The following is a 227,162-nucleotide window of genomic DNA, read 5'->3' as shown; positions in this document are numbered from 1 at the left end:
GTTCACTCCACCACCAAGTACATCGGCGGGCACTCCGACGTGGTGGGCGGCGCCGTGGTGGTCAAGGATGCCGAACTGGCCGAGAAGATCGGCTTCGTCCAGTTCGCCGTCGGGGCAGTTTCCGGCCCCATGGATGCTTTCCTCACCACCCGCGGCCTGAAGACTCTGGGCGTGCGGATGGACCGGCACAGCCTGAACGGACAGGCGGTGGCCGAATGGCTGCTGGAACGGCCTGAAGTGGAAGCCGTCCTGTATCCGGGCTTGCCCGGCCACCCTGGGCACGAGCTGGCGAAGAAACAGATGCGGCAGTTCGGCGGCATGGTGTCCGTACAGTTCAAGGGCGGCGAGGCGGCCGCGCGCAAGGTGGCTGAATCCACCAAAGTGTTCATGCTCGCGGAGTCCTTGGGCGGCATTGAATCGCTGATGAACTACCCGTCCGAAATGACCCATGCCTCGGTCAAGGGCACCGAACTGGCGGTTCCGGTCAACCTGCTCCGCCTGTCCTGCGGGATTGAGGACGTGGAGGACCTGATCGCGGACCTGGAACAGGCCTTCACCTCACTTCCATAGGGGTCTTCGGCGGGATGCTGGCTATCTTCAAGAAAGCCCGCTACGGTTTTGCCATGGCACTTCGATCCGACTGGTCCGGGCAAAACTGCAGCATCGCCCGCGGCGTTGACATCCTGGGCGACCCCTGGGCCATCCTTGTCCTCCGGGAGCTTTTCTTCGGCAACGGCCGCTTCGACGCCATCAGGTCGCGGCTGAAGGTGGCGGACTCTGTGCTCACCAAGCGCCTGGCAGGCCTGACCGCGACAGGGCTGCTGGCGAAAAGGCCGTACGACGACGGCGGGCGCACACGCCAGGAATACGTCCTCACCCCGATGGGCGAGGACGCCCTCCCGGTCCTGAATGCGCTGACGCTCTGGGCAGAAAAGCATCTGGCCGCACCCTCGGACAAGGCCCACCTCTTTGTCATTCACTCAACCTGCGGCAAAAGGACCGGCTCAGCCGATACCTGCACCGAATGCGGTGAGCGGCTGACGGCGGCCAGCACGAGCTGGCACAGCCAGGCGAGGTCGGAACGTCCCATCGCGCTTTCCACCGCTGCACCCCGGAAAGGAGCCGCGGCGTGAGCACTGTCCCCGATGAAGCAGCAGTGCCCGATGAACAGGAAGCGCCCGCAGCCCGGCCGGAGGGGTGGCCCGGGCGCCGCTTCCATCCCGCGTGGATTGTTGCCGCCGTCGCCTTCCTCGCCCTGGTGGGTGCCGCCGGCTTCCGCGCCGCGCCCGGTGTCCTCATGGTGCCGCTCCAGCAGGAGTTTGGCTGGTCCACCACCGTTCTGTCCGGGGCGGTCAGCATCAACCTGGTTCTCTTCGGACTCACGGCACCCTTTGCCGCTGCGCTGATGGAACGCTTCGGCATCCGGAAAGTCACGGCAACGGCACTGGTGCTGATCGGTCTGGGAAGCGCCCTCACCGTGCTGGTGAACCAGTCCTGGCAGATCCTGCTGACCTGGGGCCTGCTAATCGGGCTCGGCACCGGCTCCATGGCACTGGTCTTCGCCGCCACAATCGCCAACACCTGGTTCGTCAAAAGCCGCGGGCTGGTGATCGGCATCCTCACCGCAGGCAGCGCTGCGGGACAGCTGGTCTTCCTGCCGTTCATCGCCATGCTGGCCCAGGACCCGGGCTGGCGGCAGGCGTCGCTGCTGATCGCCGCCGGCGCCCTGGCGGTGGTCCCGCTGGTGCTGAAGTTCCTCAAAAACTCACCGGCCGACGCCGGCGTGCTGCCGTACGGGGCCGCTCCGCCCGCCGCCGGGGCCTCCGCGCAAGCGCCGGCACCGGCAGACAGGACCCGCGACAACGCCGCGGTCAGGGCGCTGCAGGTGCTTCAACGTGCCAGCAAGGTCCGGACCTTTTGGGCGCTCGTGGCAGGGTTCGCAATCTGCGGCGCCACCACCAACGGCCTGATCGGCACCCACTTTATCCCCTCCGCACACGACCACGGCATGGCGGAAACCACCGCCGCCGGCCTGCTCGCCGTCGTCGGGGTCTTCGATATTGTGGGCACTATCGCCTCCGGCTGGCTGACGGACCGGTACAACCCGCGGATCCTGCTTGCCGTGTACTACCAGTTCCGCGGGATCGGCCTGCTGGTGCTTCCCCTGCTCCTGAGCGCCGAAGTCCAGCCCAGCATGATCGTTTTTGTGGTGATCTACGGCCTTGACTGGGTGGCCACCGTTCCGCCCACCGCCGCCATCTGCCGCGAAACCTTCGGCGCGGACGGCAGCGTTGTGTTCGGCTGGGTGTTCGCCGCGCACCAGCTTGGAGCGGCCGCGGCAGCACTGGGGGCCGGAGCCATCAGGGACGCCACCGGCCAATACACCTACGCCTGGTTCGGCGCGGCGGCCATGTGCACCATCGCGGCAGTCATCAGCGCCACCATCCGCAAACACCCGGCGTCCCGGGAAGCTGAGCCGGTTCCAGCCCCGTAGCGCCCTCCGCCGCTAGGCTGGGCGGATGGAGCCTCCCGCAACAACGCGCAAAACCGCACTCATAACCGGGGCAGGACGGCTGGCCTCCATCGGCGCCGGCATCGCGCGGCAGCTTGCCGCGGAGGGCTGGGACCTGGTGCTGGCTTACTGGCAGGACTACGACGCCCGGATGCCCTGGGGGAGCGAGCCGGACGACGTCGTCCGTTTGACCGCCGAACTGGAAGCCATCGGCGCGCGCGTGCACCTGCTGCCCGTGAACCTGGAGGACCCGGCGGCGCCGGAACGGCTGCTGTCCGAAGCGGTACGGCTGGCCGGTCCGCTGCAGGGCATGGTCCTGAGCCACGCCGAATCGGTGGACTCGGGCATCCTGGACACCAGCCTGGAGTCCTTCGAGCGCCACTTTGCCGTAAACACCAGGGCCAGCTGGCAGCTGATCGCCGGGTTCGCGCGGCAGGCAACAGCCGACGGCGGCGCGATCGTGGCGTTGACCAGCGACCACACGGCGTTCAACCTGCCGTACGGTGCATCCAAGGGGGCGCTGGACCGGATCGTGATTGCGGCTGCCCGCGAGCTGGGACCGATGGGCATCTCGGCGAACGTCCTGAATCCGGGCCCGGTGGACACGGGCTGGATGGACGACGGAATCAGGGAAGCCGTCCTGGCCCGCCAGCCGACCGGACGCCTGGGAACCCCTGCCGACGTCGCCGGCACTGTCGCGTTCCTGCTCTCCCCGGCGGGCCGCTGGGTCTCGGGACAGCTCATCAAGTCCGACGGCGGCTTCTCGGCGTGAATCCTGTTCCGCCCGGCCCGCCTTCCCCCGCACCACCCAACTAGCTCGCAGTTGTTGTCGTTTTGAGCGCCCAAAACGACATTTACTGCCAGTTAGTTGGGGAGGGGAGTGGTGGTTTCTCCGGTGCGCGCCTTACCGGTGAAATAGCCGCGGGTTGCGGGGAGGAAGCGGCAGACAATCGCGAGCACCACGCCCAGTGCCAGCAGCACCACGCCGCTGACGAAGGCACCGCCGACGCCGAAGATCTGGGTGTCGCCGTACGCCGGGTCCCACATTTGGACCGCAGAGATGAAGAACGCAGCGGTCAGCAGCAGCGCCCCCACCAGCGGCAGGATGCCCCGGAACCACAGGTTCCGTGCGGACCCGCGCAGCGTGTTCCGGAAGTACCAGAAGCAGGCGTAACCGGTGAGGGCGTAGTAAAAGGCGATGAACAGGCTGATGGCGCTGATGGAGTCGGAGAGCAGGTTTTCGCTCAGGAAGCTCATGGCCACGTAGTAGGCGATGGCCGCGGCCCCCATGACCTGCGTGGAGAAACCGGGAGTCTGGTTCTTGGGGTGCACTTGGCCGAACTTGGCAGGCAAAGCACCGTGAACGCCCATGGACAGGGTGCCCCGCGCAGTGGGCAGGATGGTGGTCTGCGTGGAGGACAGCACCGAAGCCAGGACCGCGACGACGATCAGCCAGCCCCAGGGTCCGAGCACCACGTCCTTCATGGCCAGGAAGACGTCGTCCTGGTTCGCCTCGTTGCCCAAACCGATGCCGTCGCTGCCAACGGTGGCGTACATCATCACCAGGAGCGCAACGGACACGTAGATGGCTACCAGGACGAAGGCGGAGATCACCGCGCCGCGGCCCGGGGTGGTGGACGGATTTTCCGTCTCCTCGTTAACCGCCAGGCAGGTGTCCCAGCCCCAGTAGATAAACAGTGCCAGCAGGGCGCCGTGCACCACCGCGCCCGGATCGGCGAACGCGCCCACCGGGTTAAACCATTCAAAGTCGAATGTCTGGATAGTGGTGTCCCCGGCCGAGGACCCGGCCACAATACCCACTACAACGGCCAGTGCGAAGATGCCCAGCGCAACGTACTGCACGTAGGTCAGGACCCGCTGGACGTGCTCGCCCAGCCGGATGCCCCGGTAGTTCACCAACGTCATGACCGCAATGAACAGCACGCCCGTGGCGGTGACCAGCGCCGTGTTCTCAGCCAGCGCGCCGTCACCTACCAGGAGCCACAGATACTGGCCCGCCACCTGGGCGAGGTTGGCCAGGACCACGATGCCTGCGAGCGCAACGCCCCAACCCCCCAGCCAGCCTGCCCAGGGTCCGAAGGCCCGCCGTGACCAGGTAAAGGTGGTGCCGCAGTCCGGGATGGCGCTGTTGAGCTCCCGGAAGGCGTACGCAATGAACAGGACGGGGATGAAGCCGAGCAGCAGGATCAGGGGAGTGTAGTTGCCGTTTACGGCGACAATAAGCCCCAAGGTGGCGGCCAGCGAATATACCGGCGCCGTTGAAGCCAGCCCCAGCATGACGGAGTCGCCAAGGTCCAAAATGCCGGCGCGGAGTCCCTTGGGCGGTACAGAAGCGCCGGGCCCGCTGCCGGGTGCCCCCGCCGTCGTAATTTCTGTGCTCATGGTGTCACCGGGCTCATAGTGCAATACCTGCTTTGCTTGAATCGGTCAGGGCGGGGGGCGGGGCCGCGGCGTCAATGGTGTTGGGCACAAACCTGCAGAAGTAATCGGTGATGGGGCCGTCAGATTCCCGGATACCGCAGCCCACGGACTCGCCGTCCACCACCCAGAGGCCAAGAACGGGGTGGTTGCCCTCGAAGTCCGGCAGGGGATGATACTGCTGGTAGCACCAGCCTTCGCGGCCGTACCCGCCGGGCTGTTCGAGACTGATGCCCTGAGCGTGGATCTTGATGTTGTCGCCTTCGCGGCCGTGCAGGGGCTTGGCCACCCATTCCTTCAGCGGTCCCGGTTCGTTCAGGTACGCGGGCAGCAGGTTGGGATGGTCCGGGAACAGGTGCCACAGCGCTGCAAGCAGCGCCTTGTTGGAGAGCAGCATTTTCCACGCCGGTTCAACCCAGCGGGGGTTGTGGGCGCGTTCCAGCAGTCTGGGCCCGAACGGTTCCTTCATCATCAGCTCCCACGGATACAGCTTGAAGATGGTGCTGATCATGAAGTTGTCCAGGTCCACGAACCGGTTTAAGTTGGGGTCCCAGCCGATGTCGGACATGTTGATGCCGATAGTCGTCCAGCCGGCCTGGCTGGCCACATCCCGCATGTAGGCCGCGGTCATCCAGTCCTCACCGGATTCCTCCACCTCCGAGTGCGCTACGTGGAGAGTGCTCATGCCGGTACGGAACTGCATCTTTTTCCACTGCCGGATCAGTGCTTCATGGATGCCGTTCCACTGGTCCGTTTCCGGAAAGACGTCCTGCAGCCAGAACCACTGGGCCACTGCCGCCTCGATTAGGCCGGTGGGGGTGTCTGCGTTGTACTCAAGCATCTTCGCCGGTCCGCCCTGGCCGTCGTAGATGAAGTCGAACCGGCCGTAAACATCAAAATCACCGGCCTGCAATGATGCAGCAGCCAGTTCCAGGGCCTGCGGACCGATACCAATGTCCCCCATGGCGCCGGTGGCCAGGAACCGCGCAGCCTCCAAGCACATTTTGTGCATGTCCTCGGCCGTTGCCTCGAGGGTCTCCACCTCGTCCATGGTGAATTCGTAGTAAGCGGCCTCGTTCCAGTACTCGATCCTGCGGCCGTCCGGCATGGTGGTGGTGGAGAAGACCAGGCCCTGTTCTTCAATCTTCCGTTTCCATCCGGGCCTGGGCTCGCTCAGCAACCTTTTCACGCTCAGCCCCCCGAGACTTTGCTGCCGCCGCCGCTGGTGCCGCTCTTTGCGGTGGTGCCGAATCCGCCACGGCTGACGGTACCGCCCTTGGTGCTGTAGCCGGTGGATGCCTTGGCGCCGCTGGGCACAGTCCGGGTGTAGTTCGGCGCCATGGACCGGTTTTGCCCGATGGCAGGCACGAAGGCGCCGCGTGAAAAGAAGTACCAGGCATAGATGCCGCCGCCACGCCCAGCGGAGCTGTTGCAGTTGGTGTCTTCCACGCGCTCGCCGGTTTCATCGTTGAAACAGACCTGGGCGTACTCCGGATCGTCCTGGTTGCTGGCCACGACGGCGGTGAGGGTGCCCGCGAGCAGCGCGGTGACACCGAGACCTACGACGACGGTCCGCCGTTGGGAGCGCTTCTTCCGTGTTGCCGCCTCTGCCTGCTTCTCCCGGTCCCGGGCAAAAGGATCCACCGGAGTGACTGGTTCATTGAGGAGTTCCGGGCGCAGTTCCGGTTTGGGTACCTGCCACGGAGGAGGCTTGGGGCTGTCCGAGGCGGGGCTGCCGTCCGGTGCGGCACCGGAACCGCGGGCCGGGCCTGGCTGCTGGCCGTCGCCTTGGGCTGGATTGTGCTTCGGATCCTTATTCGGGTCCATGGCGTCCCCCTCAGTTGTCCACATGAATTGGGCACAGCGCTGCACCCCCAATTGCAATCCTCAAATCAGCGTAGTCCCTGCAGCCCACCGCTGCGAGCAGGCGCGGGAGAACTCCCCACGGCGGGAAAGCCAAGCCGGGGCGGTAAGGGATCCCTACACTGGTGCCATGGAAACTGCCGCTGTGCTCGCCGTCTGCCGTGTCCACCAGCTCCTGCCGGATGTCTCGAATGTGGGCGTGACCGCCATCGACAAGCGCGCGGTGGAGGGCCCGGTGAAGGTGCACAAGCTGGGCCTGCAGGGGGATATCCAGGCGAACCGCGTCCATCACGGCGGGCCGGACCAGGCTCTTTATGCCTATTCCCAGGCCGACGCCGACTACTGGGCGCGTGAGCTCCAGCGGGACCTTCCGCCGGGAATCTTCGGGGAGAACCTGCGCGTTGCAGGGATCGAGGCAACCGGGGCCGTGATCGGCGAACGGTGGAAAATCGGCCTCGACGTGGAAGTGGAGGTGACTTCCCCGCGGACACCCTGCGCTACCTTCCAGCGCCGGCTGGCCGAGCCGCAATTCGCCAAACGGTTCACCGCTGAGGGCCGGGTGGGCGCGTACCTGCGTGTGCTGCGGGTGGGCACCATCCGGGCAGGGGACCAAATTCACCGGCTCTACGTCCCCGGGCACGGGGTCACCGTGCGCCAGTGGTTCCGGGAACCGGACCTGGAGTCCATGGAAGCGCTCCGTGACGCCGAGGCCGGCGGCGACATCCGCCTTCAGCAGCCTGAGTTCAGGCGGAAGTTCGCCCAGCTGGAGCGGCAGCTGGGCCGGTAGCTGTCCCGCCGCGCGGCTGGGGAGCAGGCGGTGTGCGCAAGCTCACCGCCGCCGTCGTGCCCTTAATTACCGCTGGGGCTGGCGGTGCCCTACACTTGAAATATCCCCCACTCCGGAAATCCCTTATTCCTGCCCAATTTTTGAGGCAGGACTGGCAAGTGTTGGGGCCCGCTAATGTGAAGCGGGCATTTTCATAGGGAGAGCCGGCTAAAGAAAACGCTGTACAGACTGCTGGGATAGCAGCCAAGAGATGCAGCGGGAAGTCCTGCCACGGGATTGCGAAAGCGCCGGACTTCTGTGACCGGCCGGTCAATGTACGCCCGGCACCCACGGCACACGTACTGCGGCTCCGCTCACCTCGGGTAGCGCCGCCTGGCCCCCTATGGATGAGGAACATTCTCCTATGCCCGAAAATCAAAACGACGACGCCACCTTCGAAGCGGCATCACCCGAAACCGCCGCCGTCGAATTCACCGAGGCCGCTGTTCCCGCAGCAGAGCCCGCCCCCGCAGCTTCCGTCGAAGCGCCTGCCGCCCCCGCAGCTTCCGGGGAAGCGCCTGCCGCCGCCGCAGCTTCCGTCGAAGCGCCTGCCGCCGCCGCAGCCGGCCCTGAGGACGAGGAAGACGCCGTAAAGTTCGCCGACCTCGGCATCGACGGCCGTGTCCTCGCAGCACTGCAGGACGTCGGCTACGAAAAGCCTTCGCCCATCCAGGCAGCAACCATCCCGCTGCTGCTGGAAGGCCGCGACGTGGTTGGCCTGGCACAGACCGGCACCGGTAAGACTGCAGCTTTCGCAGTGCCGGCACTGTCCCGCCTGGCCGAGCTCCACGACCTCAACGGCCCGTCCCGCAAGACCCAGGCACTGGTTCTGGCCCCCACCCGTGAGCTCGCGCTTCAGGTGGCGGAAGCCTTCACCTCCTACGCCAAGCACATCGACGACTTCACCGTCCTGCCCGTGTACGGCGGTTCCGCTTACGGACCGCAGCTCGCCGGCCTGCGCCGCGGCGCACAGGTTGTTGTTGGTACCCCGGGCCGCGTGATTGACCACATCGCCAAGGGTTCCCTGGATCTTTCCGAACTTCAGTACCTGGTGCTGGACGAGGCCGACGAGATGCTGCGCATGGGCTTCGCCGAGGACGTGGAGCAGATCTTCCAGCAGACCCCGTCGGACCGCCAGGTAGCGCTGTTCTCGGCCACCATGCCGAGCCAGATCCGCCGCATGTCCAAGCAGTACCTGAACAACCCGGCTGAGATCTCCGTCAAGTCCAAGACCACCACCGGCGCCAACACCCGCCAGCGCTACCTGCAGGTCATGGGCCCGCACAAGCTCGATGCGATGACCCGCATCCTCGAGGTCGAAGAGTTCGACGGCGTCATCGCCTTCGTGCGCACCAAGATGGCTACCGAGGACCTGGCTGACAAGCTGAAGGCCCGCGGCTTCCAGGCAGCAGCGATCAACGGCGACATCCCGCAGCAGCAGCGTGAGCGCACTGTGGACGCGCTGAAGGAAGGCCGCATCGACATCCTCGTTGCTACCGACGTTGCCGCCCGCGGGCTCGACGTCGAGCGGATCAGCCACGTGATCAACTACGACATCCCGCACGACACCGAGTCCTACGTGCACCGCATTGGCCGCACCGGCCGTGCAGGCCGTTCCGGTGACGCCATTCTGTTTATGACGCCGCGCGAGAAGTACCTGCTGCGCTCCATCGAGAAGGCCACCCGCCAGCCGGTGGAGCAGATGCACCTGCCCACGGCCGAGACCGTGAACACGCTGCGCCTGGGCAAGTTCGCCGAGAAAATCACCGAGACCCTCGCCTCCGAGGATGTCGCCGCCTTCCGCGACCTCATTGCCTCCTACGAGGAAGAGCACAACGTACCGGCTGCGGAAATCGCTGCTGCCCTTGCCGTCATGGCGCAGGGCGGCCAGCCGCTGCTGGTGAAGGAACTGCCGGCGGCTCCCGAGTTCCAGAAGCGCGAACGGGCCAAGGACGGCTTCGGCTCACGTGGACCGACCCGCACGCTTACTGAAGGCAATGCCACCTACCGGATCGCCGTGGGACGCCGCCAGCGTGTCATGCCCGGTTCGATCGTGGGCGCCATCGCCAACGAAGGCGGCATCTCCTCGGCCCAGATCGGCGGCATCGACATCCGCTCGGACCACTCCCTCGTGGAGCTTCCGGCGGACCTGAGCCCAGAGCAGCTGCGTGCCCTGTCCCGCACCCGGATCGGCGGCGAGCTGATCCACCTTGAGCTGGACAACGGTCGCAAGCCCTCTGGCGAACGTGGCGCGTACCAGGGGAACCGCGGCGGTGACCGTGGCGGCAACTTCAAGGGCAACGGCGGGTTCAAGAAGGAATTCCGCAAGAACGACGGCGAACGTTCCTCCGCTGACCGCGGCGGCCGTTCGTACTCCGAGCGTTCCTTCGGGGCTGACAGCGGTTCCAGCCGCGGCCAGGCCAGCGACTCCCGCTTCGGCGGCCACGGCGACGGCTCCCGCAAGCCCCGCCACGGCAACGAGGGCGGTCAGCGCGACTTCAACCGCAAGGGCAAGTGGTAACCCGTCAGGTAGTCTGACGCGTTCTCCTGGTGGGCCGGCTTTCGAGCCGGCTCACCGGCGTTTAACCAGCCCGTTAGCGGACAGGTACCAGGCCTTCCGGTCAGCTCAGGTCGTAGCGCCCGTCCGAAACCTATGGGACGGTGTGTGCCTGAACACATTGATGCCTTCCACCGGGTCCAAAACCCCCGTGGCAGTCGGGGCCGCACTCGGCTCGAATAACAGAAACCCCAGTGATGGCGCGGAAAACAGGCCTGCCCAGGCGTGAAAAGCGGCTGCGGAGCAGCTGCCAAACCGCTGCAGGCGCCGATTTGTTGGGAGGAAAATCTTCCGGTAGAGTATTTACTCGTTGCCCCCCTAGCTCAGTGGTAGAGCGCGTTCTTGGTAAGAACGAGGTCACCGGATCGATTCCGGTGGGGGGCTCTGAATGAGGGCCTGTGTCAAGGCGGTTTTGACCGGCTTGACACAGGTTTTTCTCATTCGTGGCGGTGTAGCTCAGTTGGTTAGAGCGCACGACTCATAATCGTGAGGTCGGGAGATCGAGCCTCCCCACCGCTACAGGACAAGCCCCCGGATCCACTCAGGATCCGGGGGCTTTTCAGTTAATTGCCTCTAATTTTCACGCAGCAGGGCCTGTCCTTACCCGATTGGCTTCTTCCCTGCCGGTCCATGTAACGTTTAGGTCACCGGTCGGCGCACACGCCCGACGAAAGCGTTCTGAATGCTTTTGCGTGTGCTAGTCCCCAGGTGGCAGCGCCTTTTGTGCTCCACAGACCGTGACCAACTCCTGGCAGGACATCCCACGGAACCTGCCGTTCCGCACTTCCATGAAGAGGCTTAGTTTTCCATGCGCAGAAATACTCTGCTGGCCGCCGGCATGCTCTCCGTCCTACTCGCCACCTCGGCGTGTGCCGGAACCGGCGCACCCTATACGTCCGCACAACCATCTGCGGCCGGTGCCGGTCTTGAAGCCAGCTCCAGCACCTTGGCCGGAACATCGTCCTCCGAGGTAGGAACCTCCCAGCGTGCCGCAGCGGAAAGGGCCGCTGCGGAGAAGGCCAAACAAGCCGACGCAGCCGCCGCAGCCGAAAAGGCTACGGCAGCCGAGGCGGCGCGAAAGGCCGAGGCCGACGCCGCTGCTAAAAAGGTTGAGGCTGCCGCTGCCGCAAAGGCCAAGGACGCTGCCGCGCTGGAGCAGGCCGCGAACCGGGTGCCGGCAGTTGGCTCCGTTCCCGCCCCGTCTGCGGCCGCACCGGCAGCCCCAAAGCCGTCTGCGGCACCTGCGGTCCAGGCGTCGTCCTCCGAGCGCATCGTCACCACCGCCTACACCACCGCATACACCTGGTACGACAACACCCCGGCGGGATCGACTGCCATCAGCCACCCGGTACTGCACAAGACTGCAGGCGGCACCGGCACCTATGAGGACCCCATCACGATCGCCGTAGGGCACTCCCTTGCCACCGGCCAGGACGTGCTGGACTTCCCGGCCGGTACCCGGATCTACCTTCCGGACGTCCGCCGTTACTTCATTGTCGAGGACACCTGCGGGGACGGCAGAGAGCCGCAGGGCGGCCCCTGCCACCAGGGCGTCAATGTCCACGGCACGAACTCCACCATCTGGCTTGACATGTGGATCGGCGGTCAGAGTGTGAACGCCGACGCTGCCAACGCCTGCGCCAGCAAGGTGACCAACGTCAACACCGCCGTCTTCAACCCCGCAAACAACTACGCCGTGGCGCCGGGCGCCGGCGTCATCCACGACGGCAAGTGCGATGCGGGCTACGGAAATGCGCTCGTAAAGCAGTAGCAACAGGGCACCCGATGTCGGGTCTTACCGGGGGTCTCACGGAAGCCGGCGTTCATCCGCCGGCTCCCGTTCCTGTCTCCGGCCCCCGACAAGTGCTGCACCTGGCCCGCCACGATCCCGCCGCGCACGGAAGCGTGACAAGTCCAGTGATTCCCCGTAGTTTTGCCGCAACTCACGGATGGGGGAAGCGCATGGACTCCGACGCGGTCATGGTCCCGTTCAGATGGCTTGTGTCCGCCATTATGGTCGGCTTCCATGAAGGACTGGGCGCCGCTGGCATGCCGCCCGCCAGCGGTTGGACGTGGGCGCTGTCCATCGTCGGGCTGGTGCTGGTCATCCGCGCTGCCATGATTCCCGTGTTCCTCAAGCAGCTTGACGCGCAGCGGCGGATGCGGCTCCTGCAGCCGGACCTGAAGACACTGCAGGATAAGTACCAGGGCAAGGCTGATCCGCTTTCCCGCCAGTCGATGGCGCAGGAGCAAATGGCTTTGTATAAGAGGCATGCATCCTGCCGCTCATTTTTGGTGTGGGCGGTGTTCTCTTTCCCATCGGCGTCCTGGTCTATTGGACAGTCTCCAACGCCTGGACCATGGTTCAGCCGTTCCTTGTCCGGGACCGGCAGGCACCGAACAACACGTAGGTAAAGGGGGACCCGCCAGCTGCGGCCCTTACCAAGAGGCCCACAGCCCGGGCAGAATTAGCCCATGGCCCGGCTCATCTACATCGGCATTGCCTCCCTTGATGGCTACGTGGCGGACAGCAGCGGCAACTTCGACTGGAGCGCCCCCGACAAAGAAGTCCATGCCTTCGTCAACGACCTCGAGCGCGACGCCGGCATTCACCTGTACGGGCGGCGCATGTACGAGGTCATGTCTGCCTGGGAAACCATGGGGGGCCCCGACGATCCGGCGGTGATTCAGGACTACGCCCGGATTTGGCGGAGGGCAGAGAAGGTGGTCTATTCAGCGTCGCTGGCAACCGCGGCCACTACGCGCACCCGCGTGGTGCGGACTTTCAATCCGGAAGCGGTAAGGGAGCTGAAGGCCAGTGCCAGCGGCATCATCAGCATTGGCGGCGCAACCTTGGCCGCCGCTGCGCTCCGGGCCGGACTGGTGGACGAGTGCGGAATCTTCCTTAACCCCGTAGCCGTCGGAGGCGGCCTGCGGTTCCTTCCCGACGGCCTGAAACTGCGGCTCGAACTGCAGGACGAACGGCGGTTTGGCAATGGAGTTGTGTACCTCAGCTACCGCATTAGCTCCTGACTGCCGCCAGGAACTGACGCGCCGGGATGCGGCATCGGCCTGCCGGGGGCGGTCGCCAGCCAGGCAAGCACCATGACGGCAGCGAACAGCCCGCTTTGCACGAGCATTTCAGATACCGGGGTGATCGACGCGTAGGGGTTCGGGGAACCAGCCAGTTGAGCAGCCTCCAGGGGCGTCAAGGCAAAGCTGGCAACCACCAGGACACAGAGGACGTGGGCGGGCGAGCGCGCGAACGTATGCCACGTAAAGCCTCCCGCTTCAGCCCGGGGGTACGTGCCGAGCAGCGCCGGAACCAGCAGTACTACCCAGACCCAATGATGGGCCCAAGAGACCGGTGAGATGAGCAACATGACGAGCGCCGTAGCCGCCACCGGGCCCCACTGGTCGGGGGAGTGGCGCGAGCGGTGAATAGTCAAAGCGCCCAGTGCGATAACGGCAACCGAGGCACCAATCCATACTGCTGTGCCGACAGCTGGTTCCAATTCCAGCCGGGCTACGAGTCCACGCAAGGAAAGGTTTTCGAAGCGTGACAGCACACCTACGCGATTGGTATCCCCCAGGGACGCAAGCCAGAACTGTGCCGATAAGGCAGGGGTAAGGACTGCCATCAGCACCACTGTGCTTGCAAATGCTGCCGCCATTCTGGCCGCGCTCCTGAAATCGCGGCGAACCACGAAGTACAGCATGAACACTAGGGGAGTGAGTTTGATGCCGGCAGCGAGGCCGGTAAGTATGCCGCGCGGCAAAAAGCCGTTCGGGTAGCGTCTGGATCTTCCAAGCAGGTCAACAACAATCAGCGTCATCAGCATCGGGTTTATCTGGCCGAGGTCAAGGGAATTACGCCAGGGCCCCGCCAGCAGAATCAGGCCGGTCACGAAGGCGCCGGTGATCCACCATCGCCGCCCTTTTGCCGGATTTAGAATGCCTTTCCGGTGGAGGTAGTAGGCAATGTTCCAGCCCACGATGCACGCACAGACAAGATTGATTGTTGTTTGAAGGGCCAGTGCGACTTCCGTCGGCAGCAGTGCAAGAGGCGCGAACATTGCGGCGGCGAACGGGGGATATGTAAAAGCCATTCCCCCGAAAGGTGTTCCGGGAAGCCCGTCCGCGTACAGGTCACCGCCGGCAATAAACTCCTTGGCCCCGGCCAGGTATACCGTCAGGTCCAGCCCATCGTTCATGGCCCGTTGGAAAAGGTAAGCCGCCACTATCAGCGGAAAAGCAACACGTGGCAGGTCCCAAAGCAAAAGCCTTTTTATGTCTTCCCCAACCAGGGCCATGCTGATCTCCATATCACGTCGTTGCCTGACAAGCCTCGCACAAAATTGACGGCGGCATTGATGCGCTGCGACGGGACAGCTGCAGCAAGGACCGACGCGCCGGGATGCGGCATCGGCCTGCCGGGGGAGCAGAATGGGCCCATGACCCGAATCGCAATCATCGGCGGCCACGGCAAAGTGGCCCTCCACCTGTCCACCCTGCTCACCGAAGAAGGCCACAGCGTCACGTCGTTTTTCCGCAACCCGGACCATGCGGACGACGTGGCGCGAACCGGTGCAACGCCGTCGGTCCTGGATATCGAGAATTCGACGACGGCGGCAATCGCCGAGGCGCTGCAAGGCAACGACGCCGTGGTTTGGTCCGCCGGCGCCGGTGGTGGAAACCCGGCCCGGACGTACGCGGTGGACCGGGACGCTGCCATCCGTTCCATGGACGCCGCAGCACAGGCCGGTGTGGACCGCTACGTGATGGTGTCCTACCTGGGAGCCCGCAAGGACCACGGCGTGCCGGAGGGCAACGCCTTCTTCGCCTATGCCGAAGCCAAAGCTGCCGCTGATGATTATCTTCGCGGCACCAACCTCGCCTGGACCATCCTCGGGCCGGGCACGTTGACGGACAAGCCCGGCACGGGCCTGATCACGGTGGATCCTGGTCCGGAGGAGGTAGACCGGGGAACGTCGCGCAGCAACACGGCCATCGTGGCAGCTGCCGTGCTGGACCTGCCGGACACGGCTGGCTGGATGATCAGCTTCTGCGACGGGTCCCTGCCGGTAGCCGCCGCACTGGAGTCCTTTAGCTGACTGCCCCTCTAAGTGCAAGATCCAGGGAATTCTTTTCCACGTAGTCGAGGGCGGCCCGGACCGCGCCCACGGCCACGATGGAATCGCCCAGGGGTGATACCGCAACGCGCGGGGGCGTGGCGGTAAGGTCCTTCAGCTTCCGGGCGATCGGTTCCAGCAGCACGCCGGCGGAATTGGCCACGGCACCACCTATGACCACGAGCTCCGGGTTGAGCATCGTGGCCACTGCGCCGATAACCCGGGCCATCCTGTCTGCCAGGCGGTTAAGGATCTCCAACGCCACCGCATCCCCGGCAGCAGCGGCGGCAAAAACGTGCTCGGCCTCCACGACACCTGTCTGCAAGTGTTGGCGAAGGGTGGTCCTGGCGTCTCCAGCCAGAGCCTCGGCGGCCCAGGCCCTGGCAAGGCTTGCGATGCCGAACGTGTCACCCACGCCCCGGACCTGTTCCAGGAATGCGAGCTCGCCCGCGCCGCCGCGGCTGCCGTGCAGCAGCCGCCCGCCGTCCAGCATTCCTGCACCCAGGCGTTCGCTGGCAAGAATAACGACGACGTCCTGGACTCCCGCGGCCGCGCCCCGCCACCGGTCACCAAGGGCAGCAAGGTTGGCGTCATTCTCCAGCAGCACCGTCCAGCCGTGCCGCGCCCGCAGTGCCGACTTCAGGCCAACGTCGAACAGGCCCCAGAAATGCTGGGCCACCAGAACGTCCCCGTTGCGGTCCACCGGGGCGGCGATGCCGGCGGCCGCGGCAAGGACGAACCCGGGGGAGGCGCCTGCTGTGTCCAGGGCCGCCAAGGCCGCGCGGTCAATGACGGAGACGCGTTCCTCCGCCGTTATTTCCGCCTCGGCGAACGGCAGGCTTGACCTGCCCAGGGTGTTTCCCCGGAGATCTGACACCACCACTGTTGCCTTGGAGATGCCAACGTCCATTCCCAGCACCACCCCGGCCCGCTCATTGAGCTCGAAGCGCCGGGCGGGCCGTCCCTTTTGGTACCCGCCAAAAGCCCGCTGGTTTTCCAGCTCCCGGATCCAGCCGCGTTCCTTCAGGTCTTCACACACTGCAATGGCTGTGGCCCGCGTCAGGCCTGTTGCTTCCATGACCTCTGTAACGGTCACGTCCGAGGAGGAGCGCATGAACTCGAGCACCGAGCAGGCGCTGACCCTGCGCAGCAGCTGGGGAGTTGCCGGGGCGGTGTCGGCCATGGGTGTTGACCTTTCCGTGTATTGCGCCAGATAATGATCAGGAAACTAAATTTAGAACCAAAATAAATATAGCCGACAAGACGCAAAGGATCACCCCTTGTCCACCACCGCCACCCTGGCAACCCTTTCCGATTCCGACCGCCTGGCCGATCCGAACTGGTGGCGCCAGGCCTCCGTGTACCAGATCTACCCGCGGAGCTTCGCGGACTCCAATGGTGATGGCATTGGCGACCTCAAGGGCATCACCTCCAAGGTTTCGTACCTGAAATCGCTGGGCATCGACGCCGTCTGGCTGAGCCCGTTCTACCCCTCGGCACTGGCCGACGGCGGCTACGACGTGGACGACTACCGCGACGTCGACCCCAAGCTGGGAACGTTGGCGGACTTCGACGAGATGGCCGACGCGCTGCACGCGGCCGGCATCAAGCTCATCGCCGACATCGTCCCCAACCACTCCTCGGACCGGCACCAGTGGTTCAAGGAGGCGCTTGCCTCACCCAAGGGGTCGGCTGCCCGGGACCGCTACATCTTCCGTGACGGCAAGGGCCCGAACGGCGAGTTCCCGCCGTCGGACTGGGACTCAGTGTTCGGCGGCCCTGCCTGGGAGCGCATCACTGAACCGGACGGCACCCCCGGCCAGTGGTACATGCACATCTTCGCCAAGGAGCAGCCGGACCTGAACTGGTCCAACCGCGAAATCCGCGAGGACTTCCTCAAGACCCTGCGCTTCTGGTCCGACCGGGGCGTCGACGGTTTCCGGGTGGACGTGGCCCACGCCCTGACCAAGGACCTCACCGAGCCGTTGCTGTCCAAGCTGGAACTGAGCGCGGCCAACACCGGCGTGGACGGATTCGACGACGGCACCCACCCCTTCTGGGACCGCGACGAGGTCCACGAGATCTACGCCGAATGGCGTGAGGTGTTCAACGAGTACAACCCGCCCCGTACCGCCGTCGCGGAGGCCTGGGTCCACGCCACCCGCCGCGCCCGTTACGCCAGCCCCCAGGGCCTCGGCCAGGCCTTCAACTTCGACCTGCTGCAGGCCGATTTCGACGCCGGGGAGTACCGGGAAATCATCACCCGGAACCTCGCCGAGGCAGCGGCCACCGGCGCCTCCTCCACCTGGGTCTTCTCCAACCACGACGTAGTCCGCCACGCCACCCGGTACGGACTGCCCCAGGTGTCCAGGGGCAAGGCAGGCACCAAGGGCCAGGACGGCAAGGACTGGCTCCTCGCCGGCGGCCCCGCCGAGGAGCTCAACGTGGAGGTCGGTGAACGCCGTGCCCGCGCGGCGACCCTCTTGATGCTGGCCGTCCCCGGCTCCGCCTACCTGTACCAGGGCGAGGAACTCGGCCTTCAGGAAGTCGCCGACATCCCGGAGTCCGAGCGGCAGGACCCGTCCTTCTTCCGCAACAAGGGCGTGGAAATCGGGCGCGACGGCTGCCGCGTGCCGCTGCCCTGGAAGGTGGAAGGAACCTCCTTCGGCTTCGGCGACGGCGGGGCACACCTGCCCCAGCCGGACTGGTTCAGCAAGTACGCGGTGGAGGCCCAGGACGGTACCTCGGGCTCCACACTGGAGCTCTATCGTGCAGCCCTGAAGCTGCGCCGCGAATTGCAGACCGACGAAGAGCTCGAATGGGTTGAAACCGGCACCCCGGACGTCCTGCACTTCCGCCGGCCCAACGGCTGGCAGTCAGTGACCAACTTCGGTGACAGCGCCGTCGACCTTCCGGCCGGCAAGGTGCTGGTCAGCAGCGCTCCCCTCGAGGACGGGAAACTGCCCGCGAACACCACCGCATGGCTGCGCTGACCCCCCGTCGCCGTCCGGCGGGGCGGCCGGCCTAATGCAGGAACTGATTTACGGCTGCATGGGCCTGGGCGGCAGCTGGTCCGACGAGCCGCATGCCGGCGAGCATGTGGACGAGGCCGCTGCCGCCGTCGAGGCCGCACTGGATGCGGGAATCACGCTGTTTGACCACGCAGACATCTACCGGAGCGGCAAGTCGGAGGCTGTCTTCGGGGAGGTGCTGGCGGCCAGCCCCGGGCTCCGGGACCGCGTCCGGCTGCAGACCAAGTGCGGCATCAGGTTGAACGAGCGCGGGTTGCAGACGCACTACGACCTCAGCCGGGAGGCCATCCTCGAGCGCGTCAACGAGAGCCTCAAACGGCTGCGGACCGATTACGTGGACATCCTCCTGCTGCACCGCCCGGACCCCCTGGCGGACCCCGCTGAGGTGGCCGCCGCCGTCGGGCAGCTCATGGCGGAAGGCAAGGTCCGGCAACTGGGTGTCTCCAACATGTCCGGGGCGCAGATCCAGGCGCTGCAGGACCGGCTGGAAACCCCGGTGGTAGCAAACCAGCTGGAGATGAGCCTGCTCAAACGGGCTTGGCTGGAAAGCCAGGTGCTGGTCAACCATGCCGAGAACCTGGACTACAGCTTTCCGCACGGCACGCTGGAGTACTGCATCCGCCATTCGGTCACCCTGCAGGCCTACGGTTCCCTGGCGCGCGGCCTCTATACCGGGGCGGAACCGGACAGCCTGACGTCGGCAGAAGCCGCCACCGCAGAACTGGTTGCGGAACTGGCAGGGCAGTACGGCAGTTCGGGTGAAGCAGTCCTGCTCGGATGGCTGATGAAGCACCCGGCAGGGATCTCGCCGGTGATCGGAACGGTTAACCCGGCCCGGATCCGTAACTGTGCTGATGCTGCCCAAGTGGCACAGGCCATGAGCCGGGCCGAGTGGTACCGCCTGTGGGTGACGGCACGGGGCAACAACATCCCCTGACTTCCCCCCCAACCTGCCGGCAGCAAGGGCCGTAATGTCGCCGCACAACGGCCCTTGCTGCTGCCTGCATTCACGCCGGTTACAGTCATATCCCGTTTAGTTCGTATTGAACCTCACAAGGGGGCCCTTTTCTTGGCCTTGCCGCTTGCCGGGCGGATACGGTAGATACATGACGTCTACCATCGCCACCGAGACCGTAAGGCCGGAACGCAATATCCCAGCAGAAATCGCCCGCTCTTGGCTCCTCGTGAATGCCATGAAGACCGAGCTTTTTGACCAGTCGGCCGTGTCCCGCGCCGATTCGATCATCCTGGATATTGAAGATGCCGTGGACCCCTCGCAGAAGGACCAGGCCAGGGACAACGTGGTTAACTGGCTGACCGCCGGCGGCAAGGCCTGGGTCCGGATCAACGATGCCACCAGCCCCTTCTGGGCCGCAGACCTCGCCGGACTGCGCGGCACCCCCGGCCTCCTCGGCGTGATGCTAGCCAAGACCGAATCCGCGGACCAGGTCACTGAAAGCTTCCACCGCATGGACGGCAAGACCCCCGTCATCCCGCTGGTGGAGTCCGCCATCGGCATCGAGGAAGCCAACAACATCGCGAAAGCCCAGGGCGCTTTTCGCCTGGCCTTCGGCTCCGGCGACTTCCGCCGCGACACCGGCATGGCCGCCACTGCCGAGGCCATGGCCTACCCGCGCGCCAAGCTCGTTGTAGCCAGCCGCGTCGGCAACCTCCCTGGCCCCATTGATGGCCCCACCGTGGGCACCAACCACCCCATCCTGCGCGAGCAGACCGGCATCACGGTGATGATGGGCATGACCGGCAAACTGTGCCTGGCCATCGACCAGACCCCCGTCATCAATGAGGTCATCAGCCCCACGCCATCGGACGTCGCCTGGGCCACGGACTTCATGGCCGATTTCGAAGCCAACGGCCGCGTCATCCGTGACGGCTCGGACCTGCCCCGCCTTGGCCGCGCCGAGAAGATCATGAAGCTCGCTGTAGCCTTCGGGGTGCAGCCCGCGCTCTAGCACCCGCATGTTTTCAGGAAACCCCGTGACCGGTACCCGCTATCCGGTCCACGGGGTTTCCTGGTCTGCGCCCTGAAGCTCCGGGCGGGCAGCGGGCCTTCCCTGTCGTGCGGGCGGAGGGCCACTGCCTTTGACCGTCCCGGCCCTGGTCCGACTTGTGCCCCGGGCAGGCCGGTAGACTGGCACGGTGCTGAACGAATTCTGGGCCACTGCGCCAACCCGCTACAAAATCCTGGTCTTCAGCGCGATGGGACTGATCGCCGTCGGCATCATCCTTAACCTGGCAGGAAACACCAGCGGAAACCAGGCACTGGCCGTGGCCTCATTGCCGCTGATCGGGCTGGGACTTGTCCTGCACATCGCCGGAATCGTGGTCCGCGGCCAAGCCATCCGGAAGAACCTCCGCCGGTAATTTTCGGGCCGCTTCGGAGGCTGACGATAGGCTTGAGCCCATGACTATCAATCCGGACCTGCAGGGCCGAAGCTACCCTGCCGCAGAGGTGTACGACGTCGGCCGCGAAAAGATCCGCGAGTTCGCCCGCGCCGTGAAGGCCACCCATCCTGCACACTTCGACGTCGACGCCGCCAAGGCCCTGGGCCACACCGACCTGGTTGCCCCGCCGACGTTCGCCATCATCATCGCCCAGCGCGCAGACGCCCAGCTCATCGAGGACCCGGAAGCGGGCATCGACTTTTCCCGGGTGGTCCACGCTGACCAGCGTTTCACCCACCACCGCCCCATCCTCGCCGGTGACCGCCTGGTGGCGGAACTTCACGTGGACGGCGTCCGCGCCATGGGCGGGGGAGCCATGATCACCACGCGCTCCGAAATCTTCGCGCTCCTCGGGGACGAATCACGGGAGCCGGTCACCACCACCACGTCATCCATCCTGGTCCGCGGAGAGGGACAGTAACCATGAGCCTCAGCATCCACGAACTCAGCCCCGGCCAGGAGATCGGCAGCCGTACCATCGAGGTCACCCGTACTGACCTGGTCAAGTACGCCGGTGCTTCCGGGGACTTCAACCCCATCCATTGGAACGAGGCATTCGCCACCGGCGTGGAGCTGCCCGGCGTCATCGCACACGGCATGTTCACCATGGGCTCTGCCGTGCAGCTGGTCAGCGACTGGGCAGGCGACCCGGCCGCCGTTGTCGACTTCCAGACCCGCTTCACCAAGCCCGTGCTGGTCACGGACACCACCGGAACGGAAGAGCCCGGCGCCACCATCGAGGTGAGCGGCCTTATCGGCAAACTCGACGCCGAGGCCAACACGGCGCGCATCGACCTCACCGTTATCTCGGCGGGCCAGAAAGTGCTGATGAAAGCCCAGGCAGTGGTCCGGCTGAGCTAAAGCCGCGAAGGCGCGGCCTGACTTTCCCGATAGGGTTGTTTGGTGACTTCCACTCTCCTTTCCCAGCTGACCACGGCCGCCGTCGGGGGCCCGGCCGGCGCCTTCATCGAGGCCCGGACCGAGGCTGAGATCATCGACGCCGTGCGCACTGCGGACGCGGCCGGCGAGCCGCTGCTGATCCTTGGCGGCGGGTCCAACCTGCTCATTTCCGACGACGGGTTCCCCGGGACCGTCGTGAGGATTGCCTCGGAAGGGTTCACCGTCAACGCGGAGGACTCCTGCGGCGGGGTCGCGGTGGTAGTGCAGGCCGGGCACAACTGGGACAAGCTGGTGGAGCATGCGGTCCTGCACGCATGGTCCGGGATCGAGGCCCTCGCCGGTATTCCGGGCTCAACCGGGGCAACACCGGTCCAGAACGTGGGCGCCTACGGTTCTGATGTTTCCCAAACCATCGCCGCCGTCCGCACCTGGGACCGCGAGCGTAACGCCGTGAAGACCTTCACCAACTCTGAGCTGAAGTTCGGCTACCGGGACTCCATCCTTAAACAGACCACCGTCAACGGCTCACCCCGGTACGTGGTGCTGACTGTGGAGTTCCAGCTCCCGTTGGGCCGGATGAGCGCTCCCATCCGGTATGCCGAGCTCGCACGGTCGCTGGGCGTGGAGCAGGGCAAGCGAGCCTACTCCACGGACGTGCGCAGGGAGGTGCTGCGGCTGCGCTCTTCCAAGGGGATGGTGTGGGATTCCGAGGACCGGGACACGTACTCCACCGGTTCATTTTTCACTAACCCCATCGTCCCGGCCGACGTCGCCGCCGCCCTCCCGGAGGGCGCACCGCGCTACCCTGCGGGCAAGGACGGGCTGGTGAAGCTCTCCGCCGCGTGGCTGATCGACCAGGCCGGCTTCAGCAAGGGCTTCGGCCTGGAGCCGGGCAGCGTCAGCGGGGGCCGCGCTTCCCTGTCCACCAAGCACACTCTGGCCATCACCAACCGCGGCTCAGCCAGCGCGGCGGACCTGGTAGCGGTGGCCCGCGAAGTGCGGGCCGGCGTCGAACGCCGTTTTGGAATCAAACTGCACCCGGAGCCGCTGCTGATCGGCCTGGAGCTGTAGCCCCCGCCTCCCCATGTGCCTTCCCATGTCCCGCGGACCCGCCCGGAGCCTAGGATGGGCCCATGGCTGCGAGGGTGGGGAAACGACTTGACCGCCGGACCATGGGCAGGCTGCGGCTGGCATCCCAGAGACTGGTGCCGGTTCCAGCCCCTGCAACGGGGTTAGCGGGGGATGACGCCGTCTCCGTCGCCGGGACAGTCCGCTGGATGACCGCGATGCAGGCGCAGGACCTGCAGGCCGCTTTCTGGGCCGTGGGTGTGAGGGTTCCCGGAGCTGGATTAGGGGATGTGCGGTCCGCGCTCGATTCCGGCGCCGTGGTGCGGTCGTGGCCAATGCGGGGCACCTTGCATCTTGTGGCGCCCGAGGACCTGCGGTGGATGCTGGACCTTACTGCCGAGCGGCTCACCCGGGGTATCGCCGCCAGGCACCGCGAACTTGGGATTACGTGGCCGGATATTGAGAAGTGCCGCGACCTTGCGCTGGAACGGATTGCGGCTGGCGGAGCAGCGAGCCGTTCGGAGCTTTTCACCGCTTTTGAGGCCGTAGGGCAGGCCACCACCGGGCAGCGCGGAATCCATATCCTGGGGACATTGTGCCGGCATGGCTGGCTTGTGCAGGGGCCGCTGGCCGGGAACCAGCAACTGCTCGTGGGCTTCGAGAGCTGGATCCCTGTCTCCCGCCGGCTGGAGCGGCAGGAGGCCGTTGCGGAGTTCCTGCTGCGCTATTTCCGGAGCCACGGACCCGCCACCATCCGCGACTTCGCCTGGTGGACGCAGATTCCCCTGACGGAGGTGCGGGCGGCGCTCAAGGAGATCCAGGGCCAGCTGGTAAAGCTTGACTTCGAGGGCACGGGCTACTGGCTGTCCCCGGAGACAGCGTCACTGCTCGACGGCGGCGTGCCGGGACAGCGGTCGGTTCTCCTGCTTCCCGGCTTCGACGAGTTTGTGCTTGGCTACACGGACCGAAACCTTGTCCTGGCACCCGAGCATGCGAACAGGATTGTTCCCGGCGGCAACGGCGTCTTCAAGAAGACCGTGGTGGCCGGGGGAGAGGTGACAGGCACCTGGGCGCGGGAAGGCGCAGGCCCGCGAGCCGTCGTCGTGCCTCAGCTGTTCGATGAATCAAAGCCCCTGGGGGTCACCGCCCGTGCTGCTTTCGCCCGCGCCGCCCGGCGGTACCTGGAGTTCCTGGACTCATGACCCGTGCTCCAGGGACACTGCCCAGGGACACAAAAGCGGCCCTGCCCAACAGGGGCAGGGCCGCCAGTGCAGCAAACTGGGGGCTTACAGGTTCCCAGTGGCGATGTTGAGCATGCGGCGCAAAGGCTCGGCGGCGCCCCAGAGGAGCTGGTCGCCAACGGTGAAGGCGCTGATGTAGTTCGGGCCCATCTCCATCTTGCGGATGCGGCCCACAGGGATGTCCAGGGTGCCGGAAGCTGCCACCGGGGTGAGCTCCGCCATTGAAGCTTCCTTGGTGTTGGGAACCACTTTGGCCCACTCGTTGTCCTCGGCCAGGAGCTTTTCAATCTCGGCGACCGGCAGGTCCTCGCGGAGCTTGAGGGTGAGGGCTTGGGAGTGGGAGCGCATGGCACCGATCCGGACGCAAAGGCCATCCATGATGACGCGGTTTTCCTCGGAGGTGCCCAGGATCTTGTTGGTCTCAACCCCGGCCTTCCACTCTTCCTTGGACTGTCCGTTGCCCAGGTCGGCGTCGATCCAGGGAATCAGCGAGCCGGCCAGCGGCACGCCGAACTGGGTGGCGTCGATGCCGGTGCGCTGGTGGGCCAGGACCTTGCGGTCGATGTCCAGGATGGCCGACGCCGGATCCTGCAGTTCCGTGCTGACCTCGGCGTTGAGCGTGCCGAACTGGCTCAGGAGTTCGCGCATGTGCCGGGCACCGCCCCCGGAGGCTGCCTGGTAGGTCATGGAGGTGCCCCACTCGACCAGGCCGTTCTTGAACAGGCCGCCGAGGCCCATGAGCATGCAGGAGACGGTGCAGTTGCCGCCGATGAAGTCCTTGGTGCCGTTGACCAGGCCCTTGTCAATGACGTCGCGGTTGATGGGGTCCAGCACGATGATCGAGTCGTCGTTCATGCGCAGGGTGGAGGCGGCGTCGATCCAGAGGCCGTCCCAGCCGCGGGCGCGCAGTTCGCCGTGGACCTGCTTGGTGTAGTCGCCGCCCTGGGCGGTGACGATAATGGGCAGCTTCGCCAGGGTGTCCACATCGAATGCGTTCTCGAGCTTGCCGGCGCCTTCAGCGAAGGAGGGGGCGGCTCCTCCCGCGTTGGACGTGGAGAAGAACACCGGGTTGATGTTGGCGAAGTCGCCCTCGTCCTGCATACGCTGCATGAGGACGGAACCGACCATGCCGCGCCATCCGACCAGGCCGACGGAAGGGGTAGCTGCTGTAGTCATCCGTCCAGTTTAGTCGCCGGTACCGGCACGGCGCAGTCGGTTACGTCACTCCCCGGCTGGCACACGTGGCGACGCCGGCACGCGGCCCGGGATCAGTCCGCATTACCTGCCCATGCGCCTTGGCCGCGTTCGGCTAGCTCCGCTTGGACTCCTCGAGCACGGCGGCTTTCCTGGCGCGGAGCGCGTAGAACGCCCCGAAGGCGAACACCTGCGTCACCACCACCAGCACGATCGCGCCGGCGATCTTGTTGCCGCCCAGGATCATGGTGAACCCCACGATGGCGGACAGCAGCGCCAGAAGGGGGAGCAGCATGTAGCCCAGCACAAATAGGGTTTCCGGTTTCTTCAACATGCCTAACCCTCAGTCCTCGACCATTTAGTAAAGCGGTAGCGTGTCCCGTTGACGCCCGTCAGCCAGCCGTCCGGGGGAACAGAGGCCGCCGCTTCCCAACTGGTGCCCAGTTCCGGAGCGAACGTGTCGCCGTCGGCATCGACGTCGATGGTGGTGACCACCGCAACGTTGGCAAGCTCCGTGGACTGACGGAATATCTCTCCGCCGCCCAAGATCCACACGGTTTCGCCTCCGTCGACGAACTGGGACTCCAGCAGGGCGTCATCAAGGGAAGGGACCACGACGGCGCCCTCCGCCTCGGGCGTGTCCGCCCAGTTTTCCTGCCGGGTGATCACGATGTTGGTCCGCCCGGGCAGGGGCCGGTACTTTTCCGGAAAGGACAACCAGGTTTTGCGGCCCATCACCACCGGGTGGCCCATCGTGAGCCGGTTGAAGTGCTTGAGGTCCTCAGGCAGGTGCCAGGGCATGTCCCCGTCCTTGCCGATGACGCCGTCAGGGGTCTGCGCCCACACCAGGCCCACGCCGGTCACCGATGCGGCCAGTTCCTCCGTAAAGGACTGCGGGTCCGTGAAGTTCTCGGTGCTCATACGGCGATCGGTGCCTTAATCGTGGGGTGATGCTTGTAACCCACCACTTCGAAGTCCTCCAGCATGTAGTCGAAGATCGACGCCGGTTTCCGGGTGATCTTCAGCTGCGGGTACTCGTACGGCTCCCGCTCCAGCTGCTTGAGGACCTGGTCCATGTGGTTCTCGTAGATGTGGACGTCGCCGCCGGTCCAGACGAACTCGCCGGGTTCGAGCCCCACCTGCTGGGCCACCATGCAGGTGAGCAGTGCATAGGAGGCGATGTTGAACGGCACACCCAGGAACATGTCCGCGGAGCGCTGGTAAAGCTGGCAGGACAGCTTGCCGTCCGCAACGTAGAACTGGAAGAACGCGTGGCACGGAGGCAGGGCCATGTCGTGCAGTTCGGAAACATTCCACGCGGACACGATGTGGCGACGGGAATCCGGGTTGGACCGGAGGTTCTCCACCAGCTCGGCAATCTGGTCGATGTGCCCGCCGTCCGGGGTGGGCCAACTGCGCCACTGGACGCCGTAGACCGGCCCCAGCTCGCCGTCGGCGTCAGCCCACTCGTTCCAGATGGTGACGCCCTGGTCCTGCATCCACTTCACGTTCGTCTCGCCACGCAGGAACCACAGGAGTTCCACCGCGACTGACTTGAAATGCACCCGCTTGGTGGTGATCAGCGGGAAGCTCTTACCCAGGTCAAAGCGCAATTGGCGCCCGAAAACGCTGGTGGTTCCTGTCCCGGTGCGGTCCGATTTGTGCGTGCCGGAAGCCAGGACATCGCGCAGGAGGTCTTCATAAGGCGTTGGGATGCTCACGGCCCAAGTGTACTTTGCTCGATCACCGCGGCGCCCAAACGGCTCAGTCATCGAAGGGCTTGAACTGCTCCACGGCAACAATCCGGTTGGCTCCGAGGGCCACATGGCACACCACCAGTTCCCCGGGGGACAGGTAGGGTTCCTCGGCGGGCAGGAGGGCGGCAAGGTGCGCGGGCATGTGTTTTGCCAGTTGCCCGAACACAGTGGGCAGCGCCGGACGGTGGGTGCAGACCGCTACCGCCCGCTGCCTCTCGAGAAGGGCCTCGATGACTGCCGCTGTCTTCTTGGGGCTCCGTTCGTGCCGGTGTTCGGTAAGCGCTTCCGCCAGTTTGACTTTGGCGCCGGTTGCCTTCGCATACGGCGCAACGGTCGCGACACAGCGCAGCCACGGGCTGGTGACCACACGTGGCGGCTTCCACGCCTGAAGCAGCCGGCCCACAGCCTGGGCCTGGCGCATCCCGGTGGCAGCGAGCGGCCGCTCGCCTTCTGCCTTGCTCCAGGACGAGCGCGGCTTTGCCTTTGCGTGGCGGACCACCAGCAGGGGCCAGGTGTTCAGCTCCCCCCGCTCGTGGGCATCCCGCAGGTAATCCAAGGGCTCGACGTCGGAGGGGTTGGACAGCAGCCGGGCGGCCTTTTCCGGGGTGCACCACATCACGCTGTCCACCTCTTTCCCGTCCGGGACCAGCCTGTCGCCGTTGACCTTGACCGCCCAGTAATGGACCACCTTCAGCCCGCTGGCCACGTGGTAGTGGATCGGCGGCAGCGGTATGCCCAGGGCGGCGGTGAGCCCAACCTCCTCGAACACTTCCCGGATGGCGCATTCGGGGATGGTCTCGCCGTCGTCGATCTTGCCTTTCGGCCAGGACCAGTCGTCGTAACGGGGGCGGTGGATCAGCAGTACCTCAAGCGTGTCCTTGTTGAGGCGCCACGGCAGTGCCCCGGCAGCCGTGACGGCTACCGGTTCACCGGGGTGGTCTGTCTGGTCTGCTACGAGTGCGTCGCTCGACAAAACTGCAGCCCTTACCGTCGGCTCAGGCTGCGCTGCCGCGGCCGTGACGCCAGCAGGAAGGACTGGACGTCCTCCAGTGGCCTGCCGTCATCGGCGAGGTGGTGTCGGGACCAGTTCCCTTCGTTGTCCAGGTGCCAGCTTGCAGTTTCCGGAGCCATATAGCGGCGCAACAGGTCCTGCACGTAGTTGATGTCATCAAAGGCGCTCAACTGGACCAGGGCCTCCACCCGGCGGTCCAGGTTGCGGTGCATCATGTCTGCTGAGCCGATGTACACCACCGGGTTCCCGCCGTTTGCGAACGCGAACACACGGGAGTGCTCCAGGAACCTGCCCAGGACGGAACGGACCGTGATGTTGTCGCTGAGTCCGGGCACGCCCGGGCGCAGCGAGCAGATGCCGCGGACAATGACATCCACCTTCACCCCGGCCTGGGATGCGCGGTACAGGGAATCGATGATGGCCTCGTCCACCATGGAGTTGACCTTGATCTGGACGCGGGCGGGGAGGCCGGCGCGGGCGTTCCGGATCTCGGTTTCGATCCGGTCAATCAGCCCGGAACGCACCGAGCGCGGAGCGACCAGAAGCCGTTTGAAGGTTGACTTGGGCGCATAGCCGGAGAGTTGGTTGAAGAGCTTGGAAAGGTCCTCGCCCACCTGGTCGTTGGCCGTGAGGAGGCCCAGGTCCTCGTAGTAGCGGGCGGTGCGGGGGTGGTAGTTGCCCGTGCCGATGTGGCAGTACCGCCGCAGCCCGTCCACTTCCTGGCGCACCACCAGTGAGAGCTTGCAGTGTGTTTTAAGGCCCACGATGCCGTACACCACGTGCACGCCGGCCTGCTCGAGCTTGCGGGCCCAGGAGATGTTTGCCTGCTCATCAAACCTGGCCTTGATTTCCACCAGGGCCAGGACCTGCTTGCCGGCCTCGGCGGCATCAATAAGGGCATCCACAATGGGGGAGTCGCCTGAGGTGCGGTACAGGGTCTGCTTGATGGCCTGGACCTTGGGGTCTGCCGCCGCCTGCTCCAAGAAGGCCTGCACGGAAGTGGAGAACGAGTCGTAGGGGTGGTGGAGCAGGATGTCCCGGCGGCGCATGGCCGCGAAGACGTTGGCCGCCTTGGACGTCTCGGACTCGTTCAGGTACCGGGAGGTATGCGGAACGTGCTTGGGGTAGTGCAGGTCCGCCCGGTCGATGCCCGCGATGACCGAAAGACCCCGAAGGTCCAGCGGGGCCGGGACCGAGTAGACCTCGGACTCCTCAACGCCCAGTTCACGGATCAGCAGTGCCCGGATGTTGGGGTTGATGTCGTTGGTAACCTCGAGCCGGACCGGCGGGCCGAACCGGCGGCGAAGCAGTTCCTTTTCGAGCGCCTGCAGGAGGTTCTCGGCGTCGTCCTCTTCAACCTCCACGTCCTCGTTCCTGGTGACCCGGAACGTATGGTGCTCAAGGACCTCCATTCCGGCGAACAGCTTGTCCAGGTGGACGGCGATGACTTCCTCAAGGGCGATGAAGCGCGCCACCCGGCCCGCCACCGCACCGGCGCGCGGACCGTCGATGGAGATCAGCCGGGGCAGCTGGTCCGGGACCTTGACGCGGGCGAACAGTTCCTTGTCGCTGACAGGGTTCCTGACCACGACGGCCAGGTTCAGCGACAGGCCCGAAATGTAGGGGAAGGGGTGTGCCGGGTCCACCGCCAAAGGCGTCAGGATGGGGAAGACCTTTTCGGCAAACATCTGGCTGAGCTGCTGCTTGGCCGCGTCGTCGAGTTCGTCCCAGTGCATCAGGTGGATGTGCTCGTAGGCCAGGGCCGGACGGATCTGTTCCGCGAAGACCTGCGCGTGGCGCTGCTGGAGCCGGTGGGCTTCCTCACCGATTTTTTCCAGCACCTCCACCGGGCTCAGCCCTGCAGGGGAGGGGACGGCAAGGCCGGTGGCGATGCGCCGCTTCAGGCCTGCGACGCGGACCATAAAGAACTCGTCCAGGTTGGACGCGAAGATGGAGAGGAAGCCAACCCTTTCCAGCAGGTGCAGGGAGGCATCTTCGGCCAGTTCAAGGACACGGGAGTTGAAGCTGAGCCAGCTCAGTTCCCGGTCCAGGAAGCGGTCCGGCCGGATATCGCCCTCCGGTTCCAGGTTGGGCGCGAAATCGGGGATGTCGATCCGGTCCTGCGTGGCCCGCGACGCCGGAACCTCCGAGGAGCCGAATCGGGCGCGCACGGGGATAGGAACCTCTTGGGACGTGGCTGCTCCGGAAGGTTCCGGGTTCATGGCATCTCCTTTACCTGGCGCTTCAATGCGGCCGTATCCGGCCTGCGCGGTTCTGTTTCAACCATACAAGCAATCAGTAGGCAGGAACCCTAGGTTTGGCGCCGCAGGGCCCTTGCGTTAGGGATTGGGCTGGCCCGCTGCCGGACCGTACATCACATCCATGTCCCAGCGGGTGAAACCCAGCCGCCGGTACAGGGAGACTGCGGGAGCGTTGTCGGCGTCGACGTACAGCATGACGGCGTGCAGCCCCAGGTTTTGGAGGTATCCAATGCCGGCCACCGTGAGGGCCTTGCCCAGGCCCGAACCCTGGGCTTCCGGGGTAACGCCCACCACGTAGATTTCACCGATCGGGGGGTGGGAGCCGTGGCCCGGATGCACCTTGGTCCAGTGGTATCCGAGCAGCCTGCCGTCCCCGTTCACAGCCAGGAGGAAACCGGCGGGGTCAAACCATTCCTCGGCCATCCGGGCGTCAAGGTCGGCGCGGGTGAGGCTGCCCTGCTCGGGGTGGTGGGCGAACGCGGCACGGTTGGCAGCCAGCCAGTCATCCTCATCCTGGCCGGGCACAAACGCCCGGATGGTGACACCCTCCGGAAGGACGACGGCGGGAAGGTCCGCCGCTGCCGTCGTCATCCGCATCTTCCAGAGCTCGCGCACGGACACGAAGCCGTAGCGGGCGGCGAGGTCCGCGGCTGCCTCGTGGTTTCCGTGGGACCAGGCTTTCAGTCCCTGGAGCCCGCGCCGGTCCTGAAGGGCGCCCACAAGACGGTCGGCGACGCCCTGGTTGCGGTAATTGGGATGGACGGCGATTTCCACCACGCCGCTGCCGTCCGGTTCTTCAACTAAGGCGGCGAACCCTGCAAGGTCCTGTCCGGAGGCGGGGTCGGAGTCCTCGTCCGGGGCGTAGAGGGCCAGGGTGAGCACCTGGTGTTCACCGGAATCACCGGCCCGCATGCTGATCAGGGTCTGCTCAGAGATGGAAGGATTGCCGTCCGACTCTTCCGCCGCAGCCAGCAGATCGCCGCAGTCCTTCAGCAGCTGCCGGTCAACTCCGCCTTTTACAACATGGACGGGCCACTTCTCAGGGTGCGCTGGAGTCATGAGGCAAGGTTATACGGGATCAGCGGAGGCGGACCGCAAGCAGCCGGCTCAGGCTTCCGTCAGCTCGTCTTCCTGCTGCCGCACCAGGGTGAGCCGGTAGCCGACGTTGCGGACAGTGCTGATGAGGTTTTCGTGGTCGGCGCCGAGCTTGGCGCGCAGGCGCCGGACGTGGACGTCCACCGTGCGGGTGCCGCCGTAGTAGTCGTAGCCCCACACTTCGGTGAGCAGCTGCTGCCGGGTGAACACACGGCCCGGGTGCTGCGCGAGGTACTTCAGGAGCTCGAATTCCTTGAACGTCAGGTTCAGGGGTGCTCCGTTAACGCGGGCGGTGTAGCTTGCCTCATCGATGACGACGCCGGCAGCCCGGATTTCGGACGGCGTGTCCTCCTGCTCCGGGATGGCCCGGGCCACGGACAGCCGGATGCGGGCCTCCACCTCGGCGGGGCCGGCAGATTCCAGCACAATGTCATCCACAGCCCAGGCAGAGGAAACAGCAGCCATTCCGCCTTCGGTAAGAATCAGCACCAGCGGGGCGCTCAGGCCGGTGGCTTTGAGGAGCTGGGTGAGGGAACGCGCGCCCACGAGGTCCTTGCGGGCGTCCAGCAGCACAATGTCGCAGGGGTCCGTCTCCAGCAGGGCGGTGGGTTCGGCGGGGAGGATGTGGACCCGGTGGTTCAGCAATTCCAAGGCAGGCAGGATGTCCACCGAGGATCCGGTGCTGTTCGTCAATAACAGGATGTGCGACATTGTTCCTCCAAGGGCCGTCCGCGCATCATTGAGCGACTAAACCGGATTTTCGCCGGCCGGTACTGGCTCCCTGCCCCTGTTTGGGACTCTGCCAAGGCAGCGGTCCGGCCACTTCAGCAGGGAACTTAGCTGAGGTCCCGAGTATACCCGGCGGCCCCGAAGCTGGCACTGGTCCGGCCCGGATCAGGCAGCGTTTTGCGACATAAGCCGTTCACATAAGGCAGGATTGTGGCAGGGCCCGATGCCCTGCCACCGGAGGCGGACCGCCTTCCAAGGTCAACGCAGGATGGGATGCAGCGCAGTGAGTGCACAGATCAAGCCCGGGCCGGGATCAGTATGACGGCGGAACTGCAGGCGCCGGCGCGCTCCCTGGGCTCCTGGACCATCGGTGTGGCAGGTATTGCCGGGCTCGCTGCAATCATTGCCGGCGTTTACACCTCCCGCGAGGCCCTCGTTACTGTCGCTGTAGTCAGTGCGGCTGCCGTGGGCGTCGGCTGGCCCCACTTCCTCCGGATACCTGCCAAGAAGACGCTCGCGGCAGTGATTGCCCTGGCCGGATCCGGATCTGCGCTCGCCGCCGCCTACTCGCCCGCTCCCGGCTACCTGGACTGGACGCCGCCGTTTATTGCCTTGGGGATCATGGCCGTATTCGTCGTGCAGCTCATCCGCGGTACAGGGCAGGCGCAGCGGTTGGAGTCGACGCTTGGCTGCTCCGTGGGAGTGCTGCTGGCCTGCCTCGGCGCGGGCTGGATCGCGGGCGCACGGTTCAACGGGGTAAAGGAGATGCTGCTGGTGGCGGCCATCAGCGCCACCGTGGCCCTGTTGGCCTGTTTGATCAGGTGGCCGGACAGAATCATTGCGCCCCTGGGAATAGTCCTGGCCGGCCTTGCCGGTCCATTGGCAGGACTGGTCCTTTCCGACATAGCGATCCTGCCGGCGGCTATTTTTGGTGTGGTGGTGGGCGCGGTCCTGGTCAGCTTCCGCCGGCTCGTGACGCTTCGCGGCGCACCCCTTGATGTTCCGGCTGCCCTTAGCATAGGGCTTGCGCCCGTCTCGGCGGTGGGTTCGCTGGCCTACTTCATAGACAAACTACTCATCTACTAACGCGTTAGGATGGCATCATGTCCGTACTTGCTTTTGAAATCTTCTTCCTTGTCCTGCTCGGCATCGCCAGCCTGTCCATGGCCTGGTTTGCCGGCTTTGTGGTCTACCGCCTGTTCAAAGGCCAGAAGTAGTCCCTTTCCGGAGCTAGCAGTTTCCCGAGGTATTTGCTGTGCCGATTGAAATTCCGACAGACCTGACCCCAGAACTTGTCCCCCTTTCCTGGCTCATTGGTGAGTGGGAGGGCCGTGGCCGGCTGGGCACCGGGGATGAGGACTCGGAACACTTCCTGCAGCACGTGTCCTTCACCCATAACGGGCTGCCTTATCTTCAGTACCGTGCGGAGAGCTGGCTGACGGACGACGACGGCACGCGCCTGCGGCCGCTGACCGTCGAAACCGGCTTCTGGGCGCTGGAGCGCAAGCAACTTGATGCCGACGGCGGTCCGGGCCTGATCCCGGCGGACATCGTTCCGGCGTTGAAGAGTGCCGACGAGGTGGAAGCCCTCCGCAACAGCGAGGGCGGCTTCGACATCTCTGTGTCCATCTCGCATCCCGGTGGAATTTCAGAGCTGTACTACGGGCAGATCAAAGGACCGCAAATCCAGCTCACCACCGACATGGTGATGCGCGGAAGCCACTCCAAGGACTACAGCGCGGCAACGCGCATCTTCGGCCTGGTGGACGGGAACCTGCTCTGGCGGTGGGACGTGGCCGTCGGCGGCAAGGAAGGCAAGGGGCTTGAAGCCCACGCTTCCGCCTTCCTCAAAAAAGTTTCCTGACCATCCCGGTCCCCAGGTAAGAGGACCGTGGACACCGGATCGATTCTGAATATCCGGAATACCGCCGACCCTCGAGGACTTCTACTACATATGACTACTCCCAGCCCCCTGTTGTCGCGCCCTGGAGCCGTTGAGGCAACCGGCGCGGACGCCGGCGTCGCATCCCACTACGGTGAGCCGCTGCGTGAGCAGCGCGCACTCGCTGCCGGTACCGCCGTCGTCGACCTGTCCCACCGCGGCGTGGTGACGGTCACCGGTCCGGACAGGCTGAGCTGGCTCAACACGCTGTCCTCGCAGCAGGTGACCAGCCTCCAGCCGGGGGAGTCCAGCGAACTGCTGCTCCTGAGCGTCCAGGGCAGGATCGACTTCGACGCCCGGGTGATTGACGACGGCGCCACCACCTGGCTGCTTGTTGAGGCCGCCGAAGCAGCACCCCTGGCGGAGTTCCTGAACCGGATGAAGTTCATGCTGCGGGTGGAAATTGCTGACGTTTCGGCCGAATGGGCGGTAGTGGGCAGCACCAGGGCAGTGCCGGAATGGTCCGAACTGCTGGTGTGGCAGGACCCCTGGCCCCATGTGGCGCCGGGGGGCTACTCCTATGCAACCGTCCCTCCGGGGAGCCATCCGGGGCTGGAGCGCCCGTGGTTTGAGTACCTGGTGCCGGCCGCGGACCTGGAGAAAACCGTCGATGGACGCCCGCTGGCCGGCGTGCTGGCGGCGGAAGCGCTGCGGCTGGCGGCGTGGCGCCCCCGGATAGGCGCCGAAACGGACGACAAAACCATCCCGCATGAGCTGGACCTGCTCCGTACCGCCGTGCACCTGGCCAAGGGCTGCTACAAAGGCCAGGAAACCATCGCGCGCGTACACAACCTGGGGCACCCGCCGCGCCGGCTCGTGTTCCTGCAGCTGGACGGCTCCCAACACACCCTGCCGCAGGCCGGAAGCCCCGTGCTGGCAGGGGAGCGGAAAGTAGGAACGGTCACGTCGGTGGCCCAGCACTACGAGATGGGGCCCGTTGCCCTGGCAGTCATAAAGCGTTCCGTTGGAGCGGATGAGATACTGACGGTCCTGGACGGCGAGGAGCCTTACCCTGCTGTCCAGGAGCTCATCGTTGCCCCCGACGCCGGCCAGGTAGTGGGGCGCCAGACCGGATTCCTCAAGGGGCCACGCTAATGACACAAGACGCTGGAACCACACCCGTGCCGTCCGATTCTTCGGCCGCCCAGGGAGGAGGCGACGACGAGGCGCTGGCTTTGGCGCACACGCTTTTCCAGGCCGCCAGGGAGGGCGATTCCGCGCTGCTGCGCGCCTACCTTGAGGCCGGTGCCCCGGCCACCCTCACAAATGCCGCAGGTGACTCCCTCCTGATGCTGGCCGCATACCACGGCCACGCAGAGACCGTTCAGCTCATCCTGAAACACGGCGCGGAAGCCCACACCGCCAACGACCGCGGCCAGACGCCGCTGGCCGGAGCGGCGTTCAAGGGCTATACCGACGTTGCCCGGGTCCTGCTGGAGGCCGGCGCCGATCCGGACGCCGGATCCCCCTCTGCCCGCGCCGCAGCCCAGATGTTTGCGCGCCAGGACATTCTGGATCTCCTGGGCTAGCACCACCGGGTCCTGCCCGGCCGTCAACCACCGACCCGAAGGATGACCCAGTGTAAAACGTAGCAAGGCCGTGGCCGGCCCTTTGGTCCCTGGTGATCGGGTTCTTTATGATCCTGATCGACAGCACCATCGTGTCCGTGGCCAATCCCCGGATCATGGAGGGGCTGGGCGCGGACATCAACTCGGTCATCTGGGTGACCAGTGCCTACCTCCTCGCCTACGCCGTCCCGCTGCTGATAACCGGCAGGCTCGGTGACAGGTTCGGGCCCAAAAAGCTTTACCTCCTGGGTTTGGTGGTATTCACCCTGGCCTCGTTGTGGTGCGGGCTGTCCGGTGACGTGCAGACCCTGATCGCCGCGCGGGTGCTCCAGGGCCTCGGCGCAGCCATCATGACGCCGCAGACCATGGCCGTGATCACGCGGATCTTCCCGCCGGACCGGCGGGGCGCCGCCATGGCCATCTGGGGAGCCACCGCCGGCGTCGCAACCCTGGTCGGCCCCATCCTCGGCGGCGTCCTGGTGGACGCCCTGGGCTGGGAATGGATCTTCTTCATCAACGTGCCGGTGGGCATCGCAGGTTTCGTCCTCGCCTGGCGGAACGTCCCGGCCCTCAATACCCACCCGCACCGGTTCGACATCCCCGGCGTGGTGCTCAGCGCCGTCGGACTCTTCCTCCTGGTGTTCGGCATCCAGGAAGGCGAAACCTACAACTGGGGCACCATCATTGGGCCGGTGAGTGTGTGGGGACTCATCATCGCCGGGCTTGCAGTGCTGACGGCGTTCGTGGTGTGGCAGCGCTACAACAAGGGCGAGCCGCTCCTGCCGCTGGGGCTGTTCCGGGACCGGAACTTCTCCCTCGCCAACATTGGCATCACCATGGTGGGTTTCACGGTGACCTCCTTCGGCCTGCCGCTGATTTTCTACTACCAGATGGTCCGCGGCCTGACCCCAACCCAGTCCGCCCTCCTTATGGTGCCGATGGCGCTGATTTCAGGCGGGCTGGCACCGGTGATCGGGAAAATAGTGGACCGGGTGAACCCCAAGTACCTGGCTGCCGGCGGGCTGACCCTGATGGCGGTGGCCCTGGCATGGAACGCAGTCCTGATGCAGCCGGACACCCCTATCCTGATGTTCCTGCTGCCCAGTGCCGTCCTGGGCTTTGCCAACGCAGGAATCTGGGCGCCCCTGAGCACCACCGCCACGCGCAACCTTCCGCCCCGGCAGGCCGGTGCAGGGTCCGGGGTTTACAACACCACCCGGCAGTTCGGGGCCGTCCTGGGCAGCGCAGCCATCGCGGTGCTGATCCAGTCCCGGCTGGCAGCCGAGCTTCAATCCGGCGGGCCCGGCGCGGCTGCGGGGGAGGGCATGGCCTTGTCCGGTGGCTTGCCGGAGGCGCTCCACAGCGGATTCTCGACGGCGATGGCCCAGTCCATCCTGCTGCCCGCCGGTGTGGTTCTGGCCGGGGCGGTCGTGGCACTGTTCTTTGCCAAACCCCAGCCGGTTCAGGGCTGGGGCGGCGGCGGGTCTGCCCCGTCAGCCAAGGTGGACGCTGGTCTGGATTCCGCCGGCTGAGAGGCCGAGCTTCCGGGCCAGCGCCAGGGAGCCGGTGTTGCTGACGTCTGTCCGCCACTGCAGCGTCAGCCCGGCGGACAGTGCCTCGTGGGCCGCGATGGACGCGGCGAGTGAACCCAGCCCGCGGCGCCGCCATTCCGGATCCACCAGCACACCCAGGTGGGCCAGCAGGCCCACCCACTCGGAGTAGGCGCCACAGGCAAGGGGTACACGGCGCCCGTTAATATCCCGGACGATCGTGTAGCGGTTTTCCAGGTCCGAAAGGCCAACCTCGTTGACGTCGTCCGGCGGGCAGTGTCCTTCCAGTTCTATCGCCTCCGGGTTTCCGTGCGAAACGGTCATCTCGTCAGAAGGCTGCTTCAGGGGAAGATCGTCGGCAAAGAACAGCGCAGCGGCACCCAGGCCATGGCCGCCATGGGACCGGGTCAGCGTCAGGAGTGTGACGTGCTGGGCCATCTCCTCATCCGGGATGCCCGCAGCGGCGTCAATGACCCACTGCGGACCAACGAGTGCCGAACTGCCAAAGAGCCGTACAAACTCCACGGTCTTCACCGATTCGTCAGCCCGGACAATCCGTTCCCCGGACGTCAGGGCAGTTCCGAAAGCGTCGTCGTCGAGTCCCAGGCGCCGGGCCCAGGCAAGCTGGATGATGGCGGCAGAACCGGGGTCAAGTGTCATACTCCCAGCCTAGGCCGGGCAGGGAGTCCGGCCGGACAGGACACCGTGGCTGGGGGAAACGCCTTAGCCGAAGAGGACGGCGGCTTCGTCGTAGCGCCTTTGAGGAACGGTCTTGAGTTGGCCCAGGGCTTCCTGGAACCCGACGTGCTCGATGTCCGTTCCCTTCAGCGCCACCATGGTCCCCCAGTAGCCTTCCACCACGGAGTCGATGGCGGCCATGCCCAGCCGGGTGGCCAGGACACGGTCGAAGGCCGACGGTACGCCGCCGCGCTGGATGTGTCCGAGGATGGTGGCGCGGGTTTCGATGCCGGTCCGGGCTTCAAGTTCCGGGGCGAGCTGGTCTGCGATGCCACCAAGGCGGGGCCGCCCAAATGTGTCCAGGCCGCGTTCGGAGTGCGGGGTTTCCATGTGCGCGGGAACGAACCCCTCGGCCACCACCACCAGGGGAGCGCGGCCGCGGGCGTGGGCTTCCTTGACCCATTCGGTGATCTGCTCGATGCTGACTTTCTGCTCAGGAATGAGAATGGCGTGGGCGCCGGCGGCCATGCCGGCATGGAGGGCGATCCAGCCCACGTGCCGGCCCATCACTTCAGCGATCATGCAGCGGTGGTGGGACTCGCCGGTGGTCCGGAGCCTGTCAATCGCTTCAGTGGCGATCTGGACGGCGGTATCGAAACCGAAGGTGTAGTCGGTGGCGTCGAGGTCGTTGTCCACGGTCTTGGGAACACCGACGATTTTCAGGCCGGCGTCGGTGAGGCGCTTGGCAGCGGCCAGGGTTCCCTCACCGCCGATCGCGATGATCGCGTCGATGCCCAGTCGGTCCATGTGGGCTTTGATGACCTCGGGGCCGCCGCCGTTTTCGAACGGGTTGGTGCGTGAGGTGCCCAGGATGGTGCCGCCCTGCTTGGCAATACCGCGGACCATGGTGCGGGGGATATCGATGATGTCGCCCTCGACCACACCGCGCCAGCCGTCGAGGAAACCGACGAATTCGTGACCGTGGATGGCGATGCCTTTGAGGACGGCTCCGCGGATCACGGCGTTCAGTCCGGGGCAGTCGCCACCGCTGGTAAGAATTCCAATTTTCATGTCTCTGGCTCAAATCCTGGGAGAAGGTGTACAGGCAGAGCGCCACGCTGAGCTCACATAGAGTCTAGTGGGGGGTGTGGGGTACGACACAAACCGGTTACATAAGGCCCTGCTCCCTCGCAACGGCCAGTTGCGCCCCAGCACGAAGGCCCCCGCTTCCCAACAGGGGCGGAGGCCTTTGTGCCCGCAGTCTCAGCGGCGGTTGATGGACCGCCGGTCAAGGAACGTCTGAAGCGGGATAACGTTGCGCTGGTCCGGCAGGACCACCCAGGCCAGGAGGTAGAAGATGACAGCCGGGCCGGGGAGCAGGCAGAAGAGCAGGAAGGCGATCCGGACATAGGCCACATCCACGTTGAGCTTTGCCGCGACGCCTCCCAGCACTCCTCCCAGCCAGCGCTCCGGTCCGCGTTTCAGGCCAAGGCCCCTGACGATGCTGAAGAACTTTTCCATGGCTCAAGACTTCCGTGTTGCAGGACTGTTGTCACGTTTCCGTGCGGAGAGGAGCCCGCCAATCACCAGGGCCGCGCCGGCGCCGATCATCAGCCCGATCAGGACGTAGGTCCCGTTGAGGGTGATGATGCCCAGCTGCGCGATGATGATCAGGGCGGCGAGGGCCAGGACTATCAGGCCCCACACCACGGTTCCCACCCGCGCTCCCGAAGGAGGGGCAGATTCGGTGCCTGCCGCCGTCGTGCTTCCCGGAGCGTATGGGTCCGGAGTTTGGCTGCTCATGTCAGTTACCTTCCTTGATGATGACGTTGCTGACGGTGCCGTCGATCTGGATCACCAGGTGGCTGCCGGGCTTGTCGGTGTTGTAGCTGCTTTCCCGTGTGGTGGTTCCGCCGCGCTGGCTTCCGCCTTCGGTGAGGTTGCCGAGCGTCATGTCGGCCCTGATGTCCACGGGCACGGTGTCGGGAATGACCACCGTGACGTTGCTGGCCGTGAAGTCCAGCGGGACCAGGACTTCGGACTGGAGCGGGGTGGCCAGGGCCAGTTCGGTAAGGTCGACCGTGCCGCGTCCTGCCGTGATGTTCAGCCCTTCGGTGGCCTGTTCGATGCTGGTGGGCGTCCAGTCAACCTGCTGGAACCGGACCCGGTCGCCGTTGTTGCCCACCACGTTGAAGATCCCGCCGATGATCAGGGCCGCCACCGCGAAGAACGAGAGGATGCCGGACGTCCTTCCGCGCAGGCCCAGGATGAGGATCCCGAGGCCCAGGACCGCAGCTGCGCTGGCCCAGGCGATGGCGTTGGTGGAGTCGCCCAGGTCGATGACGTTGGTGACATCCAGCGCCTTGAGTCCCGCACCCACGATCAGGGCGCTGCCTGCGGCGATTGCGACGGCGGGGGCACCGGGTCCTGGCGGACGTACGCGGGGTGCCGTCGGGTTGCCCTGCGGCTGCCGCGTGCCGCCGGTGCCTCCGTTGTTCCATCCACTGCCGGACCCGGTTCCACCGTAGGGGCTGCCGGTGAAAGGACCTGTGCCTGCTACGTCTGAGTAAGGGGGCGTAGTCCCTGCAGAGGTTGCTGCGGAGTAGGCGTTGGTCCCGGAGTAGGGCGTGGAACCGGGGTAGGTTGCGCCTGCCGATGTCCCAACCGCTGCCTTGTTTCGCTGGGCCAGGTAGTAGATCAGGTAGATGGCGCCGCCAACCCAAAAAACGGTCCAGAGGAAGGCTCCGAAGCCGTGGTCGCCCCAGCCCCAGAAGCCGCCGCCCAGTCCGCCGAAGCCGAGGATGGTGGCGATCAGGGAACCGGTCATGCCGCTGGTCCAACGGCCGGAACCGGCTTCCTGGACATGGATCCGGCCATCGGGCTCGGGCAGGAAGGCCCATGCCAGGCCGTAGACGAGCACACCAATGCCGGCGAAGAGGGTGAGGACGATGAAGACGCCGCGGACGATCAGCGGGTCAATGCCCATCCGCTGGGAAATGCCGCTGGAAACACCGCCGATCCAGCGGTCCTGGCCGCGCATGATTCCGTGGCTGCGGACCCAGCCGAAGAAGTCAGTCTGCTGGCCGGGCATACCGGCGTAGGCGTAGCTGCCGGTCTGGTGGGGGCCGCTTTGATTGGAGTAGGATCCGGCCGAGCGCCCGGCGTTGGTCCCGCCGGCTGTGTCCTGCGCCGGGTAGCCCTGCGTGGATTCCCGGGAGGGGTCCTGCGCCGAATTCTGGTCCGGCGCCGTTGGGGAAGCGGGCGGCAGCAGGGGCTCCGTGGTCTGGTCATTTTCCCGCTGGGGGAGGGGCTCCGTAGGCTGGCCGTCATCTGGGGTGGGGGTTTGCGAGTTCATACCTCAATCCTTCCGCCCGCGGTGGTTTGGCTCTACTGGGGGACACCCTGAACAGGCCCTGAGTGGCCCCCGGTTCCGGCCCGAACGCGGTCCGGGAAACCCTGATCCGTGCTTGGATTGATCCATGACAACCGTCCCCGTCCGCCCCCCGCTGGTCCGCCGCAGCGACCGCTTTCTGGCGGGTGTGTGCTCCGGCCTTGCCGTCCATCTGGGCTGGCCGGTCCGGAACGTGCGGGTGGTGATGCTCCTGGCTTCACTGGCCGGTGGCGCCGGCGTCGTCTTCTACGCCTGGCTGTGGATCATGGTGCCCACCGCGGATGAAAGCGCAAGGCGCCAGGCGCGCCGTCCGGCGTCGCCGATTGCCCCGGCCGTAAGTCCTGAGCGGGCGCAGGCTGCCGTTCCCCGGACGGCGGCGCCCGCCGGGACCGGAGCCGCACCTGGTGGATTTGGCGCGGTGCCGCCCGGAGTACCCGACGGCGGCAGCGGCTCAACAGCCGTCGGTCCTGATGCCCGTGGCAGCGCAGCGGGGCACGCTGGAGGACATGCTTCCGAGGTTGCCGCGCCCTGGTTCAGGTTCCGTGACATGCGGTATGGCAAGGAGATCCTGCTCGGCGTCGGGTTGCTCCTGGTTGCAGGCATCCTGGTGGCCCAGCTCCTGGGCGTGGACGTTCCGCTGGGCACGCTGATTCCGGCGGCGGCAGTTCTGGGTGGGGCGTCCATCGCGTGGATGCAGCTGGACGAGACCCGGCGGGCGGGGCTGGTGGACAAGACGAAGGCGGACCAGGCCGGCGGCTGGGCACGGCTCGCTGCGGGCCTGGCCCTGGTGGTTGCGGGCGTTCTGGTGATGGTGTCGGGATCGGGATCCTGGGAGCAGACGTGGCTGGCGCTGCTCGCCTCCGTGGCTGTCCTCGGCGGGGTGGTGCTGGTTCTGCTTCCTTGGGCGCTGAAGTTCTGGCGCGACCTGGAAGCGGAGCGCGCCGGCCGGATCCGGGAAACTGAGCGGGCGGAAATCGCCGCCCACCTGCACGACTCCGTGCTGCAGACTCTGGCACTTATCCAGCGGCGGGCTGCCAATGAGCACGACGTCGTCCGGCTGGCCCGTGCCCAGGAGCGGGAGCTGAGGGGCTGGCTGTTTGAGGACCCGGGCAAGGATGCCGGGCAGTTGTCGGACCGGATCAAGGCCGCAGCTGCCGAAGTGGAAGACCTGCTGGGCAACGCCGTCGAGGTGGTCAGCGTGGGAGACACCGCGGTCACCGAGAGCCATGAGGCACTGATCCAGGCCAGCCGGGAGGCGATGCTGAACGCCTCCCGCCACGGCGGCGGAACCGTCTCGGTGTACCTGGAGGCGTCCGCTGACCATGCCGAGGTCTTCATCAAGGACCGGGGCCCGGGCTTCGAGCTGCAGGACGTGCCGGAGGACCGGCTCGGTGTCCGGGAATCCATCATCGGCCGGATGAACCGCCACGGCGGCACGGCCACCATCTCCAGCACCAATGAAGGCACGGAGGTGCGGCTGGGATACCCGGCCGCCCCGCAGGACAGCACGGAAGGCAAACCATGAATGCAACGCAGGAAGCCGGTACCGGACCTGCCCGGACCGCCAGGGTAGTCATAGTGGACGACCACGCGATCTTCCGCTCCGGCCTGAAAGCGGACCTCGACCCGAGCATCCAGGTGGTGGGGGAAGCGGCCACCGTGGAGCAGGCAATAGCCGTAATCGCCCGGGAACGCCCGGACGTGGTGCTGTTGGACGTCCACCTGCCCGGAGGCCTCGGCGGCGGGGGCCGCGAAGTCATCGCCGGCTCAGCCGCCTTGCTGTCCACCACCAGGTTCCTTGCCCTAAGCGTCTCGGACGCGGCAGAGGACGTTGTGGCGGTAATCCGGGCGGGAGCGCGTGGCTACGTCACCAAGACCATTTCAGGGGCGGAGATCACCGATGCCGTGTACCGTGTGGCCGGCGGGGACGCCGTCTTCTCGCCACGGCTTGCAGGCTTCGTGCTGGACGCTTTTGGCACCGCTCCAGCGGACATCGCGGACGATGAACTGGACAGGCTCTCGGCCCGGGAACTGGAAGTTATGCGCCTCATCGCGCGCGGCTACAGCTACAAGGAAGTGGCAAAAGAGTTGTTCATAAGCATCAAGACAGTGGAAACCCACGTTTCCGCCGTCCTCCGCAAGCTCCAGCTGTCCAGCCGGCACGAACTGACCAAGTGGGCCGCGGAGCGCCGCCTCCTCTAGCCAGAGACCCTCTCCCACCTAAAGCACGTTTTCCCCCAACGCTCTCTCACTTGATGCGCCTGAAACCGGCACGCTCTCTCACTTGATGCGCCTTAAACCGGGATGCTCTATCACTTCCCTTGAGGAAGTGATAGAGCATCCCGGATTTTCCTGCGGTAAGTGAGAGAGCGTCCTACTGGGCTTTGCCCAGGAAGTCCTGCAGGCGCTGCACGCCCGTGGCAAGATCCTCGTCACCCAGGGCGTAGGAGAGGCGCAGGTAGCCGGAAGGCCCGAAAGCCTCGCCCGGGACCACCGCCACCTCAACCTCATCCAGGATCAGGGCAGCGAGCTCGGCGGAGGTCTGCGGCGTGGCGGTGCCGGACGCCGTCGGGAACTCCTTGCCCAGCAGCGCACGCACGTCCGCGTAGACGTAGAAGGCACCCTTCGGCGTCGGGCACTCCACACCCTCAATCGCGTTCAGGCCGGCCACGATCGCCTTGCGCCGGCGGTCAAAGGCAACCTTCATCTCGTCCACAGCGGTCAGCGGCCCGGAGACGGCGGCAAGAGCAGCGACCTGGGGGATGTTGGAGACGTTGGACGTGGCGTGGGACTGCAGGTTGGTGGCCGCCTTGATGACATCTGCCGGGCCGATCATCCAGCCGACGCGCCAGCCGGTCATGGCGTAGGTCTTGGCCACGCCGTTGAGGATGACCACCTTGTCGCCCAGGTCAGGGGCGGCGGTGGCGATGGAGGTGAACGGAACGCCGTCATAGGTCAGGTGCTCGTAAATCTCATCGGTGACAACCCAGAGGCCCTTGGCCGCGGCCCACTTGCCGATCGCCGCCACCTGCCCGGGGGAGTAGACGGACCCGGTGGGGTTCGACGGCGAGACGAACAGCAGGATCTTGGTCCTGTCGGTAAGGGCTTCCTCAAGCTGCTCCACGGTTACCAGGTAGTCCTGCTCGGGCCCGGCGAAGACCTCCACCGGCACGCCGCCGGCGAGGCGGATCGCCTCAGGGTACGTGGTCCAGAAAGGGGTGGGCACAATGACCTCATCGCCCGGGTCAACCAGGGTGGCGAAAGTGTTGTAGACGGCCTGCTTGCCGCCGTTGGTGACCAGGACCTGGGACGCGTCCACTGCGTAGCCGGAGTCCCGGAGGGTCTTCTCGGCAATGGCCTTTTTCAGCTCGGGCAGCCCGCCTGCGGGGGAGTAGCGGTGGTACTTGGGCTGGCCTGCCGCTTCAATGGCGGCCTGGACGATGTAGTCCGGAGTGGGAAAGTCGGGTTCGCCTGCGCCAAAACCAATAACCGGCCGGCCTGCCGCCTTCAGCGCCTTCGCCTTGGCGTCAACGGCAAGGGTGGCGGATTCGGCAATAGCGGAAATGCGTTGGGAAACGCGGGCGGCAGACATGGCAGGTCCGTTCTTCGCTTGCAGCCCGGAGGCTGGAATGTGGGATTCGACGTGATCTACTCTATGCTGTTCACCGGACCCTCCGGGTTGCCGGTTTTGATTGTGACTGCCTGCCAGTCGGGGTCATCACCGGCCTGCGGGAAGGGCCGGGGCGGGCTGGTTTTACGAACGCGAAGTTGTTGCGTAGACTGGTTCACCGGTGTTGAAAACACAGATGATGACGTGCGCCCCAGTGCAAACAGGTGGTTCGTTGTCGGAGCGTGGGAATCACTCCATAGGGTAGTGGCGCAATTGGTAGCGCAGCGGTCTCCAAAACCGCAGGTTGCAGGTTCGAGTCCTGTCTGCCCTGCGCAAGCTTGCCCCGGGCGAAAATCCGGGGCAAGCGCAGCAACCATGGTTCTGATCAGGGCCGGGTAATCCACCATTGCAAAGATGAGCGAGGACCAGGTGACCGAAACAGCTGCCAGCAGCTCCAAGGGCCGCCCAGCTAAGAAGGACGCCAAGGCAAACTTCTTCGCCCGCATTGCACTTTTCATCCGCCAGATCATCGGCGAACTGAAGAAGGTTGTTGCACCCACCCGCAAGGAACTGATCAACTACACGCTCGTGGTGCTGGTGTTCGTCGGCATCATGATGATCATCGTCAGCCTGCTGGACCTCGGTTTTGGAACCGCTGTCAGCTGGATCTTCGGCGGTAGCGTCCCCACGGACAGCTAGGGCTGAACCGTCCGCAGGCCGTGTGTTCCATCCGGGAAACCGGAGGGGAACACCGGTGTGCGGAATTGAGCCATTTAAATAGGCATGTTAGGCAATGAGGAAGCAGGAGACCAAGTGTCTGAGCAGGAGCTCGAGGTAACCGAGACTGAGCTGGAAGAGTCCGCGGACATCACGGCAGAAGCCGGTGACGAGTCTGAGGTTGATTCCTCCGCGCCCGAAGCCAGCGACGCCGAGTCTGAAGAAGACGCCGAGTACGACGACGACGCAGAAGCGGACGACGCCGGCTCCGGGGAAGAGTCCGGCGACGTCCTTGCCGCTGCCGCCGCAAAGGCCGACGTCGATCCCGCCGAGGAGTTCAAGGCCAAGCTGCGCCGCCAGGAAGGCGACTGGTACGTCATCCACTCCTACGCCGGTTACGAAAACCGCGTGAAGGCCAACCTTGAGACCCGCATCCAGACCTTGGACATGGAAGATTACATCTTCGAAATCCAGGTGCCCATGGAAGAAGTCGTTGAGATCAAGAACGCCCAGCGCAAGGTCATCAACCGCGTCCGCATCCCCGGTTACGTCCTGGTCCGCATGGACCTGACGGATGCCTCCTGGGGCGCCGTCCGCCACACCCCTGGCGTCACCGGTTTCGTGGGCAACGCCCACAATCCCGTGCCGCTGCGCCTGGATGAGGTTTTCTCCATGCTCGCCCCCGTCTTCGAGGAAGAGCAGGCAGAGAAGGGCAAGCCGGTCAACAAGCAGCACCAGGCTCCCGTGGATGTCGACTTTGAGGTCGGAGAGTCCGTCATCGTCAAGGAAGGCCCGTTCGAGACCCTTCCCGCCACGATCTCCGAGATCAAGGTCGAATCCCAGACCCTCGTGGTGCTGGTATCGATCTTCGAGCGCGAAACGCCCGTTACCCTGGCGTTCAACCAGGTCACCAAGATCTGACAAACCCAAGAATTCGTTCCGGTGCGGCCTGCTTTAGCAGCACCGGAACGGCTCGGCTGCCTCGCCATGGCGGCCAAAAACCTGAGGCACGCTCCTGTGCCCCAGGACGTTATTGAGAGAAGGACCCTACATTGGCTCCCAAGAAGAAGGTCACCGGCCTCATCAAGCTGCAGATCCAGGCAGGTGCCGCTAACCCGGCTCCGCCGATCGGTCCTGCGCTTGGCCAGCACGGTGTCAACATCATGGAATTCTGCAAGGCGTACAACGCTGCAACGGAAGCCCAGCGCGGAAACGTCATCCCCGTGGAAATCACGGTCTACGAGGACCGCTCCTTCACCTTCATCACCAAGACCCCGCCGGCTGCAGAGCTCATCAAGAAGGCTGCAGGCGTCGCCAAGGGTTCAGCAACCCCGCACACCGTCAAGGTTGCCAAGCTGACCCAGGCCCAGGTCAACGAGATCGCCTCCACCAAGATGGAAGACCTCAACGCCACCAGCCTCGAGGGCGCAGCGAAAATCATCGCCGGCACCGCCCGCTCCATGGGTATCACCGTCGAGGGTTAATGCCCTCGCTGCCGGACGCCGGACTCGGGAAACCGATGACGACGACGGGCGGCACCGCCGGGAAACCGGCACCACTGCCGTATAAGCGGCACAAACCGACAATGTTGGGAACCGGGCACGGATAACGAGCCCGCTCACCGACTGTGGCAGGGCCCAGCGCGGTCCGCAGACCACAACTGCACAAGGAGAAACAAGCAGCATGGCAAAGCGCAGCAAAGCATATGAGGCAGCAGCCGCCAAGATCGACGCGGAGAAGTTCTACGCGCCGTTCGAGGCCGTAACCCTCGCCAAGGACACCAACCCGTCCAAGTTCGACGCCACCGTTGAGGTTGCATTCCGCCTCGGCGTCGATCCCCGCAAGGCTGACCAGATGGTCCGCGGCACCGTCAACCTGCCCCACGGCACCGGTAAGACTGCCCGCGTCCTGGTTTTCGCCACGGGTGACAAGGCTGAAGCAGCAATCGCTGCCGGCGCCGACTTCGTTGGTTCCGACGACCTGATCGAAAAGATCGCAGCCGGCTGGACCGACTTCGACGCCGCCGTCGCCACCCCTGACCTCATGGGCAAGGTTGGCCGCCTCGGTAAGGTCCTCGGCCCGCGTAACCTGATGCCGAACCCGAAGACGGGCACCGTGACCCCCGACGTCACCAAGGCCGTCAACGACATCAAGGGTGGAAAGATCGACTTCCGCGTCGACAAGCACTCCAACCTGCACTTCATCATCGGCAAGGTGTCCTTCGACGCCATCAAGCTGGCTGAAAACTACGCAGCAGCACTGGAAGAGGTGCTTCGCCTGAAGCCGTCCGCTTCCAAGGGCCGCTACATCCAGAAGGCCACGGTTGCCACCACGTTCGGTCCCGGCATCTCCGTTGACCCCAACGTCACCAAGGTTCTGACCGAGGCCTAAACCCTCGTTCGAAGCCCCGCAGCGGATCCTTCCGCTGCAAACCCAAACCGCCCGGCACATGCCGGGCGGTTTGGGTTTAAGCCCGGGAACATAACGCACACGGTGCATCCTTGCCTAAGCTGTAGAAGTGGCCGAACCGGAGGTGCAACCGTCCCCTGAAAAGACCGCCGCGCTGGTGATAAGCGCAGTGGCGGTCCTGAAGAGTGGCAGCGAAACCGGCGCGCGCCAGATTACCGGGGAATTCAAGGAGTGCCACGCCCTGCGGGTGGAGCACGAGCTCGCCGTTTGGGGCAACCTGGACCGCTGCGACACGCTGCAGGAAGCCGCGGAGTATTGGCAGGGCAATGCCTATGAAGAACGGCAACTTTACCTGGCCAAGGTCGGCGGCGCCACCGTGGGCATGTGCTCGGTGACCCTCCCTTTGCGCGAGAACACCCATACCGCAGGAATAGATGTCCTGATCACGCCTGCCCACCGCCGGCAAGGCCTTGGCAGTGCGCTACTTAAGCATGCAGAAGCAGTCGCCCGCAAACGCGGGCGCACATCCCTTGACGCCTACAACGAAGTGCCGCTGGGGACCGCCGGGGAAGCCGCACTCCTCCCCGCAAAATCCGGGGCCGGCGGCCTGCCGCTTGATGAGCCCGCCGTGGCCTTTGCTGTTGCCGCCGGCTATGAGCTGGAACAGGTGGAACGGTCCAGCCGCCTCGCCCTCCCCGTTCCGCCGGAATTGCTGAAGCGGCTTGAAGACGAGGCCTCCGCCCGGGCAGCGGACTACACCATCACCGGCTGGGACGACAGCTGCCCGGAGGACCTGGTGCAGGCCTATGCCGGCCTCAAAGCCACGATGACCACCGAGGTACCCATCGCCGGAATGAACTGGGATGGTGAAGACTGGGACGCCGCCAGGGTCCGGGAAGAGGAAAACCGGCTGATCCGGAGCGGTGTCCAGTCAGCTGTGACGGCCGCCCGCCACCGGGCCTCAGGGCAACTTGTGGCCTACACGGTGCTGAACTGGCGTGCCGGCGTGCCGGACTCCATGGTGCAGCAGGACACGTTGGTCATCCCGGAACACCGCGGACATCGCCTGGGCATGCTGATTAAAGTGGCAAACGTGAAGCGCGCCCATGAAAAGTGGCCGTCCGCGCGGTCGGTGTTGACGTGGAATGCCAACGAAAACCAACATATGCTGGCCATAAATATTGCACTTGGATTCAAGCCCGCAGGTTATGAAGGCGAGTGGCAGAAACGGCTGGGATGATGCGCCTATGGCTAAAGACGACGTGAAGATCGAGCAGCTTTGGATTCCCGACTCACTGGACGCGCCGGACGCAGCTGATTTCCTCGCGGCCGTCGAAGTGGGCCGGAAGGTCCGGATGCAGACCTGGGGGAGTGACGACCTCGCCTACGGCCCCCTGGAGAAGCTGCTCGAATTCCAGGACCCGTACGAGCGTCAGCTCATTCTCGTCGCCAAGGTGGACGGTGAGATCGTGGGGACCGTGGACATCGCCCTTCCCCTCACGGACAACCTCGACCTGGCGGAATTCACCCTCGACATCCTGCCCGAGTTCCAGCGCCAGGGCGTCGGCCGCCGCCTCCTCCAGGCCGCGGAGCAGTTCGCCCGCGGCGAAGGCCGCACCATGATCCTGGTGGACACGAACCACCCCGGGGCCTCCCTGCATGAGTTTGAACGCGCCCAGCTGGTTCCCGGTACGGGGCAGGGCTTTGTGCCGTTGGAAAGCCGTGAAGTCGAATTCGCGCAGAAGACGGGCTACACGCTCCAGCACATCGAGCAGTTCAGCGCCTGCGCGCTGCCCCTGGACACAAAGCTGGTTGCCGACCTGCAGGCGGAGGCGGATGCGGCCAACAACGGACGGTACCGCCTGCACCACTGGACCGACCGCTGCCCTGACGGCTGGCTGGAAGCCGTGGCCGCCCTTGAAAACCAAGCGGGCGCCGACGTCGATCCCTCCTTGGAGCCGCCAGTAGAGCAGGACATGATGCTCGACGGCGCCATCCTCCGGGAAGCCGAGGAAGTTGCCATTTCGCAGGGCAGGCGGACGGTTGTCACCGCCGTCGAGCACCTCGCCACGGGGACCCTCGTAGGCCTGACCACCATCACGGTGCTGGCGCACCGCGCGGACGTTGTCTTCCAGGACGACACGCTGGTGCTGCAGGAGCACCGCGGGAACAAGCTGGGGCTGCTGATCAAGGTGGCCAACATGGAACGGCTCACCGAGCAGTTCCCCGATGCCCGGATCATCTACACCTGGAACGCCCCGGAGAACCGGTACCTCCTCACCGTCAACAAACAGCTGGGTTTCCAGACAGCGGGCGTGACGGGAATCTGGCAAAAGGAGCTCCCGCACCTGCACACCAGCACCAGCTGAAGGCCCCGATTTGGTGCAGTGGTGGCTCTCCCGTAGACTTGAAGGACCAAAGACCGTCGGTTGTTGGAAATCCACTCTCTCGAACATGGCTCAACTCTGCAGTTGTGCGCGGGAGAAGCAGTGGCTTTCTGGACGAAGGACCCTCAACGTAGGGCGGCCGGCGCAGGTGAACGAAGCAAACGCTCCACGGATTTTCCGTGTTGAGCCAAGCCCCGTGCATCTGCGCGGGGCGTTTTTAGTTATAGCTCACTTGAGCGGGGACCGTCGCATACCGGCACTATCCCCGGAAGGAGGGTTATGGCAACGCCTGCAAAGGTTTCAGCAGTAGCTGAGATCACTAACGATTTCAAGGAATCGAACGCCGCTGTCCTGACCGAATACCGTGGGCTCACAGTTGCACAGATCAAGCAGCTGCGTGTTTCTCTCGGCCAGGACACCAAGTTCTCGGTCGTCAAGAACACCCTGACTGCCATTGCAGCCAAGGAAGCCGGCGTCGAAGCATTCGACGGCCAGCTTGCCGGCCCCACTGCAATCGCGTTCATCAAGGGTGACGCAGTTGCCGCTGCCAAGAGCCTGACGGATTTCGCCAAGACCAACAAGCAGCTGGTCATCAAGACCGGTTACTTCGAGGGCAAGGCATTGAACGCCAGCGAGGTTGCCGCACTGGCAGCCCTCGAGTCCCGTGAGCTGCAGCTCGCCAAGGTTGCTGGTGTCCTCAAGGCACCCGCTGCCGCCGCTGCACGCATCATCGACGCACTGCGCCTCAAGCTTGAAGAAGAGAACGGTGCACCGGCAGCTGCCGAAGCGCCCGCCGCTGAAGAAGCTCCCGCCGCCGAAGCAGAAGCTCCCGCAGCTGACGCTCCCGCGGCTGAAGAGAACTAGTTCTCTTTACCCCACCAGACTCCGGTGTGACGCGTGGCTCCGTGCCGCTGAACACCACAACAGGAAGGACGCCTACCATGGCGAAGCTCAGCAACGAAGAGCTCATTGAAGCTTTCAAGGAACTGACCATCATCGAGCTCTCCGAGTTCGTCAAGCTCTTCGAAGAGACCTTCGAAGTTACCGCTGCTGCTGTAGCTGTTGCTGGCCCCGCCGGCGCTGCTGCTGAAGAGGTTGAAGAGAAGACCGACTTCGATGTCGTCCTCGAATCTGCCGGCGAAAAGAAGATCGCAGTGATCAAGGAAGTTCGCGCCATCACCTCCCTCGGCCTCAAGGAAGCCAAGGACCTGGTTGACAGCGCACCCAAGGCTGTTCTCGAAGGCGCCACCAAGGAAGCTGCCGAGAAGGCCAAGGAGCAGCTCGAGGCTGCAGGCGCCACCGTTACCCTCAAGTAACAACGCCTTTTCCTTTCGAAAAGCCCCGTCCACGTTTGTGGGCGGGGCTTTTTGCGTCCCAATGCAAGTAGTGCCCAGCGCGTTTCCGGGGGTCGGAACGGCGGGTGGCGAAACCTGGTTGGAGCGTCAGGCGGGGTCGCTGATGTCCGCGACGACAGCGCGCAGCGCACCTGTGAGGGCGTCTGCGTCCACGAAGGCGCTGTAGCCGTGCGCGCCGGCTCCCATCGAGATCCTCCGCCCCGTGATGGTGGCGTCCGCGTATACCGGCCACGCGTTGGTGCTGCCCAGCGGGGTGATGGTGCCGCGTTCGTAGCCTGTTGCATCCAGCGCCACTTCCGCCGCCGGCAGGGAGAGCTTGTTGACGCCCACGAGGTTCCGGAGCTTCGGCCAGGAGATCTGGCGGTCACCGGGGATCAGGGCGAACAGGAACGAGCCGTCCTTGTGCTTGACCACCAAGGACTTCACGATGTCCGCGGGCGTGATGCCCAGGATGCCCGCCGCCTCCGCCAGGCTTTTAGCCTGCGGCCTTTCCACCACGTCCACCTGAAGCCCGCGGGCGGCGGCGTCGGCAAGGAACCTCTCCCTGCCGGCGCCGCCAGGGGCAACGATGGAGGCGTCGTCCGCCATCAGTCGCGGTACAGCAGGAGCGCTTCGCCCTGCCCGCCGCCGCCGCACAGGGACACCGCGGCTTTGCCCGTACCGCGCCGCTTGAGCTCGTGTGCAGCGTGGGTGGCCAGCCGGGCCCCGGATGCGCCGATCGGGTGTCCCAAAGCGATGGCGCCGCCGTGGATGTTGCACTTCTCGAGGGGGTAGTCCAGGTCCTGCAGGGACTGCACAGCGACGGATCCGAACGCTTCGTTGATCTCGATGAAGTCCAGGTCCGCGGTAGTCCAGCCGGCCCGGCCAAGGGCGTTCATGATGGCATTGGACGGCTGCGAGTGCAGGGAATTGTCCGGCCCGGCCACTTGCCCCGGCTTGCCCACCACTGCCAGGTACTCCAGCCCGTTTTCCTCGGCAAAGGCGCGGGAGGCAAGGACCAGGGCAGCGGCGCCGTCGGACAGGGGAGAGGAGTTGCCGGCCGTGATGGTGCCGTCAGTAACGAAGGCGGCGCGCAGCCCGGCCAGGGACTCAACGGAGGCGTTGGGACGCACCCCCTCGTCAGTGGACACTACGAGCGGATCTCCCTTGCGCTGCTTCACGCTGAGGGGCACGATCTCGTCGTCGAATGTTCCGTTTTTGGCTGCCAGCGCCGCGCGCTGGTGCGACTGGGCGGCCACGTTGTCCTGCGACGTCCTGTCGATGCCCAGGGCAAGGTTCCGGGTTTCGGTGGACAGGCCCATCGACTGGCCGTCAAAGGCGTCGGTGAGCCCATCGTGTGCAGCTGCGTCCAACGCCTGGATGGAACCGTAGGTCCACCCCTGCCGGGACCCTGGAAGCAGGTGCGGTGCCCGGGTCATGGACTCCTGTCCGCCGGCCACCACCACGGATACCTCCCCGCCGCGGATCATCCGCGCGGCGTCTATCACCGCAGTCAATCCTGAGAGGCAAACCTTGTTTACGGTCACAGCAGGGACATTCCACCCGATGCCGGCGGCGATGGAACTCTGCCGTGCCGGGTTCTGCCCCGCCCCTGCCTGAAGGACCTGTCCCATGATGACCGCCTCCACCTGGCCGGCGTCCACGCCGCTGGCCGCCAGTGCTGCCCTGATGGCGTGGGCGCCGAGGTCCACGGCCGTAAAGCTTGCCAGCTGGCCGTTGATCCGGCCCGTCGGCGTACGAACTGCTGCGAGGATGACAACGTCAGTGTTGTCTGCGGAGTTGCCCATGTTTATCTCTCCCAATTTGATCCGCTGTAGGCCACCAAGGCTATCGTGACGCGGCTCACCTAACTATCCCAACGTCCGCGCCGCCAGGTGCATTCCGGGCGGGGCGGGGATTCCGTGGGCGGCGCCGGGGTGAGTCAGTGAAACCGGTGCTTGCAATCGCGCCGGATGTGGGGTAGACATGTAGGTTATTTTGCCGTATCGTAGATATTTGCGTCTTCCCTGTTTACCTTCAGCCTTCATATAGCGGTGGGCTTTCGCCTGGCAGCTGGCAATCAACGTGCCGTCAACAACGTCACAGCATGGTCAGCACCGGCCCCGGGTCATATAGCGGAACCGGATGGTAGCACTGCGGAGTCATTCTGCAGGGTGCACAGCGGGGGAGATCTGAAAACGCCTGAAGGTCTGTGGAAGGATCCCTCTTGGTCGCCTCGAGCACCTCTAATAACGAAACCGCTAACACCGCCGACAGCACTGATGGTGCCACTCGCCGGCTCTCATTCGCAAAGATTCACGAACCTCTTGACGTTCCGAATCTGCTTGCCCTCCAGACTGACAGCTTCGACTGGCTGGTTGGAAACGAACGCTGGCAGGCGCGCGTAGCGAAGGCTGTCGAAGAAAACGATCTTAGCGTCGCCACCACGTCCGGACTCTCGGACATCTTCGAAGAGATCTCCCCGATTGAGGACTTCCAGGGCACCATGTCCCTGAGCTTCTCCGATCCGGAGTTCGCTGACCCCAAATACACCATGGCCGAGTGCAAGGACCGGGACGCAACGTACTCGGCACCGCTGTACGTCAAGGCCGAGTTCATGAACAACAACACGGGCGAAATCAAGCAGCAGACCGTGTTCATGGGCGACTTCCCGCTGATGACCGAGAAGGGCACCTTCGTGGTCAACGGCACCGAGCGTGTCGTCGTCTCCCAGCTGGTCCGTTCCCCGGGCGCCTACTTCGAGCGTGCCGCCGACAAGACCAGCGACAAGGACATCTTCACCGCGAAGATCATCCCGTCCCGCGGCGCCTGGTTCGAGCTCGAAATCGACAAGCGCGACCAGGTGGGCGTTCGCCTCGACCGCAAGCGCAAGCAGTCCGTCACTGTCCTGCTGAAGGCCCTCGGCTGGACCGAAGGCCAGATCCTCGAAGAGTTCGGCCAGTACGACTCCATGCGGGCAACCCTGGAGAAGGACGCCACCGAAACCCGCGAAGACGCGTTGCTGGACATCTACCGGAAGCTGCGCCCGGGCGAGCCGCCCACCGTCGAGGCTGCCCAGTCCCTGCTGGACAACCTGTACTTCAACTCCAAGCGCTACGATCTGGCCAAGGTTGGCCGCTACAAGATCAACCGCAAGCTTGGCATCGACCGCTCCCTTGGCGACAAGGAAGCTTCGGTCCTGCATGTTGACGACATCGTTGCCATGATCAAGTTCCTCGTTGCGCTGCACGCCGGCGAGAAGACCATCAAGGGCACCCGCGACGGCCAGGAAGTGGACCTGCGCGTCGAAATCGACGACATCGACCACTTCGGCAACCGCCGCATCCGCGCCGTCGGCGAGCTCATCGAGAACCAGGTCCGCACCGGCCTGTCCCGCATGGAGCGCGTTGTCCGCGAGCGTATGACCACCCAGGACGTCGAGGCCATTACGCCGCAGACCCTGATCAACATCCGCCCCGTGGTCGCAGCGATCAAGGAGTTCTTCGGAACTTCCCAGCTGTCCCAGTTCATGGACCAGAACAACCCGCTCTCGGGCCTGACCCACAAGCGCCGCCTGTCGGCCCTTGGCCCCGGTGGTCTGTCCCGTGACCGCGCCGGCATGGAAGTCCGTGACGTGCACCCGTCCCACTACGGACGCATGTGCCCCATCGAAACCCCTGAAGGCCCGAACATTGGTCTGATCGGTTCGCTGGCATCCTATGGACGCATCAACCCGTTCGGCTTCATCGAGACGCCGTACCGCCTGGTCAAGAACGGCGTCGTTTCCGACGACGTCCAGTACCTGACGGCCGACGACGAGGCTGAGGTGCTGATCGCCCAGGCCAACGCGCCGCTGGACGAGAACAAGAAGTTCGCCGAGGACACCGTCCTGGTCCGTGCCCGTGGTGGTGGAGGCGAGCCTGTCCTGGTTCCCGCCGAGGACGTCGAGTTCATGGACGTCTCCCCGCGCCAGATGGTGTCCGTGGCTACCGCCCTGATCCCGTTCCTCGAGCATGACGATGCAAACCGCGCACTCATGGGTGCCAACATGCAGCGCCAGGCTGTGCCGCTGGTCCGTTCCGAGGCTCCGTTCGTGGGCACCGGCATGGAGCGCGCCGCAGCTGTCGACGCCGGCGATGTCACCATCGCGAAGAAGGCCGGTGTGGTGACCGAGGTCTCCGCTGAGCTGGTCATCATGCTCAATGATGACGGCACGGAAACCAACTACCGCATCAACAAATTTGCCCGCTCCAACCAGGGCAACTGCTACAACAACCGGGTCCTGGTGAACGAAGGCCAGCGCCTGGAAGTTGGCGGCATCATCGCCGACGGCCCGGCAACGGACCAGGGCGAGCTCGCCCTGGGCAAGAACCTGCTCGTGGCATTCATGTCATGGGAAGGCCACAACTTCGAGGACGCCATCATCCTCTCGCAGCGCATTGTTGCCGAGGACGTTCTTTCCTCCATCCACATCGAGGAGCACGAGATCGATGCCCGCGACACCAAGCTTGGTGCCGAGGAAATCACCCGTGACATCCCCAACGTGTCCGAGGAAGTCCTGGCGGGCCTGGACGAGCGCGGCATCATCCACATCGGTGCCGAGGTTGAAGCCGGCGACATCCTGGTTGGAAAGGTCACCCCGAAGGGTGAAACCGAGCTGACCCCGGAAGAGCGCCTGCTGCGCGCCATCTTCGGTGAGAAATCCCGCGAAGTCCGTGACACCTCCCTGAAGGTGCCCCACGGCGAGTCCGGCACTGTCATCGGCGTGCGCGTCTTCGACCGCGACAACGACGACGAGCTGCCCCCGGGCGTGAACCAGCTGGTCCGCGTTTACGTGGCCGCAAAGCGCAAGATCACCGACGGCGACAAGCTCGCCGGCCGCCACGGCAACAAGGGCGTTATCTCCAAGATCCTCCCGATCGAGGACATGCCCTTCCTTGCCGACGGCACCCCTGTTGATATCGTCCTGAACCCGCTGGGTGTCCCGGGCCGTATGAACGTGGGCCAGGTGCTCGAAACTCACCTCGGCTGGGTCGCCAAGACCGGCTGGAAGATCGAAGGCGAGCCCGAGTGGGTCAAGCAGTTGCCGAACCTGCCGCGCGAGAGTGGCCAGACCACTGTTGCAACGCCGGTGTTCGATGGCGCCCGTGAAGAGGAAATCACGGGCCTGCTGGATTCCACCAACGTGACCCGCGACGGCCAGCGCCTGATCGACTCCTCCGGCAAGACCCGTCTGTTCGACGGCCGCTCCGGCGAGCCGTTCCCGGATCCGATCTCGGTCGGCTACATGTACATCCTGAAGCTCCACCACCTGGTGGACGACAAGATCCACGCGCGCTCCACCGGCCCGTACTCCATGATCACGCAGCAGCCGCTGGGTGGTAAGGCACAGTTCGGTGGCCAGCGCTTCGGTGAAATGGAAGTGTGGGCGCTCGAAGCTTACGGCGCCGCCTACACGCTCCAGGAGCTCCTCACGATCAAGTCTGACGACATCCATGGTCGCGTGAAGGTCTACGAAGCCATCGTCAAGGGCGAGAACATCCCCGAGCCGGGCGTTCCCGAGTCCTTCAAGGTCTTGATCAAGGAAATGCAGTCGCTGTGCCTGAACGTGGAAGTCCTCTCCACGGACGGAACCACAATTGAAATGCGTGACTCTGATGACGCAGTCTTCACCGCTGCGGAGGAACTGGGCATCGATCTGTCTCGTGCAGAGCCCAGTTCGGTAGAAGAGGTTTAGCAGGGGACTTGCGGCGGCGGGTTCGCACCCGTCGTCGTAAGTCACCTCCCTCTTCCCGTAACCCAAGACTTCAGAATTTAGAGAACAAGAGAGAACAGGGACCATATGTCCAGCGAATCCTCCTTCGGCCTCATGCAAATCGGCCTCGCAACCGCGGAAGACATCCGCGGCTGGTCTTACGGCGAGGTTAAGAAGCCGGAAACCATCAACTACCGCACCCTCAAGCCCGAGAAGGACGGACTCTTCTGCGAGAAGATCTTCGGCCCGTCCCGGGACTGGGAGTGCTACTGCGGCAAGTACAAGCGCGTGCGCTTCAAGGGCATCATCTGTGAGCGTTGTGGCGTTGAAGTCACCCGTGCCAAGGTCCGCCGTGAACGCATGGGCCACATCGAACTGGCCGCGCCGGTCACGCACATCTGGTACTTCAAGGGTGTTCCCTCCCGTTTGGGCTACCTCCTTGACCTGGCACCGAAGGACCTCGAAAAGGTCATCTACTTCGCTGCCTACATGATCACCAGCGTCGACGAAGCTGCCCGCCACGAGGAACTGCCCAACCTGCAGGTTGAGCACGACATCGAGAAGAAGCAGCTCATTGACAACCGCGACTCCGACATCGCGGCGATCGCCCGTGACCTCGAAGGCGAAATTGCCCGCCTCGAGGGTGAAGGCGCGAAGGCTGCCGACAAGAAGAAGGCACGCGACTCCGCCGACCGCCAGATGGCCAACGTGCGCAAGCGCGCCGACGCCGACATCGAGCGCCTCGAGCAGGTCTGGGACCGCTTCAAGAACCTCAAGGTCGCAGACCTCGAAGGTGACGAAGGCCTGTACCGCGAGCTGCGCGACCGCTACGGCATGTACTTCGAAGGCTCCATGGGTGCCGAAGCCATCAAGAAGCGTCTTGAAAGCTTCGACATGCAGGCCGAGTCGGACCTGCTGCGCGACATCATCGCCAACGGCAAGGGCCAGCGCAAGACCCGTGCCCTCAAGCGCCTGAAGGTGGTCAACGCGTTCCTGACCACCAACAACAGCCCGCTTGGCATGGTCCTCGACGCCGTCCCGGTGATCCCGCCGGAACTGCGCCCCATGGTCCAGCTGGATGGTGGCCGCTTCGCGACCTCCGACCTCAACGACCTGTACCGCCGCGTGATCAACCGCAACAACCGCCTCAAGCGGCTGCTTGACCTGGGTGCTCCGGAGATCATCGTCAACAACGAGAAGCGCATGCTTCAGGAAGCTGTTGACAGCCTCTTCGACAACGGCCGCCGCGGCCGTCCGGTCACCGGGCCGGGCAACCGTCCGCTGAAGTCCCTGAGCGACATGCTCAAAGGCAAGCAGGGCCGTTTCCGCCAGAACCTCCTCGGCAAGCGCGTCGACTACTCCGGCCGTTCGGTCATCGTCGTCGGTCCGCAGCTGAAGCTGCACCAGTGCGGCCTGCCCAAGCAGATGGCCCTGGAGCTCTTCAAGCCGTTCGTGATGAAGCGCCTGGTTGACCTCAACCACGCCCAGAACATCAAGTCGGCCAAGCGCATGGTGGAACGCTACCGTCCGCAGGTTTGGGACGTGCTGGAAGAGATCATCACCGAACACCCGGTGCTGCTCAACCGTGCACCCACCCTGCACCGCCTCGGCATCCAGGCATTCGAGCCCCAGCTTGTTGAAGGCAAGGCAATCCAGCTCCACCCGCTGGTTTGTGGCGCCTTCAACGCGGACTTCGACGGCGACCAGATGGCAGTCCACCTGCCGCTGAGCCCCGAGGCCCAGGCTGAAGCCCGCATCCTGATGCTGTCCTCCAACAACATCCTGAAGCCCTCCGACGGACGCCCGGTCACCCTGCCTTCGCAGGATATGATCATCGGCCTCTACCACCTGACCACCAAGCGTGCCGGTTCAGCTGGTGAAGGCCGCGTCTTCGGGTCGGTTGCGGAAGCCATCATGGCGTTCGACGCCCGCGAGCTGCACCTGAACTCGCAGGTTAAGATCCGCCTTGAGGGCTTCGTGCCCTACGCTGGCTGGGAAGCCCCGGAAGGCTGGGAGCAGGGTCAGCCCGCACTCGTCCAGACCTCCCTGGGCCAGGTTCTCTTCAACGAGACCCTGCCCGAGGACTACCCCTGGGTTGAGGCCGTTGCCGACAAGGGCGAGCTGTCCCGCATCGTCAACGACCTCGCCGAGCGCTACCCGAAGGTTGTCACCGCAGCAACGCTGGACAACCTGAAGGATGCCGGTTTCTACTGGGCCACCCGTTCAGGCGTTACCGTCGCCATCTCCGACATCGAGGTTCCGGCCGCGAAGCCGCAGATCCTCGCCGGTTACGAGGAGCGGGCTGCCAAGATCCAGGGCCAGTACGACAAGGGCCTGATTGACGACGACGAGCGTCGCCAGGAACTGATCGAGATTTGGAACAAGGCAACCAACGAGATCGCCCAGGCAATGCGCGACAGCCTGTCGCCGATGAACACCATCAACCGCATGGTGTCCTCCGGTGCGCGTGGTAACTGGATGCAGGTCCGCCAGATCGCGGGTATCCGTGGCCTGGTGGCCAACCCGAAGGGTGAAATTATTCCCCGTCCCATCAAGTCCTCCTACCGCGAGGGCCTGTCGGTTCTGGAATACTTCATCGCCACGCACGGCGCCCGTAAGGGTCTGGCTGACACCGCCCTGCGTACCGCCAACTCGGGTTACCTGACCCGCCGCCTGGTGGACGTCTCGCAGGACGTCATCGTCCGCGAAGAGGACTGCGGCACCGAGCGTGGCCTGGTCACGCCCATCGCCGTCGCCGACTCCAACGGTGAACTGGTGCTGGACGAGAACGTCGAGAACAGCGCCTACGCACGTACGCTGGCTGTCGACGTCGTGGACTCCGAGGGCAACGTCCTCGCAGCCGCCGGCACCGACTGCGGTGACGTTGTCATTGCCGAGCTGTTCGCAGCAGGCATCACCGAGGTCAAGGTCCGCTCCGTACTCACCTGTGAGTCCAGCGTCGGCACCTGCGCCCTGTGCTACGGCCGCTCGCTGGCCACCGGCAAGACCGTGGACATCGGCGAGGCCGTGGGCATCATCGCCGCGCAGTCCATCGGCGAGCCCGGTACCCAGCTGACCATGCGTACGTTCCACACCGGTGGTGCAGTTTCCGCCAGCGGCGGCGACGACATCACTCAGGGTCTGCCCCGTATCCAGGAGCTCTTCGAAGCCCGTACTCCGAAGGGTGTTGCACCGATTGCAGAAGCAGCCGGCCGCATCGCCATCGAAGAGTCCGAGCGCCAGATGCGCCTGGTCATCACTCCCGATGACGGAACTGAAGAGATCGCCTACCCGGTCCTGCGCCGTTCACGCCTGCTGATCGAAGATGGCGACCACGTCACCGTCGGCCAGAAGCTGATCAACGGACCGGTGGATCCCAAGCAGGTCCTGCGCATCATGGGTCCGCGTGCGGCACAGAAGTTCCTGGTGGACGAGGTCCAGGGCGTGTACCGCAGCCAGGGCATCGGTATCCACGACAAGCACGTCGAGGTTATCGTCCGCCAGATGCTGCGCCGCGTCACGGTCATCGAGTCCGGCGAATCGGACCTGCTGCCTGGCGAGCTCGCCGAGCGCAGCCGCTTCGAGGACGCCAACCGCCGTGTTGTCTCCGAGGGCAAGGCGCCGGCTTCCGGACGTCCTGAGCTCATGGGCATCACCAAGGCGTCCCTGGCCACCGAGTCCTGGCTGTCCGCAGCTTCCTTCCAGGAGACCACCCGCGTCCTGACGCAGGCGGCCATGGAAGGCAAGAGCGATCCGCTGCTCGGCCTCAAGGAGAACGTCATCATCGGCAAGCTGATCCCGGCCGGCACGGGCCTCCCGCGCTACACCGAGGTCACCGTTGAGCCCACTGAAGAAGCAAAGGCCAACCTGTTTACCGGCCCCAGCGCATTCAGTGACTTCTCGTACGACACCCTGGGCGGCGACGGAGCTCCTGAGTTCCACGCCATCCCGCTGGATGACTACGACCTGGGCAACGACTTCCGCTAAAGGCAGTCAGCGTTCCTGAAAGGCCCCGTCTCAACCTGCTCCACGGCAGGGGGAGGCGGGGCCTTTCGTATACACCCGATTAAGGCTCAGGATCGAGCCGTGCTAGAATTTTGGTAATTGTTCTGTGTGGCAGTGGATGAAGGCCGCCGCAGCATCATTTTGGTTTTGTTCTCATGATGCTGGGTGTGAGCTTGTTTCCGGGTTGCGGGCTAGGTGCGCAACGAATGCCACTCTTTTGCACGCCTCGGCACGATTCGAGACACCAAGGCTGCAGGGACAACGCCAAAACCGACGCAGTGACGGCTGACGCCTGAATGTTCCGGTCGAGATCAAACCAACGGAGAACACGAGAGTGCCTACGATTAACCAGCTGGTCCGCAAGGGCCGCACGCCTAAGGTCTCCAAGACCAAGGCCCCCGCGCTTAAGGGCAGCCCGATGCGCCGCGGTGTTTGCACCCGCGTTTACACCACCACCCCGAAGAAGCCGAACTCGGCTCTGCGCAAGGTGGCACGTGTGCGCCTCAACGGCGGCGTCGAAGTAACGGCCTACATCCCCGGTGTGGGACACAACCTGCAGGAGCACTCCATTGTGCTCGTTCGCGGCGGTCGTGTGAAGGACCTCCCGGGTGTCCGTTACAAGATCGTCCGCGGCGCCCTCGATACCCAGGGTGTCAAGAACCGTAAGCAGGCCCGCAGCCGCTACGGCGCAAAGATGGAGAAGAAGTAATATGCCTCGCAAGGGTCCGGCCCCCAAGCGGCCGCTCGTACTAGATCCCGTTTACGGCTCCCCGCTGGTCACCCAGCTCATCAACAAGGTGCTCGTTGACGGCAAGAAGTCCACGGCAGAGCGCATCGTCTACGGTGCCCTCGAAGGCGCACGCGCCAAGTCCGGCGGCGACCCCGTAGCAGCCCTCAAGAAGGCCATGGACAACGTCAAGCCTTCCCTCGAGGTCCGCTCACGCCGCGTCGGCGGCGCCACCTACCAGGTTCCGGTTGAGGTCAAGCCGGGCCGCTCCACCGCACTCGCCCTGCGCTGGCTGGTTGGCTACTCCAAGGCCCGCCGCGAAAAGACGATGACCGAGCGCCTCCAGAACGAAATCCTGGATGCCTCAAACGGTCTCGGTGCCGCTGTGAAGCGTCGCGAAGACACCCACAAGATGGCCGAGTCCAACAAGGCCTTCGCACACTACCGCTGGTAATACTTCCCGTACGCCGCCGGCCCTTCCAGGCCGGCGGCGAACGTGTAGTCCATCCGAAAGGGAGACACCGTGGCACAGGACGTGCTTACCGACCTTAGTAAGGTCCGCAACATCGGCATCATGGCCCACATTGATGCCGGCAAGACCACCACCACCGAGCGCATCCTGTTCTACACGGGTGTGAACCACAAGATCGGCGAAACGCACGACGGCGCTTCGACCACTGACTGGATGGAACAGGAAAAGGAACGCGGCATCACCATCACGTCTGCCGCCGTGACCTGCTTCTGGGAGAACAACCAGATCAACATCATCGACACCCCCGGCCACGTTGACTTCACCGTTGAGGTTGAGCGCTCCCTGCGCGTCCTCGACGGTGCCGTCGCCGTCTTCGATGGCAAGGAAGGCGTTGAGCCGCAGTCTGAAACCGTTTGGCGCCAGGCTGACAAGTACAACGTTCCGCGCATCTGCTTCGTCAACAAGATGGACAAGCTCGGTGCCGACTTCTACTTCACCGTAGACACCATCATCAGCCGCCTGGGCGCCAAGCCGCTCGTTATGCAGCTGCCCATCGGTGCCGAGAACGACTTCATCGGCGTCGTGGACCTGCTCTACATGCGCGCACTGGTGTGGCCCGGCGATGCCAAGGGTGACGTCACCATGGGTGCCAAGTACGAGATCCGCGAGATCCCGGCTGACCTCCAGGAAAAGGCCGAAGAGTACCGCGCAAACCTCGTTGAGACGGTTGCGGAGTCCTCCGAGGAACTCATGGAGAAGTACCTCGAGGGTGAAGAAATCTCGATCGACGAGCTCAAGGCCGGCATCCGCAAGATGACGATCAACTCCGAGCTCTACCCGATCTTCTGCGGTTCCGCCTTCAAGAACCGCGGCGTTCAGCCCATGCTCGATGCAGTCGTGGACTACCTGCCGAACCCGCTCGACGTCCCCCCGATGGTCGGCCACGATCCTCGCGACGAAGAGAAGGAACTGACCCGCAAGCCTTCCTCTGAAGAGCCGTTCTCCGCACTGGCCTTCAAGATTGCTGCGCACCCGTTCTTCGGCCAGCTCACCTTCATCCGCGTGTACTCCGGTCACGTGGAAGCAGGCGCCCAGGTGGTCAACTCCACCAAGGGCAAGAAGGAGCGCATCGGCAAGCTGTTCCAGATGCACGCCAACAAGGAAATGCCTGTTGAGGGCGCTACCGCCGGCCACATCTACGCAGCCATCGGTCTGAAGGACACCACCACGGGTGACACCCTGTGTGATTCCAGCAACCAGATCGTCCTTGAGTCCATGAGCTTCCCGGAGCCCGTGATCTCGGTTGCCATCGAGCCGAACACCAAGGGTGACCAGGAGAAGCTCTCCACGGCCATCCAGAAGCTCTCCGCTGAGGACCCCACCTTCCAGGTGTCCCTCAACGAAGACACCGGTCAGACCATCATCGCCGGCATGGGCGAGCTCCACCTGGACATCCTGGTGGACCGCATGCGCCGCGAATTCAAGGTCGAGGCAAACGTGGGCAAGCCCCAGGTTGCCTACCGCGAAACCATCAAGCGCGCCGTCGAACGCCACGACTACACGCACAAGAAGCAGACCGGTGGTTCGGGTCAGTTCGCAAAGATCCAGATCGCGATCGAGCCGCTGGACACCGCCGAGGGCGAGCTGTACGAGTTCGAGAACAAGGTCACCGGTGGCCGCGTTCCCCGCGAGTACATCCCGTCTGTTGACGCTGGTATCCAGGACGCGCTGAACGACGGCGTCCTCGCCGGCTACCCGGTTGTGGGCATCAAGGCCACACTGGTTGACGGCGCGTACCACGATGTTGACTCGTCCGAAATGGCGTTCAAGATCGCCGGCCGTATGGCTTTCAAGGAAGCCGCACGCAAGGCAAACCCGGTTCTGCTCGAACCGCTGATGGATGTAGAGGTCCGCACCCCTGAGGAATACATGGGTGAAGTTATCGGTGACCTCAACTCCCGCCGTGGCCAGATGCAGTCCATGGAGGATGCACAGGGCGTCAAGGTCATCCGTGCGCACGTTCCGCTGTCCGGCATGTTCGGCTACATCGGTGACCTGCGTTCGAAGACCCAGGGCCGTGCTGTGTACTCCATGACGTTCAACAGCTACGCCGAGGTCCCGAAGGCAGTTGCCGACGAGATCATCCAGAAGACCCGCGGCGAATAGTCTCCGGACTTTCGCAGCGAACAAACTCGGGTGTGCTTCCGGTTGACGGAGGCCCGCCTGGTGCAGGTGGCCGGTACGGCCGGATTCATCCGGACAAGCCGGATTCCGGCCATCTGCGCGAACAGGCTCTAGGGACTAGTATTAGTTCCTGAATCTGCAATTTCAGTAATCCAAAGCCCCCCAAGTAGACTTACCTGAGTTTCTGCCGCTACAAGAGCGGCAGAAGGGTATGTCATTTGAAAACGTTCTAGGAGGAACCTGTGGCAAAGGCAAAGTTCGAGCGGACTAAGCCGCACGTTAACATCGGCACCATTGGTCACGTTGACCACGGTAAGACGACGTTGACGGCCGCCATTTCCAAGGTGCTGTACGACAAGTACCCGACTCTCAACGAGAAGCGTGACTTCGCGTCGATCGACTCTGCTCCCGAAGAGCGTCAGCGCGGCATTACCATCAACATCTCCCACGTTGAGTACCAGACCGAGAAGCGCCACTACGCACACGTAGACGCCCCCGGTCACGCTGACTACATCAAGAACATGATCACCGGTGCTGCCCAGATGGACGGTGCAATCCTCGTGGTTGCCGCCACTGACGGCCCGATGGCCCAGACCCGCGAGCACGTTCTGCTCGCCCGCCAGGTTGGTGTTCCCTACCTGCTGGTCGCACTGAACAAGTCCGACATGGTTGACGATGAGGAACTGCTGGACCTCGTTGAAATGGAAGTTCGTGAGCTCCTCAGCTCGCAGGGCTTCGATGGCGACGAAGCACCGGTTGTCCGCGTTTCCGGCCTGAAGGCATTGGAAGGCGACCCGGAGTGGGTCAAGTCCGTTGAGGACCTGATGGCCGCTGTGGACGAGTCTGTTCCGGACCCCGTACGTGACCGTGACAAGCCGTTCCTCATGCCTATCGAGGACGTCTTCACCATCACCGGCCGTGGCACCGTTGTTACGGGCCGCGCCGAGCGTGGAACCCTCGCCATCAACTCCGAGGTCGAGATCGTCGGCATCCGCCCGGTCCAGAAGACCACGGTTACCGGTATCGAGATGTTCCACAAGCAGCTCGACGAAGCATGGGCCGGCGAGAACTGTGGCCTCCTGCTCCGCGGTCTGAAGCGCGATGACGTAGAGCGTGGCCAGGTTGTCGTCAAGCCGGGTTCCATCACCCCGCACACCGACTTCGAGGCAAACGTCTACATCCTCTCCAAGGACGAAGGCGGACGTCACAACCCGTTCTACTCCAACTACCGCCCGCAGTTCTACTTCCGTACCACGGACGTAACCGGCGTCATTACCCTGCCCGAGGGCACGGAAATGGTTATGCCTGGCGACAACACTGAGATGACCGTTGCGCTCATCCAGCCCATCGCTATGGAAGAGGGCCTCGGCTTCGCAATCCGCGAAGGCGGCCGCACCGTTGGTTCAGGACGCGTTACCAAGATCAACAAGTAATTCCGGTTGAACTGAAGAACAGCCCCGCTGCTACAGCAGCGGGGCTGTTCTTTTTGGTTAACCCTTCCCTGATACTGTTGCTTGACCGAAAGGAGCTCATTATGGGATGGCTTATTTTTCTGATCATCGCGGTGGCCGTGGTGGCAGGTGTCTTCTGGGCCAAAAAGCACTTCCGCCGCGAGATTGACCGCGCCAAGCGGATCAACCGGGCGAACAAAAACCAGTAACGGCTTTCGGCGGCAGGGCTTAGCCTGCCGCGGCTTTCCTTGCCTTAATCAGGGCCTGGTACCAGTAGAAGGACTGCTTGGGCGTACGCTCCAGTGTTTCAAAGTCCACGTGCACCAGGCCGAAGCGCTGTGAGTAGCCTGCTGCCCATTCAAAGTTGTCCATTAGGGTCCATACGTAGTAGCCGCGCAGGTCCACGCCCGACGCCATCCCTCCGGGTGAGGTGGCGTCCAGCGCAGCCCGCAGGTGGGAAGCGATGTAGTTCACCCGTTCCTCGTCCAGGACGGGACCGGTGACACGCTCAGGTTCGGGGAAGCTCGCTCCACCTTCGGTGATGTAGACCGGCGGGAGCGCGTCACCGTACCGGTCCTGCAGTTCCTTGAGCAGGACACCCAAATGTTCAGGTGCCACGGGCCAGCCGAATCCGGTGCTGTCGTACTCTGGATAGCCCACCTCATGGAAGGGCAGCCGGGCAACTGCCTTGTGCGTATTGGCCGGTATGGGCGTCACGCCGCGGCCGATGGCAACCTTCACCGGGTAGTAGTAGTTCAGGCCGTAGAAATCGAGCGGCTGGTGGATGGTCCGCAGGTCGGCGTCGGAAAGCTTGCCAATGGAGCGCAGCCACGGCCTGGCATACAGCGGAAGGTTGGGGTAGCGGCCCAGCAGCACGGGATCAGCGTAGATGCGGTTCATCAGCAGGTCGTACATCGTTGCCACCAGCCTGTCACCAACGTTCCGGCTGGCTGGCCGGACCGGTGAGTGGAGGTTGGTAACGCCAACATCTCCCTTGACCCCGGCAGCCCGTAAAGCCTGTGCGCCCAGACCGTGGGCCAGGAGTTGGTGGTGGATGGCAGGCAGGGCATCGAACATGAGTGTTTTGCCGGGCGCGTGGACGCCCAGGGCGTACCCGTTCAGGGTCACCGACAACGGCTCGTTCAGCGTGACCCACTGCGCCACGCGGTCGCCGTAGCGTTCGCCGGCGGCGGCGGCATACTCGCCAAACCGCTCGGCTGTCTCACGGTTCATCCAGCCGCCGCGCTGTTCCAGCGGCAGAGGGGTGTCCCAGTGATAGAGGGTGGCCATGGGGGAGATGCCGGCAGCGAGCAGCTGGTCGATCAGCCGGTCATAAAAGTCCAGCCCCTCGGGATTCAGGCCTCCGCGCCCGTCCGGCTGGATGCGCGGCCAGGAGATTGAGAAGCGGTAGGAGTCCACGCCCAGTTCCTGCAGCAGGGCAAGGTCCTCCGGCAGGCGGTTGTAGTGGTCGCAGGCCACAGCGGGGGAGTGCCCGTCCATGATGCTGCCGGGCTTCTCCGCGAAGGCGTCCCACCCCGAAGGACCCCTGCCCCCTTGAGCCAGGGCTCCCTCTATTTGGAAGGCTGCGGCTGCGACGCCCAGCATGAACGACGGCGGCATGCGGCTGGCCAGTTCAGTCACGGATTCGGTGCTCTCCAGCGTCATGTCCCTATCATCCAATCGGTTGTTGCCGTTGGCAATGACCCCGGAGCGGGGGAGGCAAAGGGCCGATTCGCTTCTGGCGCCGGAATCCGGCATACTAGATGAGTTGTTCAAGCGCTCTTTCGCGTCCCGATCCGGATAATGCCGGGTGTCAGGGTCCAGGGAAGAGCCCAAACATAACCCACTTCCCAAGGAACTGCGGACGAGTACGCGCGGACAGCGCGACACGCCCGACCGCGGGGGTCGGTTGCGCCGGCAGGTTGAGGAACCCGGATTCATCCGGATTCAGCTTGTGCGGCGGGTGGTAGTTACGACTTCAAATGCTTCGGCAGCCGCACAACAGGTAAGTGAACAGGGCAGCCCTAATCAGGGGAAGCACAGACTGAAAGAGAGTCAGGCGACATGGCGGGACAAAAAATCCGCATCCGGCTGAAGTCATATGACCACGAGGTCATTGATGTTTCAGCACGGAAGATCGTTGAGACGGTCACGCGCGCAGGCGCAACTGTAGTTGGCCCCGTGCCGCTGCCGACGGAGAAGAACGTTTACTGCGTAATCCGCTCTCCGCACAAGTACAAGGACAGCCGCGAGCACTTCGAAATGCGCACGCACAAGCGTCTTATCGACATCATCGATCCCACGCCGAAGGCTGTTGACTCGCTCATGCGTCTCGACCTGCCGGCAGACGTGAACATCGAAATCAAGCTGTAGGGAGGTGCTGAGAGACTATGACCGCAACCCGTAACGTAAAGGGCCTGCTGGGCACGAAGCTCGGCATGACCCAGGTCTGGGACGAGAACAACAAGCTCATCCCCGTCACTGTGGTCCAGGCAGATTCGAACGTCATCACCCAGCTGCGCAACGCAGAAGCTGATGGCTACGTAGCCGTACAGATCGGCTACGGCCAGATCGATCCCCGCAAGGTCACCAAGCCGCTGGCTGGTCACTTTGAGAAGGCAGGCGTCACGCCTCGCCGCCACGTCGTCGAACTCCGTACCGCAGATGCTGCCGAGTACGAGCTGGGCCAGGAGCTCTCCGTAGAGGTCTTCGAAGCCGGCCAGAAGATCGACGTCATCGGCACCACCAAGGGTAAGGGCTTCGCCGGTGTTATGAAGCGTCACGGCTTCCACGGCGTTGGAGCTTCCCACGGTGCCCACAAGAACCACCGTAAGCCCGGTTCAATCGGTGGCGCATCCACCCCGAGCCGCGTCTTCAAGGGCATGAAAATGGCCGGCCGCATGGGCGCCGTTCGTCACACCACGCTGAACCTCACGGTCCACGCGGTTGACGTCGAGAAGTCGCTGCTCCTTATCAAGGGTGCCGTTCCCGGCGCCCGCGGCCAGGTCGTCCTCGTACGCACCGCCGTGAAGGGAGCCTAGTTCAATGGCTAACACTGTCCAGGTTGACCTGCCTGCAGAGATCTTCGACGTACAGACCAACGTGCCGCTGCTGCACCAGGTTGTCGTAGCCCAGCTCGCTGCTGCTCGCCAGGGTACCCACAAGACCAAGACCCGCGCTGAAGTTTCCGGTGCAGGACGCAAGCCGTTCAAGCAGAAGGGTACCGGCCGCGCCCGTCAGGGTTCCATCCGTGCTCCTCACATGACCGGCGGTGGCATTGTCCACGGTCCCACCCCGCGTGACTACAGCCAGCGCACCCCCAAGAAGATGATTGCTGCTGCACTGCGCGGCGCACTGTCCGACCGGGCGCGTAACGGACGCATCCACGTTGTTGCTGAACTGGTTGAGGGCACCAAGCCTTCCGCCAAGACTGCACTCGCAACCCTGCGCGGCGTTTCCGACCGCAAGAACCTGCTGGTTGTCATCGAGCGCGCCAACGACGTTGCTGCACTGTCCGTGCGCAACCTCGCCGGTGTTCACGTTCTGTACGCAGACCAGCTGAACACCTACGACGTTCTCGTGTCTGATGACGTTGTCTTCACCAAGGCTGCCTACGAAGCATTCGTTGCCGGCAAGGCAGTGGCAAAGAACGAGGAGGATGCCAAGTGAGTGCAGCCACCATCAAGGATCCCCGCGACGTCGTGCTTGCACCCGTCGTGTCGGAAAAGAGCTACGGCCTGATCGACGAGGGCAAGTACACCTTCCTGGTGGACCCCCGGTCGAACAAGACCGAGATCAAGCTGGCCGTGGAGAAGATCTTCTCCGTCAAGGTCGAATCGATCAACACCATCAACCGTGCCGGTAAGCGCAAGCGCACCAAATTCGGATGGGGTACCCGCAAGAACACCAAGCGTGCGATTGTCACCCTCAAAGAAGGCACTATCGACATCTTCGGCGGTCCGCTCGCGTAGCGGAGACCACTTTAACGAGGAAATAAATTATGGGAATCCGTAAATACAAGCCGACTACCCCGGGCCGTCGTGGCTCGAGCGTAGCGGACTTCATTGAAATCACGCGGTCGACGCCGGAAAAGTCGTTGGTACGTCCGTTGCCCAAAAAGGGCGGCCGTAACAACACCGGTAAGATCACCACCCGTCACAAGGGTGGCGGACACAAGCGCCAGTACCGTCTGATCGACTTCCGTCGCCACGACAAGGACGGCGTCAACGCCCGCGTTGCTGAAATTGAGTACGATCCGAACCGTACGGCTCGCATCGCCCTCCTGCACTACGTTGATGGCACCAAGCGTTACATCATCGCGCCGAACAAGCTGGCCCAGGGTGACATGGTGGAAGCAGGTGCCAACGCTGACATCAAGCCTGGCAACAACCTGCCGCTGCGCAACATCCCCGTGGGTACCGTTATCCACGCAGTTGAACTGCGTCCGGGTGGCGGCGCCAAGATGGGCCGGTCCGCCGGTGCATCCATCCAGCTCGTTGCCAAGGAAGGCCGTTTCGCCCAGCTGCGTCTGCCTTCCGGTGAAATCCGCAACGTTGACGTGCGCTGCCGCGCAACCGTCGGCGAGGTGGGCAACGCCGAGCAGTCGAACATCAACTGGGGCAAGGCCGGCCGTATGCGCTGGAAGGGCGTTCGCCCGACCGTCCGTGGTGTCGCCATGAACCCGGTTGACCACCCGCACGGTGGTGGCGAGGGCAAGACGTCCGGTGGACGTAACCCCGTCAACCCGAACGGTAAGCGGGAAGGCCGCACGCGCCGCCCGAACAAAGAGAGCGACAAGCTTATTGTGCGTCGTCGTCGTACTGGCAAGAACAAGCGATAGGAGCCTGGACACATGCCACGCAGCCTGAAAAAAGGTCCTTTCGTTGACCAGCACCTCTTTGTGAAGGTAGCCAGGGAAAACGAAAAGGGCACCAAGAACGTCATCAAGACCTGGTCCCGCCGTTCGATGATCATCCCCGACATGCTCGGGCACACGATCGCCGTACACGACGGACGCAAGCACATCCCGGTGTTTGTCACTGAGTCGATGGTCGGGCACAAGCTCGGCGAATTCGCTCCCACGCGGACATTCCGCGGCCATGTCAAGGACGACCGTAAGGGCAAGCGCCGCTAGGCGCCTGCACTTACGTCAAAGACGAGAGAAGGAAAGCAATGGAAGCCAAGGCAATTGCGCGCCACATCCGCGTAACGCCTATGAAGGCCCGGCGCGTCGTCAACCTTGTTCGTGGTTTGCAAGCGAATGAGGCTCTGGCAATTCTGAAGTTTGCCCCCCAGGCAGCTTCGGAGCCGGTATTCAAGGTAGTTCAGTCGGCAATCTCCAACGCCCGGGTCCTCGCGGACCGCGACGGCGTGGCGTTTGACGAAGGCGACCTCATCATCAGCGCAGCGTTTGTTGATGAAGGCCCGACCATGAAGCGGTTCCAGCCGCGTGCCCAGGGTCGTGCATTTCAGATCAAGAAGCGCACCAGCCACATCACCGTGGTAGTCGCTACCCCGGAGAAAGAGGAGGCTCGCTAAGTGGGACAGAAAGTAAACCCGCACGGGTTCCGACTCGGCATCACCACCGATCACGTATCGCACTGGTTCGCTGACAGCACCAAGGCCGGCCAGCGGTACAAGGACTTCGTTCGCGAAGACATCCGCATCCGCCAGCTCATGTCCACGGGCATGGAGCGCGCCGGTATCGCCAAGGTTGAGATCGAGCGCACCCGTGACCGTGTCCGCGTGGACATCCACACGGCCCGCCCCGGCATCGTCATCGGCCGCCGTGGAGCAGAAGCAGACCGCATCCGCGGCGAGCTCGAAAAGCTCACCGGCAAGCAGGTTCAGCTGAACATCCTCGAGGTCAAGAACCCCGAGATGGAAGCCCAGCTTGTTGCCCAGGGCGTTGCTGAGCAGCTGACCTCACGTGTGGCTTTCCGCCGCGCGATGAAGAAGGCCATGCAGTCCGCGCAGCGTGCAGGTGCCAAGGGCATCCGTATCGCCTGCTCCGGTCGACTGGGCGGCGCTGAAATGTCCCGCTCGGAGTTCTACCGCGAAGGCCGTGTGCCCCTGCACACCCTCCGCGCGAACATCGACTACGGCTTCTACGAAGCCAAGACCACCTTCGGCCGCATCGGCGTGAAGGTCTGGATCTACAAGGGTGACGTCACCGCCAAGGAACTGGCCCAGCAGGCCGCTTCCGCCCCGTCCCGCGGACGCTCCGGCGACCGTCCGGGCCGCCCGGGTGGCGCTGACCGTGGTGACCGCCGCCGTCGCAACGACCGTCCGGCCGCTGACGCAGCTCCTGCTGCCGAGGCTCCGGCAGCTGAAGCTGCAGCTCCGGCAGCAGCAGAAGGAGGACAGGCTTAAATGCTTATCCCACGTCGAGTCAAGCACCGTAAGCAGCACCACCCGGGTCGTTCCGGCGCTGCTACGGGTGGCACCAAGGTCACTTTCGGTGAGTACGGCATCCAGGCCCTGAGCCCGGCATACGTCACCAACCGTCAGATCGAGTCTGCCCGTATCGCGATGACCCGCCACATCAAGCGTGGCGGCAAGGTCTGGATCAACATCTACCCGGACCGTCCCCTGACCAAGAAGCCTGCCGAAACCCGCATGGGTTCCGGTAAGGGTTCACCGGAATGGTGGGTCGCAAACGTCAAGCCGGGTCGGGTTCTCTTCGAGATCTCCGGCGTCGAAGAATCGGTAGCACGCGAGGCCCTGCGCCTGGCAATCCACAAGCTCCCGTTGAAGGCACGCATTCTGCGTCGCGAAGGTGGTGAATAGAAATGGCAGTAGGATCCAAGGATCTGGCTCCCGCACAGCTGGACGGTTTCGACAACGAGCGTCTCGTTGAAGAACTCCGCAAGGCCAAGGAAGAGCTGTTCAACCTGCGTTTCCAGTCCGCCACCGGACAGCTGGAGAACCACGGCAGGCTGCGCGCGGTAAAGAAGGACATCGCCCGCATCTACACCGTTCTCCGTGAGCGCGAGCTGGGCATTCGTGCCGAGGTTGCCGCACCGGTTGTGGAAGCCAAGGAAGAAAAGAAGTCCAAGAAGGCAGCGACCAAGAAGGCCGACAAGGCTGAAACGGTTGAGACCGAGGAGGATGCCAAGTGAGTGAAAAGGACCAGAACGTGACGGAAACTGCTACCGCAGCCACGGCTGAGCAGCGCGGTTACCGCAAGACGCGTCGCGGCTACGTGGTTTCGGACAAGATGGAAAAGACCATCGTTGTCCAGGTCGAAGACCGCGTGAAGCACGCGCTGTACGGCAAGGTCATCCGCCGTACCTCCAAGGTCAAGGCCCACGACGAAGAGAACACCGCCGGCATCGGCGACCTCGTTGTCATCGCCGAGACCCGTCCACTGTCCGCCACCAAGAACTGGCGGCTCGTGGAAATCCTCGAGAAGGCCAAGTAGCACCTGCTGCTTCGGTAACCGGAAGCCCCCGCTCCCTTTGGGAAGCGGGGGCTTCCGCGTTAACGGCTGGACGGTGAGAGAGCGTCGGTGAAAAGGCGGCGGGGAGTGAGAGATCGTCGGTGAAAAGGCTGCAGGAAGTGAGAGAGCGTGCCGGCCTGCCGTGCACGACGGCGGCGTTGGGGTTTTTGGGGCATGCGGGGTAGTGGTGCCGAGGCAGGCCGAGAGGCTGCCCTGGATTGCGCCGTCGTTCCCTCTCAAACGCTCTCTCACTTATCGCAGGTATTGGACGAACGCTCTCTCAGTTACCGTCGCATTTTGAAGGACGCTTTATCACCTCACGTTGGTCAAGCTCAAGGAGTGAGAGAGCGTCGGTGAAAAGGCTGCAGGGAGTGAGAGAGCGTGCCGGCCTGCCGTGCACGACGGCGGCGCTCCGGGACTGGCGGGGGAGTGTCACCGAGGCGGGCAGAATGGAGGCTGCCGCGCGCGCCGCCGTCGTCCGTCTTGCAGGGGAGCGCCGGCGGTGATATGGGGTTGAACGGAAAACGTGCTAAGATTTTGAGTTTGTATGGCGCCTTTCGTGCGCCGACATCAAACCTCGTAAACAAGCGTGCCACAGCATAGTGCCCCCTTGCGCCCAGGATTCTCCTGGACCGGATGGGAGCAACTGCTTCTGGCACGGGAGTTTAGGCCTGGTCTGGCAAAATCCAGGCAGGTCAAGAGACACCCCGATCAACCGTTCCGCAAGGCTCATTCCGTAGGAAGATTTTCGGTCTGAGAACCGGCGCGACGCAAGGAGTAAATAGTGATTCAGCAGGAGTCGCGACTCAAGGTCGCCGACAACACGGGTGCTAAGGAAATCCTTACCATTCGCGTTCTCGGTGGATCTGGCCGTCGCTACGCAGGCATTGGCGACGTCATTGTCGCAACCGTCAAGGATGCAATCCCGGGCGGCAACGTAAAGAAGGGCGATGTTGTCAAGGCAGTCATCGTCCGTACCAAGAAGGAACGCCGCCGTGCGGATGGTTCCTACATCAAGTTTGACGAGAACGCAGCTGTGATCCTGAAGGGCGACGGTGACCCCCGCGGTACCCGTATCTTCGGACCGGTTGGTCGTGAACTCCGTGACAAGAAGTTCATGAAGATCGTTTCTCTGGCTCCGGAGGTGCTCTAGTCCATGGCTAAGATCAAGAAGGGTGACCTCGTTCAGGTCATCACTGGCGCCAAGGCTGAGCGCGGCGGCGACCGCGGCAAGCAGGGCAAGGTCCTGCGCGTGTTCCCCGACACCAACCGTGTGCTGGTCGAAGGCATCAACCGCGTAACCAAGCACACCAAGGTCGGTCAGTCGCAGCGCGGCACCAAGACCGGTGGCATCGAGGTTGTTGAAGCTTCGATCCACATCTCCAACGTGGCTCTGGTTGACCCGTCCACCAAGAAGCCCACCCGCGTCGGCTTCCGCACCGAAACCGTTGAGCGCAATGGCGTCCAGCGCGAAGTGCGTGTCCGCGTGGCCAAGAGCTCAGGGAAGGACATCTAATGACTGAGACTCTCGAGACTCCGGCAACGAAGATCGTTCCTCGTCTGAAGACCAAGTACGCCGATTCCATCAAGAGCACGCTCATTGAGGAATTCAAGTACGAAAACGTCAACCAGGTTCCGCGCCTCGTGAAGGTCGTTGTGAACATGGGTGTTGGAGATGCCGCCAAGGACTCCAAGCTGATCGACGGCGCTGTCCGCGACCTCACCCAGATCACCGGCCAGAAGCCGCAGGTAACCAAGGCCCGCAAGTCCATCGCACAGTTCAAGCTGCGCGAAGGCATGCCCATCGGCGCACACACCACCCTGCGTGGCGACCGCATGTGGGAATTCCTGGACCGTCTGGTCAGCCTCGCACTGCCCCGCATCAGGGACTTCCGTGGTCTCTCCGGCAAGCAGTTCGACGGTAACGGCAACTACACCTTCGGTCTGACCGAGCAGGTTATGTTCCACGAGATCGACCAGGACAAGATCGACCGCGTCCGCGGTATGGACATCACGGTTGTCACCACTGCCAAGACCGATGACGAAGGCCGCGCGCTGCTCAAGGCGCTTGGTTTCCCGTTCAAGGCCGAAGACTAATCTAACTACGTAAAAGGTCCGGCGGTCCGGCTGTAAAAAGCAGCACCGCGGAAACCGTTATGAGGAAGGGCAAGAGCCCACCATGACAATGACAGATCCTGTCGCAGACATGCTTACGCGTCTGCGCAATGCAAACTCGGCATACCACGATTCCGTGTCCATGCCGTACAGCAAGCTCAAGGCACGCGTTGCTGACATCCTCAAGGCCGAAGGCTTCATCGCCGGCTGGAAGGAAGAAGACGCAGAGGTTGGCAAGAAGCTGACCCTCGAGCTCAAGTTCGGACCGAACCGCGAGCGTTCAATCGCTGGTGTTCGCCGTATCTCCAAGCCGGGCCTGCGTGTTTACGCAAAGTCCACCAACCTGCCGCACGTGCTGGGTGGCCTGGGTGTCGCAATCCTGTCCACCTCTTCCGGCCTCCTGACTGACAAGCAGGCCGGCAAGAAGGGCGTGGGCGGCGAAGTCCTCGCTTACGTCTGGTAACGGGAAAGGAAGAGAATAATGTCACGTATTGGACGTCTCCCCATCACCGTTCCTGCCGGCGTTGAGGTCAAGGTTGACGGCTCTGTCGTCAGCGTCAAGGGTTCCAAAGGCGAGCTGAACCACACTGTGGCCAGCCCGATCGAGGTTTCCCTGGAAGCAGACACCCTGACTGTCGCCCGCCCGAACGACGAGCGCGCCTCCCGTTCACTCCACGGCCTGACCCGCACCCTGATCTCCAACATGATCGAGGGCGTTACCAAGGGCTACGAGAAGAAGCTTGAAATCGTCGGTACCGGTTACCGCGTTCAGGCCAAGGGATCTGACCTTGAGTTCGCTCTCGGTTACAGCCACCCGGTTAATGTCTCCGCACCGGAGGGCATCACCTTTGCAGTTGAGACCCCGACCAAGCTCTCTGTTTCAGGTATCAACAAGCAGCAGGTCGGCGAGGTTGCTGCCAACATTCGCAAGCTGCGGAAGCCGGACCCCTACAAGGGCAAGGGCATCCGTTACGCCGGCGAAGTCATCCGCCGCAAGGTCGGAAAGGCTGGTAAGTAACCATGGCCATCTCAATTAACAAGAAGCGTACGAACAAGAGCAAGTCTGCTTCGCGCAGCCGCCGCCAGCTTCGTATCCGTAAGCGCATCTCCGGTACGGCTGTACGTCCTCGTCTGGTCGTCAACCGTTCCGCACGCCACGTATTCGTCCAGGTTGTCGATGACACCAAGGGCCTGACCGTAGCGAGCGCCTCCACTCTGGAAGCCGACCTTCGTGTATTCGACGGCGACAAGACTGCCAAGGCCAAGCGCGTTGGCGAACTCGTCGCTGAGCGTGCCAAGGCTGCCGGTATCGAAGCTGTTGTCTTCGACCGCGGTGGTAACAAGTACCACGGCCGGATTGCCGCCGTCGCTGACGGTGCACGTGAAGGTGGGCTGTCACTGTGACGGAAGCAAACAAGGAAAAGGACACTGTGTCTGCAGATCAGAAGGCTACTGAAGCCGTAGCTGCCGCTGAGACCACTGCCCCCGCAGCTGCCGACGACCGCCGTGGCGGCGCTCGTCGCGGCGAGCGTGGCGACCGTGGCCAGGGCCGCGGCGACCGTGGTGGCCGTGGCGGCCGCGACGGCGGCCGTGAAGCCGAGAAGAGCCAGTTCGTAGAGCGCGTCGTCACCATCAACCGCGTCTCCAAGGTGGTCAAGGGTGGTCGTCGCTTCAGCTTCACCGCCCTGGTCGTCGTCGGTGACGGCAACGGTATGGTCGGCGTTGGCTACGGCAAGGCTAAGGAAGTTCCTGCCGCAATCGCGAAGGGCGTAGAAGAGGCCAAGAAGTCCTTCTTCCGCGTTCCCCGCGTTGGCAGCAGCATCCCGCACCGCGTTCAGGGTGAGGCTGCTGCAGGCGTCGTTATGCTGCGTCCGGCTTCCGCCGGTACCGGTGTTATCGCCGGTGGCCCGGTCCGTGCAGTACTGGAGTGCGTGGGCATCCACGACATCCTCTCCAAGTCGCTCGGTTCCTCCAACGCCATCAACATCGTTCACGCGACCGTTGATGCCCTGAAGCGCCTCGAAGAGCCGGCAGCAGTGGCAGCACGCCGCGGCCTGCCCCTCGACGAGATCGCTCCGCCGGCACTGGTGAAGGCCCTCCTGAACCAGAAGGCGGGTGTCTAAGTCATGGCTAAGAACCTGATTCCCTCCGACACCCAGTTGGAGATCACTCAGATCAAGTCCGCCATTGGCGGCAAGCAGAACCAGCGCGACACCCTGCGGTCCCTCGGCCTGAAGCGGATCGGACACACCGTTGTCCGCACCGCCGACGCCGTGACCGTCGGAATGCTCAACACGGTTCCGCACCTGGTAAAGGTAGAGGAGGCGAAGTAAATGGCAGAGAACAATGCCGAAAAGGCACAGAGCGCGGCTGCTGAGAAGCAGAACGCCCTGAAGGTTCACCACCTGCGTCCCGCCCCGGGTGCCAAGACCGCCAAGACCCGCGTTGGTCGTGGTGAGGGATCCAAGGGTAAGACCGCCGGTCGTGGTACGAAGGGTACTGCAGCCCGCTACCAGGTCAAGGCTGGCTTTGCCGGCGGCCAGCTGCCGCTGCACATGCGCCTGCCGAAGCTGCGCGGCTTCAAGAACCCGTTCCGGGTTGAGTTCCAGGTTGTAAACCTGGACAAGCTCAACGAGCTGTTCCCGGAAGGTGGCGCAGTCACCGTGGAGAACCTGGTCGAAAAGGGTGCAGTTCGCAAGAACCAGCCCGTCAAGGTGCTGGGCACCGGCGACATCACCGTCAAGGTTGACGTCACCGCCCACGCATTCTCGGCCAGCGCCGCTGAAAAGATTGCTGCAGCAGGCGGAAGCACCACCGCGCTCTAGAGCCGGTGGGCGCCAAGCCCGTTGTTGAACTCCCGGTCTCCGGGGCTAAGGCCCTGGAGACCGGGAGTTTTTCACATCCGCCGGGCGTATTTTTCGCGCCACCTGCCGCTTGCGCACGTCCACGGATTGTTCGCACGGCACATCCAACCGTTAGACTCGGTTGTTGGGATTTATAGATCCCCATCACACCACTCTTATTTACCACCAGGAGGACGCTTGCTTAGCGCATTTGGCCGGGCCTTTCGCACGCCTGATCTGCGACGCAAGTTGTTGTTCACGCTGGCAATCATCACCATCTTCCGCTTGGGTGCCTTCATTCCCTCGCCAGGTGTGGACTACCAGAATGTCCAGCAATGCTTGCAGAACGGTCAGACCGCCGGTGGCCTGTACCAGCTCGTTAACCTGTTCAGCGGCGGCGCGTTGCTCCAGGTGTCCATCTTCGCCCTGGGCATCATGCCCTACATCACGGCAAGCATCATCGTCCAGCTGCTCCGGGTGGTCATTCCCCGGTTCCAGCAGCTGTACGAAGAGGGAGCGTCCGGGCAGTCCAAGCTGACCCAGTACACGCGCTACCTCACCATCGCCCTGGGCCTGCTGAACGCCACCACGCTGGTTTCCCTGGCGCGGTCCGGGCAACTCCTGCCCGGCTGCAACCTGCCGATCATCCCGGACAGCAGCGTCATCACCACCATCCTGATCATCATCACCCTGACGGCCGGCACCGGCCTGATCATGTGGATGGGCGAGCTCGTCACCGAGAAGGGCGTGGGCAACGGCATGTCCCTGCTCATCTTCACGTCCATCGCGGCCACGTTCCCCACCTCCCTCGGCGCCATCTGGAGCTCGCAGGGACCCGGAACGTTCTTTATGGTCCTCGCCATAGGCCTGCTGACAGTGGCCCTGGTCGTGTTCGTTGAGCAGTCCCAGCGCCGGGTCCCCGTACAGTACGCCAAGCGGATGATCGGCCGCCGCACTGTGGGCGGCACCAGCACGTACATCCCCATCAAGGTCAACATGGCGGGCGTGATCCCGGTGATCTTCGCTTCGTCCATGCTTTACCTGCCCGGCCTGATCTCGCAGTTCAACCAGCCCAAAGCCGGCGAGCAGATCCAGCCGTGGGTGGAATGGATCAACAACAACCTGGTCCGCGGCGACCAGCCGATCTACATGGTGCTTTACTTCGCCATGATCGTTTTCTTTACCTACTTCTACGTTGCGATCACCTTCAACCCTGAAGAGGTCTCGGACAACATGAAGAAGTACGGCGGCTTCATTCCAGGTATCCGCGCGGGCAAACCCACCGCTGACTACCTGCAGTACGTGCTGTCCCGGATCACCCTGCCCGGCGCCCTGTACCTGGGCTTCGTGGCATTGATCCCGCTGGTGGCACTGGTACTGATCAACGCAAACCAGAACTTCCCGTTCGGTGGCACCTCGATCCTGATCATGGTGGGCGTTGGTTTGGAGACCGTCAAGCAGATTGATGCGCAGCTACAACAACGTCACTACGAAGGGCTTTTGCGATGACGAGAATGCTGATTATTGGACCTCCCGGTTCCGGAAAAGGAACGCAGGCGGAACGGATTTCGGAGCGCCTCGGCGTTGTGGCGATCTCCACCGGCGATATCTTCCGTGCAAACGTAAAGGGCGAAACGCCGCTTGGCATTGAGGCCAAGAAGTTCATGGACGCCGGCGACTTCGTTCCGGACAGCGTGACCAACAAGATGGTGCGCGACCGGCTCAACGAGTCCGACGTCGAGGGCGGCTTTCTGCTGGACGGCTACCCGCGCACCACCGCGCAGGTGGACTACCTCGACGAGATCCTTGCCAAAGGCGAAGAGAAGCTCGACGTCGTCCTGCAGCTGACTGCCGACGACGAGGAACTGGTGCACCGCCTCCTGGGCCGTGCCAAGGAAACCGGCCGGAGCGACGACAACGAAGCCGTCATCCGCCACCGCCTTGACCTGTACCACGAGCAGACCGAAGCCGTAGTGGCCAAGTACGCCGAACGCGGCATCCTCACCCAGGTGGACGGCATCGGCCCCATCGACGAGGTCACCGACCGCGTGATGCAGGCCATCAAGGCCGCCCAGGCAGCCTGATCCAGGCACAGCTTTTCCGAGGCTCCTCCCGGTAATCGGGAGGAGCCTCAGCCATTTGAAAGGAAACACCCATGGCCTTTGGCCAGCCCCGCATCGAATACAAGACCAACGCCCAGATGCGCACCATGCACGAAGCAGGCCTGGTCCTCAGCCGTGCCTTGGACGCCGCCGTGGCAGCAGCCGTTCCCGGCGTCACCACCAAGCACCTGGACGACGTTTTCGCGGCCGTCCTGAACGACGCCGGCGCCAAGTCCAACTTCCTTGGCTACCACGGCTTCCCGGCCACCATCTGCACCTCGGTGAACGAGGAGGTGGTGCACGGGATCCCCGGCAGCCGTGTCCTCCGTGAGGGCGACATCATCTCGATCGACGGCGGCGCGATCGTCAACGACTGGCACTCCGACTCCGCCCGGACGGTCGTCGTGGGCACCGCGGACCCCGAGGACCAGCGCCTCTCGGACGTAACCCGGGCGGCCATGTGGCGGGGTATCGCGGCACTGGCCAAGGGCAAGCACGTGGGTGACATCGGTGCTGCCATCGACGACTACGTTTCGTCCGTGCCGGGCAAACCGCTGGGCATCCTTGAGGACTACGTGGGGCACGGCATCGGCTCGGAGATGCACATGGCCCCGGACGTACTGAACTACCGCACCAGCCACAGAGGCCCGAGAATCCGCCCGGGCCTCTGCCTCGCGATCGAGCCAATGCTCGTGCGGGGCAGCATCGACACCGCGGTGCTGGAGGACGACTGGACCGTGGTCACCACGGACGGCCAGCGCTCCTGCCAGTGGGAGCACTCCGTTGCAGTCCACGACAAGGGCATCTGGGTGCTGTCAGCGCCCGACGGCGGCGCGGAGCACCTGGTGCCCCTTGGCGTCACCCCCGTCCCCATCCCGTAGCAAAGTAGGTCGCAGTTGTTGTCGTTCTGGGCGCCCAAAACGACAACAACTGCGAGCCAGTTGGGGGAGGGGGAACAATGGGGGCCATGGGAGCAATCACCGATGTGCCCGGGGTCCGGGTCGGCCACGCACAGAAGACCGACGACGGCTGGCTGACCGGCGTGACAGTAGTCCTGCCGCCGCCCGGCACCGTCGGTTCGGTGGACGTCCAGGGCGGCGGGCCGGCCACCCACGAAACCGATGCCCTTGACCCCACCACCCTGGTCAGTGAAGTGGACGCCGTGGTGCTCACCGGCGGCAGCGCCTACGGCCTCGCATCCGCCTTGGGCGCCCAGCGCTGGTGCGAGGAGAACAATCGGGGCTTCGCAGTTCCCGGGGGAGTGGTGCCGATCGTCCCCGCGGCCGCGATCTTCGACCTCGGCCGCGGCGGTGACTTCTCAGCGCGCCCGACGCCGGACATGGGCTACGCCGCAACTGCCGCCGCGGCTGCAGAGAAGGATAGGCACGACGTCGGACGCGGCAACATCGGAGCCGGCACCGGCGCACTCCTCGCCCGTACCTACAAGGGCGGGATTGGCACCGCGTCGTCGATCACCCTGGAGAACGGGGCAGTGGTCGGGGCCCTTGCCGTCGTCAACGCCCTGGGGCTGCCGGTGGTTGAGCATTCCGTTCTCCGGGAGTCGGTAGTACAGCCAGGCACGCCCCTGAACACCACCCTCGTCGTCGTCGCCACCAACGCAGTTCTTGACGTGGCCGAGTGCAAGCGGACCGCCTCGGCTGCCCATGCCGGGATCGCCCGGGCCCTGAACCCGTCCCACACCCTGGCCGATGGCGATGTTGTCTTTTGCCTCGCAACCGGGGCGGTGCACCTGGACCGGACAGACGAAGCTGCCCGGCAGCTCAGCCTCATCACACTGCAGAGTGCGGCAGCCGACGTCGTACGCCTGGCCATCCTTGACGGCGTGGCCAGTGCCAGCGCCGTGAGTACTCCCGGCGGCGATTATGGTGTGTTCGGCGCCGGGTAGGTTACTATTGCCGATTTAACTTTTGCCGCGGGACAGAGTAGTGTTGCTTGTTGGTTGTCTGGACTGCCACGCCCTTTTGGGGCCTGGAACCGGCAATCGATCCAACAAAAACGTTCGTGGTCATGCCCGGTGCAATCCGGCAGGACGGCGGCAACAACAGTTAGCGGAGGGTATGGCCAAGAAGGACGGGGTCATTGAGATCGAAGGCGTTGTGACCGAGGCGCTGCCTAACGCGATGTTTCGCGTTGAGCTCACCAACAAGCACATCGTACTGGCACACATCTCTGGAAAGATGCGTCAGCACTACATCAGGATCCTCCCGGAGGACCGCGTAGTGGTGGAGCTGAGCCCGTACGACCTCACTCGTGGTCGTATCGTCTACCGCTACAAGTAAATTGCTGGGCGGCTTCGGTGTGAACTGATCGCCGCTCCAGTTGACCAACTGTTACACGCAAAGGAATGCCATGAAGGTCAAGCCGAGCGTCAAGCAGATCTGCGAAAAGTGCAAAGTGATCCGCCGTAATGGCCGGGTCATGGTGATCTGCGAGAACCCGCGCCACAAGCAGCGCCAGGGCTAATTTCCTTCCCTGAAGGAAATCCTGGGTTGCTAACCCACGCAAGTAAATAAAGGCAGCACAAGCTGATCTGGAACATTGAGCTCGAAAGAGTCCGGACAGCTAACCCCCGGTCGGAGGCTGGGGCCGCACAGAACGTGCGGGTGTACTGCCTACGACCTCCGGTTTATTCAAGGAGTACTGCCACTATGGCTCGTCTCGCTGGCGTAGACATTCCCCGCGAAAAGCGGTTGGAAATTGCGCTTACTTACATCTACGGCGTGGGCAAGACCCGTGCACACGAAACCCTGGCTGCCACTGGCATCAGCGCTGACGTTCGCGTCAAGGACCTGACTGATGCACAGCTGGTTGAGCTGCGTGACTACATTGAAGGCAACTACAAGGTTGAGGGTGACCTTCGCCGCGAAGTAGCAGCAGATATCCGCCGCAAGGTTGAAATCGGCAGCTACGAAGGCCTGCGCCACCGCAAGGGCCTGCCCGTACGCGGACAGCGTACGAAGACCAACGCCCGTACCCGCAAGGGCCCGAAGCGCACCGTCGCCGGCAAGAAGAAGGCCCGTTAATCCCGGCCGGGATTAACGGTACTTTCCCCAATAACTTTCTGTAGGAGAAATAATGCCCCCGAAGACTCGTGGCGCGGTTCGCAAGCCGCGTAAGAAGGACAAGAAGAATATCGCGCTGGGCCAGGCGCACATCAAGAGCACGTTCAACAACACCATCGTTTCCATCACGGATCCGAGCGGCGCTGTTATCTCCTGGGCTTCCTCAGGTGAGGTTGGCTTCAAGGGCTCGCGTAAGTCCACCCCGTTCGCAGCGCAGATGGCTGCCGAAGCTGCTGCCAAGCGTGCCCAGGAGCACGGCATGCGCAAGGTTGACGTTTTCGTCAAGGGACCGGGTTCCGGACGCGAAACCGCGATCCGTTCGCTGCAGGCCGCAGGCCTCGAGGTTGGCTCCATCCAGGACGTCACCCCCGCTGCGCACAACGGCTGCCGCCCGCCGAAGCGCCGCCGCGTCTAAGGCTTTCGACGCCGCCTGAGCTTGCCCGGACCGTTGACGGTCCGGGCAAGCCCAGCGCGTTAAGTCTTCAGACCACATTTCCACCACCTGTGTTGCGTCATATAGCGGATGCTCGCCGAAAGGAAACCTAAGTGCTCATTGCACAGCGCCCCACCCTCTCCGAAGAGGTAGTCTCCGAAAACCGTTCGCGCTTCATCATTGAACCGCTGGAACCGGGCTTCGGCTACACCCTCGGAAACTCCCTCCGCCGTACCCTGCTCTCCTCCATCCCCGGTGCCGCTGTAACCAGCATCCGGATCGATGGCGTGCTGCACGAGTTCACCACGGTTCCGGGTGTCAAGGAAGATGTCACTGAGATCATCCTGAACATCAAGAGCCTGTCGGTCTCCTCCGAGCACGATGAGCCGGTTGTCGCTTACCTGCGCAAGCAGGGCCCCGGAGTCGTCACCGCCGCGGACATCGCTCCGCCGGCCGGCGTCGAATTCCACAACCCGGATCTGCACATCGCCACGCTGAACTCGAAGGGCAAGTTCGAACTCGAACTGACCATCGAGCGCGGCCGCGGCTACGTTTCGGCAGCTCAGAACAAGTCCGGCGACGCAGAGATCGGCCGTATCCCGGTCGACTCCATCTACTCGCCGGTGCTGAAGGTTACTTTCCGCGTGGAAGCAACCCGTGTTGAGCAGCGCACCGACTTCGACAAGCTGATTGTCGACGTCGAGACCAAGCAGGCCATCGCCCCGCGCGATGCCGTCGCTTCCGCAGGCACCACCCTGGTGGAGCTCTTCGGTCTGGCACGTGAGCTGAACACCGCAGCTGAAGGTATCGAGATCGGCCCGTCACCCACCGACGCTGCCCTGGCAGCCGACATGGCCCTGCCGATCGAGGATCTGGACCTCACCGTCCGTTCCTACAACTGCCTCAAGCGTGAGGGCATCCACACCGTGGGTGAACTCGTTGCCCGCTCCGAGGCTGACCTGATGGACATCCGCAACTTCGGTGCAAAGTCCATTGACGAGGTCAAGGCAAAGCTGGTTGAACTGGGCCTGTCCCTCAAGGACTCGCCTCCCGGTTTTGACCTCGCAGCACGCGCCGCAGCAATCGAAGAGGACGACGCCGCCTTCGGCGACGACGAACTCTAAACCAGACCTTGGCCGCGGGCCGGGCACCATGGTGTGCACAGCCCACGGCTTCCATTTGAGGAGAAACAATTATGCCTACCCCCACTAAGGGTCCGCGCCTCGGAGGCGGCCCGGCTCACGAGCGCCTCATGCTCGCGAACCTGGCAGCAGCACTGTTCGAGCACAAGCGGATCACCACCACGGTGACCAAGGCCAAGCGCCTGAAGCCGTACGCAGAGCGCCTGGTGACTTTCGCCAAGCGTGGCGACCTCGCTTCCCGCCGCCGCGTGCTCGGCCTGATCAGCAACAAGGGCGTCGTCCACGAGCTGTTCACCGACATCGCCCAGGCTGTGGAGAACCGCGATGGCGGCTACACCCGCATCACCAAGATCGGCAACCGCAAGGGCGACAACGCTCCCATGGCTGTCATCGAGCTCGTCCTTGAGCCCGTTTCAGCCAAGCAGGCCGTAGTAGCTGAAGCTACCGCGGCTGCCAAGCGCGATGCAGACAAGGCTGCTCCGGCTGCTGAGGAAGCTCCCGAAGCTGAGGTTGTCGAGACTGAAGCAGCAGAAGCACCGGCCGCTGAGGAAGCACTGGCTCCCGAGACCGCCGCTGCAGCCGAAGAGGCTCCGGCCGCTGAGGAAGCTGCTGAAGCTCCGGCTGCCGAGGAGAAGGACGCGAAGTAATTCGCTGATTTCCTTGGCATAGACTTGAGTCTATGAACCACCAAAAACCCGCGGCCCCCGTTATGGGGGGCGGCGGGTTTTTGCGTATCCGGCTTGATCTGTCCTACGACGGCGGCCCCTTCAGCGGGTGGGCCTTGCAGCCAGGGCTGCGGACCGTCCAGGGCGTCCTCGAGGAGGCGTTGCATCTGCTGGTCCGGCGGCCCGTCCGCGTCACCGTTGCCGGACGCACCGACGCGGGGGTGCACGCCCGCGGCCAAGTGGTGCACCTGGACCTCACGGACGCCGAGTGGCTGGAACTGCCGCGCGGTCACGAACTGGATCCCGCCGTCGCCATGCTCCGCAGGATACGCGGCGCGCTGAGCCGGGTGCTCGGTGACCTCACCGGGGCGGTGGAGGTGCACCGGATCGCGGTGGCGCCGCCAGGTTTCGACGCCAGGTTCTCGGCCCTGTGGCGGCGCTACAGCTACCGCATTGCCGACGGCCCCGCACTGTGGGACCCGCTGGGCCGGTACTCGACGCTGTGGTACAAGAACCCGCTGGATGTTTCCTTGCTGAATGAGGGCGCTGCCAAGCTGCTGGGGCTGCAGGACTTCCTGTCCTTCTGCAAGCCCCGCGAGGGAGCCACCACCCTCCGTGAGCTGCAGCGTTTTGAGTTCGCCCGGGCTGAAGACGGCGTCATCGTGGCCACCATCCAGGCTGACGCTTTCTGCCACAACATGGTGCGTGCCCTGATCGGTTCTGCGCTGTACGTGGGGGAGGGCGCGGAGGAGCCGGGCTGGCTTTACGGGCGGCTGTTGGCCAGGAAGCGTGATGCCAGGTCCGTGCTGGCGGCACCGCACCCGCTGGTGCTGGAGGAAGTGGCGTACCCGTCCGACGGCGAGTTGCTGGCCCGTGCGGAGCTCACCCGCGCGCGGCGCGAGTAGCTAGTTGTGCGCTCCGAAGGCTAGAACGACGGCGGGGGGCCCTCGGCCGGGAGGGTCAGGGTGAACGTGCTGCCTTGCCCCTGTCCGCTGGCGCACGTGATCTTGCCGCCGTGGCCTTCCACGATGGTCTTGGTGATGGACAGGCCCAGTCCCGCGCCGGCGATGGCCGCGCCCCTGGCGGCCTCCGTCCGGTAGAAGCGGTTGAAAACCCTGGCGGTGTCCTCGCTGCTGATTCCCATCCCGGTGTCGCTGACGCTGAGCTGCACCCACTCCCTGGTGCTGTGGGCGCTGATGCTGACGCTCCCGCCGTCGGGGGAGTACTTGATGGCGTTGGACACGAGGTTGTCCAAAGCCTGGCCGATCCGGAGCGGGTCCGCGTACGCCCACAGGGGTGAGGGAACGTCGGCAGTGAGCGAGATGTTCGCGTACTCCGCCTGTGCCTGCGCGGAGTCGATGCTGCTTTCCACGAGGCTGGCCAGGTCCGTCCGTTTGGGATGGACATTGAGTGCCGCGGAGGCAGAAGCTGACAGGTCCGCCACCAGCGCCAGCAGCCGTTCGGCGTTCCGCTGCACCACCAGCAATCGCTGGGCTAGCTGCGGCGGCAAGGCGGCGACGTCGTCGAGCACCAGGTCCACGTTGCCGATGATGGAATTGAGGGGCGTCTTGAACTCGTGCGTGACGTTGGAGACGAGTTCCTGGTTCGCCGCCAGCGCCTCAACCCAGCCGGTGACGTCACTGTAAGCGACAACAGCGCCGGTCAGCTGCCCGTCCTCACTCACCAGCGGCCGCGCCGCCGTCGAAATGGCCCGCTGCTCGGCACCCTCGCCCGCCCACACGAGGTAGTCGGCAAAGGACTCACCGGCAATGGCGCGGCTGATGGGGCGCTTTTCGGGTGGCAGCAGGGTCCGCCTGTCCTGCCCAAAGATCAGCTGGTGCCCGTGGCTGGGGACGGCGTCGTCGGCGCGGGTGGCCTCCCGGAAGTTGCGCTGCCGGTTGTTGGACACCAGCAGGCGGCCGGAACGGTCGACGGCGGCAATACCGACGTCGGTGGCATCAAGGACCGTCATGAGCAGCTTTTCACGTTCCCTGCTCTCGCGGAGCAGCTTGCGCAGCTCAATGTCCTTCTCCGCCAGCTCGCGCTGCTGCAGCCGGACGTGGACGCTGGCGAACCTGATGGCCAGGGACACCGAGAGCATCATCAGGGGAAAGAGGAAGGTGGTGGTGATATCCGAGGCCGTCAGGTTGGGGAACCGGCCGGCGAGCGAGGGCACCATGATGAGCATGGGGCCGAAGAAGCTCAGGACCAGGCTGCTGCGGGTGAGCATGCCGGAGGCAGAGAGCCAAATGACCGGGAACACCGCCAGCACGGCGAGGCCCGGGAGAAGGGGAGCAGCACCGTTGCGGAGCAGCCCGATCGCAACGAAGTCCAGGATGGGGATCAGCAGGTAGGGGCGGTGTGCCAGGCGCTCCCACGGTACGAGGAGACAGCCGAGCAAGAGCAGGACGGTCAGGACGATCCCGCCCATATACAGCGGATTGTGCAGCAACGCCGGCCAGGCAAAGGGAGTGGCAACGAAAAGGGCCGCCACGATCAAGGTCAGGGGCAGCTGGCACAGGGCAACCTGGGAACGCGGACCGAGCGTCTGGAAGAAGCGGGCGGGCCCCCGCGGGAAAAGGCGCTCAGCCATGGGACCTGCCAGGGCCGAGGAGCGAGCAATGGTTTCCCCGCAGATGCGCGCCTGTGTATCTATAAAGCAACCTGGCACGCATCCTTTCTATGCTCGATTCACTGTCCTTGTCATAATAATTGACTTTTCAAATGCATAGTTGAAAGAGATGTCATCAGCAGCCCTTGTCTGTAGCGTATAAAGGGTTGGAGCGGTTATGGCATCAGCGCTGGGCTGATGGGGGGTCGTAACTGCCTGGCGCAGGGATATCAATGGACGATCTTGGTGTGGCTGTAGTAATTGAAGACGACGCCGACGTGCGGAACCTCCTCGAGGGAGTGTTGAGCCAGGCAGGCTTTGAGGTGCATACAGCAGTTGACGGCAGGGCCGGCGTGGAAGTGGTCCGGGACAAGCAGGCCAACGTGGTGACGCTGGATATTGGGCTGCCGGATATCGACGGGTTTGAGGTGCTGCGGCGGATCCGTAACTTCAGCAACGCCTACGTGGTGATGCTGACCGGCAGGACCGAGGAGCCTGATCTGCTGTCCGCCCTTAACGCCGGTGCTGACGACTACATCGCCAAGCCCTTTCGGCCGCGCGAGCTCAGGGCACGCGTTGCAGCCATGATGCGCAGGCCGCGCCACGAGGTCAACGGGCAGAACTCTGCGGCCACTGTGTGGGGAGCGGCGCCTGTGGCGGCAGCTCCGGCCGCCCGCGCCCAGGACTCAGCCGTACTCCACCACAACGGACTCACACTGAACCACCGGACACGCACAGTGGAAATCAAGGGGGAGCCCCTGGGCCTGACCCGGAGCGAATTCGATTTACTCCACGTGCTCCTGCGCGGCGGCGGGGCGGTGTGCACCCGGGCTGATCTCGTCAAGGCAGTACGCGGGGACCTCTACGGCGAGGACGCTTACATCAGCGAGGCCGACGAACGCGCCGTCGAGGTTCACGTGGGCAACCTGCGGCGGAAGCTGAAAGAAGACCCTGTTGCGCCGCGGTGGCTGCAGACGGTGAGAGGTGTTGGATACCGCTTGGCGCCCACCCGGCCGGACGCCGGATAGCGCCGGGAACTACCCGTTTTTGAGAATGATAGTGGCCCGCAGTTCTGAAACGGTCTGGCCGCCGTCGCGAGTCAGCCGCTCCATGAGGACCCGGCCCTGGCCAAAGTCACCGCGGCGGATCAGTGCTTCCAGCAACTCTGCCAGTTTAGCCAGGCGCATCCCGCCCACCATGGCCGAGCTGATCTTCAGGCTGATGGCGGCATCCAGCGCTGAATCGGTATCTTGGCTGTCCACCGCGGCGGCCAGCCGTGAGCGGCGCTGGTCCCACATTGTTGCGTAGTCGCGGGCGAAGCGCTGGGCAAGTCCAGAGCCGGCAAGCTCGTCTTCCAACTCCTCCAGCACTGCCGCGTCAATGAGCGGCAAAAGCCCGGCGGCTTCCTGCGAGATGTCCGACCCGGTTGCCAGTGAGATTCCGGACTCCGCTGGAGGCGCCGCTGCGCTCCTGTCGCTGGAGCCGGAATCTGGATTTCGCATACTTCAAGGCTACTTCCTGGGATTAGTCGGTTGTCCTAATTACGGTGATCCTGTGCAAAACTTGAGGCATTTTAACAGCAAGCCTGTGGCGTCTATTGCCCGCTGAACGTCTCGATAGTGTTGATGACTGCCGGCCCGAGGATTGCAATGAAAAGCACGGGAAAAATGAAGAACAACAGCGGAAACAGGATCATCACAGGTAGCTTCATCGCCTTTTCCTCCGCGCGTTGGCGGCGCTTCACACGCATGACCTTCGCCTGGACGCGGAGCACCCGGCTGATGGCAATCCCGTAGGTGTCTGCCTGAACCACGGCCTGCACAAAGCTGCGCAGCTCGGGAACGTTGGTCCGCTCAGCCAGCGCCATGTAGGACTCCCGGCGGCTGCGGCCAACCTGCATGTCCTGCAGGGTGCGCACCAGCTCCTCAGCCAGGGGGCCCTTGCCGTTTTCACCCGCACGTGCCATCGCGCCTTCAAAGCCGAGTCCTGCCTCCACGGAGATCAACATCTGGTCCAGGGTGTTGGCCAGCTCCAGCTGCATCACTTTCTGGCGTTCCTGCCCTTTGCTGTAGAGCAGGAGGTCAGGGATGAAGTACCCCAGGACCAGGACGAACAGCCCAACGAGCTTGATGATCGGCGTCGTTCCCACTGAACTCAGCCACAGCCCAATCAAGCCGCCGAGCAAGCCGAGCGCAGGCTTGGCCGCCAGCACCCGGCCCAGGGGAAGGTTCGCCGGGCGGCCAGCCAGGGAAAGAAGATGGTCCAGCTTGTGCACGTAGCCGGCAGGGGTGAGGCGGCGGCCGATTTTTTCGAGCAGGCCCGTGCTGGTTCGTTTCTCCACCTCGGTGTGGTGGGCGCCACGGGACAGTATGTCGCGGGCAATCGCCTGGCCCTTTTTGTCGATGGACAGCAGGGACCAGGTCAGATATGCGAGCGGCGGGCAAATGAAGAGGAGCGCGAGGGCTATCAGGGGGCTCATGTTGTGCTCAGAACTTCAGGTCAATGATCTTGCGCATCCACAGTCCGCCGATGGTCATCATAATGATCGAGGCAACGATCATTACCCACCCGAGAACTGTGGAAACCATCTTGTCCATGTAGCCCGGACTTACCAGCATGAGCATTGCCACGATGCCGATGGGAAGCGCCATGAGGATGTACGCCGAGAACTTGCCTTCAGCGGCCAGGGATTTGATGTGACCCTTGATCTCGTTGCGCTCGCGGATCGTCTCATTGACCTGGTCCAGTACCTCGGCCAAATTTCCACCCACTTCCCGGTTGATCTGGATGGCCTGACTGATCCAGACGAAGTCCTCGCTCTTCATGCGCTCGGCAGTGTCGTTCAGCGAAGTGAGGAGGTCCCGGCCCAGGCTGGTCTCCGAAACGATCCTGCGCATTTCCTCGGATGTTGGCGCCTGTGATTCATTTGCTGCAGCGTCAATGGCCCGCATGATGCTGTGGCCGGCGCGGAGGCTGCCGGAGAGGAGCTGGAGGGTGTCACCCAGCTGCTCACCGAATGCTGTTCGTCTTTTGCCCGCGAGGAAGCCCAGTACCAGGTGGGCTGCGAAGGGTGCCGCGATTACCAGGAGGATGGCCAGCAATGGCCCCGCGACGACTAAGCCCACCAGGGCACCTACAAAGGCTCCAATAAGGACCAGCAGCAGGAAGTCCGCCTGGCTGAGCCGGAGCCCTGCGTTCTCCAGCGTCTCCCGGTTAAAGTAGCGCACGTTCCGGGTGGTAAGGATCCGATCGATCCCCTGGACCGCTGACCCGGCAAAGCGCGTCAGCTGGGATGTCGAGTCAGTTTGAAAGGGCCGGCGGCGGTCAAGCGGCACGGTGGGAGTGCGGGGGATCATCACAGCAACGCCCGCAACGGCAATGCCGGCGATCACCAGGAGGATGCCAATCGTCAGGACCATGTCAGGACCTTCCGGCGGGAGCCAAAGCGGCGCCGAACACACCCGCTGAAACGTGGATTCCCATGTCTTCGAACCGGTCTATGAAGCGCGGACGAATGCCCGTTGGAATGGGTGACCCGAGGAAGCGGCCGTGCTGATCCACTCCCGCCGAGTAATCAAACACGAAAGCGTCCTGGAGAGTGACGATGTCGCCTTCCATGCCCTGCACCTCAGTGACGTGCGTGATGCGGCGTGTGCCATCCCTCAAACGGGATATCTGGATGATCAGGTTAACGGCGGAGGCGATTTGTTCGCGGATGGCCCGCAGCGGCAGGTCCATGCCAGCCATCAGCACGAGGGTTTCCAGGCGGGCGACGGCGTCGCGGGGCGAGTTTGAGTGCACCGTTGACAGGGACCCGTCGTGGCCGGTGTTCATCGCCTGGAGCATGTCCAGCGACTCACCGCCACGGACTTCGCCCACCACGATGCGGTCAGGGCGCATACGGAGTGAGTTGCGGAGCAGTTCACGGATGGTCACTTCGCCTTTGCCTTCCGTGTTCGGCGGCCGGCTCTCAAGGCGGACCACGTGCTCCTGCTGCATTTGGAGTTCCACAGCGTCCTCGATGGTAACGATGCGTTCGTTGGCCGGAAGGAAGGATGAGAGAACGTTGAGCAAGGTGGTTTTTCCGGTGCCGGTACCGCCCGAGACGATGATATTCAGCTTGGCCTTAACGCAGGCGTCGAGCAGTTCAGCCATCGCCGGGGTGAGCGTTCCGAAGTCGATGAGGTTCTGCACTGTCAGGGGCACTTTGCTGAACTTACGGATGGTCAACGAGGATCCGCCGACAGCCAGTGGCGGAATCACGGCGTTAACGCGGGAGCCGTCCTCCAGGCGTGCATCAACCAGGGGAGAGGACTCATCAATGCGCCGGCCCACCTTGGACACGATGCGCTCGATGACTTTGCGCAGGTGTTCTTCCGAACTGAACCTGGATTCTGTCAAGGTCAGCTTGCCCTTACGTTCCACGTAGATCTGGTCCATTCGGTTCACCATGATTTCGGTGACCGCCGGATCATCCAGGAGCCGCTGCAGCGGACCGTAGCCGAGCACGTCGTCGGCTACGTCTGCCACAAGACGGGACCGTTCTTCCGCCGTTAACGGAACCTGTTCCTCATCGATGATGCGGCTGAGCTCTTCCCGCGCCGTGCTGCGCAGATCCTTCTCAGTAATGGTGGAGTCGTTGAAACGGGCTCCCATGCGTTCGAACAGAGCGGTGGCTGCTCTTTGCTTGAGAGCTGCAAAAACATCCACTGGCTGTTGTGCCTTGGGCCTCGGGACCTCCTGCTGCGCAGCTGACTGCTGCAGGGGCTTCACCATAGACTCCCTACGCCCCGGAACCGATGGGGTTTCTCCCCTGCCGCCGGCCAAAGAATTGGTTGCCGCTGGCTCGGTTGCACTCGTTGTGGCCTTATTAGTCTCCTGGCGGGGGGCTGCCCCGGTAGGGGCAGGGGACGAAGCAGTAACCGAGGCTGCGGCTACGGCCGGTGCATCGCCCGGCTGGGACTTCGACTGGGCCGCCTGAAGACGTTCGGACAACTTCACCTAGACCACCACCCGGCGGTGGTTTTGCCGCTGGCTCTTGGCAGAGGAGCTGAAGCGCTCCACAAGTTGCGTGAGTCCCTTCACGGCGGGATCCCTTTTGGCTTCCTGTAGCACGGGAACACCCCGGTTGGTGGAAAACGCCACGGCCCGGGACCGGGGTACGCTCACGTCAACAGGAGCACCGATGGTCGATTCAATATCCTGGACGGAAAGTCCGCACTTGTTGTCAGCCATGTTCAGGACCACGTGCCTTCCCTCGGGCAGGATTTCAAGCTGGCGAAGAATGTCCAGGCCTGACCGCAGGCCGCGGACGCTGGGAATGTCCATGGCACTGACCCACACCACGTCTGTGCAGGCTTCCATTGCTGCCAACCCGATTTCCGGCAGTCCAGGGGCAGTATCAACCACAACGTACTGGAATTCTTCCGCCAGCTGCTCCAGCAGCCGGGTGACCTGTTGGGGGGCGATGTGGTCGGCTTCGACCGGGTTATCAGGAGCACACAGCGCATAGATGCTCGAAGGGTGCACGGTAAGGAACGCCTTGAGCACCAGCGTGTCCTGGCTCGCGGCGGGGGAGACTGCGTCCGTGACAGTGTGCTCGGGGTTGAGGTAGAGCCCGGAGGCAACGTCGCCGAACTGCAGATCCAGGTCCACGAGTACCACGCTCATCGGCGCAACCTTGCCCAAACCTACCGCGAGGTTGGTGGCGATGGTCGTCTTGCCGACGCCGCCCTTCGGTGAAAAGACACCGATCACGCGCCCCTTGCCGTTTTGGGCCTGCTGAGGCTGGTCTGCGCGGTGGCGGTTGGCGAAGGACTGGCAAGCGCGCTCCAGCAGCACCCGCAGCTGGGCGGGGTCAGCGGATGGACTGAGGATGTCGCGGACTCCCGCGCGCATAGCCTGCAGGATGAGCTCCGAATCCGGTTCGCTGACCAGGAGGACTGTAAGGTCCGGCACCTGGACGTCGAGGACGGTGGCCAGGCGGAGCGCCTCGTCTACGGGCACATCCGGTCCCAAAATGAGGACCTCCGGCTGTTCCTGGTTGAGCTGCGCGAACAAGTCATAGGGGCCTGCCGGCAGGACGTTCGTGAAGAACGTCTGGACGCCGCCCTGCAGCCCGCCCGCAATGGCCTGTCGTAAACGGCCGTCAAAATCAGTGCTGGGTGTGATGAGGACGAAGCGGCTCACTTGTAAACCACTTCCTTGCGTTCGATGCGGGGCCCGTTGTCCTGGGCGTCGAGGGGTTCCTTGGTTAGCCAGAGGCTGCCGTTGATCGAAGCGAATATGATTTTGCCGGCTTCGATGTCGCTAACGGCGACGGTAAGCATGAGTGAGCCTTCCGGCAGCGTGGTGTCCTTCGGGTCAGGTGCGTTGGGGTTGGCGCTCGCCGTTGGTGTGGCAGCAGCCTCCGGTGCGGCCTCGGGTGCCCGCTGGACGGCTGTCACAAGAGCCTTGCGCACAGTGAGCTGGGTGGTGGGATCACCGGGGGCGGGCTTGTAGGCGCCATCCTCAAAGTTCAGCGAGATGCCGACGTGGTCACCGACGTTGATCCGGCCACCCACCACGCGCTGCGGTTCAAGCTGGAAGGAGACTTCCTGGAGGCCGGCAGGAACCTCCACAGATCCAGAAGTTTTGATCTCCGCAGGAGCGACCAGTCGCTCGCTAAGAAGCTGTTCCCCAGGCACAAGGTCGACGGCGGCTACCTTGCCTGTTGTGCCCTCAAGGGACTTGACGGACGATTCCATCACTGCGGTTGCCGGCAGCTGCCGGGTAACCAGCGACGCCGTCATGGATTCCACAGGAGTGCCTGCGGGAATTGCCGTCTTTACCACCAGGACAGCCACGGGTTCGAGATTCTTAACAGCCCGCTGGTCCGCGCCTTGGGCGTAGGAAACAATCAAGAACGCGCCGACGATTGCAAGGACCGCCGCTGCCGCTCCTGCCAACAATCGAGACTTCACGAACTGCTCCTGGGGATTATCGAATTTGGACGGGCATTGAATTAGCTGGTTAGTTCTACAACGGTCGCCCCGTAAGGACTGACGGGCCCCAGCTTGTAGCCGTCAGCCAAGGAAACATACTCAACAAAGCTGCCAATGATGCCTCTGCAGTTGCCTGTACACCGCAGGTCTATATTGGATGACGTCGCGTTGTTGTAGACCATGGGAAGCTTGTCGGCGCCGCTGAACGCCCAACCCTGTACGTTAAAAGAAGCGAAAGCTAAGAGATCGTAGGTTGCCCCAGTACCTGTTCCGCTTACGTCCTCGTAAACGGGGAGCAGGACGGTGACAGCTTTTCCAGAGCTGATGTCGCCTGCCCACTTGTTGAGGATGGCGTCGCAGTTTGAGGGGCCATCGTTTCCCGTGTCGCTACCGCTCTGGTTTATGGCCAGGTTAACAAACCCACCACACTGGCCAGGGCTCTGGACAATCCACCCGAACCCGCCCGGAACCGTCTTTCCGGCCGGCCCTAGAGGACAGTCTGCGTTTTTGTCAGCGGAATGATTTTGGAGCAGTTGCGTCGATCCGCCCACCATGCCCGACACCTGGCATACCGAAATTGCCAGTGGAAAGGGCGTTGTGCCTTCCGAAGGACTACCCCAACGCACGCTCGACGATGCTGCTACTTCGGCGTTAGGGATACCGATAATTCCTGCGAAGAACGTGGAAACGCTGTTAGCGGGGGCACCTGCTTCTTTTGCCCCTGCTGTCACTTGGACGGTACGGGCAGATTTATCAAGGGCGATGGCCTTCACGTTGCTGACACTGTCCAGGGCGTTCTTGTTAGCAAGTTCTGTGGCCATGGATGACGTCGCCGAGCAGTTCGCATCTGCTACATTCTTAGCGCACTTTTGGGCGACCATTACAGCCGCTGCATCCGCTCCGTTCTGCAGTTGCGCACGCTCCGAGTAGAGCTTTGCAACGTCGATTGAAATAGCAGCGAATCCGAGTAGCCCCACCATGACTAAGGCAACGAGCACGGCTACTGCTCCGCGTTCGCGGTCGGCAGTCTCTGCTATCCGCCGCACAGCATGGTTCCTTTACCAGTCATCGCGAACGGTCCCGCGATCCCCGTCATCGCGCTAAGACCGTAACTGATGGTCACCGTGGTCTGCGCGTCGACGGGGCATCCCGAAGTTCCAGCCGTAAGACTGAAGGTGATATTGCCGTTTTGAAGGGCCGGGCTGAGATTTAAAGCTGCATTCTTTGCCGCTGTACGGGCGGAGTCTTCGTTTTTCGTGACTGCCATGCTGCGGGCAGCCTCGCGGGCAGCGTTCGTAAGTGTCACCTGGACGTTGTATGCCCTGCCAAGTTCCATGATGCCTAGAAGGAGCATAATGAGGATCGGCACCAGTAGAGCAAATTCGACTGCGGCGGCACCACGTTCGGATGTTCGCGACATGGCGCCACCTTCCTCAAAATGCATTAGGCCACAAAACCTGGGGTGGCGGCGGTTGAGGCCTCCGCCACCCGTCCATCAGTTAATAAGTCCTATAAACCGGACCAGTCAGTTAGGGGGCGCATTTGGCGTCGACCGCAGTGACAGCTGAAGTTGTAGACGTGGCGGGGGCTGCAGCCACAGCGGGGACAAATGCCTTACCCGAAATGGAGCATTGAGCCTTCACGAAAGTTTCTTTCAGTCCGCCACCAAGCAGCGTGACAGCGGCAATAATTACTACAGCGATGAGCGCGACCATGATGCCGTACTCAACCGCGGTGGCACCTTTTTCGTCACGGCGGATGCGGGCGGCGGTGTTAGAGAAGAAAGCAAGCATTTTGAAACTCCTGAGCGAGTGAAGGAAGCTGGTCCGTCACCAGCTATGTAAATAGGATGCACGGCAGTTCCTGCCCGGAATAGGGACTTTGCCACTTCCTGAGCCAAGCTTTCCTAAGCTCTGAATTTCCTGCGTTTGTGGTGCGGAAACCTTGATCTTCAGGCATCGCAAAGACCGGACGGGCCAAAGGCTAATGTTGCATCCAGAAGGTTCTGCCGTCTAAGCAGCCGCTCAAGACGCGAAAAAAATGGTGCCCAGAAGCGCAGCAAGCATTGAAGGGCCAAAGGCAACTTCAGCTTTTTTCCTTGCTCTCTTCGCTGTAACCAAGGCGAGCGAGACAATGCCACCGAGAACGAACCCTAGCGCGGCACCATAAAACAATTCCCTCCACCCCAGATAGCCCAGATATAGGCCCACTGGGGCGGCGAGCTTCACGTCACCCATACCGATGCCACCTGGGGATATAAGTGCGAGTGCCAGGTAGGCGAGGAAAAGCAGCACTGCACCGGCTGCGGAACGCAGTAGCGGGGTCCACTCGGCAGTAACGGCGCTGCTGATGCTGAGAAGCGCCAGACCGGCAATGAGCAGGGTCAGTACCAGGGGATTTGGCAGAAGGTGGTGGGCCAGGTCTATCCGTGCCAGCTGCACGGCAAGCACAGCGCATACGAGGAAAGCCGGCAGCACCGAGTCCATTCCAATCCGCAGCGCAAGGGCAGCAAGAAGGACTCCGGTAACGGCCGCCGTCGTAATTCTTGTCTTGAGTCCTGGAAGACCGCCCAGGCGAGGAAGGAACCTAGCGATGAGAAACTCAGTGGCTGGCGAGAGGCTGCACCCGAGCAGTGCTGCTCCCAGGACAAGGCCCCATCCTCCGGACGCCTCAATAGCACCTGCAAACACCGCGACCCCCTCCGCCCGTCGGACCGTGCAACTGCTGAGTCAGCCGCCGGCTACCTCATTTTGACCCTGAACCCCTTGACGCGCTAATCTTGGTAGTCGTTGTGCGTGTCCTATTCCGATGGTGCGTGCCCGCTTGAGAATCCGGTTGCAGGATAACTACTCAACGTGCACATTCGGAACCTCAGGATGACTGGTTACATAGAGCCCTCACCTCTGTTCCGGTAGCGCGCAGACAGTAGGTGCACGAGCTAGTGACACCTAAACAAGAACGCCAGAACAAGAACGAGGCAAACACCGTGCGTACGTACACCCCGAAGCCCGGCGATATCAACCGCCAGTGGCACGTCATTGACGCCACAGACGTTGTCCTTGGTCGTCTTGCAAGCCAGACCGCAATCCTGCTGCGCGGCAAGCACAAGGCCACCTATGCATCCCACATGGACATGGGCGACTTCGTCATCATCATCAACGCTGAAAAGGTTGCCCTCACCGGCGCCAAGCTGGAGCAGAAGCGCGCATACCGCCACTCCGGCTACCCGGGCGGCCTGACCTCCGTCAACTACGCGGAACTGCTGGAATCCAACCCGGTCCGCGCCGTTGAAAAGGCCATCAAGGGCATGCTCCCTAAGAACTCCCTCGCTGCCCAGCAGCTGGGCAAGCTGAAGGTGTACCGCGGTGCTGAGCACCCCCACGCCGCCCAGCAGCCCAAGACTTTCGAAATCACCCAGGTCGCCCAGTAGTCCTGGCCACCAAACAACTTATCTATACAAGGAGAATCGTGGCTCAGAACGAAGAGACCACCGAAGCCGTAGAGGCTGAGGAAACCCTTACCAGCTACACCTCTGAAAGCTCAGCTGCTGACGCCGCTGCGCCGAAGAAGGAGCGCCCGGCCCTGACCGTTGCCGGCGCAGCTGTTGGCCGCCGCAAGGAAGCCGTTGCCCGCGTCCGCGTTGTTCCCGGCTCCGGCAAGTGGACCATCAACGGCCGCGCGCTGGACAACTACTTCCCGAACAAGCTGCACCAGCAGGACGTCAACGAGCCCTTCAAGATCCTTGATCTCGAAGGCGCCTACGACGTCATCGCCCGTATCCACGGCGGCGGCATCTCCGGCCAGGCCGGTGCGCTGCGCCTCGGCATCGCCCGTTCGCTGAACGAGATCGACGTCGAAAACAACCGCGCCACCCTGAAGAAGGCCGGTTACCTGTCCCGCGACGCCCGTGTCATCGAGCGTAAGAAGGCCGGTCTCAAGAAGGCCCGCAAGGCTCAGCAGTACTCCAAGCGCTAAATTCGCTTGGTCAAGCGCTAAACCCGCTTGCACAGAAGCCCGTCCCGCCATCTGGCGGGGCGGGCTTCTGCCGTTTAGCGCGGGTGCCTGCGTGACGGCGAATGCAACAGAAGTGCGTCTGGCCAGCCGTTTCAAGCTGAAGCAAAGCCATCCTCTACACTTGACCGGTGTCTAGATTATTTGGAACTGATGGTGTCCGGGGGCTGGCCAACGGCCTGCTGACAGCAGAGCTGGCCATGCAGCTGGCCCAGGCAGCCGCCGTCGTACTCGGCCATGACCGCAACTCCAACGGCTCCCGGCCGCGCGCCGTGGTGGCCCGCGACCCGCGCGCCAGCGGAGAGTTCATCGCCGCCGCCGTGGAGGCAGGGCTTTCCAGCTCCGGCGTTGACGTCTACGACGCCGGAGTCCTCCCCACCCCTGCCGCTGCCTACCTGGTGGCCGATCTGGACGCGGACTTCGGTGTCATGATCTCCGCCTCGCACAACCCGGCGCCGGACAACGGCATCAAGTTCTTCGCCCGCGGCGGCCAGAAACTCCCCGACGAGGTGGAGGACGCCATCGAGGCGCAGATGGCCAAGGAAGCAGTCCGCCCGGTCGGTGCCGACGTCGGACGCATCCAGCGCTTCTCCGACGCGGAGGACCGCTACATCGTCCACCTCCTGCAGACCCTCCCGCACCGCCTGGACGGCCTCACCGTTGTCCTGGACTGCGCCCACGGTGCCGCCAGCGGATGCTCACCCCAGGTCTTCAAGGACGCCGGCGCCAACGTCGTGGTCATCGGCGCTGACCCCGACGGGCACAACATCAACGACGGCGTCGGCTCCACCCACCTGGAGCCCCTCAAGGAAGCCGTGGTGAAGTACGGCGCGGACCTGGGCATCGCCCACGACGGCGACGCCGACCGCTGCCTCGCCGTGGACCACGAGGGCAACGAGGTGGACGGCGACCAGATCATGGCCATCCTCGCCTTTGCACTCAAAGCCTCGGGCAAGCTAAAGGACGATGTCCTGGTGGCCACGGTCATGAGCAACCTCGGCCTGAAGATTGCCCTCCGCGATGCCGGCATCAGCATCCGTGAAACCGCAGTGGGCGACCGGTACGTCCTGGAGGAAATGCGCGACGGCGGCTACAACCTCGGCGGGGAACAGTCCGGCCACGTCATCTTCGCCGACCACGCCACCACCGGCGACGGCGTGCTCACCGGGCTGCAGCTCGCCGCCCAGATTGCCCTGACCGGAAAGGCCCTCAAGGAACTGGCCACGGTCATGACCAAGCTCCCGCAGGTACTTATCAACGTCAAGGGCGTGGATCGTGCCGGAGTCCGCAGCAACGAGGTCCTTGCGCAGGCCGTGGCTGCGGCGGAAGCCGCCCTGGGCGATACCGGCCGGGTCCTGCTCCGCCCTTCGGGCACCGAACCCGTTGTGCGGGTCATGGTGGAGGCCGGCGACGAGGAGACTGCGCAGTCCATCGCCGAACACCTTGCCCAGGTGGTCCGGACTGAACTTGCCCTGGAGCTCGTTTCCGAATAAGCCGCAAACAGCAAAAAGCGGCCCGCCTCCTGCAGGAGGCGGGCCGCTTTACGTTTTTCGGCGAGGAGTTAGGGAGTGCGGCTCTTGAGCGCGTCACGGATTTCGGTCAGCAGCGCGATCTGCGGGTCCTCGGCCGCGACCGCTTTCACGCCCTCATCGATATCCAGCTTCCGGTTACGGCGCTCGATCATCAAATTCATCGGCAAAACCACAATGAAGTAGATGGCCGCGGAGATCAGCAGGAAGTTGACGATTGCGGTCAGCAGGACACCGAACTCGATGAAATTCCCGTTCAGGTCCACCCTCGCGAAGCTGTCGAAGTTGGGGGAGCCCACCAGTCCGGCAACAAAGGGCATCAGCACCTTGTTCACCAGCGCCGTGACCACCGAGCCGAAGGCAGTGCCGATAACAACGGCGACGGCAAGGTCAACCACATTGCCCTTCATGATGAAATTCTTAAATCCAGTCAGCATGGGAATCACGCTAGCCCATCTCCTTACAGATACCCCGGCGCAGCCCCCACGCCGAAGTACTCCTCCAAGGTGTTGATGCCCCGGGTCGTCATGTCCGTCGCAGCCTCCACGCCGATGTACCGCAGGTGCCAGGGCTCGTAGTAGTAGCCGGTAATCGGGTGGAACATCCACGGGTACCGCACCACGAAACCGAACTTATGTCCGTTCGCCTTCGCCCACACAGCCGCGGGCTGGTCCGCGAAGCACGGCTGGAACCCGCACACGCCGGAGCCGTCGGCGATGTCGAATGCCCAGCCCGTCTGGTGTTCGGAGTAGCCCGGCCGCGCGCTGGCCGTGTCGGCGTCAGCTTGGCCCCGGGTGGCGACGTAACCGTTGTATGTGGTCACCTGCGTGCTGTAGGAGCGGTACCCGCTCGCCAGGACCATCGCCACGCCGTCCCGCGCGGCGGCGGCGAACATGGCCTCGGCAGCGGCCGCCGTCGTATTGTTCAGCAGCGCTGATTCCCCGGAAACCGTTGTCGTCACGCTGGGCCGCACCAGGTCCGCGGGCACGTAGTCGGCCGGCGCCAGCGGCCGGTGCTTGTTGACCACCAGCCAGGGACTCGCCGGGTCGGTGAGCGAGAACTGCCGCGGCAATGCGGAGGAGGGCGACGGCGTGGGGGACGGCTCCGAAGGCGGGGGAGCCGCTGTCGTGGCCTCCGCCGTCGGGGTTGCGGATGCCGGGGAAGAGAGCGACGGTGAGGCAGCAGGGGAACCGGACGACGGCGTCGCCGCCCCGGGTGCCTCGGGTGTGCACGCTGCCAAAACAGTCAGCCCGGCCCCCGCGGCGAGGAAGCGGGCGAAGCTGCGGCGAGTCGTCGCCGTCGGCAGGTCATCAGGACCAGCAGCGCAGTTGTAGCACACCTGTGCTAGACCTTTCTCAGCAGCATCCGGCGGATGGAGTGGTCCGCCTCTTTGGTGAGCACCAGCTGGGCCCGGCCGCGCGTCGGCAGGACGTTCTCCTCCAGGTTGGGCTCGTTGATCCGCTTCCAAATGTCCCGGGCCGTGCTTTCGGCTTCCTCGTCGGAAAGCGCTGCGTACCGGTGGAAATAGGACTCCGGCTGTGCGAACGCGGTGCTCCGGAGCTTGCGGAACCTGTCCACGTACCACTCCTCTATGTAGGAAGTTTTGGCGTCCACATAGATGGAGAAGTCGAAGAAGTCGCTCAGCGCCAGCCCCTGCCGGCCGTCATGCCTGGGCCTCGCCGGCGCCAGGACGTTGAGACCTTCGACGATCAGCACGTCGGGGCGGCGGACCACCACTTCCTTGCCGGGCACGATGTCGTACGTGACGTGGGAGTACCAGGGCGCCCGCACTTCCTCAGCGCCGCTTTTGATTTCGCTCACAAAGCGCAGCAGCGCACGCCGGTCATAGGACTCCGGGAAGCCCTTGCGCTCCAGCAGCTGCCGGCGCTTCAGCTCAGCCAGCGGATACAGGAAACCGTCGGTGGTGATGAGTTCAACATTCGGGGTGCCCGGCCAGCGGCGCAGCATCTCCCGGAGCACGCGGGCAATGGTGGACTTCCCGACGGCGACCGAACCCGCCACGCCGATCACAAAGGGAGTGCGCTGGGTCTGCTCGCCCAGGAAGGTGGTGGTGGCGGCGTGCAGCTGGCCAGCGGCCTCAACATACAGGTGCAGCAGCCTGGAGAGCGGAAGGTAGACCTCCCGGACTTCCTTCATATCCAGGGGGTCGCCAAGGCCGCGCAAACGGACGATGTCTTCCTGGTTAAGGGGCTGTTCCATCTCGTCTGCAAGCCGGGACCAGGTCTGCCGGTCCAGCTCAACGAACGGGGAGACGCCTTCGCCGTTCGCGTCATTGCGTTGCACAGTCACTATAGAGATTCTGCCCCCAGCCCGGCTCAGAGCGAAATGCGCGCAAGCACACACACGCGGGGAACAATGAAACAGAAGCGGCTCCGCGCCGACGCAGGGTTTAGATCTGGGGCACCCCTGCCGATAGTCTTGTGCCTATGTGTGGAATCGTGGGATATGTGGGCCGTTCTAATAACGGCGGAAGTCACAGTGCGCTGGACGTTGTCATCGAGGGGCTGCGCCGCCTGGAGTACCGGGGCTACGACTCCGCAGGGGTCGCCGTGGTGTCCCAGGGTTTGATTGAGTCGCGGAAGAAGTCCGGGAAGCTGAGCAACCTGATTGCTGAGCTGGAGGACCGTCCGCTGCCGGAGACCGTAACCGGGATCGGCCATACCCGCTGGGCTACCCATGGCGGGCCGACGGACCGGAACGCGCACCCGCACCTGGCCGATGACGGCAAGCTCGCCGTGATCCACAACGGGATCATTGAGAACTTCGCCGAGCTCAAGCTGGAACTGCTGGAAAAGGGCGTCACCTTCCTGTCCGAGACGGACACCGAGGTAGCCGCCGCGCTGCTGGGTGATATTTTCCGGAACAAGCTTGGCGGGGACGTTTCCGACGGCGGCCTGACCCGTGCCATGGAGCTTGCCTGCCAGCGCCTCGAGGGGGCCTTCACCCTCCTTGCCGTGCACGCGGACCAGCCCGACGTCGTCGTGGCCGCCCGCCGCAACTCACCCCTGGTGGTGGGCCTGGGCGAGGGCGAGAACTTCCTGGGCTCTGACGTCTCCGGCTTCATCGACTACACCCGCCGGGCCGTGGAACTGGGCCAGGACCAGATCGTTACCATCACCGCGGACACCGTGGACATCACCGACTTTTACGGCAACCCGGCCGCGGGCAAGGAATACCACGTGGACTGGGACCCGGCCTCGGCCGAAAAGGGCGGCTTCAGCTCGTTTATGGAGAAGGAAATCCATGACCAGCCCGACGCCGTGGCCCAGACCCTGCTGGGACGTTCTGACCTGAACGGCATGCTGACCCTCGATGAGCTTCGGATCGACCCGGAGCTGCTGAAGCAGGTCAACAAGATCATCGTCCTGGCCTGCGGCACCGCCGCGTACGCCGGCACGGTGGCCAAGTACGCGATCGAGAACTGGTGCCGGATCCCCACCGAGGTGGAGCTCGCGCACGAGTTCCGCTACCGCGACCCGATCCTGGACGAGAAGACCCTGGTGGTGTCCATCAGCCAGTCCGGCGAAACCATGGACACCCTGATGGCCGTCCGTTACGCCCGGGAACAGGGCGCGAAGACCATCTCGATCTGCAACACTAACGGCTCCACCATCCCGCGCGAATCCGACGCCGTGCTCTACACGCACGCCGGCCCGGAAATCGCCGTGGCCTCCACCAAGGCCTTCCTGGCCCAGATCACCGCCGCGTACCTGCTGGGCCTGTACCTGGCGCAGCTGCGCGGAAACATCTTCTCCGGCCAGATCAAGGACGTCCTCGCGGACCTGTCCAAGATCCCCGCGAAGATCCAGACCATCCTGGACGGTGCCGGCCCGCTCCGTAAGCTCGCCCGGAGCATGGCCAGCGAGACCTCCGTGCTGTTCCTGGGCCGCCACGTCGGCTACCCGGTAGCCCTCGAGGGTGCACTGAAGCTCAAGGAAATCGCGTACATCCACGCCGAAGGCTTCGCCGCCGGCGAGCTGAAGCACGGCCCCATCGCCCTGATCGACGAAGGCAAGCCCGTGTTCGTCGTGGTCCCGTCCCCCCGCGGCCGCGATTCACTGCACGCCAAGGTGGTCTCGAACATCCAGGAAGTCCGCGCCCGCGGTGCCCGCACCCTGGTTATCGCCGAGGAAGGCGACGAAGCCGTCAAGGCCTACGCCGAGCACGTCTTCTACGTCCCCGAAACCCCCACCCTGCTCATGCCGCTGCTGACCACCGTCCCGCTGCAGATCTTCGCCGCGGAACTCGCCGCAGCCAAGGGCTACGACGTGGACCAGCCCCGCAACCTCGCCAAGAGCGTCACCGTCGAGTAACTGGGGGCCGGCAGCGTGCTGCCCCACCTCTGAACGCCCCGGGCCATTCGCCCGGGGCGTTCTTTGTTTCCGGCACGGGGCACGGCGGACGGCAAGGCCGGGAGCGCCACCGTAGAGTAGTGCCATGATCGTTGGCATAGGCGTAGACGTTGTAGACATCGAGCGGTTCGGCCGTCAGCTTGAGCGCACCCCGGGCCTGAAGGACCGGCTGTTCGTGCCCGCTGAGCGGGAGCTGAACACCCGGTCGCTGGCCGCGCGGTTCGCCGCGAAGGAAGCAGTGGCCAAGGTCCTCGGCGCGCCGGCCGGCATGAACTGGCAGGACTGCTGGATCGGCCTTGACCACAACGGACCCACCGTCCTGGTCAAGGGAACCGTGCTGGCCGTTGCCGAGTCCAAGGGCGTCAAGCGCTGGCACCTCTCCATCAGCCACGACGGCGGCATCGCCACAGCAACGGTCCTGGCCGAAGGCTGAACGGGCTGCCCACAGTTACCTAACACCGTGATCAGCGCCTACACCGGATCCCAGGTCCGCGAAGCCGAGAAACCACTCCTTGCGGCGGGCCTGGGCGATGTCCTCATGCAGTGCGCAGCCCACGGGCTGGCCAATTCGGTGGTCCGGGAACTCAAGTCCCGCGGCCGCCGGGTCTACGGCGCCACGCTTGTGGTGCTCACCGGCAAGGGCAACAACGGCGGGGACGGCCTCTACGCCGCCGCGTTCCTCGCAGCCCGGGGGATACGCACGACGGCGGTGCTCACCGCTGATTCAGCGCATCCCCAGGCGCTGGCTGCTTTTGAGCGGGCCGGCGGCAGGATCCTGCACCTCGCCACTGCGGCACTGAGCGAGCTGGCAGCAGAAGCGGCCCATTCCGACGTCGTCATTGATGCCGTGCTGGGAACAGGCGCAAAAGGCGGGCTGCGGGGGAGTGCGGCCGAGCTTGTCAGTGCCATTGCCGATGGCCGGGCCGGCCAGGCTGCCCGTTTTGTGGTGGCGTGCGACCTGCCCAGCGGCGTCGACGCCGATACGGGGGAAGTATCAGAACCGGTGCTTCCCGCGGATGTAACGGTGACATTCGGCGCAGCAAAAGCCGGCCTGCTGGTTGACCCCGGCGCCGACTACGCCGGCAGGGTGGACGTGGTGCCCATCGGCATCGAGGACAATCTCGAAGGTCCCGCCCTGCGCCGGCTTGAAGCTGCAGACATCGCGGGCCGTTTACCCAACCCCGCCCGGCGCGCGCACAAGTACTCCCGCGGGGTCCTGGGAGTGGTGGCTGGCTCCGCCGACTATCCCGGCGCGGCCGTCCTGGCCTGCCGGGGCGCCCTGGCCGCCGGAGTGGGGATGGTGCGCTACCTCGGGCCGCCCGAGGTCGGGGACCTGGTCCGCCAATCGTGCCCTGAGGTGGTCTGCAGTACAGGCGCGGTTGCCGGGAACCGGGTCCAGGCGTGGCTGGTGGGTTCGGGCATGGGCCCGGACGACCACGAGCAGCTGCAGCGCGCCCGCGACGCCGTCGGATCCGGCCTTCCTGTGGTGGCCGATGCCGGTGCCTTGCCCGCCCTTCCCGATGTCCTCGCCCCGCATGTGGTGCTGACTCCGCACGCAGGCGAGCTCGCCGCACTCCTCAAACGCCTGGGCGGTCACCAGGACCGCGCAGCAGTTGAGGCAGGGACACTCGATGCAGTCCGCCAGGCCGCCGCACTGACCGGAGCGACCGTCCTGCTGAAGGGGGCCACCACCCTGGTGGCCGCACCCTCAGGGGATGTATACAGCCAGGCGGACGGCACGCCCTGGCTCGCCACTGCCGGCAGCGGCGACGTCCTCGCGGGCATCATTGGGGCGCTGCTCGCCCAGTCTTCTCCCGACGTCGGACCCTCGGGAAAGTCGAACACGGAAGCGGACGCCCGCTGGGCTGAGCTGGCCGCGCTGGGAGCAGCGCTGCACGGCCTGGCCGGGAGGGCGGCGTCGGACGCCTGCTTCGGCGGGTCTATCGCTGCTGGCGGAATCGCCGACTCCTTACCTCACGTTTGGGGTAAAGTAAGCACGCTTAGTAACTCTGGGGCCCCGCAACGTAATAGTCACACCCAGCCGTTACGGTAGCAGTAGTTCGCACCGGCAGCAGGAGCCCCTGCTCTTCTGCTGCTAAATATCAATGAGGAGCATTAATGGAAGTCTGGCCTGGATCGGCTTATCCCCTTGGCGCCACCTACAACGGCACCGGCACCAACTTTGCCCTGTTCAGCGAACGCGCCGAAAAAGTTGAGCTTTGCCTTTTTGACGATGATGGCAAGGAAACCCGCATACCGGTAGACGAAGTGGACGGGTACGTCTGGCACTGCTACATCCCGCAGGTACAGCCCGGCCAAAAGTACGGCTACCGTGTACACGGCCCATACGATCCCGCTTCCGGCAACCGCTTCAACCCCAACAAGCTCCTGCTGGACCCCTACGCCAAGGCCGTTCACGGGCAGGTGGACTGGGACCCTTCGCTGTTCACCTACAACCTGGGTGAGCCGGACACCATCAACAACGAGGACTCCGCCAGCCACATGATGATGGGCGTGGTCATCAACCCGTTCTTCGACTGGGACGGCGACCAGACCCTGCGGATTCCTTACCACCAGTCAGTCATCTACGAAGCCCACGTCAAGGGCCTCACGCAGTTGCACCCGGAAATTCCCGAGGAGCAGCGCGGAACGTACGCAGGCGTGGCCCACCCCGCCGTCATCTCCCACCTCCAGAAGCTGGGTGTCACCGCCATCGAACTGATGCCCGTGCACCAGTTCGTCAATGACGGGACCCTGGAGGACAAGGGCCTGAGCAACTATTGGGGCTACAACACCATCGGTTTCTTCGCGCCGCAGAACACGTACAGCTCCACGGGCGATACCGGCCAGCAGGTCCAGGACTTCAAAGCCATGGTCCGCTCGCTCCACAAGGCGGGTATCGAGGTCATCCTCGACGTCGTCTACAACCACACCGCCGAGGGCAACCACCTGGGCCCCACGTTGTCCTTCAAGGGCATCGACAACGCCTCCTACTACCGGTTGATGGAGGGCGACGAAAAGCACTACATGGACTACACCGGTACCGGCAACACGCTGAACGTCCGCCAGCCCCATTCACTCCAGCTGTTGATGGATTCCCTGCGCTACTGGGTCACCGAGATGCACGTGGACGGTTTCCGCTTTGACCTTGCCTCCACCCTGGCCCGCGAGTTCTACGATGTTGACAAGCTGTCCACCTTCTTCGAGCTCATCCAGCAGGACCCGGTTGTTTCCCAGGTCAAGCTCATTGCCGAGCCGTGGGACGTTGGGCCCGGCGGCTACCAGGTAGGAAACTTCCCGCCGCAATGGACGGAATGGAACGGCAAGTACCGCGACACCGTGCGCGACTTCTGGCGCGGCGAGCACGCCACACTGGGCGAGTTTGCCTCCCGCATCACCGGTTCGGCGGACCTGTACGAGCACTCCGGGCGCCGGCCTGTGGCATCCATCAACTTCGTCACTGCCCATGATGGTTTTACCCTCGCGGACCTGGTGTCCTACAACGAGAAGCACAACGACGCCAACGGCGAGGGCAACAACGACGGCGAATCCCACAACCGGTCCTGGAACTGCGGCGTTGAGGGTCCCACGGATGATCCCGAGGTCCTTTCCCTGCGGGCCCGCCAGCAGCGGAACTTCATTGCCTCGCTGCTGCTCTCCCAGGGCGTGCCCATGCTCCTGCACGGCGACGAGATGGGACGCACCCAGCAGGGCAACAACAACGGGTACTGCCAGGACTCCGAGCTGACCTGGATCAACTGGGACAGCGTTGACCAGCCATTGATCGAGTTCACCGCAGCCGTCAACGCGCTCCGCGCCAAGCACCCCACCTTCCGGCGCAGCCGGTTCTTCGACGGACGGCCCGTCCTGAGGGGCGAAGGCGAACGCCTGCCGGACATCGTATGGCTTGATCCGAGCGGCGAAACCATGAAGCCGGAGGCTTGGGACAGCGGATTCGGGCGGTCCGTGGGCGTCTTCCTGAATGGAAATGGCATCCAAGGCAAGGACACCCGCGGACGGCGGATCACGGACGTGAACTTCCTGATGTTCTTCAACGCCCACGATGACACCGTCAAGTTCACCCTTCCGGCGGATGAGTATGCCCCGGCCTGGGACGTCATCATCGACACTGCCGGGCAGAACGCCGACACGGAGCCGGTCTCCGCAGGGCAGCCGCTGCCTGTGGAAGCCAAGTCCCTGGTGGTCCTGCGTGCCCACACCATTGAAGAAGTAGAACCGGACCACTCGGTTGCGGCATCCCTCGCGGCACTGACGCAGACCTCCACCAGCGAGACCGAGTCCCTCACCGCCCCCATGGTGGCGGAGCCTGGGAAGACCACGAAGATCGGGGAGCGGAAGGACGCGGGCAAGTGAGAGTACCTGCATCCACCTACCGCCTGCAGATCCGCAGCAGCTTCACCTTGTTCGACGCTGCTGAAAAGGTCCCGTACCTCAAGGACCTGGGAGCGGACTGGATCTACCTTTCTCCCATCCTGACGGCGGAGCAGGGCTCGGACCACGGCTATGACGTGACTGACCCCTCCGCCGTGGACCCGGAGCGCGGCGGCCCGGAAGGGCTGCTGGCCCTCTCCAGGGCTGCCCGCGAGCACGGCATGGGTGTCCTCGTGGACATCGTGCCCAACCACGTGGGCGTCGCAACGCCTGCACAGAACCCCTGGTGGTGGTCCCTGCTGAAGGAAGGCCAGGGCTCACCCTACGCCGAAGCCTTCGACGTCGAGTGGGAACTGGCCGGCGGAAAGGTCCGGCTGCCCATGCTGGGTTCCGGCGAGGACCTGGACAAGCTGGAGGTCAAGGACGGTGAACTCCGCTACTACGACCACCGCTTCCCGCTGGCCGAGGGCACGTATTCCGACGGTGACACGCCGCAGGAAGTCCACAGCCGCCAGCACTACGAGCTGATCGACTGGCGCCGCGCAGACGCCGAGTTGAACTACCGGCGCTTCTTCGCGGTCACCACCCTGGCCGGAATCCGCGTGGAAACCCCTCGTGTCTTCGAGGAAGCCCATGCCGAGGTGGGCCGCTGGTTCAATGAGGGGCTTGTGGACGGGCTCCGCGTGGACCATCCCGATGGCCTGGCGGATCCCGCAGGCTACCTGCGGTGGCTGAAGGAACTCAGCGGCGGAGCCTACATCCTGGTGGAAAAAATCCTGGAGCCGGGCGAAGCCCTGCCCCAGGACTTCGCCACCGAGGGCACCACCGGGTATGACGCCCTGGCTGACGTGGACCGGGTCTTCGTTGATCCCGCCGGTGAGCAGCCGCTCAACGACCTGGATGCAAAGGTCCGGGAATCAGCAGCCCCCGCGGACTACGCCGAGATGATCCGCGGAACCAAGCGCATGATCGCCGACGGCATCCTCCGCTCCGAGGTTCTGCGGCTGGCCCGCCTGGTTCCGGAGTCCTACGGGCTTCCGGTGGAACAGGCTGCCGACGCGATCGCCGAGATCATTTCCGCTTTCCCGGTCTACCGGACGTACCTGCCCACCGGCGCCGAGATCCTCAAGGAAGCCTGCGAGTCCGCGGCGGCCCGACGCCCCGAGCTGGAAGTTGCCGTCGGCACACTACTGCCCCTGCTCCTGGACCCGGCCAACCCCATTGCGGTCCGGTTCCAGCAGACCTCTGGCATGGTGATGGCCAAGGGTGTTGAAGACACGGCGTTCTACCGCTACACCCGGCTTGGCACCCTGACGGAGGTTGGAGCCGAACCAACGGAGTTCGCTGTCTCTCCCGAGGAGTTCCATCACCGGATGACCCGGCGGCAGCAGGAACTTCCGCTGTCCATGACCACCATGTCCACGCACGACACCAAGCGCAGCGAAGATGCACGGGCCCGGATTTCGGTGATCGCCGAGCTGCCGCAGGAATGGGCAACCACGCTGAACAGCCTCCGCGAGCTTGCCCCGATTCCGGACGGTCCGTACGAGAACCTGCTGTGGCAGGCCATCGTCGGCGCGTGGCCTGCGAGCAGGGAACGGCTCCAGGGCTACGCGGAGAAGGCTGCCCGGGAGGCCGGCAACTCCACAAAGTGGACCGACCCCGACGAGGAGTTCGAGTCCGCGGTCAAGGCCGCGGTTGACGCCGCGTTTGACGACCATCGGGTCACCGAACTGGTGGAAGGCTTCGTGGCACGGATCGACTCCTTCGCTGCGTCCAACTCCGTGTCCGCCAAGCTGATCCAGCTGACCATGCCCGGTGTGCCGGATGTGTACCAGGGCAGTGAATTTTGGGAACGGTCCCTGACTGATCCGGACAACCGGCGGCCGGTGGACTTCGCGGCCCGCCAGGAGGAGCTCGCAAAGCTCGACGCCGGCACGTTGCCCGCGGCGGGGACCGAAACCAGCAAGCTCCTGGTCACCTCCCGGGCGCTCCGGACACGCCGCGACCGGCCCGAACTGTTCCAGGGTTACAGCCCGGTGACGGCAACAGGGGCTGCGGCAGAGCACCTGCTCGCCTTCCACCGCGGTGCGGATGGAACCACCGGCGCCCTGACTCTCGCCACCCGGCTGCCCGCAGGACTGGCGGCTGACGGCGGCTGGCGGGACACCGCCGTTGAACTCCCCGCCACCATGCGTGACGAGCTCACCGGCGCCGGGTACGGACCAGGCACCGTTTCGGTGGCTGACGTCCTGGGTACCTTCCCTGTGGCTTTGCTCGTACCCGTGGATGGAGAAAAGGCATGACCCTCGTCAATGTTGGGCCCGAGCGTTTCGACGTCTGGGCTCCCGACGCCCATTCGGTAATCCTCGTGGCCGGCGGCCGGCAGTACCCGATGCTGAAGAAGGAGACGGCGCCAGGTTCGGAAGGGTGGTGGACTGCCCCGGACGCTCCGGCGGACGGGGACGTGGACTACGGCTACCTGCTGGACGGGGACGGCCAACCCGTGCCCGATCCGCGGTCGCGGCGGCTGCCCGAGGGCGTCCACAAGCTGTCCAGGACCTTCGATCCCGCCGCCTACGCGTGGCAGGACGGCGCCTGGAAGGGCAGGGAACTGCAGGGGTCGGTCATCTACGAACTCCATGTGGGGACCTTCACCCCAGAGGGAACCCTGGACGCCGCCGCCGGAAAGCTCGGCTACCTCGCGGACCTGGGCGTGGACTTCGTGGAACTGCTGCCCGTCAACGGCTTCAACGGAACCCACAACTGGGGCTACGACGGCGTGCAGTGGTACGCCGTCCACGAAGGATACGGCGGGCCTGCGGCCTACCAGCGCTTCGTCGACGCAGCCCATGCGGCAGGCATCGGGGTCATCCAGGACGTGGTGTACAACCACCTCGGCCCGAGCGGCAACTACCTGCCCAAGTTCGGTCCCTACCTGAAACAGGGCGATGCCAACACCTGGGGTGACTCCGTCAACCTGGACGGTCCGGGCTCGGACGTGGTGCGCGAGTACATCCTGGACAACCTCGCGCTCTGGCTCCGGGACTACCACGTGGATGGTCTGCGGCTTGACGCCGTGCACGCGCTCCGCGATGAGCGCGCCGTGCACATCCTCGAGGAGTTCGGCGCCCTGGGCGACGCCGTTTCAGCCGAAACGGGGCTGCCGAAGACGCTGATCGCGGAGTCGGACCTGAACAACCCGCGCCTGCTCTACCCGCGGGCCGCCAACGGCTACGGGCTGGCGGGGCAGTGGAGCGATGACTTCCACCACGCGGTGCACGTGAGCGTCAGCGGGGAGACCACAGGGTATTACGAGGACTTCCAGTCCCTGGGTGTGCTGGCAAAGGTCCTGAAGGACGGCTTCCTGCACGACGGCAGCTACTCCAGCTTCCGCGGGCGCCACCACGGCCGGCCCATCAACCCGGCCCTGGCCCACCCGGCAGCGCTGGTGGTGTGCAACCAGAACCACGACCAAATCGGCAACCGCGCCACCGGGGACCGGCTGTCGCAGTCGCTGTCCTACGGGCAGCTGGCCGTGGCCGCCGTGCTCACGCTGACCTCGCCGTTTACGCCCATGCTGTTCATGGGCGAGGAGTTCGCCGCCAGCACCCCCTGGCAGTTCTTCACCTCGCACCCTGAACCCGAGCTGGGCAAGGCAACTGCGGAGGGCAGGATCAAGGAGTTCGAGCGCATGGGGTGGGATCCCGCCGTCGTGCCCGACCCCCAGGACCCCGAGACCTTCCGCCGTTCCAAGCTGAACTGGGACGAAGCTGCCGGCGGTGACCACGCCCGGCTGCTGGAGCTCTACCGCTCCCTGACGGAACTCCGCCGGGAACACGCCGAGCTTGCCGGGCTGGACTTCAGCGAGACAGACGTGAGGTTCGACGACGACGAGGGCTGGCTGCGTTTCCGCCGCGGCAGCGTTGAAGTGCTCCTCAACTTCTCGGACGCCAAGGTCCGGCTGGACGGCGTATCCGGCTCGGTCCTGCTGGCAACGGATGAGGGTACCGGTCTTGACGGCGACGCCCTCGCGCTGGCTCCCTGGAGCGCTGCGATCCTGAAGTCCTGAACACTGCTTGGCTAAGTTACGCCGCGGGCTGCTGCTGTCAGCCCGCGGCGTAACTTTTCTCCCCGGCACTGTAGCGCGGGTCACAGCTGGCAGGATGGAACGCATGACTTATTCCGCGGCGGAAGACCGCTACGAATCCATGCCCTACCGCCGGGTCGGCCGCAGCGGGCTGAAACTTCCGGCCATCTCGCTCGGCCTGTGGCACAACTTCGGCGACGACAAGCGCTTTGACGAACAGCGCGCCATCCTCCGCCGCGCCTTCGACCTGGGCGTCAACCACTTCGACCTCGCCAACAACTACGGCCCGCCTGACGGTTCCGCCGAGACCAACTTCGGCCGGCACCTCCAGGACGACTTCAAGCCCTACCGCGACGAACTGGTCATCTCCACAAAAGCCGGCTACTACATGTGGCCCGGCCCCTACGGCGAATGGGGCTCCAGGAAGTACCTCATTTCCAGCCTCGACCAGTCGCTGCAGCGGATGGGCCTGGACTACGTGGACATCTTCTACAGCCACCGGCCGGACCCGGAGACTCCCCTGGAAGAAACCATGGGTGCCCTGGATTACGCCGTGCGCTCGGGCAAAGCGCTGTACGCCGGCATCTCCTCCTACACCCCGGAGCAGACCCTCGAGGCGGCCCGCATCTTGAAGGACCTCGGGACGCCGCTGCTGATCCACCAGCCCAGCTACTCCATGCTCAACCGCTGGACCGAGAACGGCAGCCCCAACCTGTACGAGGCACTTGACCAGGTGGGAGCCGGTTCCATCGCCTTCTCGCCGCTGGCCCAGGGCATGCTTACCGACCGCTACCTGAACGGTGTTCCTGCCGATTCGCGCGCCGCCAAGGCCCGGTTCCTCTCAGAGGACTCCATCACTGATGAAAAGCTGGACCGGATTCGCGGGCTGCACGGGATTGCCGAAAACCGCGGGCAGTCGCTGGCGCAGATGGCCGTCGCCTGGATCCTGCGCGACCAGCCCAAGGGCTCGCCCGTTACGTCCGCGCTGGTGGGCGCCTCGAGCGTCCGCCAGTTGGAGGACACGCTGGCCGCGATCAACAACCTGGAGTTCTCCGAGGACGAGCTGACTGACATCGACGAGTTCGCCGTCGAGTCGGACATCAACCTCTGGAAGCAGCCCGCCTAGGTTACCGCCGCCCATCAACGGAGTGGGACCGGGGAACAAAGCCCGGTCTCACTCTGTTGGGTACAATGAATAGGCGCCACGTGGCGCCGCCCCGCCGGCCGCCGTCGTACCTTCGTCGCAGCGCAACCTGGCTGGCCGACGTTTGTCCCCCAAAGGAGTTCCGTGTCTTCACATCCGATTCGTGTTGCAATCGTCGGCGTAGGAAACTGCGCCGCTTCCCTGGTCCAAGGTGTCCACTACTACAAGGACGCTGACCCCGAGGCCACGATTCCGGGCCTGATGCACGTTGAGTTTGGCCAGTACCACGTGGGTGACGTTGAGTTCGTCGCAGCGTTTGACGTGGATGGCAAAAAAGTTGGTGTTGACCTTGCCGATGCCATCCTGGCCAGCGAAAACAACACCATCAAGATTGCAGACGTGCCGCCCACCGGTGTCACCGTCCAGCGCGGCCAGACCCTCGACGGTCTGGGCAAGTACTACCTCGAAACCATCGAGCAGTCCACCGAAGAGCCCGTTGACGTTGTGCAGGCGCTCAAGGACGCCAAGGTGGATGTCATGGTTTGCTACCTGCCGGTTGGTTCGCAGGAAGCGGCCGAGTTCTACGCCCAGTGCGCCATCGACGCCGGCGTGGGCTTCGTCAACGCCCTGCCCGTGTTCATCGCAGGCACCAAGGAGTGGGCGGACAAGTTCACCGCCGCCGGTGTGCCGATCGTTGGTGACGACATCAAGAGCCAGATCGGTGCCACCATTACGCACCGTGTTATGGCAAAGCTCTTCGAAGACCGCGGTGTCACCCTTGACCGCACGTACCAGCTGAACGTCGGCGGCAACATGGACTTCAAGAACATGCTGGAGCGCGACCGCCTCGAGTCCAAGAAGATCTCGAAGACCCAGGCCGTAACGTCCAACGTTGAGGCCGAACTGGCCGCAAAGGACGTGCACATCGGCCCGTCGGACTATGTCCAGTGGCTCGATGACCGCAAGTGGGCCTTCGTCCGCCTTGAGGGCCGCAACTTCGGTGACGCCCCCGTTTCGCTGGAGTACAAGCTGGAGGTTTGGGATTCGCCGAACTCCGCCGGTGTGATCATCGACGCCATACGCGCCGCCAAGATCGGGCTGGACCGCGGCATCGGCGGCCCCCTGCTCTCCGCATCGAGCTACTTCATGAAGTCCCCGCCGGAGCAGTTCAACGACGACCTCGCCCGCGAAAAGGTCGAAGCCTTCATCCGCGGAGACCTCGAACGCTAACCCGTTCGTCCGGCTGACCCCTGAGACCCTCTCTCACTTGACGTCAGTTTTTGGGCAATCCTCTATCACTCAACGTCTGTTTCACGCGGCGCTCTCTCACTTTTAGTGGGGGAGCGCCGCGCGTTTAACCCCGGTAGCGGCGGGTGGCGTTGCTGGCCGGGGAAGGGCACATCGAGTGAGAGAGGATCGCCGGAAAGCGCACATCAGGTGAGAGAGGGTCTGTGGAAAGCGCACATCAGGTGAGAGAGGGTCTGTGGAAAGCGCACATCAGGTGAGAGAGGGTCTGTGGAAAGCGCACATCAAGTGAGAGAGGGTGCGGTGGGGGACAGCGCAACGGGGGAGGGTCAGGTGAGGCCTACCGGGTTGCCGGCGCCGTCCACGTCCATCCGCAGTGCGGCCGGGGCGGCGGGCAGGCCGGGCATGGTCATCACGGCACCGGTCAGCGCCACGATAAACCCGGCTCCGGTTTTGGGCAGAAGATCACGCACATGGATGGTGAAACCTTTCGGCGCACCCAGGCGGGAGGCATCGTCGGTGAACGAGTACTGGGTTTTGGCCATGCATACCGGCATGCCGCCCCAGCCGTTCCGTTCTATGTCGGCCAGCCGCTTCAAGGCCGGCACGGAAAAGTCGACGCCGTCCGCGCCGTAGATTTCCTGCGCTATGGTCCGGATCTTGTCCTCCACCGGCAGCTCCAGGGGATACAGGTGCCGGAAGCTGTTCGGGCCGGCCACGACGCCGGCGACGAGGGCTGCGAGTTCATCGCCGCCGTCGCCCCCGCCGCCGCGTGCCCAGACATCGGTGACGGCGGCCTGGACTCCCTCGGCAGCACACCAGGCGAGCAGCCAGTCGAGTTCCTCGGGGGAATCCGACGAGAACCTGTTGATGGCAACCACTGGCGTCACACCGAACTTCTCAATGTTGCGTACGTGCCGGCGGAGGTTGGCCACCCCTGCTTCCAGGGCCGGCAGGTCCGGCAGGGTGAGCCGGTCCTTCGGCACCCCGCCCTGCATTTTCAGCGCCCGCACGGTGGCCACCACCACGACGGCGGAAGGGATTAGACCGCCGCACCGTGCCTTGATGTCCATGAACTTCTCGGCACCAAGATCGGCGCCGAAACCGGCCTCAGTAACAACGATGTCCGCCAGCCGCCGGGCCGTCTGGGTGGCGATGAGCGAGTTGCAGCCATGGGCGATGTTGGCGAACGGACCGCCATGGACCAGCGCCGGGGTGCCCGCGATGGTCTGCACCAGGTTCGGCTTAATGGCTTCTTTCAAGAGCAGGGTCAAAGCGCCCTGGACACCGAGGTGGGCCACGGTGACAGGGGAGCGGTCAAAGGTATAGCCGAAGGTGATCCTGCCCAGGCGCTCCCGGAGGTCCGCCAAATCAGTAGCCAGGCAGAAAACGGCCATGACCTCCGATGCCACGGTGATATCGAATCCGTCCTGGCGGGGGACTCCCTGCGCCGGCCCGCCGAGGCCGATCACCACCTCCCGCAGGGCGCGGTCGTTCATGTCCAGCACCCGCTTGAATGTCATGCGCCGGGGATCGATGTTCAGTTCGTTGCCCTGGTAGATGTGGTTGTCCACCAGGGCCATGAGCGCATTGTTGGCCGAGGTGATGGCGTGGAAGTCGCCGGTGAAATGCAGGTTGATCTCGTCCATGGGCAAAACCTGCGAGTACCCGCCGCCGGTGGCTCCGCCCTTCATACCCAGGACAGGACCCAGTGACGGCTCCCGCAGGGCGATCATCACCCGGTGTCCGGCCCGGGCCAGCGAATCGGCGAGCCCCACTGTGGTGGTGGACTTGCCCTCACCTGCCGGGGTAGGGGACATGGCCGAGACCAGCACCACCTTCCCGTGGGGCGGAGGCGCCGAAAGCTGCGCGGGATCAACCTTCGCCTTGTACCGCCCGTACAGCTCCACCGCCGCCGCATTGATCCCCGCCGCAGCCGCAATCTCCTCGATGGGCCGGATCCGTGCCGCACGTGCAATCTCGAGGTCACTTGGGGAAGCAGACATCATTGTCCTTTTCTTGGGCGGATGCGGCAGGTGGGGGCGTTAGGGGGCAGGAACGGTGGTCAGGTGCTGGCCCACGAAATCGTCGACGGCGGCGTGGTAGCTTTCGAGCGTGATGGCGGCAGTGCGCTGCCACCCCGAGCTCTGGGCCCGGATGGCGGCTGCCCGTCCCATGTCTTCCCGGGTGGCGGGGTCGTCATACAGGGCCTCCAGCGCATCCGCCCAGTCAGAGGCGTGATGGCCGTCCACCAACAGCCCCGTCCTGCCGTCGAAAATTGCCCGGGAAAGCCCGCCGACGCGCGTCGCCACGACGGGAGTGCCGCAGGCCTGGGCTTCCAGGGCCACCAGCCCGAACGATTCGCTGTAAGAGGGCATCACCACAACGTCGGCCGCGCGGAACCAGGCCGCCAGCTCGGGCGCCTTCACCGGCGGAAGCTGCGTGACGACGTCGTCCATTCCCGCCTCCGCGACCAGCCGCCGGAGATTGAACTCCTTGTTCCCGCTCAGCGAGCCGAGGATGGTGAGCCGGAGGTTGATGTCCGGCCGCCGGCGCCGCAGCAGGGCCGCTGCCTTCACCAGGATCTGCGGACCCTTCAGTCGCTGGATCCGGCCCGCGAAGACGAGGTGGAAGGTTTCCGGGCCGATGCCCCGCCCGGTCCTCGCCCTGGCGCGGAAGGCAGGAGTGAAAGTGCTGAGATCGACGCCGGGCGGGGCGATGTCTATCCGGTCATAAGAGGCGCCGTAATGCGACACCAGCTCAGCGGCCTCGGCGCTGGTGTTGGCGATCAGCCGCGCGGCCCCGTCCACGATCCGGTGCTCACCCAGCTCCCGGCGCCGCGGCTCAGGCTGTTCCCCGGACTCGAGCAGGAGGTTTTTGACCTTGGCCATGGTGTGCATGGTGTGGACCAGCGGCACGCCCCACAGTTCGGACAGCTCCAGCCCGGCGATGCCGGATACCCAATAGTGCGAATGGATGACGTCGTAGCGGCCATGCGGCTGCCGCTGACGGATCTGCTCGATTTCTTCCACCATGTGGTGGAGAAGTCCGGGAAGCTCTTCCTTGGGGATCTTCCTGGCAGGTCCGGCCAGGACGTTATGGACGCACACGCCGGGATCCGGGTGTTCGATGGCGGGCTGGCCGGCGGAGGTGGATCGCGTGAAGATCTCCACTTCCACGCCCGCTTCGGCCAGCGCGGAGGCCAGTTCGCGGATGTAGACGTTCATCCCGCCGGCATCACCGGAGCCGGGCTGCTCCATGGGGGAGGTGTGGAGGGACAGTAAAGCCACCCTGCGGACCGCTGCCACTGGACCTCCTTCCGGCCACCGGCGCAGATTAACGCGCCGGGTCAGTGCTGGGCATTCGATAAAACACTACTCCTGTGTCAACGCGTACCACTGCGCCACGTCTTCCTCAAGCTTGGAAACGCCTGCTCGTAGCCGCTCAGCAGTGCTGCGGCGAGCTCCTCGGAGGCCACCAGCGAATGCCGGGCGAACGCCTGCAGTGCCGCCCCGCGGTCACCTTCCGTCGCTGCCCGCACTGTCAGCCGTTCCACGTCCTTGACCTGCTGCAGCAGCCCGAGCTGCTCCGGCGGAGGAGCCGCCTGTGCCAGCGGCAGCGCGCCGTCGGCCGTCACCGTACAGGGAAGTTCGACGACGGCGTCCGCCGGCAGGCCCGGAATGGCGGCTGCGAGGGTGGCCGCCTCCGTGCCGGCCGGGGGTAGCGCGAATGCCCCGGTAGTGCCGGCTGGGGGTAGCGGAGACGTCCCGGTGGCGCCGGCCGGCACGGTGTTGCGCGTGTTCAAAATCAGCTGGACCTCGCCGGAACCTGAAAGGGCGCGCATGGCCGCCAGTGCGACGCGTTCATAGCCGCCACCGGCAAGGTCGGCTTCGTCGCGGTGTTCGTCCTTCCCCCGGGCCTCGGCCAGGTATCCCTCCTCCCGCGACCGGCGCGCAGCCTCCCACATGGTGAACGCCTCACCGCCCGCCGCAGCCAGCCGCGGATACAACTCCTGCTGCTGGCTGTGAATGGATTCCCCGCGGGTAGCCGGCAGGGCACGCATCGCTTCCCGGGCTGCGTCCTGCTGGTAGTAGTAATACAGGTACTCGTTGGGGAGCGCGCCAAGGCGGGCCAGGAACGGTTGCGGAAAGAGCCTGCCTTCTTCGAAGGACTGGAGGGCCTGCGGATCGGACAACAGCGCGGGAAGGACGTCCCGTCCGCCGGACTCCAGCCGGTACAGCCAGCCCAGGTGGTTCAGGCCGTAGTAGCCCACGCCGTCGAGCCTTCCTTCCGGGAGTGCGACGCCTGCGGCCCGGGCGGCCCGGTGTACCAGGCCGCCCGCGGAGTCGCAGATCCCGATGACGCGCCTGCCGAGCACCGGCAGGAGTGCTTCGGTGACCATGCCGGCAGGGTTGGTGAAGTTGATCAGCCACGCGTCGGGGCAGTGTTCCTTCATCAGGTGCGCGAGCTCCAGCATGCGCGGGATGGTCCGGAGGGCATAGGAGATGCCGCCGGCGCCCGTGGTTTCCTGTCCCAGCAGCCCCAGGTCCTGCGCCACTCTTTCGTCGGCGACCCTTCCGGCCGTGCCGCCGGGACGGATTGCGGCAAACACCATCTGTGTCCGCGCCAACGCCTGCGCCAAATCGGTGGTGGGGTGCACCGGCAGGCGCCGACCAGGGCCGGGCATGCTGCGCAGGACAGCTGTCACGGCGGCCAGGCGGGAGAGGTCGACGTCGAACAGCACCAGTTCGCTGACTACGCCGGTGAAGGGGCCGGAGGCCAGGGCCCGGTAGATCAGCGGAACCCGGAAACCCCCGCCGCCCACAATCAAAAGCCGCATAATCAGCAGTCTAGGGGCGGGTGTCCGCAGCACCTACAGCAGCCCCTACCGGATGTCGGTGGCAGGGCGTAGTGTGCGGCACATGAACGCGATCCCGGCACGCCAATTCGACCCCCTGGCCGCCGTCCGCTCGCCCTCGGACCCCGGATTCGACGTGCTGCTGGCCGGCACGGTGTTCCAGGACATCATCTTCACCGGATTGCCCCACGCACCCGAGCCGGGCACCGAAATCTGGAGCGACGGCATGGGCAGCTGCCCGGGCGGGGTGGCCAACCAAGCCATCGCTGCCGCGCGTCTGGGCCTGCGGACCGGCCTCGCCGCGGCCTTCGGCGATGACGGGTACGGGGACTTCAACTGGAAGATCCTCTCTGCCCAGGAGCACGTGGACCTGAGCCTGTCACGGAAGGTTCCGGGCTGGCATTCGCCGGTCACTGTCTCGCTGTGTGTGGACAAGGACCGGTCCCTGGTGACCCACGGCCATGCCGCGCCGGTAACGGCGTCGGAGCTTATCGGGGACCCGCCTCCAGCGCTCGCAGGCATCGCGGAAGTGGGGCTGGAGGTTGAACCATGGGCCAAGGAGGCGCACCAGGCGGGAGTAAAGCTGTTTGGCGACGTCGGGTGGGACCCCAGCGGCGTCTGGGCGCCGGTGCGGCTGAACAACCTGCAGTACTTCCACGCGTTCCTGCCCAACCAGCGCGAGGCCATGGCGTTCACAGGCAAGGACGATCCGTGGACGGCCCTCTACGCGCTGGCGGACCGGGTGCCGGTTGCCGTGGTGACACTGGGGCCACAGGGGGCCATGGCGGTGGACTCCGAAACCGGGGAGGAGGAGTGGGTGCCTTCCCTGCCCGTCAAGGCGTTTGATCCCACCGGCGCCGGTGACTGCTTTGACGCCGCTTTCATCGTTGGCAGCCTGGCCGGCTGGCCGCTGGGGAACAGGCTGCGTTTCGCAAACCTCTGTGCCTCCCTGGCAGTGCAGGAGGTGGGAGGATCGCTGGCCGCCCCGGGCTGGGGGGACATCGCCGACTGGTGGAAGCGCGCCAATGCCCGGCCAGAACGGCAGACCAGCCAGTGGCTCCGGCGCTTCTCCTTCCTGGCCGACATCGTCCAGGACGTTCCGCTCGCGGCCCAGCGCAGGGCATCGGCCACCATCGCACACCTCTCAGACGCCTGATTATTCGGCCCGAAGCGCCAGCACTAGAATCACTAGGGTGACTTACCCCGCAACGACCGGTGATTTTGACGCTGCCCCGGGACAGGACCCCCGCAACGAGCGGTCCGCCGTGATCGACCTTGATGCCATCCGGCACAACGTCCGGCGGCTGGCCGCTGCAGCCTCCCCGGCGAAGGTCATGGCCGTAGTGAAGGCGGACGCGTACGGGCACGGCGCCGTCCCGGTGGCGCGTGCGGCCCTGGAAGCCGGCGCCGCCTGGCTGGGGGTTGCCCACATTTCAGAGGCGCTGGCGCTGCGTGCCGCCGGGATCGACGCTCCGCTGCTGGCCTGGCTGCACACCACGGAAAGCAACTTTGGCGCAGCGGTGGCAGCCGGCGTCGACATCGGTTGCTCCGGCTGGGAACTTGACCGCATTGTCGCCGCGGCCCGCGAGCAGGAACGCCCCGCCCGCATCCATCTGAAGGTGGACACCGGCCTGGGACGCAACGGTGCAACCCTCGATACCTGGGACCACCTGGTGGGCGAGGCCATGGAATACCAGGACCAGGGACTGCTGCGGGTGGTGGGGATCTTCTCGCACCTGGCCGTCGCCGACGAACCCGAACGGCCGGAAACCGACCAGCAGCTCGCCGCCTTCCGCGAAGCCCTGGCTGTGGCCGAGGACGCCGGCGTGGACCCCGAAGTCCGGCACCTTGCCAACACTCCGGCCACGCTGTCCCGTCCGGACACCCACTTTGACCTGGTCCGGACGGGCCTGGGGATTTACGGGTTGTCGCCCTTTGCCGGGCAGACGTCCGCCGAGCTGGGCCTCCGCCCCGCCATGACCCTCCGGACCCTGGTGTCCCAGTGCAAGGAGGTCCCGGACGGGCAGGGCGTCTCCTATGGCCTGCGCTACCGCACCAGCGGCCGCAGCACTTTGGGCCTGATCCCGGTGGGCTACGCCGACGGCGTGCCGCGCATCGCCACCGGCGGGCCCGTCCGCGTGGCCGGCAAAACCTACCCGGTAGTAGGACGGATCGCCATGGACCAGATGGTCATCGACCTTGGCGGCATCGGCCATGCCGGGGCGGGCCTGCTGGGTGCCGAAGCTGAGCTGTTCGGCGACGGCGCCGACGGCGGCCCCACTGCTGATGACTGGGCGCGTGCCGCCGGCACCATCAACTACGAAATCGTCACCCGGATCAGCCCACGCGTACCCCGCCGCTTCATCAACGAAGAGGCGCCGGCCGCCGTCGGGCAGCGTGCGGAGGGGGCAGCGTGAACGCGCCGGAGCCTCTGACCAACGGCCAGGCCGCTCCCAACTGGGAAAAGACGTTCACCGCGACGACGGCGGACCAGACCCACGCGCTCGCCGTGCGTCTTGCGGAGGTCCTGGAGGCCGGGGACCTGTTGGTACTCTCCGGCGAGCTGGGTGCCGGGAAAACCACCTTCACGCAAGGTTTGGGGGAGGGCCTGGGCGTGCGCGCAGGCATTATCTCGCCCACCTTTGTCCTGGTGCGCATCCACCCCAACCTGCCGGACGGTCCGCGGCCCGGCGGGCCGGACCTGGTGCACGTGGACGCCTACCGGCTGGGATCGGCCGCCGAGGTAGACGACATCGACCTCGAGAACACCCTCGACTCCTCCGTGACGGTTGTGGAATGGGGCCACGACCGGGTGGAGCACCTGAGCGAGAGCCGCCTGGAAATTGACCTGCACCGTGCGATCGGCTTGAGCGGCACTACGGTCAATGGCACGGCACCAGGGGCTGTGGGCGGGGGAGCCGGAGCGTCCCCCGGGTTCACCCGGTCCGACGGCGGGACCCTGGATTTCGACAACGAGGACACGGACGAGCCCCGCACCATCGTGATGCGCGGGTACGGTCCGCGCTGGCCGGCGCTTCCGGGTCCGGTTGCCGCCTCTGAAGGGAACGCCTGATGCTTATCCTCGCCATCGATACCTCCGCCGTGGCGAGCGCTGCCCTGGTTTCCGGCGACGCCCTCGAAGGCGTGGTGGCCAGCTTCTCCACGGAGGACACCCGAAGCCATGCGGAAGTGCTCGCGCCGGGAATCGAACGGTTGCTCGTTGACGCCGGTGTCAGCGGAGACGATATCGACGCCCTCGTGGTGGGCGTGGGTCCCGGACCGTTCACCGGGCTGCGGTCCGGCATCGCCACCGCTCGCACCCTGTCCTTCGTGTGGGGTAAACCCCTGTACGGGCTGATGAGCCTGGATGCCGTGGCACTGGAAGTGGCGGAATCCACCGCCGCGGCCCCGGACTTCCTGGTGGTCACCGATGCCCGGCGCAAAGAGGTGTACTGGGCCCGCTACAGCCTTGCCGATGGCCAGCTTCCCGTGCTGGAGGACGGGCCGCACGTTGGCTCTGCCACGGATCTGCCGGACCTCCCCGCCTACGGTGCCGGTGCCGGGCTCTACGGAGAAACCCTGAAGGCGAACCCGGAATTCGCGCTGGAACAGCCGGACGCCCTGTACCTGGGCCAGTTCGCACTGGCCCGGCTTGCCGCCGGAGATTCCCTCCTCGACTCCACCCCCTTGTACCTGCGCGAATCCGATGCGCAGGTTCCCGGGCCCAGGAAGAGGGCCCTGTGAACGCCGCCGCGGATCCGGCCAGCCACGGCGTCTCCATCCGGCAGATGACCCCCGAGGACGTTATCGCCGTCAGCGTCCTGGAGCAGCGGCTTTTCCCGGTGGATGCCTGGCCACTGCACATGTTTTACGACGAGCTGGCCCAGCCGGATACCCGCTGGTACCTGGTGGCCGAGGGCAGCGAAGGCATCGTGGGCTACGCCGGGCTGATGTGCATAGAACCCATCGCGGACGTGCAGACCATCGCCGTCGTGCCCGAATACGAAGGGCGCGGCATCGGCACCACGCTGCTGACCTCGCTCATAGAGGAGGCGCGCCGCAGGTACGCAGCGGACCTCTTGCTGGAGGTGCGCGCGGACAACCCCCGCGCGCAGCAGCTTTACCGGCGCTTCGGCTTCGAACAAATCCACGTCCGCCCCCGCTACTATCGCGACGGCGTTGACGCCCTCATCATGCGCCTCCAGCTTCCCGGGCCTGAAAGCGAAGGACCGGGAGACGGCACATCAACGGAAGCAGGCCAGCCATGAACCGCTCGCAGCCCCTGGTGCTCGGCATCGAATCCTCCTGCGACGAAACCGGAGTGGGCATCGTCCGGGGCACCACCCTCCTGACCAACACCGTGTCCTCGTCCATGGACGAACACGTCCGGTTCGGCGGGGTCATTCCCGAGATCGCTTCCCGGGCCCACCTTGATGCCTTCGTGCCCACGCTCGAGCAGTCGCTGTCCGACGCCGGAGTCACCCTGGAGGACGTTGACGCCATTGCGGTCACCTCCGGCCCCGGCCTGGCCGGCGCCCTCATGGTGGGGGTCTGCGCCGCAAAGGCCCTGGCCGTAGCCACCGGCAAGCCGCTCTACGCCATCAACCACCTCGTGGCGCACGTGGGCGTGGGACTGCTGGACAGGCAACAGGGCACAGCCGCTCCCCGGCTGCCGGAGAATCTCGGCGCACTGCTGGTCTCCGGCGGGCACACCGAGATCCTGAAAATCAACAGCATCACGGACGATGTGCAACTGCTTGGTTCCACCATCGATGACGCCGCCGGCGAAGCGTACGACAAAGTGGCCCGCATCCTGGGGCTCGGCTATCCGGGCGGGCCTGCCATCGACAAGGTGGCACGGACCGGCAACGCCAAATCCATCCGCTTCCCCCGCGGCCTCAGCCAGCCCAAGTACATGGGGACGGCCGGGAAACCCGGCCCGCACCGCTACGACTGGTCCTTCAGCGGGTTGAAGACCGCTGTGGCCAGGTGCGTCGAGCAGTTCGAGGCCCGCGGCGAGGAGGTCCCGGTTGCCGATATCGCAGCCGCATTCCAGGAAGCCGTGGTGGACATCATCTCCTCCAAGGCCGTCCTGGCCTGCCGGGAAAACGGCATCAGGGACGTGCTGCTCGGCGGCGGCGTGGCGGCGAACTCGCGCCTGCGGGAGCTGACCGGCCAGCGCTGCGCCTCGGCCGGGATCACGCTGCACGTTCCGCCCCTGGACCTCTGCACCGACAACGGCGCCATGGTGGCCGCCCTTGGAGCGCAGCTGGTGATGGCCGGAGTGGAACCCAGCGGGATCAGGTTCGCCCCGGATTCCTCCATGCCGGTCACCTCGGTCTCACTCCCGGCCTGACCACGACCGACAAGGCGCCGGAGGAAGAATTCAGGCGGTGGGGCCGTTCCGCATCTGCTTGACCAGGTCCAGGACGACGGCCTGGAGGTCCCCGCCGTGCTCCTCGGCCACCCGGCGCTGCCGCTGGTAGCCGGCGCCGCGGCGGATGATCTTCTCGACGTCGGCAAGCTCATCCGGACAGCCGAGCTTGGCGGCCACGGGCTCCAGCCGGTTCAGGGTTTCCAGCAGGTGGTCTGTAACCAGCTGCTCCTTGCCCGCGGCATCAAGGATGATGATCGCGTCCATGCCGTAGCGGGCGGCCCGCCACTTGTTCTCCTGGATGTGCCACGGCGGCATGGTGGGAATGGTTCCGCCGTTGTCCAGGGTGGTGGAGAACTCATCCACCAGACACTGGGTGAGGGCGGCGATGGCGCCCACTTCCTCAAGGGTGGCCAGGCCGTCGCAGATGCGCATCTCGATGGTGCCCAGGTTGGGCACCGGCCGGATGTCCCAGCGGATCTCCGAGAGGGTATCGATCACGCCGGTGGTGAACATGTCCTGTACGTAGGACTCGTATTCCTCCCACGAGCTGAACTGGAAGGGGAGGCCGGCTGTGGGCAGCTGCTGGAACATCAGGGCGCGCTGGGACGCGTAGCCGGTGTCCTCGCCGCCCCAGAAGGGGCTCGACGCCGAGAGCGCCTGGAAGTGCGGGAAGTAGTTAACCAGGCCGTCCAGCACCGGAAGCGCCTTCTCGCGGCGGTCCAGGCCGACGTGTACATGCACGCCGTAGATGACCATCTGGCGGCCCCACCACTGGGTGCGGTCAATGAGCTTCGCGTACCGGGCCTTGTCCGTCACCGGCTGCAGCTGGGGCGGGCTGAAAGGGTGGCTTCCGGCGCAGAACAGCTCCACGCCCATCGGATCGGTGATCTCCCGTACCGCTGCAAGGGACCTGCTGAGGTCCTCCTTGGCTTCGGCGGCCGTCTCGCAGATGCCGGTGACCAGCTCCACCGTATTCAGCAGCAGTTCCTGCTTGATGTGCGGGTGCTCGTCATCGTCGCTAAGCTCCGGGTGGCGGGAGGCCACGCCGCGGAGCACCTCATTGGCAACCGAGGCCAGCTCGCCCGTCCTGCCGTCCACCAGCGCGAGTTCCCATTCGACACCAAGTGTTGATTGCCTCGATGAAGCGAACTCGATTTCCACGCGTTTCCTAACTGTCCTGTTTGCCGCTGGCTTCCGCCGTCACTGGGGGCTGCTGCGGCTCCTGCCGGCAGGCGAACGGGTGGTTCAAGTCTAGTGCAGGGGTAGCATCGTATTGATGGCCTTGTTCCAACACCTGCGTGACAGTCTTCACAAAACCTTCCCCGTTCTGGCTGCAGCCTCTGCTGCGGTGGCGCTCGCATCCTGTACCGCGGCTCCCGGCCCTGCCCCGTCGCAGGCACCTTCCACCCCGGCCGCACCTTCGGCACCACGCACGACGCCGGCACCCGCCACAGCTTCCCCCTCACCTTCGCCAACACCCGACCCTGCCTTGCGCCCGCTGGGGTGGGGCCCGCAGCAGCGGGACCAGGACGCCGCCGCCGCGGCCCTGGCGCGGATGTCGCCGGAGCAGAAGGCGGGGCAGGTCCTGCTTCCCTTCTTCACGGGCACGGACGCCGGTGCCCATGCCGCCGTCGTCGAACGCCTGCACCTTGCCGGGGCCATCATCATGGGCGACAACGTGCCGCTGGACCCGCAGGGGATTGTGGACGTCGCGGCCATGGGCGCCGCCAACCAGAAAATAGCGAGGGCGGCCACAGCTGACGGCAGGCCATGGCCGGGGATGATCGGCGTTGACCAGGAGGGCGGCATCGTGGCACGCCTCGGAGCGCCCCTGACGGAATGGCCGGCGCCCATGAGCTACGGCGCCGCCGGCAGCTTGCCCTTGGCGCAGGAGGCCGGGCAGGGGCTGGCAAGCGAGCTGGTGCCGTTGGGCTTCAACACGGACTTCGCCCCGGACACTGACGTGACCATTGGATCTGCGGATCCCACCATCGGTGCCCGGTCCATGTCCGCTGACCCGGCCGCGGCTGCCAGCTTGGGGGTGGCCTACTCCCAAGGGATGCTGGCCGCAGGCGTCCTTCCCGCCGTCAAGCATTTCCCCGGCCACGGGTCGGTGACCACCGATTCACACCTGAACCTTCCCGTACAGCCTGCCGGTGTGGCCGATCTGAGTGCCCGCGACTGGAAGCCCTTCCAGGCCGCCATCGCCGCCGGCGCCCCGATGGTGATGACCGGCCACATCGCGGTGCCTGCCTTGGAGCCCGGCGTACCGGCGTCGCTCTCCGCGCCGACCTACAAGGCGTTGCGGGGGCTCGGGTTCAACGGGGTGGCCGTGACCGATGCCCTGAACATGGGGGCGGTGCACAAGACGTACCCCGCCGGCTCAGCCGCCGTCATGGCCCTGGCTGCGGGAGCGGACCTCCTGCTGATGCCTGCCGACGTCGGGCAGGCCCATGCCGCGATTGTCTCTGCCGTGGCCACCGGCAGCCTGCCGGCGTCAAGGCTGGATGAAGCCGCCCTGCGGGTGGCAACCATGATGACGTGGCACGCCCGGGCCGCTGCGGGAACGGGCAAACCTACAGGTACTGCAGCCGGCAGCAGCGCCCCGCTTTCAGCCAAGGTCTCCACCGCTGCCGTCACGGTCCTTTCCGGCCACTGCGGCGGCCCCCTCGCACCGGGCGCGGTCCGCGTGGCCGGTGGCAGCCCGGTGGACAGGGCGCGGTTCGCGGACGCCGCGGCGCGCCACGGCCTCGCGTTGGGCTCCGGCCCCCTGGTCACCCTCATCCCGTACGGCGGACGGCCCGCGGGAGGGGACATTGCCGTTGCCCTCGATGCGCCCTGGCCGCTGGAGAGCTCCGCGGCGCCGGTCAAGGTGGCCCTGTACGGCCGCAGCCAGGGCGCCTTCGATGCCCTCGCCGCCGTGCTGGCAGGTACGGCGGCGGCTCCGGGAAAGCTGCCCGCCGACGTCGGAAGGTATCCTGCCGGAACCGGCTGCCCCTAACACAAGAAAGGCGCCAAGTGCCGTTGGGTGCGTTGAAAACGGCACTTAGCGCTGCCTCCTTGGGCAGTAACGGGTTAAATAGTGGGGTGCCCATCCTGAATAAAGACATGACCCTCTGCATCTCGCTCTCCGCCCGGCCCAGCAACAACGGGACCCGCTTCCACAACCACCTGTACGGACAGCTGGACCTGAACTGGATCTACAAGGCGTTCGCCCCCACCAACCTGGAACAGGCCATCGCCGGAGTCCGGGGGCTGGGAATCCGCGGTTGCGCCATCTCCATGCCGTACAAAGAGGACGTCATCGCCCTCGTGGACGAGATGGATGCCTCCGCGAAGGCCATCGACTCCGTGAACACCATCGTGAACACCGATGGGCACCTGAAGGCCTACAACACCGACTACACCGCGATTGAACAGTTGCTGGCCACCAACGCCGTTCCCACCAGCTATTCAGTGCTGGTCCAGGGGGCAGGAGGCATGGCCAAGGCCACCGTTGCCGCGCTCCGGGACGCCGCATTCACCAACGTCACAGTCCTCGCGCGGAACGAAACCACCGGCCGGGCGCTCGCCGAACAGTACGGGTTCCAGTGGCGTCCGGCGCTCGACGGCGGGACGGCGGACCTCATCATCAACGTGACACCCCTCGGCATGGCCGGCGGACCCGGAGCGGACACCCTGGCTTTCCCGCCCGAAGCCATCGACGCCGCACAGGTTGTGTTCGACGTGGTTGCCCTCCCTGCCGAAACCCCGTTGATCATTGCGGCCCGCGCCGCCGGAAAGCCGGTGATCACAGGAGCCGAGGTAGCCACGATCCAGGCGCTGGAGCAGTTCGTGCTCTACACCGGCGTCCGGCCGACGGCCGAACAGGTGCGGGCGGCCGAGGAATTCACCCGCGCCCAGTAGCGGCTTTCAGGCGGGTTCCACCACGATGACCACCCGGTCCTCGCCAATGCGGGTCAGGACCAGGGTGGCCGTTTTGGTACCGGCTTTCCTGCCGCCTGCGCTTTTCCCTGTGTTTTTCCCGCCGGGAAGGAGCTGTTTGCGCAGTTCCTCCGGCGTGACGGCGGTGCCGCGCTTCTTGATGTCCAGCACTCCGATGCCCTCCGTTTTCACCCACGCCTTGAGGGCCTTGACGTTGTACGGCATGACCTGGAGGACTTTGTAGGCGCGGGCGAAGGGCGTGTCCACCAGCTGCGGCGCGCAGATGTAGGCGATGTGTTCATCCACCAGGTGGCCGCCGAGCTGCAACGCGACGTCGGCCACCAGTCCCGCGCGGATCACGGCACCGTCGGGCTCGTACAGGTAGCCCTCCACAGGCCCCACCGGGGCGGCGGGACCAGCCCCGAAATCCTCGCCGCTGGTGAGCTCGGCCGCACCTTGGGGACCCAGGACCAGCGCCGCCCGGCGGATGCCGGGGCGCCGGACGGCGTTGAACCACAGCGCCACCTCGGTTACATCGCCGGAGACGGAGACCCACTGCGCCTCGCACTCCGCCGGCACCGAGTCATGGGGCATTCCCGGTCCCATTTTGACGCCGACCGCCCGGCCGGACGCAGCCAGGGACTCAACAAAGGACAGCGGCGGCGAAAAGGCCTCGGGGTCCCAGATGCGCTTGGTCCCGGAAGTGGAAGTGACCCGGCGCGCAGGGTCCAGCCAGACGCCGTCGATCCCTTCCAGCGGAACGGCAGTGGCATCCGCGTGGACCACGGAAGCGTTGGCGAAAGGGATGAGGTTTACGGTTGCGCAGGCGGCGGTGGTCTCGTCCATTTCCACAGCTGTGACCTTGATGTCCATCGACGCCAGTGCCAGGGAGTCAGCGGCCAGGCCGCAGCCGAGGTCCGCCACGTGGCCGATGCCCGCCTCGGCAAACCGCTGCGCATGGCGCGCGGCCACGTTGAGCCTGGTGGCCTGTTCCAGGCCCGCCTGGGTGAACAGCATGCTGCGGGCAAACTCACCGAACTTCGCCTCTGCCTTGGTGCGGAGCCGGGACTGGGTCAGGACCGCGGACACCAGGGCGGGGGAGTGGCCGGCCTTCCGCAATGCTGAGTTCAGCTCGAAGGACTTGTCCTCCTGGTAGGGGCCCAAGGACGCCAAAAGCTCCCAGCCTTCCGGGGTCAGCAAGGGCGCGATCTGGTCCTGGGGAGCTGGAGACATGCCTTCCAGCCTAGTGGAGGAGCGTCCGCCGGGATGCGGATAGTGTTGAAAGCATGGATGAGAGCGCAGGCCCCCGGCAGTCCGAAAAACCAGCCAGGGACAGGGGCCCTGCCAGATTCGCCCGGCCTGCACTGATCGCCGGCTCCCTGGTGGCCGTGGTTTGCATCGGACTCCTGGTGGTCATCTTTTTCCTTGATACGTTCAACGCCACCGTTTACTCAGTGGGCGGCAATGACATTGCCGGCGACACCCAGGAGGCGCGGGACATCCGCGGGCTGTACGACGGCGCCCGGGCCGGCAGCATCGCCGTTCTGGTTTTCGCACTGCTGACGGCCGCTGCCGCGGGCGCTGTTCTTTACCGGGCCCGGAAGTCGGCTGCCGGCGACGGCGAGGGCGGGGAAGACGTCGGCTTTGATGACCTGGGACGTTGAGGCGGCCTGCCGCCTGCACTGGTCAGCAGCACCCCGGAAATAACCAAAACGCCGCCGAGGACCTGCGGAACAGTGATGGGCTGGCCCAGGATCACGGTGATGATGGCGGTGAACACGGCAATGAGGTTCAGGTAGTTGCCGGCGTTGGCCGCTGTGGTGCGCTTGAGGGCGAGGTTCCACAGCAGGTAGGAACCCAGCGAGGGGAACAGGGCGATAAACGCCAGGGACCAGCCCTCTGCAGGGGTTTCGGGGAGGCCGGCGCCCGCCACCACCGCGAAGGGGCTGAGGACAGCGGCCGCCATGGCCACCTGCACCGCCGTGGAGGTGACCGCGGGGATGCTCAGCCGGCGGGCGATGATGGTGTAGAGGCCCCAGACGGTGATGGCACCGACGATCAGGAGCTCGCCCTTGTTGATCGAGAAGGTCAACAGGCGCTGCAGTTCTCCGCCGGTGAGCACCAGCAGGACGCCCAGGAGGCCCAGGCCGATGCCCACCCAGCTCAGCGGGCGGGGCCTGTCCCGAAGCAGGATTACCGCCAGCACCATGATCAGGGCCGGATTCGCAGCCGTGACCAGGGAGGCGTTCAGGGCGGACGTGTTCTGCAGGGCACTGTAGAGCAGCAGCGTGTAGCCGCTCATGCCCAGGGCGCTCAGGAGCAGCAGGACCGGCCAACGGCGCAGGACCGCCCGCCAGTCCGGCCGCTCCACGAAGTGGGCGAGCACCAGCAGCGGCACCGCGGCCAGCACCCAGCGCCAGAACGTCAGCTGCAGCGGCTCCATGGTCCGCATGGCGGCCTGGCCCACCACAAAATTTCCGGCCCAGAAAAGGTTGGCAAGGATGAGGTAAACGGCGGCGCGCACCGCTCAAATCTACACGCAGACAAGTACTCCATGACGAAACGCTGGCACTCGCCTTGACCGAGTGCTAACCCTTACATAGAGTCTTCATTAGCACTCTCCCTAGGAGGGTGCTAACACATGAAGAGCTGCCAGCCAGGCTGCTGCCGGCACCGCGACGACGGTTGCCAGCCAGGGCCGAAAGCTTTCCAGTCCACGAATTTGCTGACGAAAAGGAGAGGTCCGAGTGTCGGTCTCTATTAAGCCTCTTGAGGATCGTATTGTTGTCCGCCCGCTCGAAGCCGAGCAGACCACGGCTTCCGGCCTGGTCATCCCGGACTCCGCGCAGGAGAAGCCCCAGGAAGGCGAAGTTGTTGCAGTAGGCCCCGGCCGCTTCGAAGACGGCAACCGCGTCCCGGTGGACGTAGCAGTCGGTGACGTCGTCATCTACTCCAAGTACGGCGGAACCGAAGTCAAGACCGGCGGCACCGAATACCTCGTGCTGTCCGCCCGCGACGTCCTGGCGATCGTCGTAAAGTAACTCTCCGGATCCCCGTGCCGCTGGTCCTGCATTCTGCTGGCCGGCTGCGCGGGGTTCTGTCTTGAAAGGACAAAACCATGGCAAAGCAGCTTGCGTTTAATGACGCTGCACGCCGGTCTCTTGAAGCCGGTATCGATAAGCTCGCCAACACCGTCAAGGTGACGCTCGGCCCGCGCGGCCGCAACGTCGTCCTGGACAAGAAGTGGGGCGCTCCCACCATCACGAACGACGGCGTCACCATCGCCCGTGAAGTTGAGCTGGACGACCCGTACGAGAACCTTGGCGCACAGCTGGCCAAGGAAGTCGCCACCAAGACCAATGATGTTGCCGGCGACGGCACCACCACGGCAACGGTCCTGGCCCAGGCCCTGGTCAAGGAAGGCCTGCGCAACGTAGCGGCAGGCGCTGCTCCCGGCCAGATCAAGCGCGGCATCGAGGTTTCCGTTGAAGCCGTTGCCGCCCGCCTGCTGGAAAACGCCCGCCCCGTCGAGGGCACCCAGGTGGCCAGCGTTGCAGCAATCTCCGCCCAGAGCGAAGAGGTTGGTGAGCTCCTCGCCGAGGCATTTGGCAAGGTTGGCAAGGATGGTGTGATCACCATCGAGGAGTCCTCCACTACCCAGACCGAACTGGTCCTCACCGAGGGCATGCAGTTCGACAAGGGCTACCTGTCCCCGTACTTCGTCACTGACGCAGAACGCCAGGAAGCTGTCCTCGAGGATGCCCTCATCCTGATCAACCAGGGCAAGATCTCCTCGGTGCAGGAATTCCTGCCGCTGCTGGAAAAGGCGCTGCAGAGCTCCAAGCCGCTGTTCATCATTGCTGAGGACGTCGACGGCGAGGCCCTGTCCACGCTGATCGTCAACCGCATCCGCGGCACCCTCAACGTGGTAGCCGTCAAGGCCCCCGGCTTCGGCGACCGCCGCAAGGCAATGCTGCAGGACATCGCCACCCTTACCGGCGCACAGGTTGTGTCCCCGGAACTGGGCCTGAGCCTGGATACGGTTGGCCTTGAGGTGCTGGGTACCGCCCGCCGCATCACGGTCACCAAGGACAACACCACCATTGTTGACGGCGCAGGTTCGGCCGAAGACGTGGCAGCACGCGTTGCCCAGCTCCGTGCCGAGCTGACCCGCACCGACTCCGACTGGGACAAGGAAAAGCTGCAGGAACGCCTGGCCAAGCTGGCCGGCGGCATCGGTGTCATCAAGGTCGGCGCAGCCACCGAGGTTGAGCTGAAGGAAAAGAAGCACCGCATCGAAGATGCAGTGTCCTCCACCCGCGCTGCCCTCGAAGAAGGCATCGTGGCCGGTGGCGGTTCCGCACTGATCCACGCACTGAAGGCCCTGGACGAGGACCCCGCCGTCAAGGCCCTCGAAGGTGACGCCGCCGCTGCTGTGGGCATTGTCCGCCGCGCCCTGGTCCAGCCGCTGCGCTGGATCGCCCAGAACGCCGGCTTCGACGGCTACGTCATCACCGCCAAGGTTGCCGAACTCGAAACCAACAACGGCTTCAATGCCAAGTCGGGCGAGTACGAAGACCTGATCGCCGCAGGAGTCATTGACCCCGTCAAGGTCACCCGTGCGGCCCTCCGCAACGCAGCCTCCATCGCTGCACTGGTTCTCACCACCGAGACCCTCGTTGTGGAGAAGCCTGCCGAGGAAGACGAGCACGCGGGCCACAGCCACTAGTTCCCACCGTCTTACTGACGGCGGGGCCCAGGCCTGGAAAACCGGCCCAGCGATTGCTGGGCCGGTTTTTCGTCTCCCTACTTCCCGACCCTGTACCGCACGTGCGTGGCGAACGGTGAAGCGACAGGCTTGACAATTTCCAGGTCAACGTCCTGGTCAAAGCCGTCGAACAGACGCTTGCCGGCACCCAGGATTACCGGAGCTGTCGAGAGCACCAACTCGTCCACCCTGCCGGCGGCCAGTGCCTGCCGAATCACGTCCGCGCCGCCGCTTATGGACACGTCCCTGCCGCCGGCCGCCGCGGCAGCCTGCGCCAGGGCGTCGTCAAGTCCGGAGACAAAGGTGAACCCTGACGAGGCCGCCGGCTGGTCCTGGGTGCGGTGGGTCAGGACGAACAGCGGGCCGGGAAACGGGTTGGTCCCTCCCCATGCCCCTGCAGCGTCATACATCCCGCGGCCTACAATGCCGGCCCCAAAACGGGCTGCGAGTTCGTCGTAAAAATCCTTGTCCGGCCCCCGCATGGCGAAGTCATGGCCGCCCTCGTAGGTCCACGGTCCTCCCATCACCCAGTAATGCAGGCGTTCGCCGCCCTTGCCCAAGCCGTACCTCGGTCCGTCCCCAGGGCCGGTGATGAATCCGTCAACCGACGTGGTGATGGCTGCGATGACGCCCAATGGTCCTCCTCAAGGCAGGATGGAAGGCAAGTCGGCCGGCTGCCGCACAGAGCTAGGTGCCGGCCATGTCCCGCGTCTCGACGTCGCCGGCGCGCTCGTACACCAGTGACACTGCCCCCTTCGGGAAGCTGCGCGCCGGCTCTGCCAGGCGGAACGTGGCCGGGACCGTCCCGGCGTCGAACAGCCGTTTGCCCTGGCCGAGGGTTACTGGATAAAGCCAAAAGTGGAGGCGGTCAATCACGTTTGCCGCGAGCAGTGAACGGATAAGCACGCCGCTGCCGAACATGTGCACCTGGCCGTACTCCGCACGGAGCCGGCCCGCGGCCGTGGCATCCTGCAGGACAGTGGTTCCCGCCCAGGCGGGATCAGCCAGCGTGCTGGAGACGACGAACTTGGGCACCTTGTTGAAGGTGGCCCCGATGTCGTCGGATTGGTGCGGCCAGAAGGAGGCGAAGATATCGTAGGTTTTCCGACCCAGCAGCAGTGCATCGATCTTGCTGATCTCGGACTCTATGGTGGCCTCGGCCTCGTCGTCCGACACCGGTGCCTGCCAGCCGCCGAAGGCGAAGCCGCCCGCGGTGTCCTCCTCGCGGCCGCCGGGCGCCTGATAGACGCCGTCAAGGGTGAGGAACAGGTTTGCGACGATGATTCCCACGCGTCCATTGTGAAACTGGACTTCGGCGCTGTCCAGCCTCCGCAGGGGTGCGTGGCAGACTGGTGCCATGCTGCTCGACGAGCTTGTGAAGACCGCGGATACCGTCGCGTCTACCCGCTCCCGGCTCGCGAAGGTGGATGCGCTCGCGGACCTGCTGCGTCGCCTCGAGCCCGCGGAGATCGCGACGGCGGTCGGCCTGCTGGTCGCCAAGCCGCGCCAGGGCAGGGTGGGGGTCGGCTGGCGCGGAATGTCCGCGGCCATGGGGGAGCCGGCCGCCGTGCCGGGCCTGACTGTGGCAGACCTTGACGCTGCGCTGGACCGGTTGCTGGTGGCGGCAGGTGCCGGGTCGGCAGCGGAGCGCGCCGCCACCCTCCGGACGCTGACGGCGGCAGCGACGGAACGCGAGCAGGCCTTCATTTCCGGGGTGCTGCTGGGCGAACTGCGGACCGGCGCGCTGGAGGGGGTGCTGACCGATGCCATTGCCCGCGCCGCAAATCGCTCTCTGGACGCCGTGCGCCGTGCGGCAATGTTGACCGGCGATCTGGGCGGCACCGCCCTGTTGGCCATCACTGGCACGGAAGCGGAGCTCGACGCCGTCGGCCTCGTCGTCGGACGTCCCGTGCAGCCGATGCTCGCATCCACCGCGTCCAGTGCAGCTGCAGCGCTGGAGACCACGGGGGAGGCCTCCGTGGAGTACAAGCTCGACGGCGCCCGCATCCAGGTGCACCGCTCCGGTGACGAGGTGCACATCTACACCCGCACGCTGGCGGAGGTAACCCACAGGCTGCCCGAGGTGGTGGAGGTGGTGCGCGGACTGCCGGTGCGCGATGTGATCCTCGACGGCGAGACCCTCGCCCTTGACGAGGACGGCGGTCCGCGGCCGTTCCAGGAGACCATGTCCCGGTTCGGTGCTGATGCGGCGCGCAGCATGTTGCTGCATCCCTGGTTTTTCGATGTACTGCACATGGACGGCCGCGACCTGCTGGATGAGCCGCTGGTGACGCGCATCGGCGTGCTCGACCGCATCGCCCCCGGGCACCGCATCCCGGGCGAGGTCACGGCGGATGCGGCTACAGCTGAAAGGGTGTCCCGGGACGCGCTGGCCGCGGGCCATGAAGGTGTGGTGGTTAAGGCCGTCGGCTCCACCTACGCGGCCGGCCGCCGTGGCTCGAACTGGGTCAAGGTCAAACCGGTGCTCACCTATGACCTGGTGGTCCTCGCCTGCGAGTGGGGGTCAGGACGGCGCACGGGGCTGTTGTCGAACCTGCATCTCGGAGCGCTCGACCCCACCGGTGAGTTCGGTGAACCCGGCAGCTACGTGATGGTGGGTAAAACCTTCAAAGGCCTCACGGATGCCCTGCTCCGCTGGCAGACTGAGAGGTTCCAGGAGCTCGAGGTACGGCGGACGGCGGGCACTGTCTGGATGGAGCCGGTCACCGTGGTGGAGATCGCCATCGATGGAGTACAGCAATCCCCGCGCTACCCCGGCGGAATCGCGCTGCGCTTCGCCCGTGTGAAGCGCTACCGGGACGATAAGACAGCTGCGGAAGCGGACACCATCCAGACCCTGCGCGGGCTGCTGCGTTCGTAGGTTGTGCCGGTTCTCCAGTGGGCGTACGGTGACGCTTAAGTACCGGCGCCGCCTGCGTGGCGCCGGGTAAGAAACGCGACTGCGGCACGTCGGCTGGGTGGGTACCGGAAGGAGGCCACGGTGCCGGCTGGGACAGGAATTGATGCGGGCCGGTCACCTGAAGGAACAACAGCGGAACTTCGTCATCCTGGATGCGAATCCGCGCACCGGCGACGCCTGGCGGCAGCGCTGGGACTCACTGCGGGTGTTCACCCCCGCGAAATACGACGGACTGCCCGGCGAACCCTTCCCTGCCGATCCCCTGTCCTTTCCCACGAAGGATGAGATGGCCGCCTACCTGGAAGGTTACGCCGCCAGGAACAGCCTGCCTGTGCTCCACGGCACCCGCGTGGAGCGGCTGTGGAAGGAAGGGAACCTGTTCATCGCGGCAGCCAACGGCAGCCGCTGGGTGGCCCGGAACGCCGTCGTCGCCAGTGGGGCAGAACAAGTCCCCAAGGTTCCCGGCTTTGCGCAGCAATTGGCACCTTCCACAGTCCAATTCCATTCCAGCGCCTACCGGAATCCCTCCCAACTGCAGGAGGGGCCGGTCCTGGTGGTGGGGCTGGGGAACTCCGGAGCCGAAATCGCCCTGGAGGTAAGCCGGACGCATCCCACGTTCGTCGCTGGAAAGCCCGGCGGGCAGATTCCGGTAAAGCATGGCCGGGCAGCGGCACGGTACTTCCTGCCCTTGGTGCGCTTCCTGGGGCTGCACGTGCTCACGCTGGATTCGCCTGTCGGACGCAAGGCAGCGCCCAGCTTCAAGGCACACGCCGCGCCCCTGATCAGGACCAAAACCAAGGACCTGGCCGCTGCAGGAGTGCAGCTGATGCCGCGGGTGGCCGCGGTGCAGGACGGAAAGCCCGTCCTGTCCGACGGAACAGCACTCAGCGTAGCCAACGTGATCTGGTGCACCGGGTTCCGCCCGGACTTCAGCTGGATCGACCCGGACCTGCTCGACGCCGGATCGATGCCGCGGCAGCACCGCGGCGTTGCGCTTGATATCCCCGGGCTGTTCTTCCTGGGACAGGAATTTCAGTACGCCGCGGCATCCGCCACCCTTCCCGGGACCAGCCGCGACGCCCGCTACCTTGCGGGCAAAATCCCTGCGTTGGGTAAGATTGATGTTTTGCCTATGCGCGTGTGAGGTCTTTTTGTGTCGATAGCGGGAACAGATGCTGCAGCCGGCACGCCTCCAGGTGCCGCTGCCAAGGGCCGGAAACCGGCTTTCCGGCCCGAGGTGCAGGGGCTCCGCGCCCTCGCCGTCCTGATGGTGGTTGTTTACCACGTGTGGCTGGGCAGGGTTTCCGGCGGCGTGGACATCTTCCTGCTGATCTCGGCGTTCCTGCTCACGCTTTCCTTCGTCCGGAAAGCCGAAGCAGGGCGGCCGTTCGGGCTCCTGGCGCACTGGCTGCACCTGTTCAAACGGATGCTTCCAGCGGCCGTGGTGGTGATCCTCGGTGTTCTGGCCGGGACCTGGCTGATCCTTCCGCAGAGCCGCTGGCCGCAGGTGCTGGACCAGGCGTGGGCGTCGCTGCTCTACACCCAGAACTGGCTGCTCGCAGACACAGCAGTTGACTATTACGCCCAGGACCACGCCGGCGCCAGCCCGCTGCAGCACTTCTGGTCGTTGTCCATCCAGGGGCAGGTGTTTATCCTGTGGCCTTTGATCTTCGCCGGCAGCGCAGCGCTGCTGGTGCTGCTGCACCGTGTCCCGGCACTCAGCAGCGTGAACTACCGGGGACTGCTGGCGCTGGTCTTTGGCGCCGTCTTCGCTGTCTCGCTGGCCTACTCCATGGAGCAAACCGCCACCAACCAGGCGTATGCCTACTTCGACACCAGGGCACGGCTCTGGGAGTTCGCGCTGGGTTCCCTCCTGGCCCTGGCGCTGCCCTACCTCAAACCTGCCCGGGCACTGCGTGTGGTCCTTGGCTGGGCGGGACTGGCAGCGATGATTTCCTGCGGCCTGCTGCTGACCGTGGACCGGCAGTTCCCCGGATATGTCGCGCTGTGGCCCACCCTTGCCGCGGCCGCGATTATCATCGCCGGGCACACCGGCAGCCGCTACGGTGTGGACCAATTCCTGGGCAGCAGACCCCTGGTGGCGCTCGGTGACAATTCGTACGCCCTGTACCTCTGGCATTGGCCCGTGCTGGTGCTCGCGCTCGCGGCAACCGGCGTGGAGGCACCCAACCTGGCCCAGGGACTGGGTATTGTCGGTTCTGCTGTGGTCCTCGCCGTGCTCACCACCCGTTTCGTTGAAAAGCCGCTCCGTGACTGGCGCTGGCCTGAGCGCCGGGCCTGGCGCACCGCCGTCGTTATTGCGGCCTGCGGGGCAGTCCTCGCCGGTCCGGTCGCCGTCTGGCAGACCACGCTCACGGCAGAGGAAAGCGCGACGGCGGCCCAGCCGCGCGAGCTCACGCCCGGGGCGGCAGCCCTCAGCCCGGACAACGCGCCGGTGCCGGTTCCCGACGCCAAAATCATTCCAGGTCCGGCCGCCCTGGACCACGACTGGGCCGGAATCCACGCCCCCTGCACCGGCGCCAACGCCACCACCAACCCCATCCTCGAGGGTTGCCGCCAGGAAGTCCCGGAGCGGGAAGTGACGAAACGCATCGTCGTCCTGGGCGACTCGCACTCCCAGCAGTACCTGGGTGCGCTGGCGCCTGTTGCGGCTGCGCGTGGCTGGGAACTGGTGACGCTGCTGATGCCGGCGTGCCGCTTCGGGGCTGAATCGCTGGAGAGAAACGCGGAGTGCAATGCCTACAACCGGGCAAGCGCTGCCTACGTTCTGGAGCATAAGCCCGACGCCGTTTTCACGGTGGCAACGTTGACCCACGAGGAAGCCCCGTTCGAGACTGACGTTCCGGGTTACCTCGCGGGCATCAGGCCATTTGCTGATGCCGGGATCGAGATCATCGGAATCCGGGACAACCCCCGCTTCACCTTCAACATGCCGGAGTGCATCCAGCGGAACGGACCTGACGCGCCGGAATGCAGCGTGTCACTGGAACAGTCCCTGGTGAACCCCTCGCCGCTGGACAGCTATTCGGGCCAAATCGAGGGGCTGCACCTGATGGATCTGAGCGATTTCATCTGTGCACGCGGCATCTGCCCCGGCGTGGTCGGAAACGTTTACGTCTACAAGGACGACAACCACCTCACCAGGACCTATGTGGAGAGCATGATGCCCATGTTCGAGCAACGGCTGCTGGCCGCAACGGGCTGGAGCTGACTCCCCCTGAGGCGGGGCCACACGCGCAGGATTCCCGGGCGCCGCGGGGCTGGGGTGCGGTGGGGCGCGTGCAGTTGCTCACATTGCCGGTATGGAATAGGGGGATCGGCGCCGAGGTTCTAATATTTACTCAACACTTTCTGACCCCGGAACGCCGCCTCTAGTGGTGGTTTCGACCTTCTGCACAGGCCAGTCCCGTAATGACGGGCTGGTCATCGGCTGCAACCCCTACCCCCACAGCAACCAAGGTAAGAGGCGCACTCATGACCGAGCCCGAACACAACCCCTTTGGCTTCATCGGCCTGACCTACGACGACGTCCTGCTCCTTCCCGGCCACACCGAAGTCATCCCTTCCGAGGCGGATACGTCCTCCCGGATCTCCAAGCGCATCACGGTGCAAACGCCCCTGCTGTCCGCAGCCATGGACACCGTGACCGAATCCCGGATGGCCATCGCCATGGCCCGCCAAGGGGGCCTGGGCGTGGTGCACCGCAACCTGTCCATCGCGGACCAGGCGGACCAGGTGGACCGCGTCAAGCGCAGCGAGTCCGGGATGATCACCAACCCGCTGACTATCAGGCCCGAGGCGACCCTGCGCGAACTGGATGACCTCTGCGCCCAGTATCGAGTCTCCGGCCTGCCCGTCGTGGACGAGGACAACCGCCTGCTGGGCATCGTCACCAACCGCGACACCCGCTTCGTGCCCGAGTCTGACTTTCCGCTGCGGCTCGTCAGTGATGTCATGACCAAAATGCCCCTGGTGACCGGGCATGTGGGCATCAGCCGCGAGGAAGCCTCGCACAAGCTGGCCACCAACAAGATCGAAAAGCTGCCGCTGGTGGACGAGCAGGGCCGGCTCAAGGGCCTCATCACTACCAAGGACTTCACCAAAGCCGAGCAGTACCCGCTGGCCACCAAGGACGACGAAGGCCGCCTCCGCGTCGGAGCGGCCATCGGCTTCTTCGGGGACGGCTGGGAGCGCGCCATGGCACTGGTTGATGCCGGCGTCGACGCCCTCTTTGTGGACACCGCCAACGGCCACTCGCAGGGCGTGCTGGACATGATCCGCCGCCTGAAGTCCGATCCCGTGGCAGCGCACGTGGACGTCATTGGCGGCCAGGCCGCCACCCGCGAAGGCGCCCAGGCCCTGATCGACGCCGGCGCCGACGGCATCAAAGTGGGCGTGGGCCCCGGCTCCATTTGCACCACCCGCGTGGTGGCCGGTGTGGGTGTCCCACAGATCACCGCGATTTACGAATCCGCCAAGGCTGCCATCCCCGCCGGCGTTCCCCTCATTGCCGACGGCGGCCTGCAGTACTCGGGCGACATCGGCAAGGCGCTGGTTGCCGGAGCCGACACCGTAATGCTCGGCTCCCTCCTGGCCGGCTGCGACGAGTCCCCGGGCGAGCTGATCTTCGTCAACGGCAAGCAGTTCAAGTCCTACCGCGGCATGGGGTCCCTGGGTGCCATGCAGTCCCGGGGAAAGAACACGTCCTACTCCAAGGACCGTTACTTCCAGGCCGACGTCTCCGGCGACGACAAGCTCATCCCCGAGGGCATCGAAGGCCGGGTGGCCTACCGCGGACCGCTGGCTTCCGTGGCCTACCAGCTGGTGGGCGGCCTGCGGCAGACCATGTTCTACACCGGCGCCCCCACCGTTGCCGAACTGAAGGCCCGCGGCAAGTTCGTCCGGATCACCCCGGCCGGCCTGAAGGAATCGCACCCGCACGATATCCAGATGACCGTCGAGGCGCCGAACTACGGATCGCGCTGACAACGGCAGGGGACAGGACGAAGGGCCAGCCGCAACGCCGGCTGGCCCTTCGTCCATATGCCCGGGCCGTGGCCCAGGTTCTGCGGGTCAGTTTCCGGGCCTCACCCGGCGCTGTGGCCATGAAGGTGCTCGGCTCACTGATCTCCGCCGTGCTGCCGCTGGTCACCACCTACTTTGCTGCGCTCACCACCACCGCGCTGGCTGCTGCCTATGCCGGTGACGCCGGAGCCGGGCAGCTTGCCATCGTCTACGTGATCATCACCGCCGCCCTGGGCCTTTTCTGGGGTGCGTTCAACAGCGTGGACCGGTACATCCAGCAGTTGATGAGCTTCAAGGTCGGCGCCATCGTCGGCGACCAGATGTACGAGCGCTTCCTCGCCCTCGAGTTCTGGCGTTACGACGACAAAGAAACCGTTGACCTGTACGACCGCGCCAAGAGATTCTCCGACTCCTACGCAAGGGTGCTGGACCGGATTGCCGCGATCTTCACCCAGCTCGTCTCGGTCGTCCTCGCCGTGGGGGCTTTGCTCCTGGTCAGCTGGTGGATCGCGGTGATCGTCCTGGTGGCCATCGTGCCCAGCGTCTACCTGCAGTTCAAGCTGTCCCGGGAACAGATAGCGCACTGGAACACACAGGTCGATTCCCGGCGGCAGCGCCGGATGATCGAGCAGAACCTGCTCCGGCCGCAGCACATCGCCGAGATGCGCCTTTACGGCATCGTGCACTTCCTGATGAACTTCCGGTCCCGCCTCCGTGACGCCGACGAGCGCCGGCGTATTGATTTCCAGCGCCGCTACATCCCCAAACAGCTCGCCGCCGACGCCCTCCAATACGGTGCGGAAGTGGTGTCCCTGATCTGGGTGGTGGGGCAGATCATCGCCCGCGCCCAGCCGGTGGGCCAGTTCCTTTACGTGCAGCAGATCGTCAGCCGGGCACTGTCCACGGCCAACAGCCTGGTATCGTCCCTCAGCTCCATCGACGAGGACCTGGCAAACCTCAAGGACTACGAACTGTTCATGGCCCTGCCGGTCCACTCCGAACACGCGCCGCCGCTGCTGCAGTCCCCGAAGACCGTGGAGCTCAAGGACATCCGCTTCACGTACACCGGAAGCGACATCGAGGTGATCCGCGGGATCAGCATGACTATCCGCGAAGGCCAGCACATCGCCATCGTGGGGGAGAACGGCGCCGGAAAGTCCACGCTGATCCGCATCCTTGCCGGCCTCTACCGTCCGGACTCAGGGCAGGTAATGCTCGACGGCGTGGACCTCGCCGCCGTCGACGTCACCTCCTGGCACCGCCACCTGGCGGTGCTGAGCCAGGAGTTCCTCAAGTACGAGTTCGCCACGGCGGCGGAAAACATCTATTTCGGCGACGTCGACTCACCCCGGGAAGATGACCGCATCCGGCGGGCGGCGGCGGACGCCGAGGCCCTGGATTTCATCAACAAACTCCCCAATGGACTGGACAACCACGTCAGCAACTGGATGGAGGATCCCCGGGGCCGCAAGGGCAGCGGACTGTCCGGCGGCCAGTGGCAACGCCTGGCGATGGCCCGCAACTTCTACCGGGACGCCTCCTTCATGGTGATGGACGAGCCGACGTCCGCCATCGACGCCCTCGCCGAACACCGGATCTTTACCCGCCTGTTCGCGGACCGCAGCAGCACCATCATCGCCATCAGCCACCGCCTCGCCACCATCGAAAAGGCCGACATCGTCTACATGCTGGAGGACGGGCAGATCGTGGAGCAGGGCACGCACCGGGAACTGGTGGCTCTGCGCGGCCGCTACTTCCGGATGTTCGAGTCCCAGCTGAGCGCCCCCACCAGCCCCCTTGCCTAGCGGCCGCCGGAGCCAGGAAACCTGCCGGGCGCGGGCGCAGCAGATGAACTCCAGCTTTCCACCACCGTGGTGCGGACCCGGGCCAGGCTGGGCCTTGAGGGGACGCTGCTGAAGCCGAACGTCACGGGAGGCAGGATGGGAGCCAGCGCGCCGGCGTCGTTCCCGTCCCAGCTGACGACGGCGGAACTGATGCCGCGGAGGTCAGTCACCCCGTAATACTCGTGCCGGCCGCTTCCGGCACTTCCGGAGGTCCGTGATCCGCCGCTGAGAAGGGCGGCGACCGGGCTGATCGCGCCCAGCCAGCGGGGATGGACGGCGAGCGGCCGGGGCAGTGCCAGCAGCGCGCCGCCCAGGAGGGTCCTGCGGCCCAGCCGGGCGCGCACAGCCAGGGGGCCGGCGTCGACCGTTATGAGGTCCCGGGCCAGGGTGGTGGCTACCTCCAGCACCCGGACCTCGTCGAAGCTGTAGGTATCGGAGATGAAGCCGGCCACCTCGGCCGTGGGCGCCAGCAGCAAGCGGTGCCCGGAGGGCTGCTGGACCATGACATCCGAGAACGGGCCGAAAGGTGAGGTCTGCCAGATGCCCACGACCGCGCGCAGACCCGATCCGGTGCCGACGCCGGCAATGTGACCGTCAAACACCCACCGCGAAGCCATCCCACCACTGTAGCCAAGGACAACACCGCTGCTGGGATAACCTAGAGCAGTGACTTACGAGATCGAGATCGGCCGTGGCAAGCGTGGGCGTCGTGCCTACTCCCTGGATGACATTGCGATTGTCCCCAACCGTCGTACCCGCGACCCCAAGGACGTTTCCGTCTCCTGGCAGATCGACGCCTACCAGTTCAGCATGCCGGTGATCGCAGCGCCCATGGATTCCGCGATGTCCCCGGCCACTGCCATCGCGCTCGGCCGGCTCGGCGGCCTCGGTGTTCTCGACCTTGAAGGCCTCTGGACCCGGTACGAGGACCCGCAGCCCATCCTCGACGAGATCGGGGCGCTGGAGGACGAGACCAACAGCCCGGCCGTGACGGGGCGGATGCAGGAGCTGTACAAGGCCCCCATCCAGCCCGAACTGATCACTTCCCGCCTCGCTGAAATGCGCGCCGCCGGCGTCACCGTGGCCGGCTCGCTGACCCCGCAGCGCACCCAGGAGCACTACAAGACAGTGGTGGCCGCCGGCGTCGACATCTTCGTTATCCGCGGCACCACGGTGTCCGCGGAGCACGTCTCGAAGGACCACGAGCCGCTGAACCTCAAGCAGTTCATCTATGAACTGGACGTCCCCGTGATCGTGGGGGGTGCGGCGGGCTACACTCCCGCGCTGCACCTGATGCGCACCGGCGCCGCCGGTGTCCTGGTGGGCTTCGGTGGCGGCGCCACCACCACCACCCGCCGTGCCCTGGGCATCCACTCGCCCATGGCGTCCGCCATTTCCGACGTCGCCGCCGCGCGCCGCGACTACATGGACGAGTCCGGCGGCCGCTACGTGCACGTTATTGCCGACGGCGGCATGGGCAGCTCGGGCGATATCGTCAAGGCCATCGCCATGGGCGCCGATGCCGTGATGCTGGGCAGCGCCCTCGCCAGGGCCGAGGAGGCGCCGGGCAAGGGCTGGCACTGGGGCCAGGAAGCACACCACCTTGAACTGCCCCGCGGGGACCGGGCAAACGTGGGAACCGTCGGTCCGCTCGAGGAAGTCCTTTTCGGACCGGGGCACCACACCAACGGAACCTCCAACCTCATCGGCGCGCTCCGCCGCTCCATGGCGACCACCGGCTATTCGGACCTGAAGGAATTCCAGCGGGTCGACGTCGTGGTTTCCCCCTACGCCGGGAACTGACGCGGGGGCGGCAGGATCCCATCGCTTCCTGCGCCCTGCCCAAAGCGTGCCGCAACGAAGTAGGGTGGTTGCACTACCGGGACTAGCGGCACTGGAGGCGTTCGATGAAGAGTGTTCCTGCTAACGGCGGGGCCCTGGGCCCCGCAGCCAGGGAAGCAGCCATCCAAAGGCTGCGCGCAACCGCGGAGCCGGGCCAGGAACTGGACATCCTGATTGTCGGCGGCGGCATCGTGGGTACCGGTGCAGCCCTTGACGCGGTCACCCGTGGACTGGACGTGGGGATAGTCGAGGCGAACGACTGGGCCGCCGGCACGTCTTCCCGGTCCTCTAAGCTGATCCACGGCGGCCTGCGCTACCTGGAAATGCTCGACTTTGGCCTGGTCAAGGAGGCGTTGCAGGAGCGCGGGCTGCTGCTCTCCGAATTGGCGCCCCACCTGGCCCGGCCCGTGCCATTCCTGTACCCGCTGACCAAACCCTTCCTCGAGCGGCCCTACGTGGGCGCCGGCATCGCCCTCTACGACGCCATGTCCATCTCCAGCGGACACAGCAGGGGAGTGCCCTTCCACAAACACCTCACCAGGCGCGGCACGCTGCGCGCTGCGCCGAGCCTGAAGAACGATGCCTTTGTAGGCTCCATCCGCTACTACGACGGCCAGGTGGACGACGCAAAGTACTGCGCCAACCTCATCCGCACAGCCGCCTACTACGGCGCCCACGCCGTGAACCAAATGGCAGTGGTGGACTTCCTGCGTGAAGGCGAACGGGTGGTTGGCGCCAAAGTGGTCAACCACGAGGACGGGACCCAATTCAACATCCGGGCGAAGCAGGTCATCAACGCCACAGGGGTCTGGACCGATGAAACCCAGGCCATGGTCACCGACCGCGGCCAGCTGAAAGTCCGGGCCTCCAAGGGCATCCACTTGGTGGTTCCACGGGACCGTTTCCAGTCCACCGTTGGCCTGATCCTCCGTACCGAGAAGTCGGTGCTGTTCGTCATCCCGTGGGGCCGGCACTGGATCATCGGCACCACGGACACGGACTGGCACCTGGACAAAGCCCACCCGGCCGCATCAAGCAAAGACATCGACTACATCCTCGAACACGTCAACAAGGTCCTGAAGCGCCCGCTGACCCGCGAAGACGTCGAAGGGGTCTACGCGGGCCTGCGCCCGCTGCTGGCGGGTGAGAACGACTCCACCGCCAAGCTGTCACGGGAACACGTGGTGGCGCACCCCGTTCCTGGTCTGGTGGTGGTGGCCGGCGGAAAGTGGACCACATACCGGGTCATGGCCAAGGACGCCGTGGACGAGGCTACGCGCACCATGGACGAGCGGGTGCCGCCCAGCTGCACGGAGACCATCCCCCTGCTGGGGGCGAGCGGCTACAAGGCTGCGTGGAACCGCCGGAACCGCACAGCCGAGGAATCCGGTGTGCACGTTGCCCGCATCGAGCATTTGCTCAACCGGTACGGGTCCCTGACCCCGGAAGTGCTGGCCATTATCGAAGAGAACCCCGCGCTGGCCGAACCGATTCCCGGGGCCGATGACTATCTGCAGGCCGAAGCCGTGTACGCGGCAAGCCACGAGGGAGCGCGCCATGTCAATGACGTCCTGACCCGGCGGACCAGGATTTCCATCGAGGCCTGGGACCGCGGCGTGTCTGCCGTGCCCGTAGTCGCTAAACTGATGGGTGACGTCCTTGGCTGGAGCGACGCCCAACGTGAAAACGAGGTCAGGCACTACATTGCACGGGTGGAGGCGGAGCGCCTCAGCCAGCAACAGCCGGACGACGAATCCGCAGACGCCGCCCGCCTGGGTGTGGAAGATATCGTGCCCTTGCGCTGAGGGGCCGGCCGCACCAGCATGCCTGACTGAAGGGATACGCCTTGGCGGAACCACTTGACCGGTACGACGCCGGCCTCACCACGCCCGAAATGGTGATTCTGGAGCTTGAAGCATCGGACAAGGTGGACGCCGCCACCCAACTCGCGGAACGGCTCTTCGCCGCCGGACGCGTATCGGACCTGCCCGGATTCCTTCAGCACGTCAACGCGCGTGAGCACCAGCTGGCAACCGGGCTGCCCGGCGGTATCGGACTGCCCCACGCCCGCAGCGAATTTGTGTCGCGCACGTCCATAGCCGTCGGCATTGCCAAGTACGGCCACGCCCTGGACTTCGGGGCCGCGGACGGTCCGGCCACGGTGATCCTGCTGATCGCCACACCGGCCAGTTCCTTCTCCGACCACCTTGAGGTCCTGGCCACGCTGGCCCGCTCCTTGTCCAAGGAGTCATTCCGCGAATCGCTGCGCCGCGCCTACGACGCCGAAGTGATCGCGGAGCTCATCAATTCGAGCCTGGTGTTCTTCGACCACTGAAGCCCGGGACTGCGGCTGCCCTTTCCAGCTTGGCGCGGCCGCGGACGGGGCCGTCCCGCCCCTGGCGTTTAGTTGTTCTACAGCGGAACGAAGTACGGTTAAGACGTGTGGAAAACAGCCCTCAAACCCCGATGGATCGCAGGTTTCATTTTCGCGATCGTTATCTCCGGGGTGTTCGTGCTGCTCAGCCAGTGGCAGTTCGGCCGCTCCACCCAGCCGGAAGTACCGGTCAATCCGGCCACCGAGCAGGTGCAGCCCCTGACCGACACGCTTCAGCCGGGTGACTTCTTCCACGGTACCGACGCCGACCAGATGGTCAGTGCACAGGGAACCTACGACCCGGGCAAACAGGTCCTGGTACCGGGCCGCCTGCACGGCGGCAAGACCGGCTACTGGGTGGTCTCCGCCTTCGCTGTTACCGGCGCCCCCGCCATCAGCGGTGTTGCCGCCTCACCCCAGACGTGGATTCCGGTAGCGCGGGGATGGGTGGCAGACCCTGCAGATGCTCCAGCACCGCCGTCGGGCACAGTTGAACTCACCGGACGGCTGCTGCCCTCCGAAGCGCCATTGCCAGGAACGGCGCCCTCTCCCGGACAGGCCACAGCCGTTTCAGTGGCCGAACTGATCAACTTCTGGGAAGTCAGCAGCTATCCCGGCTTTGTTGCTGCCACAGCAGAGATCGCCGACGGCACGGACGTCAGCCCCGCGGCAGTGCCCGGAGACCTCCTTCCCCTGCAGATCGGCCCGCAGCCGCCGGCCCAGCAGATCAACTGGCTCAACCTCTTCTACTCCCTTGAGTGGGTTGTCTTCGCCGGTTTCGCACTCTTTATCTGGTGGCGGCTGGTCAAGGACGACTACCACCGCGATCTCGAGGAAGGCCTGGATGACGATGATGCCGACACCCCGCTTCGCCCGCAACAGAACCAGCAACTTGATCAAAACCAGCAAAAGGTACAGCCATGATTGATCCGAAACCCGCCGCCCCGGCTGGAAGCACCAACCCAGGCAGCAGCGCCGGCGGCAGGGCAACCGGCAAGAAACGCCGCTTCGGCGGCACCGAAGCGCAGATCCGGTCCGCCCTGAAGTTTTACAAGGTGCTGGCCTACCTCACGGGCGCGATGCTTCTGTTGCTCTGCGCCGAACTGATCGCCCGGTACGGATTCGGGCAGTACCTCTTCGCCGGCGGCACCAACGCCGTCACCGGCCAGCCGTTCGGGCTCGGTTTCGCGGATGCGGAACCGCCCGGCGTCCTCGGCGGAGTCAACCTGTCCGTCACGGTCCTCATTGTGCACGGCTGGATGTACGTGGTGTACCTGATCTCGAACTTCCGGCTCTGGTCCCTCATGCGCTGGCCGTTCCTCAAGCTGATCCTGCTGGCACTGGGCGGCGTCATCCCGTTCCTGTCCTTCATCGTGGAGAAGAAGTTCCACGCCGACGTCGAGGCTGAGCTGGCGGCCAACCCGCACGCCCCGCAGAGGTACTAGGCAGCGGCTGCGGCATGCAGGAGTTCGCTCCGTCACAGCGCAGCTTCTCAAGGTGCGCCGGTGCAACGGCGGCCAGTAGGCTAGTACGGTGACTACTCCCACTGCATCCCAGACTTCCCAGAAGCCGGTGCTGGTTGTTGACTACGGTGCCCAGTACGCGCAGCTGATTGCCCGCCGCGTCCGGGAAGCAAATGTGTATTCGGAAGTGGTTCCGCATACCTACACAACCGAGCAGCTCCTGGCCAAGAACCCTGCCGCCATCATCCTTTCCGGCGGTCCCTCCAGCGTTTACGCTGACGGCGCCCCCAGCGTTGGTGCGGACCTGTTCGAAGCCGGCGTTCCCGTCTTTGGCATCTGCTACGGCTTCCAGGCCATGGCCAACGCCCTGGGCGGCAAGGTGGACAAGACCGGGCTGCGGGAGTACGGCTCCACAGAGACCACCATCCTCGGCGAGGGCCGTTCGGTCCTCGAGGGCATGCCCCAGCACCAGAACACCTGGATGAGCCACGGCGACTCCGTTCACACGGCGCCGGACGGCTTCGAAGTCCTTGCCACGACCGCCGGCGCTGAAGTGGCTGCCTTCGCCAACGAGGAAAAGGGCCTGTTCGGCGTGCAGTGGCACCCCGAAGTCAAGCACTCCGCCTACGGCCAGCAGGTCCTGGAAAACTTCCTTTTCAAGGGCGCCCGGCTGGAACCGAACTGGACCACGGGCAATATCCTCGAGGAGCAGGTGGAGCGCATCCGCAAGCAGATCGGCGACGCCCGGGTCATCTGCGGCCTGTCCGGCGGCGTTGACTCCGCCGTCGCCGCTGCCCTCGTGCAGCGCGCCGTCGGCGACCAGCTCACCTGCGTCTTTGTGGACCACGGACTGCTGCGCGAAGGCGAGGCCGAGCAGGTGGAGCGCGACTTCGTAGCTGCCACCGGCGTGAAGCTCTACGTCGCCAACGAGCAGGAACGGTTCCTGTCCGCCCTGGCCGGCGTCAGCGATCCGGAAACCAAACGCAAGATCATTGGCCGCGAGTTCATCCGCGCCTTCGAAGAGGCGGAACTGGCCATCATCGCCGAGGCAGCCGCCCACGGCGAGAAGATCAAGTTCCTGGTCCAGGGCACGCTGTACCCGGATGTCGTCGAATCCGGCGGTGGTGAAGGTGCCGCGAACATCAAGAGCCACCACAACGTGGGCGGCCTGCCTGAGGACCTGCAGTTCGAGCTCGTAGAGCCGCTGCGGGCCCTCTTCAAGGATGAGGTCCGTGCCGTTGGCGCCCAGCTGGGACTGCCGCAGGAGATCGTCGGCCGCCAGCCCTTCCCCGGGCCGGGACTCGGAATCCGGATCGTAGGCGAGGTCACCAAGGAACGGCTTGACCTGCTGCGCAAGGCGGACGCCATTGCCCGTGCCGAGCTCACGGCTGCCGGCCTGGACAACGAGGTATGGCAGATGCCGGTGGTCCTGCTGGCCGACGTCCGCAGCGTCGGCGTCATGGGTGACGGCCGCACATACGGCCACCCCATTGTCCTTCGTCCCGTTTCCTCCGAAGACGCCATGACCGCGGACTGGTCACGGCTGCCGTACGAGCTCCTCGCCCGGATCTCAAACCGCATCACCAACGAGGTGGAGGGTGTCAACCGGGTAGTCCTCGACGTCACCAGCAAGCCGCCGGGAACCATCGAGTGGGAATAGCATCATGAAGTGGCCGGCCTCCGACGAAGGAGGCCGGCCACTTCCGTTTCCGCCGCGAAAATCCCGCAATTTGGCTGCTCCAGTGTTGCGGTCTCTCAGTCCGGGCATGGAAGCGGCTACGCTCGAATCTATGCCGGTATGGTCCAGGGCGTCACGTGCAAACGCAGAAAAGAAGGCAGAAGTGTCAGTTGGTCAAGGCCACCCGGAAGGCTCCGAGGAGCTCCGCAAATGGCTCTCCGGGCTCAAGCCCGTCACCGGTGCGGATACGATGCTGCGCTTCACCAAGACCCCCGAGGGTTCTATCGACCTGACGCACGCCCACCCGTCCGGCCTCGCACAGCTTATGGCCGGCCGGAAGACCCGGCTCTCCACGCTGATTCGGGAACGCCAGCAGTACGTCGTCGCAGCCAGGGCTTCGCGCAACATCCGGTCCAAGATATTTGAGCTTGCCAACGACCGCGGAATTGATGCCGGCTATTTTTCCGCCGGTACGGTGGTATGGACTTCTGCCGTGGGCGGCAAGCCGCAGCGCATCTCAGCTCCGGTCATGCTCACGGCCATCTCCCTCACTGTCCGCCCGGGTGAGGATGACTACGAACTGCAGCTGACCGAGCAGGCACACATCAACCCGGCCCTGGTACGGCACCTGAAGAACACCCACGGTATTGTCTTCGACGTCAATGCCGTCACCCGGCTCGCCTACGGCACAGCCCGCTTCGATCCGCAGCCGGTCCTGGACAAGCTGGCAACGCTCATCCGGCCCATCCATGGCGCAGAGGCCCAGCACAACCTGCTCGTTTCAACCTTTGCCGACCTTTCCGGCAACCTGGACGACCCCTGGATCAACGACTCCAACCCCCTGGTGTCCGCCCTGGCTACTGCTGCCGGCGGTGAAGTGGTGGACTTCGATGAGCCGGACCCGTCCCGCTTTCCCTCGCTGGACAGCAGGCACCCCCGCGACGAGATGCTCCTGCTGGACGCAGATACTGACCAGCAGTACGTGATCGACGCAGCCCGTGCCGGGGATTCCCTGGTAGTCAGCAGCCCTCCGGGCACCGGCCAGACCCAGACGGCCATCAACACCATCGGGGCGCTGGTTGACGCCGGGAAGACGGTCCTGGTAGTAGGGGACCGCCGGGCAAGCCTCAACGAGATTTCGGGCCAGCTCGAAGGCCTGGGCCTTGACTCCATCCTGTTCCAGCTGTCCGGGAACGTTACCCCGCAGCAGCTCAAGGGCCAGCTGGTCCGGGCGATCGTCCGGAACGAAAAGTCCCTGGAACCCCAGCTCGGAAACCTGCACGACACCCTGACGGAGCACCGGCACGCGCTCATGGACCATGTGGCATCACTGCACAACGTCCGCCAGCGCTGGGGCTGTTCGCCGTATGAAGCCATGCAGTCGCTCGCTGAGCTGACCTCGATCCACCCTGCCCCCGCCACCACCGTACGGCTCAAGCGCAGTGTCCTGGACAACATCAGGGACCGGGAGGAGCTTGCCGGCAGGCTCCGGCGTGCCGCCGAGCTGGGCAGCTTCAGCAAGGCGTCCACCACCAGCCCCTGGCACGGCGCGCGCCTCCTGACCCGCAAGGAGACGGAGGAAGCCCAGGACCTGGTCCGGTCCGTGGAGAAAAGCCTCCCTGACCTGCGCGAACGCATGAACGCAGTGGCGGAGCATGCGGAAATCCGGCTTGGGGCCACCTTCGCCGAGTGGGGCCAACAGCTCGAACTCCTCGTAGCCGTCCGCGGAAGTTTGGACAAGTTCACCCCGGACATCTTTGACCGGCCGGTCACTGACCTTATTTCTGCCACGGCACCGTCAGCCTGGCGCCGCGAGCGGGGCATCGAAATGACGGCCATGCAGCGGTCGCGGCTGCGCAGGGTGGCCAAGGAGTACGTCCGGCCCGGCGTGCACATCGCCGATCTCCACAGTTCGCTGGTCCTGGTGCAGGAACAGCGTGTCCTCTGGGCCGGCTATGCCACCACCCAGCGCCACCCGGCTGTGCCGTCCGGCCTTGCCGAGATCAACGTGATGTACCGTGCCCTGGAGCGTGAACTCACCCAACTGGGCGAGGCGCTCAGGCACACGGAGGCGGGCGGCGCGCTGTCCACGGTCCGCTACGAAGAGCTGATGGAACGCCTGGAACGGCTGGTCGCTGACGCAGAGACCCTCAAGACGCTGCCGGAGCGCACCCTCCTGGTGGAGAACATGCGCGAGCACGGGCTGGGGGAGCTCCTGGCGGACCTGGCGGAACGCGAGGTTCCAGCAGGATCAGTCGCATCGGAACTTGACCTCGCCTGGTGGCAGTCGGCGCTCGAAGCGATGATCAGCGGGGACGACTACCTCGCGATGTCCGACGGCGACGCCCTGCGGCAGCTGGAGGCCGAGTACAGGCTGGCGGACAACGCGCATATTGCCAGCGGCGCAGCGCGGCTTCGCTGGGACCTGGCCGAAAGGTGGCGGGCCGGCATCGCCGCCCACCCCCGGCAGGCGGACCTGCTGCGCAGCCTGCTCAAGGATGGCCGGGTGTCGCTGCCCGCGCTGACGGCGCAGGCCCCGGACCTGATCGGCACCCTCGTTCCCGTCTGGTCCGTCAGCCCCTACCTGATGACCGGCCTCCTTCCCGCCGAACAGCACTTCGACGCGGTAGTCATCCTCGACTCCGAAGCCACGTCCCTCCAGGCCGTGCTGCCGTCCATTGCCCGCGCGCGCCAGGTCATTGCCTTCGGCGACGCCAAGATCGCGAGCCCGCGGACCTTCACTGTGGGCGTGGAGCGGCTGGCAGCAGGGGAGACGGCGCACCAGCGCGTGGAGAGTGCCTTCGGGGCGCTCTCGGAAGTGCTGCCGGTGTGGCGGCTCAACTTCGTCTACCGCGCGGTGGACGAGGACCTCGTCCTCCAGCTCAGCAAGAACTTTTACGACGGCGCCCTGCGCCGCCTTCCGGAGGGCCAGTCGGCTACCGGCCTGGATCGGTCACTGCTGGTGGAGTACCTGCCGGACGGCACCGGCCTGCCGAGCGCGGACCACGAGGGCGTCGAGTCCGTAGTGGCCGAGGTCAACCGTGTGGTGCAGCTGGTCTTCGAACACGCCCGCACGCGGCCGCGCACGTCCCTTGCAGTGGTCACAGCCAGCCTTCGCCATGCTGCCCGGATCGGGGAGTCCATCCGGCTTCAGCTGCCCAACCATCCGGGCCTTGCAAGCTTCTTTGGTGCCGGACCCGAATCCTTCCGCGTGGTTGACCTGGAACGTGCCCAGGGCCTGGTCCGGGACCATGTCATTTTCTCGCCCGGCTTCGGACGGACCCCGCACGGCCGCGCCCTGCACAACTTCGGTCCGCTTTCCGCTGAAGGCGGCCGGGAGAAATTCGCCCTCGCGATGACACGGGCCCGCCGGTCCATACACGTCCTGACGTGCTTCCGGCCGGAGGACCTGGACCAGACCCGGCTGACACACGGCGCGGTGGACCTGTACTCCCTGCTGGACCGCGAGATCTCGGGGAACACGGATCTGGGAACCCCTGCTTCCCGCGCTGCGGCCAGCGAACAGGCACTTGGCGCGGATCCCCTGGTCGCTGACCTGGGGGACCGGCTGCGGGCACGTGGTGCGCGGGTCTGGCACCAGTATGACGGTGCCATCGACGTTGTGGCGGCAGCGGATCCATTGAGCACCATGGGCCGGGACGAGACCGACTTGCCGTGGCCGGTTGCCATCGAGTCCGACGGTACCGAGCAGTACCGCACCATGAGTGTGCGCGAACGGAGCCGGCTGCGGCCGCAACTCCTGGAGCGGCTGGGATGGCGGTACATGCCGCTGTGGACCATCGAGGTTTTCACTGATCCGTCAGCCTGTGCCGACCGGATTGCCGGCTACCTGGGACTTGAGCGGGTGGTGCTTCCCGGGCGGACGGCACCCTCAACAGGATTCCTTGACGACGATGTGGACCAGGCGCTGAATGGTATCGATGCCGGGGAACAGGCACGCCCCCGGCCGCAGGACAAAGAATTGGACAGCAAGGAGGCGGTCTCCATGGCCCCTGAAGAGAACAACAACGCAGCTGGGGACGCGCAGTCCGTCCCCGTTGACCCGGCTCCGGAAGACGAACAGGATCAAGAGCAGGGCAAGGACCACGTTCAGGGCGCGACGCAAGGCATTCTGCCGACGAAGGCCTCGGAAGATGACCCGAGGCGCTGGGGCGATGCCGACGACGATCACGATGCCTGGCTGAAGGAACAGAAGCCGCCGCACTGGGGCTGATAAACCGGGGCCGGCCACGCTTCCGCGGTGTCTAGGGCCCAACGAGGACGAAAAACAGCTTGCCCTGGGTGGAAGCGCCGGCCAGCCGTGCAGCTTGCTCGCCGCTGGCGGCCACCACGATGAGCCCGTCCGTCTCCGCCGTGCCCAGCCACTGCCCGCTCCCGCCGCCCTTGCCGGAGGTCCACAAAACCGGCACAGCCGTAGCCAGGACTTCGGACGGTGCCTGCTGGTCGAAGCCGTTGCCCGCCGTCAGCACCACGTTCACCAGCTGGCCCGGCGAGACGAGCTGGATGGACGACGGATCAGCCATGCGCAGCGGAACTGCTGCTGAGCCCGGCGGCGTGCCTGCCAAAAGCCCGGGACCCAGCAGCTGGGCGTCCGTCAGCAGCTGTCCTTTGCGCAGCGGAGCCGCCAGCTGCTTACCGGCCAACCCGCTCTCGTTGTCCAGGAAACCTGCGGCCATCATGGCCGGCGGCACCTGAACCCTTGCTAGATCTGCCGGTGCCATTGTTGAACCGGCGGGGAGATCCCTGGCAGCGGCCAGGGCAGTGACAGTGTGGACGGGCGCGGGGGTGAGCTGGTCGACGGTGATGGAAGCCGCTCCACACAGCAGCAACGCCGCAGCAAGCCGCCGGTTCCGGCTCAGCCACCTGCCGAACCAGGCCGCGACCGATCTGCGGCCGGAGCTGACAGGACGCCGAGGGGTGCGCGGATGGCGTGAAGCAGCGCGGCCGGGGCCAAGAAGGTTAAGAGGCATGCGCCTACGCTATGGCTGCGGGAATGACCGCACCAGGAGCGCGGCGCGCTATGTGGACAAGCCGGACCGGCCGGCGTCCAATGGCCTTGCTTAGCTGGCTGCGGCCGCCGGAGCGGACGCGGCAGGCGCCGCAGCGGGAGCGGGCGTTGCAGCCGCCGGGGCAGGCGAGACCGTGCTTCCCTTCGAGTCCCGGGAATCAGTGCGGTAGAAGCCGGAGCCCTTGAACACAACACCCACGCTGTTGAACTTCTTGCGCAGCGTCCCCTGGCATTCGGGGCACGAGGTCAGCGTGCTGTCCGAAAACGACTGGACGATATCGAAGGCATGGCCGCAATCCTTGCAGGCGTACGCATACGTTGGCACTGGTGCTCCTCCTCTTGGGCAAACGAGAGGTCCCGTGCTGCGCGGTCGTACCGTTAGCAGTCGCAGGGCCTGAGTGCTAATTCTATCATCTCCGCAACACCGCGCCGCGGGACCTAGTGGTGCCCGTTGAGCTGCCGGAACCCGGAAGGTGCCAGGACGGCAGGGACGGGGCGGTCGAACTCCTCCTCCGGAATTTCACCGACGGGGAGCAGTTCTTCGTCATAGATAACCGCCGCGAGCGGAATATCCTTCCCCGCTGTTGCCAGATGCCCCAGAAACTTGTCGTAGTACCCCCCGCCTTGCCCGACCCGGTTGCCGGCAAGGTCGACGGCGGTGGCCGGGATGAAAAGTGCGGCGGCGGTTCCTGCCACATCGGGTCCATGCCGGTCGCCGATCGGTTCCAGGATGGGCGCGTACCGGCTCTGCTCAAAACCGGCGTCCGGGTTCCAGAAGACCCACGCCAGTTCCCGCCCGGGTTCGCACACCGGGAGCAGGACCCGGTGGCCGTTGTTGTGGAGTGCGTCGATCAACGGAAGGGTGGGCGGTTCGACGCCGACCCCAAAGTAAACGCAGAACGTGGCAGGAGCTCCACCGGCCAGGGAGGCGGCCCAATCCACGCCATGGCGGGCGATTCCTGTCCCTGCGGCTTCCAATTGCTGCGGGGTCAAGGCTGCCCGCCGCAGACGGTGTGCGGTACGGATCCTGGTCTTGGTTGCCTTCGCATCCTCAAGCACGCTGTACTCCTCCATCGGTCGCCGTTCGGCGGTAGGTCTGTGCCGCAGGGGCTGCCCCCGGCCGTTCAATGATTACTGAATGCTTGACGCTGACGTTAGATTAGTCGGGTGACTACCAGTAACCCGAGAGTTCGCAAAGCCGTTATCCCCGCTGCCGGACTCGGCACCAGGTTCCTGCCTGCCACCAAGGCCATGCCCAAGGAAATGCTTCCGGTCGTGGACAAGCCTGCCATCCAGTACGTCGTTGAGGAAGCCGTGAACGTGGGCCTGAACGATGTCCTGATGATTACCGGGCGGAACAAGCGGGCCCTGGAAGACCACTTTGACAGGGTGCCGGCGCTGGAATCCACCCTGGAGGACAAGGGCGACACCGCGAAGCTGGCGTCCATCCAGGCCGCCAGCAACCTGGGCGACATCCACTACGTCCGCCAGGGCGACCCGAACGGCCTGGGCCATGCCGTGCTGCGTGCAAGGCAGCACGTGGGCAACGAAGCCTTCGCCGTCCTGCTGGGCGACGACCTCATCGACGCCCGCGACGAACTCCTCAGCACCATGATCGAGGTGCAGGCGAAAACGGGAGGGTCCGTCGTCGCGCTCATCGAGGTGGACCCGTCCCAGATCAGCGCCTATGGCTGTGCCGATATTGCAGAGATCGACGGCGAGGGCTTTGTCCGCGTCAACCGCCTCGTGGAGAAACCCTCCGCCGAGGAAGCCCCTTCCAACCTTGCAGTCATTGGCCGCTACGTGCTGCACCCCGCCGTCTTTGACGTCCTCGAACGCACCGGACCTGGCCGTGGCGGCGAAATCCAGCTCACTGATGCCCTGCAGGAGCTCGCGTCCGGCGACGGCGAGGGGCAAGGCGTCTACGGCGTTGTCTTCCGGGGACGCCGCTATGATACGGGCGACAAGCTGAGCTACCTCAAGGCCTGCGTCCAGCTCGCCATCGACAGCGAAGACCTCGGTCCGGGCCTGCGGGAGTGGCTGCCGGGCTTCACCGCCGGCCTGTCCAAGTAGCACCGTGCGGCCCGGCCCCATCTGGCCCGTGACCCTGGAGTGCGGCGACCTGGTCCTGAGGCCCATCAGGTACCGCGACAAAAAGGAGTGGACGGAAGTCCGGGCCCGGAACAGTGAATGGCTGGCGCCGTGGGAAGCTTCCAACCCGGACCCGGCTGGAGGCCTCCCTGATTACCGGCAAATGGTCCGTTCGCTGAACTCGCAGGCGGCCCAGTCGACGGCCCTTCCCTTTGTCATCACGGAGAGGGGTCCCGCCAGCAGGAACCCTGCGATCGTGGGTCAGTTGACTGTTTCCTCAATAGTCTGGGGATCGGCCATGATGGCGACACTCGGGTACTGGGTGGACCAGTCGCGGGCGGGGCGGGGGATAGCGCCCACTTCCGTGGCTCTGGTGACCGACCACTGCTTCCGCGCCCTGGGGCTGCACCGAATGGAAATCAACATCCGGCCGGAGAACGGACCCAGTCTGCGGGTAGTTGAGAAGCTTGGTTTCCGGGATGAGGGTTACCGGCCGCGCTATCTGCACATCAACGGCCAGTGGGCGGACCACCGGTCTTTTGCCTTGACCTCAGAGGAAGTTCCGGAGGGACTGCTGCACCGCTGGCTTGCCTCCAGGCCGTCATAAATCCAATGATTTGTCGGCCGCTCCACGACACACCGCGGCCAATGCGGCTGCAGCCGACATGATGCTCATACGGTTTTGAGTGTGGACTTCCCCCTTAGCAGCTCAGTGATCCTTGTGGTTGCCGTTGTGCTCTGGATTGTATGGGTTGCCCCCTACGTCCTCCAGAACCGCCGGCACCAGTTCCAGGCCGCCGGCGACTTCCTGGCAGATGCCCCCGCCGATGAAGTACCGGACCCGCGAGCCGGGCTGGTTCTGAAGGTCGCCGCCCAGCAGGAGAAAGCCATGGACACCAGGAAGAGCACCGGATCCGCGACGCCCGCAGCCACAGCTGCGCCAACGCGCCAGTTCCGCATCCGATACGGCCGCACCGCTCTTGCCCTGACAGGACTGGTTTCCCTGCTGACCGCGTTCATTTCTGCGGTACTGCTGGCGTTCGGACTTGGTGCTCCAGCTCTTCCTCTCGCCTGCACGGCCCTGGCCGCGGCGTCCGTGGCCCTTCTTCGCTGGCTCGCTGTCCGGGACCGCAAGGCCAAAGTGGACGCGGCTTTCCGCTCCGCCATGAGCGCACCTGCCCCGGTGCCGGCTGCAGCACACGTCCCGCCGAAGCCGGAAGCTGCGCCGGTACGCACCGAAAGTCCGCTGTTCGACGCTGAGGCAGACAAGCCCAAGGCGAAGCCCCTGACAGCTGTGGAACTCCGTGAGGCGGCCCTTGCCGTTGCCGTGGCTGCCGGTGACACCAGTGCAGTGCAGGCTGCGCCGGCCAGCACCTGGGAGCCCGTGGAGGTACCCAAGCCGGTTTACGTCGAGGCCGCCAAGGCTGAACGGCCCGCACCCGAGCCGCTTGAGTTGCCGGAGGCGCCGAAGGCCACAGGGAAGCCCTCCCTGAAGCAGGGCTCCGCAGCCGCTCCTGCCGTCGCCGTCCCGGACGCCCAGCAGGTCAGTAAGGCCCAGAGCGCGCTCAGCAATCTCGACGACGTCCTGCAGCGCCGCCGCGCCTGACCATCTGGTTCCACGCCCGTTGCCGCAGGGGCGCCGGTTGGCGTTGGGCCGGGAAAATTTGTAGCCTAGGTTCACCGGTGCCGCACCTGAAGAAAAGCGGCTGGTTCCCGGGGTTATAGCTCAGTTGGTAGAGCGCTTCGTTCGCATCGAAGAGGTCAGGGGTTCGAATCCCCTTAGCTCCACAAAGTCTCCGCCGGGCGCGTGCCCTGCTGCCTTCCCCTACAGCCAGCCCTTCTTCTTGAAGATGGCGTACATTACGGCGGCCGTCGCTGCCATCAGGCCGATTGCCATTGGGTAGCCCAGTTGCCAGTGAAGTTCGGGCATGTGGTCGAAGTTCATGCCGTAGACGCCGGCCACAAAGGACGGAGCGAAGAAGATCGCCGCCCAGGACGAGATCTTCTTGACCTGTTCGTTCTGTTCGGCGCTTGCCTCGTTCTGACGGTTGGCGGTGAGGGTGCCGTCCAGGGTCAGGGCGTTCTGCAGCAGGTCACGGAAGGAGTCCGCCCTGGAGATCACCCGCTCCACGTGGTCCTCCACGTCGCGCAGGCTATGCCGGAGGTTGCTTTCCACGCCGTACTTTTCGAACCCCCGCTCGAGCTGGTGCAGCATGTCCGGCAGGGGGTGGATAGCCCGCTGGAACTGGATCACCTCGCGGGCGAGTTCGTAGATGCGGCGCGATACGGTGGTGTCGCCGCTGAACAGCTGGTCTTCAATCTCGTCGATGTCATTTTCAAGCCCGGCCACCACCGGCCCGTAGTCATCCACTACCCGGTCCAGCAGGGCGTAGAGAACGGCCTCCGGCCCGTGCCGCAGGAGGTCCGGCCTGCTTTCCAGCCGCTGCCTGACCCGCGCCACGCCGGCTGTTTCAGCATGCCGCACTGTTACGACAAAGTTCTTACCCGTGAAGATATGGAGTTCACCGAACTCCACCGTCTCCGTCGCATCCAGGTAACGGGCAGGCCGAAGCACAGTGAACAAATTGTCTTCGTAGCGCTCGAGCTTGGGACGCTGGTGGGCGGAGATGGCGTCTTCCACAGCCAGCGCATGCAGTCCGAACTCAGCAGCCACCGCCGCCATTTCCTCGGCGGTGGGGCGGTAGAGGCCGATCCAGGCCATCCCGCCGTGGTGCGCGAGGGTCTCGAAGGTCTGCTCCAGGTTCTCGGGCTCAGCGTGGCGTATGCCGTCCACGTAAACGGCGTTATCGATGATGGTCATGGCCGGCTGTTCTCCGCCGTTGGGATGCCCGGCATCAGGACCCCGCCCCGATGATTGCTCCGGAGGCGATCATGGCCAGCGTGGCGATGAACGCTGGCAGTACGGCGGGCCAGTTGATCTGCGAAACGTTTGAGAGCCAATCCATTCTGAAAATCCTAGCTGTCCGCCCCTGGCCCGCCGGCCCTCGGGGGTTTTGCAGGGCTGTGTTGCCCGGCACCGGTGGCTTTGGTGCCCGCGGCTTTGGTAAGGCCACTGATCAGTGGCTCGGTCCGGTAGGGGATGTGCGTGTGCAGTGCCAGCACGGTTTCGGTACGGATGACGCCCTTGATCTTCAGGACCTGCCGCAGGGCCGCCTGGAGGTTGTGGGTATCCGTGGCCACTACCCGGCACCAGACGTCGCCCCGGCCGGAGATCTCGTGCACTTCCAGAACCTGCGGAATCAGCCGGAGTGCCCCCACCACTCCATCCAGCCCGCGGTGCGAAACTTCGATGGTCACGAACGCCACCACGTCGTAGCCCACCGCCTCAAGATCCACCTCGCGGCCCCCGGTCCGCAGGACCCCGGCGCGGAGCAGCCGGCGTACGCGCGATTGCGCTGTGTTCCGGGCAACCCCGAGCGCATCGCTGAGCTCACCTATCTGGATCCTGGGGTCCCGGATGAGCTCCAGGAGAATCCGGAGGTCCGTGGGGTCCAAACTGTTCAAATGGTCACTCTCCATCACTGCGGCACCGGATACTTGATGATTCTGCTCAATTCTGGCATCACTTTTCGATCGGAAGCGCAGGGATGCTGCATTGTAGAGCCATCAGGTGTTCACCCGCGGCGGGCTCCCACAAGGACCACCTGCTGCGGCAGCAGCAAAGGCGGCACAATGACGGTTTTCAGCGAACTACGCATGCGTCCGGTTCCAGCCACAACGGCAGGGTGGGATGCGTCGGTCACTGCCCGGCTGATGCTCGCCGGTGCCGTCATTTTCACCCTCCTGGTGGGCGCCAACCTGGCCACGCCCCTGTACCCGCTGCTGCAGGCGGAACTTGCTCTGTCGCCGCTCGACGTCACTGCTGCCTTCACGAGTTATGTTGTGGCCCTGGTGGCCACGCTGATGCTGGCGGGGCACTGGTCGGACCACATCGGGCGCCGGGCTGCCCTCATCCTTGCCGTTATTGCCGGCCTGGCCGGCGGCTGGCTCTTTGCAGAGGCACAGAACCTGGCAGGGCTGTGCGCCGGCAGGGCGCTGCAGGGTATCGCCGTTGCCCTCGCCACCGGCGCCAGCGCCGCTGCCCTGCGTGAACTGCTGCCCTCCCGCCCGGAGTGGGCATCCCGCTTCACGCTGCTGGCCTCTGCGGGGGGAGTGGCTGCCGGTCCGGTCATCGGCGGGCTCCTGTCCCTGCTGCCCGGGGCCACGTCGGCACCGTACTACGTCCACGCCGCAGTTCTGGCCGCCCTGCTGTTCCCGCTGTACCTCCTCCGGGCACGGCCTGCCATCCAGCCGCCGGCAGGCCCCAGACCGCTGCACCTGCTCGCGCCGCGGCGGCCTTCCGTCACGCGGGAGGCGAGGGGCGCATTCTGGCTTGCGGCCGCCGTCGGCTTCCTGAGCTTCGCGGTGTTCGGCTTCTGCCTCTCGCTGGCCCCCGGCTACTTTGCCCAAATCCTGGCGGTGGAGAGCCGCCCGCTGATCGGCGTGCTGGCCGGCCTGACTCTCGCGGCGTCAGCGCTGACCCAGCTGGTGACCCTGCGGGGCCGCTACGTTGTTCCAGGCGGGCTTGCCGTCCTGGGCGTCTCGGTTCTCCTGCTCGGCGGGGCGGGCGCCTGGAACAGCCCCGCGCTGCTGGTGGCGGCGAGCCTTGCCGCCGGCGCCGGACAGGGCCCCGCCTTCCGCACCGTCTTCAACGACGTGGCCGCCCGGGTAGAGCCCGCCCGCCAGGCCCAGACCATCAGCACGGTGTACGTCATCACCTACCTGGGCAGCGCCGTCCCGGTCCTGGGGCTCGGCTGGGCCTCGGGCGTGTTCGGCCTGGCGGCTTCCGTCACCGGATTCGTAGTGCTGTGCGGCTCGGCAGCGCTCGTCATGGCTGCCGTCACGCTCGGCCAGGCAGTACGCGCCCGGAACTAGCCGCCGGATCCCTGCTACTCCGGGAGCGGCCCGTGGTTGCCCTGGATGTGTTCGAACACCAGCGTGGTCTCGGTGTGGCCCACCACCGGATCGGTGGCGAGGTTATCAAGCACCCAGTCCCGCAGGTCCTCGGTGGTGGCGACGGCGATGTGCAGCAGGTAATCCACTGAGCCGGAGGTATGGAAGGTGGACAGGACTGCCGGCAGATGCGGGACGCGTGCGGTAAAACGGTCGATCTGGTCCCGGTCATGCGCACGCAGCCGGACCGCTACGAGGGCCTGCACCGACCTGCCAATGGAGGACAAATTGAGCTTTGCCTCGAACCCCTGGACGATGCCCCGCTCCGTCAGTGCACGGGTACGCATCAGCGCTGTGGACGGAGCAATGCCCACCAGTTCGGCAAGCTGCTTGTTGGAGATCCTCGCATCCTCCACCAGCGCAGCAAGGAGCCGTTCGTCGATGGCATCAAGAGGCTCCAGGTGCACTCCCGGCCTGACGTTCCTGGCATTCGTGCTCACGGCAGCTCCTCTAAAAGTTCCTGCGTTCATCCTAGACGCAGGCGGCCGCATTCAGGCTGAGCCCCCGGCTTGCCCGGGCTGGACAACGGCCTGGGCGCGCGGATGGACGACGGCGACAGTCACCGCTGTGAGGCACGCGAGGATCATGACAGTGGCCGCCAGGGCGTTCCAGCCATGGGACTGGAAGAGCAGGCCCCCGGCCCAGCCGATAAAACTCGACCCCAGATAGTAGGCAAGGTTGTACAGCGAGGCCGCCTGTGCCCGTCCGGTGCTGGCGATGGCGCCCGTCCAGCCCGCGCCGATGCTGTGGGCGGCAAAGAAGCCACCGGTGAAGACCACGAGCCCCGCGAGGATCAGTCCCAGCGACGGCGCCAGCGTGAGGGCGAGGCCCGCCGTCGAGAGGGCAAGACCGGCGAGCAGCACATTGCGGCGCCCAAAGCGCATAGTGAGCCCTGCTGCCCAGCGGGAGGTGACGGTCCCGGAAAGGTAGGCCAGGAAGATAAAGCTGATGATGGTGGTTGGCAGGCCGAAAGGCTCACCCGAGAGCCGGAACCCCAGGTAGTTGTACACAGCCACGAAGCCGCCCATCATCAGGAAAGCCTGGACATAAAGTGCGGCCAGCCGGATGTTGCGCAGGTGCCCGCCGAGGGTCCGCGCAGCCCCGCGAAAGCCGGCAGCCCGGGAGGCAGTGAACCCCCGGGCCTGCGGCACCAGCAGCAGGAAGGCAACTGCAGCAAGCGTCGCCAGGACGGAGACAGCAAGGGCGGCGGCACGCCACCCCCATAACTCCCCTGCGGGTCCGGCCACCAGCCGGCCGGCCAGGCCGCCAAGCGTGGTGCCTGCAACATAACTTCCCGCAGCTACGGCGGCGTGGGCCTTCGTGACCTCCTCGTTGAGGTAGGCGATGGCTATGGCGGGGATGCCGCCGAGGGCCATCCCTTCGAGGAGCCGCAGGCTCAAGAGCACGGTGAAGTTGGGTGACAGGGGAACCAGCAGTCCGAGCACGGTAGCCACGGAGATTCCCCACGTCATGGCCTTGACCCTGCCGATCCGGTCCGCCAGGAAGGACCAGGGGATCACTGTTACCGCCAGCCCCACGGTTGCAAGGGAGATGGTAAGCGCGGCCTCTGCGGCAGTGATTTCCAGGTCCGCTGCGAGGATCGGCAGGACGGCCTGGGTGGAATACAGCTGGGCGAAAGTTGCCACCCCGGCGAAGGCAAGGCCCGCGATGATCCGGCCGTACGCCGTCGAGCCTTTGGCATGACCCTCCCACCTGGCCGGGGAGGTCGGTCGGCCTGGGTTCGGACGGCTATGGGGCATTCCGCAAGCGTAGAACGGCTGGAGGCGTGCCTCCAACGCATCTTTTATGCCAAACTCATATCAAATTTGGAACGATGGCCCGTTTGGGTCCGGAGCAGGAGGAGCCTTGGGGCCCGACCATAAACAGCTGGTACAGCTCCTGCCGCTCCTGCCGCTGCTGGCCGAACTTGGCCGGACCGAGCATGTCACCGAGACGGCCGAACTCCTCGGGGTGCCCCAGTCCACAGTGAGCCGGGCACTGGCACGGGCCAGCGCCGTCGTCGGTACCGAACTGCTGATCAGGGACGGCAGGGGAGTGCGCCTCACCCCAGCGGCCCGGTCCCTGCTGCCCTACATTGAGCGGGCGCTGGGCGAGTTCCGGGCCGGGCTGGACGTGGTCCGCAACGAGTCCGATGTTGTCCGCGGCAGGATCTCCGTCTCTTTCCAGCACACCTTTGGTGAATCCACCCTCCCGCTCCTTATCAGCGCTTTCCGCAGCCGACACCCCGGCGCCGTCTTCACCCTCAGCCAGGGAGCACGTGACTCCTGCCTGGCGGAACTGGCAGCCGGCGAGGCCGACCTTGCCCTGACGGCACCGGTTGCTGCGGCAGGACGGAACCTCTTGTCCGCCCTGCTGTACCGGGAGCCCCTGCGCCTGGTCGTCCACCACACCCACCCGCTTGCGGGACGCCCGGTTGCCTCTGTCGCAGACATCCGCGCCGACCCCTTTGTGGCGCTCGGTCCGGGCTACGGCATGCGCTCGCTGACTGATGCCTTGTTCCGGGAGGCCGGGTACCGGCCCCGCATTGCCTTCGAAAGCCAGGACTCGCACACCGTCCGGGGCCTCGTCTCCGCCGGACTGGGCGTCAGCATCCTGCCACCCGGAGGTGACGCTCCCGGCCGTAACGTAAGGGCGGAAACGGGCAACCTTGGCTGGGTGGAGGTGCCCCTGGACTCTGAACTGGCCTTCCGCGACGTGGGCCTGAGCTGGCGGCAGCGAAAAGCGGAGGCGGAACCGGCCGCTGTCCGCTTGTTCCGGGGGCTGGTCCTCACGGAGGGGCCCGAACTCCTGTCCGGTCTGGTGTAGCGGCAGCCCCTCCGGCCCGAGCCGGAGGGACAGAGCGCGGACCTCCGCCGTCCATGTGCCCAGTACCCTTGTGACGTGACGAACATCGAAAACCCCGCCTCACGGCCTGCCGACCCGCTCTCACCTCCGCCCGGCGCACCGCACGGTGTGATCATCGGCCTCGATATCGGCGGAACCAAGACGCGCGGAATCCGCTTCGAGAACGGCGTTCCGGTCCTGGATGAATCCGTTGGCAGTTCAAACGTCCAGAACGTCACCCGTGAAGAGGCAGCCGGCAACCTTGCGGGTCTTTTCGGGCTGATCGGCGGCGGGGGTGTGTCCCACGTGTACGCCGGGTCCGGCGGCATTGATACGGAGGAAGACGCCGCGGCCCTCGCAGCGCTGATTGAACCGCACGTCCCGGGGGCGCAGATTACTGTGGTGCATGATTCGCGCCTGCTGCTCGCCGCCGGCCACGCCAGCACCGGTGTTGCTGTGATCGCGGGAACCGGCTCGGCGGCCTGGGGGAAAAATGCCGACGGCGGCGAGGCCCGGGCAGGCGGCTGGGGTTACCTTCTGGGCGATGAGGGCAGCGGCTACTGGCTGGGCCGCGAAGCCGTGCGCCACAGCCTGCGGCGGATGAACCAGGGCCTTCCGGTTGACCAGCTCACCGCCGCCCTCCTGCAGTCCTGCGGCGTGGACCATCCCAACAAGCTGATTGCGCTGTTCCACTCCCCGGACACCGGCCGCCGGTTCTGGGCGCAGCAGGCGAGGCACGTGGTGGACGCCGCGGCTGCCGGCCATGCCGCAAGCCAGGAACTGCTGGAGCAGTCAGGCAAGGACCTGGCTGCGCTGGCGGTGCAGGTGTTGCAGCAGCTGGGGATTTCCGGCCCGGTAATCCTGGGCAGCGGCCTGGGCATGAACGTGGTGCCCCTGCAGGAGGCATTCCGGCGGCATCTGGCGGAAGCCGGCGTGACGGATATCCGGGTCCTGGACCAGGACCCGGTGTTCGGTGTCCTGCAGCTGCTGGCAGAACAGGCCTGAACCGCACGGAACGTCCCTAAGGCACGGCCCTTTTCCGTGGCGTGAGCCTCACGGCAGGCAGCGGAGGAGCGGGAATGCGGCCGGCCTCCGGGCCCTCGTCGGGACCGTGGCCGTGGACCAGGCCATAACGGGCTGCGGCCATCTCCCGGTCGGGCAGGGCAGCCTGGGCTTCCCACTCATTACGGGCCTGCTCCACTTCATCATGCGTGCGCCCCACGAAGTTCCACCACATCAGCAGCTCCTCCTGGAACGGCTCGCCGCCAATCAGGAGGAAACGGGTATCTGGCAGCGCCTCGATCTTCAGTTCCCGCCGGCCGGTACCGAGGTAGCCCAGCGGTCCCGGCGGAACTTCCTGCCCGTCCAGCGTCAGCCCGCCGTCGAGCACCAGGATGCCGTGCTCGAAGTGCTCATTGAGGGGGAGCGCCGCCCTCCCCCCGCACGAGACGTCCGCTCCCACAATCGGCGAGTACATGGTGGCCGGGGAGGCAACGCCGCCGAGTTCGCCCACCATGACGGTGGCGCTGAAGCCGTCGCCCTCGAGTTTGGGCAGGTCGCGGTGCTGTTCAAAAGCAGGCTGCCGGTGCCGTTGCCCGTCCGGAAGCGCTACCCACAGTTGCAGGCCGCGCTGCAGCGGCAGCCCGCCCTCCGGCGGAAGAACGGCAAATTCAGAATGGGAGACGCCGTGCCCCGCCGTCATGATGTTCAGTTCGCCCGGCCGCACCACCACGTCACTGCCCACGCTGTCCCGGTGCCTGATGGTCCCGGCCATCGGCCAGGTTACCGTCTGCAGCCCGATGTGCGGGTGCGGAAGAACGGACATGGCAGTCCTGTCGGGGCCGAAACTGTCCAGGAAGCACCAGGCACCGATAGTGGGAAGCCCGCGCTGGGGCAGCGTCCGCTGGACATTCATCGCCCGAACTCCGCCCAGCGGTACTTCACGCTCGGGCCACAGCTGCAGGCACGGGCCGGAGCTTCCTTCGGGCTGCGCCGGCGGACAGACTTCCTGCTGCGGAGAAACTTCCAAGTTGGTCACCTCCCCACTTTAGGCCGGGCGGCTGCTCCGCGGTATGTCCCGTTCACCCAGCTCCGGGCCAAGCACCCATCCGGCAGATGACCGGCCCCGAATGGTTACAGTAGGGATTCCTTTGCCCGGATTCGGGTGCGCTGGAGGTGTTGCAGCGTCCGGTTTGGGTTACCGTAACTATCAGCGTGCTGTGACAAATTGCGTTGCTTTCCGAAGCCGCCCAACAGAACAGGTAAGTCCACACCATGGACCAGGCCATGATCGAGTTTCAGAGCGTCACCAAGCAGTACCAGGGCGGGCAACCGGCCGTGGACGAGCTCACCATGTCCATCAGCCCGGGTTCCATCACCGTCTTTGTTGGGCCCTCCGGCTGCGGCAAAACCACCTCGCTGCGCATGATCAACCGCATGGTGGAGCCTACGTCCGGTGTCATCACCGTGGGGGGCAAGGATGTCACGTCGGTCCCGGCGCCGGAGCTGCGGCGTTCCATGGGATATGTGATGCAGTCCTCCGGACTCTTGCCGCACCGCTCGGTGCTGGACAACATTGCCACGGTGCCAAGGCTCAACGGCGTGGCCAAGTCCGCCGCAAGGAAACGTGCCGAGGAACTGCTTGACGTCGTTGGCCTTGCCCCCTCCCTGGGCAAGCGCTACCCTTCACAGCTCTCCGGCGGCCAGCAGCAGCGCGTGGGCGTGGCCCGGGCGCTTGCCGCCGATCCTCCTGTCCTCCTGATGGATGAACCCTTCAGCGCCGTGGATCCGGTGGTCCGCGATGAACTTCAGCAGGAACTCCTGCGGCTTCAGAAGGACCTCGCCAAAACCATCGTCTTTGTCACCCACGACATCGACGAAGCCACAACACTGGGCGACAAGGTGGCCGTCTTTGCCACCGGCGGGAAGCTTGCGCAGTACGCCACTCCGGAAGAGATCCTGCGGGCGCCGGCAAATGACTTCGTGGCCTCCTTCGTGGGGCGGGACCGCGGCTTCCGCCACCTGGGGTTCACCCCGTCCGACGGCGTGAGTGTCCACCCGGTGCCAACCCTGGTCCGGGGCGCCAATGGCAGCTTCGACACTGGTTCCTCGGCCGCCGGGTGGCAGCTTGTGGTGGATCCTGACGGGCGTCCGCTTGGCTGGGCCGGCCCCGGGAACGGCAACGCCCTCATCCCCGGCGGATCACTGTTCCGTCCGGGGGAGAGCCTGCGCCGGGCCCTTGATGCCGCGTTGTCCTCACCGGCAGGACTGGGTGTAGCTGTGGATGCCGACGGCCGGGTTCTCGGCGTCGTCAGGGGCGGTGAAGTCCTGGCCCTCATCGAAGAAGCGCGCCAGGTCCGGCAGGCTGCGCTCTGATGGAGTGGTTCCTTGCCAACAGCGGCATGGTCCTGGAGCGGGCGGGGCAGCACATGGTGCTGGCCCTGGTGCCCATGGTCCTGGGGCTGGTGATTTCGATTCCGCTGGCGCAGCTGGCGCGGCAGCACCCCGTGCTCCGCTCGGTGGTGCTCACGGCGTCGTCGCTGCTTTACACGATTCCCTCGCTGGCATTGTTCATCATCCTGCCCACCGTCCTGGGAACCAGGATCCTTGATCCGCTCAACGTGGTGGTGGCCCTGACAATCTACGCCGTGGCCCTGCTGGTCCGGGCTGCGCTGGACGCCTTCGACTCGGTGGATAAGGATGTCAGCCAGGCCGCCGTCGCCATGGGGTACAAGCCGTTTGCGCGGTTCCTGCACGTGGACCTTCCGCTGTCCCTGCCGGTCCTCTTCGCCGGCCTCAGGGTGGTTTCCGTCAGCAATATTTCGCTGGTCAGCGTGGCCGCCCTGCTGGGCATCGGAAATCTGGGGATGCTCTTCACCTCGGGGCTGCAGCGCGGTTTCGTGACTGAAATTGTGGTGGGCATTGTTGCCATCCTGGTCCTCGCGCTGCTGATGGACGCCATCCTGGTCCTCCTTGAACGGCTGCTGACCCCCTGGGAACGGGCCGGGAAGGGCCGCAAAGCGCAACCGGCAGCCGGCAGCGCGGGAGAAGCGGTTGCCGGGGCACGCCGTCTTTCGGAACCGAAAACCGGAGGCGGAAACGCATGAGCAACGTCTTCACGGATACCTTTGCCTGGCTCGCCGATCCGCTGCACTGGACCGGGAGCGCCGGCATTCCGGCGCGGCTGGCCGAGCACCTGCAATACACGGGCCTGGTAATGCTCATTGCGGCTGCCATTGCCGTCCCTGTGGGCCTCTACGTGGGCCATACAGGCAGGGGCAGGGTGGCCATCGTGGCGCTTGCCGGTGCCCTGCGGGCCCTTCCCACCCTCGGCCTGCTGACGCTTTTTGTCCTGCTCGCCGGAATCGGACTGATGCCGCCCATCTGGGCACTCGTGATCCTCACCGTGCCGCCACTCCTGGCCGGAACCTATGCAGGAATAGCCAGTGTGGACCGCAACGTGGTGGACGCCGCCCGCGCCATGGGAATGACCGAACTGCAGGTCCTGTTCCGTGCCGAGCTGCCCAATGCCCTCACAGTGATGTTCGGCGGCTTCCGGACCGGTGTGCTGCAGGTGATCGCCACCGTCTCCGTGGTGGCCTACATCAATCTGGGCGGCCTGGGACGGTACCTGTTTGACGGACTCGTCCTCAGCGACTTCCCGCAGATGCTGGGAGGATCGCTGCTGATCGCCGTGCTGGCCATCGGCGTCGATCTTGTCCTGGCCCTAATCCAGAGGCTGTTCCTGACATCAGGGGCCTCGAAGCAGTCCCACCGCAGCCAGCAGGCTGCGGTCGATCTCAGAGACCCCGTTGTCGCGGAGTCTGTGGCACAAGGAGGTAAGTCATGAAAGAAAGCCGACCACAAGCCTTTGGCAGGCGGGCATTCGGCGGGATGGCCGCTGGCGTTGGCCTGGCATTGGCGCTGTCCGCCTGCGGCGGATCGTCCGATCCGCTCAGCCAGGCCCCGGCCACCACCGGCACGGCCTCCGGGGGAGCCACCTCGCTGGTGATTGGCTCGGCGGACTTCCCCGAGAGCCAGATCATCGCCGAACTCTACGCAGGGGCGCTGAACGCCGCCGGCGTCACGGCCAGCACCAAGCCGAATATCGGCTCCCGCGAGGTCTATTTCAAGGCGGTACAGGACGGGTCAGTGGACGTCATCCCGGACTACACAGGGAACCTGCTGCTGCATGTGGACAAGGAAGCCAAGGAGGTTTCGGCGGACGAGGTCGCCAAGGCCCTGCCGGACAAGCTGCCGGGCGGCCTTGCTGTGCTGGAAGCTGCCAAGGCCGAGAACAAGGACGCCATGGTGGTCACCAAGGCAACCGCGGAAAAGTACCAGCTTAAATCCATCGAGGACCTGGCCAAGGTCTGCAGCGAGATCGTGGTTGGGGCACCGGCCACCTTCGCAGAGCGCGCCTACGGGCTGCCGGGCCTGAAGAGCAACTACAACTGTGAGCCCAAAAAGCTGGAGCCCTTCAGCGACGGCGGTGGCCCCGTGACGCTCAAGGCGCTGCTTGAAGACCAGGTGCAGGTGGCGGACATCTACACCACCACCCCGTCCATCGCCGACAACGACCTCGTGGTCCTGGAGGATCCAAAGAACAACTTCATCGCCCAGCAGGTCATCCCGCTCTACAACGAAGCCAAGATGACGGACAAGGCGAAGGAAGCGCTCAATTCGGTGTCGAGGACCCTCACCACCGAGGACCTCACTAACCTCAACCGTGCAGTCAGCGGCAGCCAAAAACAGGGCGCCAAGGAAGCGGCTGATGCCTGGCTCAAGGACAAGGGCATCGTGAAGTAGGAGCGAACTTAACTGCTTTGCCGCAACGACGGCGGCTGCGGGACTTCGCGGGTCTCCGGACTCCCTGTCCGGCAGCCGCCGTCGTTGTATTTGGCCAGCGGGCGTGCGCGGCGCGGCAAGGCGTGTGGTTGACGTCTCAGTGGAAGCCATCCCTCCTGTGGCATATTTGATGGATGGCAGAATACAAGCAGTCCACGAAGCTCAACAACGTCCTTTACGACATCCGTGGACCGATTCTTCAGGCCGCCCAGCAGATGGAGGCGGAGGGTCACCGGATCCTCAAGCTGAACATCGGCAACCCGGCGCCGTTCGGCTTCGAAGCGCCGGACGCCATCCTGGTGGACATGATCCGCCACCTGCCTCACGCCCAGGGATACAGCGATTCCCGGGGAATCTTCTCCGCCCGCACCGCCGTCTCGCAGTACTACCAGACCCGCGGCATCCAGAACATCCATGTCGACGATATCTACCTGGGCAACGGCGTCAGCGAGCTCATCACCATGTCCCTGATGGCCCTGCTCGATGACGGGGACGAGGTACTGATCCCCACGCCCGACTACCCGCTGTGGACCGCGTCCGTGGCGCTCGCGAGTGGAAAACCGGTCCACTATCTCTGCGACGAGGAATCCGGCTGGCAGCCCGACCTCGAGGACATGGAAGCCAAGATCACGCCCCGGACCAAGGGCATCGTGGTGATCAACCCGAACAACCCCACCGGTGCCGTCTACCCCGAAGAGACGCTGAAGAAAATTGTGGCGTTGGCGGAGAAGCACGGGCTGGTGATTTTCGCCGACGAAATTTACGAAAAGATCCTGTACGAGGACGCCGTCCATGTAAACCTGGCGAAGCTTACGGGCGACCACGTTCTCTGCCTCACCTTCAGCGGACTGTCCAAGGCCTACCGCGTTTGCGGCTACCGGGCCGGGTGGATGGCCATTTCCGGCCCCAAAAAGGATGCCGCGGACTACCTTGAGGGCATCAGCCTGCTGGCGAACATGCGGCTCTGCGCCAACGTTCCGGCCCAGCACGCCATCCAAACGGCGCTCGGCGGTTACCAAAGCATCAACGACCTGATCCTGCCCGGCGGCCGTCTGCTGGAACAGCGCAACAAAGCCTATGAGCTGCTGAACGCCATACCCGGCGTGAGTACCCAGCAGGCCAGGGGTGCCCTCTACCTCTTTCCCCGGCTCGACCCGGAGGTTTACCACATCAGGGATGACGAAAAGTTCGTCCTCGACCTCCTGCGCGAGCAAAAGATCCTGGTGTCCCACGGCCGCGCCTTCAACTGGGTACGCCCAGACCACTTCCGCATGGTCACGCTGCCCAACGTGAAGGACATCGAAGAAGCCGTTGGCCGGATGGGGGACTTCCTAAGCAGGTACCAGGGGAACTAGCCTGTGGTCACGGGTGCCACGGGCCCCCTGTACCTTCGCGGAAAGGACCCCTCATGGCCGGCATCGTTCAGTTCGAACAGCATCCCTCCGAAACCCTCCGGGCAGGGGAGGGGTTTTCGCTGGAAAGCGTGGATCCCGACTCCACTCCCGGCTACACCGGCCGCAAGCAGGACGGGCAGGTGCTGCTTGCGGAACTTGACGATGACCTGGGCGAACTGCAGGAGAAGCTTTTTGCCGAGTCCCGCTTTGGCGGTAATAAGCGGATCCTGCTGATCCTGCAGGCCATGGATACCGCCGGCAAGGGTGGAATCGTCAATCACGTCATGGCGGCCATGAATCCGCAGGGTGTCCAGTTCAAGGCCTTCAAGGCGCCTACGGAGGAGGAGAAATCGTACGACTTCCTGTGGCGCATCGAGAAGGAAGTGCCGGCAGCAGGAATGGTGGGTGTTTTTGACCGCTCACATTACGAGGACGTGCTCATCCACCGGGTCCACGGCTGGGCAAGCCCCGACGAACTCAAGCGGCGCTATGGAGCCATCAACGAATTCGAGGCCCGGCTGACGGGCTCGGGGACCAAAGTGATCAAGGTCATGCTCTACATCAGCGGGGAAGAACAGAAAAAAAGGCTTTTGGCCAGGCTTGATGACCCGGCGAAGCACTGGAAGTACAGCCGCGGTGACCTCGAGGAGCGGGCCTTTTGGGATGACTACATGAAGGCCTACCAGGTAGCCATCGAAGAAACCAGCACCCCTGAGGCGCCGTGGCACGTAGTGCCTGCCAACAAGAAGTGGTACGCCCGGATCGCCGTGCAGCAATTGCTGCTGGGGGCGCTGTCCGAACTGAACCTTGAGTGGCCCAAGGCGGACTTTGATGTCGCCGTGGAACGGGAAAACGTCGCCCGGTCCTGACTCCGCTTATACCCGGCACTGATGACCTACAGCGGCTGGTCGCGGGCAGCGGCCAGCCGCTTCCTCGCTCCCTCCAGCCATTCCTCGCAGCGCGAAGCCAGCGCCTCGCCCCGTTCCCACAGCGCCAGCGATTCCTCGAGGCTGGCCCCGCCCGCCTCCAGCCTGCCCACCACCGCTACGAGCTGCTCCCGTGCTTCTTCATAGCTCAGCGCAGCGACGTCGTTTCCTGGCTCTTGTTCAGTCATTGGGTTCTCCTTGGTGCGTGCCCGGCTTGTGCGGGGCTAAGTCTGATGAAGGTGGGCCGGTGGAGGTGGCGCCGAAGCGTCCTTCTGCAACCCTGACCGAGAGCAGCGTGCCCGCCGGTGCCTCGGCCGGGCGGCGCACCACCGCATGCCCGGAGGTGCCGCGGCCTGCTGCCAGTGCGCCTGTGAGTTCGACGACGGCGTACCCCCTGTCGAGGGTCTTCTGCGGCGACAGCGCACGTACCTGTGCTTTCAGGTGCCCGAGCTGGTCAGCTGCACGGACCACTGTGGAGCTCACCGCCGCGGAAGACCTTCGGAGCAGCCGCTCAATTTCTTCCGCGCGCGTGGTCACCAGGCCCTCAGGCGCAGCCATGACCGGCCTTGAATGAAGGGATGCCAAGCGGTCCGATTCCCGGTCCACGAGGCGCTCCAGGCACCGGCGCAGCTGCTCCCGTGCCTGGCGCACGCCCGCCAGTTCCTCCGACACTTCGGGCACGATCCTCTTGGCCGCGTCCGTAGGGGTGGAGGCACGAAGATCAGCGACGTCGTCGAGCAGCGGCCTGTCCGCCTCGTGGCCGATGGCACTGACCACCGGCGTGGCAGCGGCTGCCACAGCGCGAACCAGTTCCTCGCTGTTGAAGGGCAGCAAGTCTTCCAGCGCACCGCCCCCGCGGGCGATGACAATGACGTCCACCTCGGTGCGGGAATCCAACTCCCGCAGGGCCCGGACAATCTGGGACACGGCAGTGTTGCCCTGGACGGCCACTTCGCGGATTTCGAACTCGACGGCGGGCCATCGCAGGGCGGCGTTGCGGAGGATGTCCTTTTTGGCATCGGAGTCGCGTCCGGTGATGAGGCCAATGCGGTGGGGCAGTAGGGGCAGAGCCTTCTTGCGGGAGTCCGCAAAAAGCCCCTCGGCGGAGAGGGCCTGGCGGAGGCGCTCGATCCTGGCAAGGAGATCACCCAGACCCACCGGCCTGATATCCCGGACCAGCATGTTCAGCCGGCCCGTCTTGATCCAGAACTCTGGCTTCAGCAGGGCAACCACCCGGGAACCGCGTTCCAGCGGCAGGTTCTGGCGCTCCAGCACTTTGGTCCACACTGAGGCCGGCAGCGAAACTTCCGCGTCAACGTCCCTCAGTGTGAGGTAGGCGTTGGTGCTGCGCCGGTTCAGTTCGATGACCTGGCCTTCAACCCATGCCGAGGGCGTGCGGTCGATGTGGGCTTTCAGCTTCTGGGAGAGGAGCTGCAAGGGCCAGGGGTTGTCCGGCGTGGTTTCTGCCGCCGTCGCAGGCAGGGTAGTGGGCGCGGTCAGCTGCTGGTCCGGGAGCGGAAGTGAGGCCTGTTCAGACATGCGAACTCCCTTGCGGGGCTGGAGTTGCGGGCATGGGGTCCTTCGTCTGTTGAGCGGCGGTCATTCAACCTTATCCATAAGCAGTAGCACGCGGGGCTGACGGTGGCCGGCAGGAATGCCCGCCTAGGATGGGTTGACCGCCATCGACCTGAAGGATCTGCTGTGCGCACTTTTGTTTCCGCTGCTGCCACCGTGCTGGCCGTCGTGCTCGCTGCCGTGGCAGTTCCGGCCATCTGGCTGGACCGCAGCATCGTCCAGGAGCAGGGCTTCGTGGAACTGGCCGCGCCGCTGGGAAGGAATCCTGAGTTCCAGCAAGGACTGGCGGCGGCTGCAATCGGAACAATCGACACCAGCTCGGTCCCGAATTTCCTCTCAGGCCTGGTCCGGCCGGTACTGGAGAACGCCGCGGCGTCCCTGACCAGCCTCCCCGGCTATCCCGCTGCCTGGGAAGAAACACTGCGGAAAAGCCACCGGCTCAGTTTCGCAGGCACTGTGGCTGGCAGCAGCACGGAAGCGTCGGCTGCTTCCTCGTCCTTGACCCTCGACGTCGCTCCTCTGGTGGCGTTGGGTGCCGGGGAAATCTCCCGTGCAACCAGGCTTCCCCTGGATCCGCCCGGGCAGACGTTGATCAACGTGGGCCAGCCCGAGCAGAAAGCGTGGATCGAGCGCCTGAGCACGTACGCGCCCGCGGGCTACCTGCTTGCAGGGGGATCGGCGGTAGCGCTGCTCCTGGCCCTTGTTGCCGCCCGGCGCCGCTGGACAGTGCTTGTAGGTGCGGGAGCAGGTGCTTTGCTGCTGGCGGTTTTGTGGGGAGTGGGCGCGCAGGTGGGATCCGCTGCGGCGCTGGCAACCGACAGCGGGAACGAGGTGGCCAACATGTTCAGGAACGAGTTCGTCGCCGTTTCGTCGGGCCACTTCCAGTCGTGGATCTGGGCGGCCGCCCTTACCGGCGGCGCATTGCTGCTGGTGGGGACTGTGGCCGGCCTCATACCGCGAAAACCGGCCCTTGCAACCCGGTAGAATTAAGCAATGACCCCCTCAGCTGTTTCTCTTTCGATGCCCACAATTCCCCGTAGGCGCCGCTCTCCTGAGGAAGTAGCTGCTGCAGCCCCGGTAACCGGGACCAAAAAGGTGTTGCTTGCCGCCCCTCGCGGGTACTGTGCCGGAGTTGACCGTGCTGTCATCGCCGTCGAAAAGGCGCTGGAGCACTACGGCCCGCCGGTGTACGTCCGCAAGCAGATCGTGCACAACGTCCACGTGGTCAGCTCCCTGGAGGAAAAGGGTGCCATCTTCGTTGATGAAACGGACGAGGTGCCCGAAGGTGCTTTGGTGATTTTTTCTGCCCATGGGGTATCGCCGGCTGTGGTTCAGTCCGCGGAGGACCGGGGCCTGCGGACCATTGATGCCACCTGTCCTCTGGTAACCAAGGTCCACAAGGAAGCCGTGCGGTTCGCCAAGGACGACTTCGACATTCTGCTGATCGGCCACGATGGCCACGAGGAAGTTGAGGGTACCGCGGGAGAAGCTCCCGAACACATCCAGATCATCAATGGCCCCCACGAAGTGGACAAGGTGACGGTGCGGGATCCGGAAAAGGTCATCTGGCTTTCCCAAACCACCCTCAGCGTTGACGAGACCATGGAAACGGTGCGTTTGTTGAAGGATCGGTTCCCCACCCTCCAGGACCCGCCCAGCGACGACATCTGCTACGCCACCACCAACCGCCAGGTGGCCATCAAGAAGATTTCCCCGCAGGCCGACCTTGTCATCGTCGTTGGTTCGGCCAACTCCTCAAACTCCGTGAGGCTGGTGGAGGTGGCGCTCGAGTACGGGGCGAAGGCGTCGTACCGTGTGGACTTTGCCAACGAAGTGGACGAAGCCTGGTTTGAAGGCGTCGCAACTGTTGGCGTGACGTCCGGGGCCTCCGTGCCCGAGGTGCTGGTGCAAGACGTCCTGCGCCTGTTGGCCGATTACGGTTACGGCACGGTGGAGGAAGTAGTCACGGCCGAAGAGGATCTCCTTTTCTCCTTGCCCAAGGAGCTGCGGGCAACCCTGAAGCAGGCCGGCGATGTCAGCCGTGCCCTTGGCGGACGCCGCCCGCGCAGCTGACGACAACTGGAAAGTGCCTGGCAGCTGGAAGCTGCCAGGCACTTTTGTTTCTTTGCTCCTTTTCCGGGAAGGATCTATTCGGGCGGGCCCCTTCAGGCAGCCTCGTCCTCGCTTTGGAGCTCGGGGGCGGCCAAAGCGCGCGGTGTGACCTCCACAACCGGAGGAGTAACCAGGCCGGATTCCTCCAGCGTATTCAGCTTCCGGGCAGTGGGGAGGACACGCGCTTCCAGGGTGCCCACCATGGAGTTGTAGCGGTCCACGGACGTCTTCAGGGAGGACCCCAACTTGGTGACGTTTTCGCCCAGGGTTCCCATCCGGTCGTACAACTGCCTTGCGAGGTCGAACAGTTCCCGGGCGCTGTCCGTCAGGACGTCCTGGCGCCAGGTGAACGCAACGGATTTCAGTACAGCCAGCAGCGTGCTGGGGGACGCCAGAACCACGTTCCGGGACAGTGCATGGTCGAGGAGCTCGGCGTCGGCCATGAGTGCTGCGGCCAGGATCGACTCGGCCGGGATGAAGCAGATCACCAGCTCGGGGGAGTTGCCGGGGATATCCCAGTACTTCTTGTTGCTGAGTGAGTCCACGTGCGCCCGCAGGGCTTTGGCGTGGGCAGCCAGGAGCGCCTGCTGGGAGCGGCGGTTTGCGCCGGGGACCGGTCCGGCCTGCACTGTCCGCGATTCCATGGACGCGCCAAGCTCCTGGGCTTCGAGGTAGGCCGACAAGGGGACCTTGGCATCCACCACCAGTTGCTTTTCGCCGGGCAACTGGACCACCAGGTCAGGGCGGACCGCCGACTCTCCGCCGGAGCTGTGGACCTGCTCGACGAAGTCAACGTGCCGCAGCATTCCTGAGGCCTCCACCACGCGCCGCAACTGGACTTCCCCCCACTGGCCGCGCGCACTGTTGGACCGCAGGGCAGACTCCAGGGCGTGCGTGGACCGGATCAGCTGTTCATCCGAGAGCCGTGCCTCCTGCAGCTGCTGGGCGAGCTGGCCGTACTGTTCCAGCCGGTCACGCTCCAGGAGCGCCACCTGCTGCTGCACCGCCGTCAGTTTCTCGGCCACGGGCGCCAGCGCGCGCAGCACGCTGCCGTCCTGGGACCGTGATTCGCCCAGCTCCCGGTTCTGTGCAGCCAACAGCCGGCGTTCGGCGTCGGCCGCGGCGAACTGCGCGCTCACCTCGGAAAGCCGGGACGAGACGGCGTCGAAGTCCTCTTCCAGGGCGCGGCTGTTTTTCCGCAGCACAAAGTAGGCCGCTGCGGCGCCCGCGAGGGCCCCCAGTAACAGCATGAACAGAGCCAGTATCAGCGCGAAAGCATCCATCTGCCCACTGTCGCATGGGGCTGTGACATTTTCCCGAAGCGACATCTCGGCCGGGCCCCGGACGGCCTTAACGCCTGCTGCGGGTAGAATCAATGCTCGTGGCTCTTACTATTGGCATCGTCGGACTGCCCAACGTCGGCAAATCAACTCTCTTTAACGCACTGACCCGCAACCAGGTGCTGGCAGCGAACTACCCGTTCGCTACCATTGAGCCCAACGTTGGAGTTGTCAGCCTGCCGGATCCCCGGCTCAAGCAGCTTGGCGAGCTCTTCAACTCCCAGCGCCTGCTGCCCGCCGCGGTTTCCTTCGTGGACATCGCCGGCATCGTCAAGGGCGCCAGCGAAGGCGAAGGCCTCGGAAACCAGTTCCTGGCCAACATCCGGGAGGCGGAAGCGATCGCGCAGGTGGTGCGCGTCTTCGACGATCCCGACGTGATCCATGTCGACGGCAAGGTTGATCCCCGCTCGGACATGGAGACCATCAACACCGAGCTGATCCTCGCGGACCTGCAAACCATTGAAAAAGCCATCCCGCGCATTGAAAAAGAAGTGAAGATCAAAAAGCGTGAGGCTGCGGAGCTGAACGCGATTCTCGCCGCCCAGAAGGTGCTTGAGCGCGGCGACACCATTTTCTCCTCCATCAAGAGCGACAAGCTGGAGATGAACCACCTCAAGGAGCTCAGCCTCCTGACCGCCAAGCCCTTCATCTATGTCTTCAACGCGGATGAGGGGATTCTCGGCAGCCCGGAGAAACAGGAGGAACTGCGTGCCCTGGTGGCTCCGGCCGACTGCATCTTCCTTGACGCCAAGCTTGAGGCCGACCTCGTGGAACTTGACGAGGAGGAAGCCCGGGAAATGCTGGAAATGAACGGCCAGGACGAATCCGGGCTGGACCAGCTGGCCCGGGTCGGTTTCCACACCCTGGGCCTGCAGACCTACCTCACCGCCGGTCCCAAGGAAGCACGCGCCTGGACCATCCACCGTGGCGATACGGCTCCACAGGCCGCCGGTGTGATCCACACCGACTTCCAGCGGGGCTTCATCAAGGCCGAGGTGGTCTCCTTCGACGACCTCATGGAAGCGGGATCAATGGCCGAGGCCAAGTCCCGGGGCAAGGTCAGGATCGAAGGCAAGGAATATGTCATGGCCGACGGCGACGTGGTGGAGTTCCGCTTCAACGTCTGATTGGGCCCCTTTTCCCTCTTAGTGAAAAGGATTAGGCGCTGTCAGTCCGCACAGAGTCAGCAGGAATTTTGAGAGCTTGGTTCATCATGGCTCCCGCTGCGGACCTTGTAAGGTCTTCTGCTGTCGGCCACAGGTGCGAATACGTGTCCAGTGTGGTTGTTGCCTTGGAATGTCCTAGCGCTCTTTGGACCGTCACGACGTCACAGCCGGACGCATTAGTCCGGAGGCGTAGAAGTGCCTGAGATCATGCAAGCGGACGCCTGCGAGCCCCGCAGCCTTAACCGTCTTCCGCCACCAGTAGCCCGTTGTGTTCTGGTGCGGAGGCAGTCCGCCGTCACCGATAAAGAGCCATTGGTGAACGCTGTGAACCCCGATGTGTTCGACGTGTTGGGCAAGCATCTGCACAAGGGCGTCAGGGATATGCACAAGGCGCTCTGACCCGTACTTCGGGGGAGTGATAGACACTGCGCCTTTACCCGCCCGCTGCACCTGCCTTTGAACCTTCAGGGTGCGCCGTAGGAAGTCGATGTCAGTGAGCTGCACCGCGGCAGCTTCCCCCAGGCGGAGGCCCGCAAAAGCGCACATAGCCACGAATGGCCGGAATTGAATCTCAGCGGCCTCCAGGAGCTTGCCCACTTCTTCGGGGGAGGGGATCACCATTGCATGCTCTGCCTTACGGGCGCGGGGCAGCCTTACCCCTTCAGCAGGATCCGCGGCCAGCATCTTGTCATTCCGGGCACCACGGAGCACAGACCGGACATTGTTGTACCGTGTCTTGATCGTTCCCACGGCCAGACCGTCAACTGTCATCTTCTTCACCCACGCCTCAACATGGGACCGCTTTAGGTTCCGAAACTCCACGTCACCAAACGTGCAAGATCGAACCGCCAGACTCATGGCCTTGGCCGTACCGGCCGCCCATATTTGCCGGTGTGACCACTCCGCGTAGAACGAGTTAAGCGTGACCTTGCCCGACTTCGGATCCACATAAGCGCCAGTCACCACCGATGTGGTGACCTCGTCAAGGAACCGCTGAGCGTCTATCTTTCGCGGGAAGTGCCTAGCGTGTTCCTTCCCCGAGTCGTCACGATACCTGGCACGGCACCGGCCGTCAGGCCTCGTCTGGATGCTCGCCTCTTTCAGCCCCTTCTGATGCTTCAAGCGTCCAAGAATCTCCGCGAGCGCCAGCCGAAAATTCCTCGGTGATCATCGATTCAAACCGTGCCGTCCAAGCCTCGATCAGTTCCTTGCGCTCAAGCAGCGCCGCAGCTTCGCGCAAGGTCGCCCGCACCTCATCAACATGCTCCGGCAGGATCTTCCCTTCAGCCAGGGCGGTTTCGGCGTCACGGACAACGTCCTCAAGCTCTCGCCGCTGTGTCGATACTCCGTGCATCCAGCGCGCAGCCATCATGCTTGCGTGATTCAGATACTCCATGTGCTCGCGGATTTCCTCATCGCCGGTCAGCGGCTCAATAACGACATTGTCCAGCGTATCTCCGAGTACGTGCGCGATTATTACAGCCTCGCTAAGCCGGACTGGACGTTGGCCGCTTTCCATTCGGCTCACGGTTGTGGGGTGGAAATTTTCGAGTCCAGCCTGCTTGAGCAAACCGGCGAATTCGGTCATCGACCACTTCTGTTCCTCACGACGAGCCTTTACTTCAAGCCCGAACATCTCATCTGGCGTCCTTGTCATGACCTAACACTCTCAACACAAATAGGCAGGGGTAAACAGACGAATTTCCAGGCCCTTAGATGGCCTTTTTAGCTGATCGAAAGGTATAAAAATGGCAGTACCGAGAGGTTTAAATGCGCCGGGCAGGAAGCTTTGGGAGGCGTCAACCGAAAAATTTGAGTGGGCCGACCACGAGCTAGCCCTATTGGAGGAAGCTTGCAGGGTCCGGGATCGGTTGTGGAGCTTGACGCAGCGGTGAAGACGGACGGCCTGATGCCTCCCAGTTCCCAGGGTGCCAGAGTCCACCCCGCCGTAAGTGAGTGCCGGCAGCAGCGCCTAGTCCTGGCCCGCTTGCTGGCTACTTTGCAGATTCCCGGCTTGGATGATGATTTGCCTGCGGCTCGTGGCGTCCGAGGCGTTTACGGTGGCCGGCGTGGTTAGGCGCCGCCGCCCGCCGGAGCGTGGTGGTATGTCGGCTGAGTTGCTGGAGTTTGTTCCGGGCGACTGGCCCGGCGGCTCGGAGTATCAGCAGTGGATGGCCTGGAACGCTGCGGCTCTTGAATGGGCGGCGCGGAACCTCCCGAACGGTGCCCAAGATTTGCCGGACCGGCTCACCCGTGCGGCATCGACACCGGATCAGCCGTGGAGTGAGGTGGTGTTCTGATGCCTAGGCGTAAGCGGGCCTTTGATGATGGCTTGAGCTTGCCCCGTCATCTACTGCCAGAGGCGGCTATTTTGGGCCCCGACGGTTGGAAAGCGGCGATGTTTGTGTGGTCCCGAAACCATGACTGGGGACCGCAGAAACTCGGCCTCCTGGCTTTCTTTGATGAGACGGTTTGCCTGCACAGGACGGCACTGGGTTTGGAGCCGCCTATTGGTTCGGCTCAGCGGTACGCGCAGAAGTTGGCGGGCGGTTTGTGAAGGCGTACCGGAATGACCGGCGTTATGTGAGCCAGCGGGCCCTTTTTATGGGAGTTCGAGGACCGGAAGCTATTCCCGGACTTTTGGAAGGACGCCCGGAGTTTCACGGCGGATCATATCGAGGCTGTGAACGTGGGCGGGCGGATGGCACCGGGCTTAGCAGGGCTCCAGGGGATGCATGGCGCTTGTAATGCCTCGAAAGGGGATGGTAGCCGGAGCCGTCCCCTGAAGCCGCCGCAGGACCGTCCACCACTTAGGACGAGCCGCAATTGGTAGGGGAGCATTGGACAGTATGTCGTTATGCCTTCTGGCTTTAGTTATCCCCGGTATGCCGTCGGTTACACTCTTTCCACCAGCGGCAGCATAGGGGATCGATATGGCAAAGGTTCAAGAGGAAGTCGGGGACAAGGACCGCAATCGCTTCGTGGCAATCATGCGTGATGGCCATTGGTTCGTGGGAATTTGCACCCTTTTGACGGGGATTCTGGCGCTTGGGGGAGCAATTGCCGCTGCTTTAATAGGTAAATACGGATGGCCTGCATTTGAGGCGCTGATGTCTTCTCAAGGTGCGGACGCGTCCCGGGTGTTAGAACTACCAGGTCCTATCGACCCCCTTCCGGCCATGGACAACAGGACAAACTTATCCGGAAAGCTCAAAAGTCCACTTCCCTATGGACGTCACATATATGTCGCGACACAAGGCCCTATCACGGCGGACACGCCGCCAAGACTTGCAAGTGGGAAGTTGACGTTCTCCCCGCCGTGCACTGTCAATGAGGAAGCTCTGACTTTCTCGTGCGGCGAAGTACAACTCGGCCGGGAAAAAGAGGGGGGAACTTTCAAGATCTATGTAGGCTTGGCTGACTCCACGGCAGCAAATCGCATTGGTCATAATCTCTTTGCTCAAGGAGATAAGTCGGCTAAAGGCGATTCCCATACCGACGTATCACCTGCCGGATTTGATGTCGTTGGTGACGGCCTCACAGTGCACAGGGACGGACCATTAGTGAGTGGCGGTTGATTGGGGATTGTCCGTTCTTGCAGCTGCCTCGCCAGCATCTATCCGCTCAGCAGTTCGCAGTGAAAGTTTCCACGTTAGAAGTTGCAATGCTCCACCAAGGCCAATCGGTAGTGCAGGAAGCGCCTCGTCAGACATGAATGCTGACGGGGCGCTTTCGTGCGGTAGGACTCGTGGCTACTTCCAAGTAACCGAGCAGTCCAGGGTAAGGGTCGTAGGCGTTGTCGGGCTGCCAGGCAACAGTCCGATGCCTTCAACTATTGCGGTTCCAAGCTTATCTGGGAGGCGGCCCAGCTGTATCTCAGTGCCCACAGGCAATGCGACTACGCCTCTAAGCCACATGACCTGCGTCTGGTTGGCCTTGTCGAATACGAGGGTCCGGTTTTCTACGTCGTAGGTAGGAATGCTCTGTTCGCTCAATTCATTCTCCAGATCGTCGGTGACTTTCGCCGGCAGATATAGCGACTGACTGGCTAATTCTATGGCGGGCTGTCGCACCCCGAAGATACGTTGAGTGCTACATGTCCGTGGTGGCCTAATCTGTTCTCATGCCTGATAACAAAGAAGCCGTAAATCAACTTATTCTGGAAACTCGATGACGCTGGCGGAGATATCTTCCGGCGTCATCGCAGCGCTGTCCCTAGTCGTTGCTGGCCTTTCCTGGAGGAGTTCGCGGAAGGCTAACACGATCGCTTGGGGCGCGAATGACCGTGCAGATCACGCTAATGCCATAGCGGAAGAGGCATTGGACGACGCCCGACAAGCCCGGCTTGATGCCGTGTGGGATGAGGTGGTACGAGCGCTGAACAACTTGTTGACGTTCGATTTTGCGGGATCATCTGAGAATGTGGGGCCAAGGCTTGTGTCGGCTCGTAACAGCTTGCAAATGCTTTCGGACAAGGTGGACGAGGACGCGTTGGGAGAGTGGCTGCAATCGGAATGGGTTACGGCGACGCTACTTATGCGAGAGGCCGGCGAAAAAAGAATTGACAGGCGACACCCTGATTATGCTGGTGCCGCTGTACAAGCAAACTCAGCTGCCGCTGCGTGGTTCGCAGCCATGATTAACAACATCAGGTTCGCCAGACTCGGCGGAATGACTGACGACGATGCTGAAAGCCTGAGACAGAACGCTGTCGAACATGCCAAGGCGATAAGAAACAGCAATAACTGGGCTGAGGACACATGGCTTCGTGAGACCATGCAACCTTTGCAGGACGACAACGCCTGAATCTTAGGAGACGCCTTACGGTCACTGTAAGAAAGCAGATCTAACAGGGAACGTGTTCATTGTTGAGGCTGAGCGCGGGGGAGGACCCGTTCAATTAGCCTTTTCGCCGGCGTGGTCGTTTTCGAGCTTTCCGAGGTACTCCGAGTGTGTCATTCCCTGCGCTGAGGCCTGTTCTGCGGCTTCCCGTACGGTGAGTCGTTCAAGGCTTTCGACTTGGCGGGCATGGTGTTATCGGTGGCGTTAATGGCGAGACCTTTTTTGTTTGTTGTTCCCGTCCCCCAGCGGGACGAGGTTAGCCTAGCCTTTTGGGTGTGACAGCGGGGCAAAGATGAATCGGACCTGAAGGGCTGCTTGTCATAGTCCCTCACCCCGTCATGAAACCCGCCGCCGCCAACCCTGATGCACGAAGTTCGCGAGTCTTCAGCAGACAAGGGCGGGAGCATCGTCTATCCGCCTGTGCTTTTGCAGAGAGCATTAATCCGCGGAACACGGCTCCTTTGCATACTTGTCCCACATCGTGCCTATACCTATGCCGCCGTACTCTTCAATGTCCTTAACCAAAGTGCGGCACAAAACTGGGGAGTCCGCAAAGCTCTCCCTCATGTAGGCCTCCCAGCCGTCTCTTTCCTCATCAAAGGCGTTGGAGTCCAGTTGAAACATGAGATGCTCGAAGTGATCCAAAAGGCGACTGGCTACCGCAGCAGCAACCGATACGTCACTTTCGGGGGCATGATGATTGTGCCAAAAATAAGGCTGCAGTTCCTCGTACTCCACAAAAAGATGGTTAATTTCCTGCTGCTGGGCGTAGATGGATGCTGCGGTACTACTGATCAAAGATTCGTCGACTTTCATCAGTTGATACACGCCGACCGTGCCCGCTGCTACAATCCCGAGGGCAATAATGGAAATCTCGGCAACCTTAAGCGACTCATCAAGCGTTCTCTTCCGCTTGTCCCACTTCTGCTTCATACCCATGGCCACACCGACAAGAAGCAAACCAATTCCACCGACAGCAAAGCTCATGGAAAAAACAGTCGGCAATGCCAGCGCATTGGAGCATACATCTACAATCGGCCCCCTAGTCCAAACGGAGCCACACTCAGGCACCGGCATGCCCCGGACGATTGCAGGAATATTTCCCCCGATGATCCCTATACCAAGAAGCACAATGCCCAGCAACATTAGGAGCCTGGTTCGGATTCTCATCGCGCCCTCATCACTAGCGGTCGTGCTTATGTGCTTGGTAGGCCTGATGATATATGAGCACCCGCCAGTAAAGGGTGCCGGTGCTCTCGTGTCTAAGGACGCTAGAAAACGGATTTTGGACAGGAAAAGTTATGTCTTGGAGAGTGACCCCTGCCCCAAAAAAGCCCGCCGCCCCCGCCTCCGTTTGACCAGTCAAAGACGATCAAGCCCACGCACGGCGCTTGCAGACCTGCCACTTAGGGCTTAGACGTGGTGGAACTTGCTGCTGACGTCGGAACCAAACAACGAGTATTTGCCCTGATTGAGATGGCATAGCAGGCGCGCCAGTCCGCAAGAGGTCCGCAAAGGGGCTGCTTCACGCGACATGCCCCAACTTCCGAAAACGCTAGAATTCAAGGGAAACGGATAGCCCCAACATATGTCGTGTATATAAGGTAAGTTCCGCTTCAACGTCTGATTGGGCCCCTTTTCCCTCGTAGTGAAAAGGATTAGGCGCTGTCAGTCCGTAAAGAGGCCGCATGAGTGCCAAGAGTTTCGCTCATCATGGCTCCGGCTGCGGACCGGTGCGGTCCTCATCGTGGGCAACAGGTGGGAAAAGCTCGGGACGCCCGGCGCTCGATCCATGAACTCCATGGTCGGGGCGGAAGCGTCGTAGCTCGCCGCGTAAGGTGGGGAGTGTGACAGCCGTGGATATCTACCGTCCCCGGCTGCGGGTAGCGGATTGGCAGCCATTCCGCTACCTTGCCTATGCGATGACGGCCGTCCTTGCGTTCCGCGGGGACAGAGCGGTGCCATGGATCAGCTGTTGCCAGCTGTGGTCAAGTCGCGTCGGCGGCGCAGCAAGTGTGGGAGAGCATCAGTGACGGCATTCAGTCGAACCGGTGATGCTGCATCGTTAACGCCGGCCGGATGTTGCCTTTAGGTGTGCAGTGGGGCATGGGGGTAGTCCAGTTTCCTTTGCTGGAACTGAAGCACGTCCTCGTTCAAGATCACGCCGTCGCGGATCTCGATCGCACGGCGGATGGTTTCGTTTCCCGTCCATGCAGTAGGGCCGGTGATCACGGTTTCCAGGAAGGGCAGCAGGGCTTCGCTGATCTCCCAGCTGGAGGACTTCCAAAGGTAGGAGGGGCTGTGGTCCACAGCGTAGTAATCGATGTGGTCACCTACCGTAAAAATAGGCTCGGCGAAATCGGTCGTTCTCGCCCAGCTAAAGCCCATACCCTGATCGCAGGAAACATCCACGATCAGGCTGCCGGGCCGGAAAGCGTCCAGGTCCCCGGTCCGCAGGTAGGTCAAAGGTGCGTTGGGATTTTGCAGGGTGCAGTTGACCACGATGTCACTTTCGGCCAGGAACGGTGCCAGCGGGACCCGTCCGCGCTCGGTGATGACCTCGCTGAGAAACGGTGCTTTGGGGTCGTGATCGAACTGGACAATCCGCACCGAATGGATGGGCGAACCCACGGCGGCCACCCCACGGTTGGTCAGGACCTGGACGTCATGGATGCCATGGGCGTTGAGTGCGGTGACGGCTCCTCGAGCGGTCGCGCCAAAACCGATGACGACGGCACTGAGCCTCCGGCCGTAGTCTCCGGTGGACCCCGTCAGGGCTAGGGAGTGCAGCACCGAGCAGTAGCCGGCCAGTTCGTTGTTCTTGTGGAACACGTGCAGCCCGAACCCGCCGTCGCTCGCCCAGTGGTTCATCGCCTCGAAAGCGATCAGCGTGAGTTTCTTGTCGATTGCCAGCTGGGTGATAGCCCGGTCCTGGACGCAGTGCGGCCAACCCCATAGGACCTGCCCGTCACGAAGATCGGCGAGGTCTTCGGGCTGCGGTTTGGGCAGGAGTACGATGTCGGCTTCGGCCAGCAGTTGCGCTCGTGGGGCGATGCGCCCCACGAGTGGTGCCATATGGCAGTCCGAAACGCCGAAACGCTCACCATAGCCTTCCTCAAAAATCAGGTGCTGCCGGATTTCGGGAGCGATGCGCTGAAGATGCAGCGGGTGTATCGGCAGGCGCCGCTCGTCGGGTTTGCGGGTGCTGGAAAGCACTCCGAGGGTGAGGTGACCAGTCATACCCGTCACTTCTTCTTAGGGCCTGCCGACTTGGCGGCGGTGGCCTTCTCCCCGGCCGGGGAGGGTGGTGACACGGCCTTCTTGTCGGCGCGTTTTTCCTTGATGGTCTTGGCGGATTTCTTGGATGCTGTTTGGCGCGGGGATTTGTCAGCCATGATTGCTCCTGTAGCGGAACCGAAAGGTTCCTGACTTCGAACCATACAGGTACCGGCCTAAACCTCCTTCGCAGCCGTCGTGCAAATCCTTTGAGGCAACGGTCTTGGCAGACTCAGGTGTTGATCATTCGCGCGACCTGCCGCAAAAACCAGCACAGTTCGAATGAAGCGGCCGCAGCTGGCCAATCCTGACCACCCGCCGTCGTTGGCGAGTCCTATCGATCCATCAAGTCGTCCGCTACGCGGTGAAGGTCCTGGGCCCACCCGGTTGAACGGTTGGGCGCTCCTGAACCAGCTTCAAAATTCGCAAGAGCTTCCGCTATGCGCTCCAGTGCTTGGGAGATATTGGCCTTCACCGCCAAGTAGCCTTCCTCCGAGCGGGGGTCAGAAGAAGCCGAAGACAGGAGCTCCGCTCCGGACCTGATGACCAATGAGGCCTCGTACTCGTTCACACTCACACCTCGCAGCTTCCTCGCATCTGACGTGCAGCAGAGCACAACCATACATCCCAGGTACCCGCCCGGGCCGGCGCAGAATGAACCAGCGGCGGCTGGCTCCCAAGGGGATCCTGTACCGGATCTGGTGTGGGCGGACCGAAAAGCCCATCAGGGCCGCTGGCTGCATAACGGATGACAGAGTTTCGATCGACCGAACTGATCGGCGCTTGAGTTCACAAATCCAGGAATTAAGTATCCCGAGTATTCGGTGCCTCACTGCCCAGCATGCGCGTCTTACCAGTCATAAGCGAATCCGGGCGTCAGAGCAGGATGAGCATGCTAGGGAAACTAACCCTGGTAATACCGGTGCAAAGCAGTTCAACGGGTCTAGTGTGGGCTGGGTCGGCAATCGCCGCGATTACCCTCAGGGAGGGTGCATGAACTCCAAACAGTCCAGCTCCGAGCAATTTCTCAAGTACTTGAAAAGCGTTGGCGGTTCAGAAGCTGATCTCAACGCTGCCGCCTACACGGTCAGCGATGACGACACCGTAGAGAGCGTGGTTTCACGCCTGCGGATGGAACAGCAGGAGCATGGGGGCAATGCCAAGGACCCCTCGATACTCCATGCCTCGGCGCAGGTGATGATTAGCCGGCGGGATGAACGTGACCCAGTCCACCACGAGGGGGCTTCCCAGGCAGGGGAATACCAGCTGGACATCCATCACACCGCGGGAAGCACCATACGGGAAAGCATCCCGGCGAGGGACATGGAAGCCGCCAAGGTCTGGGCACAAAAACAAATCGAAGTTCAGGGCGCAGAGTTCGGAGCCATCTACTTTCCGACGGGTGGGGGCGACTCACCAGGGACGGGAGCCCTCGTAGCCAGCTTCGACCGATCGGTGGGCTGGTACCGCTAGCCGAAGTTGCGCTTCCGGGTGTCGACCCGGGCGGGCACGGGGCTCGCAGGCATTGAAGTCAGGGAAAGGCTGGTGTCCGCAATAGCGGTCGCCGAGTTTGCCCGGCGGCGGAACGGGTCAGCTGCCCCACTCCCGACCGAGCACTAAGGATTCAGGCGGTGTCTAAGGCGCGTTTGCGTGTGTAGGAGCGTGCGGCGCGGACCCGGTCTCCGCAGCGGGTTGAGCACCATTGCCGCCGGGCGTGGGTGCGGAGGAAGAAACGCCCGCACGAGTCTGCTTCGCAGGATGCGAGCTGGGATGCCCGCTCGCCGGCCAGCAGCGAGGCAGCGTCTTCGGCTATGACGGCCATGACATGCTCCACCACCTGTGTCACGGGATGGTCGGCGCCACGGGTGAACCCGGCCTCCAAGTCGAACCGTAGCAGCAGGGCGCCGGGGGAGCGGTTCAGCGCACGATTAACAGCATGCACGGCGGTCTCCGGGGGAACGTCTCCGCTGACGTGGGCGGTGAAGAGGGCACGCAGATCTGCGCGCAGCCCCACAAGCCTGCCCTGACAGTAGCCCTCCAGGACCGACTTCGGGGCGATGAGGTCGCGTTCCCTCAGCCAGGTTGACGCCGCTTCGGGGGTGTTCAGTTCGTCGTAGCGTCTGCCGCCGGGCAGTTCATTTGAGCTGTTGACCAGGGCGAGGGAGGCGTGCTCCTCGGTCCCCGGCGCGGCTCCAGACTGTGTCTCAACCATAGTTCTCATGGTATCAGTTTCGTTTAAGCGTGAGATGCCTGCTAGTCTCCAATCACGGTAAAACCTGTCTTTTTCCATGAGGAGCTGTCATGCACTTCGACCAACCAGCCGGCGCGCCCCCGTTCGCGCTGTCCGTGCTTTCCGCGGGCGGCACCGGAGTGGGGATGACTGCCGAGGCCGGCCTGGAGGCGACGAGATCGCTGGCGCGGACGGCGGACCAGAACGGGTACCACCGGTTTTGGATGTCGGAGCATCATGCGATGGGCGCAACTTCGGTGTCCTCACCGGCGCTGATGGCAGCACGGCTCATCGCCGACACCACGCGCATCCGGCTCGGCGCGGGAGGAGTCATGCTGCCAAACCATGCCCCACTGTTGATCGCCGAGCAGTTCGGGATGCTGGATGCCCTGGCCCCGGGCCGGATTGACCTCGGGCTGGGACGCGCGCCAGGCACTGATGCGGCCACCGCTGCGGCATTGCACCGGGGTGCGGATGCCAACGATGGATTCCCGCAGCAGGTGCTTGAGCTGCTCGGGTTCCTAAATGACGATTTCCCAGCCGGACACCCCTATCGGCGGGTCCACGCTGTGCCCGGCCCCTGGCAGGCAATGGAGAACCGGGTGCCGCCTGCTTCCACCGCCCCGGAAGTGTGGCTGCTCGGCTCCTCCCCGTACTCGGCACTGCTTGCCGCGCAACTTGGTCGGCCGTATGCCTTCGCGCTGCAATTCGGCGATGCCGACATCGATACGGCACTCCGCCTCTACCGCGAGAACTTTCAGCCCTCCGCAGTGCTCGCCGAGCCCCACACCCTGGTCAGCGTGCCCGTTGCAATCAGTGATGACGCGGCGGAGGCGCAGCGGCAGGCGGAAACGTCGGCGATGGCGATGCTGCGCATGTTTAAAGGCGAGGGCTACCTGCTTCTGCCACCGGACGAAGTCGCGGCCTACCCGGCCACGGCCCAGGAGCGGCAGGTCATCGACGCATACACCTGCCGCACTTTTCACGGAACCACGGCTACTGTCGCGGGCCGTCTCGAGGCCCTGCATGAGCGCACCGGCGTAGACGAGGTGATGCTCGTCGTCGGCGGCCACTCGGCAAGCCTCGACGAGCGCGGCATCACCCTGCTCGCCGATCGATACGCACTGCCCGCCGTGGAGGCTCCGCTTTCAGCAGCCGCGCATTAGCACCCCCAGCCAACGTTCCACGCCTTCACATCCCCCATAAAGGAGAAACCCATGACCGCACCACGCCGCGCCCTGATCGTTATCGACGCCCAGCAGGAATACTTCGACGGACTGCTCCCGATCCAATACCCGGCCCGCGAGGAATCCATTGACCGCACCCAGTCGGCTATTGAAGCCGCCCACCGGGCCGGAGTGCCGGTTGTGCTCGTCCAGCACGAACTCCCGACTGAAGCTCCGGTGTTCGCCACCGGATCTGCCACTTGGCAGAACCACCCCGGTGTTGCGGCCCACGAGGACGCAGCGGCCAAGCGCATCAGCAAGCAGTTCTCCAGCATTTTCGCGGACACCGGCCTCGATGCCTGGTTGCGCGGACAGGGTATCGACACGATCACGCTTGCCGGCTACATGACCAACAACTGCGTGATTGCCTCCGCCGCGGCCGCGGAGCCCCTCGGCTTCGCCGTCGAGGTCCTATCCGATGCGACCGGTGCAATTGACCTCGCCAACGCCGCCGGCACAGCACCGGCACGCCAGGTCCACGAGACCCTCATGGCGCTGCTGCATTCTAACTGGGCCGCCGTCACCGACACCGAGACCTGGTCCGAAGCCCTGACCGCCGGCGCGCCAGTGACAAGAGCGACCTCGTCACCTCCGCCGCACAAGGCCGCACCGCCGGGTAGAAACAAAACCCGAGCGATCGACCCCGCAGCACCAACCCGGGGTTCGAGGTGGTGCTCCTCAATTGTTGAAGGCGTCTTTGGCGGTCTTCCAGGATGGCCTGTTTGGACCTCTGTAGCAGAACGGATGCCATCCAGGTCGGTGTTGCGGCTAAAGGGCTCAACCGGACGATGCACTCCCGGCAGTAGACCTTGCCGGATACGGGGGAACCGCCCCTATTGTTAGGGAATGAGTCCCGGCTCGCATATGCGTCTGGTTCTGCCGCATCAGTTGTTCTCCCAGCAGCTCGACGTGCCAAACGGCACCATGTTTGTGCTCATCGAACACGACCTGCTTTTTCGCCAGTACTCGTTCCACTCCCACAAGCTGGTCCTGCACCGCGCGTCAATGAGCCGGTTTGCGCGCCGCCTTAGCGGGAAAGGCCACGAGGTGGTTGTCCTCCACAGCGCGGCCGGCCGCAGTTCCCGCCACAAGCTTGCAGAACTCGTGCGCCACCGCCGCCCCGGACAGGTGACCTGGTTCGACGTTGTGGATGACTGGCTTGAGCAGGACCTGTTTGCCGGCCTGGCCGACGGCGGTTACCGGATGCGCGAAGAAGACGTACTGGAGACACCAAACTTCCTGACCGGCCGCGCACAGATTGATGGCTGGTTTGCCCACAATGCGTCCCGGATGCACGACTTTTACGTGTGGCAGCGCCGCAGGCTCGACGTTCTTATTGACGGCGGGGAACCGGCAGGCGGGAAATGGTCCTTCGACGCCGATAACCGCAAGAAGCTTCCCCGCGGGTACAGGCCCCGAACGGTGGGCCGTTTCGCGCGCCATCCCGTCCTGCGGCAGGAGGGAACCCTCGACCTTGAAGGGCTCACCGAACAGCCCGCCGATGCCGGAGACGAGGTGGACGACGTCGCGCGGGCGGTGGCATGGGTGGCGGCGGAATTCCCCGAGGCTCCCGGTGACCCCCACATCTTCGCCTGGCCCACCAGCGAAGACGAGGCACGCCGGCACTTGCAGGAGTTCGTCCGTGAACGCCTTCAGGACTTCGGTCCCTATGAGGATGCCATCTCCACTGAGCATCCCTTCATCTCCCACGGACTGCTCACACCGGCCCTGAACATCGGACTGCTGGACCCCCGGGAGGTACTGCAGGAGGTGCTTGAGGGTGCAGCGCCGGGCATTCCGCTTTCCTCTCTTGAGGGTTTCGTGCGCCAAATCATCGGTTGGCGGGAATACATGCGTGCCACGTACCGGACCCGCGGCCGGCACATGCGAACCGCAAACCGGTTGAACCACAGGAACGAACTGGGGGACGGCTGGTGGGATGCGAGCACAGGGCTTGCGCCGGTGGATATGGTGATTTCGCGTGTCCTGGCCACCGGGTATGCCCACCACATCGAGCGCTTGATGGTCCTGGGCAACGCAATGACCCTGCTGAGGATCCATCCCGACGACGTCTACGAATGGTTCATGGAACTCTTCATCGACGCCTACGACTGGGTGATGGTCCCCAACGTGTATGCAATGAGCCAGTTTGCCGCCGGGGAGGTGATCACCACGAAACCCTATATTTCCGGCAGCAACTACCTGCGGAAGATGTCGGACCTGCCGGCAGGGGAATGGAGCAACGACTGGGACGGGCTGTACTGGACTTTTGTGGATGACCACCGGGAGGTCTTCGAAGCGAATTCACGCTCGCGGATGGTGGTTTCCCTGCTCGACAGGATGGACCCGGACAAGCGGCGGGAACACCGGCGCCGCGCTGAGGCGCTGCTCGGCGTGGGGCAGGAGACAACACGGCTGGTGCGGGCGGCGCCGGAGATCCCGCCGTCGGACGCCTTATCCTGAGTACAGGGCGTGATCCTGCCAATGTCGGGAGCCCCTCCCGCAAAGGACAACAAGGAGGCGGCATGCCGGTCAGGCGTCTGATGCAAGTCATCACTACAGCGGCAGCGGCCGCCGTGGTGCTTTCGGGCTGCTCCGGCGGGGGAGGCGCCACCCCCGTGGTGGCGGGGGAAGCCAAGCGCGGCGGCAGCGCCACCGTTGCCGAGGTCAACGCGTTTTCGTCCTTCAATCCGTACAGCACCGACGGCAACACGGACATTAACTCGAAAATCGGGCACATCACCCACTCGGGGTTCTACTACCTCGACGATTCCTCCACCGTGGTGCGCAACGACAAGTTCGGCCGCTTCGAAAAGGTTTCCGACGATCCGCTCAAGGTCAGATACACCGTCAACGAGGGCGTCACCTGGTCCGACGGCGAAGCCATCGACGCCGGCGACCTCCTGCTGAGCTGGGCTGCCGGATCAGGTTATTTCGATGACGCCGATCCGGTGGCCGGAACCGGAACCAAGTATTTCTCCACGGCCGCCGACACCAGCGGGCTGGCGGGAACTGTGCTTCCCGAGATCGGTGCGGACGGGCGCTCCATAACCCTGGAGTACACGGTGCCGTATGCCGACTGGGAAGTGGCGTTCGACGTCGGCCTTCCTGCGCACGTGGTGGCCGCCAAGACCGGCCTTGTCGATGAGGAAGACCTCGTCGACCTGATTAGGAACTCACCCCGGGGAGACGCCGAAGAGCCTGCAGTCAATACGACGCTGAAGCAGGTCAGCGACTTTTGGAACTCCGGATTCGATACCAAGAGTCTTCCGGACGATCCTTCGATCTACCTCTCCAGCGGGCCGTACATCGTCCGGGACATTGTCCCCGAAGTCTCCATGAGGCTGGTCCGCAACCGGGACTACGTATGGGGCCAGGAACCGTGGCTCGATGAAATCAACATCCGCTTCACCGGCGCGTTGCCGGCGGCCGTCGATGCCCTGCGGAACGGCCAGGCCGACATCATTTCGCCGCAGCCCTCTGCCGGTACCGATGATCTGTTCGAGGGATTGGCCGGCCAGGGCAACACGGTGGAGCGGTACAACCAGTCCGGCTATGACCACCTGGACCTGAACTTTTCCGGGCCTTTTGCCCGGGACGATGTCAGGGAGGCCTTCCTTAAGACGGTGCCGCGCCAGGCAATCGTTGATGCCGTTGTGGGGGATCTTATTCCGGACGCCAAGCCGCTTGACTCCCATGTGTTCCTTCCGGGGCAGCCAAAATACGAAGATACTGCCAGGAACAACGGGTCCGCCGACTACGCCGAGGTGGACATCAACGCCGCAAAGGCGCTCCTGGATGGCGAAACGCCCACCATCCGGATCCTCTACAACCGCGATAACCCCAACCGCGCAGAAGCCTTCGCCCTGATCAGGGACTCGGCAGCACTGGCAGGCTTCACTGTGGTGGACGCCGGGCAAGAAAGCGCGGACTGGGCCAGGGCCCTGGGCGGCGACGGGTATGACGCCGCGCTGCTCGGTTGGATCGGCACGGGAGTGGGCGTCAGCCGTGTCCCGCAGATCTTCCGCACCGGGGCCGGCAGCAACTTCAACGGATTCTCCGACGTCGACGCCGACAGGGCCATGGCAGAACTCGCCGGAACAACCGACCTGGCCAAACAGGACGAACTCCTGGCTGACATTGATCGGCAGGTCTGGGAAAACGCCTACGGCCTGCCGCTGTACCAGACCGTTGGCACCACAGCTTTCAGCGCCCGGATCGCAGGCGTAAAACCAAGCTCCGGCCCCTTGGGCGTCTGGTGGAACGTTTGGGACTGGCGGCTGGTCTAGGAGCCTGCAAAGCCTCCATCTCCTGGACGTGGCGCGATTCACACTTTCGATTCGCCGTTCTTCCTACCGGCGAGTAGCATGTGACTTGCACAACTTCCGTTGACCGACTAAGCGTTCAGTTTTACCCGGTCACGGTTTGGCAACGGAGTACCAGTATCTGGACTTCGTGCGGTTAGGCTACTCGTACATGTAGGACGCGTCACAGTTGATAGCTGGGTCTCGCCTGCGGGGAAGCACAAGATTCCCCAAGTTTTCTCCCACAACTCATAGGAGGCGGAATGCGTTTTGCGCGCACTTCCAAAGCACTGGGCATCGTGGCAATCGCCGCACTCGCCCTCACCGGCTGCGGCGCTGGAGGCGGCAGCAATGACGGTGCCAGCCAGTCTGCCGGCGAACCCAATAAGGTCATCACCGCTTACAGCAACGAGCCACAGAACCCCTTGCTGCCGGCCAACACCAATGAAGTCTACGGCGGCCGCGTGGTCGAACTTCTCTTTGAGGGCCTGACCAGCTACGACCCCAGCGGTCAGTCCGTCAACGCCTTGGCCGAATCCATCGAATCCCCGGATGGCCAGAACTACATCATCAAGGTCAAGAGCGGCACCAAGTTCACCAACGGCGAGGAAGTAACTGCCAAGAGCTTTGTTGACGCCTGGAACTTTGCTGCCCTGAGCACCAATGCCCAGGCCAACAGCAGCTTCTTTGAGTCGATTGAGGGCTACGACGCCGTCAGCGCAACGAAGAAGGAAGGCGAGACCGAGGTCCCCGCTCCCACATCCCAGACCCTTTCGGGCCTGGTCCTTAAGGACGACACCACCATTGAGGTCAAGCTCACCCAGCCGGAGGCCGACTGGCCCCTGCGCCTGGGCTACAGCGCCTTCATGCCGCTGCCGTCCCAGGCAATCGCCGACCCCAAGGCCTACGGCGAGAACCCGATCGGCAACGGCCCCTACAAGATGGCCAAGGAAGGCGCCTGGCAGCACGACAGCCAGATTGAACTCGTCAAGAACGAGGACTACGCCGGCCCGCGTGTTGCAAAGAACGGCGGCGTAACCTTCAAGTTCTACACCGATCCGGCTCCTGCCTACACTGACATCCAGGCCAACAACCTGGACGTCACGGACGTCCTTCCGACGAACGCCCTGAAGACCTACACCACGGACTTTCCGGAGAACCACCTGAACAAGCCGTACGCCGGCAACTCCACCCTGAACATCCCGGGCTACCTGCCTGAGTTCCAGGGCGAGGCAGGCAAGCTGCGCCGCCAGGCCATCTCCATGGCTATCAACCGCGAAGAGATCACCAAGGTGATCTTCAGCGGCACCCGCATCCCGGCCAAGGACTTTACCTCCCCGGCAGTGGACGGCTACAACGACAGCGTTGAGGGTTCCGAGGTCCTGAAGTTCGACGCCGCCAAGGCAAAGGAAGCCTGGGAAAAGGCCAACGCCATCAGCCCCTGGCCCGCGGACAAGACCCTGCAGCTCGCCTACAACACCGATGGCGGCAACAAGGAATGGATTGACGCCGTTGCCAACAACCTGAAGAACAACCTGGGCATCCAGGCAGAGGGCCAGCCGTTCGCCAAGTTCGCCGAAGTCCTTGACCTCCGTAAGGCAAAGACGCTGCCGGGCTTCACCCGCGCAGGCTGGCAGGCGGACTACCCATCGCTGTACAACTTCCTCGGCCCGCTTCTGCGCACCGGTGCCAGCGCCAACTACGAGGGCTACTCGAACCCCGAGTTCGACAAGCTCCTCGACGAAGGACTGGGCGCCAAGTCCACGGACGACGCCAACGCGAAGTTCACCGAGGCACAGGAAATCCTGTTCAAGGACCTGCCCAACCTCCCGCTGTGGTACTCCGCACGGCAGGTCGTATGGAGCCAGAACGTCACCAACGTGGACAGTGGCTGGAACGGTGTCATCCAGTACCACAACATCACTGCGAAGTAGTTCTGAGACCGTCCAACTCAAATAGCTAGTGGGGGTCCGGCAACAGCCGGGCCCCCATAGCCTTGATACCGGCAGGAAGCTGTCCCACATGAATTTCCCAACATCTCCAAAATCTTCGGAGGGTGTGCTGTGATCCGGTTCATTCTCCGGCGGTTGCTTCAAGTCATCCCTGTTTTTTTGGGCACCACCCTGCTGGTCTATTTCATGGTGTTTGCCCTTCCCGGAGACCCCATCAGGGCACTCTTCGGGGACCGCCCGCCGAGCGAAGCCGTCATCGCGGCCCTTCGGCGGCAGTACAACCTCGACCAGCCGTTCTGGGTCCAATACGGCCTGTTCCTCAAAAACCTCTTCACGTTCAACCTCGGCGTCGACTTCACCGGCCAGCCCATCGCGGCCACCCTGGGCCGCGTCTTCCCCGTCACCGTCATGCTCGCCATCGAAGCACTCGTCATCCAGGCTGTGTTCGGCATCGGCTTCGGCCTGATCGCGGGCCTGCGCAAGGGCAAGATCTTCGACTCGTCCGTGCTGCTTGCCTCGCTCGTTGTCATCGCCATTCCCATCTTCGTGCTCGGCTTTGTCCTGCAGCTCGTCTTCGGTGTCTACCTTGGCTGGGCGAAACCTACGGTCGGCACGGACGTCAGCTGGGGCACGCTGCTGCTTCCGGCCTTCGCGCTGGCGCTTGTGTCCTTCGCCTACGTGCTTCGCCTGACGCGGGCGTCAGTGATCGAAAATTCGACGGCCGACTACGTCCGCACCGCGACTGCCAAGGGGCTGTCCCGGCCGCGCGTGGTGATGGCGCACATCCTCCGCAACTCGATGATTCCCGTGGTCACCTACCTGGGCGCCAGCCTCGGCGGGCTGATGGGCGGGGCCATTGTTACCGAAGGCATCTTCAACGTTCCCGGCGTGGGGCAGAAGCTCTACCAGGCGATCCTGCGCAGCGAAGGACCCACGGTCGTTGCCATCGTGAGTGTGCTGGTGCTGGTCTTCGTTATCGCCAACCTGCTGGTTGATTTGCTGTACGCCTGGCTTGATCCGAGGATTCGCTATGAAAAGTAACCAAGACACCACCCATTACGTTGCCCCCATCGAGGAGACCCCTCTGCTGGCGACGGATGCGGTCAAGACTGACCAGGCTCCGCTGAGCCTGTGGGCTGACGCCTGGCGGAAGCTCCGCCGTCGTCCCCTGTTCATCGTCTCGGCAGTGATGATCCTGATCATCCTGATCGTGGCATTCTTCCCGGGCTTGTTCACGCAGACGGCGCCCAACGACAACTGCCAGCTGGCAAACTCCGACGGCGCACCCTCGGCCGGCCACCCGTTCGGGTTCACCTTCCAGGGCTGCGACGTCTACGCCCGCGTTATCTACGGCACGCAGGCTTCCGTCATGGTGGGTGTTTTCGCCGTCATCGGCGTGCTCATCATTGGTGTGACCCTCGGCGCGCTTGCCGGCTTCTACGGCGGCTGGGTTGACGCCGTCATTGCCCGCCTCGGGGATATCTTCTTCGCACTCCCGCTGGTGCTTGGTGCATTGGTGGTGACCCAGCTCCCGTTCTTCCGGGAAAACAAGAGTGTGTGGACAGTCATCATGATCATCGTGTTGCTGGCCTGGCCAACTATGGCACGGTTGACCCGCGGCGCGGTGATCGAAGTCCGGAATGCCGACTTCATCACGGCCGCCCGTTCGCTTGGCGTGTCCAGGATCCAAAGCCTGATCCGGCACGTGCTGCCCAACGCCCTTGCTCCCATCATCGTGCTGGCCACGATGGAGCTTGGTGTGTTCATCGTGCTGGAGGCCACGTTGTCCTTCCTCGGCATTGGGCTCCCCGGCAGCATCATGTCCTGGGGCAACGACATTTCTGCGGCGCAGGCGTCCATCCGCACTAACCCCGCCGTGCTGCTCTACCCGGCTGCCGCCCTGTCCATCACCGTCCTGAGCTTTATCATGCTGGGCGATGCCCTGCGCGACGCTCTTGACCCGAAGAGCCGCCAGCGATGAAGGAGGCACACGTGACCACGTCCGATGTCACTATTACTGAAGCCGGAACACCCGCGGACCGTCCCCTGCTGGAAATCCGGGACCTGGCCATCACGTTCGAGACCAGCAACGGTGAAGTTAATGCTGTCCGGAACGCGCACCTGACCATCATGCCGGGTGAGACCGTTGCCATCGTGGGCGAATCGGGGTCGGGAAAGTCAACCACCGCTCTGGCTGCCATCGGCCTCCTGCCCGGCAACGGCAGGGTTTCCGGAGGGCAGATCCTGCTGGACGGCGAAGACATCTCGCACGCACCCGAAAAGCGGATGATCGAACTGCGCGGCAACACCATCGGCATGGTGCCCCAGGACCCCATGTCCAACCTCAACCCGGTATGGAAGATCGGCTACCAGGTCAAGGAAACGCTCCAGGCCAACGGCCGTCCGAGTGGCCCTGAGGACATCGCCAAGGTCCTGTCGCAGGCCGGGTTGCCGGACTCCCACCGTCGCGCCAAGCAGTACCCGCACGAGTTTTCCGGCGGAATGCGGCAGCGGGCCCTGATCGCCATCGGCCTGTCCTGCCAGCCGAGGCTGCTGATCGCCGACGAACCTACGTCGGCCCTGGACGTCACGGTGCAGCGGCAGATCCTTGACCACCTTGAGGGCATGACCTCCGAGCTGGGAACGGCTGTCCTGCTGATCACGCACGATCTTGGCCTCGCAGCTGAACGCGCGGACAAAGTAGTGGTGATGTACCGCGGGCAGGTGGTGGAGTCAGGGCCGTCCCTGGAGCTGCTGCAAAACCCGCAGCACCCTTACACCAAGCGGCTCGTCGAGTCTGCACCTTCCCTGGCCAGCCGAAGGATCCAGGTTGCCAAGGAACAGGGCGTGGAGGCAGCGGATCTTCTGGCCCCGGCTGCAGAGGCCCTCACTGCCGACAACGTGCTGCAGATCCAGGACCTGCGGAAGGTGTACAAACTTCGGCAGGGCCTGGGGAGATCGTCGGACTTTGCGGCGGTCGACGGCGTGAGCTTCGATGTGCTTCGCGGAACCACGACGGCGATCGTGGGGGAGTCGGGCTCCGGCAAGTCCACTGTGGCCAAGATGGTGCTCCAGCTTGAGAAGCCCACCGACGGCAGGATCCTTTTCGACGGCGTCGACACTTCGGGCCTGAAGCCCTCGGAACTCTTCAAGTTCCGGCGCCGGGTGCAGCCCATCTTCCAGGATCCGTACGGCTCCCTTGACCCGATGTACAACATCTTCCGGACCATTGAGGAACCATTGCGGGTCCACAAGATCGGGAACAGGGCCAGCCGGGAAAAGAAGATCCGCGAACTGCTGGACCAGGTGGCGCTGCCCCAATCCACCATGCAGCGGTACCCGAACGAGCTCTCGGGCGGGCAGCGGCAGCGTGTCGCCATCGCCCGTGCCCTGGCCCTGGATCCTGAAGTCATCATCTGCGATGAAGCAGTATCCGCACTGGACGTCCTGGTTCAGGCCCAGGTGCTGAACCTGCTGGCCGACCTTCAGTCCAACCTGGGGTTGACCTACCTCTTCATCACGCACGACCTTGCGGTGGTGCGGCAGATCGCGGACCACGTATGTGTGATGGAAAAGGGCCGCCTGGTAGAGACCGGATCCACTGACAACGTCTTCGAAGCGCCGCAGCAGGAGTACACGAAGGCACTGCTGAACGCCATCCCCGGCGCGAAGCTGATGCTTCCGCCCGAAGTGGCGTAGCAGCCTTATCTATCCACCGGCTGGAGCCGGAGCCTGCCGGCTCCGGCTCCAGCTGCTTTCGGCCTTCCCGCCTGCCGGGTTCCGCTCCAGGCCAAGTTCGCGCAGGCTGCGTTCCAGGAGCAGTCCGAGTGCCCGCCGGCCGTTGGCGTTCATGTGCACGGCGTCGGCGAGGTCCTTGGCCAGGCCGTATCGGGTGAGCCAGTCACCCACGGATATAAAGGGCAGGTTGTGCGCTGCGGCCACCGAGCCCAGCAGGGCATCCACTTCGGTGCGGCGACCGCCCCCGTTCTTTTCACCCCTTGCCAGGGTGCCAATTATTGCTATCCGGGTACCCGGATAGCGGTTTTGCAGCTCTGCGATCAAACGCCCGGCGTTGCCCGCGATTCGCTTGTCAGACGCCCCGCTGGCAGCATCGTTTCCCCCGCCCTGGATGACAATCAGCGCGGGAGTACCCGCAGGGAGCAACCAGTCACTCTCCAGGAGGGCATCGATGTAGTTGCCTGTCCTGCCGTTGCCAGAAGCGAACCCGGTGCCGCCCCGCCCGCCGAAATACACCTTGTACCCCGCAGCTTCAAGACCCTGCCGGGGCCAGCCGTCCAGTGGTTCCGACTGGGAGTCCCCGATCAGGAGGGCCATCTTGCTGGCATCGGAGACAACTGCCTCAAGCCGCCCGTTCGCCGGGTTGAGCACGGGTGCCCCGGCAGCCATGCCGCCGTGGCTCGCGATGGCCGCTTCCGGCTGCCCCGCGGCGGTAACAGCCTGCAAGGAAGGACCGGCGGGGGAGGGGGCCGGTACTCCGCAACCGGATAGGGCGATCACGCTGCACATTGCGAAAACGGCGGCGGCTCCGGATGGGGCGAAGCGGGACCGGGCCAAGGCTTTTCGCATCTGGTGTCTTTCGGGCGTGCATCGGGTGTCAGAGCCATCATGTGGCATGGCGACAGGAATGGCCAGTGATTTTCCTCACTGATTCTGGCCCAGGTGCGGGCGTTGGGCTGCGGCCTGGCGCGGCCCGCCCGGAAAAATTTAGGCCAATAAACGGCACTGCGGCTAGAATTGGGGAAGGCGCCCTGTGCAAAGGGCCTGATCCGTCGTGCGTTCCAGTTGGAAATGTCGCGATACAACAGCTGACTTTCACCACTGAATCGAGCCATTACGCATGTCTGAAACCACCACCAACACTGCGGTAGCCACTGCATCACGCAGTGACCTCCGCAACGTCGCGATTGTGGCCCACGTTGACCACGGCAAGACCACCCTGGTCGACGCCATGCTCAAGCAGACCAACTCCTTTGCCGAGCACAACCACCTCGAAGACCGCGTGATGGACTCCGGTGACCTCGAGCGCGAAAAGGGCATCACCATCCTGGCCAAGAACACCACGGTGGCCTACAACGGTCCGTCCTCCAACGGCGAGACCATCACTATCAACGTCATCGACACCCCCGGCCACGCCGACTTCGGCGGCGAGGTTGAGCGCGGCCTGTCCATGGTTGACGGCGTCGTCCTCCTCGTTGACGCTTCCGAAGGTCCGCTGCCGCAGACCCGCTTTGTGCTCCGCAAGGCCCTGGCCGCACACCTTCCCGTCATCCTGCTGGTCAACAAGACCGACCGCCCCGATGCCCGCATCGAGGAAGTTGTCCACGAGTCCATGGACCTTCTCCTCGGCCTGGCCTCTGACTTGGCCGACGAAGTTCCGGACCTGGACCTGGACAAGATCCTCGAAGTTCCCGTGGTTTACGCTGCCGCCAAGGTTGGCCGCGCCTCCCTGGAGCAGCCCACCGACGGCACCGCCCCCGAGAACGAGGACCTCGAGCCGCTGTTCAAGACCATCATTGAGCACATCCCGGCACCCACCTACAACCCGGAAGGTGTCCTGCAGGCGCATGTCACCAACCTGGACGCTTCCCCGTTCCTGGGCCGCCTGGCACTGCTGCGCATCTACAACGGCACCCTGCGCAAGGGCCAGACCGTTGCCTGGGCACGCGCAAACGGTGAGCTGAAAAACGTCAAGATCACCGAACTGCTGGCCACCAAGGCACTGGACCGCGTCCCGGCCGAATCCGCCGGCCCCGGTGAGATTGTCGCCGTCGCCGGCATCGAGGAAATCACCATCGGTGAGACCTTGACGGATGCGGAAAACCCGCAGCCGCTGCCGCTGATCACCGTGGACGATCCCGCGATCTCCATGACCATCGGTATCAACACCTCGCCGCTGGCCGGCAAGGTCAAGGGCGCCAAAGTCACCGCCCGCCAGGTGAAGGACCGCCTGGACAAGGAACTGATCGGTAACGTCTCCATCAAGGTTCTCCCCACCGAGCGTCCCGACGCCTGGGAAGTTCAGGGCCGTGGCGAGCTGGCCCTGGCCATCCTCGTTGAGCAGATGCGCCGCGAAGGCTTCGAGCTGACCGTGGGCAAGCCGCAGGTGGTTACCAAGACCATCGACGGCAAGATCCATGAGCCCATGGAGCACATGACCATCGACGTGCCGGAAGAGTACCTCGGCGCCGTCACGCAGCTCATGGCAGCCCGCAAGGGCCGCATGACCAACATGGCCAACCACGGTACCGGCTGGTGCCGCATGGAGTTCATCGTTCCGGCCCGCGGCCTAATCGGTTTCCGGACCAAGTTCCTCACGGACACCCGTGGCGCCGGCATCGCCGCCTCAATTTCTGAAGGCTACGAGCCCTGGGCCGGCCCGATCGAGTACCGCACCAATGGTTCGATGATCGCTGACCGCGCCGGCGTTGTGACGCCGTTCGCCATGATCAACCTGCAGGAACGCGGCTCCTTCTTCGTGAAGCCCACGTCTGAGGTCTACGAGGGCATGATCGTGGGCGAGAACTCCCGCGCCGACGACATGGACGTCAACATCACCAAGGAAAAGAAGCTCACCAACATGCGTGCAGCTTCTTCGGACACTTTCGAGAACCTCACCCCGCCGCGCGATCTCACGCTGGAAGAGTCACTCGAATTCGCCCGCGAGGACGAGTGCGTCGAGGTGACCCCGGAAGCCATCCGCATCCGCAAGGTCATCCTGGACACCAACGAGCGTGCCAAGGCCAACCGCGCCCGCGCGAAGGTCTAATAAGCACCACCGCCAAAAGCTGCCGGTTCAACGGAGGGGCATCCCGCCGTCGAACCGGCAGCTTTTGCCGTTAACGGGCTCTAAGCCTTTGCAACGTACAGCTCTGCGCAATGACACCCGGGTTCGGTGCTCAGCGGCAGCACCTGCGTCACGAGGGTTGTCTCAGCCGCGTGGCCGGCGCCGCTCCGGCGCCGGGGGGACTTCCTTGGCTGCCACAACCAGGTCCAGGGGAATGACGACGTCGGCCTGCCGGGTGCGGACGGTGCAGGCACCGGCGGCGCACGAGATTAGATGGCCGAGGGCATCCGTGAGGCCGCCCTCGATGCGGTAGCGCACCACCACCCGCGTGCCGGCCTCGGCGGCGGAGAGAAACCGGGCGGGCGAAGGTGGGGCGTGACTCACCAGTTCATACTAGGCGGCCCGGCTAGGTTCGCGGGAATGGGCCGGGAGATAATAGGCTCAGATGTCAGGGTCCGGCCAGCTGCCGGATGCAAGTGCCGGCGGGATGCCGGAACCAACGTGGAGAGGCCAGGGACGTGACGTACGTAATCGCGCAGCCGTGTGTAGATGTCAAGGACAAGGCTTGTATTGAAGAGTGCCCGGTCGACTGCATCTATGAGGGTGAGCGTTCGCTGTACATCCATCCGGACGAATGCGTGGACTGCGGCGCCTGCGAGCCGGTCTGCCCGGTTGAGGCGATCTACTACGAGGACGACACCCCGGATGAGTGGGCTGACTACTACAAGGCCAATGTGGAGTTCTTCGATGACCTGGGATCGCCGGGCGGTGCCGCCAAGATCGGCAACACCGGCAAGGACCACCCCATGATTGCCGCGCTGCCCCCGCAGAACCAAGACCACTGACGCCGGCAGGAACGGTGACCGCAGCAGTGAATACGTTCGGCCTTGACCTGCCCGACTACCCGTGGGAGGCGATGGCGCCGTATCTTGCCAAGGCCTCGGAGCATCCCGGCGGAGCGGTCAACCTGTCCATCGGAACGCCGGTGGACCCTACTCCCGCCCTGATCCAGGATGCCCTAAAGGCCGCCGCGGATGCCCCTGGATACCCCACGGTCCACGGCACCCCGGCCCTTAGGGAGGCCATCGCCGGATGGTTTGAACGGCGCCGCGGCGTGGCGGGGGTTGACCCGCGCAACATCATGCCCACAGTGGGGTCCAAAGAACTGGTGGCGTGGCTGCCGCTGCTTCTGGGGCTGAAGCCGGGCGACGTCGTCGTACGTCCCAAGGTTGCCTACCCGACGTACGACATGGGCGCCACCCTCGCCGGCGCCACTTCCGTGGCAACTGACAACCTGGATGAGCTCGACGACGCCACCCGCTCGCGTGTCCGGCTGATCTGGGTCAATTCCCCCGGAAACCCCACCGGCAGTGTCAGGGGTGTTGAATCCCTGAGGGCGCTCGTGGTGCAGGCCCGCGAGCTCGGTGCCGTGGTGGCGTCGGACGAATGCTATGCGGAACTTGGCTGGGGAAGCTGGGACGTGCAGCGCGGCGGGCAGCCGGTCCCCAGCATCCTGGACCCAAGGGTGGCGGGAGGCTCGCACCAGGGCCTGCTCGCCGTTTACTCGCTGAGCAAGCAGTCCAACCTTGCCGGCTACCGTGCGGCCTTCGTTGCCGGTGATCCCGACCTGATGCCCAACCTCGTGAACAGCCGAAAGCACGCCGGAATGATCGTTCCATACCCGGTACAGGAAGCCATGCGGGTGGCGCTGGGGGACGACGCCCACGTGGAGGCGCAGAAGGACCTGTACCGGGGACGCCGCGGGCGGCTGGTCCCGGCGCTGCTGGATTTTGGGCTGGAAATCAAGGAGTCCGACGCCGGGCTTTACCTATGGTCCACGGCCGGAGAGAGTACCTGGGACACTGTGGCGCGGCTGGCGGAACGCGGCATCGTGGTTGGCCCCGGAGTCTTCTACGGGGAGGCGGGCAACGGCTACGTCCGGGTTGCCCTGACCGGAACGGACGAACGGATTGACGCTGCAGTGGCCCGGCTGGCCGACGCCCCGTAACAAACCTGTGACTCGCGCCACATAGGCGGCGTTTTCGGGCTTTTTTGATCGTCGCGGATTAGTGGCACCCGCCAAGGAGCGGTAGCTTTTAACTGACTATCAATGGTGGCTTTCTACAAGAAGGCAGCCCGGGTGTTGGAACCTGTGTTCTCAGGCTTCGTGCGCGGCTCACCTGATGTTGGATCAAGCTTTCGACAGAGGCCCAGAAGCCTCATGAAGGGGACTCCATGACTGAGACCAACAATGCTGCGACCCTGCACCACGCAGGAGGCGAGCTTAAGCTGCCGCGTATCCAGGTTGTTGAAGGGAACGAAGGCTACGACGTTTCCAAACTGCTGAAGCAGACGGGCGCAGTCACCTTTGACCCCGGCTTCATGAACACAGCAGCCACAACCTCGGCTATCACCTACATTGATGGCGATGCGGGCATCCTGCGCTACCGCGGATACCCCATCGAGCAGCTGGCCCAGCACTCCAGCTTCCTTGAGGTGTCCTACCTGCTGATTTACGGCAACCTGCCCTCGCCCACGGAACTGGACGAATTCGACCAGAAGATCCGCCGGCACACGCTGCTGCACGAGGAGCTCAAGGGCTTCTTCGGCGGCTTCCCGCGCGACGCGCACCCCATGCCGGTCCTGTCCTCGGCCGTATCCGCGCTGTCCACGTTCTACCAGGACTCGCTGGACCCGTTCAACGCTGAGCAGGTGGAGGTTTCCACCATCCGCCTGATGGCCAAGCTCCCGGTGATCGCTGCCTACGCGCACAAGAAGTCCATCGGCCAGCCCATGCTGTACCCGGACAACTCCCACAACCTCGTGGAGAACTTCCTGCGGCTCAGCTTCGGGCTTCCGGCCGAGCAGTACGAGGTGGACCCGGTGGTTGCGAAGGCCCTGGACCTCCTGCTCATCCTGCACGCGGACCACGAGCAGAACTGCTCCACCTCCACGGTGCGCCTGGTGGGCTCGTCCAACGCGAACCTCTTTGCGTCCGTCTCGGCCGGCATCAACGCCTTGTTCGGGCCTGCCCACGGCGGCGCCAACGAGGCAGTGCTGAAGATGCTCCGCCAGATCCAGGCCGACGGCACCAAGCCCGAGGACTACATGGAGAAGGTCAAGAACAAGGAAGACGGCGTCCGCCTCATGGGCTTTGGGCACCGCGTCTACAAGAACTATGATCCCCGCGCCAAGATCGTCAAGGCCACAGCCCACGAGATCCTCACCAAGCTCGGCGGCAACGACGAACTGCTGGACATCGCACTGCGCCTGGAAGAGAAGGCGCTGAACGATGACTACTTCATCCAGCGCAAGCTCTACCCGAACGTCGACTTCTACACCGGCCTGATCTACAAGGCCATGGGCTTCCCGGAGAAGATGTTCACCGTGCTCTTCGCCATCGGCCGCCTGCCCGGCTGGATCGCCCAGTGGCGTGAAATGATCACCGACCCGAACACCAAGATCGGCCGCCCCCGGCAGCTCTACATCGGTGAGCCCGAGCGGGACTACCCTGCCCGCTGACGGAACGCCCTGAAGTACGACGACGGCCGCCTACCTCGCAGAGGTGGGCGGCCGTTCGCATCACTTGGGCCTGCCGTTATCAGGCCGAGTAGCCCTGCGGGTTGTTTTTCTGCCAGCGCCAGTGGTCCTCACACATCTCGTCCACGGTCTTGGTGGTGGACCAACTGAGGTCCGCCAGGGCGGAAGTGGCATCGGCCCAGAAGGCCGGCAGGTCGCCGGCGCGGCGGCCCGTGATCTCGTAGGGGATGGGCTTGCCCACAGCCTTCTCAAAGGAGCGCAAAACCTCCAGGACCGAAGAGCCCTTGCCCGAACCAAGGTTCCAGCGGAAGACACCGGCGCGGTCGGCAACATGGTTGAGGGCGGCCACGTGGCCTTCGGCAAGATCGACAACGTGGATGTAGTCGCGCAGGCAGGTACCGTCCGGGGTGTCATAGTCGCCACCGAACACCATCAGTTTTTCGCGCCGGCCCACTGCCACCTGGGCGATGAAGGGTACCAGGTTGTTCGGGATGCCCTGCGGGTCCTCGCCAATCCGGCCGGAAGGATGGGCCCCCACAGGGTTGAAGTAGCGCAGCAGGGCGATGTGCCAGCGGCTGTCTGCCGATCCCAGGTCCGAAAGGATGTCCTCAATCTGTTCCTTCGTGCGACCGTAAGGGTTGTTGGCTCCAATCTCCATTTTTTCCACATAGGGGATGGGGTTGTGCTCGCCGTAGACGGTGGCTGAGGAGCTGAATACAATGGAGCGGACGTTGTGCCGGTCCATCACCCGGATGAGGTTAAGGGTCCCCACCAAATTGTTGTAGTAGTACTTGAGCGGCTCACGAACGGACTCGCCCACGGCTTTCAGTCCGGCGAAGTGGATGACCGCGTCAATCGTGCTGGCCGCAAAAACCTGCTCTACGGCGGCTTCGTCCACCAAATCAACATCGTGGAACTGGGCGGTCTTGCCGGTCAGTTCCGCTACCCGCCGAAGCGACTCTTCGCTGGAATTGACCAGGTTGTCGATGACCACCACGTCATGGCCGGCTTCCTGCAGGGACAAAACAGTGTGGGAACCGATATAGCCGGTGCCCCCTGTGACCAGAATTTTCATGCCTCCAACGCTATCCCACACGGGCACTTTTCTTCCCGTTATGTCCTGGTCGTGCCCGGCAGACAAGCCGCCGAGCGCGCAGGCGGCGGGTTGGGCGGTTGAAGGAGCACGCATGTGCTAAAAAGTGGAGTGCCTAAAATCGTCAACGCCGAAGAACGGCGCCAGGATGTGGTGGGGGCGGTCTGCCGCATTATCGCCGTCGACGGGCTCGAAGGGGCATCGCTGCGCGAAGTGGCGGACGAGGCCGGGCTCGCCGTGGGGTCCGTCCGCCATTATTTTGCCGGCAGCGAGGAACTCCTCATCTATGCGTTCGCCAGGGTCATCGACACCATCGTGGCCAGGTTGAACCAGGCGATGCCCGCCCTGCAGAAGTACCCGCCGGCAAGCGCGGAACACCGCAGTGCGGTTTTAACACTCCTGGGCGAACTTCTGCCGCTGGATGAACAACGGGCCGTGGAAACCTGTGCGTGGATGGCCTTCCGCAACGCCGCAAGGATCAGGCCGTTCCTGTCAGCAGAGGCGGACCGCAGCCACCGGGAAGTTGCGGCGCTGATGGGACGCGCCATCACCACGCTGCTGCCGGCATATGAGCCGGAGGAATCGCTGGTGGTGGAGGCGGAAAGGCTCCTGGCGACAGTGGACGGGTTGTGCATGCATGCCCTGCTCCAACCTGGCTGGATGACCCCCGAAATCTGCTTCGATGTCCTGGAGCGGCACCTGGACGGGCTGGTGCCATGAGGGCCGTTAACGTCGGCAACGCGGGGGAATAGACTGATAACCGGGGGCGTGGAACCGGATCAACAGGCCCGGTAACAGCACGCCAGGGAAGGATTTCGGATGCACCAAACAGGCGGTTCCGGGTGGCAAATCACCACCGACACGTCCGGGCCCATGATGATTGCCCTGTATGTCCGCGATGCAGCCGGGCTGGACGGCGCCGGCCACCCGGCCCTCTCCCACGCTGCTCCCAAAATCCGCCAGGCGGACCACAGCCACCTCACCGCGGACGTTGGCGGTTTGAGTGTGCTCAAGACTGAGTGGGAGGCATGGTGGGCGCAGCTCCTCAAGGCCCATCCGCAAACGTCACCGGAGCTGTCACCGCCGGACTTCGAGGCCTTTGGCAATTCTCCGGCCCTGCAGCGCGTACTCAAGGCGCACTTCGGGTCCGCCCTCACCTGGGCGCGGGAGCGCAGGAGCGAATACGCGGAGCTGGAAGCGGAGCGCGCTGCCATGGGCGCGGACCAACTGCTGGAGGACATGGTGGATGACAGGCTGTTGGAGGTAGGGCGGGACGCCCGCGACTTTAAGCTCACCATCATCGAGCTGCCGTTGAATGAGCAGCGCGCGTGGTACCTGGAGCCGGACAAAATCATCATGAGCCACCAGCTGATGAGCCAGCCGGAACTGTTCCGGAGCTACGTCCAGCCCGTGGTGGAAATCCTGGCATAGCCCGGCCGCCAGCGGAATCAGTTTCTGGCGCCTGCCGGTGAAACCGTAATCCTTACCTGCCCGTCAGCAGCGGAGGACTCCTGCCAGCCGTTCCGGTCTTCACGGTCCCAGCTGCGTCCGGCCACCTCCACCTGTGTGACTTCATAGCCCTTGGCGTTGGCAACCGCCCAATGCGCCACCGACCATGCCTGGCTGCCGCTGGCTTCCACTACCAATGTCCCGCCCTCCACTGCAGTGCCCAGTGGACCGTAGGCCTGCGCCAGTTCCGTTGACACGGCACCGGGGTCCCCGGCAGCAGCGGGGGAACGGAGCGTGCATTGCACGGATTCGGGTGTCTGGCCCGACAGGCCGGAGGCAAAAAACCGTCCCATCTGTTCATGCTGGGCATAGGCGGTGGGGAAGGCGGACCGCTGGACCCGCTGCGCTGCTTCGGTGATCTCCATCGACTCATAGCCCGGAATCCGTACCAGAGCATCGTAGAAGGCGTTTGTGGCGTAGTACGGGTCCATCACCTGGGCCTCTGTTCCCCAGCCCTGCGAGGGGCGCTGCTGGAACAGCCCGCGCGAATCCGGGCCCGCCTGGTCACCGTGGGCGATGTTCCGGAGCTTGGACTCCTGCATTGCCGTGGCCAGTGCTATGCTCGCCGCCCGGGGCGGAAGCCCGCGCTGAACGGCGACGGCGGTGATCAGGGAAGCGTTCACCGCCTGGTCAGGTGCCAGCTCTGCCGTTCCGCCACCTACGACGGCGGTGCAGCGTTCCGAAACGAGGGTCTCGGAACGCTGCACAAAAAACACTGCCGCATAAGCGCCGCCTGCCACCAGTGTGAGGGCCAGCAGCAGCACCAGGAAGCGGCGCAGGCCGCGGCTTCGTGCCATAGGTATCAGTTGGCGTGCAGGGCGTCGTTCAATTCCACGGTCTGGCCTGCGCGGGGGAGGACCTCCACCGCGCCGTTGGTGGAGTTGCGGCGGAACAGCAGGTTCGGGACGCCGGAGAGTTCTGCCGCCTTTACGATCTTGGTGGTGTCTTCTCCCACCTCGTCCTTGGGACCGGGTACCCGCACCCGCGTTCCTGCCGTGACATAGAGTCCGGCTTCCACCACCGAATCATCCCCGATGCTGATGCCGACGCCGGAGTTCGCACCCAGGAGGACCCGCTCGCCGATGGTGATCTTCTCTTTGCCGCCGCCGGACAGCGTGCCCATGATGGACGCTCCGCCTCCGACGTCGCTGCCGTCGCCGGTCACCACGCCGGCGGAAATCCGGCCTTCAACCATGGAGGTGCCCAGCGTCCCGGCGTTGAAGTTGACGAAGCCTTCGTGCATCACGGTGGTGCCTTCGGCCAGGTGGGCACCCAGGCGCACACGGTCGGCGTCGGCAATCCTGACGCCCGTGGGAACAACGTAGTCCACCATGCGGGGGAACTTGTCGATGCCGTACACGGTGACTGCCCCGCGGCGGCGCAGGCGGGCGCGCGTCAGTTCGAAGTCCTCCACGGGGGCGGGCCCGAAGTTGGTCCATACGACGTTCGGGAGCTTGCCGAAGATGCCGTCCAGGTTGATGGTGTTCGGCCGGACCAGGCGGTGCGAGAGCAGGTGCAGCCGGAGGTAGGCGTCGGCGGTATCGGCCGGGGCTTCATCGAGGTTGATCTGAACAAAGACCACTTTCTGTTCGGTACCGCGGTCCTCGTCGGTGCCGGCTTCGGCGATGCGGGCGAGGGCGTCGTCTGCGTTCTCCACGGCGCGCAGGTTTTCCGCGGCAACACCAAGGGCCGGGGCCGGGAACCAGACATCCAGGACAGTGGCATCACCTGTTTCCTTGCCCCTGGCAGAGGCAACGGTGGCCACGCCAAAGCCGTAGGCGGAGCGTTCTTCGGTGGAGGCGTTCTGGGTCTCGGGCACAGCGGAGGAAGCAGTCTCAGTCATGGTCCCAGTCTATCGACGGCTACGGACCTCCTCCGAACTAGACTGGCTTCGTGACTGCCGAAACCGCCCCGGGACCCTCCACTCTTCCACTCGACCTGCGCCAGGACGTTGCGCTCCTCACGGCCGCCATCATGGACATCAACAGCGTCTCCGGAAATGAGGCCGCCCTGGCTGACGCCATCGAGGGGGCCCTGTTGGCCATTCCGGAACTGCACGTTGTCCGGGACGGCGACTCAATCATTGCCCGCACGGAGTTGGGAAGCCCTGAACGGGTCATCCTGGCAGGCCATCTCGACACGGTTCCGCTGCCGTTGACCGAAGGGTCCAGGGGTACGGTCCCGTCCAGTTGGGACTCCGGCGTCCCAGGGGAAGGAATCCTATATGGCCGCGGCGCAACGGACATGAAGGGCGGCGTTGCCGTTCAGCTGGCCCTGGCCGCCACCATGTTCGACGGCGGCGCGCTGCCAAAGCGGGATGTCACGTTTGTTTTCTACGACCACGAGGAAGTTGAAGCAGTCAAGAGCGGCCTGGGCCGGCTGGTCCGCAACCACGGCCACCTGCTCGACGGTGACTTCGCCATCCTGCTGGAACCCACTGATGGCACGGTGGAGGGCGGGTGCAACGGTACCAGCCGGTTCGAGGCAACAACGGTGGGGGAGGCCGCCCACTCCGCCCGCGCGTGGATGGGCAGCAACGCCATCCATGCCGCAGCACCGATCCTGGCCAGGTTGGCAGCCTATGAACCGGCCACCGTCATTGTGGACGGACTGGAATACCGCGAGAGCCTGAACGCGGTGAAAATCAACGGCGGCACTGCCGGCAATGTCATTCCGGACCGTTGCGTGGTGGAAATCAACTACCGCTTTGCCCCCGACAAGACCCCGGACCAGGCCGAAGCCGCGGTGCGGAAACTCCTGGCCGGCTTTGACGTCGTCCGGACTGATGCGGCCGCCGGTGCGCGCCCCGGCCTCCAGCATCCTGCAGCCGCTTCCTTCGTTGCCGCAGTGGGAGCCGAGCCCAAGCCCAAATACGGCTGGACCGACGTTGCGCGTTTCAGCGAACTGGGAATCCCGGCGGTGAACTTCGGGCCGGGTGATCCCTTGCTGGCGCACAAGGACAACGAACACGTCCACGCCGATGCCGTCCGGAAATGCCTGCAGGCTTTGCAGGACTGGCTCGCGGCCTGAAGTTAAAACGGCGATGGCCCGGACCAAACGGTCCGGGCCATCGCTGCTTGAGAAGTGGGAGCTGTCAGGGAACGGGGGCTTCGGCCTTTTCCGGCTCCGCCTTGGCCACGCCGCCGGCCGCCTTCTTGGAACCGCGGCGTTCGATCCACACCGCGATGCGTGAGACGCAGATGTTAATGGCAATGTAGATCGCCGCGGCCACGAAGAAGATGGGGAACAGGAACTGCGTGCCCAGGAAGTCGGCCATTACCTGGACGGCGCGCAGGAGTTCGCCGTACGCCACGATGTAGCCCAGCGAGGTGTCCTTCAGGAGCACCACCATTTGGGCCACCAGCGAAGGCATCATCCGCCGGATTGCCTGGGGAAGTTCGATCAGCAGGCGGGACTTGAAGCTGGTCAGGCCGATGGCCAGGCCGGCTTCACGCTGCCCCTTCGGCAGGGACTGGATACCGGCGCGGATAATTTCGGCGAACACTGCCGAGTTGTAGAGCACCAGGCCGGTGACAACGGCGATGAACGGCGAGGTGCCAAAGCCCAAAAGGACAAACAGCATCATCAGGACCACGGGCATGCCGCGCAGGAATTCCAGCACCACCCGGACCGGAATCCGGATGAAGGCAGCATCGGAAATGCGCAGCAGGCACAGCAGCAGTCCCAGCGGGAAGGCGATGACTGCCGCCAGTGCCGCTGCGCTCAGCGTTGCACCCAGGCCGTTGCCCAGGAGCGTCCAGACATCGGCGCGGGTGAAGATCTGCCAGCGGCGGCCTTCGAAAATGCCCTGTTCGGCGAAGGTCATGATGATCCAGGCCAGCAAACCCAAAATCAGCAGGGATCCCACGACCGAACCGATCAGGGAGATCCGGCGGGCCTTGGGGCCGGGAACGTCGTAGAGGACAGAGCTCATCGGGCAATCGCCACCTTTCGTTCCACCGTGCTGGCCAGGATGCCCAGCGGAACGGTGAGGAGCAGATAGAAGAACGCAACACCCAGCAGGACGGGGATCACGGCGTCACCGTTGGCGTTGGCCAGCTGCCGGCCGTAGCCGAACAGTTCCAGGACGAAGAAGGCGCCTGCCACAGAGGAGTTCTTCACCAGGGCGATCAGGATGTTGATCAGCGGCGGGACAACCGTCCGCAGGGCCTGCGGCAGGATGATGAGGTTCAGGACCTGCCCGAAGTTCATGCCGATACTGCGCGCGGCTTCGGCCTGGCCTACCGGAACACTGTTGACACCTGAGCGGACAGCTTCGGCGATGAACGCTGCGGTGTAGGTACTGAGCGCAATGATCGCTGCAATCTCGAACTGCTCGAACTTCACGCCGAGCCGGGGAAGGACGATTGCAGCGAAGAAGAAGGCGATGGTCAGCGGTGTGTTGCGGAGGACTTCCACGTAGACGGTGCTGAAGCCGCGGAGCGCAGCCACCGGGGAAACCCTGGCTGCTGCGAGCAGGGTACCGAGCACCAGTGCGATGACCCCGGAAACTGCGGAAAGGAAGAGTGTGCGGAGAAAACCGTTCCAGTACAGGGGGAGGTTTTCAAGGATGACGTCCATTGGATCCTTTGGCTGTGGGCGTGGACGGGAGTGGAAACAGTGGTTGCCGGAGCCGCTGGGCAGCCCCGGCAACCACTAAGTTACCTAGTAACGGTCAAGCTCGGGCAGCTCAGGAGCGGTCTTGATGACTGAACCCGCCGTGGCTTCCCAGGCTTCCTTGTAAGACCCGTCCTCCTGGAACGATTCCAGCTGGTCGTTGATCCAGTTGCGGAACTCGGTGTCGTCCTTCTTCAGGCCGATGCCATAGGGCTCCTTGGTGAAGGTTTCGTCGGAAGCGAGCTTGAAGGCGTCCGGTTCCTTGTCCACGAAGCCGGCGAGGATCACGTTGTCGGTGGTGACGGCTTCAACCTGCTTGTTGCGCAGCGGCTCGAGGCAGGCCGAGTATGTGGCAGCCGGGACCAGCTCTGCACCGTACTTGTCCACGATGGTTGCGGCCGGCGTCGAACCCGTCACCGAGCAGACCTTCTTGCCCTTGACGTCCTCGGGGGTCTTGATGGTGTCGTTGTCCTTGTTCACCATCAGGGCCTGGCCGGCTTCGTAGTACGGGCCGGCGAAGCTGACAACCTGCTTGCGCTTGTCGTTGATGGTGTACGTGGCGATGACCAGGTCGACCTTGCCCTGCTCGATGAACGGCTCGCGGTTGGCCGAAACAGTTTCCGACCATTCGATCTTGTCAGCGGCGATGCCCAGCTTGGCGGCGATCAGCTTGCCGATTTCGACGTCGAAGCCCACAGGCTTGCCATCAAGGCCCACCTGGCCAAAGAGCGGCTGGTCGTACTTGGTGCCGATCTTGATGGTGCCGGCCGAAGCGAGCTTCTCCATGGTGGTGCCGGCTGCGAAGCTGGGCTTTTCCGCCACTGTGGGGTCGCTGGTGGTGCCGGCGCCGCCTCCGCCGCAGGCGCTCAGGGACAGGGCGAGGGCAGCGGTAGCCGCCACGAAGAATGACTTCCGCCGGGTCATAAATGCCTTCATGACATTCCTTTCATTGATGGCCGTGGGTCACGGCCTGAGTGCGAACTGAGAGTGTTTGTTCGTTTGGTCTTCAGTGGGTGAGCAGCTTGGAGAGGAAATCCTTGGCGCGCTCGCTCTTGGGATTGGTGAAAAACTCCTCGGGGGTGGCGTCCTCGACGATCTGGCCGTCCGCCATAAAGACCACGCGGTCCGCGGCTTTGCGCGCGAACCCCATTTCGTGGGTTACCACGATCATGGTCATGCCTTCCTTGGCCAGCTGGATCATGACGTCCAGGACCTCGTTGATCATCTCGGGATCCAGCGCCGACGTGGGCTCATCAAACAGCATGACCTTGGGCTTCATGGCCAGGGCCCGGGCGATGGCAACGCGCTGCTGCTGGCCGCCGGACAGCTGGGCGGGAAGCTTCGGTGCCTGGTGGCCGACGCCCACGCGTTCAAGCAGCGCCATGGCGTCCTTGTCCGCGGTTGCCTTCGCAACGCCTTTGACCTTGACGGGGCCGAGGGTGACGTTTTCGAGGATGGTCTTGTGCGCGAAGAGATTAAAGGACTGGAAGACCATTCCGACGTCGGCACGGAGCTGCGCGAGTTCCTTGCCTTCTTCCGGAAGGACCTTTCCGTCGATGCTGATAGTGCCGCCTTCAATGGTTTCCAGACGGTTGATGGCGCGGCACAAGGTGGACTTACCGGAGCCGGACGGCCCGATGACCACAACAACCTCGCCCTTGCGGACCTGCAGATTGATGTCCTTCAAAACGTGCAGCTGGCCGTAATGCTTATTTACGGCGTTCAGGGAGACGAGGGCATCGCCGGGCACATGAGTAGTCATAGGAAGAATCTAGCGAAGAACACAAGCTTATGACGCGAATCACCCCAGGTTCCTGCGGATCGTGATTCAAGAGATACCTGCAACGGGAGGTTAGCCTAGGGGAATGAGCATCAATGCAGATCCGGCCAAGAACTCCCAGCCGCGCCGTAAAGGCCCCCTTGAACTGCGCCGCAAACAGGCCGCCGTAGAGATGTCCGACCAGCATCTGCTTGATACCAAGGGCCCGGGGCAATTCGTCCATACCGATCCGTGGCGTGTCCTGCGGATCCAGAGTGAATTCGTCGAGGGTTTCGGAGCACTTGCGGACATCGGCAAGGCGGTCAGCGTTTTCGGTTCCGCCCGGACCAAACCTGGAAGCCCGTACTACGAGATGGGTGTCGAGGTGGGACGCAAGTTGGCTGAGGCCGGGGTCGCCGTCATCACCGGAGGCGGTCCTGGGTCCATGGAGGCGGCCAACCGCGGCACCGTGGAGGGCAACGGGGTGTCCGTGGGACTCGGCATCGAGTTGCCGTTTGAGCAGGGCCTGAACCAATGGGTGGACCTTGGCATCAACTTCCGGTACTTCTTCGCCCGCAAAACAATGTTCGTCAAGTACGCCCAGGGATTCATCGTCCTGCCGGGCGGCCTTGGAACGCTCGACGAACTCTTCGAGGCCATGGTCCTGGTGCAGACGCGGAAGGTGACGTCCTTCCCGATTGTGCTGTTGGGCGTCGAGTTCTGGGGCCCGATGATCGATTGGATCAGGGGAACCCTGGTGGCTGAGGGCATGGTCTCCGAGAAGGACCTGGACCTGATCCAGGTGGTGGATGACCCCGCGGAAGCGGTGGACCGGGTGCTCCAAGGGGGCATTACCCCCTCACTGAACGGCGAACAGCGCCCGGAGTAGCGAAGGCGGCAGGGTCTGGCACGATGGGGTAGTGACTTTTTTCCTGGTCTTCCTCGCCGTGGCCCTGATCGGCGCCGTTCTATGGGCCGGCACAGGGAGCCGTTCCGGGACGCCCGGCGGCCGCACCCTGCCTGCCCTGCTTGACGGCGGATTCGAGCAGCCCCCCGCCAACCTCCCGCCGATCCTCTTGCCGGCCAATGCTGCGCCCCAGGACGTTGACCGTGTGCGGTTCTCGCTTGGGCTGAGGGGCTACCGGATGGACCAGGTGGACCAGGTACTGGATGAGCTGAGGGACCAGCTTGCGGCAAGCCGGCACGAAGTGGAAAGCCTGAAGGCCCGGCTGCAGGCATTGGAAGAAGCGGGACCCTCCACCGGGGACCACGCGAAGCCTGCCACCGCCGAAGCCGCTGGGCAGGCCGGCGCAGGATCCGGGGCCGGAGAAGATCGCGCGTGAGCACCGCTACCCGTCGGGGAACAGGAATTTCAGCGTCCGTCCAGGCGCTCGCCGTCCGCTCCCGCGAAACGCTCCGTGGCTGGCCCTGGTGGCTCCAGGTTTCGGCCATCTATGTCATGGCGCGGTTCATCAGCGCCGGTATCTTCATGGCTGCAGCCCTGCACCAGGGACCCAACCCCTGGTTCCCCGCCAAGCCCGATTACTGGAATTTCATCAACATCTGGGACGCAGGCTGGTACGCCCGAATAATTACCAGCGGCTACCCGGTGACACTTCCCACCGACGGGACCGGCAGGGTCCAGGAAAATGCCTGGGCGTTCTACCCCTTGTACCCCTCCCTGGCCGGGGGGCTCAGCAGGCTTACCGGCCTGGCACCTGCCGCTTCGCTGACCATCATCGCGATGGTGTCCGGCCTGGCGGCTGCCCTGGTGGTCTACGTCCTTTTCCGGCAGAAGGCAGCACACGGTCCGTCGTTGTGGGGGGTGGCCTTCTTTGCCGTATTCCCTGTGTCCGCCATCCTTCAGGTTCCCTACGCTGAGCCGTTGTCCATGTTGCTGCTGTCGTCAGCATTGCTGCTCGTGGTCCGGCGACGGTACCTGTGGGCCATCCCCATAGTGGTGCTGCTGTGCCTTTCCCGTCCGGTGGGTGTACCGTTCGCTGCGATGCTCGGCTTCCTCCTGCTGTACCGCACCGGGCAGCGCTTCGGACGCGGCGAAACAACCGCTGCAATGCCGCAGCCGCACTCGCTGCGCGAACTGGCGACCCTCACCGCGCTCACTGCCGTGGCAGGAGTGTCCGCCCTGGCATGGCCCGCCGCAGCATGGGCGGCCACCGGAGATATCCGGGCCTACACCAAAACCGAAACAGCGTGGCGGGGGCACGACCTGGTCCCGTTCAAGCCATGGTTCGACACCGGCGTCGACCTCTTCGGCCCGGTGCTCGGATTGCTTGCTCCCTTTGTCTTCGTGGCACTCTTCGCCGCGGTGCTGTACGTGCCCCCGGTGGTCCAACTCGGCGTCGAACTCCGCCTGTGGTGCGCCTGCTACATGGGCTACCTGATGACGTTCCTGCACCCGCAAACAAGTACTTTTCGCATGCTGCTGCCGCTATTCCCGCTGGCACTGGGCGCCGCCCTCGTGTCCCGCTCCAGGGCCTACCGGGGAACCGTCGTGGTGATGTTCCTGCTGCTGCAGATAGTGTGGATCGTGTGGCTGTGGGCATGGGCGCCACTGCCCGGCGGCGGTGATTATCCGCCATAGCAATTCCTGCTTCGTTGCAGGTCAGGACGGAAATTAGACCGGTCCGTAAATATCCATCAATTAGCTACGGACGGGTAATTCCGCGATAATGGTAAGTAAGCAAGGACAAAAAGCATTCAGAGTACGTGCAGCCGTGGCGGTGTCCAATCGCTCCGCCATGGCAGCTTGATCTACATGCGGACACAGCCCACCCGGGCTGATCAGTCCTGGGACTAATGGAGGGGAATTCCTCATGGCGGCTATGAAACCACGCACCGGCGACGGCCCAATGGAAGTCACCAAGGAGGGCCGCAGCCTGATCATGCGCGTCCCGCTCGAAGGCGGCGGGCGCCTGGTGGTCGAACTGAACCCTGCCGAAGCGGCCAACCTCAAGGAATGCCTGGTCGGCGTCACGGAATAATTGTGCAGGACAGGACCTGCAAGCCTTTGGCTTGCGGGTCCTGTCCTATTTTTTGACTGCTACCAGCAGGCCGTCGCCAGTGGGAAGCATGGCCGACGCCAGCCTGTCGTCGTCGCGAATGCTCTTTCCCACCTGGCGCAGGACCACAGTGTTGGCCTCGCGGCCGGCCGGGTTGGCCACCTTATCCTTGTCCAGCGCGTCGTTGATGATCAGCAGTCCGGCAGGCTTGAGGAGGCGGATGGCCTGCTCCACGTAACCGGGAAGTCCCGGCTTGTCAGCGTCGATGAACACCAGGTCGTAGGCCCTGTCTGTCAGGCGCGGAAGGACGTCGCCGGCGCGGCCCGAAATGGTGCGGGTCCGGTTGGCCGGGCTGCCGGCTTCCGAGAAGGCCTCCCGCGCGGCTTTGAGATGTTCAACGTCAACGTCGATGGTGGTGAGGACGGCTTGCGGACCAAGGCCGCGGAGCAGGCAGACGCCGGACACGCCGGCGCCCGTTCCAATCTCGACGGCGGTATGCGCCTTGGACGAGGCCGCCAGCACGGTCAGGACGGCACCGACGCCCGGACCGACGGGCGTGACGCCCAGTTCGAAAGACCGCTCCCGCGCCCGCAGCATGACCTCATCCTCAGCGGGCAGATCTTCTGCGTAGGACCAGCTGGTGGACTTGTCGGCGCTCATGGATGTTCGCTTTCTGGGCGGCAGGGGGAGTGGTCCTCTACAGCCTACTGGGTCGTGGGACAACAGCCGGGAAGCGGGGCTGTTGCGCCCACGGCTGAAGTTGTCCTGCAGTCAGGAAATTCCCAGACAGATTTGAAATGATTATTATCCGCTCATCCACAGGGTGGTCGGCGCCGAATCAACTATGTCAACAGTATCCGGGCGTTAGCATTCCACGAGGGGAGTGGACGATGTCATCACCAGTTGTGGCACCTGTCCCTGCAGCAAACAATCCCGAGGGCGAGTGGGTCCGCCCCACTTGGGAAGAAGTGGTCACCAACCACTCTGCCAAGGTCTACCGGCTGGCTTACCGCCTGACCGGTAACAAGTACGACGCCGAGGACCTCACCCAGGAAGTGTTTGTCCGCGTCTTCCGTTCGCTGGAGAATTTCAAGCCCGGAACGCTGGATGGCTGGCTGCACCGCATCACCACCAACCTCTTCCTGGACCAGGCTCGGCGGAAAACACGTATCCGGTTCGATGCCCTTGCAGAGGACGCCGAATCCAGGATTCCCGGGCGGGAACCGGGGCCGGAGCAGAGCTTCGAGCTCAACAACCTGGACCTCGATGTCCAGGCCGCGCTTGAGGAACTTCCGCCGGACTTCCGGGCCGCTGTTGTTCTGTGCGACCTTGAAGGTTTGTCCTACGACGAGGTTGCCGAAGCCCTCGGGGTGAAGCTCGGCACCGTGCGCTCCCGCATCCACCGTGGGCGCACCATGCTCCGCGAGAAGCTGGCCCACCGCGACCCGCGTCCGCACCAGTCCAGGCCGAAACTGTCGCTGCCGCGCATTGCCGGCATCCTCTGAACGGCGCATGAGGCCCCAGTTTCCGCTCGGCCGCAGGCATCAGCGCACCGCCAGCCATATCCGGTCCTGCGACGAGTGCGCTTCTGCCGTGCGCCGGGAGCGCCAGTACCTGGAACGGCTCCGGGATGCGCCCATACCGCCGGCAAGCGATGACCTTACTGCCCGGCTTCTGGTTAGGACCCGGGAGCTGGCTGCCGAGCCGCCGCCTGCCGCCGCGCAGCATCAGCCGCGATGGGCCGCGGCCAGGATGCTAGCCTTCGCAGCGGGAGGCACTGTTGCTGCTGCCGGTGTTCTTGCCGCCGGTGCTTTCGCCGCGGGCGGTGATCCCTCCCCGGCAGGTGCCGAAGCAGCCGCCACCTTGTCCCAGGTCTCTGCACAGACCCCGGCGGACGGCAGGGCGCTGAGCGCCGAACGGCTGTCCGGCCTGCGCTCGGAAGGCTGGGTATGCCCGGAGCTTGAGGCGATGGGATTCCATCTGGAGTCGGCGAAAGCGGTGGTGCTTGAGGGCGGTCCCGCCGTCGAGCTGAAGCTTTCCGACGGGACGCACTACGCCACCGTTACCGAACGGCACGGCCCCGAGGATAAAGCAGCAGCTGATCAAGGTGCAGGGCAGGAAGATCTTCCCTTGCGGGTCCTAAATTCTTCGCCCTGGTCGGCCACCTACCGGACCCAGGGCCGCACCTTCACTTATGTCTCCAACCTTCCCGCGGAACAGGCCGACGATGCCCTTCCCATACTGCAGCGCCTCAGCGAACAGGCCGGAAGGGGTATTACGGCGCACGTGCTGGACGGTCCGCAGACGGGGGAGCCTGAAGCGGTGGGCGCACGCCTGCAGCGCGGCATGAACAGGATCGCGGCTGCATTTACGCAGTAAAACGGACCGTTCCCGCAGCCTGCGGACGCGAATCGTCACTGGCAGCCCGGAGAGGGTAATCTTCCTAAAGTGTTTGGAATCAACGGCCCGGAGTTCTTTCTTCTGCTGATCATTGGCGTCCTCGTGATCGGTCCCCAGCGGCTGCCCGAATACACGCAGAAACTGGCCAACCTGGTCAAGGAACTCCGCCGCATGGCCTCCGGCGCGCGCGAACAGATCAAGGAAGAAGTGGGGATCGACATCGACGATGTCGACTGGAAGAAGTACGACCCCCGCCAGTACGATCCCCGGCGCATTATCAAGGAAGCCCTGCTGGACGATGACACCAAGCCTGTCAGCGCCGGGGCGCCTGCTGCTGTTGCGGCTGTCGCCGGCGCCGCCGCCGTAGCGGAGGCTGACACCGCCGCCCGGAAGCGGCCCGGGCGTGTGCTCCAAACGCTGCCCGCCGGCGAGGCGGCCCCTTTCGACACGGAAGCCACCTAGCAAGGCAGAACCATGCCGGGGGAAGGCCTTAGCGGGGCTGTAGCCCCAGCTTCATCCCGGCCAGGCCCCGCGGCTTGGACGCCAGCCTGCCGGCGATGCCCGAAAGCGCTTCCGCCGCCGGTGTTCCTGCCTGGCCCAGGACGATCGGTACCCCAGTGTCGCCGCCCTCCCTCAGCTGGATGTCCAGCGGGATCTGCCCCAGCAGCGGTACGTCGGAGCCCACGGTGGCTGTCAGCCGTTTGGCGAGGACCGCCCCACCGCCGCTGCCAAACAGTTCCATCCTGCCGCCGTCGGGCATTTCCAGGTAGGACATGTTCTCGATAACGCCGGCCACTGACTGCCCTGTCTGGGTGGCGATGGCGCCGGCCCTTTCAGCGACGTCGGCCGCGGCGGCCTGGGGCGTGGTGACTACCAGGATTTCGGCTTTCGGCAGCAGTTGGGCCACCGAGATGGCGATGTCGCCCGTGCCGGGTGGCAGATCCAGGAACAGCGCGTCCAGGTCGCCGAAGTAAACATCGGTCAGGAACTGTTCAAGGGCGCGGTGCAGCATGGGCCCGCGCCAGGCCACGGGCTGGTTGCCGCTGACGAACATCCCAATGGAAATCACCTTCACGCCGTAGGCCACCGGCGGAAGGATCATGTCGTCCACCCGGGTGGGCGCCTGGCTGATGCCCATCAGCGCCGGAACAGAGAAGCCGTAAACGTCGGCGTCCACAATTCCTACCCGAAGCCCTTGAGCCGCCAGGGCACAGGCAAGGTTAACGGTCACCGAAGACTTTCCCACCCCACCCTTGCCGCTGGCCACCGCGTAGACCTTGGTGAGCGAGTTGGGTTCGTTGAAAGGGATGCCGCGCCGGCCGCCGGGACCCCGCAGCAGCTCCTTGAGGGCATCACGCTGGTCCTGGGTCATCACCTTGAGCTCCACGTCGACGGCGGATACCCCCGGTACTGCCAACAGGGCCTTAGTGGCATCGGCGGTGATGGTGTCCCGCAGCGGGCAGCCGGAGATGGTGAGCAGGACAACCAGGTTGACCCTTCCGTCCACGGAGACGTCGACGGACTCCACCATGCCCAGCTCGATGATGGGGCGGCGGAGTTCGGGATCGATGACCGTGGCCAGGGCGGCGTGGACCGCCCCGTCCATGGAAGTGCTGTTGATGTGGTACTCCTTAGCGGTCCTGGGTGGAGTGCCCGGGCCTGACCCGGGGAATCTGCTGGGTGCGGGGGTTCCGCTGCCGGTCACGCTGTTCCTTAAGCTTTTCGCGTACCTTGTCGCGTGGGGATTCGTGTTGGCCCTGCCCGGAAGGATCGTGGGTCCGGAGCTCTTCCTGGGCTTCCAGCATGTCTTCGAGGAGAGAGCGCAGCTCCGCGCGGACGTAGTCACGGGTTGCCACTTCGCGCAGCGCGATCCGGAGTGAAGCCAGTTCACGGGTGAGGTATTCGGTGTCTGACAGGTTGCGTTCGGCGCGCTGGCGGTCCTGCTGCAGCGAGACGCGGTCGCGGTCGTCCTGGCGGTTCTGCGCCAGCAGCAGCAGGGGAGCGGCGTAGGACGCCTGCAGGGACAGCATCAGGGTCAGCAGGGTGAACCCGAGGTCGCGGGAATCGAACTGCCAGTCCAGGGGCGCGTATGTATTCCAGGCCAGCCAAATGACCACGAAGACCGTCATGTAAACCAGGAACGTTGGCGTACCCATGAAACGGGCAAAGCCTTCGGTGGCATGGCCGAAGGCGTCCGGATCCGGGGAGAACTTGGGCAGGATCCGCTGGCGCCCACTGAGCGGGGTGTCCAGGCTGCCCTTCGCCGCAGCCTTGGCAGGCAGACGCTGGTTGGGGTTCTTCGGAGCAGTGCTGTCAGCCAATGCGGCCACCGAGCCTTCTTATCGGGGCTTCGCCATCATGGGCGCGCCAGTCATCCGGCAACAGATGATCCAGAACGTCATCGACAGTCACCGCCCCCACAAGCCGGCCGGCGTCGTTAACCACCGGAAGGGAGTTCAGGTTATAGGTAGCCAGGGTCCTTGCAACCTCACTGATGTGGGCCTGGTCGGACAGCGGCTCCAGGTTCTTGTCCACCAGGTTCCCCAGCGGCTCGAACGGCGGGTACCGGAGCAGCTGCTGGATGTGGACGACGCCGAGGAAGCGCCCGGTAGGGGTCTCCAGCGGAGGCCTGGCAATAAAGATGGATGAGGCAAGCGCGGGGGAAAGTTCCTCACGCCGCACATGGGCGAGTGCC

General features: G+C 64.5%; 222 protein-coding genes, 4 tRNA genes and 1 pseudogene (2 of these 227 cut by a window edge). 152 read left to right on the top strand and 75 right to left on the bottom strand.

Annotated elements, in window-relative coordinates; all coding sequences use genetic code 11:
* The 4 genes in view from AC5RTE_RS14215 to AC5RTE_RS14200 are tightly spaced (at most 53 nt apart) and all read left to right on the top strand, a layout consistent with a single transcriptional unit that may run on beyond the window.
* Positions 1–570, top strand: partial view of a cystathionine gamma-synthase gene (locus tag AC5RTE_RS14215; RefSeq protein ID WP_494042013.1) — the 3' portion only. It extends 594 nt beyond the left edge of the window; the window shows 570 of its 1,164 coding nt (coding positions 595–1,164); its start codon lies beyond the left edge, outside the window; its stop codon occupies positions 568–570.
* A gap of 53 nt (positions 571–623) precedes the next feature.
* Positions 624–1,133 carry a winged helix-turn-helix transcriptional regulator gene (locus AC5RTE_RS14210; RefSeq protein ID WP_494042012.1) on the top strand — a complete coding sequence of 170 codons (510 nt, stop codon included), beginning with the start codon at positions 624–626 and terminating at the stop codon, positions 1,131–1,133.
* Positions 1,130–2,494: an MFS transporter gene (locus AC5RTE_RS14205; protein ID WP_494042011.1), complete on the top strand. Its 1,365-nt coding sequence runs from the start codon at positions 1,130–1,132 to the stop codon at positions 2,492–2,494. Before AC5RTE_RS14210 ends, AC5RTE_RS14205 begins: the two co-directional genes overlap by 4 nt.
* A 25-nt stretch (positions 2,495–2,519) precedes the next feature.
* Entirely contained in the window at positions 2,520–3,284 is a 765-nt protein-coding gene (locus AC5RTE_RS14200; protein ID WP_494042010.1) for an SDR family oxidoreductase, read from the top strand.
* Positions 3,285–3,376: 92 nt separating this feature from the next.
* Here AC5RTE_RS14200 and AC5RTE_RS14195 read toward each other — a convergent pair whose 3' ends face one another.
* Genes AC5RTE_RS14195 through AC5RTE_RS14185 form a run of 3 tightly spaced genes read right to left on the bottom strand, consistent with a single transcriptional unit; the run spans position 3,377 to position 6,778 of the window.
* On the bottom strand, positions 3,377–4,915 hold the full coding sequence (locus tag AC5RTE_RS14195; RefSeq protein WP_494042009.1) for an APC family permease: 1,539 nt from the start codon (positions 4,913–4,915) through the stop codon (positions 3,377–3,379).
* Positions 4,916–4,928: 13 nt separating this feature from the next.
* Positions 4,929–6,140: a glutathionylspermidine synthase family protein gene (locus tag AC5RTE_RS14190; RefSeq protein WP_494042008.1), complete on the bottom strand. Its 1,212-nt coding sequence runs from the start codon at positions 6,138–6,140 to the stop codon at positions 4,929–4,931.
* A 2-nt stretch (positions 6,141–6,142) separates the two neighbouring features.
* The gene (locus tag AC5RTE_RS14185; protein WP_494042007.1) at positions 6,143–6,778 is read right to left on the bottom strand and encodes a Tat pathway signal protein; all 636 of its coding nucleotides are present in this window, start codon (positions 6,776–6,778) and stop codon (positions 6,143–6,145) included.
* Between the two features lie 166 nt (positions 6,779–6,944).
* Between AC5RTE_RS14185 and AC5RTE_RS14180 the strand changes: the two genes are divergently transcribed.
* The 7 genes and pseudogenes from AC5RTE_RS14180 (at position 6,945) to AC5RTE_RS14150 (ending at position 13,230) form a co-directional block, all read left to right on the top strand.
* Positions 6,945–7,601, top strand: coding sequence for an MOSC domain-containing protein (locus AC5RTE_RS14180; protein ID WP_494042006.1), 657 nt, complete (start codon positions 6,945–6,947; stop codon positions 7,599–7,601).
* Positions 7,602–8,004: 403 nt separating this feature from the next.
* Positions 8,005–10,161: a DEAD/DEAH box helicase gene (locus tag AC5RTE_RS14175; protein ID WP_494042005.1), complete on the top strand. Its 2,157-nt coding sequence runs from the start codon at positions 8,005–8,007 to the stop codon at positions 10,159–10,161.
* A 348-nt stretch (positions 10,162–10,509) separates the two neighbouring features.
* Positions 10,510–10,581, top strand: a tRNA-Thr gene (locus AC5RTE_RS14170).
* Between the two features lie 61 nt (positions 10,582–10,642).
* Positions 10,643–10,716 (top strand) — tRNA-Met (locus AC5RTE_RS14165).
* A gap of 289 nt (positions 10,717–11,005) precedes the next feature.
* Positions 11,006–11,968, top strand: a complete 963-nt coding sequence (locus AC5RTE_RS14160) for a hypothetical protein (RefSeq protein WP_494042004.1) — start codon at positions 11,006–11,008, stop codon at positions 11,966–11,968.
* A gap of 191 nt (positions 11,969–12,159) precedes the next feature.
* Positions 12,160–12,513: pseudogene (locus AC5RTE_RS14155) on the top strand (YidC/Oxa1 family membrane protein insertase); the annotation flags it as partial.
* A gap of 159 nt (positions 12,514–12,672) precedes the next feature.
* Positions 12,673–13,230 carry a dihydrofolate reductase family protein gene (locus tag AC5RTE_RS14150; RefSeq protein WP_494042003.1) on the top strand — a complete coding sequence of 186 codons (558 nt, stop codon included), beginning with the start codon at positions 12,673–12,675 and terminating at the stop codon, positions 13,228–13,230.
* On the opposite strand, the gene AC5RTE_RS14145 is transcribed toward AC5RTE_RS14150, so the two are convergent.
* Positions 13,212–14,681 carry a glycosyltransferase 87 family protein gene (locus AC5RTE_RS14145; RefSeq protein WP_494042002.1) on the bottom strand — a complete coding sequence of 490 codons (1,470 nt, stop codon included), beginning with the start codon at positions 14,679–14,681 and terminating at the stop codon, positions 13,212–13,214. The two genes, AC5RTE_RS14150 and AC5RTE_RS14145, sit on opposite strands and share 19 nt — an antisense overlap.
* On the opposite strand from AC5RTE_RS14145, the gene AC5RTE_RS14140 reads away from it, so the two are divergent.
* The gene (locus AC5RTE_RS14140; RefSeq protein ID WP_494042001.1) at positions 14,652–15,311 is read left to right on the top strand and encodes an SDR family oxidoreductase; all 660 of its coding nucleotides are present in this window, start codon (positions 14,652–14,654) and stop codon (positions 15,309–15,311) included. The genes AC5RTE_RS14145 and AC5RTE_RS14140 overlap by 30 nt on opposite strands.
* Here AC5RTE_RS14140 and AC5RTE_RS14135 read toward each other — a convergent pair.
* Complete coding sequence (locus tag AC5RTE_RS14135) at positions 15,304–16,512, bottom strand: ROK family protein (protein WP_494042000.1); 1,209 nt, start codon at positions 16,510–16,512, stop codon at positions 15,304–15,306. The two genes, AC5RTE_RS14140 and AC5RTE_RS14135, sit on opposite strands and share 8 nt — an antisense overlap.
* A 97-nt stretch (positions 16,513–16,609) precedes the next feature.
* Between AC5RTE_RS14135 and AC5RTE_RS14130 the strand changes: the two genes are divergently transcribed.
* The 8 genes from AC5RTE_RS14130 to AC5RTE_RS14095 all read left to right on the top strand — a co-directional run bounded on the left by AC5RTE_RS14130 (position 16,610) and on the right by AC5RTE_RS14095 (position 23,994).
* Positions 16,610–18,322, top strand: a complete 1,713-nt coding sequence (locus tag AC5RTE_RS14130; RefSeq protein ID WP_494041999.1) for a glycoside hydrolase family 13 protein — start codon at positions 16,610–16,612, stop codon at positions 18,320–18,322.
* Positions 18,323–18,356: 34 nt separating this feature from the next.
* The gene (locus AC5RTE_RS14125) at positions 18,357–19,298 is read left to right on the top strand and encodes an aldo/keto reductase (RefSeq protein WP_494041998.1); all 942 of its coding nucleotides are present in this window, start codon (positions 18,357–18,359) and stop codon (positions 19,296–19,298) included.
* Between the two features lie 169 nt (positions 19,299–19,467).
* The gene (locus tag AC5RTE_RS14120) at positions 19,468–20,331 is read left to right on the top strand and encodes an HpcH/HpaI aldolase/citrate lyase family protein (RefSeq protein WP_494041997.1); all 864 of its coding nucleotides are present in this window, start codon (positions 19,468–19,470) and stop codon (positions 20,329–20,331) included.
* Positions 20,332–20,518: 187 nt separating this feature from the next.
* The gene (locus AC5RTE_RS14115; RefSeq protein WP_494041996.1) at positions 20,519–20,743 is read left to right on the top strand and encodes a DUF3188 domain-containing protein; all 225 of its coding nucleotides are present in this window, start codon (positions 20,519–20,521) and stop codon (positions 20,741–20,743) included.
* Between the two features lie 40 nt (positions 20,744–20,783).
* Positions 20,784–21,245: an FAS1-like dehydratase domain-containing protein gene (locus tag AC5RTE_RS14110; RefSeq protein WP_494041995.1), complete on the top strand. Its 462-nt coding sequence runs from the start codon at positions 20,784–20,786 to the stop codon at positions 21,243–21,245.
* Between the two features lie 2 nt (positions 21,246–21,247).
* Positions 21,248–21,685 carry a MaoC family dehydratase gene (locus AC5RTE_RS14105; RefSeq protein WP_494041994.1) on the top strand — a complete coding sequence of 146 codons (438 nt, stop codon included), beginning with the start codon at positions 21,248–21,250 and terminating at the stop codon, positions 21,683–21,685.
* 42 nt (positions 21,686–21,727) lie between these two features.
* Complete coding sequence (locus AC5RTE_RS14100) at positions 21,728–22,795, top strand: UDP-N-acetylmuramate dehydrogenase (RefSeq protein ID WP_494041993.1); 1,068 nt, start codon at positions 21,728–21,730, stop codon at positions 22,793–22,795.
* A 62-nt stretch (positions 22,796–22,857) separates the two neighbouring features.
* Positions 22,858–23,994, top strand: coding sequence for a winged helix DNA-binding domain-containing protein (locus AC5RTE_RS14095; RefSeq protein WP_494041992.1), 1,137 nt, complete (start codon positions 22,858–22,860; stop codon positions 23,992–23,994).
* Between the two features lie 84 nt (positions 23,995–24,078).
* Here AC5RTE_RS14095 and asd read toward each other — a convergent pair whose 3' ends face one another.
* The 8 genes from asd to AC5RTE_RS14055 all read right to left on the bottom strand — a co-directional run bounded on the left by asd (position 24,079) and on the right by AC5RTE_RS14055 (position 32,063).
* Positions 24,079–25,209, bottom strand: coding sequence for an aspartate-semialdehyde dehydrogenase (gene asd / locus AC5RTE_RS14090; protein WP_494041991.1), 1,131 nt, complete (start codon positions 25,207–25,209; stop codon positions 24,079–24,081).
* A gap of 133 nt (positions 25,210–25,342) precedes the next feature.
* Positions 25,343–25,561 (bottom strand): NF038396 family protein, encoded by a 219-nt coding sequence (locus AC5RTE_RS14085; RefSeq protein ID WP_494041990.1) that lies wholly within the window; start codon positions 25,559–25,561, stop codon positions 25,343–25,345.
* Positions 25,562–25,563: 2 nt separating this feature from the next.
* Complete coding sequence (locus AC5RTE_RS14080) at positions 25,564–26,148, bottom strand: dihydrofolate reductase (protein WP_494041989.1); 585 nt, start codon at positions 26,146–26,148, stop codon at positions 25,564–25,566.
* Positions 26,145–26,948: a thymidylate synthase gene (locus AC5RTE_RS14075; RefSeq protein WP_494041988.1), complete on the bottom strand. Its 804-nt coding sequence runs from the start codon at positions 26,946–26,948 to the stop codon at positions 26,145–26,147. The genes AC5RTE_RS14080 and AC5RTE_RS14075 overlap by 4 nt, the downstream gene beginning before the upstream one ends.
* Before the next feature lie 43 nt (positions 26,949–26,991).
* A complete protein-coding gene (locus AC5RTE_RS14070; protein ID WP_494041987.1) occupies positions 26,992–27,957 on the bottom strand; it encodes an NUDIX hydrolase in 966 nt (321 codons plus the stop codon).
* A gap of 11 nt (positions 27,958–27,968) precedes the next feature.
* Positions 27,969–30,218, bottom strand: a complete 2,250-nt coding sequence (locus tag AC5RTE_RS14065; protein WP_494041986.1) for an RNA degradosome polyphosphate kinase — start codon at positions 30,216–30,218, stop codon at positions 27,969–27,971.
* 117 nt (positions 30,219–30,335) lie between these two features.
* Positions 30,336–31,316, bottom strand: a complete 981-nt coding sequence (mshD, locus tag AC5RTE_RS14060; RefSeq protein WP_494041985.1) for a mycothiol synthase — start codon at positions 31,314–31,316, stop codon at positions 30,336–30,338.
* Between the two features lie 48 nt (positions 31,317–31,364).
* Complete coding sequence (locus AC5RTE_RS14055; protein WP_494041984.1) at positions 31,365–32,063, bottom strand: winged helix-turn-helix transcriptional regulator; 699 nt, start codon at positions 32,061–32,063, stop codon at positions 31,365–31,367.
* Between the two features lie 336 nt (positions 32,064–32,399).
* On the opposite strand from AC5RTE_RS14055, the gene AC5RTE_RS14050 reads away from it, so the two are divergent.
* The 5 genes from AC5RTE_RS14050 (at position 32,400) to AC5RTE_RS14030 (ending at position 37,123) form a co-directional block, all read left to right on the top strand.
* Complete coding sequence (locus tag AC5RTE_RS14050) at positions 32,400–33,167, top strand: permease (protein WP_494041983.1); 768 nt, start codon at positions 32,400–32,402, stop codon at positions 33,165–33,167.
* Positions 33,168–33,336: 169 nt separating this feature from the next.
* Positions 33,337–33,945, top strand: coding sequence for a nitrobindin family protein (locus AC5RTE_RS14045; protein WP_461172091.1), 609 nt, complete (start codon positions 33,337–33,339; stop codon positions 33,943–33,945).
* 90 nt (positions 33,946–34,035) lie between these two features.
* Entirely contained in the window at positions 34,036–35,118 is a 1,083-nt protein-coding gene (ygfZ, locus tag AC5RTE_RS14040; protein ID WP_494041982.1) for a CAF17-like 4Fe-4S cluster assembly/insertion protein YgfZ, read from the top strand.
* Positions 35,118–35,552, top strand: a complete 435-nt coding sequence (locus tag AC5RTE_RS14035) for an ankyrin repeat domain-containing protein (protein WP_494041981.1) — start codon at positions 35,118–35,120, stop codon at positions 35,550–35,552. Before ygfZ ends, AC5RTE_RS14035 begins: the two co-directional genes overlap by 1 nt.
* Positions 35,553–35,659: 107 nt before the next feature.
* Positions 35,660–37,123 carry a DHA2 family efflux MFS transporter permease subunit gene (locus AC5RTE_RS14030; RefSeq protein WP_494042033.1) on the top strand — a complete coding sequence of 488 codons (1,464 nt, stop codon included), beginning with the start codon at positions 35,660–35,662 and terminating at the stop codon, positions 37,121–37,123.
* Here AC5RTE_RS14030 and AC5RTE_RS14025 read toward each other — a convergent pair.
* The 5 genes from AC5RTE_RS14025 to AC5RTE_RS14005 all read right to left on the bottom strand — a co-directional run bounded on the left by AC5RTE_RS14025 (position 37,085) and on the right by AC5RTE_RS14005 (position 41,174).
* Complete coding sequence (locus tag AC5RTE_RS14025) at positions 37,085–37,801, bottom strand: GNAT family N-acetyltransferase (RefSeq protein WP_494041980.1); 717 nt, start codon at positions 37,799–37,801, stop codon at positions 37,085–37,087. The two genes, AC5RTE_RS14030 and AC5RTE_RS14025, sit on opposite strands and share 39 nt — an antisense overlap.
* Before the next feature lie 63 nt (positions 37,802–37,864).
* On the bottom strand, positions 37,865–38,890 hold the full coding sequence (locus tag AC5RTE_RS14020; protein ID WP_494041979.1) for an ATP-dependent 6-phosphofructokinase: 1,026 nt from the start codon (positions 38,888–38,890) through the stop codon (positions 37,865–37,867).
* 192 nt (positions 38,891–39,082) lie between these two features.
* The gene (locus tag AC5RTE_RS14015) at positions 39,083–39,340 is read right to left on the bottom strand and encodes a PspC domain-containing protein (protein ID WP_494041978.1); all 258 of its coding nucleotides are present in this window, start codon (positions 39,338–39,340) and stop codon (positions 39,083–39,085) included.
* A gap of 3 nt (positions 39,341–39,343) precedes the next feature.
* The gene (locus tag AC5RTE_RS14010; RefSeq protein WP_494041977.1) at positions 39,344–39,622 is read right to left on the bottom strand and encodes a hypothetical protein; all 279 of its coding nucleotides are present in this window, start codon (positions 39,620–39,622) and stop codon (positions 39,344–39,346) included.
* Position 39,623: 1 nt separating this feature from the next.
* Complete coding sequence (locus tag AC5RTE_RS14005; protein WP_494041976.1) at positions 39,624–41,174, bottom strand: PspC domain-containing protein; 1,551 nt, start codon at positions 41,172–41,174, stop codon at positions 39,624–39,626.
* A 124-nt stretch (positions 41,175–41,298) separates the two neighbouring features.
* Here AC5RTE_RS14005 and AC5RTE_RS14000 point away from each other — a divergent pair, with 124 nt between their 5' ends.
* Together AC5RTE_RS14000 and AC5RTE_RS13995 are read left to right on the top strand one after the other, a co-directional pair.
* A complete protein-coding gene (locus tag AC5RTE_RS14000) occupies positions 41,299–42,735 on the top strand; it encodes an ATP-binding protein (RefSeq protein WP_494041975.1) in 1,437 nt (478 codons plus the stop codon).
* The gene (locus tag AC5RTE_RS13995; RefSeq protein ID WP_494041974.1) at positions 42,732–43,412 is read left to right on the top strand and encodes a LuxR C-terminal-related transcriptional regulator; all 681 of its coding nucleotides are present in this window, start codon (positions 42,732–42,734) and stop codon (positions 43,410–43,412) included. Before AC5RTE_RS14000 ends, AC5RTE_RS13995 begins: the two co-directional genes overlap by 4 nt.
* A gap of 172 nt (positions 43,413–43,584) precedes the next feature.
* Here the strand turns inward: AC5RTE_RS13995 and AC5RTE_RS13990 are convergent, their stop codons facing one another.
* Positions 43,585–44,802 carry a pyridoxal phosphate-dependent aminotransferase gene (locus AC5RTE_RS13990; RefSeq protein ID WP_494041973.1) on the bottom strand — a complete coding sequence of 406 codons (1,218 nt, stop codon included), beginning with the start codon at positions 44,800–44,802 and terminating at the stop codon, positions 43,585–43,587.
* Positions 44,803–45,078: 276 nt separating this feature from the next.
* On the opposite strand from AC5RTE_RS13990, the gene AC5RTE_RS13985 reads away from it, so the two are divergent.
* The 9 genes from AC5RTE_RS13985 (at position 45,079) to rplL (ending at position 51,649) form a co-directional block, all read left to right on the top strand.
* A tRNA-Trp gene (locus AC5RTE_RS13985) sits at positions 45,079–45,151 on the top strand.
* A gap of 83 nt (positions 45,152–45,234) precedes the next feature.
* On the top strand, positions 45,235–45,519 hold the full coding sequence (gene secE, locus AC5RTE_RS13980) for a preprotein translocase subunit SecE (RefSeq protein WP_104042553.1): 285 nt from the start codon (positions 45,235–45,237) through the stop codon (positions 45,517–45,519).
* Between the two features lie 114 nt (positions 45,520–45,633).
* Positions 45,634–46,458 (top strand): transcription termination/antitermination protein NusG, encoded by an 825-nt coding sequence (nusG, locus tag AC5RTE_RS13975; RefSeq protein WP_494041972.1) that lies wholly within the window; start codon positions 45,634–45,636, stop codon positions 46,456–46,458.
* A gap of 131 nt (positions 46,459–46,589) precedes the next feature.
* Entirely contained in the window at positions 46,590–47,021 is a 432-nt protein-coding gene (gene rplK / locus AC5RTE_RS13970; RefSeq protein WP_003803853.1) for a 50S ribosomal protein L11, read from the top strand.
* 199 nt (positions 47,022–47,220) lie between these two features.
* Positions 47,221–47,928 carry a 50S ribosomal protein L1 gene (rplA, locus tag AC5RTE_RS13965; protein ID WP_163161877.1) on the top strand — a complete coding sequence of 236 codons (708 nt, stop codon included), beginning with the start codon at positions 47,221–47,223 and terminating at the stop codon, positions 47,926–47,928.
* A 127-nt stretch (positions 47,929–48,055) separates the two neighbouring features.
* Positions 48,056–49,186, top strand: coding sequence for a GNAT family N-acetyltransferase (locus AC5RTE_RS13960; protein ID WP_494041971.1), 1,131 nt, complete (start codon positions 48,056–48,058; stop codon positions 49,184–49,186).
* 7 nt (positions 49,187–49,193) lie between these two features.
* Positions 49,194–50,315, top strand: coding sequence for a GNAT family N-acetyltransferase (locus tag AC5RTE_RS13955; protein ID WP_494041970.1), 1,122 nt, complete (start codon positions 49,194–49,196; stop codon positions 50,313–50,315).
* 297 nt (positions 50,316–50,612) lie between these two features.
* Complete coding sequence (rplJ, locus tag AC5RTE_RS13950) at positions 50,613–51,197, top strand: 50S ribosomal protein L10 (protein WP_494041969.1); 585 nt, start codon at positions 50,613–50,615, stop codon at positions 51,195–51,197.
* Positions 51,198–51,274: 77 nt separating this feature from the next.
* Entirely contained in the window at positions 51,275–51,649 is a 375-nt protein-coding gene (gene rplL / locus AC5RTE_RS13945) for a 50S ribosomal protein L7/L12 (RefSeq protein ID WP_307094334.1), read from the top strand.
* A gap of 126 nt (positions 51,650–51,775) precedes the next feature.
* Here the strand turns inward: rplL and AC5RTE_RS13940 are convergent, their stop codons facing one another.
* Both AC5RTE_RS13940 and AC5RTE_RS13935 read right to left on the bottom strand, forming a co-directional pair.
* Positions 51,776–52,276: an aminoacyl-tRNA deacylase gene (locus AC5RTE_RS13940; protein ID WP_494041968.1), complete on the bottom strand. Its 501-nt coding sequence runs from the start codon at positions 52,274–52,276 to the stop codon at positions 51,776–51,778.
* Entirely contained in the window at positions 52,276–53,475 is a 1,200-nt protein-coding gene (locus AC5RTE_RS13935; RefSeq protein WP_494041967.1) for an acetyl-CoA C-acetyltransferase, read from the bottom strand. The genes AC5RTE_RS13940 and AC5RTE_RS13935 overlap by 1 nt, the downstream gene beginning before the upstream one ends.
* A gap of 419 nt (positions 53,476–53,894) precedes the next feature.
* Between AC5RTE_RS13935 and rpoB the strand changes: the two genes are divergently transcribed.
* From rpoB to AC5RTE_RS13900, 7 genes are all read left to right on the top strand, one after another.
* Positions 53,895–57,404: a DNA-directed RNA polymerase subunit beta gene (gene rpoB, locus AC5RTE_RS13930; RefSeq protein WP_494041966.1), complete on the top strand. Its 3,510-nt coding sequence runs from the start codon at positions 53,895–53,897 to the stop codon at positions 57,402–57,404.
* Between the two features lie 105 nt (positions 57,405–57,509).
* Entirely contained in the window at positions 57,510–61,409 is a 3,900-nt protein-coding gene (locus AC5RTE_RS13925; protein ID WP_494041965.1) for a DNA-directed RNA polymerase subunit beta', read from the top strand.
* Between the two features lie 352 nt (positions 61,410–61,761).
* The gene (rpsL, locus tag AC5RTE_RS13920; RefSeq protein WP_009358312.1) at positions 61,762–62,136 is read left to right on the top strand and encodes a 30S ribosomal protein S12; all 375 of its coding nucleotides are present in this window, start codon (positions 61,762–61,764) and stop codon (positions 62,134–62,136) included.
* 1 nt (position 62,137) lies between these two features.
* The gene (gene rpsG / locus AC5RTE_RS13915; RefSeq protein WP_026531948.1) at positions 62,138–62,608 is read left to right on the top strand and encodes a 30S ribosomal protein S7; all 471 of its coding nucleotides are present in this window, start codon (positions 62,138–62,140) and stop codon (positions 62,606–62,608) included.
* Positions 62,609–62,677: 69 nt separating this feature from the next.
* A complete protein-coding gene (gene fusA, locus AC5RTE_RS13910) occupies positions 62,678–64,792 on the top strand; it encodes an elongation factor G (RefSeq protein WP_494041964.1) in 2,115 nt (704 codons plus the stop codon).
* 260 nt (positions 64,793–65,052) lie between these two features.
* On the top strand, positions 65,053–66,243 hold the full coding sequence (tuf, locus tag AC5RTE_RS13905; RefSeq protein WP_163161890.1) for an elongation factor Tu: 1,191 nt from the start codon (positions 65,053–65,055) through the stop codon (positions 66,241–66,243).
* A gap of 101 nt (positions 66,244–66,344) precedes the next feature.
* Positions 66,345–66,470: a hypothetical protein gene (locus AC5RTE_RS13900; RefSeq protein WP_494041963.1), complete on the top strand. Its 126-nt coding sequence runs from the start codon at positions 66,345–66,347 to the stop codon at positions 66,468–66,470.
* A 19-nt stretch (positions 66,471–66,489) separates the two neighbouring features.
* Here AC5RTE_RS13900 and AC5RTE_RS13895 read toward each other — a convergent pair whose 3' ends face one another.
* Entirely contained in the window at positions 66,490–67,926 is a 1,437-nt protein-coding gene (locus AC5RTE_RS13895; protein ID WP_494041962.1) for a GH1 family beta-glucosidase, read from the bottom strand.
* Between the two features lie 399 nt (positions 67,927–68,325).
* On the opposite strand from AC5RTE_RS13895, the gene rpsJ reads away from it, so the two are divergent.
* The 32 genes from rpsJ (at position 68,326) to AC5RTE_RS13735 (ending at position 86,990) form a co-directional block, all read left to right on the top strand.
* A complete protein-coding gene (gene rpsJ / locus AC5RTE_RS13890) occupies positions 68,326–68,634 on the top strand; it encodes a 30S ribosomal protein S10 (protein WP_003803825.1) in 309 nt (102 codons plus the stop codon).
* A 17-nt stretch (positions 68,635–68,651) separates the two neighbouring features.
* Positions 68,652–69,302, top strand: a complete 651-nt coding sequence (gene rplC, locus AC5RTE_RS13885) for a 50S ribosomal protein L3 (RefSeq protein ID WP_013601833.1) — start codon at positions 68,652–68,654, stop codon at positions 69,300–69,302.
* Positions 69,303–69,306: 4 nt separating this feature from the next.
* Positions 69,307–69,930, top strand: a complete 624-nt coding sequence (gene rplD, locus AC5RTE_RS13880; protein WP_493952914.1) for a 50S ribosomal protein L4 — start codon at positions 69,307–69,309, stop codon at positions 69,928–69,930.
* Positions 69,927–70,232: a 50S ribosomal protein L23 gene (gene rplW / locus AC5RTE_RS13875; RefSeq protein WP_011692807.1), complete on the top strand. Its 306-nt coding sequence runs from the start codon at positions 69,927–69,929 to the stop codon at positions 70,230–70,232. The genes rplD and rplW overlap by 4 nt, the downstream gene beginning before the upstream one ends.
* A 29-nt stretch (positions 70,233–70,261) precedes the next feature.
* Complete coding sequence (gene rplB, locus AC5RTE_RS13870) at positions 70,262–71,101, top strand: 50S ribosomal protein L2 (protein ID WP_309073219.1); 840 nt, start codon at positions 70,262–70,264, stop codon at positions 71,099–71,101.
* 12 nt (positions 71,102–71,113) lie between these two features.
* Complete coding sequence (gene rpsS / locus AC5RTE_RS13865) at positions 71,114–71,395, top strand: 30S ribosomal protein S19 (RefSeq protein ID WP_003803803.1); 282 nt, start codon at positions 71,114–71,116, stop codon at positions 71,393–71,395.
* A 38-nt stretch (positions 71,396–71,433) separates the two neighbouring features.
* Positions 71,434–71,799, top strand: coding sequence for a 50S ribosomal protein L22 (gene rplV, locus AC5RTE_RS13860; protein WP_306634843.1), 366 nt, complete (start codon positions 71,434–71,436; stop codon positions 71,797–71,799).
* The gene (gene rpsC / locus AC5RTE_RS13855) at positions 71,800–72,633 is read left to right on the top strand and encodes a 30S ribosomal protein S3 (protein WP_494041961.1); all 834 of its coding nucleotides are present in this window, start codon (positions 71,800–71,802) and stop codon (positions 72,631–72,633) included. It begins immediately after the preceding gene.
* A complete protein-coding gene (rplP, locus tag AC5RTE_RS13850; protein ID WP_050054315.1) occupies positions 72,634–73,050 on the top strand; it encodes a 50S ribosomal protein L16 in 417 nt (138 codons plus the stop codon).
* Between the two features lie 2 nt (positions 73,051–73,052).
* Complete coding sequence (rpmC, locus tag AC5RTE_RS13845) at positions 73,053–73,382, top strand: 50S ribosomal protein L29 (RefSeq protein WP_163161897.1); 330 nt, start codon at positions 73,053–73,055, stop codon at positions 73,380–73,382.
* On the top strand, positions 73,379–73,684 hold the full coding sequence (gene rpsQ / locus AC5RTE_RS13840) for a 30S ribosomal protein S17 (RefSeq protein ID WP_091415064.1): 306 nt from the start codon (positions 73,379–73,381) through the stop codon (positions 73,682–73,684). Before rpmC ends, rpsQ begins: the two co-directional genes overlap by 4 nt.
* Positions 73,685–74,073: 389 nt before the next feature.
* The gene (locus AC5RTE_RS13835) at positions 74,074–74,208 is read left to right on the top strand and encodes a hypothetical protein (protein WP_494041960.1); all 135 of its coding nucleotides are present in this window, start codon (positions 74,074–74,076) and stop codon (positions 74,206–74,208) included.
* A 278-nt stretch (positions 74,209–74,486) separates the two neighbouring features.
* Positions 74,487–74,855, top strand: a complete 369-nt coding sequence (rplN, locus tag AC5RTE_RS13830; protein ID WP_009358299.1) for a 50S ribosomal protein L14 — start codon at positions 74,487–74,489, stop codon at positions 74,853–74,855.
* Positions 74,856–74,858: 3 nt separating this feature from the next.
* Complete coding sequence (gene rplX / locus AC5RTE_RS13825; protein WP_494041959.1) at positions 74,859–75,218, top strand: 50S ribosomal protein L24; 360 nt, start codon at positions 74,859–74,861, stop codon at positions 75,216–75,218.
* A complete protein-coding gene (rplE, locus tag AC5RTE_RS13820; protein WP_494041958.1) occupies positions 75,218–75,799 on the top strand; it encodes a 50S ribosomal protein L5 in 582 nt (193 codons plus the stop codon). The genes rplX and rplE overlap by 1 nt, the downstream gene beginning before the upstream one ends.
* An 82-nt stretch (positions 75,800–75,881) precedes the next feature.
* A complete protein-coding gene (rpsH, locus tag AC5RTE_RS13815) occupies positions 75,882–76,280 on the top strand; it encodes a 30S ribosomal protein S8 (protein ID WP_494041957.1) in 399 nt (132 codons plus the stop codon).
* An 18-nt stretch (positions 76,281–76,298) separates the two neighbouring features.
* Positions 76,299–76,835 carry a 50S ribosomal protein L6 gene (gene rplF, locus AC5RTE_RS13810; RefSeq protein WP_387545494.1) on the top strand — a complete coding sequence of 179 codons (537 nt, stop codon included), beginning with the start codon at positions 76,299–76,301 and terminating at the stop codon, positions 76,833–76,835.
* Positions 76,836–76,837: 2 nt separating this feature from the next.
* Positions 76,838–77,221: a 50S ribosomal protein L18 gene (gene rplR / locus AC5RTE_RS13805; RefSeq protein WP_188727435.1), complete on the top strand. Its 384-nt coding sequence runs from the start codon at positions 76,838–76,840 to the stop codon at positions 77,219–77,221.
* On the top strand, positions 77,218–77,940 hold the full coding sequence (gene rpsE, locus AC5RTE_RS13800) for a 30S ribosomal protein S5 (protein ID WP_494041956.1): 723 nt from the start codon (positions 77,218–77,220) through the stop codon (positions 77,938–77,940). Before rplR ends, rpsE begins: the two co-directional genes overlap by 4 nt.
* 3 nt (positions 77,941–77,943) lie before the next feature.
* The gene (gene rpmD, locus AC5RTE_RS13795) at positions 77,944–78,150 is read left to right on the top strand and encodes a 50S ribosomal protein L30 (RefSeq protein ID WP_028269574.1); all 207 of its coding nucleotides are present in this window, start codon (positions 77,944–77,946) and stop codon (positions 78,148–78,150) included.
* Positions 78,151–78,642, top strand: a complete 492-nt coding sequence (rplO, locus tag AC5RTE_RS13790) for a 50S ribosomal protein L15 (RefSeq protein ID WP_461187377.1) — start codon at positions 78,151–78,153, stop codon at positions 78,640–78,642.
* 216 nt (positions 78,643–78,858) lie between these two features.
* Entirely contained in the window at positions 78,859–80,169 is a 1,311-nt protein-coding gene (gene secY, locus AC5RTE_RS13785; RefSeq protein ID WP_494041955.1) for a preprotein translocase subunit SecY, read from the top strand.
* Positions 80,170–80,174: 5 nt separating this feature from the next.
* The gene (locus tag AC5RTE_RS13780; protein WP_494042032.1) at positions 80,175–80,744 is read left to right on the top strand and encodes an adenylate kinase; all 570 of its coding nucleotides are present in this window, start codon (positions 80,175–80,177) and stop codon (positions 80,742–80,744) included.
* Positions 80,745–80,815: 71 nt separating this feature from the next.
* Positions 80,816–81,643 (top strand): type I methionyl aminopeptidase, encoded by an 828-nt coding sequence (gene map / locus AC5RTE_RS13775; RefSeq protein WP_494041954.1) that lies wholly within the window; start codon positions 80,816–80,818, stop codon positions 81,641–81,643.
* An 86-nt stretch (positions 81,644–81,729) separates the two neighbouring features.
* On the top strand, positions 81,730–82,668 hold the full coding sequence (locus AC5RTE_RS13770; RefSeq protein ID WP_494041953.1) for a P1 family peptidase: 939 nt from the start codon (positions 81,730–81,732) through the stop codon (positions 82,666–82,668).
* Positions 82,669–82,840: 172 nt separating this feature from the next.
* Positions 82,841–83,062: a translation initiation factor IF-1 gene (infA, locus tag AC5RTE_RS13765; RefSeq protein WP_009358723.1), complete on the top strand. Its 222-nt coding sequence runs from the start codon at positions 82,841–82,843 to the stop codon at positions 83,060–83,062.
* 70 nt (positions 83,063–83,132) lie between these two features.
* Positions 83,133–83,246, top strand: coding sequence for a 50S ribosomal protein L36 (gene rpmJ, locus AC5RTE_RS13760; RefSeq protein WP_009358722.1), 114 nt, complete (start codon positions 83,133–83,135; stop codon positions 83,244–83,246).
* Between the two features lie 185 nt (positions 83,247–83,431).
* The gene (gene rpsM, locus AC5RTE_RS13755; RefSeq protein WP_003803743.1) at positions 83,432–83,806 is read left to right on the top strand and encodes a 30S ribosomal protein S13; all 375 of its coding nucleotides are present in this window, start codon (positions 83,432–83,434) and stop codon (positions 83,804–83,806) included.
* A 52-nt stretch (positions 83,807–83,858) separates the two neighbouring features.
* Positions 83,859–84,260, top strand: a complete 402-nt coding sequence (gene rpsK / locus AC5RTE_RS13750; protein ID WP_018760435.1) for a 30S ribosomal protein S11 — start codon at positions 83,859–83,861, stop codon at positions 84,258–84,260.
* Between the two features lie 131 nt (positions 84,261–84,391).
* Complete coding sequence (locus tag AC5RTE_RS13745; RefSeq protein WP_013601812.1) at positions 84,392–85,402, top strand: DNA-directed RNA polymerase subunit alpha; 1,011 nt, start codon at positions 84,392–84,394, stop codon at positions 85,400–85,402.
* A gap of 71 nt (positions 85,403–85,473) precedes the next feature.
* Entirely contained in the window at positions 85,474–86,067 is a 594-nt protein-coding gene (gene rplQ / locus AC5RTE_RS13740; RefSeq protein WP_494041952.1) for a 50S ribosomal protein L17, read from the top strand.
* Between the two features lie 32 nt (positions 86,068–86,099).
* Entirely contained in the window at positions 86,100–86,990 is an 891-nt protein-coding gene (locus AC5RTE_RS13735; protein ID WP_494041951.1) for a tRNA pseudouridine synthase A, read from the top strand.
* Positions 86,991–87,010: 20 nt separating this feature from the next.
* Here AC5RTE_RS13735 and AC5RTE_RS13730 read toward each other — a convergent pair whose 3' ends face one another.
* Positions 87,011–88,678 (bottom strand): sensor histidine kinase, encoded by a 1,668-nt coding sequence (locus AC5RTE_RS13730; protein WP_494041950.1) that lies wholly within the window; start codon positions 88,676–88,678, stop codon positions 87,011–87,013.
* 251 nt (positions 88,679–88,929) lie between these two features.
* Between AC5RTE_RS13730 and AC5RTE_RS13725 the strand changes: the two genes are divergently transcribed.
* A complete protein-coding gene (locus tag AC5RTE_RS13725) occupies positions 88,930–89,724 on the top strand; it encodes a response regulator transcription factor (RefSeq protein WP_494041949.1) in 795 nt (264 codons plus the stop codon).
* A 9-nt stretch (positions 89,725–89,733) separates the two neighbouring features.
* On the opposite strand, the gene AC5RTE_RS13720 is transcribed toward AC5RTE_RS13725, so the two are convergent.
* The 10 genes from AC5RTE_RS13720 to AC5RTE_RS13675 all read right to left on the bottom strand — a co-directional run bounded on the left by AC5RTE_RS13720 (position 89,734) and on the right by AC5RTE_RS13675 (position 98,165).
* Positions 89,734–90,198 carry an Hpt domain-containing protein gene (locus AC5RTE_RS13720; RefSeq protein WP_494041948.1) on the bottom strand — a complete coding sequence of 155 codons (465 nt, stop codon included), beginning with the start codon at positions 90,196–90,198 and terminating at the stop codon, positions 89,734–89,736.
* Between the two features lie 92 nt (positions 90,199–90,290).
* Entirely contained in the window at positions 90,291–91,175 is an 885-nt protein-coding gene (locus AC5RTE_RS13715; RefSeq protein WP_494041947.1) for a type II secretion system F family protein, read from the bottom strand.
* A gap of 7 nt (positions 91,176–91,182) precedes the next feature.
* The gene (locus tag AC5RTE_RS13710) at positions 91,183–92,115 is read right to left on the bottom strand and encodes a type II secretion system F family protein (protein ID WP_494041946.1); all 933 of its coding nucleotides are present in this window, start codon (positions 92,113–92,115) and stop codon (positions 91,183–91,185) included.
* A 1-nt stretch (position 92,116) separates the two neighbouring features.
* Positions 92,117–93,697, bottom strand: coding sequence for a TadA family conjugal transfer-associated ATPase (locus AC5RTE_RS13705; RefSeq protein WP_494041945.1), 1,581 nt, complete (start codon positions 93,695–93,697; stop codon positions 92,117–92,119).
* Positions 93,698–94,885: a CpaE/TadZ family protein gene (locus AC5RTE_RS13700; protein WP_494041944.1), complete on the bottom strand. Its 1,188-nt coding sequence runs from the start codon at positions 94,883–94,885 to the stop codon at positions 93,698–93,700.
* A complete protein-coding gene (gene cpaB / locus AC5RTE_RS13695; protein WP_494041943.1) occupies positions 94,882–95,658 on the bottom strand; it encodes a Flp pilus assembly protein CpaB in 777 nt (258 codons plus the stop codon). The genes AC5RTE_RS13700 and cpaB (AC5RTE_RS13695) overlap by 4 nt, the downstream gene beginning before the upstream one ends.
* 41 nt (positions 95,659–95,699) lie before the next feature.
* Positions 95,700–96,725, bottom strand: a complete 1,026-nt coding sequence (locus tag AC5RTE_RS13690; RefSeq protein WP_494041942.1) for a pilus assembly protein TadG-related protein — start codon at positions 96,723–96,725, stop codon at positions 95,700–95,702.
* Positions 96,713–97,123, bottom strand: coding sequence for a TadE/TadG family type IV pilus assembly protein (locus tag AC5RTE_RS13685; protein ID WP_494041941.1), 411 nt, complete (start codon positions 97,121–97,123; stop codon positions 96,713–96,715). The genes AC5RTE_RS13690 and AC5RTE_RS13685 overlap by 13 nt, the downstream gene beginning before the upstream one ends.
* Before the next feature lie 85 nt (positions 97,124–97,208).
* A complete protein-coding gene (locus tag AC5RTE_RS13680) occupies positions 97,209–97,472 on the bottom strand; it encodes a Flp family type IVb pilin (protein WP_494041940.1) in 264 nt (87 codons plus the stop codon).
* A 231-nt stretch (positions 97,473–97,703) separates the two neighbouring features.
* The gene (locus AC5RTE_RS13675; RefSeq protein ID WP_494041939.1) at positions 97,704–98,165 is read right to left on the bottom strand and encodes a prepilin peptidase; all 462 of its coding nucleotides are present in this window, start codon (positions 98,163–98,165) and stop codon (positions 97,704–97,706) included.
* Between the two features lie 500 nt (positions 98,166–98,665).
* Here AC5RTE_RS13675 and rplM point away from each other — a divergent pair, with 500 nt between their 5' ends.
* From rplM to glmM, 3 genes are all read left to right on the top strand, one after another.
* A complete protein-coding gene (gene rplM, locus AC5RTE_RS13670; RefSeq protein ID WP_009358699.1) occupies positions 98,666–99,109 on the top strand; it encodes a 50S ribosomal protein L13 in 444 nt (147 codons plus the stop codon).
* Between the two features lie 38 nt (positions 99,110–99,147).
* Complete coding sequence (gene rpsI, locus AC5RTE_RS13665) at positions 99,148–99,654, top strand: 30S ribosomal protein S9 (protein ID WP_050684362.1); 507 nt, start codon at positions 99,148–99,150, stop codon at positions 99,652–99,654.
* A 167-nt stretch (positions 99,655–99,821) separates the two neighbouring features.
* The gene (glmM, locus tag AC5RTE_RS13660; RefSeq protein WP_494041938.1) at positions 99,822–101,183 is read left to right on the top strand and encodes a phosphoglucosamine mutase; all 1,362 of its coding nucleotides are present in this window, start codon (positions 99,822–99,824) and stop codon (positions 101,181–101,183) included.
* A 68-nt stretch (positions 101,184–101,251) separates the two neighbouring features.
* Here the strand turns inward: glmM and mscL are convergent, their stop codons facing one another.
* Genes mscL through coaA form a run of 3 tightly spaced genes read right to left on the bottom strand, consistent with a single transcriptional unit; the run spans position 101,252 to position 103,529 of the window.
* Positions 101,252–101,656 (bottom strand): large conductance mechanosensitive channel protein MscL, encoded by a 405-nt coding sequence (gene mscL / locus AC5RTE_RS13655; RefSeq protein ID WP_494041937.1) that lies wholly within the window; start codon positions 101,654–101,656, stop codon positions 101,252–101,254.
* A 23-nt stretch (positions 101,657–101,679) separates the two neighbouring features.
* Positions 101,680–102,558, bottom strand: a complete 879-nt coding sequence (locus AC5RTE_RS13650) for a M15 family metallopeptidase (protein WP_494041936.1) — start codon at positions 102,556–102,558, stop codon at positions 101,680–101,682.
* Between the two features lie 5 nt (positions 102,559–102,563).
* Positions 102,564–103,529, bottom strand: coding sequence for a type I pantothenate kinase (gene coaA / locus AC5RTE_RS13645; protein ID WP_494041935.1), 966 nt, complete (start codon positions 103,527–103,529; stop codon positions 102,564–102,566).
* A 137-nt stretch (positions 103,530–103,666) separates the two neighbouring features.
* Between coaA and glmS the strand changes: the two genes are divergently transcribed.
* The 8 genes from glmS (at position 103,667) to AC5RTE_RS13605 (ending at position 116,448) form a co-directional block, all read left to right on the top strand.
* Complete coding sequence (glmS, locus tag AC5RTE_RS13640; protein WP_494041934.1) at positions 103,667–105,553, top strand: glutamine--fructose-6-phosphate transaminase (isomerizing); 1,887 nt, start codon at positions 103,667–103,669, stop codon at positions 105,551–105,553.
* A 124-nt stretch (positions 105,554–105,677) separates the two neighbouring features.
* Positions 105,678–106,025: a holo-ACP synthase gene (locus AC5RTE_RS13635; RefSeq protein WP_494041933.1), complete on the top strand. Its 348-nt coding sequence runs from the start codon at positions 105,678–105,680 to the stop codon at positions 106,023–106,025.
* 27 nt (positions 106,026–106,052) lie between these two features.
* Positions 106,053–107,645: an NAD(P)H-hydrate dehydratase gene (locus AC5RTE_RS13630; protein ID WP_494041932.1), complete on the top strand. Its 1,593-nt coding sequence runs from the start codon at positions 106,053–106,055 to the stop codon at positions 107,643–107,645.
* A 65-nt stretch (positions 107,646–107,710) separates the two neighbouring features.
* On the top strand, positions 107,711–109,966 hold the full coding sequence (gene glgX, locus AC5RTE_RS13625; RefSeq protein ID WP_494041931.1) for a glycogen debranching protein GlgX: 2,256 nt from the start codon (positions 107,711–107,713) through the stop codon (positions 109,964–109,966).
* Positions 109,963–112,290, top strand: a complete 2,328-nt coding sequence (treY, locus tag AC5RTE_RS13620; protein ID WP_494041930.1) for a malto-oligosyltrehalose synthase — start codon at positions 109,963–109,965, stop codon at positions 112,288–112,290. Before glgX ends, treY begins: the two co-directional genes overlap by 4 nt.
* Positions 112,287–114,056 (top strand): malto-oligosyltrehalose trehalohydrolase, encoded by a 1,770-nt coding sequence (gene treZ, locus AC5RTE_RS13615; protein WP_494041929.1) that lies wholly within the window; start codon positions 112,287–112,289, stop codon positions 114,054–114,056. The genes treY and treZ overlap by 4 nt, the downstream gene beginning before the upstream one ends.
* A 103-nt stretch (positions 114,057–114,159) precedes the next feature.
* The gene (gene mgrA, locus AC5RTE_RS13610; RefSeq protein WP_494041928.1) at positions 114,160–115,200 is read left to right on the top strand and encodes an L-glyceraldehyde 3-phosphate reductase; all 1,041 of its coding nucleotides are present in this window, start codon (positions 114,160–114,162) and stop codon (positions 115,198–115,200) included.
* A 162-nt stretch (positions 115,201–115,362) separates the two neighbouring features.
* Positions 115,363–116,448: an inositol-3-phosphate synthase gene (locus AC5RTE_RS13605; protein ID WP_494041927.1), complete on the top strand. Its 1,086-nt coding sequence runs from the start codon at positions 115,363–115,365 to the stop codon at positions 116,446–116,448.
* A 344-nt stretch (positions 116,449–116,792) separates the two neighbouring features.
* Here the strand turns inward: AC5RTE_RS13605 and AC5RTE_RS13600 are convergent, their stop codons facing one another.
* The 3 genes from AC5RTE_RS13600 to AC5RTE_RS13590 all read right to left on the bottom strand — a co-directional run bounded on the left by AC5RTE_RS13600 (position 116,793) and on the right by AC5RTE_RS13590 (position 121,303).
* Positions 116,793–118,469, bottom strand: coding sequence for a formate--tetrahydrofolate ligase (locus AC5RTE_RS13600; protein ID WP_494041926.1), 1,677 nt, complete (start codon positions 118,467–118,469; stop codon positions 116,793–116,795).
* Positions 118,470–118,508: 39 nt separating this feature from the next.
* Positions 118,509–119,771: a D-inositol-3-phosphate glycosyltransferase gene (gene mshA, locus AC5RTE_RS13595; protein ID WP_494041925.1), complete on the bottom strand. Its 1,263-nt coding sequence runs from the start codon at positions 119,769–119,771 to the stop codon at positions 118,509–118,511.
* Between the two features lie 77 nt (positions 119,772–119,848).
* On the bottom strand, positions 119,849–121,303 hold the full coding sequence (locus AC5RTE_RS13590; protein ID WP_494041924.1) for a family 4 glycosyl hydrolase: 1,455 nt from the start codon (positions 121,301–121,303) through the stop codon (positions 119,849–119,851).
* Between the two features lie 82 nt (positions 121,304–121,385).
* Between AC5RTE_RS13590 and AC5RTE_RS13585 the strand changes: the two genes are divergently transcribed.
* From AC5RTE_RS13585 to tsaD, 6 genes are read left to right on the top strand one after another with little or no spacing between them, the layout of a single operon-like run.
* Entirely contained in the window at positions 121,386–122,477 is a 1,092-nt protein-coding gene (locus AC5RTE_RS13585; RefSeq protein ID WP_494041923.1) for a carbohydrate kinase family protein, read from the top strand.
* Positions 122,478–122,514: 37 nt separating this feature from the next.
* Positions 122,515–123,738, top strand: a complete 1,224-nt coding sequence (gene alr / locus AC5RTE_RS13580; protein ID WP_494041922.1) for an alanine racemase — start codon at positions 122,515–122,517, stop codon at positions 123,736–123,738.
* Positions 123,735–124,394 carry a tRNA (adenosine(37)-N6)-threonylcarbamoyltransferase complex ATPase subunit type 1 TsaE gene (gene tsaE, locus AC5RTE_RS13575; RefSeq protein WP_494041921.1) on the top strand — a complete coding sequence of 220 codons (660 nt, stop codon included), beginning with the start codon at positions 123,735–123,737 and terminating at the stop codon, positions 124,392–124,394. Before alr ends, tsaE begins: the two co-directional genes overlap by 4 nt.
* Positions 124,394–125,065 (top strand): tRNA (adenosine(37)-N6)-threonylcarbamoyltransferase complex dimerization subunit type 1 TsaB, encoded by a 672-nt coding sequence (gene tsaB / locus AC5RTE_RS13570; RefSeq protein WP_494041920.1) that lies wholly within the window; start codon positions 124,394–124,396, stop codon positions 125,063–125,065. Before tsaE ends, tsaB begins: the two co-directional genes overlap by 1 nt.
* 44 nt (positions 125,066–125,109) lie before the next feature.
* Positions 125,110–125,589: a ribosomal protein S18-alanine N-acetyltransferase gene (gene rimI / locus AC5RTE_RS13565; protein ID WP_494042031.1), complete on the top strand. Its 480-nt coding sequence runs from the start codon at positions 125,110–125,112 to the stop codon at positions 125,587–125,589.
* Complete coding sequence (tsaD, locus tag AC5RTE_RS13560; protein ID WP_494041919.1) at positions 125,586–126,677, top strand: tRNA (adenosine(37)-N6)-threonylcarbamoyltransferase complex transferase subunit TsaD; 1,092 nt, start codon at positions 125,586–125,588, stop codon at positions 126,675–126,677. Before rimI ends, tsaD begins: the two co-directional genes overlap by 4 nt.
* Positions 126,678–126,707: 30 nt before the next feature.
* Here the strand turns inward: tsaD and AC5RTE_RS13555 are convergent, their stop codons facing one another.
* Positions 126,708–127,859: a glutamate--cysteine ligase gene (locus AC5RTE_RS13555; protein ID WP_494041918.1), complete on the bottom strand. Its 1,152-nt coding sequence runs from the start codon at positions 127,857–127,859 to the stop codon at positions 126,708–126,710.
* 394 nt (positions 127,860–128,253) lie between these two features.
* Here AC5RTE_RS13555 and AC5RTE_RS13550 point away from each other — a divergent pair, with 394 nt between their 5' ends.
* Both AC5RTE_RS13550 and AC5RTE_RS13545 read left to right on the top strand, forming a co-directional pair.
* Positions 128,254–129,699 carry a glycoside hydrolase family 3 N-terminal domain-containing protein gene (locus AC5RTE_RS13550; protein WP_494042030.1) on the top strand — a complete coding sequence of 482 codons (1,446 nt, stop codon included), beginning with the start codon at positions 128,254–128,256 and terminating at the stop codon, positions 129,697–129,699.
* 86 nt (positions 129,700–129,785) lie between these two features.
* Positions 129,786–130,604 (top strand): shikimate 5-dehydrogenase, encoded by an 819-nt coding sequence (locus AC5RTE_RS13545; RefSeq protein ID WP_494041917.1) that lies wholly within the window; start codon positions 129,786–129,788, stop codon positions 130,602–130,604.
* Positions 130,605–130,610: 6 nt separating this feature from the next.
* Here the strand turns inward: AC5RTE_RS13545 and AC5RTE_RS13540 are convergent, their stop codons facing one another.
* On the bottom strand, positions 130,611–131,855 hold the full coding sequence (locus tag AC5RTE_RS13540; RefSeq protein ID WP_494041916.1) for a THUMP-like domain-containing protein: 1,245 nt from the start codon (positions 131,853–131,855) through the stop codon (positions 130,611–130,613).
* 53 nt (positions 131,856–131,908) lie between these two features.
* On the opposite strand from AC5RTE_RS13540, the gene AC5RTE_RS13535 reads away from it, so the two are divergent.
* Positions 131,909–132,286 (top strand): hypothetical protein, encoded by a 378-nt coding sequence (locus tag AC5RTE_RS13535; RefSeq protein WP_494041915.1) that lies wholly within the window; start codon positions 131,909–131,911, stop codon positions 132,284–132,286.
* Here AC5RTE_RS13535 and AC5RTE_RS13530 read toward each other — a convergent pair.
* Positions 132,211–133,146: a DMT family transporter gene (locus AC5RTE_RS13530; protein WP_494041914.1), complete on the bottom strand. Its 936-nt coding sequence runs from the start codon at positions 133,144–133,146 to the stop codon at positions 132,211–132,213. The genes AC5RTE_RS13535 and AC5RTE_RS13530 overlap by 76 nt on opposite strands.
* A 223-nt stretch (positions 133,147–133,369) precedes the next feature.
* On the opposite strand from AC5RTE_RS13530, the gene groES reads away from it, so the two are divergent.
* Both groES and groL read left to right on the top strand, forming a co-directional pair.
* A complete protein-coding gene (groES, locus tag AC5RTE_RS13525; RefSeq protein ID WP_003805290.1) occupies positions 133,370–133,663 on the top strand; it encodes a co-chaperone GroES in 294 nt (97 codons plus the stop codon).
* Between the two features lie 77 nt (positions 133,664–133,740).
* Positions 133,741–135,351 carry a chaperonin GroEL gene (gene groL, locus AC5RTE_RS13520; protein ID WP_461187321.1) on the top strand — a complete coding sequence of 537 codons (1,611 nt, stop codon included), beginning with the start codon at positions 133,741–133,743 and terminating at the stop codon, positions 135,349–135,351.
* Positions 135,352–135,428: 77 nt separating this feature from the next.
* On the opposite strand, the gene AC5RTE_RS13515 is transcribed toward groL, so the two are convergent.
* On the bottom strand, positions 135,429–136,025 hold the full coding sequence (locus tag AC5RTE_RS13515; protein ID WP_494041913.1) for a dihydrofolate reductase family protein: 597 nt from the start codon (positions 136,023–136,025) through the stop codon (positions 135,429–135,431).
* 52 nt (positions 136,026–136,077) lie between these two features.
* Positions 136,078–136,680 (bottom strand): dihydrofolate reductase family protein, encoded by a 603-nt coding sequence (locus AC5RTE_RS13510; RefSeq protein WP_494041912.1) that lies wholly within the window; start codon positions 136,678–136,680, stop codon positions 136,078–136,080.
* 67 nt (positions 136,681–136,747) lie between these two features.
* On the opposite strand from AC5RTE_RS13510, the gene AC5RTE_RS13505 reads away from it, so the two are divergent.
* The 5 genes from AC5RTE_RS13505 (at position 136,748) to AC5RTE_RS13485 (ending at position 145,161) form a co-directional block, all read left to right on the top strand.
* Positions 136,748–138,271 (top strand): ATP-dependent DNA ligase, encoded by a 1,524-nt coding sequence (locus AC5RTE_RS13505; RefSeq protein ID WP_494041911.1) that lies wholly within the window; start codon positions 136,748–136,750, stop codon positions 138,269–138,271.
* Positions 138,272–138,413: 142 nt separating this feature from the next.
* The gene (locus AC5RTE_RS13500; protein WP_494041910.1) at positions 138,414–139,454 is read left to right on the top strand and encodes a flavin-containing monooxygenase; all 1,041 of its coding nucleotides are present in this window, start codon (positions 138,414–138,416) and stop codon (positions 139,452–139,454) included.
* A gap of 9 nt (positions 139,455–139,463) precedes the next feature.
* On the top strand, positions 139,464–141,542 hold the full coding sequence (locus tag AC5RTE_RS13495; protein WP_494041909.1) for an acyltransferase family protein: 2,079 nt from the start codon (positions 139,464–139,466) through the stop codon (positions 141,540–141,542).
* Between the two features lie 263 nt (positions 141,543–141,805).
* Entirely contained in the window at positions 141,806–143,317 is a 1,512-nt protein-coding gene (guaB, locus tag AC5RTE_RS13490) for an IMP dehydrogenase (protein WP_493969892.1), read from the top strand.
* Positions 143,308–145,161, top strand: coding sequence for an ABC transporter ATP-binding protein (locus AC5RTE_RS13485; protein ID WP_494042029.1), 1,854 nt, complete (start codon positions 143,308–143,310; stop codon positions 145,159–145,161). Before guaB ends, AC5RTE_RS13485 begins: the two co-directional genes overlap by 10 nt.
* Here the strand turns inward: AC5RTE_RS13485 and AC5RTE_RS13480 are convergent.
* Positions 145,158–145,817: a hypothetical protein gene (locus AC5RTE_RS13480; RefSeq protein WP_494041908.1), complete on the bottom strand. Its 660-nt coding sequence runs from the start codon at positions 145,815–145,817 to the stop codon at positions 145,158–145,160. The genes AC5RTE_RS13485 and AC5RTE_RS13480 overlap by 4 nt on opposite strands.
* Positions 145,818–145,866: 49 nt before the next feature.
* On the opposite strand from AC5RTE_RS13480, the gene AC5RTE_RS13475 reads away from it, so the two are divergent.
* The 7 genes from AC5RTE_RS13475 to AC5RTE_RS13445 all read left to right on the top strand — a co-directional run bounded on the left by AC5RTE_RS13475 (position 145,867) and on the right by AC5RTE_RS13445 (position 156,791).
* The gene (locus AC5RTE_RS13475; RefSeq protein ID WP_494041907.1) at positions 145,867–147,003 is read left to right on the top strand and encodes a GuaB3 family IMP dehydrogenase-related protein; all 1,137 of its coding nucleotides are present in this window, start codon (positions 145,867–145,869) and stop codon (positions 147,001–147,003) included.
* 104 nt (positions 147,004–147,107) lie between these two features.
* Positions 147,108–148,847 carry a glycerol-3-phosphate dehydrogenase/oxidase gene (locus AC5RTE_RS13470; RefSeq protein WP_494041906.1) on the top strand — a complete coding sequence of 580 codons (1,740 nt, stop codon included), beginning with the start codon at positions 147,108–147,110 and terminating at the stop codon, positions 148,845–148,847.
* 41 nt (positions 148,848–148,888) lie between these two features.
* Positions 148,889–149,377 (top strand): PTS sugar transporter subunit IIA, encoded by a 489-nt coding sequence (locus AC5RTE_RS13465; protein WP_494041905.1) that lies wholly within the window; start codon positions 148,889–148,891, stop codon positions 149,375–149,377.
* A gap of 105 nt (positions 149,378–149,482) precedes the next feature.
* Positions 149,483–150,340 carry an SURF1 family protein gene (locus AC5RTE_RS13460; protein WP_494041904.1) on the top strand — a complete coding sequence of 286 codons (858 nt, stop codon included), beginning with the start codon at positions 149,483–149,485 and terminating at the stop codon, positions 150,338–150,340.
* The gene (locus AC5RTE_RS13455; RefSeq protein ID WP_494041903.1) at positions 150,337–150,861 is read left to right on the top strand and encodes a DUF3817 domain-containing protein; all 525 of its coding nucleotides are present in this window, start codon (positions 150,337–150,339) and stop codon (positions 150,859–150,861) included. The genes AC5RTE_RS13460 and AC5RTE_RS13455 overlap by 4 nt, the downstream gene beginning before the upstream one ends.
* A gap of 88 nt (positions 150,862–150,949) precedes the next feature.
* Positions 150,950–152,539, top strand: coding sequence for a glutamine-hydrolyzing GMP synthase (gene guaA, locus AC5RTE_RS13450; protein WP_494041902.1), 1,590 nt, complete (start codon positions 150,950–150,952; stop codon positions 152,537–152,539).
* Between the two features lie 130 nt (positions 152,540–152,669).
* Positions 152,670–156,791 (top strand): AAA family ATPase, encoded by a 4,122-nt coding sequence (locus tag AC5RTE_RS13445; RefSeq protein WP_494041901.1) that lies wholly within the window; start codon positions 152,670–152,672, stop codon positions 156,789–156,791.
* Positions 156,792–156,822: 31 nt separating this feature from the next.
* On the opposite strand, the gene cpaB (AC5RTE_RS13440) is transcribed toward AC5RTE_RS13445, so the two are convergent.
* The 3 genes from cpaB (AC5RTE_RS13440) to AC5RTE_RS13430 form a co-directional block, all read right to left on the bottom strand.
* Complete coding sequence (gene cpaB, locus AC5RTE_RS13440) at positions 156,823–157,548, bottom strand: Flp pilus assembly protein CpaB (RefSeq protein WP_494041900.1); 726 nt, start codon at positions 157,546–157,548, stop codon at positions 156,823–156,825.
* Positions 157,549–157,638: 90 nt separating this feature from the next.
* On the bottom strand, positions 157,639–157,911 hold the full coding sequence (locus AC5RTE_RS13435; protein ID WP_494041899.1) for an FmdB family zinc ribbon protein: 273 nt from the start codon (positions 157,909–157,911) through the stop codon (positions 157,639–157,641).
* Between the two features lie 113 nt (positions 157,912–158,024).
* Positions 158,025–158,645 (bottom strand): 5-formyltetrahydrofolate cyclo-ligase, encoded by a 621-nt coding sequence (locus AC5RTE_RS13430; RefSeq protein WP_494041898.1) that lies wholly within the window; start codon positions 158,643–158,645, stop codon positions 158,025–158,027.
* A gap of 108 nt (positions 158,646–158,753) precedes the next feature.
* Between AC5RTE_RS13430 and galU the strand changes: the two genes are divergently transcribed.
* The 4 genes from galU (at position 158,754) to AC5RTE_RS13410 (ending at position 161,465) form a co-directional block, all read left to right on the top strand.
* Entirely contained in the window at positions 158,754–159,659 is a 906-nt protein-coding gene (gene galU, locus AC5RTE_RS13425) for a UTP--glucose-1-phosphate uridylyltransferase GalU (protein WP_494041897.1), read from the top strand.
* 4 nt (positions 159,660–159,663) lie between these two features.
* Positions 159,664–160,284: a GNAT family N-acetyltransferase gene (locus tag AC5RTE_RS13420; protein ID WP_494041896.1), complete on the top strand. Its 621-nt coding sequence runs from the start codon at positions 159,664–159,666 to the stop codon at positions 160,282–160,284.
* A gap of 81 nt (positions 160,285–160,365) precedes the next feature.
* Entirely contained in the window at positions 160,366–161,283 is a 918-nt protein-coding gene (locus AC5RTE_RS13415) for a hypothetical protein (protein WP_494041895.1), read from the top strand.
* A gap of 109 nt (positions 161,284–161,392) precedes the next feature.
* A tRNA-Ala gene (locus AC5RTE_RS13410) sits at positions 161,393–161,465 on the top strand.
* A gap of 37 nt (positions 161,466–161,502) precedes the next feature.
* On the opposite strand, the gene corA is transcribed toward AC5RTE_RS13410, so the two are convergent.
* Together corA and AC5RTE_RS13400 are read right to left on the bottom strand one after the other, a co-directional pair.
* On the bottom strand, positions 161,503–162,498 hold the full coding sequence (corA, locus tag AC5RTE_RS13405) for a magnesium/cobalt transporter CorA (protein ID WP_494041894.1): 996 nt from the start codon (positions 162,496–162,498) through the stop codon (positions 161,503–161,505).
* Between the two features lie 155 nt (positions 162,499–162,653).
* The gene (locus tag AC5RTE_RS13400; RefSeq protein ID WP_494041893.1) at positions 162,654–163,202 is read right to left on the bottom strand and encodes an Lrp/AsnC family transcriptional regulator; all 549 of its coding nucleotides are present in this window, start codon (positions 163,200–163,202) and stop codon (positions 162,654–162,656) included.
* Positions 163,203–163,370: 168 nt separating this feature from the next.
* Here AC5RTE_RS13400 and AC5RTE_RS13395 point away from each other — a divergent pair, with 168 nt between their 5' ends.
* Positions 163,371–164,612: an MFS transporter gene (locus tag AC5RTE_RS13395; protein WP_494041892.1), complete on the top strand. Its 1,242-nt coding sequence runs from the start codon at positions 163,371–163,373 to the stop codon at positions 164,610–164,612.
* Between the two features lie 14 nt (positions 164,613–164,626).
* Here the strand turns inward: AC5RTE_RS13395 and AC5RTE_RS13390 are convergent, their stop codons facing one another.
* Together AC5RTE_RS13390 and AC5RTE_RS13385 are read right to left on the bottom strand one after the other, a co-directional pair.
* A complete protein-coding gene (locus tag AC5RTE_RS13390; protein ID WP_307094416.1) occupies positions 164,627–165,130 on the bottom strand; it encodes an Lrp/AsnC family transcriptional regulator in 504 nt (167 codons plus the stop codon).
* Between the two features lie 51 nt (positions 165,131–165,181).
* Positions 165,182–166,450, bottom strand: a complete 1,269-nt coding sequence (locus AC5RTE_RS13385) for an MFS transporter (protein ID WP_494041891.1) — start codon at positions 166,448–166,450, stop codon at positions 165,182–165,184.
* Between the two features lie 106 nt (positions 166,451–166,556).
* Here AC5RTE_RS13385 and AC5RTE_RS13380 point away from each other — a divergent pair, with 106 nt between their 5' ends.
* Together AC5RTE_RS13380 and AC5RTE_RS13375 are read left to right on the top strand one after the other, a co-directional pair.
* On the top strand, positions 166,557–167,516 hold the full coding sequence (locus tag AC5RTE_RS13380; protein WP_494041890.1) for a LysR family transcriptional regulator: 960 nt from the start codon (positions 166,557–166,559) through the stop codon (positions 167,514–167,516).
* Positions 167,517–167,600: 84 nt separating this feature from the next.
* Positions 167,601–168,539, top strand: a complete 939-nt coding sequence (locus AC5RTE_RS13375; protein ID WP_494042028.1) for an N-acetylglucosamine kinase — start codon at positions 167,601–167,603, stop codon at positions 168,537–168,539.
* Positions 168,540–168,555: 16 nt separating this feature from the next.
* Here AC5RTE_RS13375 and AC5RTE_RS13370 read toward each other — a convergent pair whose 3' ends face one another.
* Positions 168,556–169,572 (bottom strand): pirin family protein, encoded by a 1,017-nt coding sequence (locus AC5RTE_RS13370; RefSeq protein WP_494041889.1) that lies wholly within the window; start codon positions 169,570–169,572, stop codon positions 168,556–168,558.
* Between the two features lie 236 nt (positions 169,573–169,808).
* Here AC5RTE_RS13370 and AC5RTE_RS13365 point away from each other — a divergent pair, with 236 nt between their 5' ends.
* From AC5RTE_RS13365 to AC5RTE_RS13340, 6 genes are all read left to right on the top strand, one after another.
* Entirely contained in the window at positions 169,809–170,909 is a 1,101-nt protein-coding gene (locus AC5RTE_RS13365) for an ABC transporter ATP-binding protein (RefSeq protein WP_494041888.1), read from the top strand.
* Positions 170,909–171,640 (top strand): ABC transporter permease, encoded by a 732-nt coding sequence (locus AC5RTE_RS13360; RefSeq protein ID WP_494041887.1) that lies wholly within the window; start codon positions 170,909–170,911, stop codon positions 171,638–171,640. Before AC5RTE_RS13365 ends, AC5RTE_RS13360 begins: the two co-directional genes overlap by 1 nt.
* Positions 171,637–172,383 carry an ABC transporter permease gene (locus AC5RTE_RS13355; protein WP_494041886.1) on the top strand — a complete coding sequence of 249 codons (747 nt, stop codon included), beginning with the start codon at positions 171,637–171,639 and terminating at the stop codon, positions 172,381–172,383. The genes AC5RTE_RS13360 and AC5RTE_RS13355 overlap by 4 nt, the downstream gene beginning before the upstream one ends.
* On the top strand, positions 172,380–173,342 hold the full coding sequence (locus tag AC5RTE_RS13350; RefSeq protein ID WP_494041885.1) for an ABC transporter substrate-binding protein: 963 nt from the start codon (positions 172,380–172,382) through the stop codon (positions 173,340–173,342). The genes AC5RTE_RS13355 and AC5RTE_RS13350 overlap by 4 nt, the downstream gene beginning before the upstream one ends.
* Before the next feature lie 173 nt (positions 173,343–173,515).
* A complete protein-coding gene (locus AC5RTE_RS13345) occupies positions 173,516–174,736 on the top strand; it encodes a pyridoxal phosphate-dependent aminotransferase (protein WP_494041884.1) in 1,221 nt (406 codons plus the stop codon).
* Between the two features lie 53 nt (positions 174,737–174,789).
* On the top strand, positions 174,790–175,644 hold the full coding sequence (locus AC5RTE_RS13340; RefSeq protein ID WP_494041883.1) for a polyphosphate kinase 2 family protein: 855 nt from the start codon (positions 174,790–174,792) through the stop codon (positions 175,642–175,644).
* Between the two features lie 26 nt (positions 175,645–175,670).
* On the opposite strand, the gene AC5RTE_RS13335 is transcribed toward AC5RTE_RS13340, so the two are convergent.
* Both AC5RTE_RS13335 and xseA read right to left on the bottom strand, forming a co-directional pair.
* Complete coding sequence (locus tag AC5RTE_RS13335) at positions 175,671–175,889, bottom strand: exodeoxyribonuclease VII small subunit (RefSeq protein WP_494041882.1); 219 nt, start codon at positions 175,887–175,889, stop codon at positions 175,671–175,673.
* Entirely contained in the window at positions 175,882–177,240 is a 1,359-nt protein-coding gene (gene xseA, locus AC5RTE_RS13330) for an exodeoxyribonuclease VII large subunit (RefSeq protein ID WP_494041881.1), read from the bottom strand. The genes AC5RTE_RS13335 and xseA overlap by 8 nt, the downstream gene beginning before the upstream one ends.
* Before the next feature lie 162 nt (positions 177,241–177,402).
* Between xseA and AC5RTE_RS13325 the strand changes: the two genes are divergently transcribed.
* Both AC5RTE_RS13325 and AC5RTE_RS13320 read left to right on the top strand, forming a co-directional pair.
* Positions 177,403–178,260 carry a hypothetical protein gene (locus tag AC5RTE_RS13325; RefSeq protein ID WP_494041880.1) on the top strand — a complete coding sequence of 286 codons (858 nt, stop codon included), beginning with the start codon at positions 177,403–177,405 and terminating at the stop codon, positions 178,258–178,260.
* Between the two features lie 9 nt (positions 178,261–178,269).
* Positions 178,270–179,349, top strand: coding sequence for a 4-hydroxy-3-methylbut-2-enyl diphosphate reductase (locus tag AC5RTE_RS13320; protein WP_494041879.1), 1,080 nt, complete (start codon positions 178,270–178,272; stop codon positions 179,347–179,349).
* A gap of 92 nt (positions 179,350–179,441) precedes the next feature.
* Here AC5RTE_RS13320 and AC5RTE_RS13315 read toward each other — a convergent pair whose 3' ends face one another.
* Positions 179,442–180,671, bottom strand: coding sequence for a DNA recombination protein RmuC (locus AC5RTE_RS13315; protein ID WP_494041878.1), 1,230 nt, complete (start codon positions 180,669–180,671; stop codon positions 179,442–179,444).
* A gap of 98 nt (positions 180,672–180,769) precedes the next feature.
* Here AC5RTE_RS13315 and ychF point away from each other — a divergent pair, with 98 nt between their 5' ends.
* Entirely contained in the window at positions 180,770–181,855 is a 1,086-nt protein-coding gene (gene ychF, locus AC5RTE_RS13310; protein WP_494041877.1) for a redox-regulated ATPase YchF, read from the top strand.
* Between the two features lie 192 nt (positions 181,856–182,047).
* On the opposite strand, the gene AC5RTE_RS13305 is transcribed toward ychF, so the two are convergent.
* Entirely contained in the window at positions 182,048–182,665 is a 618-nt protein-coding gene (locus AC5RTE_RS13305) for a tyrosine-type recombinase/integrase (RefSeq protein WP_494041876.1), read from the bottom strand.
* A 301-nt stretch (positions 182,666–182,966) separates the two neighbouring features.
* A complete protein-coding gene (locus AC5RTE_RS13300; RefSeq protein ID WP_494041875.1) occupies positions 182,967–183,551 on the bottom strand; it encodes a helix-turn-helix domain-containing protein in 585 nt (194 codons plus the stop codon).
* 448 nt (positions 183,552–183,999) lie between these two features.
* On the opposite strand from AC5RTE_RS13300, the gene AC5RTE_RS13295 reads away from it, so the two are divergent.
* From AC5RTE_RS13295 to AC5RTE_RS13285, 3 genes are all read left to right on the top strand, one after another.
* Positions 184,000–184,194, top strand: coding sequence for a hypothetical protein (locus AC5RTE_RS13295; RefSeq protein ID WP_494041874.1), 195 nt, complete (start codon positions 184,000–184,002; stop codon positions 184,192–184,194).
* 633 nt (positions 184,195–184,827) lie between these two features.
* Positions 184,828–185,472, top strand: a complete 645-nt coding sequence (locus AC5RTE_RS13290) for a hypothetical protein (protein WP_494041873.1) — start codon at positions 184,828–184,830, stop codon at positions 185,470–185,472.
* Positions 185,473–186,064: 592 nt separating this feature from the next.
* Positions 186,065–186,700: a hypothetical protein gene (locus AC5RTE_RS13285; protein WP_494041872.1), complete on the top strand. Its 636-nt coding sequence runs from the start codon at positions 186,065–186,067 to the stop codon at positions 186,698–186,700.
* 474 nt (positions 186,701–187,174) lie between these two features.
* Here the strand turns inward: AC5RTE_RS13285 and AC5RTE_RS13280 are convergent, their stop codons facing one another.
* The 3 genes from AC5RTE_RS13280 to AC5RTE_RS13270 form a co-directional block, all read right to left on the bottom strand.
* Entirely contained in the window at positions 187,175–187,882 is a 708-nt protein-coding gene (locus AC5RTE_RS13280) for a hypothetical protein (protein ID WP_494041871.1), read from the bottom strand.
* 942 nt (positions 187,883–188,824) lie between these two features.
* On the bottom strand, positions 188,825–189,976 hold the full coding sequence (locus tag AC5RTE_RS13275; RefSeq protein ID WP_494041870.1) for a N(5)-(carboxyethyl)ornithine synthase: 1,152 nt from the start codon (positions 189,974–189,976) through the stop codon (positions 188,825–188,827).
* 5 nt (positions 189,977–189,981) lie between these two features.
* Positions 189,982–190,131 carry a hypothetical protein gene (locus AC5RTE_RS13270; protein WP_494041869.1) on the bottom strand — a complete coding sequence of 50 codons (150 nt, stop codon included), beginning with the start codon at positions 190,129–190,131 and terminating at the stop codon, positions 189,982–189,984.
* An 874-nt stretch (positions 190,132–191,005) separates the two neighbouring features.
* On the opposite strand from AC5RTE_RS13270, the gene AC5RTE_RS13265 reads away from it, so the two are divergent.
* A complete protein-coding gene (locus tag AC5RTE_RS13265; RefSeq protein WP_494041868.1) occupies positions 191,006–191,485 on the top strand; it encodes a hypothetical protein in 480 nt (159 codons plus the stop codon).
* Positions 191,486–191,636: 151 nt separating this feature from the next.
* Here the strand turns inward: AC5RTE_RS13265 and AC5RTE_RS13260 are convergent, their stop codons facing one another.
* Positions 191,637–192,224 (bottom strand): CGNR zinc finger domain-containing protein, encoded by a 588-nt coding sequence (locus tag AC5RTE_RS13260; RefSeq protein ID WP_494041867.1) that lies wholly within the window; start codon positions 192,222–192,224, stop codon positions 191,637–191,639.
* A gap of 89 nt (positions 192,225–192,313) precedes the next feature.
* On the opposite strand from AC5RTE_RS13260, the gene AC5RTE_RS13255 reads away from it, so the two are divergent.
* From AC5RTE_RS13255 to AC5RTE_RS13220, 8 genes are all read left to right on the top strand, one after another.
* Positions 192,314–193,408, top strand: a complete 1,095-nt coding sequence (locus AC5RTE_RS13255; RefSeq protein WP_494041866.1) for an LLM class flavin-dependent oxidoreductase — start codon at positions 192,314–192,316, stop codon at positions 193,406–193,408.
* Positions 193,409–193,459: 51 nt separating this feature from the next.
* Positions 193,460–194,311, top strand: a complete 852-nt coding sequence (locus AC5RTE_RS13250; protein WP_494041865.1) for a cysteine hydrolase family protein — start codon at positions 193,460–193,462, stop codon at positions 194,309–194,311.
* A 3-nt stretch (positions 194,312–194,314) separates the two neighbouring features.
* Positions 194,315–195,931, top strand: coding sequence for a cryptochrome/photolyase family protein (locus AC5RTE_RS13245; protein WP_494041864.1), 1,617 nt, complete (start codon positions 194,315–194,317; stop codon positions 195,929–195,931).
* Between the two features lie 62 nt (positions 195,932–195,993).
* The gene (locus AC5RTE_RS13240; RefSeq protein WP_494041863.1) at positions 195,994–197,757 is read left to right on the top strand and encodes an ABC transporter family substrate-binding protein; all 1,764 of its coding nucleotides are present in this window, start codon (positions 195,994–195,996) and stop codon (positions 197,755–197,757) included.
* 278 nt (positions 197,758–198,035) lie between these two features.
* On the top strand, positions 198,036–199,706 hold the full coding sequence (locus AC5RTE_RS13235; protein WP_494041862.1) for a peptide ABC transporter substrate-binding protein: 1,671 nt from the start codon (positions 198,036–198,038) through the stop codon (positions 199,704–199,706).
* 129 nt (positions 199,707–199,835) lie between these two features.
* A complete protein-coding gene (locus AC5RTE_RS13230; protein WP_494041861.1) occupies positions 199,836–200,765 on the top strand; it encodes an ABC transporter permease in 930 nt (309 codons plus the stop codon).
* Positions 200,755–201,705 (top strand): ABC transporter permease, encoded by a 951-nt coding sequence (locus tag AC5RTE_RS13225; protein WP_494041860.1) that lies wholly within the window; start codon positions 200,755–200,757, stop codon positions 201,703–201,705. Before AC5RTE_RS13230 ends, AC5RTE_RS13225 begins: the two co-directional genes overlap by 11 nt.
* Entirely contained in the window at positions 201,702–203,423 is a 1,722-nt protein-coding gene (locus AC5RTE_RS13220; protein ID WP_494041859.1) for a dipeptide ABC transporter ATP-binding protein, read from the top strand. The genes AC5RTE_RS13225 and AC5RTE_RS13220 overlap by 4 nt, the downstream gene beginning before the upstream one ends.
* 9 nt (positions 203,424–203,432) lie before the next feature.
* On the opposite strand, the gene AC5RTE_RS13215 is transcribed toward AC5RTE_RS13220, so the two are convergent.
* Entirely contained in the window at positions 203,433–204,311 is an 879-nt protein-coding gene (locus tag AC5RTE_RS13215) for an SGNH/GDSL hydrolase family protein (protein WP_494041858.1), read from the bottom strand.
* A 271-nt stretch (positions 204,312–204,582) separates the two neighbouring features.
* On the opposite strand from AC5RTE_RS13215, the gene typA reads away from it, so the two are divergent.
* Entirely contained in the window at positions 204,583–206,511 is a 1,929-nt protein-coding gene (gene typA / locus AC5RTE_RS13210; protein WP_494041857.1) for a translational GTPase TypA, read from the top strand.
* Positions 206,512–206,673: 162 nt separating this feature from the next.
* Here the strand turns inward: typA and AC5RTE_RS13205 are convergent, their stop codons facing one another.
* Positions 206,674–206,913 (bottom strand): putative acetyltransferase, encoded by a 240-nt coding sequence (locus AC5RTE_RS13205; protein WP_494041856.1) that lies wholly within the window; start codon positions 206,911–206,913, stop codon positions 206,674–206,676.
* A gap of 134 nt (positions 206,914–207,047) precedes the next feature.
* Here AC5RTE_RS13205 and fdxA point away from each other — a divergent pair, with 134 nt between their 5' ends.
* The 3 genes from fdxA (at position 207,048) to AC5RTE_RS13190 (ending at position 210,051) form a co-directional block, all read left to right on the top strand.
* Positions 207,048–207,374, top strand: a complete 327-nt coding sequence (gene fdxA / locus AC5RTE_RS13200) for a ferredoxin (protein WP_009356972.1) — start codon at positions 207,048–207,050, stop codon at positions 207,372–207,374.
* 14 nt (positions 207,375–207,388) lie between these two features.
* Positions 207,389–208,537, top strand: a complete 1,149-nt coding sequence (gene dapC, locus AC5RTE_RS13195) for a succinyldiaminopimelate transaminase (RefSeq protein WP_494041855.1) — start codon at positions 207,389–207,391, stop codon at positions 208,535–208,537.
* Positions 208,538–208,764: 227 nt separating this feature from the next.
* Positions 208,765–210,051 (top strand): citrate synthase, encoded by a 1,287-nt coding sequence (locus AC5RTE_RS13190; RefSeq protein ID WP_494041854.1) that lies wholly within the window; start codon positions 208,765–208,767, stop codon positions 210,049–210,051.
* Between the two features lie 79 nt (positions 210,052–210,130).
* On the opposite strand, the gene galE is transcribed toward AC5RTE_RS13190, so the two are convergent.
* Entirely contained in the window at positions 210,131–211,144 is a 1,014-nt protein-coding gene (galE, locus tag AC5RTE_RS13185) for a UDP-glucose 4-epimerase GalE (RefSeq protein WP_494041853.1), read from the bottom strand.
* A gap of 129 nt (positions 211,145–211,273) precedes the next feature.
* On the opposite strand from galE, the gene AC5RTE_RS13180 reads away from it, so the two are divergent.
* Both AC5RTE_RS13180 and AC5RTE_RS13175 read left to right on the top strand, forming a co-directional pair.
* Positions 211,274–211,882: a TetR/AcrR family transcriptional regulator gene (locus tag AC5RTE_RS13180; protein ID WP_494041852.1), complete on the top strand. Its 609-nt coding sequence runs from the start codon at positions 211,274–211,276 to the stop codon at positions 211,880–211,882.
* Positions 211,883–211,981: 99 nt separating this feature from the next.
* Complete coding sequence (locus tag AC5RTE_RS13175; protein WP_494041851.1) at positions 211,982–212,593, top strand: hypothetical protein; 612 nt, start codon at positions 211,982–211,984, stop codon at positions 212,591–212,593.
* A 17-nt stretch (positions 212,594–212,610) separates the two neighbouring features.
* Here the strand turns inward: AC5RTE_RS13175 and AC5RTE_RS13170 are convergent, their stop codons facing one another.
* A complete protein-coding gene (locus AC5RTE_RS13170) occupies positions 212,611–213,468 on the bottom strand; it encodes a transglycosylase SLT domain-containing protein (RefSeq protein WP_494041850.1) in 858 nt (285 codons plus the stop codon).
* Positions 213,469–213,473: 5 nt separating this feature from the next.
* Entirely contained in the window at positions 213,474–214,514 is a 1,041-nt protein-coding gene (gene dapD / locus AC5RTE_RS13165; protein ID WP_494041849.1) for a 2,3,4,5-tetrahydropyridine-2,6-dicarboxylate N-succinyltransferase, read from the bottom strand.
* Between the two features lie 50 nt (positions 214,515–214,564).
* Here dapD and dapE point away from each other — a divergent pair, with 50 nt between their 5' ends.
* On the top strand, positions 214,565–215,701 hold the full coding sequence (gene dapE, locus AC5RTE_RS13160; RefSeq protein ID WP_494041848.1) for a succinyl-diaminopimelate desuccinylase: 1,137 nt from the start codon (positions 214,565–214,567) through the stop codon (positions 215,699–215,701).
* A 64-nt stretch (positions 215,702–215,765) separates the two neighbouring features.
* Here dapE and AC5RTE_RS13155 read toward each other — a convergent pair whose 3' ends face one another.
* From AC5RTE_RS13155 to AC5RTE_RS13140, 4 genes are all read right to left on the bottom strand, one after another.
* Entirely contained in the window at positions 215,766–216,605 is an 840-nt protein-coding gene (locus AC5RTE_RS13155; protein ID WP_494041847.1) for an amino acid ABC transporter permease, read from the bottom strand.
* Entirely contained in the window at positions 216,602–217,252 is a 651-nt protein-coding gene (locus tag AC5RTE_RS13150) for an amino acid ABC transporter permease (protein ID WP_102974984.1), read from the bottom strand. Before AC5RTE_RS13150 ends, AC5RTE_RS13155 begins: the two co-directional genes overlap by 4 nt.
* A gap of 84 nt (positions 217,253–217,336) precedes the next feature.
* Positions 217,337–218,224: a glutamate ABC transporter substrate-binding protein gene (locus tag AC5RTE_RS13145; RefSeq protein WP_494041846.1), complete on the bottom strand. Its 888-nt coding sequence runs from the start codon at positions 218,222–218,224 to the stop codon at positions 217,337–217,339.
* Between the two features lie 70 nt (positions 218,225–218,294).
* Positions 218,295–219,050 carry an amino acid ABC transporter ATP-binding protein gene (locus AC5RTE_RS13140; protein WP_494041845.1) on the bottom strand — a complete coding sequence of 252 codons (756 nt, stop codon included), beginning with the start codon at positions 219,048–219,050 and terminating at the stop codon, positions 218,295–218,297.
* 103 nt (positions 219,051–219,153) lie between these two features.
* Between AC5RTE_RS13140 and AC5RTE_RS13135 the strand changes: the two genes are divergently transcribed.
* The 4 genes from AC5RTE_RS13135 to AC5RTE_RS13120 all read left to right on the top strand — a co-directional run bounded on the left by AC5RTE_RS13135 (position 219,154) and on the right by AC5RTE_RS13120 (position 222,049).
* Positions 219,154–219,936, top strand: a complete 783-nt coding sequence (locus AC5RTE_RS13135; RefSeq protein WP_494041844.1) for an LOG family protein — start codon at positions 219,154–219,156, stop codon at positions 219,934–219,936.
* A 31-nt stretch (positions 219,937–219,967) separates the two neighbouring features.
* A complete protein-coding gene (locus AC5RTE_RS13130; RefSeq protein ID WP_494041843.1) occupies positions 219,968–220,390 on the top strand; it encodes a DivIVA domain-containing protein in 423 nt (140 codons plus the stop codon).
* Positions 220,387–221,649, top strand: coding sequence for a hypothetical protein (locus AC5RTE_RS13125; protein ID WP_494041842.1), 1,263 nt, complete (start codon positions 220,387–220,389; stop codon positions 221,647–221,649). The genes AC5RTE_RS13130 and AC5RTE_RS13125 overlap by 4 nt, the downstream gene beginning before the upstream one ends.
* Positions 221,650–221,881: 232 nt before the next feature.
* A complete protein-coding gene (locus AC5RTE_RS13120) occupies positions 221,882–222,049 on the top strand; it encodes a DUF3117 domain-containing protein (RefSeq protein ID WP_494041841.1) in 168 nt (55 codons plus the stop codon).
* Between the two features lie 45 nt (positions 222,050–222,094).
* On the opposite strand, the gene AC5RTE_RS13115 is transcribed toward AC5RTE_RS13120, so the two are convergent.
* A complete protein-coding gene (locus AC5RTE_RS13115; RefSeq protein ID WP_494041840.1) occupies positions 222,095–222,727 on the bottom strand; it encodes an O-methyltransferase in 633 nt (210 codons plus the stop codon).
* 230 nt (positions 222,728–222,957) lie between these two features.
* On the opposite strand from AC5RTE_RS13115, the gene sigE reads away from it, so the two are divergent.
* From sigE to AC5RTE_RS13100, 3 genes are all read left to right on the top strand, one after another.
* On the top strand, positions 222,958–223,572 hold the full coding sequence (sigE, locus tag AC5RTE_RS13110; protein ID WP_494041839.1) for an RNA polymerase sigma factor SigE: 615 nt from the start codon (positions 222,958–222,960) through the stop codon (positions 223,570–223,572).
* Positions 223,573–223,579: 7 nt separating this feature from the next.
* The gene (locus AC5RTE_RS13105) at positions 223,580–224,446 is read left to right on the top strand and encodes an anti-sigma factor (RefSeq protein ID WP_494041838.1); all 867 of its coding nucleotides are present in this window, start codon (positions 223,580–223,582) and stop codon (positions 224,444–224,446) included.
* A 69-nt stretch (positions 224,447–224,515) separates the two neighbouring features.
* Positions 224,516–224,929, top strand: coding sequence for a twin-arginine translocase TatA/TatE family subunit (locus AC5RTE_RS13100; protein WP_494041837.1), 414 nt, complete (start codon positions 224,516–224,518; stop codon positions 224,927–224,929).
* 28 nt (positions 224,930–224,957) lie between these two features.
* Here the strand turns inward: AC5RTE_RS13100 and AC5RTE_RS13095 are convergent, their stop codons facing one another.
* The 3 genes in view from AC5RTE_RS13095 to AC5RTE_RS13085 are tightly spaced (at most 25 nt apart) and all read right to left on the bottom strand, a layout consistent with a single transcriptional unit that may run on beyond the window.
* Positions 224,958–226,073 (bottom strand): Mrp/NBP35 family ATP-binding protein, encoded by a 1,116-nt coding sequence (locus AC5RTE_RS13095; RefSeq protein WP_494042027.1) that lies wholly within the window; start codon positions 226,071–226,073, stop codon positions 224,958–224,960.
* Positions 226,074–226,098: 25 nt separating this feature from the next.
* Positions 226,099–226,797, bottom strand: a complete 699-nt coding sequence (locus tag AC5RTE_RS13090; RefSeq protein WP_494041836.1) for a DUF1003 domain-containing protein — start codon at positions 226,795–226,797, stop codon at positions 226,099–226,101.
* Positions 226,781–227,162, bottom strand: partial view of a magnesium transporter MgtE N-terminal domain-containing protein gene (locus AC5RTE_RS13085; protein WP_494041835.1) — the final stretch only. It continues 902 nt past the right edge of the window; the window shows 382 of its 1,284 coding nt (coding positions 903–1,284); its start codon lies off the right edge, out of view — the gene reads right to left on this strand; its stop codon occupies positions 226,781–226,783. Before AC5RTE_RS13085 ends, AC5RTE_RS13090 begins: the two co-directional genes overlap by 17 nt.

Source organism: Arthrobacter sp. K41, from assembly GCF_059089645.1.
The sequence above is the reverse complement of the archived record's forward strand: the minus strand, read 5'-3'. Positions and strand labels throughout refer to the sequence as shown.

What these genes read in the sequence shown, in the direction of transcription:
- guaB (WP_493969892.1), top strand. Translation starts at nt 141,806, where the DNA reads ATGACCGAGCCCGAACACAACCCCTTTGGCTTCATCGGCCTGACCTAC.
- rplJ (WP_494041969.1), top strand. Translation starts at nt 50,613, where the DNA reads ATGGCAACGCCTGCAAAGGTTTCAGCAGTAGCTGAGATCACTAACGAT.
- rimI (WP_494042031.1), top strand. Translation starts at nt 125,110, where the DNA reads ATGACCCCCGAGGACGTTATCGCCGTCAGCGTCCTGGAGCAGCGGCTT.
- rplA (WP_163161877.1), top strand. Translation starts at nt 47,221, where the DNA reads ATGGCAAAGCGCAGCAAAGCATATGAGGCAGCAGCCGCCAAGATCGAC.
- AC5RTE_RS13335 (WP_494041882.1), bottom strand. Translation starts at nt 175,889, where the DNA reads ATGACTGAACAAGAGCCAGGAAACGACGTCGCTGCGCTGAGCTATGAA.
- AC5RTE_RS14195 (WP_494042009.1), bottom strand. Translation starts at nt 4,915, where the DNA reads ATGAGCACAGAAATTACGACGGCGGGGGCACCCGGCAGCGGGCCCGGC.
- rpmC (WP_163161897.1), top strand. Translation starts at nt 73,053, where the DNA reads ATGGCAGTAGGATCCAAGGATCTGGCTCCCGCACAGCTGGACGGTTTC.
- AC5RTE_RS13355 (WP_494041886.1), top strand. Translation starts at nt 171,637, where the DNA reads ATGAGCAACGTCTTCACGGATACCTTTGCCTGGCTCGCCGATCCGCTG.
- AC5RTE_RS13190 (WP_494041854.1), top strand. Translation starts at nt 208,765, where the DNA reads ATGACTGAGACCAACAATGCTGCGACCCTGCACCACGCAGGAGGCGAG.
- AC5RTE_RS13445 (WP_494041901.1), top strand. Translation starts at nt 152,670, where the DNA reads ATGCCGGTATGGTCCAGGGCGTCACGTGCAAACGCAGAAAAGAAGGCA.
- AC5RTE_RS13500 (WP_494041910.1), top strand. Translation starts at nt 138,414, where the DNA reads ATGCGGGCCGGTCACCTGAAGGAACAACAGCGGAACTTCGTCATCCTG.
- tsaD (WP_494041919.1), top strand. Translation starts at nt 125,586, where the DNA reads ATGAACCGCTCGCAGCCCCTGGTGCTCGGCATCGAATCCTCCTGCGAC.
- AC5RTE_RS13385 (WP_494041891.1), bottom strand. Translation starts at nt 166,450, where the DNA reads ATGCCCCATAGCCGTCCGAACCCAGGCCGACCGACCTCCCCGGCCAGG.
- AC5RTE_RS13345 (WP_494041884.1), top strand. Translation starts at nt 173,516, where the DNA reads ATGGCAGAATACAAGCAGTCCACGAAGCTCAACAACGTCCTTTACGAC.
- AC5RTE_RS13735 (WP_494041951.1), top strand. Translation starts at nt 86,100, where the DNA reads ATGAACCACCAAAAACCCGCGGCCCCCGTTATGGGGGGCGGCGGGTTT.
- rpsK (WP_018760435.1), top strand. Translation starts at nt 83,859, where the DNA reads ATGCCCCCGAAGACTCGTGGCGCGGTTCGCAAGCCGCGTAAGAAGGAC.
- AC5RTE_RS14135 (WP_494042000.1), bottom strand. Translation starts at nt 16,512, where the DNA reads ATGGCCGACACCGCCCCGGCAACTCCCCAGCTGCTGCGCAGGGTCAGC.
- AC5RTE_RS13280 (WP_494041871.1), bottom strand. Translation starts at nt 187,882, where the DNA reads ATGTTGCTGGGCATTGTGCTTCTTGGTATAGGGATCATCGGGGGAAAT.
- AC5RTE_RS14080 (WP_494041989.1), bottom strand. Translation starts at nt 26,148, where the DNA reads ATGAGCACCGAGAACTTCACGGACCCGCAGTCCTTTACGGAGGAACTG.
- AC5RTE_RS13780 (WP_494042032.1), top strand. Translation starts at nt 80,175, where the DNA reads ATGCTGATTATTGGACCTCCCGGTTCCGGAAAAGGAACGCAGGCGGAA.
- AC5RTE_RS13480 (WP_494041908.1), bottom strand. Translation starts at nt 145,817, where the DNA reads ATGGCTTCGCGGTGGGTGTTTGACGGTCACATTGCCGGCGTCGGCACC.
- AC5RTE_RS13680 (WP_494041940.1), bottom strand. Translation starts at nt 97,472, where the DNA reads ATGCTTGCTTTCTTCTCTAACACCGCCGCCCGCATCCGCCGTGACGAA.
- glgX (WP_494041931.1), top strand. Translation starts at nt 107,711, where the DNA reads ATGGAAGTCTGGCCTGGATCGGCTTATCCCCTTGGCGCCACCTACAAC.
- AC5RTE_RS13455 (WP_494041903.1), top strand. Translation starts at nt 150,337, where the DNA reads ATGATTGATCCGAAACCCGCCGCCCCGGCTGGAAGCACCAACCCAGGC.
- AC5RTE_RS13170 (WP_494041850.1), bottom strand. Translation starts at nt 213,468, where the DNA reads ATGGCACGAAGCCGCGGCCTGCGCCGCTTCCTGGTGCTGCTGCTGGCC.
- AC5RTE_RS13120 (WP_494041841.1), top strand. Translation starts at nt 221,882, where the DNA reads ATGGCGGCTATGAAACCACGCACCGGCGACGGCCCAATGGAAGTCACC.
- rpsG (WP_026531948.1), top strand. Translation starts at nt 62,138, where the DNA reads ATGCCTCGCAAGGGTCCGGCCCCCAAGCGGCCGCTCGTACTAGATCCC.
- AC5RTE_RS14125 (WP_494041998.1), top strand. Translation starts at nt 18,357, where the DNA reads ATGCAGGAACTGATTTACGGCTGCATGGGCCTGGGCGGCAGCTGGTCC.
- AC5RTE_RS13240 (WP_494041863.1), top strand. Translation starts at nt 195,994, where the DNA reads ATGCCGGTCAGGCGTCTGATGCAAGTCATCACTACAGCGGCAGCGGCC.
- AC5RTE_RS13585 (WP_494041923.1), top strand. Translation starts at nt 121,386, where the DNA reads ATGAACGCGATCCCGGCACGCCAATTCGACCCCCTGGCCGCCGTCCGC.
- groL (WP_461187321.1), top strand. Translation starts at nt 133,741, where the DNA reads ATGGCAAAGCAGCTTGCGTTTAATGACGCTGCACGCCGGTCTCTTGAA.
- AC5RTE_RS14000 (WP_494041975.1), top strand. Translation starts at nt 41,299, where the DNA reads ATGACAACCGTCCCCGTCCGCCCCCCGCTGGTCCGCCGCAGCGACCGC.
- AC5RTE_RS14185 (WP_494042007.1), bottom strand. Translation starts at nt 6,778, where the DNA reads ATGGACCCGAATAAGGATCCGAAGCACAATCCAGCCCAAGGCGACGGC.
- AC5RTE_RS14175 (WP_494042005.1), top strand. Translation starts at nt 8,005, where the DNA reads ATGCCCGAAAATCAAAACGACGACGCCACCTTCGAAGCGGCATCACCC.
- xseA (WP_494041881.1), bottom strand. Translation starts at nt 177,240, where the DNA reads ATGTCTGAACAGGCCTCACTTCCGCTCCCGGACCAGCAGCTGACCGCG.
- secE (WP_104042553.1), top strand. Translation starts at nt 45,235, where the DNA reads ATGAGCGAGGACCAGGTGACCGAAACAGCTGCCAGCAGCTCCAAGGGC.
- rpmD (WP_028269574.1), top strand. Translation starts at nt 77,944, where the DNA reads ATGGCTAAGAACCTGATTCCCTCCGACACCCAGTTGGAGATCACTCAG.
- AC5RTE_RS14085 (WP_494041990.1), bottom strand. Translation starts at nt 25,561, where the DNA reads ATGTTGAAGAAACCGGAAACCCTATTTGTGCTGGGCTACATGCTGCTC.
- AC5RTE_RS13675 (WP_494041939.1), bottom strand. Translation starts at nt 98,165, where the DNA reads ATGGACTCGGTGCTGCCGGCTTTCCTCGTATGCGCTGTGCTTGCCGTG.
- AC5RTE_RS13350 (WP_494041885.1), top strand. Translation starts at nt 172,380, where the DNA reads ATGAAAGAAAGCCGACCACAAGCCTTTGGCAGGCGGGCATTCGGCGGG.
- AC5RTE_RS13470 (WP_494041906.1), top strand. Translation starts at nt 147,108, where the DNA reads ATGAAGAGTGTTCCTGCTAACGGCGGGGCCCTGGGCCCCGCAGCCAGG.
- AC5RTE_RS13360 (WP_494041887.1), top strand. Translation starts at nt 170,909, where the DNA reads ATGGAGTGGTTCCTTGCCAACAGCGGCATGGTCCTGGAGCGGGCGGGG.
- AC5RTE_RS13245 (WP_494041864.1), top strand. Translation starts at nt 194,315, where the DNA reads ATGAGTCCCGGCTCGCATATGCGTCTGGTTCTGCCGCATCAGTTGTTC.
- AC5RTE_RS14180 (WP_494042006.1), top strand. Translation starts at nt 6,945, where the DNA reads ATGGAAACTGCCGCTGTGCTCGCCGTCTGCCGTGTCCACCAGCTCCTG.
- AC5RTE_RS14015 (WP_494041978.1), bottom strand. Translation starts at nt 39,340, where the DNA reads ATGGAAAAGTTCTTCAGCATCGTCAGGGGCCTTGGCCTGAAACGCGGA.
- AC5RTE_RS13720 (WP_494041948.1), bottom strand. Translation starts at nt 90,198, where the DNA reads ATGCGAAATCCAGATTCCGGCTCCAGCGACAGGAGCGCAGCGGCGCCT.
- AC5RTE_RS13305 (WP_494041876.1), bottom strand. Translation starts at nt 182,665, where the DNA reads ATGACAGTTGACGGTCTGGCCGTGGGAACGATCAAGACACGGTACAAC.
- mscL (WP_494041937.1), bottom strand. Translation starts at nt 101,656, where the DNA reads ATGCTGACTGGATTTAAGAATTTCATCATGAAGGGCAATGTGGTTGAC.
- infA (WP_009358723.1), top strand. Translation starts at nt 82,841, where the DNA reads ATGGCCAAGAAGGACGGGGTCATTGAGATCGAAGGCGTTGTGACCGAG.
- AC5RTE_RS13685 (WP_494041941.1), bottom strand. Translation starts at nt 97,123, where the DNA reads ATGCATTTTGAGGAAGGTGGCGCCATGTCGCGAACATCCGAACGTGGT.
- glmS (WP_494041934.1), top strand. Translation starts at nt 103,667, where the DNA reads ATGTGTGGAATCGTGGGATATGTGGGCCGTTCTAATAACGGCGGAAGT.
- galE (WP_494041853.1), bottom strand. Translation starts at nt 211,144, where the DNA reads ATGAAAATTCTGGTCACAGGGGGCACCGGCTATATCGGTTCCCACACT.
- AC5RTE_RS13540 (WP_494041916.1), bottom strand. Translation starts at nt 131,855, where the DNA reads ATGTCTCCAGCTCCCCAGGACCAGATCGCGCCCTTGCTGACCCCGGAA.
- AC5RTE_RS14020 (WP_494041979.1), bottom strand. Translation starts at nt 38,890, where the DNA reads ATGAAAATTGGAATTCTTACCAGCGGTGGCGACTGCCCCGGACTGAAC.
- rplC (WP_013601833.1), top strand. Translation starts at nt 68,652, where the DNA reads ATGACCGCAACCCGTAACGTAAAGGGCCTGCTGGGCACGAAGCTCGGC.
- AC5RTE_RS13270 (WP_494041869.1), bottom strand. Translation starts at nt 190,131, where the DNA reads ATGGCTGACAAATCCCCGCGCCAAACAGCATCCAAGAAATCCGCCAAG.
- AC5RTE_RS13260 (WP_494041867.1), bottom strand. Translation starts at nt 192,224, where the DNA reads ATGGTTGAGACACAGTCTGGAGCCGCGCCGGGGACCGAGGAGCACGCC.
- AC5RTE_RS14150 (WP_494042003.1), top strand. Translation starts at nt 12,673, where the DNA reads ATGGCCCGGCTCATCTACATCGGCATTGCCTCCCTTGATGGCTACGTG.
- AC5RTE_RS13505 (WP_494041911.1), top strand. Translation starts at nt 136,748, where the DNA reads ATGCTGCTCGACGAGCTTGTGAAGACCGCGGATACCGTCGCGTCTACC.
- rplL (WP_307094334.1), top strand. Translation starts at nt 51,275, where the DNA reads ATGGCGAAGCTCAGCAACGAAGAGCTCATTGAAGCTTTCAAGGAACTG.
- rpsH (WP_494041957.1), top strand. Translation starts at nt 75,882, where the DNA reads ATGACAATGACAGATCCTGTCGCAGACATGCTTACGCGTCTGCGCAAT.
- AC5RTE_RS13295 (WP_494041874.1), top strand. Translation starts at nt 184,000, where the DNA reads ATGTCGGCTGAGTTGCTGGAGTTTGTTCCGGGCGACTGGCCCGGCGGC.
- AC5RTE_RS13320 (WP_494041879.1), top strand. Translation starts at nt 178,270, where the DNA reads ATGACCCCCTCAGCTGTTTCTCTTTCGATGCCCACAATTCCCCGTAGG.
- asd (WP_494041991.1), bottom strand. Translation starts at nt 25,209, where the DNA reads ATGACTACAGCAGCTACCCCTTCCGTCGGCCTGGTCGGATGGCGCGGC.
- AC5RTE_RS13145 (WP_494041846.1), bottom strand. Translation starts at nt 218,224, where the DNA reads ATGAAGGCATTTATGACCCGGCGGAAGTCATTCTTCGTGGCGGCTACC.
- AC5RTE_RS13315 (WP_494041878.1), bottom strand. Translation starts at nt 180,671, where the DNA reads ATGGATGCTTTCGCGCTGATACTGGCTCTGTTCATGCTGTTACTGGGG.
- AC5RTE_RS13770 (WP_494041953.1), top strand. Translation starts at nt 81,730, where the DNA reads ATGGGAGCAATCACCGATGTGCCCGGGGTCCGGGTCGGCCACGCACAG.
- AC5RTE_RS13995 (WP_494041974.1), top strand. Translation starts at nt 42,732, where the DNA reads ATGAATGCAACGCAGGAAGCCGGTACCGGACCTGCCCGGACCGCCAGG.
- AC5RTE_RS14140 (WP_494042001.1), top strand. Translation starts at nt 14,652, where the DNA reads ATGACCCGAATCGCAATCATCGGCGGCCACGGCAAAGTGGCCCTCCAC.
- AC5RTE_RS14160 (WP_494042004.1), top strand. Translation starts at nt 11,006, where the DNA reads ATGCGCAGAAATACTCTGCTGGCCGCCGGCATGCTCTCCGTCCTACTC.
- rpsM (WP_003803743.1), top strand. Translation starts at nt 83,432, where the DNA reads ATGGCTCGTCTCGCTGGCGTAGACATTCCCCGCGAAAAGCGGTTGGAA.
- dapD (WP_494041849.1), bottom strand. Translation starts at nt 214,514, where the DNA reads ATGACTGAGACTGCTTCCTCCGCTGTGCCCGAGACCCAGAACGCCTCC.
- AC5RTE_RS13925 (WP_494041965.1), top strand. Translation starts at nt 57,510, where the DNA reads ATGTCCAGCGAATCCTCCTTCGGCCTCATGCAAATCGGCCTCGCAACC.
- rplQ (WP_494041952.1), top strand. Translation starts at nt 85,474, where the DNA reads ATGCCTACCCCCACTAAGGGTCCGCGCCTCGGAGGCGGCCCGGCTCAC.
- AC5RTE_RS13135 (WP_494041844.1), top strand. Translation starts at nt 219,154, where the DNA reads ATGAGCATCAATGCAGATCCGGCCAAGAACTCCCAGCCGCGCCGTAAA.
- ygfZ (WP_494041982.1), top strand. Translation starts at nt 34,036, where the DNA reads ATGACTACTCCCAGCCCCCTGTTGTCGCGCCCTGGAGCCGTTGAGGCA.
- AC5RTE_RS14055 (WP_494041984.1), bottom strand. Translation starts at nt 32,063, where the DNA reads ATGTCGCACATCCTGTTATTGACGAACAGCACCGGATCCTCGGTGGAC.
- rplX (WP_494041959.1), top strand. Translation starts at nt 74,859, where the DNA reads ATGGCTAAGATCAAGAAGGGTGACCTCGTTCAGGTCATCACTGGCGCC.
- AC5RTE_RS14110 (WP_494041995.1), top strand. Translation starts at nt 20,784, where the DNA reads ATGACTATCAATCCGGACCTGCAGGGCCGAAGCTACCCTGCCGCAGAG.
- rpsS (WP_003803803.1), top strand. Translation starts at nt 71,114, where the DNA reads ATGCCACGCAGCCTGAAAAAAGGTCCTTTCGTTGACCAGCACCTCTTT.
- AC5RTE_RS14025 (WP_494041980.1), bottom strand. Translation starts at nt 37,801, where the DNA reads ATGACACTTGACCCCGGTTCTGCCGCCATCATCCAGCTTGCCTGGGCC.
- rplO (WP_461187377.1), top strand. Translation starts at nt 78,151, where the DNA reads ATGGCAGAGAACAATGCCGAAAAGGCACAGAGCGCGGCTGCTGAGAAG.
- treZ (WP_494041929.1), top strand. Translation starts at nt 112,287, where the DNA reads ATGACCCTCGTCAATGTTGGGCCCGAGCGTTTCGACGTCTGGGCTCCC.
- AC5RTE_RS13895 (WP_494041962.1), bottom strand. Translation starts at nt 67,926, where the DNA reads ATGACGCTGGAGAGCACCGAATCCGTGACTGAACTGGCCAGCCGCATG.
- AC5RTE_RS13940 (WP_494041968.1), bottom strand. Translation starts at nt 52,276, where the DNA reads ATGGCGGACGACGCCTCCATCGTTGCCCCTGGCGGCGCCGGCAGGGAG.
- AC5RTE_RS13340 (WP_494041883.1), top strand. Translation starts at nt 174,790, where the DNA reads ATGGCCGGCATCGTTCAGTTCGAACAGCATCCCTCCGAAACCCTCCGG.
- AC5RTE_RS13150 (WP_102974984.1), bottom strand. Translation starts at nt 217,252, where the DNA reads ATGGACGTCATCCTTGAAAACCTCCCCCTGTACTGGAACGGTTTTCTC.
- corA (WP_494041894.1), bottom strand. Translation starts at nt 162,498, where the DNA reads ATGACCATCATCGATAACGCCGTTTACGTGGACGGCATACGCCACGCT.
- AC5RTE_RS13935 (WP_494041967.1), bottom strand. Translation starts at nt 53,475, where the DNA reads ATGGGCAACTCCGCAGACAACACTGACGTTGTCATCCTCGCAGCAGTT.
- AC5RTE_RS14065 (WP_494041986.1), bottom strand. Translation starts at nt 30,218, where the DNA reads ATGAACCCGGAACCTTCCGGAGCAGCCACGTCCCAAGAGGTTCCTATC.
- AC5RTE_RS14030 (WP_494042033.1), top strand. Translation starts at nt 35,660, where the DNA reads ATGATCCTGATCGACAGCACCATCGTGTCCGTGGCCAATCCCCGGATC.
- typA (WP_494041857.1), top strand. Translation starts at nt 204,583, where the DNA reads ATGTCTGAAACCACCACCAACACTGCGGTAGCCACTGCATCACGCAGT.
- AC5RTE_RS14200 (WP_494042010.1), top strand. Translation starts at nt 2,520, where the DNA reads ATGGAGCCTCCCGCAACAACGCGCAAAACCGCACTCATAACCGGGGCA.
- cpaB (WP_494041900.1), bottom strand. Translation starts at nt 157,548, where the DNA reads ATGCCTCTTAACCTTCTTGGCCCCGGCCGCGCTGCTTCACGCCATCCG.
- AC5RTE_RS13715 (WP_494041947.1), bottom strand. Translation starts at nt 91,175, where the DNA reads ATGAGCCCCCTGATAGCCCTCGCGCTCCTCTTCATTTGCCCGCCGCTC.
- AC5RTE_RS13550 (WP_494042030.1), top strand. Translation starts at nt 128,254, where the DNA reads ATGTCGCCGGAGCAGAAGGCGGGGCAGGTCCTGCTTCCCTTCTTCACG.
- rplP (WP_050054315.1), top strand. Translation starts at nt 72,634, where the DNA reads ATGCTTATCCCACGTCGAGTCAAGCACCGTAAGCAGCACCACCCGGGT.
- rplD (WP_493952914.1), top strand. Translation starts at nt 69,307, where the DNA reads ATGGCTAACACTGTCCAGGTTGACCTGCCTGCAGAGATCTTCGACGTA.
- AC5RTE_RS13175 (WP_494041851.1), top strand. Translation starts at nt 211,982, where the DNA reads ATGCACCAAACAGGCGGTTCCGGGTGGCAAATCACCACCGACACGTCC.
- AC5RTE_RS13140 (WP_494041845.1), bottom strand. Translation starts at nt 219,050, where the DNA reads ATGACTACTCATGTGCCCGGCGATGCCCTCGTCTCCCTGAACGCCGTA.
- AC5RTE_RS13275 (WP_494041870.1), bottom strand. Translation starts at nt 189,976, where the DNA reads ATGACTGGTCACCTCACCCTCGGAGTGCTTTCCAGCACCCGCAAACCC.
- AC5RTE_RS13265 (WP_494041868.1), top strand. Translation starts at nt 191,006, where the DNA reads ATGAACTCCAAACAGTCCAGCTCCGAGCAATTTCTCAAGTACTTGAAA.
- AC5RTE_RS14210 (WP_494042012.1), top strand. Translation starts at nt 624, where the DNA reads ATGGCACTTCGATCCGACTGGTCCGGGCAAAACTGCAGCATCGCCCGC.
- AC5RTE_RS13955 (WP_494041970.1), top strand. Translation starts at nt 49,194, where the DNA reads ATGGCTAAAGACGACGTGAAGATCGAGCAGCTTTGGATTCCCGACTCA.
- mshD (WP_494041985.1), bottom strand. Translation starts at nt 31,316, where the DNA reads ATGACTCCAGCGCACCCTGAGAAGTGGCCCGTCCATGTTGTAAAAGGC.
- AC5RTE_RS14120 (WP_494041997.1), top strand. Translation starts at nt 19,468, where the DNA reads ATGACGTCTACCATCGCCACCGAGACCGTAAGGCCGGAACGCAATATC.
- AC5RTE_RS14005 (WP_494041976.1), bottom strand. Translation starts at nt 41,174, where the DNA reads ATGAACTCGCAAACCCCCACCCCAGATGACGGCCAGCCTACGGAGCCC.
- AC5RTE_RS13730 (WP_494041950.1), bottom strand. Translation starts at nt 88,678, where the DNA reads ATGGCTGAGCGCCTTTTCCCGCGGGGGCCCGCCCGCTTCTTCCAGACG.
- AC5RTE_RS14010 (WP_494041977.1), bottom strand. Translation starts at nt 39,622, where the DNA reads ATGAGCAGCCAAACTCCGGACCCATACGCTCCGGGAAGCACGACGGCG.
- AC5RTE_RS13710 (WP_494041946.1), bottom strand. Translation starts at nt 92,115, where the DNA reads ATGGTCCTGACGATTGGCATCCTCCTGGTGATCGCCGGCATTGCCGTT.
- mgrA (WP_494041928.1), top strand. Translation starts at nt 114,160, where the DNA reads ATGACTTATTCCGCGGCGGAAGACCGCTACGAATCCATGCCCTACCGC.
- rplB (WP_309073219.1), top strand. Translation starts at nt 70,262, where the DNA reads ATGGGAATCCGTAAATACAAGCCGACTACCCCGGGCCGTCGTGGCTCG.
- AC5RTE_RS14105 (WP_494041994.1), top strand. Translation starts at nt 21,248, where the DNA reads ATGAGCCTCAGCATCCACGAACTCAGCCCCGGCCAGGAGATCGGCAGC.
- AC5RTE_RS13285 (WP_494041872.1), top strand. Translation starts at nt 186,065, where the DNA reads ATGACGCTGGCGGAGATATCTTCCGGCGTCATCGCAGCGCTGTCCCTA.
- sigE (WP_494041839.1), top strand. Translation starts at nt 222,958, where the DNA reads ATGTCATCACCAGTTGTGGCACCTGTCCCTGCAGCAAACAATCCCGAG.
- AC5RTE_RS13225 (WP_494041860.1), top strand. Translation starts at nt 200,755, where the DNA reads ATGAAAAGTAACCAAGACACCACCCATTACGTTGCCCCCATCGAGGAG.
- AC5RTE_RS13900 (WP_494041963.1), top strand. Translation starts at nt 66,345, where the DNA reads ATGGGATGGCTTATTTTTCTGATCATCGCGGTGGCCGTGGTGGCAGGT.
- rplR (WP_188727435.1), top strand. Translation starts at nt 76,838, where the DNA reads ATGGCCATCTCAATTAACAAGAAGCGTACGAACAAGAGCAAGTCTGCT.
- AC5RTE_RS13635 (WP_494041933.1), top strand. Translation starts at nt 105,678, where the DNA reads ATGATCGTTGGCATAGGCGTAGACGTTGTAGACATCGAGCGGTTCGGC.
- AC5RTE_RS13600 (WP_494041926.1), bottom strand. Translation starts at nt 118,469, where the DNA reads ATGTCTGCTTCCCCAAGTGACCTCGAGATTGCACGTGCGGCACGGATC.
- AC5RTE_RS13590 (WP_494041924.1), bottom strand. Translation starts at nt 121,303, where the DNA reads ATGCGGCTTTTGATTGTGGGCGGCGGGGGTTTCCGGGTTCCGCTGATC.
- AC5RTE_RS13155 (WP_494041847.1), bottom strand. Translation starts at nt 216,605, where the DNA reads ATGAGCTCTGTCCTCTACGACGTTCCCGGCCCCAAGGCCCGCCGGATC.
- AC5RTE_RS13535 (WP_494041915.1), top strand. Translation starts at nt 131,909, where the DNA reads ATGGATGAGAGCGCAGGCCCCCGGCAGTCCGAAAAACCAGCCAGGGAC.
- AC5RTE_RS13095 (WP_494042027.1), bottom strand. Translation starts at nt 226,073, where the DNA reads ATGGACGGGGCGGTCCACGCCGCCCTGGCCACGGTCATCGATCCCGAA.
- AC5RTE_RS13235 (WP_494041862.1), top strand. Translation starts at nt 198,036, where the DNA reads ATGCGTTTTGCGCGCACTTCCAAAGCACTGGGCATCGTGGCAATCGCC.
- rplF (WP_387545494.1), top strand. Translation starts at nt 76,299, where the DNA reads ATGTCACGTATTGGACGTCTCCCCATCACCGTTCCTGCCGGCGTTGAG.
- AC5RTE_RS13300 (WP_494041875.1), bottom strand. Translation starts at nt 183,551, where the DNA reads ATGACAAGGACGCCAGATGAGATGTTCGGGCTTGAAGTAAAGGCTCGT.
- AC5RTE_RS14035 (WP_494041981.1), top strand. Translation starts at nt 35,118, where the DNA reads ATGACACAAGACGCTGGAACCACACCCGTGCCGTCCGATTCTTCGGCC.
- AC5RTE_RS13105 (WP_494041838.1), top strand. Translation starts at nt 223,580, where the DNA reads ATGAGGCCCCAGTTTCCGCTCGGCCGCAGGCATCAGCGCACCGCCAGC.
- AC5RTE_RS13365 (WP_494041888.1), top strand. Translation starts at nt 169,809, where the DNA reads ATGGACCAGGCCATGATCGAGTTTCAGAGCGTCACCAAGCAGTACCAG.
- rpsJ (WP_003803825.1), top strand. Translation starts at nt 68,326, where the DNA reads ATGGCGGGACAAAAAATCCGCATCCGGCTGAAGTCATATGACCACGAG.
- AC5RTE_RS13220 (WP_494041859.1), top strand. Translation starts at nt 201,702, where the DNA reads ATGAAGGAGGCACACGTGACCACGTCCGATGTCACTATTACTGAAGCC.
- rplE (WP_494041958.1), top strand. Translation starts at nt 75,218, where the DNA reads ATGACTGAGACTCTCGAGACTCCGGCAACGAAGATCGTTCCTCGTCTG.
- AC5RTE_RS13255 (WP_494041866.1), top strand. Translation starts at nt 192,314, where the DNA reads ATGCACTTCGACCAACCAGCCGGCGCGCCCCCGTTCGCGCTGTCCGTG.
- AC5RTE_RS13290 (WP_494041873.1), top strand. Translation starts at nt 184,828, where the DNA reads ATGGCAAAGGTTCAAGAGGAAGTCGGGGACAAGGACCGCAATCGCTTC.
- AC5RTE_RS14095 (WP_494041992.1), top strand. Translation starts at nt 22,858, where the DNA reads ATGGCTGCGAGGGTGGGGAAACGACTTGACCGCCGGACCATGGGCAGG.
- AC5RTE_RS13250 (WP_494041865.1), top strand. Translation starts at nt 193,460, where the DNA reads ATGACCGCACCACGCCGCGCCCTGATCGTTATCGACGCCCAGCAGGAA.
- AC5RTE_RS14050 (WP_494041983.1), top strand. Translation starts at nt 32,400, where the DNA reads ATGACGGCGGAACTGCAGGCGCCGGCGCGCTCCCTGGGCTCCTGGACC.
- AC5RTE_RS13725 (WP_494041949.1), top strand. Translation starts at nt 88,930, where the DNA reads ATGGACGATCTTGGTGTGGCTGTAGTAATTGAAGACGACGCCGACGTG.
- AC5RTE_RS13115 (WP_494041840.1), bottom strand. Translation starts at nt 222,727, where the DNA reads ATGAGCGCCGACAAGTCCACCAGCTGGTCCTACGCAGAAGATCTGCCC.
- tsaB (WP_494041920.1), top strand. Translation starts at nt 124,394, where the DNA reads ATGCTTATCCTCGCCATCGATACCTCCGCCGTGGCGAGCGCTGCCCTG.
- AC5RTE_RS13215 (WP_494041858.1), bottom strand. Translation starts at nt 204,311, where the DNA reads ATGCGAAAAGCCTTGGCCCGGTCCCGCTTCGCCCCATCCGGAGCCGCC.
- map (WP_494041954.1), top strand. Translation starts at nt 80,816, where the DNA reads ATGGCCTTTGGCCAGCCCCGCATCGAATACAAGACCAACGCCCAGATG.
- AC5RTE_RS13990 (WP_494041973.1), bottom strand. Translation starts at nt 44,802, where the DNA reads ATGTCTGCCGCCCGCGTTTCCCAACGCATTTCCGCTATTGCCGAATCC.
- rpmJ (WP_009358722.1), top strand. Translation starts at nt 83,133, where the DNA reads ATGAAGGTCAAGCCGAGCGTCAAGCAGATCTGCGAAAAGTGCAAAGTG.
- AC5RTE_RS13395 (WP_494041892.1), top strand. Translation starts at nt 163,371, where the DNA reads ATGACGGTTTTCAGCGAACTACGCATGCGTCCGGTTCCAGCCACAACG.
- rplV (WP_306634843.1), top strand. Translation starts at nt 71,434, where the DNA reads ATGGAAGCCAAGGCAATTGCGCGCCACATCCGCGTAACGCCTATGAAG.